This is a genomic window from Bradyrhizobium sp. 40 (assembly GCF_023100925.1).
Lineage (GTDB): Bacteria > Pseudomonadota > Alphaproteobacteria > Rhizobiales > Xanthobacteraceae > Bradyrhizobium.
The window spans coordinates 3,898,344-4,119,891 of sequence record NZ_CP064688.1; the positions used below are offsets into that span (position 1 = coordinate 3,898,344).

Genomic DNA, 221,548 nt, shown 5'->3' on the forward strand with positions numbered 1-221,548 from the left:
CCAAGTCCCGTGAACGGACTGAGTGCGCTGTCGCGACCGCCACCGCCGTGTTCGCCCACCGCGGGAACTCCGACCTTCTTGGACTCAAATCCGTCCGACGACCCCATAACCCCGGACCCCACACATGCCATGCAACCCGCCTGAATGGCGGCGCCGAATCACGCGTCTTTAGAGAATCTTCTCAACTCGACGCGACGCGAATCTTTCGACTCAAAAGATAACACTCCCGGTTGCGACGCATAGACAAAAAAGAGATTCGGCGGAACCTATGAACAGCTTGCACAGCCGCGAATCAAATTGCTGCCTCAATTACCGACAAAGGGCCCGAGCGTTTCGCCGATGTCGTGGCGGATCACGAGGTCGGCGATGTCGTCCTGCTCGGTGGACTCGCGATTGACGATCACCAGACGTGCGCCTGATCTCTTCGCCATCATCGGAAAGCCCGCGGCCGGCCATACCACCAGCGAGGAACCGATCGCGATGAAGAGGTCGCAAGCTTGCGACAGCGCAGTCGCGCGCTGCATTTCGTCCTCCGGCATCATCTGGCCGAAGGAGATCGTGGCGGTCTTCACCGGCTCGTCGCACACGGTACAGTTGGGCGCGGCGCCCTCCTCGTCGAAGCGGCGCTTGACCCAATCAAGCGGATAGGCCTGACCGCATCCGATGCAGCGCGCATACGTGGTGTTGCCGTGAAGTTCGATCACGTGGTCGCTCGCGACGCCTGAGGCCTGGTGTAGATTGTCGATGTTCTGGGTGATGATCGCGGGAACCTTTCCCGCACGATAGAGCGAGGCGAGCGCGCGATGGCCGCGGCCGGGCCGGGCCGCCGCAAAGACCTCCTCCATCGCGAAGCGCCGGCGCCAGGATTCGTCGCGCGCCTCTTGGCTGGCGACGAACTCGTCGAATGGGATCGGGCGGTTGCGCGTCCAAATTCCGCCCGGCGAGCGGAAGTCGGGGATGCCGCACTCGGTCGAGATGCCGGCGCCGGTGAACGGCACGATCCGTTTGGCTTCGGCGATCATGTCGCCGAGGCGCTCGACGCCGCTGCGAAGATCCGATGCAATCAACGCGGCCTCCCGTTTTGCTTTGCCGATTGGCTTGGCCGATCGGTTTTGCCGATTTGTTTTTGCGCTAGCTGCAACATGCGCAAGCGACAAGATTGTTGACGCGGTTGTCCACCGCGGCGCACGACGTGGTCGGCAATTTTTTCCGCCCCTCGCTTATCACAATCCTGCAATGCCTCCTCCCCATTGACGCCCCAATCAGAAGCGCCAATGCATGTGTTGATGCGACTCAACGTGATTGCGGCGGCAGTGCTTGAGTTCAGTAGGACACATACTCACGTGCAGAGGGGATTTGAAATGACCGAGGACGAACAACGTAAAATCCGCGAACGCGAAGAGATCGCCGCCCGTGTCGCCGCCTTCCGTGCCACCCAGGAAAAATTCAAGCGCGAGCGTGACGAGTATTTCGTGTCGACGCTCGACAACGCGCGCAAGGTGGAGCGGCCCTCGCTCTGGCCGTAACGACACCACATCACCGAGCATGAAAAAAGCCCGGAGCGTTGCTCCGGGCTTTTCATTTGGTCAGCCGTTACCAGTGACGGTAATAATGGTGGCGGCGGTAGTACGGTCCATCGCCGTAATAGGCGTACGGACCGGGGCCGTAAGCATAAGCCGGGCGGCCATAGTAGCCGTACCCCGGGCCGTAGCCGTAGCCGTAGGGGTGGGACGCGGCGACGGCGCCCGCGGTGATGGCGCCGGCGGCGAGGCCGAAGGCGAGGCCCGGACCGATGCCGCGGCCGCGCGCCTCGGCGGGCGCAGGCGCCGCGACCGCGGTCACGCCGACGGCCGCAACGGTAGCCAGAACTGCCAGTGTCTTCCTCATCATCAATCTCCTCCTTCGTGTCTCGCATAAACAACGCCGGCGCGGTGCGATGGTTGCGTGCAAGGCTGTGGAACCGAGCTGGGATTAAATCCGCCACGCATGGAACAGGCGCGCGTTCCGCGAATTGCTTGTTCAAGTGCGGACGCCTCCGCCATCCGGTTGAGGCAACAGCACCAAGACCCCGTCAGCATCACCAATGCTGGCGGGGTTTTCAGTTTCACGGACAGCAAATTGGCAACGCAGCACAATTGCTGCCAGCGGGGAGCGCCTAGGAGGATATAAAGTGCCGATATCCAGATTGCTGGCCCGTATCCGCAGGCTGGTTCCCCGATCCGGCGATCAGCATTACGACGAGATCGTCCGCAGTTTTGGTGTCGGCACGCTGCGCCCGCCGCCGACGCCGATGAGCGACGGCGAGTTGGCGCGGGCCATTGCCGAGTTCCTTAAGGAACAGCCGTCGACCGAGTCCGTAGGCGCCCTCGGCCGGCGGCTCGACCCCACCACCCCGCTTTGAGGCGCCAGTCCGTCTTGTCCGGGAACATGCGCTTCGCGCGCACGTTGCCGTAGCCTTCAAGGAGAAAAGAGGCCGACATGCCCGTGTGGCTCGAAGTCCTGCTCAACCTGTCCGGTTATGCCGGTTTCGTGGCGCTCGCCTCACATGGCACCGCGTGCCCAGGGAATTGCGCCGACCATCAGATCTCCGGCGACGACCGTTAATTCGTGTGAGGTGGCTGGCCCGCCGTGCGCATCAGCCTGTCGGCCTTGACCGCGACACGCGTGTCCTCGAGCTGTGGCCGCAGCGAGACGCTGATCACCACGAACGCCAGACAAAAGAGCGTGCCGACGATGGCGACGCGCCGGTAGGTGTGGCGGTCGCCCTGATAAAAGCTCGGTTCTGAAAAAGGTGTCATGAATTCGTTCTTGGCAAAATTGCTTGTTGGCCAAAGTCGCTTGTTGGCAAAGTCGTTTCCAGACGTCGCCAGACACACTTATCCCAAGCAGCGGCAAGCGCAACGCGATTGGGCTTTTAACCTAACCGAATAGGGTTATCGGCTTCGCGGCAAGCTTCCGTTAGGAGTTCGCCAAGCGCCTTCAGAACTCGGCGAGCCGCCTCAAGCTCGCGCGAAAGCCGAGGCTGCGGAGCTTGTGGCGATCCGCCGTCCGGCTTTGTTCCAGCTTCACCTGCTTTTCGTTCTCGAAGAACGAATCGGAATCGCAGAAATCGGCGCGAAGCAGGTCTTAACACTTCGTTTGTGCGCAAACGATCGCATCATCGCCAACGATCGCGCGCTCACATCGCGTCTTCGGATTTCGATCGCGGTGGCACCTGCGGCACCGACGGCCTGCCTTTGCGCAAGCGCGGGTGCCGGTCGTACCAAAACACTTTTGCGATCTCTGCAAACATCTCGAGAAACCAGCACGCATCCATGTCGCGTCTCCCTCGCCTGATCTCGTAGCGAGGAGACGCCAACGGGACTGTGCCAAGCATCACGCCGGCTTGGTCAGGAAGGGCATGTCCCGCATCGACACAGAAGCCACGGCTTGTTCTGCATCCGACTCCATTTCGTTCGCAAGGAACGAATCGGAGTCGAGGAATCAGCGCAAAACGATTCCTAACGATCGGTGAAGGCAGGCGCGATTGGCCTGTTATCATCGACGTAGTGCGACGCTCATCACGCCGCGCGCTTCACCGTCTCCTTCCCCGACAGATCCTTCTCCGAAAAGCATTCGAGGATCTGGATGCGGAGTTCTTCCGCGGCCGGACCTTCGAGCTTCCTGAGCTGATTCCAGAGCCTGATCACTTCGCGTTGTTTCTCGACAGTCATGGGCACCTCCAACCAAATGGTCGCCGCCAAAAGAGATACTTCACTAGAACAAACTAAGAACAAAAAGTCCAGCCTTTCCCTGCGAAATCCGCGGGGCCTATCGTCTCGAGCCTTCTTGAGCCTTCCGCGCGTCGGCGCGGTTGCTTTTTGGGTTTTCAACCTTAAGTTCGAGAACGCGGCCGGCGGCGCGGCGCTGAAATCCCATCGCAGCCAGCCAGGAAGGCCCCGTGCGAAAGCGCGGGGTTTTTCTTTTGGGGAACGCGCCATGGCCCTCCCCGTTAGTCATTCCGGAGCGAGGGACCGTGACCAGAAAATACTACGCCGTCGAGGTGGTGCGTCAGATCGAGGAGACCGTGGAAATCATGGTCGAGGCGCCGGATCAGACCGCCGCACATGATGCAGCGCTCGCGCATCTGAAGGCGCGCGGCTCCGAGTATCAGTGGCTCAATCCCAAATGCGATCTCGTCGTCTGGCGCGAGCGCCAGGTCGATACGCCGGCGATCGTCGACGTGTCCGTGTCGGCGGAGTAGCCGCCGGAACGAATTTTTTCGTCTCGCGTTGTCAAACCGAATTCAGTGGTGCTGGCGGCATGTCGCGACGCGGCCGACCAGCTTGAAGAGCCCCGGTCCCTAAGCCCGGGGTTTTTCTTTGAGGCCGCCATCCAAGCGATGGCCCGAACAGCAAAGCAGCCACCCGGGCGTTACGCCGGGTGGCTGCTTTGAGAACTGTCGACGCTCGCCTCTGTCCGCCTCTTAGACCGGCAAAGTCAGACCGGCAGATTGTCGGTCATCCCGGGCGGGACTTCGCTTTGCTTGGTCCGCTCGGCGAGAAGCTCTTTTTCGGCCTCGTACCAGAAGGTGTCCATCGTGCCCGCGGGCTCGCCGGCCTCCTTCCAGAGGTGATAGGCGCGGTTTCGAATCTCTACTTCACTGAGACCAGTCATGTGATTTCTCCCTTTCGGAAGCAAAGCCTGACGACGCCCAAGAGTTCCCTAACAGAGTTCCTTATTGGTTCAGCACAAGCAAGCGGTCATTGCAGCACTCCGCGGCAGCACTCCGCGAAAAAGAGGGTCCACAACGAAAACGCGAGCCCTTGGCGAGCCCTTAGACGGAATCCTTGGCCACCTTCAGCGGCGAGGCCTTCACCGACTTGCTCGCCGGCTTCGCGGCGAACTGCATCGGCTCCTTGGTGAAGGGATTGACGCCCATGCGGGCTTCGGTCGCCGGCTTGTTCACAACCGACATCTTGACGAAGCCGGGAATGACGAACTCGCCGGACTCGTTGAGCTCCTTGTAGCCGACGGTTGCCATGTACTCGATGACCGACTTCACGTCGTTCTTCGACAGCTGCGTACCCTCGGCAATTGCATCGATCAACTGAGTCTTGGTCATCTTCGCCATGTCTGAATTTCCTTCTGTGCGCGCGAGCAGGCTTTGCTCAGGACGCGGTCCAACCGCGCAACGCGCTTCTGATTCATGCCAACTTTCATGAAGTGACGGGGCTTAGAACCCATCGACGCCCAAAACGCAAGCAGGGGGTTTTGGGGGAGCCCGGACGCCCCGGCAAAGATGCGGCAGCTTGCGCCGTTTCCGCGTTGAACCATTTTCTCCCTGAGGCGTCTAACTCTTTGAAGTCCCCAAGCTTCACCCTCGTCAGAGAGCCCCGCTTCCCCCAGGCGGGGCTTTCGCCTTTTCCGGGGGACCCGGCCGCGCAATGCCGATCAGGCTGGCCCCCAGGTCTGCGCCTGGGGCCGCGCGGGTGACCGTCACAAGGCAGGTTCTCTTTTCCGGTCATCTCCTGCATAATGCGGCATGGCAAAAACAAAAGTGACCTTCAAAACCGTCCGCATTGCAGACAACGACTGGAAAATCCTGGCGGATTACCCGGACAGCGAACAGCGCGAAATCAAGGGCTTCACCAGCAAGGCAGATGCCGACGACTGGATCAACGGCGACCGCAAGATCGCGTGGCTCCGCTCCCAGGGATACGCCAAGTAAAGCGCGCATAAAGTCACGCGCGCATCGTGTGACGCCCTTAGGGGTATGAGGCGCGCTTCGTCCCTCCCCGTTCCAGATGTTCTTTCCGTGCCGGCGCATTGCCGAGCAGGCGGCAATGCCCGCTTGTCTATCGCCTCGCGGGGGGCGCCCGGTCGAGAAACCTGTTGCCGGGCATGCGCCGTTGAGACTTCGGTAACCTAACCCCTCCAAGCTCCTCTCAGTATCGTTGCGTTGGAGTACCCACAGTGCTGGATTTTAACGAGCTGCGTGAACTCGCGGCCGATGTTCGCGTGTTCGTCGAAATTGCCGAAGACAAGGCCGAAGCGCTGCGCGCCGTCATCACGGCCTATGACGTGGTGCTCGCGATCTTCCCGTCCGAAGAGGGCATGGGCCTCCACGTCATCAAGGGCGGCGAGATCCTGGACCAGATTGCAAAATCACGAACCCATGCGAGCTACAGCCACACCGCCATCGCGGTTCCAGACCTGGAGCATGCGGAAGTGCTCAAGCACTTGACGGGTCCGGCCGACCAGCGGATTGCGGCTTAGAGCGCTTTCAAGCGAAGTCGATAGCGGTTCGCGCGCAGACGAGAATTTTTGCACTCTGGAACGCCCTGTTTTAGGAACAGGGCTTCTGCGCTCCCGTTGGCTTACTCAACCAACCAGGAGTTTGAGATGAAGAAGCTCATCATTGCGACCGCCGCCCTCGGCCTCATGTGCGGCTCTGCCTTTGCCCAGACCCAGACCGGCCCCGCCGCGCAGTCGGACAACATGCAGAAGCCCGGCATGAACAACGCGGACAAGGGCACGATGACGAGGGGCACGACGGGCATGAGCCATGACGGCACGAGCAAGGGCGGAATGGTGAGGCCCGACGCCTCCGGCCAGGGCGGCTCCGGCCCCGGCAGCGACCAAGGCGGCACCAAGACACGCAGCAACATGAAGTAAGCCGGTTTCCTGTATCGCTTGCCTCTTGGCCGCGTCGCTTTCCAAAAGGCGGCGCGGCCATTTCATAACGGGTCCTCGATGGAAACCTGTCGCCCGAAGCCGCGTTGTCCAACGCACTGCCGGGTGACAACCGGACGCAATGGGGATGTTGGACGCGGCGCATTTTTCCGGTTTCTGCCCGCGACATCAACGCATCGGTACGCGCTGACAACTAACCTGTTCCCGGCAAGTGCACTCTTACAAAGTGCACTCTTACAAAGTGCACCCTTACAAAGTGCACCCTCAATACTGCACTCCTCACATAGGTGCGCGCACCGGAACGGTCAGGTCTCGCGCGAGTTGACCTATTACCAGGACAAGGAGATCGTCATGAGCGTTGAAGGTAAAGTGAAGGAAGGCGCCGGGTTCATCAAGGAAGAGATGAACGAACACGGCAAGTCCCCTGAGAGCCAGAAGAAAGCCCAGGAAGGTCGCGACTTGCGCAACGAAGGCCGGATCGAAGATGGCAAGCCGCCGAAGACGACGAAGCCCGGCACCGGTCACTAGACCCCGTTTCGAAAACCCCGTTTGCTAAAACCGCCCCTGGTCATGTCAGGGGCGGTTTTTCACGTTCATGACCAGGCGATATGTGACCATGCGATCTTTCGGTGGTGCGATCCTCCAACGATAGCGGACGTCTCGAACCATGCAGCGCGATGCTGGTAGAACGCTCCGGCTGTTGTATGGTCGGACGTTTCTTACGAGGGGCTGATGAAGATTGCCATTGTTGTCGCCGGCGTGATCGTTGTTGCCGCGGCCGTTCTCGTGGCGGTCCAGCCGAGCTTTCTGAAGCCTGCGTCACTGGCACTCGTGCAGAAGTCCGACATCCTCGGCTTTTCGCCCGGCATGACATTCGACGAGACCAACAAGCTCATCACGCAACGTCGCTACCGCTGCCGTCAGCTTCGCGATTCCTACGTCCTCGAATGCGCAGTCGACGGCGCCAAGGTCACGATCTTTGCCGACGACGTCGACCCCAAGAATCCGGACCCCAAACATCCCATCTGGCGCGTCAACGCGGAGTTGAGCAATCCGGGCCCCCAAGACGCTGCCGTCAAATCGATATCCGACCAGTTCAACGCCCAGCCAACCGGGGATGCCCCGGAGGGATGGATATGGACCGTCGGTCGTGGGCTGAAGCTGAGCTACGACGGCGCCGCCTTGAAGCTGGTGGACGAGGCAGAGGAAATCAGGCGGGGCAAGCAGGAAGCAAAGCGCTAGGGAGTGCTCCTGTGGTCGTGCCTTGGAGGAAGGGCACAGCAATCAATCCGCCTCAGATGCATGCCTCACCCTAACGCATCCGACACCCATTCTATCGCATCCGCGCAACTGTTCCTTAATGGGTTTCTCGCCTAAATTGCACTATTCTGGAATGAACGTGGCGAGGCTTGGTGCGAATCTTCGCGGGTGTACAGGCGATGCGCGGCGTCGCTGCGCTGTCGGTGGTCTGCGGACACGCGATCAGTGCGCGACCCGACATGGTCGGGCCGGAGCTTGCCGAGGGTGCGCTGACGATACTTGCGAGCGGCGTCGACATCTTTTTCGCGATCTCCGGCTTCATCATCGCGACCACCGCGACGGCACAACACAACCCGCTGGATTTCGCTTTCAGACGGGCCCTCAGAATTTTCCCGCTCTATTGGCTGGTGTTGCTGGCGGCGTTTGTCAGCTCCTCCTGGATCGCGCTGGCGCCGGGCGACCGCCCCGCTCTCGATCTCGGAACCATCTTCGCATGGACCTATCCGAACTGGTACCTTGGCCCAGCCTGGTCGCTGGCTTTCGAACTGCACTTCTACGTCGCCGTCGCCATCGTCCTGGCGATCAAGCCGGACCGGCTGTTCGAGATCTTGTTCGCTGGATTCGCCCTGGTCATTCTTGCTCTCGTCTTCGGCCTGGAGGCCGGGATCTACTTTCATCCGCTGGTGCTGGAATTCGGTGCCGGCGTTGTCATCGCCTATCTCCAGAGAAGCGGACGATTGCGCTTTTCGCGCCACTTCCCCGCCGTTTCCGCGGGCCTGTTCGTGGCCGGGTGGTACTGGATTTTCGTACGCGGCGCGGCCGACCCGCAATTCGCGCGCGTCCTGACCTATGGCCTCGGCGCGGGATTGCTGATCCATACCGTGGTCGCTGTCGAGATCGAGGGGCGATCCTTCTCACCGGTCCTGCAATGGCTCGGCAAGATCTCGTACGCGTTGTATATCGTCCATTATCTGGTGGTGAAATGGATCGCCAGCTTCGACGGACTGTGGCTTCTGTCGACCGTCGGGACAACCATCGCGGGCATCCTGCTCTCCATCGGTCTCGCCGCCGCTTTGCACGTCGCCGTTGAGGCACCGATCCTCGATTGGGGGCGCAAGCTAAGTCTGATGCGCAGACGCCGATCGCTGCCGGCCGTTCCGTGATCATCTCCCGACGCTGATCCGGGCAAAGTGCGCCCCTGGCTGCGTCAGGGGCTGGCCATGAACAAATAAGGAACAAAAAGCATCAGTCGGCATTGAGCCTGAAAAGGAGAGATCGCCGTGACTGACAACAAGATGGCTGGCAACACCGCAGGCAACACCCAAAAGGATCCGAAGGATTGGGTCTCCGGGGACGACCCGATGACCGGCGCCCAGGAATCCTACCTCAAGACCCTCGCCGAGCAGGCCCACAAGCCCCTCCCCAAGGAGGATCTGACCAAGGCAGAGGCGTCAGAGCTGATCGACACGATGCGGCAGAAGGCCGGGCTCGAGAAGTAAACGGCGCTGCATTTCGAAACACGAGAGATGGGCGGCGGCTGACAGGGAGGCCGCCCATCGCCGCCCTCTCACGAAGCGCCAATTCACCCCCATCATCGCTGGCGAGCGCGGGCCCTCTGCGGCAGGTCGCCGCCAGACAGCTAATCGCTTTCGACGACCCTCACAGCCAGCTCAGCGACCGCACGCCGGCCGGCCGCGACGAGGCCGTCGATCTCGCGTGTCTCGTGCTTGGCGCAGTGGATGATCCGTTCGGCGACATACCGGCGCGCGGTGTAGGCTTCCATCACCTCAGGCATCATCTCGCTGACGCGCTCCAGCGCCCTGTCCATGTGCGACAGCGTTCGTTCGTTGAACTCCTCCAGAAGCAACATCACCTGTCCTCAAACTCATAATGAATACGGCTAGTCGTGTTGGCGGGCGGACGCCGATCGAGGCATGCACGCTCCGTCCCGCGAGACGGGAGAGCCTGACTCCACCGATGATCTGAAGTGCCGCCAATACTGGAAAATTGCAGGCGTTCGGCCAACGCGGCATTCACAAACGTTAAGCGTGATGCGTTTCGTTGGCACCTGCGGCGTCAGTGCACTATCCCGTAAGGTAGCCGTCGGTGCTCGCGAACAGCACCGCAATCACGCAGTTAACTGCGTGTCACCGTAATGCGTAATTCCCGACGCATAGGCCAAGATCTGACCCCACGGTCATTGCCAGATCACTTCGGCAGACCGCGAATTGCCAGCTTGACGACTGTAAGGACAACGAAGGCGGGCGCGCCGTAAACGATTGCATTCACGGCCCAAGTGATGGCGACGCCCAGGAAAACGGAACTGCCAACCGCTCCCCAGAAAAGGTAGGCTGCGGATATGCCCGGCATCTCCCATGCCATCACAGCGATGGAGTAGTCGGTGAGCTGCTCCATGACGAGCAGCACCGTTGAGACGAGCGCCCCGATTGCCAGTGCGACGATGAGAACGGATTTCATTGTGTTCAAAGGCCCAACAGCCCCATCAAGATCGGAATCATAAAATAAGCTGCCAAGCCGAGGAGGCCTCCTACGGCAAGCTTCACCCAACGCCGTTGGATTTTCGGGTCGAGCCATGTCGCCAGTTTGACCCAGAGCGCATACGCCCATCCAGCAACAATCGAGCGGATCAGTGCAAACAGAAGCTCACCTAGGATATTGGCCATGGCCGTTAGTCGCGTCATTGCCGCGAGGAGTTCATCTGCGAGCGGCTACACAAGCCTGTCCACCCGTGAGTGAGGTGGCCAATTCTGCGGTTTGCGTCACCGTTCTGACGGCCCGGTTCGCGCTGTCGGGCGCTTCGCGTGAAGGGGCTCGTGGTCTAGCGCTTGAGCACTGCCATCGCAATTCATGCCCTTAGTTCGCACGCTCGGCGCGGCGTCGTGACTGCTGACATCAGGGTGGCAGCAGCGGTGTGCGACGAGCCCCGCGATGCCGCTCAAATCTGCGGTCAACCAAAGGACATGCCATGAAGTTCGCCTCCACTCGCCTGATCGCCACCGACATCAAAAGCATGGTTTCGTTCTACGAAATGATCACCGGAGTTTCCGCCGAATGGCTCGCGCCGGTGTTCGCCAAGATCGTGACGCCGGGCGCCAACCTGGCAATCGGCGCAGCCGAGACGGTCGCGCTCTGGAAAGAAAATAGTGCCGAGCCCGGCGCCAATCGGACCGCCGTGATCGAGTTTCAGGTTGAGGACATCGATGCGGATTATGAGCGCCTGAAAGACAAGGTCATGCTGGTGCACGAGCTGAAAACGATGCCATGGGGCAACAGGACGTTCCAGTTTCGTGACCCCGAAGGCACCGCAGTATCGCTCTTCACGCCGCCGGCCGAGCAGGCCGGAAAGCGCCTCGCGACGCAATAGGCTGCGGCAGCAGACCGCCCCGCACACACTGCCAATGGCGCGTGTGCGCCACTGGATTTGCGGTGAAAGTGCATTGAAATTTCGCCGGCTGATTTACTTCATCAGCCGGCTTCGCCCTCATGCACATGTGCACCCGCCCCCTGCCCCTCCTCGGATTTTCCTGCTATCTCCTACTCCCTTCGGCTCGGCCGAACCAAAAACCCTCCATCCACCCAGGGAGCAACAACCATGCGATACCTCCACACCATGCTGCGCGTGCGCAATCTCGATGTCGCGCTGAAGTTTTACCAGGATGCGTTGGGGCTGAAGGAGGTGCGGCGGATCGAGAACGACAAGGGGCGTTTCACGCTGGTGTTCCTGTGCTCGTCGGACGATCTCGAGGCGCTGAAGAAGCAGCCGCAGACGCGCGGCGCGCCGCTGGTCGAGCTCACCTGGAATTGGGACGAGGAAAAATACGGCGAGGACCGCTTCTTCGGCCATCTCGCCTATGAGGTCGACGATATCTACGCCACCTGCGAGAAGCTGATGAAGGCCGGCGTCACCATCAACCGGCCGCCGCGCGACGGCAACATGGCCTTCGTCCGCTCGCCGGATCTGCACTCGATCGAGATCTTGCAGAAGGGCGACCCGAAGCCGCCGCAGGAGCCGTGGTCGTCGATGCCTAACATCGGCCATTGGTAGAGCCTTTCCGCGGGAACCAGCCCCTGCCCTAAGCGTTCTCTCTTCGACAATGCAATTGGAGGAGGACACGATGGGACGCGGAATTTTGTTGTGGATGCTGGGTGTGCCGATCCCGGTTATCATCTTGCTGTGGCTGTTCTTCGGCCGCTGATCGCCTGACCAGCTTGACCTTGCAATGAAAGCTCCGCCTCGGGCGGAGCTTTTTGCATGCGGACCTTTGGCATGAGAGGATCGGCGCAATCACGCGTCGCTCGCCGCAGTGAATTCCGCTATCACCCGCGCCGAAAGAAACGCTTGGGGAGGATGACGTGCCGGACCAAAAACTGACGATCTGGGGCCGCGCCAATTCGGTCAACGTGCAGAAGGTGCTGTGGTGCCTCACCGAGCTCGGCCTGGCTTACGAGCGCATCGACGCCGGCATGGCTTTCGGCAAGACCCGCGAGGCCGACTATCTCGCGATGAACCCCAATGCGCGGATCCCGACGCTGGTCGAGGGCGACTTCACGCTGTGGGAGTCCAATTCGATCATGCGCTATCTCTGCCTCGCGCACGGGCGCGGCACGCCGATCTATCCCGAGGCGCCGAAGCTGCGCGCCAGCGTCGACCGCTGGCTCGACTGGACGCTGTCGATGGTGCAGCCGGTCGACCGCCCCGTGTTCTGGGGCCTCGTGCGCACGCCGCTTGCCGAGCGCGACATGATCCAGCTGCAGAAGGATGCGGATGCCGCCGCCGAGGTCTGGGCCATCGCCGACCGTCTGCTCTCCACGCGTCCGTTCATGGACGGCGATGCGTTCACCCTCGCCGACATGGCGATCGGCGCCTATGCGCGGCGCTGGCTCGGCGTCGAGGGCATCACCCGGCCCGCGCAGCCACATCTGACGCGCTGGCTCGCCGAGCTCGGCAAACGGCCCGGATTCGCGCAATTTGTGGCACCGCCGATGTCGTGACCGGTGACGCGGCTTAAAGCCCGTTGAGAGCACGATGAATCGGCACTTCGCCGCGTGCCGCCAAGAGGTGGCGGCTACTGTGCATGGGGTTGTTTTCGCGTTTTTTTGTTTAGGGCCAACCGCGCTCGAAAAGCAGCACGCAGAAAATCAGCACGAGCGTCACGGCCGCGGTGGCGAGCCGCGCAGTCCAGCTCAGGCCGCGGCCGACCCACCACAGCAGCGCGCAATACATCACGAACGGGACGATGATTTCGGGCCGCATGATATCAGGTGGCATCGAGGTCAGCGCCTGATCGTGGTCTCGACGCTGATCGAGCCGCCGATCTTGACGCAGGTGCCGGTGCTCTCGACCAGATGGAAGCCGCGGCCATAGGCGGCGCAGGAGCCCGCTTTCGCGCTCCCGCCGGCACCCTTGAGCGGCAAGGCCTTGCCGGTCTGCGGGCGCTCCGGAGGCGGCAGACGCAAGGCTTCCGCCGCGGCCGCGGACATGGTCAGCAACGAGATCAGGATGAGGAGCGGCGCACGCATGCGGGCCGTTCTAACCCGAACCGGCGCCGCGCGCCATCGAGGTCACTTTGCCCGGGGTCAGATGAACTTGATGCCGGCCGATTTGCCGCGGCGCCACACCACCTGGCAGCTCCGCCCGGTCCGCGCATCGCGCGCGAACGCCATCCGGATCACGCCCGGGAGCTGGCTCGCATCCTCGTCCAGCGTGATCTTGGCGCCCGTGGCGGAGATGTCCTGGACCAGGCATTGCCGCGCCGCGAATCCGCCCTCGAGCGTGATCCAGGCATGCTGCGACAGCGACTTGCGGGCTGCGCGCTTCTTGGGCGGTGGCATCGGCTCAAATTCTCCCCCTCCAGCGTTAGCTCAGGGAACCTAAGAAACCGTTGAATTCGCCCCGAATGATCCGGCGGAGGATGCTATCCACCGGTGCCAAAAGACCGTTCCCGAACGGCTTGCCCAGGGCGCCAAAGGCCATTATAGGTTCGCCCGCTGCAGCCGCCGGGCATGACTCGGGCGGCCAGCGGTCGTGCCGCGAAAAGCGGCGGGGCCCTGGGTTTGCTCCCTTCGTCTATCGGTTAGGACGCCACCCTTTCACGGTGGAGAGAGCGGTTCGATTCCGCTAGGGAGCGCCATCATCCGGGCGTTTTGGATGACGCGGCGATATCTGCGGCCCCCGCATGAACCTCCCTGCCCCTCGGCTCCGACCAATGTCCAGATGGAACCGGATGCAGGCCCATGGCGCAGCATAAATCTCCCTCGGACGACCAGGCCGGAATTGCCTCGCCGGCGCCGCCGCCATGGATCCACCGCTCGGCAGCCTACGCGCCGGAGCGCCGCGCTAGAATGCTCGAGCACATGGCGCGCGCCAGGTCGCTGCCTCGGGCCACGGCTGCACCGGAGCCGTCGCAGGCGGCCGGCACGACCATCGTCAGTGACGCTTTCGGCTACGCCGTCCTGTTCGGCATGGTCGCGCTCCTGTTTCAGTCGCGCGTCCCGCTCTACCTCGGCGCCTTCCTCTTCTTCACCGATGGCGAGCGCATCGAACTCGCTCTTGGAAAGATCGGCATCCGTCTCGAGCCCGGCACGATCGGGCCCGACATCATCAAGGGCTTCGTATCGCTGTTCGGATGGTTCGCGCTGCTGGCATCGCTGAAGGCGTCCGTTCCCGCGTGGCTCGCGGCATGGATGCTGCCGGATGCATCATGGTCCTTCCTCGCCGGCATCGCTCTCTTGTTCGTCATCGTCGAAGCATTCGCAACGCGCGCGATGCGGCATGCATTGCCGTGGTTCGGATTTGAGCGCGGACCCGGCAGCCAGACCTGCGCGACGATCAAGCTCGTCATGGCCATTGGCGTGCTGGCGCTGCTGGTGCTGCTCGGATGACGCAATCGTGAGATCGCGGGCCTGCTAATCGCGGCGCTATGCCGCCCATCCCGATCCGTGCGTTTACCAAAAATTTACCCCTGCTCGTGAGCGCCGGTATCATTTGCTTAGAATTTGATTGCTACCGTGGAATTACGGAAAACCTCCGCAACACGATTGGCGCCCATGTCCGTCGCAGAGTTCCTCAGACAGCGTGCCGTGCAAGTCACCGTGAGCGGCAGCTACTCTCTGCCGCGCTGGTACGATTGCGAGGGCAAGCTGCGCACCTTCGCGTGCCGCACCAGCCGCGTCTCACCGTTCCGCATGATGGTCGACGTTCCCGTGGTCGGAAAGGTCGGCGAGCGCGTGACCTCATACTTCCAAGATTTTGGCGAATTCCAGTGCACCATCAGCGCGACGCTGAAATCGGGCTTCCTGATGGAGCTCGACATGACGCGGGCCCGGCGCGCCTGGATGTCGGAAAAGCTGACCTGGCTCGAGAAGAAGCAGAAGGACGCCAGCGTCCAGGAGCTGCGGAATGACGCGCGCTTCGTTCCGCAGGTCGCGCACACCTTCCTGACGCTCGCCGACGGCAGCACCCATGCCTGCTTCATCATCGACGTCTCCACGGCCGGTGTTGCGATATCCTGCGAGTACGATCCGCCAGTGGGAACTCCGCTTGCGGTCGGCGCTTGCGTCGGGCGCGTGATCCGCAAATTCGAAAACGGGTTCGCGGTCAAATTCGCGGAAAAGCAGTCGCGGGATGACGTCGTCCGGCTGATCGTCCGCACGCCCATGCTGCAATCGGCCTGATCCTCGCGCCGCGCCGCCCTACCGCAGCCCCATTCCGGGGTCAGCTTTTGAAGGTCCGCGGCTCTTGCCGGGCATCATCTGCAGACTTGCGATCGGGGGACCGAATGGCAGTCGAGAAAATCACAGTCGAAAAGATCAGAGTCGATAAGATTACCTGGGACAGGGTCGGCCGGGTCACCGAGCCCGGACGCTACATGTACACGTTCGGCTGGCTCACCATCACCGCCGGCGATCTCGACATCTGGAAGCAATACCCGCAGGCCGCGTTCACGCTGATGGCGCAGCATTCCGAGCCGGACGCGTCCATCGGCGAGGAATTCCATCTCGGCGCCTTCGACGTCGCGCCCGACGCACCGCCGCCGTTCACCACGCATTGAGTCAAAGCGGGCTTGGGAGCGGCGGCCCTTGCAGATAGCACAGGCCGCGGCGGGAACGCGTGGCACGGGCGTTGCTTTATCATTGCCATGACTCCCATCCCCACTCACATTCCTGCCGTCGACCAGGCCTTTCTGCTGTTGCTCATCGTGCTCTGTCTCGGCACGTGCCTCATACGCGCCTTTTGGGAGCTGGAGCAGATCCGGGCACACCGGATCTCGTCACCCTCTCGTGCGACGAAGCGTGACTAGGCCGGCTTGCCAAGCCATGCCTCGCCCGGAGGGGCTATCCCGGTTCTGGACTTGCCGCGGCGACACGTTCATCGTGAATCGAAGAAACCTGCACATTGCCTTGATCTAACTTACCAATCACGATCCGACGACGGGCGCGCGACCGTTGTCAGGGATGACGAAGTGGTTCTGTCATACGATTGATTGCACTCCATATTCTACACTTCGGGGATCGTCTTGATGAACGCAGGCTGTCACGCTTGTTAAGAGACGCGACAGCAAGCGCATGACAGAAGGTCGCATCGGACGATGTGGATAAGCGGATCAAGGGAACCTATTTTCGGCGCCGATGTACCTGATTGAAGCGTTACCCACCGTCATCGGAACGGCCGCCATTGCCCCGGCGCTGCTGATGCTGTGGCTTGTCATCGCCGCCGAGGAACGCCCGGGACCGCCGGCCCAGGTCTGGACCGCGTTCCTGCTCGGCGCGGCCAGCATTTCGCTGCTGGGCCTGGCCCGAGCCCCTTTCGCCAAGATGGTCGCGGCCCCGGACAACCCCTGGGCGGCGCTGGCCATGCATTCGATCTTCGGCGTCGCGCTGCCCGAGGAAGCGGTCAAGGTGATCGCCATCGTGCTGGTCGCCTCGACCAAGCGGCGCACCTTCGCCAATCCGATGGACACCGTGGTCTATGGCGCGGCGGTCGGCTTGGGCTTCGCCGCCTACGAGAACCTCGCCTATCTCGTCCAGCACGCCGAAATGTGGCGCTCGCTGGCCGCCTTGCGCAGCGTGCTGACGGTGCCGTTCCACGGCGCGCTTGGCATCATCGCCGGCGCCTATCTGACCATCGCGCGCGCCGGCACGGCGCTGGGTGCGAACCGCCATCATCGCGACTGGGCCCGTCTCTCCAGCCGCCTGCTGATCTTCGCAGGCCCGCTCGCCCTGCATTCGGCCTTCGACTTCCCGCTGCTCACACTCCAGCGCATGCCGGATCTGGATCCGACGCTGCGGATGTGGTTGGGCGGCGCGAGCCTGCTGATCGGCTTCAGCTCGATCGCCTTCGCCATCCGACTGGTACGGCGCGTTGCGCGCCATCATGCACCCCGAACCGACGTCGCGCGGGAGCGCCTCAGCCAGCTCCGCCGGATGTGGGCGCTGCTGCTGGCCGGTGGCGGCGTCGGCTTTCTCGGGCTCGCCTTCGTGCTGACCTCGATCCATCACTGGCTCATCAACCCCGAGCGCAATCTGACGCTGGCCCTGATCCCGATCGGCCTGGTCTCGATCCTGCTCGGCCTCGCACTTCTGATCGTCACGACCGCGATCTATGTTCTCGGCCGCAACCGCATCCGCACCAGCGGCGAAGGTTTTTCGTCGGCGCACGGCGGCGGCTGAGCCGCGGGGTGGCGAGCGCGGGGCGCACGTACTAGACTAGATCGAGCACACACGTCTCGATCCGGAGCCTGCCCATGACATCGCCTGAGGATCTTTCCCGGCTGCAATCCGCCATGAGCCGGACGGTCAAGGCGCATTGGAAGGCCTTCCTGTTCGAAGGCATCCTGCTTTCCGTGCTCGGCGTAGCCGCGCTGATCCTGCCGCCGCTCGCAAGCCTTGCGATTGCGATCTTCCTGGGCTGGATGTTCTTGATCAGCGGCATCGGCGGATTGATCGCCACCTATTGGGCACGCAGCACGCCGGGCTTCTGGTGGTCGCTGATCTCAGCCGGGCTCGCCGTGCTCGCAGGCATGCTGCTGCTGGCGCGGCCGATGCAGGCCGTGCTGACGCTGACCATCGTGCTCGGCGCCTATTTCCTCGCCGAAGGCGTCGCCACCATCATGTACGCACTGGAGCATCGTCGCGAGCCGGGCGGCCGCTGGTCGTGGCTCCTGATCTCGGGCCTCGTCGACATCGCGATCTCGTTCATGGTGATCACGGGATTGCCGAGCTCGGCGGAATGGGCGATCGGCATCCTCGTCGGGATCAACCTGCTGTTCGGCGGCGCCACGCTGATCGGCATGGCGCTGGCGGCACGCAAAAGCAACAGTTGAGGCGCCCCGTGGCCGTCACGTCCATTCGGGGGGTGACAAGCCGCCGCCCCCGCGCTATATGACTGGCCATGATCACCGCCACCACCAGCTTCTATTGGTATTTTAGCTACGACAGCTCGCTGGCGGTGGGAGGATCACGCTCAATCTGACAAATTGCAGCATCTAGTCCGAACAAGCCGCCAGACCTGGCGGCTTTTTTATTGGCCGGCAGGTTCTCAAAATGACAGGAGCCCGCCGTGCTGAGCACGACCGACGATCTTCGTATCCGCGAACTGAAAGAGCTGAGCACGCCCGAAGAGGTGATGCGGGAAGTCCCACGCACGCTCACGGCGACGCGCGTGGTGATGGCGGCACGCAACGCCATCCATGCAATCCTCAATGGCCAGGACGACCGGCTTCTGGTCGTGGTCGGCCCGTGCTCGGTGCATGATGCCAGGGCCGCACTCGACTACGCCGAGCACCTCGCGAGCTTGCGCGAAGAGCTTGCCGACCAGCTCGAGATCGTGATGCGGGTCTATTTCGAGAAGCCGCGGACCACGGTCGGCTGGAAGGGCCTGATCAACGATCCTGATCTGGACGGCAGCTTCGACATCAACAAGGGCCTGCGGCTGGCGCGCAACGTGCTCTCGGCGGTGAATAATCTCGGCCTGCCCGCCGGCACCGAATTCCTCGACATGACCACGCCGCAATACATTGCGGACCTCGTGTCCTGGGCCGCGATCGGCGCGCGCACGACCGAAAGCCAGATCCATCGCGAGCTGGCCTCGGGGCTGTCCTGCCCGGTCGGGTTCAAGAACGGCACCGACGGCAATGTGCGCATCGCGGCGGACGCGGTGAAGTCGGCCTCGAATCCGCATCATTTTATGGCGGTGACTAAGCTCGGCCGCTCGGCGATCGCCTCAACCGCGGGCAACGAGGATTGTCACATCATCCTGCGCGGCGGCAGCACGCCGAATTACGATGCGGCGAGCGTCGCAGCGGCCTGCAACGATCTGGCGAAAGCGAGCGTCGCACCGCTCGTGATGGTCGATGCGAGCCACGCCAATTCGAGCAAGAAGCCGGAAAACCAGCCGCTCGTGACGGCCGACATCGCCCGGCAGATTTCCGGCGGCGAGAACCGCATCATGGGGGTGATGGTCGAAAGCAATCTGGTCGCCGGGCACCAGGACGTGGTGCCAGGCAAGCCGCTCACCTATGGCCAGAGCATCACGGACGGATGCATCGACTGGGCGACCACGGCAACCGTGCTCAAGCAGCTTGCTGACGCGGTCGAGGTCCGGCGCAACACCAAGCGCGCAGGGCTGCACGAGCGCTCCGCCTGACCGAACGATCGCGGGCGGGGTGAGGCTGTCGCACCCTGCCCGCTTTCCACGGCGCCTAGCAGCCGCGGCAGATGCTCTTGATCTTCTTGTCGAGCGCCTGATTTTCCTTGCTGAGGGGATCGTTCGGGTCGCTCAGGTTCTTCTCGTTTGGCACGTCGCCGACGCGCGGCTGCCGATGGCCCACGGGCGCAGGCGGCAAAGAACCCGCCGATTGTCCCGAGGTCGTCGATCCCTTGCTTCCCGTCTGCGCGAAGCCGGCGCTGCCGAACACCGTCAGAAGCGACAGTGCCAAAATGATGCTTCTCATTTTACCTCTCCATTTCTCAAGCCGGCATCTTCAGGTCTCGGGCGGATAGACATGAATGTCGCCGCAATAATCCACGATACGATAGCGCGTTTCCGATGCCGCATCACCCGCATCAGGTGCGGTATTTTGCATCGGCACCAAGTAATTCGGCCCCACCGGCGACTTGCCGGCGCCGCCGGGAATGTCGATGACATAGTCGGGCTGACACAGTCCGGACACCCGTCCGCGCAGCTGCCGCATCAAATCCTGCCCCTCGGCGAGCGTCGTTCGCAGATGCGCCGTGCCGGGCGCGAGATCGCCGTGATGCAGATAATATGGCTTGATCCGGCATTCGACGAAAGCTCGCATCAAATCCGACAGAGCGGTCAAATTGTCATTGACGCCGCGCAAAAGCACGGACTGGCTGACCATGGGGATTCCGGCATCGACCAGCCGCGCGCAGGCGGCACGCGCCGGCCCTGTTAGTTCGCGCGCATGGTTGGCATGCAGCGCTACCCAGGTGGTGGCGCCTTCGGCCTTGAGCGCCGCGACCATCTCGTCACTGATGCGCGCGGGATCGGCCACCGGCACGCGGGTATGAAGGCGGATGATCTTGACGTGATCGATGTCGGCAATATCCGCCATGATCTCGCTCATCCGCCGCGGCGACAACATCAGGGGATCGCCCCCGGTCAGGATCACCTCCCAGATCTCGCCGTGCGAGCGGATGTAGTCGATCGCCGCGCGATAGGCGGCGTCCGAGAGCGCGTTCTCCTTGCCGGGTCCGACCATCTCGCGGCGGAAGCAGAAGCGGCAGTAGACCGCACAGACGTGAACGAGCTTGAACAGCACGCGGTCGGGATAGCGATGCACGATCCCGGGAACCGGCGAGTGCGGATGATCGCCGATTGGATCTGCGTTCTCGCCCGGTTGCATCTCCAGCTCCGCGGCCGTCGGAACGAATTGCCGCGCGATGGGATCGTCGGGATCGGACCTGTCGATCAGATCGACCAGCGCGGGGGTGATCGCAACTGCGTAGCGCGCGGCAACACGTTCGAGCGCCGGCAGCGCTTCGGCTGATACCAGCTGCTCGGCCACAAGTTCGGCCGGCTCGCGCAATGTGCGCGCAAGATTGCTCTTCATCATGTCTCGCTTAAGGTTTCATTTGCAGGCGGCGTCCAGACCACCTGATCAATTCGCGATGCGCCGCTCGCCAGCATCACCAGCCGGTCGAAGCCGAGCGCGACGCCGCTTGCCTCCGGCATGGCCGCGACCGCGTCCAGAAAGTCCTCGTCCAGCGGATAGGCTTCGCCGTAGCGGCGTTGCTTCTCCGCCATGGATTGCGTGAAGCGCTTGCGCTGCTCCTCGGCGTCCGTCAGTTCGCCAAAGCCGTTGGCGAGCTCGACACCGCAGGCATAGACCTCAAACCGTTCGGCAACGCGAGGATCGCCCGCCTTCACGCGCGCCAGTGCCGCCTCTGGAGATGGGTATTCGAACAGAATGGTCAAACGCCCATGCCCCAGATGCGGCTCGACATGCTCCACCAGGACCTTGCTGAAGATGTCGGACCAGGTGTCATCCTCGGCGACGCGGACCTTGCCGGCAGCGGCCCGGGCGAGCGAGGCGCGGTCGCCCTCGCCGCCGGAAATGGTCGCAAGCAGGTCGATTCCCGCAAGCTGCTCGAAGGCGCCGGCCACCGTTACGAGCTCCGGCTCGGCGAAGGGATCGGCGGTCCGGCCGCGGAAGGCGAACGTGCCGATACCGGTCGCCTGGGCCGCGCGGGCGATGAGGACGACGCAATCGGCCATGATGGCGTCATAGGGGGCGTCTGCCCGGTACCATTCGAGCATGGTGAATTCGGGCAAATGCAGGTCGCCGCGCTCGCGGTCCCGGAACACCCGGGCGAACTCGAAAAGCCGGGTCTCTCCGGCCGCCAGCAGCTTCTTGCAGGCGAATTCCGGCGAAGTCCGCAAATATCGGCTCACACGGCTGCCGTCGGGTCGCATGATCTCGGTCCGGGGGGCATGCAGATGGGTTTCGTTGCCCGGAGAGATCTGGAGAACGGAGGTTTCGACCTCGATGAAGCCCTGCTCGGCGAAAAATCCCCGTAGAGCCCCGGTGATGGCCCCCCTGGCCTGAAGGAACGGCCGGCGGTCGAGATGCCGCGAGGGGGACCAGAACGGCGACATCGGCTTGTCCCCAGCCATTAGCCGACTGCTCCGCTGGCCAGCAAAATGCTGGCATCCAACGGCAAAACCAGTATGTTGCGGCCCGAAACGGGTGCCGCGGTCTGATTTGGGGCCCCAGGTCCCCCATCAATTTGACCACCTCCTGGCCCGAGCCGGGCCAAGCAAGCAGGAAATACAGCTTTGAGAGTCATCGCCAGTTCTATTCGCAAGGGCAACGTGATCGAGCAAGACGGCAAGCTATATGTCGTCGTGACCGCCGAGAACATCCATCCCGGCAAGGGCACCCCGGTCAGCCAGATCGAAATGCGCCGAATCTCGGACGGGGTAAAGATCTCCGAGCGCTACAAGACCACCGACCAGGTCGAGAAGGCCACGATCGAAGAACGCAACTTCACCTATCTCTATGAAGACGGTGACGGTTTCCACTTCATGAACCCTGAAACCTATGACCAGGTCCAGGTGTCGAAGGACGTCATCGGCGACGCTGCGGCCTATCTTCAGGAGAGCATGACCGTCAAATTGTCGACGCACGACGTCAATGTGGTGTCGATCGCGTTGCCGCAGCGCGTGACGCTCGAAGTGGTCGAGACCGAGCCCGTGACCAAGGGCCAGACCGCCTCCTCGTCCTACAAGCCCGCGATTTTGTCCAACGGCGTGCGCACCACCGTGCCGCCGCACATCGCCGTCGGCACCCGAATCGTCGTGATGACCGAAGACGGCTCCTACTCCGAGCGCGCCAAGGACTGACGGGGCCAAAGCGAGCGCAACAGGTGCCGCCGGGGGGCGAGACAGTGGTTGGGAAAAGTTTCCGCTTCGTCTCGCAACTTCTGGCGTCGCTTTCGCTCTTCATTGCCTCTCCGCTGGCCGCGGATGAGTTCCGCAGCCCCTCGCTCACGGCGCTGCGCGTTGATTGGCGCGCGGTCCTCGATCAGCTCCGCACCGAAATCAATGCCCATCCCCGGGCGGCGGACGATTTCATCTTCGCCCCCCGTCGTTCGGTGCCGCGCTATGATTCCCGCGCAATGCCGGCGCTGGTGCAGCTCAATGCGATCTCCTCGCAATTCTTCACCGGCATCACCCGGAGCTCCGTGCCCGTGCTGCTGCCGTTCGACGCTGCCGCGTATTTCGAAGCACGGCGCAATGGCGCGCCGGCGACCCTCGCGCTGTCGCGCTACCAGGCCGACTTCAATTCCGTCGACATGTTCGATGCCGGGCCCGCCGGCTACAGCGCGACCTTTTCGTTCGAGCCTGGTACCGGAGACGGCATGCCGAGCCGAGTCTTCGCAAGGCCGGTCGAGGTGCAGATTACGGGTTCGGCGCTCGTCTATGACATTGCCGATCCCTCGGGCGGCAAGGGCGAGCCGGTCAAACCGCTCGCGGCGCTCTACCCGGACCTGCGCAAGTTCATCCGGGAAGGCTATGTACGCTACGCTTTCACCCGTTTCGGCGTCACCTATGTGGTGTCGATACAATGCCTCGACAGCGTCGCAAAACCGCGGCGGCTTGCCTGCAAGGAGGCCTATCCGGTCGCCGAACGCTTCCTGAAGGCGCTGCGCGTGGCCGGCGGCCAGCGCATGCGGCCGCTGACGGACATCGCTTCCAACATTCTCGATCGTCCCGGGGCACGTTCCCCGGACTTCACCTACCGGCCGAGCGGCGACATCATCCCGAACACCGGTTATCGCAAGCAGGGCGGCCATCCCGACGTAATGGCCTACGCACAGATCCGCTTTCCTCTTGAGAAGGCGCCCGCCTTCGTACACTCGCAATCCTATGCCAAGCGCGACAAGATGGAGAGCACGACCGCCTATCCCTGGCGGGACAATTTCTGCGAGTCCCGCAGTTTCGAGGTCTGGCAATGCGGCGGCGGTTATGGCCATCAGGGCGAGGACATCCGCGCGGCTGAGTGCCCACCGCCCGGTGAAGGCCGCCAAGCCTGTGATCCCAAGCAGCGCGCCGTCGTCGCCGTGCGCGATGCGAGGGTCATACGCGCTTCCAAGGACCAGGCAGTGACGCTGCAAATCAACAGCCGGAGCGAGCACATCCGTTTCCGCTACATGCATATGAACCCGCAGGCACTGAACGCCGATGGCCTGCTCAATGGCCGCGTCGTATCGGAGGGCGAGAAGATCGGCGTGGTCTCGAATTATCTCGACCATCCCGCCGGCACCTCGATGCACCTGCATTTCGACGTGCAGGTGTTCACTCGGGACGGCTGGATCTGGGTCAGTCCCTACGTCACGCTGGTCTCCGCCTATGAGCGCCTGATCCGCGCCCGCGGCCGCGAGGTCGGCCCGGAGATCGCCGGCACGCCGCAGCCCGTGGCGCATGCGCTGCCGGAGGACGTGCTCAAGCCGGACCTGCGCGAGGGATCGGGCGGCGACGAGAACTGACGGCTTGCTCCTTCCATTGCCAGGCAGTGCAACAGAGTGTTTGTCGCACACACCGCCCGCTGGAAGGCCGAAGGAACTGGGTTGATGAGTGTCGGACTGATTGGTCTTCTCGACGATATCGCAGCGATCGCAAAGGTGGCGGCAGCCTCGCTCGACGATGTCGCGGGCCAAACGGCCAAGGCGGGAGCAAAGGCGGCTGGCGTGGTCATCGATGACGCAGCCGTCACGCCCAACTACGTGATCGGCTTTGCCTCGAAACGCGAACTGCCGATCGTAGGCAAGATTGCGGTTGGGTCGCTCCGCAACAAATTGCTGATCCTGCTGCCCATCGCTTTGTTGCTTGGTTATTTCCTTCCCGCCGCAGTCACGCCGCTGCTCATGCTGGGCGGCGCCTTTCTCTGCTACGAGGGTGCCGAGAAGGTGCTCGAGGCCGTGATGCCGCATCATGCGCACGACCACGAAGCTCAGCCCCAGCCGATTGCGTTGAATGCCAGGTCGGTCGAGGACGAGAAGGTCGCGAGCGCCATCAAGACGGATTTCATCCTGTCAGCGGAGATCATGGCAATCACGTTGGCAGCCGTCCCGGCGGGCAGCATCTGGACGCAGGCGCTCGTGCTGGCCCTCGTCGCCATTTTCATCACAGTTGGTGTCTACGGCGTGGTCGCCCTGATCGTGAAGGCGGACGATGTCGGCCTGGCCCTTGCGCGGTATAGCGGCGCCTCAGTCATTGGCGGCGCAATCCGCTTGCTTGGACGTGCGCTCGTCCGCGGCATGCCGGCCTTCCTTGCGGTGCTGAGCACCATCGGCACCGCCGCCATGATCTGGGTCGGCGGCGGCATCATCCTGCACGGCATCGAACAATACGGCCCACCAGTGATCGGTCATACGGTCCATGCCGCCGCCGAGGCCGCCGCGCATTTCCTTCCCTCCATTGCCGGCATCGTCGAATGGTCGGTCGAGGCAGCCATCTCGGGCGTCGTTGGCCTCCTTGTCGGCGCGGTTGCGATACCGGCCGTCACATACGGTCTTTCACCACTATGGAAGCGTCTTAAGCGATCGCAGCCGACCTGAACAAAAGCGGCTCCGGATTGTGAGTGCCAGCTACTCCAGCAGCGTCGTGAGTTGCGCGCCCTCGTCCGCCACGAACACCGCGATCAATTCCGCCGGCTCCGTGGTGCTCGCATTGGCCGAGACCAGATGGGTCGAGCCGGGCGGCTCGAAGAAGGACTGGCCGACGCCGAACGTTTCGACCGGGCCGCCGCCGAGCTGGGAGCGGATCTCGCCCTTGGTGATGTAGGCGGTGACGGATCCCGCGTGACGATGCGGCCGCGAGAACCCGCCGGGACCGTAGAACACGCGCACGATGGTGACGCGTTTGCCCGGTACGTTCGGCAGCGCGTAGGAGCCAATCGGTTCGACGAGCGGCGAGCTTTCGGCAGCTGTGGCGCAGAGCGGCGAGAGTGCGCCGGATATGGTGTCCATCGTTACCGGCAGCGCCTTGCCAATCGCAAGCGCGCAGGCGAGCCCTCCGACGACGGCGATCGCCATCGAGCGCGGTGGCAACGGGCGCGGTGTGGTGGGCAGACTCATCGCTGTCATCATGATCTCCCTTCGTTGCAATCAGGATGCCGCTGCATTCGCTGCGACCGGCCGGTTCGCCGGCGTCCAGCGAAACGCCGCACCAAAACGGTTCCAGACGTTGATCGAGGCGACCGCCGAGGTCAGGTATGTCAGCTCGGTCTCGGAGAATTCACGGCTCGCCTCGGCGTACACGTCTTCGCCGACGCCGTCCGGCAGGCAGGTGAGCGCCTCGGCCCACGCCAGCGCGGCACGTTCCCGCGCGGAAAAGATCGGCGCCTCGCGCCAGACCACGACCAAATTGAGCTTGTCCACTGGGACGCCGATCCGCTCCGAAAGCAGGATGTGATGCTGCAGGCAGAAGGCGCAGCCGTTGATCTGCGATGCGCGCAGCTTGACCAGTTCGAGAAGCTGCTTGTCGAGGCCGGCCTTGGCCGCGACCTGGCCGAGCGCCAGCACCAGCTCATACGCGTCGGGCGCGATCCTCTTGAAATCCTCGTATTCGCTGCGGGCGTGTGACATTGCCGTTCACCTCGTGGTATTGTAAGAGTGCTGACACATTATAAGAGCACTTACATGACGCGCAAGCCGCCTGATATCACGAGATCGCAACCGCGGCGGCGGGCAGCCACGGCCGCCCCGGCGGTGCGCGTCCCAGCCCCAGGAGAAGGCAAGCGCGGCGAGCAAGGCTATCTCGGCTATCTGCTGCGCCAGGCCCACGCCGCAGTCCGTCTGACGATGGAGCGGGCGCTGGCCAATCTCGGTGTCACCTCCCCGCAATTCGCGGTGCTGACCATGCTCAATGCCTATCCGGGACTGTCAGGCGCCGACGTTGCCCGCCTCACCTTTCTGACGCCCCAGACCGTCGGCGTCATCATCCGCAATCTCGAACGTGACGGTGCGATTGTGATGACGCCCCATCCCGTCCACGGCCGCATCCAGCAATGGACGCTGACGCCGCGCGGCGCGACGCTTTTGAAGGCGTGTCGGGAACGGGTGATTGCGTTGGAGAAGCGCCTTGCCGCCGGGCTCGACGCCAAGGCCGAAGCAAGCATTCGCCGCTGGCTCGCAGGCATCGCAGCCGATTTGCAGGAGGACTAGGCGAAGCGCGTTCGCCGCTGACCAGCCCTAGTCGCCTCCTCCGTCGCCGCAGCCGCCACCGTCCGAATCCGAAAAGTCACTGACTGCGCCGTCGCCTTGAATACCGCGCCCAAAGTTCTCCGCGAGGATCATCAGGATGACGACGAACAACCCGGCCCCGAACGGCCAGGGATTGGCGCGGATAATGTCGAACAGCTCCTGCATTCACGCATTGTGCGCAGACGGAGGCAAACCGACCGTAAAGTGACAGGCTCAAAATTGGGGATATCCGACCTGTTGCAGGCGCGCCCTACCCGCCCTTCAACACTTTCTTAACCTCGCCATCAGGCCAAGTCTCGCCCGCTGCGATCACCCGGACGCGGCTTTGATCGGCGTCATTCACCAGCTCATGCGAACTCACCCGCTCGCCGCTTCGCTCCAGGTGCAGATCGGTTTCGGGCTCCCAGCTCAGCGTGGTCGCGAGATCGCCGGGAAAGATCTGCCATTGCGATCCGTCGTCCAGTTCGACGACATGGCTCTCCGCGTGCGCGCGTATCTTCATTCCACCCCGAATTCTCGATGAACGGACTGCGACCGACGGAGGGCCCCGGCGATCGGCCGGGGCCCCACTCCATCAGTCGTTGTCGTGATGAATCACGGTCTTGCTGCGATTGCCGAATTCATCTTCCTTCTTGATCACCGTGGTGCGGTCGGCGGGCTCGCGCTCCCTAATGACGGTGGTGCGGTCGCGATCGCGGTCCCGCTCACGATATTCGTGAGACTGTCCGACGGTCACACCGGCACCGACCGGACCGACGTGAACGCCGACTTCGTCGGCCAACGCAGGCGCGGCGATGGCGGTGACTATGGCGGCGGCAAACAGATATTTCCTCATCTTCTCCTCCTCAAACGTGATGCTGGGGGAATGCGGGAGTGCGACAGTTTGTTCCGGGGAACGCGGGCCCGCGTCTGTTCCTGCAGTTCCAGGAACTGGTCACAGCCACCATGTTTCCCGCTAGAATGGGTCCATGAAACACGCTGATTCCATAGCCTCTCGCAGCCGCCGCGCTCTGCTTCGATCCACGCTCGGCGCAGCCGCACTCGTCGCAATCCCAACGCGCATCCTGGCCGCGCCTCCAGGCTTCGAGGAATGGCGTGAGGGTTTTCGCGCCCGTGCCATGGCGAAAGGCATTTCGGCCGCGACCTGGCAGCGCGCGATGGCGCGGGTCGAGCCCGACATGAGCGTGTTCAAGCAGATGCGCAACCAGCCCGAATTCCATGAGCAGGTCTGGCAATACATCAACCGTCGCGTCTCCGACTGGCGCATCATCAACGGCAAGATCGCGCTGAAGAACAACGAGGCGCTGCTCGCACGCATCGAGCGCGATTTCGGCGTCGAGCGCGGTACGCTGCTGGCGCTGTGGGGCGTCGAGTCCGCCTACGGCGATCCACTGGTGCAGCAAAACCACATGACGCCGGTGTTTCCCTCGCTTGCCGCGCTCGCCTGGAACGAGCCGCGTCGCAAGGCCTATTGGGAGACTGAGCTGATCAACGCGCTGCGCATCGTCGACAAGGGCTGGAGCACGCCGGAGCAGATGCAGGGATCCTGGGCCGGCGCGATGGGGCATTCGCAATGGATGCCGGAGGTCTGGCTCAATGTCGGCATCGACTATGACGGCGACGGCAAGGTGTCGCCGTTCGGCAAGCCCGACGACGCGCTGGGCTCGACCGCAAAATATCTCGTCAACCGCGGCAAATGGCACCGCGGCGAGCATTGGGGCTACGAGGTGCGCGCGCCCGGCGAGATGAGCGGCAGCCGGACCTATGCGGCTTGGCAGGCGGCCGGCGTCACCCGCGCCGACGGCCAGCCATTCCCGCAACCCTCCGCATCGGCGCAGATATGGACTCCGGTTGCGGGCGGGCCGACGTTTCTGCTGGGGCCGAATTTCAACGCGGTGAAGAGCTACAACCCCTCGATGAACTACGCGCTGGCGATCTGCCATCTCGGCGACCGCTGCCTCGGCGCCCCGCCTTTCATCCAGCCGTTCCCCGGCTCCGAGCGCGCGCTGACGCTCGCCGAGGTGCAGGAAATGCAGACGCGGCTGACCAAGGCCGGCTTCGACACCGGCGGCACCGATGGCCGTGTCGGGAACGACACCATGAAGGCAATCAAGGATTTTCAGCAGCGCGCGGGGATCACACCGGCCGATGGCTATGGCGGGCTGAAGGTGCTGGCGAAGCTGCGCCAGGGGTCGTAACGCGCCTCAATGTCGGTACTGCGGCTCTTCCGCATCGAGCTGGCGGCGGATCGCAGCAAGATGCAGTTGCGCAGATTCGGAATCGCCCTCGCGCATCTGCTTGTAGGTCTCGGCCGCAATCGCGGGATCGACCGGCAGCACTTTCCGGCCCGTCGACATCGCCAGCACCTGCACCTCGGCGGCGCGTTCGAGATAATAGAGATCGTCCCAGGCCTCCGCGATGGTCGGTGCCAGCACCATCACGCCGTGATGCTTCATGAAGATGATATCGGCATTCCCAACGCTGGACGCGATGCGCGCGCCTTCGCGGTTGTCGAGCGCGAGGCCGTTGTAGTCGCGGTCCACGGCCGTGCGACCGTAGAATTTCAACGCGGTCTGGCCGGCCCAGATCAGCGGATCACCCTCGGTCATCGACAGCGCCGTGGCGTAGGGCATGTGGGTGTGGAAGGCGACCTTGGCGCGCGGCAGGCGCTTGTGCATCTCGGCATGGATGTAGAACGCGGTCGCCTCGGGCACGCCCTCGCCGTCGAGCACGTTGCCGTGGAAATCGCAGATCAGCAGTTTTGACGCGGTCAGCTCGCGGAAGGCGTAGCCGTAAGGGTTGACCAGGAAGAGATCGTCATGGCCCGGCACCACGGCCGAGAAGTGGTTGCAGATGCCCTCCTCAAAGCCGTTGCGCGCAGCCATGCGGAAGCAGGCGGCAAGATCCTCGCGCGCACTGCGGATCGCGTCGGTCACGAGGTCCGGACGGTTCGAGCGGAACGTTGCTGGCATAGATGACGAAGAGTGAAGGCTGTGCGCCATGGCGGAAGGACACCTCTGTCGGCCGGAAGACGCCCGCGTTGTACAGGTCCGACGCCTGCGCGTCAGCCCCCGCGGGCGCCACCCTGCCCTTCGCAGCCCGCGCGGCGGGCTATTGCCGCCGCGGCACGCCGCCGGCATTCATGCCGCCGTCGATGACGAGCTCGCTGCCGGTGACGTAGCGCGAAGCATCGGAGGCCAGATACAGCACGCCGGAGGCGATCTCACCAGCCTGGCCGGCGCGGCCGAGCGGCGTGACGAGGCGCGCACGCTCGTCTGGATCGATCGGCGCGTTGCCCTGGTTGCCGGTCGCGCCGGTCGGGATCTTGCCCCAGATCGGCGTGTCGATGATGCCGGGATGGACGGAGTTGACGCGGATGCCGTCACAGGCGGCCGCGCACTCCATTGCGATCGACTTTGCGAACAGCCGCACGCCGCCCTTGGTCGCCGAATAGGCCGACAGCCCGGGCGCGCCGCGCAGGCCCGCGAGCGAGGACATCATGATGATCGAGCCGCCGCCGGTCTTGCGCATCAGGGGCAGGCAATGCTTGACCGAGAGGAAGACGCCATCGAGGTTGATCGCGTTCTGCTTGCGCCAGTCGCTGAGCGTCATGTCGACGATCGAGGGTACGGCAATGCCGATGCCGGCGTTGGAGACGAGAATATCGAGCCGGCCAAAGCGCTTCGCGATCTCGGCTGCGATCTCGATCCATCGCTCTTCGCTGGTGACGTCCTGCTCCAGGAAAATCGCCTTGCCGCCGGCCTTGGTGATGCGATCGGCGAGTTCTGGACCTCGCAGCTCGTCAATGTCGGTGGCGATGACGGTGGCGCCCTCGCGCGCGAACAGCTCGACGACGGCTTCGCCGATGCCGGAGGCGCCGCCCGTCACCAGCGCCACTTTACCCTCAACCTGCCCTGCCATGCTCACTCCCTTTTTTCTATACGTTTTTTTGTTGTTTGCCGGGCCTATCTAATCATGGATGGTCCCTGGTCGGGTAGCGCGACATCCATGACCCGGAATTGCACACGCTCGGCGCCCTGGTAGCGATCGACCGACAATGATCCCGCGACATGCAGTTGCTGGCCGCGATTGGCAACAAGCGCGTTGCCAAGCTTCTGTCCGATCGAACGGAACGCGATGCCGTTGACGATGGCACCGTCCCCTGACTTGAAGCGTAGCCTCAAATGCGCTTGGCCCACCTCATCGGCGTAGACGAGCTGGTGTGCCGGCAGCGCCAACACGACTTCCGGATTGCCGCTGCCAAAGGGACCTGCGCGGTTGAGCGTCGTTGCAAGCTCGGTCGTCACGGCGCGCGCGGAGACCGCGCCGTCGATGTAGAGCTCGTTGACGTGGCGCGCCTCGGCAACGTCGCGCGCCAAGGCATGCTCGAGATAGGCGCGAAATTCGGCGAGCTTTTCCTTGCGCAGGGTGACGCCCGCAGCCATCGCGTGACCGCCGCCCTTGAGCAGAATGCCGTCGGTGACCGCCTGGCGCACGGCCTTGCCGAGATCGACGCCGGCAATCGAGCGGCCGGAGCCGGTGCCGATGCCGCCAGGCTCCAGCGCGATCGCGAAGGCGGGCCGCGAGAACTTCTCCTTCAGCCGGGACGCAACGAGACCGACGACGCCGGGATGCCAGCCTTCGGAGGCCGTCACGATCACGCCGATCTTGTCCTCGAGTCCGATCGAGGCGAGCGCCTCGGCTTCGGCCTGCGCTTCGGCCGCCTGCTCGATGATCCGGCGCTCACTGTTGAGGCGGTCGAGTTCGGCTGCGATCCGCGCGGCCTCGACGCTGTCACCCTCCAAAAGCAGCCGCACGCCGAGATCGGCGCGGCCGATGCGGCCGCCGGCATTGATGCGCGGCCCCAGCATGAAGCCGAGATGCCAGGCCTCCGGCGGGCCGTTGAGCCGCGCCACGTCCATCAGCGCGGTGTGGCCGACATGGTCGCGCCGCCGCATCGCGATCAGGCCTTTGGCGACGAAAGCGCGGTTGAGACCGATCAGCGGCGCGACATCGGCAACCGTGCCGAGCGCAACGTGATGCAGCATGCCGAGCAGGTCAGGCTCGGGCATCTCCGCATTCCAGAAGCCGCGCTGGCGTAATTCGCGATTGACCGCGACCAGCGTCACCAGCACGAGACCGACGGCGGCGAGATGGCCGAGGCCGGAGAGATCATCGAGCCGGTTCGGATTGACCAGCGCGTCGACCTCCGGCAACTCCGTGCCGGCCTGATGATGGTCGATCACGACGACGGACATGCCGAGACGTTTTGCTTCGGCGAGCGGCTCGATGCTGGTGGTGCCGCAATCGACGGTGACGAGCAGCGTGGCGCCCCTTGCGGCCAGCGCACGCACGGCTTCCGTGTTGGGCCCGTAGCCCTCGAAGATGCGGTCGGGAATGTGGATCAGCGGGTCAAGCCCGCAATGGCGCAGATGCCAGGTCAGCAGCGCCGCCGAGGTCGCACCGTCGACATCGTAGTCGCCGAAGATCGCGACCTTCTCGCCGTTCGCCGCGGCATCCGCGATCCGCTTCGCGGCGGCTTCCATCTCCGTGACCGTGAACGGGTCCGGCAGCAGCTTGCGGATGGTTGGATCGAGGAAATCGACAACGGCATCGCTGTCGACACCGCGGCCTGCCAGCACCCGCGCCAGCAGCTCGGGCAGTTGGTGGCGCTGCACGATGGCAAGCGCTTTGGCCGCCCCGCGCGCATCCAGTCGGTCGCGCCAGAGCTTGTCGGTAAGCGAGCGCGCCACCCCCAGGAATGCCTGGGGCGCTTCAACGGGCAAGGCGGTGGCGGGCGGCGTCATGAGTAACGGTTGGTTTGAGGAACCTGGGAGCCGGAGGTATTGCATCGTCCGGCCGACGGAACGATTGGCCCGCAATCCCCCGGGATTTGCAACGTCTGCGCGCCACAAAGCGGTGGATTGCCGCTTTGCTACGCGGACTGACTATCATTTGAGCATTCCGCAAAACAGCAAATTAAGCAGGCGTTAGGCGGAATCTTCGAAAAAGAATCGTATTCGATCTGTCAGTGATTGTTCCGGGTTCGTTGCAGATCAGACCTCATTGCCAAGGGAAGCCCCCGATGTCTGCTGCGCTGGGTCTCAAAGCCAAGCCGATCGCAAATGAACCCGCTGATGATGATTCCGACATCTCCGCGCTGATCAACCGCCTCACGGCGGAGGTCAACCAGATCGCAGTCGACAAGACCAAGGCGATCCAGCAGATCACCAACCAAATGAAGATGCTGGCGCTGAATGCGCTGATCGAAAGCTCGCGCGCCGGCGCGCAGGGCGCGGGCTTCGCCGTGGTGGCGCAGGAGGTCCGTGGTGTCGGCCAGCAGGTCGAGACCATCGCCCGCGAGCTCGAAAGCCAATTGACGAAACGAACCGGCGATCTCGTCTCCTCGATCGACCGGATGAGCCAGCGCTCGCGCGGCGAGCGCATGGTCGACCTGTCGCTCAATGCCATCGAGCTGATCGACCGCAACCTCTATGAACGGACCTGCGACGTGCGCTGGTGGGCGACCGATTCAGCGTTGGTCGATTGCGCGGCCTCGCCCGACGCCGCGGCCGTGTCCCATGCCTCGCAGCGTCTCGGCGTGATCTTGGGCGCCTACACCGTCTATCTCGACCTCTGGCTCTGCGATCTCGAGGGCAACGTCATCGCCAACGGCCGCGCCGACCGCTTTCACGCCGTCGGCCAGAATGTCGCCCACACCAAATGGTTTCGCGAGGCCAAGACCCTGCGCTCCGGCGACGACTATGTCGCGGGCGACGTCGAGAACCAGCCGCTGCTCGGCAATGCCCAGGTCGCGACCTATTGCGCCAGCGTCCGCGCCGGCGGCCAGGCCAACGGCGCGCCGATCGGGGTGCTCGCCATCCATTTCGACTGGGAGGCACAGGCCCGCGCCATCGTGCAAGGCGTGCGCGTCGGCGACAGCGACAAGGCGCGCGTGCTGCTGGTCGACTCCAATCTTCGCGTGATCGCCGCTTCCGACGGACAAGGCATTCTCAGCGAACGCATCTCGCTGTCGCTGGACGGTCGGCGCTCCGGCTTCTATCAGGACCGCTCCGGCACGCTGGTCGCGTTCCATGCGACGCCGGGCTACGAGACCTATCGCGGGCTCGGCTGGTATGGCGTGATCGTCTGCGGGGCGTGAAGCGGGAGGCGGCCTGCCTGTCCAATTCAAAACCGTGAAAACAACCCCATGCACAGTAGCCATCTGGTTGTTTTCATGACGGTTTTTTTCGCCGTTTGACGCGGGCAAAACGCCGGCATGCATGCGATCATGGCACCGTTCGCGGTCCGGACCCAGAGCGCTAGGCTCTGGCGATGTCGTCTTCGACTGCGTGCGGCGTCGTAATTCCAAGCGTTTGCGATGGACGCTCCCCGAACATCGCAAAGTAATACTGAGAAAACCGGCCGAGTTCGTAAAAGCCCTGTTGCATGGCGACGGCTGTCACGGTGGTCGAACCGGGTGCGCTCTGGTGCAGGATGGAATGAACAGCGCATAGACGCTTGTGCCTTAGGAAGCTGACCGGGCCGAGGCCGAATACCTCCTGAAAGGCGCGGTGGAGGGTGCGCCGCGATACGCCCAGCGCCGCGCAAATTTCCGACACGTGCACCGGACGCGTGCCGGCGTCGTCGAGATACTCCTCGACCTTGCGGATCAGCCGTCGGGCGGAAGGGAGCCAGCCATTGCCGTCGGGTGGCAGCGACGACGCGACGTTGGCAGCCATGCATTCGGCGATCGATCGTTTCCAGAAATCGGCAGTTGACGGCGTCAGCCCATATTTGTTGTCGCGCAGGTGCGACATGACCCGAACCAGGCGGCGCGAGGCGACCGCGCCGGTCGCGAGGTCCGCGCGGAAATGCCCGCGACTTCGCCATGTGTCGGGGTCGCTCAGGCGCGCTTCTCCGCCGAACAGCGTCGCGACCTCGTTGAGGTCGAACCGCATGGCGGCGTAGGCGGAGCCGCCGTGAAAAACACCGTCATGTTCGAGCCGCGGCGGAATGACGAGCACATCGTTGATCTGCATGTCGAACGACCAGTGGGCGACGCGCTCTTCAGCCACGAGCAGCATCCCGATGATCAGCTTGTCGTCGCTGGAAACCCGCTGCGTGCGTATGCCGACGTTGAAAGCACCAATGCTGAGCGAGAAGTGGCCGATGCCGACATGGGACAACGTTCCGCGCAACCGACCGCGGCCGAGTTGCATCACGTCGACATGCGAGCCGTGGACGGCCTGCTGAAGTCCTTCGAAACCGTCCAGCTTGCGCGAATCAACCAGAAGGAATTGCCCCATGGCTGTACCCTGTTACTGAAGCGCGACAATTCTGCGGCAGGCAGCAGCGAAATACCACCACAACGCGAGGTGGGTGCGACAAGCCGACTTCGCGTTTTGAGGTAAATCATCGCCGAATTTGTCGCTCGACATGCCACTGAATTGCCTCTGCACTGAGGCTTTGCGGCATGGGGCATTGGGTCTCACCAACTGGCCACGCAGACTGGCACAAACTGCACATCACAGCCGTCCAATCTTCGGGTACCGTTTGCAACCTTAGTGATATTGAGCGGACGGGCTCTGCGGATGGCAGAGCGGGCGCGGCATGGATTTGCCGCGTGCTCGGAAACGTGCGTGCAAAGGAAAGAGATGTGGACGCAATGCAGTGTCCTCCTCTCCCCGAGGGCCAAAAAAGTAGGGATCAGACAATGCGTCTAATGAGCAGGGCAAAGAGCTATCGTCGAGGTCTCCCAGAGTTGGCGCAGTAGCATCGGGTGGAATGCGCGTATCGGAGCTTCCACCATGTTGCGAGCGGATCTGGATCACTGCGAGTGGTTGCCGGATGATTTGAAGAGCGGCGAGATGGTCTTCATTCCCGGCGGAACCTTTCGCATGGGTTCGGACCATCATTATTCCGAAGAGGCGCCGAGCCATCGCGTCGCTGTCGACGGCTTCTGGATTGACCGCACGCCCGTGACCAACCGGCAGTTCAAGCAGTTCGTCAACGCAACCGGCCATGTCACCGAGGCGCAGGTCGTTCCCGATCCGAAGGACTATCCAGGCGCGCTGGCGGAGATGCTCTACGCGGGATCGCTGGTGTTCTCCCCGCTGCCGCGCATCACCGATCTCACCGACTGGAGCCAGTGGTGGACTTTCCTGCGCGGCGCCAGCTGGCGCCATCCCTATGGTCCCGGCAGCAACATCAAGGACCTCGACGACCATCCCGTCGTCCACGTCTCCTTCAGCGATGCGGCAGCGTATGCCCGCTGGGCCGGCAAGGACTTGCCGACGGAGGCGGAGTGGGAGTTCGCGGCGCGTGGCGGCCTCGAGGCGGAGGAATACGCCTGGGGCGACGCGCTGATGCCGGGCGGCAAGCACATGGCCAATATCTGGCAGGGCAACTTCCCCGTCCAGAATCTCGGCGAGGATGGGTACGAGCGTACCTCGCCGGTCATGGCCTTCCAGCCGAACGGCTACGGCCTCTACGACATGATCGGCAATGTCTGGGAGTGGACCTCCGACTGGTGGTCGTCAAAGCACGCCGCCGACGCCGCAAAACCCTGCTGCATCCCCAAGAATCCTCGCGGCGGCGGTGAGCACACAAGTTACGACCCGCGCCTCCCCGACATCCAGATTCCGCGCAAGGTCCTCAAGGGCGGCTCGCACCTCTGCGCGCCGAATTATTGCCGCCGATATCGCCCGGCCGCGCGGCACGCCGAACCGGTCGACACCTCGACCAGCCATGTCGGGTTCCGCTGCGTGGTACGAATGCCGTCTGTGACCGAACACCAACAAGGACGCGCTGCAATCTAGCGAGCGCCGCTGGCGGATGCCGGCGTCAGCGGTGCGCTCCGCGCGTCGGATGATTTCGATATGCAACTTTATCTATCGGCGATCCGACAGACGTCTTCAGCATTTTTGGACAAGGCGGGCCGGTTACAGGCAAGAGCCTGCCCCATTTCCCCGGTAAGAGTCGCCTCATCGCTTTCGCGACGCGCGCGCCGTCAACCCTGAAACGCTCGCGCCCGCGACGTGCCGAGGAGACATGCCATGAAGATCGTCGTGATCGGCGGGACCGGATTGATCGGATCCAAGCTCGTAGCGAAGCTCAAGCAACAAGGCCACGACGCCGTCGCGGCTTCGCCGAAATCGGGCGTGAACGCCGTCACCGGAGAAGGCCTCGCAGCAGTGCTGGCGGGCGCGGATGTCGTGGTCGACGTTGCCAACGCGGCGTCGTGGGAGCCCGCCGCCGTGCTCGAATTTTTCGAGCGTTCGAGCAAGAACCTCGCCGCGACCGAGGCGGCTGCGGCCGTGAAGCATCATGTGGCGCTCTCGATCGTCGGGACCGAGCGTTCGCCCGACATCGCCTATTTTCGGGCCAAGCTGGCGCAAGAGATCATCGTCAAGGCATCTCCGGTCCCCTGCTCGATCGTCCGCGCCACCCAGTTCTTCGAATTCCTCGGCGCCATCGGCGATATGGGTGCGGCCGATGGCCGGATCGTCGTTCCCTCGGCATTGTTTCAGCCGATCGCCGCCGAGGACGTGGCCGATCACCTCGCGGAGGTCGCGATGGGCCAACCGCTCAACGGCACGATCGATATTGCAGGACCTGAGAAGGCGCCCTTCAATGACTTCATCGCACGGCGCCTGAAGGCGTCCGGCGACGCTCGACCGGTGGTGGGAGACCCAAGGGCGCCGTACTACGGCGCTCCCATCGACGACACGTCGCTGAACCCTCTCGGCGAGGCGCGGCTCGGGAAAACGTCGCTCGCAACCTGGCTCGCGAAACTTTGAGGAGACTCCCATGCGCAGATTGCTGATCGCAACCGCTGTTTATGCCGCATCATTCCTGACGGCCCATGCCGCCGAGACGGCGACACCCACGGCGAAGGTGACCGTCGTGTTCGACCAGGCGCTGCCCAATGTCCCCGGCAAGAGCATGAAGGGCGTGCTGGTCGAGTACGGCCCAGGAGGCTCCTCGCCCGCCCACATGCACCCGCGCTCCGCATTCATCTATGCCACAATCCTGGAAGGAGCGATCCGCAGCCAGGTCAATGACGAGCCTGCCAAGGTTTATCACAAGGGAGAGAACTTCTCTGAAAAGCCCGGCGACCGCCACGCCGTCAGCGCCAATGCCAGCGACACCGAGCCCGCGAAGCTGTTGGCGGTCTTTGTCGTGGATACTGCTGACAAGGAGCTCGTGACGCCTGTCGCGAAGTAACGCCAGGTCATCGCGTGTAATCAGGTGGCGCGCGGAGCGGCCATCTCCGCGGCGAGCAACACCGCGGCGCGGCTGGCACCGATTGATGCAATGCCCTGGCCCGCGATGTCGTAGGCGGTGCCGTGGGCGGGCGTGCAGATCGGGAACGGAAAGCCGCCGAGCAACGTCACGCCGCGATCAAAACCCATCAGCTTCATCGCGATCTGGCCCTGGTCGTGATACATCGTCAGCACCGCATCGAAGGCGCCGCCCTTGGCGCGCAGGAACACCGTGTCGGCAGGGAACGGCCCCTCGGCGGCAATGCCCTCCCGCTGGCCGGCCGCGACCACGGGCGCGATGACATCGATCTCCTCACGGCCGAAATTGCCGCCGTCGCCGGCATGCGGATTGAGACCGGCGACCGCGATGCGCGGCCGGGCGAAGCCGGCATTGCGCATGCACACATCGGTCAGCTTGAGCGCGCGATGGATGCGTTCGCCGGACAGTCGCGCGGCGACGTCCTTGAGCGCGATATGGGACGTCACGCGGGCGTTCCAGAGCCGGTCCAGCACGTTGAACTCGCTTGCGGGGGTTTTGAGCCCGACCACTTCCGCGGAGAACGCGATCTCGTCGTCATACTCGGCGCGGGCCAGCCGCATCGCCTGCTTGTTGAACGGCGTGAAGCAGACGGCATCGACCCTGCCGTCACGGCCGAGCTCGAGCGCCTGCTTGTAGTTGGCAAGCGCGAACCTGCCGCCGGCGAGGCTCGCGACCCCCTGTTGGACGTCGCTGGGATCGAGGTGCCCGAGATCGACGAACAGCGTTTCGCCCTCCGCCAGGCGTAGATCGGCCCCCTGCTCCACTGTTGTCAGCTCTGGCTTGACGCCGGCAATGCGCGCGCCTTCGTCGAAGATGCGGCGGTCGCCGATCACGACGATCCGGCTGCGCGCGCGGATGTCGTCCTGCACCACGAGCTTGGCGGTCAATTCCGGGCTGATGCCGGCGGGATCTCCCATTGCCAATGCAATGAGCGGCTGTGCGGTCATATGATCACTTTCTCCCGAGCGGTCTCTTGAGCTCTCTCTTGGGCTGTAATCTCGTCAGCGGACGGCGCAGGCTTGCGCACCAGGCGCGCAAGCTGCAGCACGAGCGGGAGCAGCAACAGCACGATGCCGGCCACGATCAGGCACGTCACGAGCTTGTTGGCGAAGAATATCCCGAGCGATCCCTTGGACATCAGCATCGACTGGCGAAACGCATCCTCGGCCTTGTCGCCGATGACGATCGCGAGCACGAGCGGCGCCAGCGGATAGAACAGCTTCTTGAAGAGGTAGCCGACGATGCCGAAGCCGAGCATCATGACGACATCGAGATAGGAGTTCGACACCGAATAGGCGCCGACGACGCAGATGATCACGATCAGCGGCGCGATGATCACGAAGGGAATCCGCATCAGGGCGGCGAAGACCGGCACGGTCAGCAGCACCAGCACGACGGCGACGATGTTGCCGACGTACATCGAGGCAATCAGGCCCCAGACGAAGTCCTTCTGGTCCACGAACAGCATCGGCCCGGGATTGAGGCCCCAGATCATCAGCCCGCCCATCATGACGGCCGCAGTGGCCGAGCCGGGAATGCCGAGCGAGAGCATGGGCAGAAGCGCGCTGGTGCCGGCGGCATGATCGGCCGTCTCCGGCGAGATGATGCCCTCGACCTCTCCGGTGCCGAAGTATCGGCCGCGGCGCGAGAAGCGGCGGGCGATGCCGTAGCTCATGAAGGATGCCGCGGTCGGGCCGCCTGGCGTGATCCCCATCCAGCATCCGATGGCCGCGCTGCGCAGCAGTGCCACACTATGCCGCGGCAGGCGGCCGATCGCGCGAAATACCTCGCGCCACTCTATCTTCGACGAGACCGCGCGGGCATGAAACTCCTCTTCGACGGCGACGAGCAGCTCGCCAATGCCGAACAGCCCCATCACCGCGACAACGAAGTTCACGCCCTTGACCAGTTCGTCGACGCCCATGGTGAGACGCACGCTGCCGGAAACGGTGTCGATGCCGATGGCGGCAATGGCGAAGCCGATCGCCAGCGCGACGACGGTCTTGATCGGCGCCGCCCCGCCCATGCCGACGAAGCTGGCGAAGGCCAGGAAATAGACCGCGAAATATTCCGCCGGCCCGAAGGCGAGTGCGACCTGCGCCACCCATGATGCGAGGAAGGTGATGAGGATGACGCCGATCAGCGCGCCGAACGCCGCCGAGCCGAACGCGGTGGCGAGGGCCGTGGTCGGACGGCCGTCGCGCGCCATCGGGTAGCCGTCGAAGGTGGTGGCGACAGACGACGGCTCGCCCGGGATGTTGAACAGGATCGAGGTCACGGATCCGCCGAACAACGCGCCCCAATACATGCTGGAGAGCAGGATGATGGCGGAGACCGGCTGCATGCCGAAGGTCAGCGGCAGCAGCAGCGATACCCCATTCGGAGCACCCAGCCCGGGTAGCACGCCGACAAGAATGCCGAGCAGCACGCCGATCACCATCAGCGCCAGATGCGGCAGCGTGATCGCGATGCTAAAGCCGTGAAGGAGTTCCTGGAGATTGTCCATCGGCCTCTCCGTCAGAAGCCGAAGGCCGCGGCGAGCGCGCCGTGCGGCAAGCTCACCTGGAACATGCGCTCGAACACGATGTAGAGCGCGAGCGCCGTCGCCGCCGCCATGCCAAGCGCGCGCGGCACGGATTGTTGTCGGGGGATCGCCAGCACCGCGAAGATGTACAGGGCTGAGGCGACGTACATCCCGGCCAACGGGATCGCAGCCACAAAAATCGCGGCCGGCACGAACAGGCCGGCAAGCCGGCGCAGCTCGATCGATGTGATCGCGATGGGGACGTTCGCCAGTGACGTAACCGGCATCAAACCGCGCACCAGATTGTAGAGACTTCCGAGCACGATGATGATGCCGGTCAGGAACGGGAACGTGCCGGCGTCCACGCCCGCGCTCGACCAGCCGATACCGTTATCGAGGCTGGAGACAACGACGGCCACACCAAAGCTGCCGGTGAGGATTGCGGTCGCAAGTTCGAGGGCGCGGCGCGATATCATGGGAGGCTCCGGTCAGGCTAAGTACAATGGCCGGCTATGGCGCACATGTTCCCCGACGCTCGGTGTCGTCCCGGCCTAGTGCGCAATTGCGCACTAGGCCGGGACGACGGAGGGGTTGCAGGCTTGCGCCGCCTCACTTGACCAACCAGCCCTGCTCGCCCGCGACCTGCTTGACGTGCTCGAGGTCGTCCTTGATGAACTTGTCGAAATCGGCGCCGGTCAGGAAGGTGTCGACCTGGGAGGTTTTCTCGATGTAGTCCTTCCACTCCGGGGTCGCCTGCACCTTCTTCATGAGATCAACATAGAACGTCGCCTGGTCCGGGGTGACCTTGCCGGGGAGCCACACCGTCCGCGGCTGCTCATATTGCTTGATGTCGAGACCCTGCTCGACGCAGGTCGGAACGTCGCCCCAGCCTTCGGTCGCGGTGACCTTGGCGCCCTGCGGCAACCGCTTCGGGCTGAAAACGCAAAGCGGCCGCTGCGTTCCACCGCGCCATTGCCCGAGACTTTCGCTGGGATTGTTGACGTGGGAGTCGAGGTGTCCGCCGGCGAGCTGCACGGCGGTCTCGGCCCCGCTCTTGAAGGGGATGTAGGTCAGCTTGATGTGGCCGGCCTTCTCGATCATGCGGGTCAGCACCTCGTCGGTATCCTTCGACTGCGCGCCGCCCATCTTGAACTCGCCGGATGCGGCCGCCTTCAGATAGTCGCCCGCCGTCTTGTAGGGCGCGTCCTGCTTGACCCAGAGCAGGAACTCGTCCTGCGCCATTGCCGCGATGGCAGTGAGATCGGTGTAGTTGAAGGCGACCTTGGAGACGAGCGGCTGCTGCCAGGCATTCGACGTGCCGAAGATCACCTTGTAGGGATCGCCGGCGGATGCCTTGCCGTAGACATAGCCTTCCGCTCCGCTGCCGCCGCCCTTGTTGACGACGACGATCGGCTGCTCCACCAGCTTGTGCTTGGTGATGATGTTCTGCACGGCGCGCGCGAGATTGTCGGTGCCGCCGCCGGGTCCCGCGGTCGCCACGAACTCGATCGGCTTTTGCGGCTGCCAGGCCGAGAGCGCCGGCACCGTGCCGGCGAGCACGGTTGCGGCGGCGGAGAGCAGAAGTGTTGACGTCCGACCCATGATGTCCTCCAGCTGATTTTTGTCTCTTGTTCTTGTCGTTTTCGACGCCCGGTCAGGCGACGCGTTCCTCGCGTCTTCCCGATGCCAGCACGATTGCGCCTTCTTTTTCGAGCGCTTCGATCTGCTTCTGGTCGAACCCGTGCTCGACCAGCACCTCGCTCGTATGCTCACCGTAGACCGGCGCGCCCGTACGCACTTTGCCTGGGGTCTCCGAAAACTTGACCGGCAAGCCGATCGTCTTCACCGGACCGAGCGTGGAATGCTCGACCTCGACGACCATCTCGCGCGCCAGCGTCTGCGGATCGCTGAGCGCCTCCAGCATGTCGTGCACGGGTCCGCACGGCACGCCCTTCTCGTCCAGTGCCGCCAGCCAGTGCGCCCGCGTCCGGGTGCGGAAGCGCTCGCTCAGGACGGCTTCGAGCTCCTTCAGATTGGCCATGCGGTCGGCGCCGTTGATGAAACGCGGATCTGATGCAAGCTCGCTTGCACCGAGCGCCTCCAGCATCAACAGCCAGTGCTTCTTGTTGGCGCCGCCGACCACCAGCCAGCCGTCCGAGGCCTCGAAGGCCTGATACGGCGCGTTGAGCGGATGGGCCGAACCCATCGCGCGCGGCGCGGTGCCCGCGGCGAGCGCGATAGTCGACTGCCAGTAGGTCTGCACCAGCGCGGCCTCATAGAGCGAGGTCTCGACCCACTGCCCTTCGCCGGTCTTGAGACGGTGCGTGTAGGCTGCGAGGATGCCCATGCTCGCCAGCAGGCCGGCGGTGATGTCGGACAGCGGCGGGCCGCATTTCACGGGCGGACCATCGGGACGTTCGCCCGTGAAGCTCATGATGCCGCTCATGGCCTGGGCGACCAGATCGAAGCCGCGGCGATGCTTGTAGGGCCCGGTGCGGCCGAAGCCCGACAGCGAGCAATAGATCAGCGCTGGATGCTGCTTGTGCAGGTCTTCATAGCCGAAGCCGAGGCGCTCCATGGCGCCCGGCGCAAAGTTCTCGACCAGCACGTCAGCGCCCGCGATCAGCCGCCGCAACACCTGCTTGCCGCCATCGGTCTTCAGATCCAGCACGATGCCGCGCTTGTTGCGATTCATCATCAGAAAGGAGGCCGCCTCGTCGCCAATCTTCGGCGGCACCGAATGGCGGGTGTCGTCACCGTTCGGCGATTTCTCGATCTTGATCACGTCGGCGCCCATATCGGCCAGCATCAAGGTGCAGGTCGGCCCTGCCATGACATGGGTGAGGTCGATGACCTTGAGGCCGGCAAGCGGCCCCGAACGGGCGGAGGTTGATTGCGAGCGATCGCTTTGCATCGGGGCGTCCTATTGGCCGCGCCATTGCGGCGCGCGCTTGGTGAGGAAAGCATCGAGCCCTTCGCGAAAATCCTGGCTCGTGTAGCACATCAGGATGAGGTCTTCCCCCTCGTCCGGCGTCAGCCGCCTTTGCAGGCGCGCCACGGCCAGCTTGGTCGCATTCAGCGTCAGCGGCGCGTGGCTGGCGAGCAGCCGGGCAACCTCGTCCGCGCGCCTGTCGAGCGCGGCGAGATCCTCGACGACCTCGCCGAGCAGCCCGACGCTGGCGGCCTCCGTCGCGTCGACCAGGCGCGCGGTGAAGATCAGATCCTTGACACGGGCAGCGCCGATCAGCGCGGTGAGACGACTGACATTGGACATCGACAGGCAATTGCCGAGCGTGCGGGCAATGGGAAAGCCGATTTTCGCGCTTTGGGTGCCGATGCGGAGGTCGCAGGCCGCGGCAATGCCGGCGCCGCCGCCGGTGCAGAACCCGTTGATCGCGGCGATCGTCGGCACGCGGCACTGTTCGAGTGTGGTCAGCACCCGATCGATGCGGTTCTCGTAGTCGACCGCGTCCTGCGGCGACTTGAAATCGCGGAACTGATTGATGTCGGTGCCCGCGGCAAACGCCTTGTCGCCTGCCCCGCGCAGCACCAGCACCTTGATCGACTGATCGTCGTTGATCTCCTCGCAGATCGCGGCAAGCCGCTCGTACATCGCGAAGGTGAAGGCGTTGCGGGCCTGCGGACGATTGAAGGTGATCCGCCCGATACCGTCCTGGCGCTCGAAAACGAGGTCTTCCGCCACCACCTGCTGGTCCATTCCTCATGTCCTTCTGCTTTTCTACATTTTTGAATGCAAAATTGTCGATTTACAAGCTGGAACTTGCCTTAATCCGCATGTATCTTCATTTTTGCATTCAAATGGACTTCAGACCCATGCTTCATGAGGAAGTCGTCGGCCGCATCCGGGCCATCCTGCTCGACGGCGAAATCCCGCCGGGCGCGCGGATTCCCGAGCGTGAGCTGTGCGAGCGGCTCCAGATATCGCGCACGCCGCTACGCGAGGCGCTCAAGGTGCTCGCCGCCGAAGGGCTCGTGCAGCTCCTGCCCCACCGTGGCTCGCGTGCGGCAAAACTGACCGACAAGGACATGCGCGACCTGTTCGAGGTCTGCCAGGGTCTCGAGGCGCTCGCCGGCGAACTCGCCTGCGAACGCATCACCGATGCCGAGATCGCTGCGATCGCCGCCGCGCACGCGGACATGGTGCGGCGTTATCGTGATGGCGACCTCATCCAGTACTATCGCGGCAACCGCGCCATTCACGAAGGCATCGTCGCTGCGGCCGGCAACCCAGTGCTCGCGGGGTTGTATGCGTCCGTGACCGCGCGCATCCGGCGCGCGCGTTATGTCACGCCGATGACGCCCGAGCGCTGGGCGGTCGCAGTGCAAGAGCATGACGCCATCCTGAATGCACTGCAGAGGCGCGACGGCGTCGGCCTCGCCCATATCCTGCGCGCGCATCTACGCCACAAACGGGAAGAGGTTTTGCAGGCGGGCTTTGCCGAAACGGGCAGCGAACTCACGCCGAGAATTGCGTGAGACGGCGTTCGCGACGCAGAAAGAAACCTGCGGTCCCGCCACAACGCGCGGTCAAGAGACACAATCGCGACACAATCATTGATTGCATTTGACCGCATCGGTCGGATCGTGCTGACGCGAGGCGATCGGCCAGGCCGAAGGTAACGCGCGAACAATTGCGCAAAACAAAAGACAAAAGCGGAGGAAACGCATGACAATCGATGTCTCACGTCGGTCCTTGTTCGCCCTCGGGGCTGGCCTCGGTGCCAGCGCAATGCTCGGCAGCAGCGCGATGGCGCGCGCTCCCAAGCGGCACCCAGACGCCTTACTGGCACCGCTTCGTTCTCGGCGATGCCGAAGTCACGATCGTCTCCGACGGACCGCTTCCGCTCGGCGACCCCTCCGGGACCTTCACCGGCGTTCCCAAGGAAGAGGTGAAGAAGATGCTCGCCGACAATTTCCTGTCGCCGGACAATGTCGTGCTCGAACAGAACTCGCCGATCGTCAACACCGGCGACAAGCTCATCCTGTTCGATACCGGCATGGGCAGTTCCAAGCTGTTCGGCGCCACGACCGGCCGGCAGCAGAAGAGCATGACCGAGGCAGGCATCAAGCCCGGGGACATCGATGCCGTGGTCTGCTCGCATGCCCATATCGACCACATCGGGGGCATCGTGGACGACGGCGGCAAGCCGCTGTTTCCGAACGCGCAGATCTACATCTCGCAGACCGATTTCGACTTCTGGACCGACGAAGGCAAGCTCGGCAGCGACGCCAAGGATTTCGTCGTTCACGCCCGCAAGAACCTGCTGCCGGTGCGCGACCGCATCGTGTTCTTCAAGGACGGCCAGGAATTCCTGCCGGGCGTGCAGGCGATCTCGGCCCCCGGTCACACCGTCGGCCATACCATCTTCATGGTCTCGTCGGCTGGCAAGTCCTTTGCCTTCCTTGGCGACCTCTCGCACCATCCCGTCCTGCTGCTGGAGCGGCCGCGGATGGAATTCTCCTACGACACCGATCCCAAGCAGGCGGCCGAGTCGCGCGTAAAACTGCTGACCATGCTCGCGGCGAACAAGGTGCCCGTGATGTCCTATCACTTCGCCTGGCCGGGCTATGGCCATGTCGCCAAGGCCGGCGAAGGATTCCATTATTATCCCGAACCGATGCAGATGACGTTGTAATCGCCGGATCAAGTCCGGGTGGCGCAAGCGCCGCCCGGACCATCCGAACGATCACCGCCGACCGGCAAGCAACTGCAATCCGCAATGTCTCCGGCGGCGTTGGCAAGCGGACATTTTGGTGTTATTGAATTACATCTACTAATTGCAAATCGAATTTATTGACGTGAATTTGTTTGGGAGCGTCAATGTCCCGCGAGAACGATGGTTTTGTCTTCCATCGCGGCCTGCTCCAATGGGTCCCGGATGTTGTCTATCGGGCCATCAGCTTCTTTGTCAGATGGGACAAACTGCCGAGGCTGCTCGGAGCTGCCAATCTCTCGGCGTTCCGCGATCGGCTGCGGGAGCACAATCTGCACCATACCGGCTACGGCACGACATCGCCTCGCTGGAGCACGGGCAATGACCGCTGGCGTTCCGCCGACGGCTCTTTCAACAGCCTCGACCATCCGCGCATGGGGATGGCTGGCGCCCGGTTCGGACGCAATTTCGCGCTGCCTGAATGCGTGCCGGACCGCCTGGACGACCTGCTCGAACCCAGTCCGCGCGTGATCTCGGAGGAGTTGCTGGCGCGCCGCGAATTCATTCCCGCGACCAGCCTCAATCTGCTGGCCGCCGCCTGGATCCAGTTCGAAACCCATAATTGGTTCAGCCATGGGGCCCCTAAGTCGGGAAACGAGTTCAAAATTCCGCTGAAGCCAAACGACGAATGGCCTGCGGATGAGCGGATCGACGGCTGCATGAAGATCCGTCGGACCGTTTGCGACGAGACGCCACGTGAACCATGGCTCGGCGCGACCCCCACGTTCCGCAACCTCAACTCGCACTGGTGGGACGCCGGACAGATCTACGGCAGCGACCGCGCGAGGCAGATGCAGATCCGTTCGCGGGCAGATGGGAAGATCGCAGTCGGCAATGATGGGATGCTTCCAGCCGATCCGGTGCATCCGGGCGCCGATCTCACCGGCTTCAACGACAATTGGTGGGTGGGGCTCAGCCTGCTGCACAACCTCTTCGCACGCGAGCACAATTTCATCTGCGACGGCTTGAAGGCGCGGTATCCGACCTGGAAGGACCAGGAGCTATTCCAGCGCGCTCGCCTGATCAACGCGGCCCTGATCGCCAAGATCCACACCGTCGAATGGACGCCAGGCATCCTCGGCCATCCCGCACTGGACTTCGGCATGCACGCCAACTGGTCGGGGATCCCGTGCCGGGTGCTGCGCGCCGTGCTCGGCAAGAACAGCGAAGCCGCCTTTGGCATCATCGGCTCTCCGACGGATCAGCACAGCGCGCCCTATGCGATGACCGAGGAATTCACCGCCGTGTACCGCCTGCACCCGCTGATCCCCGAAACGATGGATGTACGGCGGCTCGATAGCACGGAGATTACCCCTAGCGACTTGGTCAATATGCAGGGGCGCGCCTCCCGGGAGTTCATGCAGACTCACGGCTTCGTCGACCTGCTGTACTCGTTCGGCACCGCTCATCCCGGCGCCATTCGCCTCCACAATTATCCGAACTTTCTGCGCCGGTTCACGAAAGACGACCAGCCGCTGCTCGACGTGGCGGCGATCGACATCATGCGTGATCGCGAGCGCGGCGTGCCGCGCTACAATCGGTTCCGCGAACTGGTCGGCAAAAAGCGGGTCAAGACGTTCGAGGAAATCACCAGCATCCCCGGCGCGGCCGGGAAGATGCGCGCGATCTACAAGGGCGACGTCGATCGCGTTGATCTGATGGTCGGACTATTGGCCGAGGACCTGCCGGATGGTTTTGGCTTCAGCGATACCGCCTTCCGCATTTTCATCCTGATGGCATCGCGGCGTTTGAAGAGCGACCGGTTCTTCACCGATGACTACCGGGCGGAAGTCTACACCAATTTCGGTATGGACTGGATCCACAACAACGGAATGAAATCGGTGCTGCTGCGGCATGTGCCGCAACTCGGACCGGCGCTCGAGGGCGTCAACAACGCCTTCGCGCCGTGGAACGTGCTGCGACGCTGAGCCTTGGCCCTCTGCAAAGTCGCAGCCGCCCTAGCACCCGAGCTTGTCGGCGATTCCGCCAAAATCCCTGGCGACGATGTCCCAATTGCCGGTGGCCTCGAAATCGACCTTCTGGAGCGGACCGTATTCGGTCGGTCGCGCCACGAAGGCCGTCTTCAGCCCGTTCTTCTGCGCGGCGGCGAGATCGCCGTTGTGGGCGGCGACCATCATCACCTCTTCCGGCTTGAGGCACAGCAGGCGCGCGGCGCCAAGATAGGTTTCGGGATCGGGCTTGTAGTGCTCGAACAGCTCGGCCGACATGATGAGGTCCCAGGGAAGCCCTGCGAACTTCGCCATGTTGGTCAGCAGCGCGACATTGCCGTTCGACAGCGGCGAGATCACGAATTTCGTCTTCAACCGCGTCAGGCCCGCGACGCTGTCGGGCCACGGGTGCAGCCGGTGCCACCCCTTGGTGAGGTGATCGAGATCGGCTTCGGTCAGGCCTCGAATCGAAAATTGCGCGACCAGCTTTTCCAGCGAGCGGCGATGCAGATCATCGAGCATGACATAGCCGCGCTCGGGATGTTTGCGCACGTCATCCATCGAAGCCATGTACATGCCGCGCCAGCCGTCGACCAGTGCGGTCCAGTCGGCGGAGATGCCGCGGCCCTTCGCCCACCACATGAACTCCGTGATCAGGCTGGTGCGCCAGTCGACGACGGTGCCGAACACATCGAAGACGAGCGCTTTGACGACGGACAGATCAGACATGGGCGCTCCCCTGATCTTTTTGTTGTCATTCCGGGACGCAACGAAGTCGCGAACCCGGAATCCAAAAGTTGTGGCGCGAGATTCCGGCTTCTCGCTTTGCGAGCCCCGGAATGACGGAGAAAATCAGTCCAAATGGAACTTCGCCAGTTCGCGGTGCTCGGCCTTGATGTAGCGTACGGTGCCGGTGACGGAACGCATCACCACCGTCTCGGTCTCGATCACGCCGTCCTTGCGGAATTTGACGCCTGACAGCAGCGAGCCCGTGGTGACGCCGGTGGCGGCGAACAGGCAGTCGCCGCGCGCCATGTCCTCGATGCCGTAGATCATCTTGGGATCGTTGACGCCCATCTTGGCGGCGCGCTCCCGCTTCTCGTCGGAGTCGAGGATGAGACGGCACTGCATCTGGCCGCCGATGCAGCGCAACGCCACGGCCGCGAGCACGCCTTCCGGCGCGCCGCCGGTGCCGAGATACATATCGACGCCGGTATTATCAGGGTCGGCGCAGTGGATCACGCCGGCAACATCGCCGTCGGTGATCAGGCGCACGGCGGCGCCGGTCGAGCGCACGCTCTCGATGATGCTGGCATGGCGCGGCCGGTCGAGCACGAGAACGGTGATGCCGTCCGGCTTGACGCCCTTGGCCTTGGCGAGGCGGCGGACGTTTTCGGCCGGCGTCGCATCGAGCTCGACGACGCCCTTGTCATAGCCGGGACCGATCGCGAGCTTCTGCATGTAGACGTCGGGGGCGTGCAACAGCGTGCCGCCGTCGGCCATCGCCATGGTGGCGATCGAGCCCGGCATGTTCTTGGCGCACAGCGTGGTGCCTTCGAGCGGATCGACCGCGATGTCGACTTGCGGGCCGGCGTTCATGCCGACCTTCTCGCCGATGAAGAGCATCGGCGCCTCGTCGCGCTCGCCCTCGCCGATGACGATCGTGCCCTCGATCGGGAGCTTGTTGAGCTCGCGCCGCATCGCATCCACTGCGGCCTGATCGGCCGCCTTCTCGTTGCCGTGCCCGCGCAGACGCGCCGAAGACACCGCCGCCCGCTCCGTCACCCGCACGATCTCCAGCGTGAGAATGCGCTCGAGCAATGCTTGCGGCGGGACTGAAATATGGGTCGACATCGGCTCACTCCTTCGAAACAGTTTTGGACGGACATCTCCGCCACATCAACTCGTAACACCCACAGTTCGTTCGAACCGTGTCATTGCTTAAGCATGCTCAGTTCTTCTCGATCCGTATCACCTGCGGCCGTCCGCTGATCACCTTGTCCTTCTGCACGGCCGCGAGCGCGCGGCGCACGGCGTCCTCGTGCGTGGCATAGGTGATGAGGATGACGGGCACCGGGACCGCCTTCCCGTCTGCCGGCGCAGCGCCGCCATTGGGATGGCGCTGCACGATCGACTCGATCGAAATCTTCTGCTCCGCGAGCCGGGTCGCGATCGCAGCCGCGGTGCCCGGGAAATCGCGTGCCAGAAGGCGGATATAGTAGCCGCCCTCGTGGCGCTCCATCGGCGCCTTCTTGGTATCGCGCAGCTGCGAAATCGGCCGGCCGAACGGATTGGCGCGGATGCCACGCGCGACGTCGGCGATGTCGGCCACGACGGCGGATGCGGTCGCCGCTCCCCCGGCACCGGGGCCGACCAGCGTGATCGGCGGGATGCCTTCGCCATCGATCGTGACCGCATTGGTGACACCCATCACCTGCGCGATCGACGAGGATTTCGGAACCATGGTCGGATGGACGCGCTGCTCGATGCCCTTGGCGGTGCGAACGGCGACGCCGAGCAGCTTGAGCCGGTAACCAAGATCGTCGGCGGCACGGAGATCTTCCGGCGCGATGGAGGAGATACCTTCGACATACACCGCGCTTTGAGCAACTTTCGTGCCGAAAGCGAGGCTGGCGAGAATGGCGAGCTTTTGCGCGGTATCGTGGCCGTCGACGTCGAACGACGGATTGGCCTCGGCATAGCCGAGCCGTTGCGCGTCCTTCAGGCATTCGGCGAAGGACAGGCCCTCCTGCTCCATCCGGGTCAGGATGTAATTGCAGGTGCCGTTGAGGATGCCGTAGACCCGGTTGATGCCGGTTCCGGCAAGACCTTCGCGTAACGTCTTGATGACAGGGATCGCAGCGCCGACAGCTGCCTCGAAATTCAGTGCGCCGCCGTGCTTTTCGGCGGCCTTTGCCAGCTTGAGGCCGTGCTTTGCCAGCAACGCCTTGTTGGCGGTGACAACGGACTTGCCGGCGTTCAGCGCAGCTTCCACCGCCGCCAGCGCGGGATCGCCGGAGCCACCCATCAGCTCGACGAAGCAGTCGATGCCGGGATGCGTGGCGAGGGCAAGCGGATCCTTGACCCATTCGATGCCGCGCAGATCGACGCCGCGCTTCTTCGCCTTCGAGCGCGCGGTGACGGCGACCACCCGGATGCCGCGGCCGCTGCGGCCGGCAAGCACGCGCGCCTGCGTTTCAATCAGACGGACAACTTCGGCGCCCACGGTGCCGAGCCCCGCTATGCCCACTTTCAGGGGTGCAACCATGATGCCTTGGAAAACCTGCGGAAGAGAACTTAACGCCGAGTGGCGAGCGGAACGACGTTGTGCAACGTTTCGATGCCGCTTTCAAGGAAGCGGCGCACGCCGCGCGCGGCCTGCCTGATCCGTTGCTCGTTTTCCACCATGGCGATGCGGACATATCCTTCACCATGCTCGCCAAAGCCGACGCCGGGCGAGACCGCGACACCGGATTTCTCAACCATCAGGGTCGCGAACTGCATGCTGCCGACGCTGCGGAAGGCTTCCGGCAGCGGCACCCAGGCAAACATCGACGCTTCCGGCGGCGGGATCTCCCAGCCGGCACGGCCGAACGATTCCACCAGCGCGTCGCGCCGCTTGCGGTAGGTGTCGCGCATCTCCTTGATGCAATCGTCCGGTCCGTTCAGCGCGGCGGTCGCTGCGACCTGGATCGGCGTGAACGCACCGTAGTCGAGATAGGATTTGACGCGGCCGAGTGCCGCAATCACGCGCTCGTTGCCGACCGCGAAGCCCATACGCCAGCCAGCCATCGAATAGGTCTTCGACATCGAGGTGAACTCGACGGCGACGTCCATCGCGCCCGGCACCTGGAGCACCGACGGAGGCGGGTTGTTCTCGTCGAAATAGACCTCGGCATAAGCGAGATCGGACAGGATCAGGATCTCGTGCTTCTTCGCGAATGCGACCAGGTCCTTGTAGAAGTCGAGGCTCGCGACATAGGCGGTCGGGTTCGAAGGATAGCAGACGACGAGCGCCAGCGGCTTCGGGATCGAATGCACGATCGCCCGCTCGACCGCCTCGAAGAATTGCGGCGTCGGCTCCGAGGGCACCGAGCGGATCACGCCGCCCGCCATCAAGAAGCCGAAGGCGTGAATCGGGTAGCTCGGATTCGGACAAAGGATGACGTCGCCGGGCGCGGTGATCGCCTGCGCCACGTTGGCAAACCCCTCCTTGGAGCCGAGCGTCGCCACCACCTGGGTGTCGGGATTGAGCTTCACGCCGAAGCGGCGGGCGTAGTAGCCGGCCTGGGCCCGGCGCAGCCCGGGAATGCCGCGGGAGGCCGAGTAGCGGTCGGTGCGCGGCTTGCCCAGCGTCTCCTTCAGCTTCTCCAGCACGTGCGCCGGCGCCGGCAGGTCGGGATTCCCCATGCCGAGGTCGATGATGTCGGCGCCGGCATTCCGCGCGGCTGCCTTGGCCCGGTTGACCTGTTCGAACACATAAGGCGGAAGGCGGCGGATGCGGTAAAACTCTTCCATGGCTCTCTCGGCTCCGGGCAACCGGTCAGGACAGAATCGACAGGCCATAAAAGACCAGGCGGAAAGGCGCCCGCATCCCTCGCGAAAATTACTCAAGATCAAATACTTAGAGCAATTATCGACGACGTTGACTGAAGTCGTTCGCCCTGACTCTCGGCTGAACTAAGGTCTTTTAGCACGGCGAGGCGGAGGCGCCAGCGATTACCTTGCAGCGCCCTATTTCGCGTCCTTGGTGGCAACGGCCTGACGGTCGCGCGCGGCAGCAAGTTCGGCCTCGATCTTGGCGCGTTGGTCCGGCGGCATCACCGCCTGATCGCGATCCGGCGGCAGATCGTGCACCGGCAGATAGCTACCGGCCTCCCTGGGATGCGCTTGCGCATCGGAAGGCGTCATATCCGCGAGCTGGCTCGAGCAGCCGCCCAGGGCGAGCGTCGCCATCAGCAGCGCGCCACAGATCCGTCGCGACTTTTGCAGGTCCCTCAACGCCAACACCAGGGAAATCCCCACTTCGTCCCAAAGCACGGCCCCGGGCAACCTTACCCAAGTCCGCGCCCAAGCTCAAACCATTGCTGCCCAAATGGTCCGAGCGAGAAAATAGCCCCGGTCCACCAAGCCGAGCGGTGCGGCTCGATTGTGACGGAACCAAGAAAATTTATCGCACTGCAACACATCTTCGAGAGTGTTTAATGCCAAACATGCGAGCTTCGCGGTGACGAATACGGAATGAATCGTTACTGTTCTGCTCATGAGTATGGCCACGACCGATACGCCCAAACCCGAGACGAAGTTCGATGCGGAAGCCTTCGCGATAAATGTCGCGCGGGCGATGGAAAGCGGCGGCAAGGCGCTCGCCGCGTACCTGAAGCCGCGCGAGAGCGGCGAGGTGCAGGATCGTCCGCCGGCGGAGCTTACCGAGGTCGTCAAGACCTTCACTGCCGTCGCCGAATACTGGCTGTCGGATACGTCGCGGTCCTCCGTACTCCAGACCAAGCTCGCCAAGGACTATCTCGATCTCTGGGGCTCGGCGGCCCGCCGCATGGCCGGTCAGGACACCCCGCCCGCGATCGCGCCGTCGCCGCGCGACAAGCGCTTTGCCGATCCGGAATGGAAGTCGAACCAGTTCTTCGATTTCCTGATGCAGCTCTACCTGCTCACGACCAAATTTGCGCAGGAGCTTGTGCGCGACGCCGAGGGGCTCGATCCGCTGACCCGCCGCAAGGCCGAGTTCTACGTCCAGCAGCTCACCAACGCGATGTCGCCCTCCAACTTCGTGCTGACCAATCCGGAAGTGCTGCGCGCGACGGTGGCCAGCAGCGGCGAAAATCTCGCGCGCGGGCTGAAGATGCTGGCCGAGGACATCGCCGCCGGCAAGGGCACGCTGAAGATCCGTCAGTCCAATCCGGACAATCTCGTCGTCGGCGTGAACATGGCGACGACGCCCGGCAAGGTGATCTACCAGAACGAGATGATGCAGCTGATCCAGTATGCGCCGGCGACGGAGAACGTGCTGCGCACGCCGCTCCTGATCATCCCGCCCTGGATCAACAAGTTCTACATCCTCGATCTCAAGCCGGAGAAATCCTACATCAAGTGGTGCGTCGATCAGGGCATCACCGTGTTCGTGATCTCATGGGTCAATCCCGACAAGCGGCTCGGTGCCAAGAGCTGGGAAGACTACATGAAGGAAGGCCCGCTCACGGCGATGGACGTGATCGAGAAGGTCACCGGCGAGATGAAGGTGCACACCGCCGGCTATTGCGTCGGCGGCACCATGCTCGCGACCACGCTGGCCTGGCTCGCCGAGAAGCGCCGCCAGCGCGTGGCCTCCGCGACGTTCTTCGCGGCACAGGTCGACTTCACCCATGCCGGTGATTTGCTCGTGTTCGTCGACGAGGAGCAGATCGCATCCCTCGAGCAGGACATGAAGGCGGCGGGCGTGCTCGAAGGCTCGAAGATGGCGATGGCCTTCAACATGCTGCGCTCCAACGATTTGATCTGGTCCTATGTCGTCAGCAACTACCTCAAGGGCCAGCAGCCGAGCGCGTTCGACCTGCTGCACTGGAATTCGGACGCGACGCGCATGACCGCGTCGAACCATTCTTACTACCTGCGCAATTGCTATCTCGAGAACCGGCTCTCGACCGGCACGTTGGTGCTGGACAACACCTTGCTCGATCTCTCCAAGGTCATGGTGCCGATCTACAATCTCGCAACCCGCGAAGACCATATCGCGCCGGCGGAATCGGTGCTGTACGGCTCCCAGTTCTTCGGCGGCCCGGTCAAATACGTGCTGTCCGGCTCGGGCCATATCGCCGGCGTGGTCAATCCGCCCGCCTCGAACAAATACCAGTACTGGACCAACGACAACGCGAAGTCCGCCAACGTCGCCGAGTGGATGAAGGGCGCGGTCGAGCACAAGGGCTCGTGGTGGCCGGACTGGCGGCAATGGCTGGGCGCACTCGATCCCGAGGAAGTCCCGGCCCGCACGGTCGGCAGCGAGGCGTTTCCCCCGATCGAGGACGCGCCCGGCAGCTATGTCAGGGTTCGCGCATAGCAGAATCTTCCGCGCTTTCGTATAAGCTCCACGCCTGCAGCAGAAATTGATGAGGGGACCGGGTTATGACGCGTGAATTGTTCTGGCTGACACTGACGGTGGTCCTGACCGGAATCCTCTGGATTCCCTACACCATCAACCGCTGCCAGATTCGCGGTCTCGGTGGCGCGATGGCCAATCCCTCGCGCACCGACAAGCCGCAATCGGAATGGGCGAACCGCCTGATGTTCGCGCATGACAACGCCGTCGAGAACCTCGTGCTGTTCGCGCCGCTGGTGCTGATCCTGAACGCGATCGACTACTCCTCGCAATGGACGGTGCTTGCTTGCGCCGTCTATTTCTGGTCGCGCGTCGCGCATCTGATCGTCTATGCGCTCGGGATCCCGGTGTTCCGCACGGTGGCCTTCACCGTCGGCTTCATCGCGCAGGCCGTGCTGGCCGTCGCGATTTTCAAGGTGGTTTGATCGGATCTCCGATGGCTTAGCGCCTGCAACAAAGGGGTGAAATGCTCGAAGGCCTGCCGCGGCCGCCGGTGTTGCCAAAGGATGACAGTGCGACAAAAACAGGGATGCGATCCCTAGGCTGACACGAAGGATCACCCAACCACAGGTATATTTGCCCATCGCATTGATGATTCGGGGCAAACATGAATTGGAAGATTGCATCCGCGCTCGCCGGCCTCTCGCTCGCGGCCGTCGCGACCCAGGCCAGTGCCGCAGATCTCGCCGCCCGTCCCTACACCAAGGCGCCGCCGATGATCGCGGCGATCTATGATTGGAGCGGCTTCTACATTGGCGCCAACGGCGGCTATGGCTCGTCGCGCAATTGCTGGGACCAGACTGTTGGTTTCGCGCCCGGCGTTGCGGAAGGCTGCCATGACGCGACGGGCGCCGTCGCCGGCGGCCAGATCGGTTATCGCTGGCAGAGCAGCGCCTTCGTGTTCGGCCTCGAAGCACAGGGCGACTGGGCCGATCTCTCGGGCCGGAACACCAGCACCGTAGCCGGCGTCGCGAACCGCACCCGCGTCGATGCTTTCGGCCTGTTCACGGGCCAGGTCGGCTACGCCTGGAATAACGCACTGCTTTACGTGAAGGGCGGCGCCGCCGTCACCCGCGATCGCTACCGCGGTATCGGAACGGGTGGTCTGGCCGGAGCCGAGTTCGATCGTGCCGACGACACCCGCTGGGGCGGCACGGTCGGCATCGGCATCGAATATGGCTTCGCCCCGAACTGGTCGGTCGGCCTCGAATACGACCATCTGTTCATGGGCCGTCACGACGTCACGCTCACCTCCAACGGCGCGCTGACGCCGGTCGGCACGTTCTCACGCACCGACCGCATCGGCCAGGACGTCGATTTGATCACCGCCCGCATCAACTACAAATTCGGCGGCCCGATCATCGCGAAGTACTGAGGAAGCGTCTCGCAACCGTCATGCCCGGGACAAGCCCGGCCATGACGAGCAGCGAATGTTGCTGCTACTCGTCAGCGCATCCGATCGTCTATGCGCTCGGGATCCCGGTGTTCCGCACGGTGGCCTTCACCGTCGGCTTCATCGCGCAGGCCGTGCTGACCGTCGCGATCTTCAAGGTGGTTTGAGATCAGGCCTTGCGAACGACAAGATGCAGCATGTTCGCCGGCGTCTCGTCAAAGCTCTGGATCACGTTCCTGTCCGATGACAGCGTGATCCATGGGCCTGCGCTGGCGTAAGTCGCCTCGAGCCATTCTGGCGACGCATAATTGTAATAGCGCCCGAGACTGTCCCGGCCGTCGCCCTCGCCCATCTTGTAGCTGGCATAGAACACGCCTGACGGCCTGAGCGCGCGATGAATCCGCGCCAGGATGCCGGTGAGTTCGTCGCGCGGCACGTGCAGGAGACAGGCGCTCGCCCAGACGCCGTCATAGGCCTCGTGCGCGTCAAGCTGGTCGAACCGCATCGCCTCGACGGCATGACCGAGCCGCTGCGACGCGATCTCGGCCATTTCAGGCGAGCCGTCGGTGGCGCGCACCGAAAAACCTTCGGCCAGCATCACCGCCGAATGATTGCCGGCGCCACAGCCGAGCTCAAGGATCGAGCCGCCGGACGGCAGCAGAGCAAGAAAGCCTCGCAGCCGCGTCGAGGGCGCCTTCGCCCAGTCCGCATAGGACCGGGCGTTGCTGCGATAGAATTGCAGAGTCCCTTCGTCCACGGCGATCACTCCGATCAGGGAAACAGCGCGATCTGCTCCAGTCCAGCGGTCTCGGGGAATCCGAACATCAGGTTCATGTTCTGGATCGCCTGACCGGCCGAGCCCTTCACCAGATTGTCGAGCACCGAAATCACGATGGCGCGGTTCTTGATCCGGTCGGCGATGACGCCGATCTGGACATAGTTCGAGCCGCGTACGTTCTGGGTCTGCGGCAGCACGCCCTTCTTGACGACATGCACGAACGGCTCTTTCGCGTAGGCTTTCTCGAGGGCGGCCCGCAAATCGTCCGGCGTCGCGCCGTTGAGCTTGACGTAGGACGTGCAGAGTTCGCCCCGCGACATCGGTATGAGATGCGGCGTGAAATTGACGGTCACGCTCGCGCCCGCCGCGACGCCGATCTCTTGTTCGATCTCCGGCGCATGCCGGTGCGTGCCGACCGAATATGGCGAAATCCCCTCGCCCGCCTCGCTGAACAGCGTGTTCTGTTTCAGGCCGCGTCCGGCGCCGGTGACGCCTGACTTGGCGTCGATCAGGATGTCATCGACGTCGATCAGTTTTGCTTTCGCCAGTGGCACCAGCGCCAACAACGCTGCCGTCGGATAGCAGCCGGGACAGGCGACCAGCCGCGCAGCGGTAATCTTCTCCCGATAGAATTCGGTCAGGCCGTAGACGGCTTCGCCCTGCAACCCGAGCGCCTGATGTTCGTGGCCGTACCACTGCGCGTAGGTTTCCTTGTCGCGCAGCCGGAAATCGGCGGACATGTCGAGGACCTTGATCTTCGGGTTGGCCTTCAGCACGGCCGCGATGATCTGCTGCGTGGTGCCGTGCGGCAGTCCGCAGAACACCGCGTCGAGCTTGGTCCAGTCGACCTTTTCCCATTCCACGAGTTGGGGCAAATCCAGCATGAAGAAATGCGGAAACACCTCGCTCATGGCCTTGCCAGCATGGGTGTTGGCGGTGAGTGCCGTGATTTCCGCATTCGGATGCCGCGCCAGCAGGCGCACCGCATCGGCGCCGGTGTAGCCGGACGCGCCGAGAATGCCGATTTTCTTCAAACTCATCACACGTTCCTTTCAGGCGTCGCTGGATCGTCTTGCCGGAGTAGAAAGTTGCAGCGTCGCTTCGTCCACCGGACCGGTCTGGCAGGCAACGCTCATCGGCTACTCCTCGGCAAGGCCCAGCATCAGCCGCATGTTCTGCACGGCCGCGCCGGACGCGCCCTTGCCGAGATTGTCGAGCCGGGCGACCAGCACCGCCTGGTGGTACTTGTCGCTGGCGAAGACGTAGAGCTCGAGCGTGTTGGTCTCGTTGAGCGCTTCCGGCTCGATGCGGCCGCCCCTGGTCGCCTCGTTTTGCAGCGGCATCGCCGAGACGTATTTTGAGCCGGCGTAACGCTTTGCCAACGCGGCCTGGAGATCGGCACTGCTGGGCTTGCCGGGCAGCGTGTCGAGCTGGAGCGGCACCGACACCAGCATGCCCTGCCGGTAGTTGCCGACCGACGGGATGAAGATCGGTCGCCGCGTCAGGTTCGAATAGAGCTGCATCTCCGGCAGGTGCTTGTGCTCGAAGCCGAGGCCGTAGAGCTCGAACGACGGCGCACTGCCGTCCTCGAAACTCGCGATCATCGACTTGCCGCCGCCGGAATAGCCGCTCACCGCATTGACGGTGACGGGATAGTCCGCAGGCAGCAGGCCGGCATCGACGATCGGTCGCAGCAGCGCGATCGCGCCGGTCGGATAGCAGCCGGGATTGGAGACCTTCTTCGCAGCCTTGATCTTGCCAGCCTGATCCGGCGTCAGTTCCGGAAAGCCATAGGCCCAATCGGGCGCGACCCGGTACGCGGTCGATGCATCCAGCACCTTCGGGCCCGACGGCCCCATGCTGTCGATGAGCGCAACCGTTTCCCTGGCAGCATCGTCCGGCAGACAGAGGATGACGAGGTCAACCTCCTCCATCAGCGCCTTCTTGGCCGCGGGATCCTTGCGCTTGTCGTCGGCAATCGTCTTCACGACCACGTCGTTCTGCAGCTTCAGCCGCTCGTTGATGCCGAGCCCGGTGGTGCCGGAGCCGCCGTCGACGAAGACGGTGGAGGGCTTTGTCGCAGCGCCCGGCTTCGGGGCATTTTTGGTATCAACGAGGCTGGCTTCAGAAAAGGTCATGGCGCGCTCCTTTCGAGCGTGTTGGTTTCGGACGCGAAGGCCTCCGGCCTGACGTCCTGCATCAGTTCCGCGATCTCCCTGGCGTCGGCATGGGCCTGCGCGCCAAGCGCGTTGGCGATCGCCGTATAGTCGGCGTCGGACTTGTGCTGGTTGAGCTTGAAGCTGCCTTCGACCTCTTCGACCGTCATGACCAGACCCACGATTCCCTTCTTCAGCGCCTCGAGCCGCCCCGCCGTCATTTTGGCTGAGGTCCACGGCTTCTTCGGCAACAGCCAGCTCTCGAACTTGTCGCTGAGCGTGTCGATCTGCACGGCCAGTTCACCATCCGACAACAACCGCACCGGCCCGGTCAGATGGACCGACTGGTAGAGCCAGGTCGGCACCTGATCCGGCGAGACGTACCAGTCCGGTGACACGTAGGCATCGGGGCCGTTGACCGCGAGCAGCCAGGAGGTCGTCCCGTCCGCAAGCTTTAGCAGCGGATTGTGACGGGCGGCGTGAAAGGCGGCATGCGGCGTGCCGTCGGCGGCATAGGTCAAATAGAACGGAATTGGCGAGGCGATCGGCTTGTGGCCGTCGAACGCGCACATGGTGCCGAAGCCGCGCGTGTCGGCGAACTTCAGGCTCGCGGCGCGGTCCTGCTTGAAAAAGGGTGGCGTGTACATCGTTGTCTCCTGCTGGGCCTCCTTGGGGGCCGCCGGATCAGATCGCGCTGACAGGAGAGAGAATGCCGCGGATCGGATCCAGCGGCAAAGACGATGATCTCAAACGCGATCGACCGCCCAAACCGCTAAAAAGCGGCGGCGGCGACGGGCGAACAAAATGGTCGCGGCGTTGATCATGGCGCGGGGCTATAGGGCCAGTTGCGGTTCGCGTCAAGGTTCGGACGTCACACCACCCGCCAGATCCATTCCATGATCTTCGCGATCACGTCGCCGAACAGCAGGAGCGCCGCCGACCAGATCAGCGCCGAGACGAAATTGGCCGCCTGGAAGCTCCAATAGGGCATCTCGAAAATGCCGGCTGCGAGCGGCACGGAGGCACGCAAGGGACCGAAGAAACGGCCGATGAAGATGCTCGGCACGCCCCAGCTGCGCACGAAGGCCTCGCCCCGGGGCAGGAGTTCCGGATAGCGCGAGAGCGGCCACATCTGCGCGACCTTCTCCTTGTAGCGGTAGCCGAACCAGTAGGAGACCCAGTCGCCCAGCGCCGCGCCGATGCCGCCGGCGATCCAGACCGGATAGAAGCTGATGCCGCTCGCGCCGATCAGCGCGCCGATCGCGACCAACGCGCCCCAGGCCGGGATCAGCAGCGAGATGAAGGCGAGCGACTCCCCGAAGGCGAGCACGAACACGATGGGAGCTGCCCATGTCTGGTGAGCGCGCACGAAATCCGCCAGCGCGTGCGCAAACTGCTCCATTCAAAATAGCCTTTCCGCCCTGCCCGAAGGTGCTGCTCGATGAAAAGGACTGGTAAGCCAAGGACTTGTGTGACATCAAGTCACAAAGTCCGGTCCAGACCGGACCGGACCGTCACATTGCCGGGAATTGATGGGGCTGCGGCGTAAAATCGCCGGGATTGGCTCCCAACCACACCGCCCGGCCCGCCCTGCGATAACCTTTCCAGGTCAGAAGTGGCATAGTCGGCCCAACCGATTCGCCGCTCATGCGGCCCTCAAAACGCATAAAGATATATGTCCAAGCAGTTGAAGCCCAAAGCAAAAGACGATTTTTTCGGCGGCGATGAGCCGAAGCCCCGCGCCGCCAAGGCCGCCTCGCGCGCAGGCGGTGCCGAGGCTGACTACACCGCAGCCGACATCGAGGTGCTCGAAGGCCTGGAACCGGTGCGCCGCCGGCCCGGCATGTATATCGGCGGGACCGACGAGAAGGCGCTGCATCACCTCTTCGCGGAAGTCATCGACAACTCAATGGACGAGGCGCTCGCGGGGCATGCGACCTTCATCGGGGTCGAGTTGAGCGCGGACGGCTTTTTGACCGTCACGGACAACGGCCGCGGCATCCCGATCGATCCGCATCCAAAATTTCCGAAGAAGTCGGCGCTCGAAGTCATCATGTGCACGCTGCACTCGGGCGGCAAGTTCGACTCCAAGGTCTACGAGACCTCGGGCGGCCTGCACGGCGTCGGCATCTCCGTGGTGAACGCCCTCTCCTCGCTGCTCGAGGTCGAGGTCGCGCGCAGCCAGAAACTCTATCGCATGACGTTCGAGCGCGGGCACCCGAAGGGCAAGCTCGAGGATCTCGGCAAGATCAACAACCGCCGCGGAACCCGCGTGCGCTTCAAGCCGGACACCGACATCTTCGGTGCGAAGGCAGCGTTCAAGCCTCAGCGCCTGTTCAAGATGACACGTTCGAAGGCGTATCTGTTCGGCGGCGTCGAGATCCGCTGGAATTGCGCGCCCGAACTGCTCAAGGGCGTCGACGACGTGCCGGCCGAAGCGACGTTCCACTTCCCCGGTGGCCTCAAGGATTATCTGGCGGCGGCGATCCACGCCGACACGCTGGTGCATCCCGACATCTTCTCCGGCAAGTCGGGCCGCAACGGCGCGCATGGCGCCTGCGAATGGGCGGTGGCTTGGACTGCGGATGCCGACGGCTTCCTGTCGTCCTACACCAACACCGTGCCGACGCCCGATGGCGGTACGCATGAATCCGGCCTGCGCAGCGCGCTGCTGCGAGGTCTCAAGGATCACGCCGAGCGCGTCGGCCAAGGCAAGCGCGCGTCGTCCATTACGTCTGAAGACGTGATGGTCGGTGCAGCCGTGATGCTCTCGGTATTCGTGCGCGAGCCCGAATTCCAGGGCCAGACCAAGGATCGCCTTGCCACCGCCGAAGCGCAGCGCATCGTCGAACAGGCGATGAAGGATCCGTTCGACCATTGGCTGTCGGGCAATCCGAACCAGGCCAACAGGCTGCTCGACTTCGTGGTCGACCGCGCCGAGGAGCGGTTGCGCCGCCGGCAAGAGAAGGAGACCGCGCGCAAGACCGCCGGCAAAAAGCTGCGCCTGCCGGGGAAGCTCGCCGATTGCAGCGATGCCGGTTTGGACGGCTCAGAACTCTTCATAGTCGAGGGAGACTCGGCCGGCGGCAGCGCCAAGCAGGCGCGCGACCGCAAGACCCAGGCCGTGCTGCCGCTGCGCGGAAAGATCCTCAACGTCGCCTCCGCCGGCAAGGACAAGCTGACGGCGAACACGCAGCTCGCCGACCTCGTGCAGGCGATCGGCTGCGGGATGCTCGCGCAGTATCGCGAGGAGGATCTGCGCTATCAGCGCATCATCATCATGACCGACGCCGATGTCGACGGTGCCCATATCGCTTCGCTGCTGATCACCTTCTTCTACCGGCAGATGCCGCGGCTGATCGACGAAGGCCATCTCTTCCTCGCCGTGCCGCCGCTCTACAAGCTGACCAACGGCACGAAGTCGGTCTACGCCCGCGATGACGCGCACAAGGCAGCGTTGATCAAGAGCGAGTTCAACGCCAACGCCAAGGTCGAGGTCAATCGCTTCAAAGGCCTCGGCGAAATGATGCCGGCGCAGCTCAAGGAAACCACCATGGATCCGGCCAAGCGGACAATGCTGAAAGTGGTTCTGCTCGCCGACGACCGCGACACCACGGCGGATTCGGTGGAGCGGCTGATGGGCACCAAGGCCGAAGCGCGCTTCGCGTTCATCTCGGACAAGGCTGAATTCGCCAATGACGATTTGCTGGACGTCTGATCCGCAGGCGCTGCTCGGTCGTATCCCATCAAGAGCCCCGGCATGAAGCCGGGGCTCTTTGTTTTTGGGGACGACAACCGCCATTTCCCGACGATCCTGCCCGCCGATCCTGCCAACGGTCCGCCACGGCTTCGGTGATTCCCTGCCTCGTCGCATCGCGACTCGGCCAACGACTCACCCAGCCGGGCTGATGCAGGATTGCCTCCATTTCGGACAAAGCCGGATTTACTAACGAGAAGTTACCAAAATACAAATCGCAAAATTCGACCTACTGCATTGATAATACAAGACTATTTCGAATTTCCACGATGGTGCTCAGAATCCCTGCCGTGCGGCGTTTCCCGGCGACTGTGCCTGCTCTGCAACAGCATTTCGGAGAGAAGCAGGTATAGTCCGGGACATCAGATCACACGGACTTCAGTGCGCTCGCGCCTTCCAGACAGACCAAAGCTTGGGGATTTTAAGATGAAGAAGATTTTGCTCGCACTGACCGCGGTTGCCGCGATGACCGGTTCGGCCTCGGCCGCTGACCTTGGCGCCCGTCCCTACGTGAAGGCGCCGATGGCGGCTCCCGTCGCCAACTGGACCGGCTTCTACATCTTCGGCGGCGCCGGCGGCGGCCTCTCGGCCTCTGACCAGCGCGTGCAGACCACGGTTGGCGCAGTTCCCCTGACGATCGATCAGCGCCAGGGTGGCTCGGGCTGGTTCGGCACCGTCGGTCTCGGCTACGACTGGCAGTTCAGCGGCACCTGGGTCGCCGGCGTGTTCGCTGACGGTCAGTTCGGCAGCATCCGTGCTACCATTCAAGATCCCCTGCTCTTCGGCGGCATCACTGGCAACCAGAAGCTGGAAGACTCCTGGGCCGCGGGCGTGCGCCTCGGCTGGCTGGTCGCTCCAAACGTTCTGTCCTACGTGAACGGTGGTTACTCCGGCGCCCACTTCGGCAGCACGAACTTCATGACGCTGGCTGGCGTTCCGGCCGGTGTGCATCTCAACGGTTACAATCGCAACGGCTGGTTCGTCGGCGGCGGCGTCGAGAACAACCTGAACATCTTCGGCATCCAGTCGCCCGGCTGGTTCATGAAGACCGAATATCGTTCGGCCTTCTACAACGCCAAGACCCAGGACATCCTGACAGACGCTGGCAATCTGCCGGTCGGCCAGAGCATTCGCGCCAACAGCTGGAACCAGACGATCTCCACCTCGCTGGTCTACCGCTTCAACTGGACCGGTCCGGTCGTCGCGAAGTACTGATCCGAACGCAAGTTCAGACGTTAAAGCCCCGGCATCGTCCGGGGCTTTTTCGTTGTACGGTGCTTCAGCGGACCTTGCGTATGGACATGCATCCGCCCTGCGGCCTGCATCAGCGGCCATTGTATCCGAACCACGGCTACGGCTAGTCTCCCGGCAAGTTTTCGGGCCGCGGCAGTGGTCATGCCGCGTCACGACAGAAGCGGACCTATGGGGAGGAATGCATGCGCAGATTTCTGCTTGTAGCAGGCCTGTTTGCCCTTGCCGTCGGGCTGCTCTGGATCGGACAGGGCACGGGCACCGTCGCGTGGCCGCGATCGAGCTTCATGGTCAACCAGTTGCAATGGGCCGGCTATGGCGCGGCCATGGCAGGCTTTGGGCTGGTGCTGATCTGGCAGAGTAACCAATAGAAGAAACCAGGGAATAGCAGCATGACATCCAGTCGGTTCGATCTCCGCGGCAAGGTCGCGATCGTCACGGGAGGCAATGGCGGCATCGGGCTCGGCATGGCCCGCGGCCTCGCCGATGCCGGCGCCAACATCGCCGTGGTCGGACGCAACGAAACCAAATCGGCCGCCGCCGTGGCCGATCTCAGTCAACGCGGTGTGAAGGCGATCAGTGTTGCCACCGACGTCACCGACAAGGCGGCCATCGCCGCGATGGTCGAGCGTGTCGTCGGGGATCTCGGCCGCATCGACATCCTCATCAACAATGCCGGCATGAGCATCCGCAAGCCGCCGCACGAGCTCGAGCTCGACGAATGGAATACGGTGATCAACACCAACCTCACCAGCGCCTTCCTGTGCTCGAAGCTGGCCTATCCGGAGCTGAAGGCGTCCGGCAACGGCAAGGTGATCAACATCGGCTCGATGATGTCGATCTTCGGCGCGAGCTTCGCAACGGCCTATGCGGCGAGCAAGGGCGGTATCGTTCAGTACACGCGCGCCTGCGCCAATGCGTGGGCGCCCGACAACATCCAGGTCAATGCCATCCTTCCCGGCTGGATCGACACCGACCTGACCCGCGGTGCGCGGCAGCAGGTATCGGGATTGCACGAGCGGGTGCTGGCACGCACGCCGGCGGGGCGGTGGGGCGACATCGACGACTTCGCCGGCATCACGGTGTTTCTTGCCTCGTCCGCGTCTAACTTCGTCACCGGCACCGCGATCCCCGTCGATGGCGGGTTCTCGGTGATGGCGTAGGCCGTACGCAAGAAACCTGCACACAAAAAAGAAGCCCCGGACAATGCCGGGGCTTTTGAATTTGGGCAGTGATCGTCTTTTATGGTTGCTTGGTCGTTCGTTGACCCACTCAGTAGCGGGCGATCACAGGCGCGTCGAACTTGTAGCTGGCGCGCACGACGGCCCACTGGAGGTCGCGCGGCTTGGCATCGAAGCTGTAATTGCCCGAGGTGCCGCCGAGCTGATAGGTCTGGCTACCGAAAGCTGCGTAATTGTATTCGAGGCCGACGATCCAGTTGCGGGTGATGCCGTATTCCCAGCCGGCACCGACGGTCCAGCCGTTGGCCCAATGGGTCTGACCGCCAGAACCGGTGGCCGGACCGACCGTATCGGTGACCGACAGACGGTTGTTCACGCCGGCATAGCCGCCCTTGATGTAGAACAGGTTGTTCTGCACGGCGAAGCCCGCGCGACCGACGACGGTGGCAAGCACATTGGCGCGCCAGGAGAACACGTCGTCACCCGCGCCGAACGCGGTGTTCAAGAACGAGCCCTTGTTGTCGAGGCCCGAGATCGTGCCTTCCATACCGAACACGTAGTTGTTGGCCTGCCAATTGTAGCCGATCTGGGCGCCGCCCAGGATGCCGGAGTTGCGCTGACGGTAGCCCTGCCCCGGGGTCAGATCGCCGAACGGCGCGCCGGTCCCGTTGTTGATGAACTGCTCGTTGGTCCATGCTCCGCCGATGTGACCGCCGACATAAAAGCCGGTCCAGTTGAACAGCGGCTCCGCATAGGCGGGCGCCTTCGTGTAGCGCGCACCAAGATCGGCGGCGGAAGCGGCGCCGGTCGAAACCAGAGCGGTCGTGCAGGCGAAGGCGGCAATCAACTTGTTACGCATGGTACACCCCGTGTCCTTTGATGGGTGCACGCTCACACGCAGTTCTTACTCAAATTTGAATCAAGACAGTTAAGACGCCGGATTGGCAAGCAGCGCGCCTTCAATCCATCTGAACTGTTGTACGCAGGCAACGCGCTGAGCGCGATTTAACGCCGCGTTATCCCTACCGAGTCCTTGCGCTACCGTGCCGGCGCAGCCTTCGACTGCACGTGCTCGGGCCGGACGCCGAGCGCGAGCAGACGCGCCGGAATGCCCTGGAGCCACGGCAGCGCGGTGATTAGGCGCACGATCAGCGGCACTTTCAGCGGCCGGTCGCCGCCCTGCAAGGCGCCGCTGATGATGTTGTTCTGCACGATCATCTGCATTCGCTGCGTCATCTTCACCGGGAATTCGCGGCGACGGCGCACGGCATCGAGTTCGTTCTCCGACGGGCAGCCGTTTTGCAGCTTGTCCGCCAGCAAATTTGCGGTCGCGACCGCATCCTGCACGGCGAGATTGACGCCGACGCCGCCGACCGGCGACATCGCATGTGCGGCGTCGCCGATGAGAAGCAAGCCGGGCCGCGTCCAGCGCGGCAGGCGGTTGATCGCGACGGTGAGCAGCTTGAAATCGTCGAACCTCTTCACATCGGCAATGCCGCTCTTCAGGATCGGCGCCATGCGAACGACGTCGTCGAGCAGCGCCTGCAATCCCCTCGCCTTCACCGCGTCGTATTGCCCCTTGGCGATGACATAGGCGCATTGCCAGTAGTCGCCGCGGTCGAAGGTGATCATCATCTTGCCGGGCTCGACGCGCGCGAACACGTTCTCGGTCTCGTTCCCCTTGCGGCCGACGCGGAACCACAGCACGTCCATTGGCGCGCCGATCTCCTCGACCTCGAGGCCGGAACGCTGGCGCACGGTCGAATGCCGGCCGTCACAGGCGATGGTGAGATCGGCTTCGATGTCCACGATGCCGTCCGGCGTATTCGCCCGCACGCCGGCGATGGTCTCGCCGCGGCGGATCAGATCGACCGCTTCCGTGTTCATCATCACCTTCAGCGAGGCGAAGCGCTGGCCGGCCTCGCGCAGGAAGTTCAGGAAATCCCATTGAGGCATGAAGGCGATGAAGGGGTACTTGGTGCGGAGGCGGCTGAGATCGGCGATGCGAACGGGGGTACCGCCGAACAGGCCGTCCATCTTTTGCAAGCGCTGATGCGGCAACTTCAGGAATCCGTCGATCAGGCCGAGCTCGTCCATCACCTGGAGCGTCGAGGGATGCACGGTGTCGCCGCGGAAGTCGCGGAAGAAATCCGCATGCTTCTCCAGCACCACGACATCGATGCCGGCGCGCCCCAGAAGATAGCCGAGCATCATGCCCGCCGGTCCGCCGCCGACGATGCAACACCGCACTTTCAGCGAGGCGCCTTGGAGATTCTGCGACGTATCGGGTTTCACGGCCGGGTTCTCATTTAGGGTCAAGGTTTCTGTGCAGTGCAGCAAGCAAGATTCATTTGCCGCGATTGTGAATGGCCGTTAGCCTTTACGCCAATTCCGACTCATTCAGGAAATTGCAGTGCAGACAATCCTCATACTGCTCGGCGTCTGGATCCTGATCAACGTGCTTTTCGTCTTGATCATGATCGCACCGCGCAGGCCGCCGCTTGCGCCGGTGCGCATCGAACGGAACGGCTATCCGTACGAGGAGTAGGAGAAGCTCAAGAGCTTCATCAGGAAGCGCCGCGGGTAACAAGAAGCGCGCGCGACGCCTTCGGCCGCCTCATCAATTATTGCTGCGGTTCGCGCTGCGGAAGCTCTTGATCTCCGACACGCTGCCGTCGCGATAGGTCAGCTCCACCGAGATGAACTGCGTTGCCGGCGCGAGCTTCATGTAGAGCGGCATGCCGGCGCTGATCGCGCTGGGATCGCGCATGTCGCAGCCCGGCATCTTCAACACCTGGTTCGGAACGGCGGTGTCGATGCCGATGCGCACCTCGCGGATGGCGCAGCGGTAAGACACGAGGTGCGTGTAGTAGACCAGCAGCCCGTTGAACTCGCGGAATGACAGCCAGCTCGTCGCGGTCATGTCGAGGATCTTGCGCTGGTCGCGGATCAGCGCGGCTTCGGGATCGAACCTGATCGGGAACGGCCCCTGCATGTCACCGGACTGGTCGACATAGCGGACCTCAATGGTGCCGGCCTGCGCGTCCGGCGGCAATTCGATCGACGAGTTCGGCATTCTCTTGCGCGTGCGCGGGTCGAGCGTATCGATGAAGCCGGTTTCGCGGAAATCGCCATTGCCGGCCATGCGCCAGGAAACGCCAAGCGTCGGATCGGCAAAGGAGAACACCACGCTCCAGCCGCCATTGTGGCGCGAGAAGCTCGCGATCGGCGCGTTGGTGGTCTCCTCCTTCGGCGCGCGCGGCACCGACACTGGCGGCAGCGCCGCGAGCTTCTGCGCCGGCGGATCGGCCGGGCGCGCGGCGACATCCTTGGCGATGCCGCTGAGGAAGACGTCGTCGACCATCTGATCAAAATAGACCGGCACTTGCCTGTGCTTGACGGTGTCGGCCATCTCGCTGACGAGACGGCGCGTACGCTGCGCCACCTGCACCAGGTTCTCGCCGGGCTGGAGCAGCTCTTTGGCGAAGGTGCGCGTGAACACCGAATTGGGATTGGCGTCGTCGTTGGAGAGGCGGTCGAGCGCGGTCTGGCGCGGGCCCGCGGAGAAGACCGAGAACACGCCTTCGGGCAGCTGCACCATCGGGGCAAGCCCGCCACCGCCGGAGACGGCGCGGGTACCCTTGCGCTCGAACGGGTTGTTGCGGCAGGCGTCGAACACCAGGATCGAGGTTCGCGCCTTCTTGTTCTGGAGGCGCTCGACGATGCGATCGGCCAGGATGGAGGCGTCACGCACCAGCTCTTCCTGCCCTTCCGTCGCTGCCGGCACGTCCGTCGGCAGCAGGTAATTCTGGCCTGCGATCTCGAAGCCGTGGCCGGCATAGAAGAAGAACGCGGTGTCGCCGGGCTCGATCGTCCGATCGAACGCAAGCAGCGTCTCCGAAAATTGCTGCCGGCTCTGGTTTTCGGCGAGCATCACCGAGAAGCCGAGCTGCTTCAGCGTATCGCCCATGGTGCGGGCGTCGTTGACCGCCTTGAGCAGCTTCGGAACGTTCCTATAGTCGTTGTTGCCGACCACGAGCGCGACGCGCTTCTCGGCACAGGCAGGAAGCGCGAAACCGCTGAGGCCGGCCGCAAGGCCAAGCGCTGCCAGTACTCTGAAAAGCCGACGTGTCATCGAAAATCCCTCAAGAACGGCCCACGCCGGTTCCTTCGAACAGCGGTTCATGGGAACCGCATCGTTGATGTGATAGTCGGCCCAGCCATAGCGCTGGTTCAACAGCCCTGAGGACTCAGGTCTGTCGTCTAGCCTATGGTAGATGCCACCGGAATTTGCTTTTTCTCGGTCAATTCTTGTGGGCAATTCCGCTGGAAGCGAGGGGACGCCGTGTATCGCTGGTGCACCGACGAGGTCGAGCCGCACGACCGCTTCGACTTTTGGCGCGAGGTGCGCGCCAAGGGCCTGTTCGGCGTCACCGTCGAACTCGAGCGCGAACGCCGCGCGGACTTCTTCGGCGAATTCTCGCTGTGTCAGCTTGGCGGAGCCGGCCTCGTCGAGCTGAAGGCTTCGCATTACACGGTCGAGCGCAGCATGACCGACATCGCTGACGCGCCGGGCGACAGCCTCTGCGTCTATCAGCAACTCGGCAGCGGCGCCTGGTTCGGCGGCATGCGCGGCAGCGACTTCACGATCGCCAACGGCAGCTTCGCCACCAGCCATACCGACCAGCCCTATCGCGCCGCGCCGCTGGGCGCGGGAGGCTTCCACCTGCGGATCCTGAAGATTCCCGCGAGCGGTCTCTCCACGCAGGACAAGCGCATGCGCGAGCTTGCGCCCCGGACGTTCGTCGATCCCAGCCTGGCGCCCCTACTCGACGCCTGCTTTGCCGACCTCGGTACGGTTGCCGCGGGTGATGACGGCGCCGCCGATGCCGCCCCCCTCGTCCAGGCTTTAGCCCATCTGGCACTGATCGAGCGCGGCATCCTGCGGCCCGGCAGCCGCCTCGGGCAGGCCGCGCTGCGGACCGCCCGGCTCTCGTTGGCACGACGCCTGATCGCGCGTCACCTGCAAGACCCGGATATGGCGCCGACGATGGTGGCCGACCTTCTCGGCGTGTCGGTCCGTCACCTGCACATGCTGTTCGAAACCGCGGCCAAGAGTTTTTCGCAAACCGTGACGGACGAACGCCTGAACCAGAGCCGCCGCCTGATGCGCGAAGCCCCGGACCGGCTGATCGCCGACATCGCGACCGCCTGCGGCTTCGACAGCCTCGCGACCTATTACAGGGTCTTCAACGCCGCCTATGGGATGGCCCCCGGCGACTTCCGCGCCCAGGGTCCGGAAGGGCGTTAGCCGACGTTTGGACAGCTCCGGCCGACCGCTGGATGGGGCGGAAAACCGCAGCCTCGCCCGCTATTTGAGCGAAAACCTCAGGTTTTTTAGGGCCTTCCCGCGGCTGCTCCATTGACTTTGGCCGATTCCCCCCTATGTTCCGGGTCGACGCGGCTCGGTATCGAAGAGCGATTCCTGAGCTTGGCGCTTTGTTCGCGTGAGTCAGCACCCCCAGCTTCTTTGAGAGCGCGCCGTTTTGGGGTGGAACGCGACAGCCTTATTACCCTCGAATCCGAACGGCGGTTTCGACCAGAGGCTCAATGTCTTTTACCCATCTCGGACTATCCGAAAAAGTCCTCGCCGCAGTGGCGGCCACCGGTTACACCACCCCCACCCCCATTCAGGAACAGGCGATCCCTCACGTCCTTGCTCGCAAGGACGTTCTCGGCATCGCCCAGACCGGCACCGGCAAGACCGCCGCCTTCGTGCTGCCGATGCTCACCATTCTCGAAAAGGGCCGCGCCCGGGCGCGCATGCCGCGCACGCTGATCCTTGAGCCGACCCGCGAACTCGCGGCGCAGGTGAAGGAAAACTTCGACCGCTACGGCGTGGGCCAGAAACTCAACGTCGCCCTCCTGATCGGCGGTGTTTCCTTCGGCGACCAGGATGCCAAGCTGACGCGCGGTGTCGATGTGCTGATCGCCACTCCCGGCCGCCTGCTCGACCACACGGAGCGCGGCGGCCTGCTGCTCACCGGCGTCGAGTTGCTCGTCATCGACGAAGCCGACCGCATGCTGGACATGGGCTTCATTCCCGACATCGAGCGCGTCTGCAAGCTCGTCCCGTTCACGCGGCAGACCCTGTTCTTCACCGCGACCATGCCGCCGGAGATCCGGCGCATCACCGAAACCTTCCTGCACAATCCGCAGAAGATCGAGGTATCGAAGCCCGCCACCACCGCTGTCACGGTTACGCAGTGTCAGGTCCCGGCCGGGCGCGAGGCGCACGAGAAGCGCGAGCTGCTTCGCCGACTGCTCCGCGAGGCCAAGGATCTCCAGAACGCGATCATCTTCTGCAATCGCAAGCGCGATGTCGCCGTCGTTCATAAATCGCTGCAAAAGCACGGCTTCAGCGTCGGCGCGCTGCACGGTGACATGGATCAGTCGGCCCGCACGGCGGCGCTCGAACAGTTCCGCAAGGGCGAGCTGCCGCTGCTGGTCGCATCCGACGTCGCCGCCCGCGGCCTCGACATCCCCGAGGTCAGCCACGTCTTCAATTTCGACGTTCCCCACCATCCCGACGACTATGTCCACCGCGTCGGCCGCACCGGTCGCGCAGGCCGGTCCGGCATGGCGATCTCGCTCGTCACGCCGCCCGACCAGAAGTCGATGGTGGCGATCGAGAAGCTGATCGGACAGAGCATTCCGCGCGCCGAAGGCGATTTCGAAGTCCGCACCGATGCTTCCGATGCGAGCGAGCGTCCGCGCGAGCAGCGCGGCCGTGAACGTTCACGCGGCGGACGCGGCAAGCCGCAACGCGGTCGCGAGCGCAGCCAGGAGCCGCGCGAAGCGCGTGGCGAGGCACAGCCTTCAGCCGAAGCACGGTCCGCTCCCGAAGCAAGGCCCGCTTCCGAAGCAAGGCCCGCGCGCGAGGCAAGGCCTCCGCGTGAAGCCAGATCTTCGCGTGAAGCCAGACCTTCGCGTGAAGCCAGACCTTCGCGCGAAGCCAAGCCATCATCCGAGCCGCGTGACGGTGCGCGCGAGCAGGCCAATCCGTCGCATGTGCCGTCGATCGGCCGTCCCGAGCCGCGCCGCCAACGCGAGGCCGACAGCGAGCCGGGCGACCACTCGCATCTGCCGGCCTTTCTGCTGCGTCCGGTTCGCTCCCCAGCCGGCGCCTGAAGCCCGATGCGCGCCCGGCTTTGGTTGAAATAAAGCTTGCGTGCACTTTTCTGGACGTATTCGTGGACGTATATTTACGGGGCGTTCACGATCGTCCGTTAGCCTACGAACATAATTTAAGTATTGCTGCGGTCGACGGCACGCCGATCGCTGTGGGGTATGTTCCGTGGTCAAGGTGCTCGACGAACACGAACGCACGATGGCGTTCGCCGAGGTGGCGCTCGGTCAGATCCGATCGCTACGACAGACCGCAATTCCCCGTAATTACGAGATCTGGTTCGTCTACGCCACCGGCTACAATGCCCCGCTCAACAAGATCATCAACGAGACACTGGCGCGGAGCGGCACGCTGACCGAAGCCGATCTCGATCAGATCTACGAGACCTACCTCTCCCACATCAAGACCACCGACCGCATCGACAAGGTCGGCGCGCGCGTCATCGGCGAGATCGACGACGTGATGAAGGTACTCGGTGACGCGCTCGGGATGACCGGCTCCTACGATGCCAGCCTGTCGGGCGCGACCGAAAAGCTCTCATCGGCCAAGAGCCGCGAGCAGATCAAGTCGATCGTCGAGACGCTGCTGCATTCGACCAGCGAGATGCGCGAGACCAACAAGGCGCTGGAAGACCGGCTGACGCTGTCGAAGAGCGAGATCAGCAACCTCCAGCAGAGCCTGGAGGCGATCCGCGCCGAGAGCCTGACCGATCCGCTAACGGGGCTCGGCAACCGCAAATATTTCGATCGCATGATCGACATGGCCGTGCAAGGCGCGCTCGCCTCCGGCGATCCGCTGTCGCTGCTGCTGGTCGACATCGATCATTTCAAGTCGTTCAACGATTCCTACGGCCATCTCACCGGCGACCAGGTGCTGCGGCTGGTCGGCCTGTCGCTGAAGCAGACCATCAAGGGCCAGGACATCACCGCGCGCTATGGCGGCGAGGAATTCGCGGTCGTGTTGCCCAACACCGCGCTGCGCCAGGCCCTCACGGTGGCCGATCACATCCGCCGCGCCGTGATGGCCAAGGAATTGAAAAAGAAGTCCACCGGCGAAATCCTAGGCCGCGTCACCATCTCCATCGGCGTCTCCATGCTGAAGCAGGGCGACGACACCGATGCGCTGATCGAACGCGCGGATGCCTGCCTGTACGCCGCCAAACGCAACGGCCGCAACCGCGTGATCTGCGAGGCCGATCCGGAATTCGCGGTCGAGACGCACAACCGGGTGGCGTGACGCCGAAGCCGCGCACCGCCACCTGCGCTTGACATTCTGGCCTGACGAACGACATCTCCCTCGCCGTCTCAAGGCGTCCGACTGCGAGCATCCGGAGGACTTGTCGTCTTGCCCAACCCGCATGATTTTCACACGCCGCAACCGTCCTACACCAGGGACGACCTGCTGAGATCGAGCGAGGGCAGCTATTTCGGTCCCGGCAACGCGCAATTGCCGGCGCCGCCAATGCTGATGATGGACCGCATCACGGAGATCAGCCTGGACGGCGGCGAGTTCGGCAAGGGCCATATCGTCGGCGAGCTCGACATCGCGCCAGGCCATTGGTTCTTCGATTGCCACTTTCGCGGCGATGCCATGATGCCGGCGTCTCTGGGACTGGATGCCATGTGGCAGATGATCGGCTATTGGCTCGGTTGGTCGGGCTCAGCGGGCAAGGGCCGCGCGATCGGCGTCGGCGAGGTGGAGTTCACGGGCTCCATCACACCGGACACACGATGCGTGCGCTACGAGGTCGTCATGCGCCAGGTGAGGCGCGGCAGGCTGGTCCTGGGATTTGCCGACGGCCGCGTGCAAGCTGACGGTGTCTGCGTTTACATCGCCAAAGACATGAGGGTTGGCCTGACAAAGGCCGTGGACTGAGCTTAACCCAGTCGCCTGGCGCGCTTCCCAACCGCTTTTTTTTTGCTCGCCTTCTTCCGCCCTTTCGCAGGCTTGGCAACCTTCTTCGCCGCCTTCTTGACCTTGGGCCGCTTCTTCACCTTGGCGCGCTGGGCGGCGGCGAGAGCCGCCTTCGCCCATTGCGCAAGCTCCTCGGAATCGTCGAACAGGCGGGCCGGCAGCTCCCAATAGGAGTTCACCAGCACCGTCTTGGCGCGGGTCGCGTATTGGAATGACTTCGAGCCTTCCGCTTCAAAGTCCGGGATGGTCATCTCGTCGGCGCGAAAGAACAAGCCGGCACGCAGGGACAGCGCGAAATTGATGCCGTCGGCGGAGATGCCGTAGCCGGAAAACATTTTTCGGATGGCGACGGGGCCGAAATCGGCGAACAGGTCGATCAGGAATTCGCGGTCCATGGCAGGCTTCCCGGGGCGAGCAGGCCAGCCTTCATACCACCGCCGTCATTGCGAGCGAAGCGAAGCAATCCAGATTGTCGCCGCAGAGACAGTCTGGATTGCTTCGTCGCAAGTGCTCCTCGCAACGACGGAAAAACTACCCGTCGATCTGCGCCGGGCGCAGTTCGACCGACTCACCGCAGCCGCAAGCGGAGATCTGGTTGGGGTTGTTGAAGACGAACTGGGCCTGCATCTTGTCGGCCTTGTAGTCCATCTCGGTGCCGAGCAGGAACAGCACGGCCTTGGGATCGACCAGGATCTTGACGCCCTTGTCCTCGACGACCTCGTCGGTCGGGCGGACATCGTGGGCGTATTCGACGGTGTAGGACTGGCCGGCACAGCCGCCGTTCTTGACGCCGACGCGCAGGCCCACGATCTCGGAATCGGCCCGCTGGGTCAGCTCGTTGATGCGCTGGGCAGCAGCGTCCGTCAGCCGCATCACCTGCGGGCGCGGCCGCCGCGGCTTCGGAGTGGATGCTGGTGTTGAACCCGACGATATCTGTGTCATGTCAGTGATGTGGTCCGTTGCCGAGCGAATTCAATGCCAAGGATCTAACGAGTATCTAAAGCCAGGGTTACGCGTCACCACATGTTGAGCACGAGGCGGGCCTCGTCGCTCATGCGTTCCGGCGTCCAGGCCGGCTCCCAGACCACCTTGACGTCAACCACGCCGACGCCGGGGACGCTGGCGACCGCGTTCTCGACCATCGTCGGCAACTCGCCGGCGGCCGGACAATTCGGCGTCGTCAGGGTCATTTGCACGTCGACGGAACGATCGTCCTTGATCTCGACCTTGTAGATCAGGCCGAGCTCGTAGATATCGGCCGGGATTTCCGGGTCGAACACGGTCTTGAGCCCGGCGATGATCTCGGTGGTCAAACGCTCGGTCTCCTCAGGCGGCAGCGCCGACTGGGTTTCCATCGGATTGGCTTTGATTTCGGCCGTGTCACTCATGCGAACAAATCCCGCGCCTTCAACAGCGCCTGTGCCAGATGATCGACTTCTTCCCGCGTATTATACATGCCGAACGACGCCCGGCATGTGGCTGTGACGTTGAACCGCTCTAAAAGCGGCATCACGCAATGGGTGCCGGCCCGCACCGCGATGCCCTGGCGGTCGATCACGGTGGCGACGTCATGGGCGTGGGCGCCCTTGAGCTCAAAAGAGATCACCGGGCCCTTGCCCCGTGCCGTGCCGATCAGCCGCAGCGAATTGATCTCGCGCAGCTTGTCCTGGGCGTAGGTGACGAGATCGTGCTCGTGCGCGGCGATACGCTCCTTGCCGATCGAATTGACGTAGTCGATGGCGGCGCCAAGCCCGACGGCCTCGACGATCGCCGGCGTGCCGGCCTCGAATTTGTGCGGGGGATCGCCATAGGTGACGATGTCGCGCGAGACTTCGCGAATCATCTCGCCGCCGCCGTTAAACGGACGCATCGCGACGAGGTGGTCGTACTTGGCCCAGAGCACGCCGATGCCGGTCGGACCGTAAACCTTGTGGCCGGTGAAGACGTAGAAGTCGCAGCCGAGGTCCTGGACATCGACGGGCAGATGCACGGCGCCCTGGCTGCCGTCGACCAGCACGGGGATGCCGCGGGCGTGAGCGATCTTCACGACGTCCTTGACCGGAACGATGGTGCCGAGCGCATTCGACATCTGCGTGATCGCGACCAGCTTGGTCTTCGATGTCAGGAGCTTCTCGAATTCCTCGATGAGGAAATTGCCCTCGTCGTCGACCGGCGCCCATTTGATCACGGCACCATGGCGTTCCCTGAGGAAATGCCAGGGCACGATGTTGGAGTGGTGCTCCATGATCGAGATGACGATCTCGTCGCCTTCTTTGATGTTCGGTTCACCCCAGGACGAGGCGACGAGGTTGATTGCCTCGGTCGCATTGCGGGTGAAGATCACTTCCTCGGTCCGCGCAGCGTTGATGAACTGCGCCACCTTGGTGCGGCCGCCCTCATAGGCCTCGGTCGCGGCGTTGGCGAGATAATGCAGGCCGCGGTGCACGTTGGCGTATTCGGAGGTGTAGGCCTGCGTCATGCGATCGAGCACGGCGCTCGGCTTCTGCGCGGAAGCCGCGTTATCAAGATAGACCAGCGGCTTGCCGTAGATCTGCATGGCCAGCGCCGGAAAATCCTGGCGCACGCGCGCGACATCGTAAGAGCCGTTCTTGACTGCCGGATGCGTGCTCATTGGCGCCGCTCCAGCCAGCGCTCGGCAATGCCGATCACGTGCTCGCGCAGATCATCGTCGGCGATCTGCTCGATCGCCTCGCCGACGAAAGCCTGGATCAGCAGCGCCTGGGCCTGCTTCTCGGGCAGGCCGCGCGCCTTCAGGTAGAACAGGAGGCTGTCGTCTAGCGCGCCGGCGGTGGCGCCATGGCCGCAGGAAACGTCGTCAGCAAAGATCTCGAGCTCGGGCTTGTTGTCGGCTTCCGCTTCGTCCGAGAGCAGCAGCGCGCGGATCATCATCTTGCCGTCGGTCTTCTGTGCATCGGGACGAACGATGATGCGGCCCTGGAACACCGAATGGGCGCGATCGTCGATCACGGCACGGAAAACTTCGCGGCTCACACAATTCGGCACGGCGTGGTCGACCACCAGCGTCGTGTCGCCATGCTCGGTCTTCTGCAACAGGTTCACGCCGTTGACGGAGAGCTCGCTGCCCTCACCCGCCAGCGTGATGAAACCCTGCAGGCGGCTGACCGCAGCACCGGTCGTCATGTTGAAGAAATTGAGCTTCGTGTTCGCACCGACCCTGACGAACTGCGAGGTGATGTTCACCGCATCCGGCGAATCATCCATCAGGCGGATATGCGCGACGTCGGCGTTGTCGCCGACCGAGAGGATGACGGCATCGCTGACCTGGTAAGCCTTGGCGCCGGCCGCGACGAAGCTCTCGATGATGGTGGCACGAGCGCCCTTCCCGACCGCGACCTGCGAGCGGGTGAACGTCGACGCGGAAGACGAGATCGCGATGTGGATGATCTGGATCGGCGCGGAGAGCTGCGCGCCATCGGCGACCGTAAGCACGACACCGTCGGTCGCCATCGCCGCGTTCAGCGCGATCACCGCATCGGTGGCCGCGGTCTTCAACAGACCGGAATCCTTGTCCAGCGTCTCCCGCAAGGTCTTAACGCTCACCTCCGAGGCCAGCGCCTTGACGTCCGAGAGATCGGGAGCGAACACGCCGTCGACTAACACCAGCTTGCGGGCGCCCGCGATCGCGTGCGCTTTCACGGCGTCCGCGGCGCGCTTCAACGCAGCCGCATCGGGCGCAGCCGCAAGCGGCAGCACCTCGCCGACCAGCGCGCGCAGATCGGTGTATTTCCATTCCTCGCTCCGGCGGTGCGGCAGGCCGAGACGCTCATAGGTCTCGAACGCCTCGCGGCGCACGGCGATCACGGAAGGCGAACCCGGCAGACGGCCTTCGGCGCTGGCGAACAGATCGCTCACCGCGCGGCCGTTTCCGGTCTTTGCCACAGCAACGTTCATCGCAAAATTCCTTACGCGTCCTCGTACTGGGCGTAGCCGGACGACTCCAGCTCCAGCGCCAGGTCCTTGGCACCGCTCTTCACGACACGGCCCTTCGACATCACGTGCACGACGTCAGGCACGATGTAGTTGAGCAGCCGCTGATAGTGGGTGATGACGACCATCGCGCGCTTGGGCGAATGCAGCGCGTTGACGCCGTCGGCTGCGATGCGCAGCGCGTCGATGTCGAGGCCGGAATCCATCTCGTCGAGGATGCACAGGCTCGGCTCGAACAGCGCCATCTGCAGCACCTCGTTGCGCTTCTTCTCGCCGCCGGAGAAGCCGACATTGACGCCGCGCTTGAGCATGTCCTGCGGGATGTTCAACGACTTCGAGACGTCGCGGACTTTCTTCAAAAAGTCCGGCGTCGAATATTCGCTCTCGCCGCGCGCCTTGCGCTGCGCGTTCAGCGCGGTGCGCAGGAAATTCATGGTGGAGACGCCGGGAATCTCGACCGGATACTGAAACGCCAGGAACACGCCCTTGGCGGCGCGCTCGTTCGGGGCCATCGCGAGCAGGTCTTCGCCCTTGAACAGGATCTCGCCGTCGGTGACCTCGTAACCGGGTTTGCCGGCGATGACGTGGGACAGGGTCGACTTGCCGGAGCCGTTCGGCCCCATGATCGCGTGGATCTCGCCCTCGTTCACGGTCAGCGTCAGCCCGTGGAGGATCTCACGCTCCTCGACACGAACCTTGAGGTCTTTCACTTCGAGCAAAGCCATATCTTGTTTCCATCTATCTCCTCAACCGGAGGAGCGCCGCAGGCGCGTCTCGAAGGATTGAGGCCAACAATCTTTCCATATCCATCCTTCGAGACGGCCGCTTACGTGGCCTCCTCAGGATGAGGCCGGCGCTAGCCGACCGATCCTTCGAGCGAGATCGAGATCAGCTTCTGCGCTTCCACCGCGAATTCCATCGGCAGTTGCTGCAGCACGTCCTTGACGAAGCCGTTGACGACGAGGCCGACCGCCTCCTCCTGCGTGAGGCCGCGCTGGATGCAGTAGAACAGCACGTCCTCGGAGATCTTGGACGTGGTGGCCTCGTGTTCGAACGTCGCCGACGAGTTCTTGGCTTCGATGTAGGGCACGGTGTGCGCGCCGCATTTGTCGCCGATCAATAGCGAATCGCAGGCGGTGAAGTTGCGCGCGCCGGTCGCCTTGCGATGCGCCGTGACGAGCCCGCGATAGGTGTTCTGCGACTTGCCGGCGGCGATGCCCTTGGAGATGATGCGGCTCGACGTGTTCTTGCCGAGATGGATCATCTTGGTGCCCGAGTCGACCTGCTGATAGCCGTTCGAGATCGCGATCGAGTAGAATTCACCACGCGAATTGTCGCCACGCAGGATGCAGCTCGGATACTTCCAGGTGATCGCCGAACCGGTCTCGACCTGGGTCCAGGAGATCTTGGAATTGTTGCCGCGGCAGTCACCCCGCTTGGTGACGAAATTGTAGATGCCGCCCTTGCCTTCCGAATTGCCCGGGTACCAGTTCTGCACCGTCGAATATTTGATCTCGGCGTCGTCGTGCGTGACCAGCTCGACCACGGCCGCGTGCAGCTGGTTCTCGTCGCGCTGCGGCGCGGTGCAGCCCTCGAGATAGGAGACGTAGGAGCCCTTGTCGGCGATGATCAGCGTGCGCTCGAACTGGCCGGTGTTGCGTTCGTTGATGCGGAAATAGGTGGACAGCTCCATTGGGCAGCGCACGCCCGGCGGCACGTAGACGAACGAGCCGTCCGAAAACACCGCCGAGTTCAGCGTCGCATAGAAATTGTCCGAGGTCGGCACCACGGATCCCAGATATTTCTGCACCAGCTCGGGATGCTCGCGGATCGCCTCTGAGATCGGCATGAAGATCACGCCGGCCTTCTTCAGCTCGGCCTTGAAGGTGGTCGCAACCGAGACCGAATCGAACACGGCGTCGACCGCGATCTTGCGCCTGTTGGGGTCTTCCTCGCCGGGCTTCGGCTCGACGCCTTCGAGCATGGCGACTTCCCGCAAGGGAATGCCGAGCTTCTCGTAGGTCTTCAGAATCTCGGGATCGATCTCGTCGAGCGAGGTGATCGTCTTCTTCGGCTTCGGCGCCGAATAGTAATAGAGGTCCTGGAAGTCGATCTTGGGATAGTCGACGCGGGCCCAGGTCGGCTCAGTCATGGTCAGCCAGCGCCGATAGGCCTCAAGCCGCCACTGGAGCATCCAGGCGGGTTCGTTCTTCTTCTCGGAGATGAACTTGACGGTCTCTTCCGACAGCCCCTTGGGGGCCTTGTCGGACTCGATCAGGGTCTCAAACCCATAACGATACTGATCGACGTCGATGCGCTTCACGCGCTCGACCGTCTCTTGCACGGCTGGCATTCTATCCTCCGCTCGCGGTTTCAAGGACCGCGGTGGATCATCAAACTCGGACGACTATTACGATGTTTCTTGGCGAGACGCACGCGCTTAGAACCGTTCAAGCCGTGTTTCATCGCTTATCCCTTAAGTAGGGTATTACCGAGCTTTCGCCAAGCCTCTAACGTCCTGTTGATGTCATCCGGCTCCGTGGACCAGCCCAGACTGAGACGCACCGCTCCCTGGGCGACGGTGGGATCATACCCCATCGCCGACAGCACGTGGGACGGCTGCACCTTGCCCGAGGAACAGGCGGAACCCGAGGATACCGCGATGCCTTCGAGGTCAAATCCGATCACCGCGGTCTCGGCTTTCAAGCCGGGAGCCGTGAAAAGAACGGTATTTGGCAATCGCCTGATGTCATCTGAGAAGACCGTTGCGCCGGCCATGGAGCGAATGCCATTCTCCAAGCGATCTCTGAGAGTTGCCATGCGCTCCGCATCCTCCGGCAAAGCCTGACGGGCAACCCGCACGGATGCCCCGAAGCCGGCAATGCCGGCGACATTCTCGGTTCCGGCGCGCCGGTTCAGCTCCTGCCCGCCGCCCCGCAGCACCGGCTCGAGTCCGGCCACGCCGTCGGCCACGACCAGCGCGCCGACCCCCTTGGGGCCGCCGATCTTGTGCGCAGAAAAGGTTGCAAGGTCCGCGCCGATCACCTTGATATCAAAGGGAGTTTTTCCAAGCGCCTGGATTGCATCGACATGCAGGAGGCCGCCGGCCCCGTGAACGATTCCCGCGACGTCAGTGACCGGCTGCAGCGCGCCCGTCTCGTTGTTGGCCGCCATGATGGAGACCAGCGCCGGCGGGCCGTCGCGGAGCAGCGCCTCTAAATGACCGAGGTCGACCACGCCGGAGCGTGTGACCCGGATCTGACCGATCCTATCCGCCGGGAACCGGCCGCCTGCCAGCACCGAAGCATGCTCGACGGCCGAGACCAGAAGCCGCTCCACAGGCCTGCCAGACGGCCCTCGCAGGCCCGGCGACAGCGCCAGCGCGTTGGCTTCGGTTCCGGTGGAGGTGAAGACGACGTTCCGCGGCAGCGCACCTACAGCTGCGGCGAGGACGGCACGAGCGTCCTCGACCAGCCGCCGCGCCTGTCGCCCCTCGGCGTGAACCGAGGACGGATTGCCGATCAGCTCGTAGGCGGCCAGCATCGCTGCGCGCGCCTCGGCGCGCAGCGGCGTGGTCGCATTCCAGTCGAGATAGACGCGGCTCGGCATGGCGCCCTCTTAGCATCTTTTACCCTCGCGCCAATCGGCAGCCGCCGCACATCAGGCCGGCTGTTGCTGCGCAATTCCGGCCGAGGATCGGACCTCTGTCCGGAGGCCAAACAGTGGCCGTAGCCAGGCGATCCGACGCGCGATCTCGTAGGCGACGAGGCAAGTGAGCGCGGTGCCTGATATTACGATGGCGGCTTCGCTTCCGGCTGATAGCCCGCTGCCCTGCAATGCGTGCGCGATCATGATGATCGCGGTCTGATGCACGATGTAATAGGGAAAGATCGCATCGGTCAGATAGCGGCGCACGGGGCCGTCGGCCGTCAGGTGGCGTCGCGCAAAGCCGAGCACCGCCGCCATCGCCAGCCATTGGTAGCAGCCATAGGCCGAGCTCGCGAACCATCTCAGCATCGGCGATGGCTCGACCAGGCCGGCACGAAGCAGAATGAACAGGACGAACAGGCTTGCGGCAACTGCGAGCGCAATCCAGCGCTGCCGTTCGATATCGCGCCAAATACCGCCCTCTTTCGCCAGCAGGAAGCCAATCAGGAACGCGGTCGCATGGTCCGCATGGTTGTACCAGTCGCCGAACAGCGCGTGCGTCGACGGGAAGGCCGGAAACAGGAACAAGCGGCAGGCCGCGAACAAAAGGCACGGCAGGACCAGCAGCCCGGGTCCGGTGAGGAGGACAGCCAGTCTCGGGCCGAGCCGATCGGCCAGCATGGGCCGCAGCCAGAGCACGCCGGCCAGCGCGACGGTGTAGACCCATAGATAGACTACGAACCAGAGATGGTTCCAGGTCGGCAGCACGATACAGGGGTTCGGGCAGAATTGCGCTCCGAACGCCAGATAGTGCCGGACGTAAAAATCGGCGAAGCCGGCGGGGTAACCGAGGCTCTCAACGATCTGGAGGTAGGACTGCGGCGGCACGATCACGAGCATGCCAAAGATCAGTGGGATCAGGAGTCGTGCCGAGCGCGTGCGGACGAAGGCACCGAGGTTGTACTTGCCCAGCATGAAACGGGTGGCGACGCCGGAAACCAGAAACAACAGCGACAGCCGCCAGGGATTGATGACCAGCATCAGGGGCTCGAGCCAAGTCAGCCGGTGCTCGCTCTTGATGTGAAACCCCCAGGACACGTAGAGCATGCCGACGTGGTAGAAGATCAAGAGCCCGAACGCTAAAATCCGCACCCAATCCAGATCGATGCGTCGTTCCGAATTCGAAATTTGTTGCGGTGTTGACATGGTTCTCTGCTCCTCGGCGGGACGGCAAACACGGGTTTTGGGCCATGGCTGACGGCCAAAATGCCCCCGAAACGGAGCGTGTCGAGACGGTTTGGGATCAGGACCGGGCGCGAGGGGACGAGGCGTCGGGGTCCGGGACGAGCGGTTGGCCCGGCGGGATCAGTGGCGACGGAACGATGTTCGCCGCGATCGCCGCCGTCTCGCTCGCCATCGGGATCGTCAATGCGCTCTCCGGCGCGCAGGACGCCGCCTGGCGTGGCGACAGCTATGACATTGGCCGGCGACTGTTCTGGGAGCTGTCGAGCATCATCGTCATCTTGCTGCTGGTGCCGATCCTGGTGCTGGCCGTCCGGCGCATGCGCCAGACACGGCCGCTGGCAATTCGGATCGGAATCGCCGCGGTCGCCTTGCTTGGCTTCTCGGCCCTCCACATCACCGGAATGGTAGCGGTCCGGAAATTCCTGCTCTGGCTCGCGGGAAGTGCCTACGACTTCCATTTCTCGTTGGCGGCGGTCCTGTACGAGTTCCGCAAGGATGCCGTGACCGCTTTGCTGCTCGGAGCAACGCTCTGGCTGCTCGAAAGCCGGCGCGAGCTGCGGAAGGCCGTGCGGACGGCGATGCCCATCCCGGCCGTTCCATTGGAGCAGTCGTCCCCCGATCTGATCTGGCTCCGGGACGGCACCAGCCGCATTCGCGTCGTGCCGCGCGACATCCTGTGGGTCGCCTCTGCCGGCAATTACATCGAATACAACCTCGCCAGCGGCACCCAGCACCTGATCCGCGGCACGTTGGCCGCGACCGAAAGCGAGCTCGCCCGCTTCGCCATCGTGCGCGTGCACCGGACCAGGCTCGCCAATCTCGACCGGGTGAGCGCCGTGGACTTCAAGCCGTCAGGGGATTTCGAGCTCACATTCGACAATGGGCAGACGCTTGGGGGCAGCCGCCGGTATCGGCCCGCGGTCGCCTCCCTGGGAGATCGCACCGAGCCGGTGTGAATCGCCACCGGCGATCGCCCGACAAACGATAAACAATCGTGATTCCAATTGGTTGTTGCCACACCACCGATCCTGGCCGTCACCTGGTTGGGTCCCGGCAGCCGTCGGCATGACACTGGCATGACCGGGTAAGCTCTTGAGCTCATTGGGCGATGTTCAAGATGCTTGCTTTTTGACCCTCGCCTCATGTTAGAACGCGCGCGTCAGTTCGCCGCGCGCCGCTCGCGCATCATCCGAGGGCGCCGCTCCACCCTTCCCTTCGCGGCTTGATCGGCCCAGCAGCCGATGAAATCCGCACAATCGGTTGATTGTTGAAGAGCGTCTTCAAGGGATCAATCAAGAGATTATCATGCCTGAAGTTATTTTCACCGGCCCCGCCGGCCGTCTCGAAGGCCGCTACCATCCGGCCAAGCAGAAGAACGCGCCGATCGCGATGGTCCTGCACCCGCATCCGCAGTTCCACGGCACGATGAATCACCAGATCATCTACCAGTGCTACTATGCGTTCGCGCATCGCGGCTTCTCGGTACTGCGATTCAATTTCCGCGGCGTCGGCCGCAGCCAGGGCTCGTTCGACCACGGCACCGGCGAATTGTCGGACGCGGCCGCGGCGCTCGACTGGGCGCAGACCATCAATCCCGAAGCGCGCGCCTGCTGGGTTGCCGGCTTCTCCTTCGGCGCCTGGATCGGCATGCAGCTGCTGATGCGCCGTCCGGAGGTCGAGGGCTTCATCTCGATCGCACCGCCCGCCAACCTCTACGACTTCTCGTTCCTCGCGCCCTGCCCGTCCTCTGGGCTCATCGTGCATGGCGAGAAGGACGCGGTGGTGCCGCCCAAGGACGTCAACACGCTGGTCGAGAAGCTGAAGACGCAGAAGGGCATCGTGATCGACCAGCAGGTCATCCCCGGCGCCAATCATTTCTTCGACGCCAAGCTCGAGCCGCTGATGGAAACCATCACGGCCTATCTCGACATGCGCCTCGCCAACGTGCGCTAAGGCCTCGTCGCTGAGCCTTGTAGCCCGGATGGAGCGAAGCGAAATCCGGGAAGCTCCATCTGCTGAGACAAGGCCCCGGATTGCGCTTCGCTCCATCCAGGCTACCAAACTAAAGCTCGGTTTTAAGCCAGCTTGAGGGCGACGATTCCCATCAAGACGAGCGCGATGCCCGCTAGTTTCATCGCGCTCAAGGTCTCGCCGAACAGCACGACGCCCATGACGAAGGTGCCGGCGGCGCCGATGCCGGTCCACACCGAATAGGCGACGCCGACCTCGAGCACCTTCAAGGCACGCCCGAGCAGGACAACGAAGGTTGCGAGCAGCACGAGCGAGACGATGCTCCAGCCAGCGCGCGTATAGCCCTCCGCATATTTCATCGAGATCGCCCAGCCGACATCGAGTGCGCCGGCGATCACCAGCATCAGCCAGGCCATGGATTGCGACATCGGCGTGGGCTCAGGCCGCAAGCTTGAGCAGATGCGCGTCGTGGCGCACGAGGAAGGCGCGCAGCAATTGCGGATAGTCCGCGCCCACCGCAGTGCGGACGCTCGGACGCTTCGCAAGATCGGCGCGCCACGCCCGGACCTTGGGCAGATCCTTGAAGATGTCGAGTTCGGCCAGTTCATCGAACACGTCGAAATAGCGGAAGATGGGAGCGAACACCGCATCGACGAGACTGAACGCATCGCCGGCAAAGAATGGGCTTGCGTTGAGCGCGGCCTCGACACGCGCGAACTTCGCCACGAGTGCCTGGCGCTTACTCTCAAACGTCGCCGGGTCGGTCGTGGTCTCCAGCCCCCAGAGATCGCCGAGAATCGCCGAGCCGAACTCCATCCAGGCGCGATGCTCGGCACGCTCGAGCGCATCAGTCGGATGCAGTTTTCGGCCGCCTTGCGTCTCCTCGATGTACTCGCAGATCACGTTGCTCTCGAACAGCGCGACCTCGCCCTTCTCGCTCGTCACGACCAGCACCGGCACCTTGCCGAGCGGCGATAGTTTGAGAAACCAGTCCGGCTTGTTGGCGAGATCGATGTCGACCCGCTCGAACGGGACGCCCTTCTCGTTGAGCGCGATCACGGCGCGCTGCACGAATGGACAAAGCTTATGGCTGATCAGTTTGAGTGAAGCGGTCATGGCAAAGATCCCGGCGGTTGGATGCAACTGCATCAAATATAGATGCATTTGCATTCATTCGTCAAGTTCGATGCATTTGCATTGACCGGTATCGATGTAGGATCACCTTCACGGCCGCGCGATCACCCCGCCTGTCATCGGCATCGGCACGCCCGTGGTCGCGGGATATGACAGCGGCAGGCCCTTTAGGCCGCGGGCAGCCAGGAAGCCGAAGGCCTGCGCCTCGATGGCGTCGGAGGCCCAGCCGACTGTCTCGGCGGCCTCGACAGTGGCGGACCCGACGCGCTCCCGCAGCATCTCGAGCATGGTCCGGTTGCGGGCGCCGCCGCCGCAGACGATCCAACTTCGCGGCCTGCGTGGCAGCAGCGGGATGATGCGGGCGATGGCCGCCGCGGTGAAGGCGGTGAGCGTCGCGGCGCCATCGGCCGGCGCGGTATCGCCCAGCTTGAGGGCAGCAAAATCGTTGCGGTCGAGCGATTTCGGCGGCGGGCTTGCGAAGAACGGCAATTCCAGCGCCCGTGCAATCCAGGCCTCGTCGGCCTTGCCGAGCGCTGCGAACTTTCCGTCCGCGTCAAACGCCTGATTCATGGTGCGGTACATGAAATCGTCGAGCAGCGCGTTGCCGGGCCCGGTGTCGCAGGCAATCAGCGTGTCGTTGCCGTCGATATAGGTGATGTTGGAGACGCCGCCGATATTGACGACAACGATCGGCCCTTCGCGCTCCAGCGAATGGACGAGCGCCCGGTGGTAGACCGGCACGAATGGCGCGCCCTGCCCGCCGGCCTCGACGTCGGCGGCGCGGAAATCATGCATCACCGGGATATGGATCGCCTTGGCCAGCGCCGGCGCATCGCCGATCTGCACGGTCAGTCGCTTCTCGGGGCGGTGCAGCACGGTCTGGCCGTGGAAGCCCACGATGTCGATGTCTTCCGGCTTCATCCGGTTCTGGCTGACGAAGGCGGCGACCGCCTCAGCATGCGCCTGAGTCACCGCGCGCTCGGCCTCGGCCAAGATCCCCGGCCGGGCATCGCGCTGCGGCAGGTGCACCGCCTCGCTCAGCGCCTGCCGCAGCAGGTTGCGCTCCGCCGGGCTATAGGGCCGGTAGCCGGATGGTCCGAATGCCTTGACCTGCTTTCCGTCGGTTTCGATCAGCGCGACATCCACCCCGTCCAGCGAGGTGCCGCTCATCAAACCGAGTGCCGTCAACATCATGGATCAGCGTCCTCAAGAGACCCTTCCGGCATGCCGATCTTGTGCCAGAGGGACACATCTTATAATGCCACAGGCCAAAGTAGCGGGCAGCAACCGAGTTCCCATAGAAGACCCTTAAATTGCTCCCAAAACGGTAAACCAAGAATTGTCAGGCGCGCCGACAAATGACTGCATTCAAATCGGATTTCCTCAACACGCTGCAGGAACGTGGATTCATCCACCAATGCTCCGATTTCGAGGGGCTGGACGCACTCGCCGCCAAGGGCGAGGTGACGGCCTATGTCGGCTACGATTGCACCGCACGCTCGCTGCACATCGGCAACTACCTGACCATGATGATGCTGCACTGGCTGCAGCAATCCGGCAACAAGCCGATCACGCTGATGGGCGGCGGCACCACCATGGTCGGCGACCCCTCCGGCAAGGACGAGACGCGGGCGATCCGCTCCGTCGCCGAGATCGAGGCCAACAAGGAATCGATCCGCGGCGTGTTCGCAAAAGTGCTGCGCTATGGCGAGGGCAAGAGCGACGCCATCATGCTCGACAATGCCGAGTGGCTGACAAAGCTCAATTACATCGAGATGCTGCGCGACATCGGCCGGCACTTCTCGGTCAACCGCATGCTGACCATGGACTCCGTGCGCCTACGCCTCGAGCGCGAGCAGGAGATGAGCTTCATCGAGTTCAACTATATGATCTGCCAGGCCTACGACTATGTCGAACTCGCCAGGCGGACCGGCTGCAACTTGCAGATGGGCGGCTCCGACCAGTGGGGCAACATCATCATGGGCGTCGATCTCGGCCGCCGCATGGGCACCCATCAACTGTATGCGCTGACGACGCCGCTGCTGACGACGGCATCGGGGGTCAAGATGGGCAAGACCGCACAAGGCGCGGTCTGGCTCAACGCCGACCAGTTCTCGGCCTATGATTTCTGGCAGTACTGGCGCAACACCGAGGACGCCGACGTCGGCAAATTCCTCAAGCTGTTCACGACGCTGCCGATGAGCGAGATCAGGAAGCTCGAGGCACTCGGAGGCTCCGAGATCAACGAGGCCAAGAAGGTGCTCGCCACGGAGGCGACCGCGCTCCTGCATGGCCGCGACGCAGCGAACGAGGCGGCCGAGACCGCGCGCCGCACCTTCGAGGAAGGCGCGCTGGCCGAGAGCCTGCCGACCGTGGAAATTCCACGCGGCGAGTTCGACGCCGGCCTCGGCGTGCTCAATGCCTTCGTCAAGGCGGGCCTCGTTGCCTCTAACGGCGAAGCACGGCGCCAGATCAAGGGCGGCGGCCTGCGCGTCAACGACGAGCCCGTCACCGACGAGAAGATGGCGTTGTCGGCGGCCGACCTGACGCCGGAAGGCGTGATCAAGCTGTCGTTCGGCAAGAAGAAGCACATCCTGCTCAGGCCTGCATAGGCGTATGAGATTTTCGCTGCTTGTCAGGGCGCGCCGAAGCGCGCTCCCTGATCGGCAATGGACCAGAACACGCTAGAGGAACAGTCCAAGCAAGCGACCAGGGAACGCGTCACGGCGACGCCGCAGGGCGTCGTGCGCACCGCGCTCGTGGTGCTCGCGCTCTGCTTCACACTCGCCGTGCTCGGCCGCGGCCTCAGCGAAAGCTTTACCGTCTTCCTGAAGCCGATCTCGGAAAATTTTGGCTGGGATCGCGCCCAGGTGGTCTCGATCTATTCGCTGACCTGGCTCGTCAGCGGACTGACTGCGCCGTTGGTCGGACGGCTTTTCGATCATTCCGGACCGCGCATCGTCTATGCACTCGGCCTGTTGCTGCTCGGCTCGGCTTTCCTGATTGCGGCGCACGCGCAGTCACTCTGGCAGTTCCAGCTCTCGATCGGACTCTTCGTCGGCATCGGCGTCGCCTTCATCGGCAATGTGCCGAACTCGATCCTACTGGGCCGCTGGTTCGGCCCAAAGCTGCCGACCGCGATGGCGGTGGTCTACTCGGCCATGGGGGGCGGCGTGCTGGCACTGCTGCCGGCCTCGCAGCTTTTGATTGATCATCTCGGTTGGCGCGAAACCTACCAGCTGTTCGGCTTCGCCGCGCTCGGCCTGCTGGTGCCGCTCATGCTGCTGCCATGGCGGCTGTTCGCCTCGGGCTCGCCGCATATCGCGAAGAAGACCGATCCGGATTTCGTCGATCACGGCTGGACCCTTCCGAGCGCGATGCGCCATCACGCCTTCTGGGCGCTGTTCTCGACCTTCTTCTTCACCGCGGTCGGCATGTATGCGATCGCCGCACAGATCGTGGCCTATCTGATCGATGCCGGCTTTCCGCCGCTGCAGGCCGCGACCGCCTGGGGCTTCTCCGGCGTTGTGCTGGTGTTCGGCATGCTCGGCGTGTCCGCGCTCGACGGCCTGATCGGACGTCGGCCGTCGGTGCTGCTCAGCTACGCGATCTCGATCCTCGGCATCTTCCTGCTGTGGCTGTTGCAATACTCCGCCAATCTCCTCCTGCTCACCGGATTCGTGGTCTGCTTCGGCAGCATGATGGGCTCACGTGGACCGCTGATCACGGCGACCGCGATGAAGATCTTCGGGGGCAAGCGCGTCGGCACCATTTACGGCACGATCTCGATCGGCAGCGGACTCGGCTCGGCGTTCGGCTCCTGGAGCGGCGGCCTGATCCATGACGCGACCCACGGCTACAACGCGCTGCTCGCCTTCGCGCTTGCCAGCGTGGTGCTCGGGATGATCCCGTTCCTGGTCGTGCCCGCCCTGCGGCGGTAGGTGTCTCAGAGGTAACCTGCGGGCATTCGCGTCACCGGGAAATTACGGATGGGCACGACGCGAACAGCTGCAAAAGATGTGGATGGCGCGCGGGTGAAAGTCCCTCCTGCGGTGTTTTGTCCGACATGACAAAAATGTCAGCGCAAATTGCCCTTGGGCGGCTTGCAGGGCAGAACTGAATGCGGTCCTAGTCGCAAGCATTGGATGGAGGGCACAAACCAATGAACTTTCCCTATCTCGTTCGCTTTCAACCGGTTCTCTTGAGCCTGTTTCGCTTCATCACTGGACTCCTGTTGCTCCAGTACGGCATCGCCAAGCTGTTCAAGTTTCCGGTGCTTCCCTACTTCGCAAACATCCCGCCGCTCATCTACGCAGCCGGTACGCTTGAGCTCGTGCTTGGCGCGCTGCTGATGATCGGCCTGTTCACCCGCCTCGCGGCGTTCATCCTGTCGGGTGAGATGGCCTTCGCCTACTTCATGGGCCACATGTTCAAGGGCGAGACGCCGGTGTTCCTGCCGCTGCTCAATGGTGGCACCGCGGCGATCCTGTTCTGCTTCGCCTGCCTCTATCTCTCGGCAGCCGGCGGCGGCTCGGTCAGCGCCGATGCGGCGATGGGCAAGGACTAGCGGCACAACCGGCGGCGCGTTCCCGCGGCGCTGAGGCATCAGCAATTGATTCGCGGATAAAGGGATGGCACCCGAACATTTACGGGTGCCATCTCAGCGCGAGCCCAGCACGTTCCAGACGAGGACGAGGACCGCGACCAGCAGCATCGACATGATGAGGCGATGAACGAATCGGTTCATGTCCGCTCCCACCGGATTCGGTCGGGACTAAAGACCCACACAATCTTTCTCCCAGTTGACTTGCCATGCGCCGACACGGCGCTTTTCCGCATGGATGTTTGCGCATGCGGCTCGCGGACGCCGCTTGCGCGGCAGCCGTCGCACGCGTCCATTCATGATTGGTAAGAATTTCATGCTACCGACGCGAGCAACAATAACCATTCCGTCGAGGCCGTGATGAAGCTGCTGAGCCACCTCAAGATCCGCACCAAGCTCGCCAGCATGGTCTGTCTTTCGGCACTCACGGTCACGGCCATCATCGGGGTGTCGTCCGTGCTCAGCAAGAGCCGCATGCTTGAGGACCGCGTCCAGCAGATGCGGACCGCGGTCGATATGCTCCATAACCTCGCCCAATCACTTGAAGAAGAAGTCGGCGCCGGCAAGCTGACGCAGGCCGAAGCGAAGGTCCAGTTCCACCAGCGCGGCCGCCGCATGAGCTTCAATGGCGGCCAAGGCTATCCGGTGGTCTATAACGCCGATACGTCCCTCATCGTCAACGGCGCCAACCAGCAGCTCGAGGGCAAGATCACCGGTGCGAAGGACTCCAATGGCGTCCTGATCGCCGACGCCATTATCAAGGCTGGCGCTGAGACCGCACAGGGCGGCGTGACCTCCTATCTCTATCCCCGCCCCGGCCAGACGGAGCCCGTCCGCAAGACCGTGTTCGCGCGCAAATTCGCGCCCTGGAACGCGACGATCAGCTACGGCCTCTATGTCGACGACATTGACGCCGACGTGCGAGCCTTGACGCTGGAGCTGGGGGCGATCGGCATCGGCCTGATGCTGCTGATGGCGACGCTGTCCTGGCTGATTGCGCGCGATGTGCTCGGCGCGCTCGACCGCCAGAAGAACCGCATGCAGGCCATTTCCGAAGGCGCCATCGATGCGGCGGTCGAGGAGACCGGTCGCGGCGACGAGATCGGCCGCATGGCCGAGACCCTCGAAGTGCTCAGGCAGACCGCGCTGACAGCGCGCAAGCTGGAGGCCGAGCAGGTCGCCACCAAGACCCGCAGCGAACAGGAGAAGCGTGACGCGCTGATCTCGCTTGCCGACCGGTTTGACGCCTCCGTCGGCCAGCTAGTCGGCCTGATGGCCTCGGGCTCCGGCGAACTGGAGGTCACTGCCAAGTCGATGTCGTCGACCGCGGAAGGCACCAACCGCCGCGCCGCCGTCGTGGGCTCGGCCGCCACCGAAGCCAGCCAGCGCGTCCAGACGGTTGCGGCCGCCGCCGAGGAGCTCTCCTCCTCCATCACCGAGATCAGCCGTCAGGTCGCGCAGTCCGCCGTGGTCACCGGCCGTGCCGTGGACAGCGCACGCCGCACCGACACCATCGTGCGCGCCCTCTCGGACGGCGCCCAGCAGATCGAGCATGTCGCCGAGCTGATTTCCAGCATCGCGGCGCAGACCAATCTGCTCGCGCTCAACGCCACCATCGAGGCCGCACGCGCCGGTGAAGCCGGCCGCGGCTTTGCTGTCGTCGCTTCGGAGGTGAAGTCGCTGGCGAGCCAGACTGCGGAAGCCACCCGCGAGATCGGCGACAAGATCGCCCAGATCCAGGGCGCGACCAAGGAAGCGGTAGACGCCATCGGCGGCATCACCGCCACCATCGAGGAGGTCAGCCGGATCGCCACCTCGATCGGCGCCGCGATCGAGGAGCAAGGCGCCGCCACCGCCGAGATCGCCCGCAGCGTCTCGCAGACGGCGGAGGCGACCCAGGAAGTCACCACCAATATCGGCGGCGTCAGCACGGCAGCAAACGAGACCGGCAATGCCGCAGGCATGGTACTCGCCGCGGCCTCGAACCTCTCCAAGCAGGCTGAGCAGCTCTCCGGCGAAGTCGGGACCTTCCTGGCTGGCGTGCGCGCGGCGTAAGGCGGCCAGCACGTCGTCATGGCCGGGCTTGTCCCGGCCATCCACGTTCTGCGCGCTTATGGAAACAAAGTTCGTGGATGCCCGGGACAAGCCCGGGCATGACGAAGTCAGCTCGCCGCTATCGCCGCGCGAGGGTGCAGCCGCTCGAGAGCTGGCGCGTCGTTCCGGTCGAACCATCGTTCGACTGCGACGGGAATTCCTCGAACGGCGAGTTCTGTTTGCCGGTGTTGAATTCGAAGATCTTGCGGAACAGACCGGGTGCCATCGCCGAAATCGGATTGACGCGCATCACGGGCGCGGCCGGGGTGCCGACGACCTCGTAGGTCACGCCGATCAATCCTTCATTGTTGCCGCCGCCGAGGAAGATGCCGAACAACGGGATCTGGCCGAAGATGTTGTTGACGCCATACATCGGCACGAATGTGCCGCTCATGCAGACCTGATTGCCGGGAAAGTCGATTGAGCCCTCGATGGTGGCGCCGATCATCGGCCCCTTGACCACGCCGTCGCGGATCGTGAGCGCGCCGTTCTGCCGCGTGAACTCCGCACGCATCGCCGTAAAGGCCACGCCGCTCTGCGCCCCGTTGGGAGCGCCCGCCGCGACGCGATCGAGTTGATCCATTCCCTTGACCGAGAAGTCGCGCACATTGATCAGGCCTTCCCGGGTCGTGGGCTCCGACGTCGGCGGCTCCATGGCCACCACCATCTGGCCGCCAAAGACCTTGTTGGTGGTGTCTGTGAAGCGCAGGAAGTTGCCGGCATCGCTGGTCTGGAGATAGATCACCTCGCGGTTGCCCTGGGCGCGGCCGCCGCGCAAATCGGCGGCCACAGGCGTGTCTTTTCCGATCCTGCCGCTCAGCGTGAAGGCTTTGACCGCACCATTGCGCCGCGACATCTTGGCCTCGACGCTGCGCATCGCCTCGCCGTTGAAACCCATGACGGCGCCGAGCTTCACGTCCATGTCGAAATCGACGTTCTTCGTCTTGCTCTTGGCGTCGTCCTTGGAATTGCCTGAGATCGCCGATTTCAGGAAGCCGCGGCCGTCGAATACGTCGCCGCGCATCGTGCCCTTGACCACGCCGTCCTGGCTGCGCTCCACCTTCAGCGAAGCCTTGTCGCCGTCGGACGGCGCGTAGGTCGGGAAGTTCGCGTTCATGAGATCGCCGTTGGCATCGACCTCGATCGACCCCTTGATCGAGGCGCCGCCGCCTTCGATGACGATCTCCTCCAGGCGCGTCGATTGCGCCGTCGGCACCACCTTGAAGCTGGCCTTGCCCGCTCTGCCCGGCAGCTTGACCCAGCCGGGCAGGATGTTGTCGAGCTTGACCGAGGTCAGGTCGGCCTCGATGCCGAGCTTCGTCGTCTGGTCGGGCCCCCCGGCGATCTTGCCCGACAGCTTGATCGGCACCGATCCGCTGACGGCGGGGCCCAGATCGAACCCGAGGCGCGCGCGGCTCGCATCGTCCAGCGTGGTCTGCAATTTGACGTCCGCATCGCCCTCGGCGGGCTTGCGGTAGTCGAGCGAGGCCGCCTGCCCGTTGATCTTGACGTCGCCCTTGACCTGATAGCCCTGGTTGCTCGCCACGATCTTGAGGTTGTTGGCCTCCAGCTTCTGGTTCATCACCAGCTTGTCGGCACCAAAACCGTTGAGATCGGCGGTCACGCTGTAGGTGGTGTCGGCTTTGGTCAGCTCGCCCTTGACCGGCAACCCAAGCTGGACGTTCGCCGAGAACGTCCCCTTGCTGGTGTTGGGATCGATGACGGTCGACGACAGATCGCTCAGGCGATCATTGGAAAGCATTTCGGCGGCCGCAGGCACCGGACCCTCGACGCGGAACCGGGTCCGCGACGGCGACGGCTTGGGCGCCATATCGGGCACCTCGAAGACGAAGTCGGAAATCGTGACCTTGCGGCCCGCCGGCGTATCAGCAATGCCCTGCCCGATGTTCACCATCGCGGTGCGCCCGGTCACGCGCGCCTTCAAATCGGCATCGTGCACCACCGGCAGGCCATCGACAGGGCGAACCGTGACACCGCTCGCCACGATATTGACGGACAGGCCGTCGTCGGGAATGGGTGGGCCCTTGCGCGGAAGATTCTTCGTCGGCGAATTAACGCCGATCTCGATGCGCTGGAGCGTTCCACGCTCGATCCGCTCGATCACCCATTCGCGCAATTCGGGAACGACAAGCGTCGGCCACATCCGCTTGAGCGCCGAGGCCGACATCGGCGTTCCCGCAAAACCCAATGTCAGCCGTGGCTCGCCCGAATAGTCGATGGCACCGGTGCCGGCGACGCCGATCTCTCCGTTGGAGATGTCGGCCTGGGTCAACAGCAGCCTCTTGTGGTCGGTGTCGAAGCGGAAGCCGATCGCAATACGGTTGAAGACCAGCGGCGGCTCGTTGTCGATGCCGCCGAGCAGGATCGAACCGCCGCTGAAACCGAGCTGCCAGTCATTGACGGTGCCATTGGGCGGCTCGACATGAGCCAGAAGCGTCAGACGGTTCGCGCCCGAGAGGACCTTGAACGGAGCGACCAGCACCCGCCGATTGGCGTCCCACTCGACATTGATCTCGGCCGAGTCGATCGCCATCGGATAATCGGGTGTATCGGTGTCGATGATGTTGCCCGCACCGACTGCGATCTTGCCGCGAAAGAAGGTCGGCACGCCGTCGCGGCCGAGTTCGCCCTTGAGCTCGCCGGTCAGCGGCAGGTCGGCGGTGTAGGTGAGATCCTTCACCCGCAGCGCCAGCAGGATGTTGGCGGTCGAGACCTTGTCGGCGCGGATATCGACTGAGCGCACGCCGTTCTCGGTGGGGCCGATCGTGGCACGCAACGACCACGGACGCGCGCCCTCCTCGCCGAGGCTGAGCGCGACGCCGCCACGGCTCGGTCGGCGCAGGCTGAGCGTGATGTTCTCAAACGTCCATTTGCTGCCGCGCTGCTGGTCGTCGACGATCAGATTGCCGTTCTTCAGGCCGATCTCGTTGAGATTCTGGCCGTCGAGGCCGGTCATGCTCAGACTGTCGAGCCAGTCGAGGCCCTGAAGAATGCCGGTCGGGGCCGTGGCCTGGGTCGCGGCTTGCGATGCGTCGGGGGTCGCAGGCCCGGTGGCGAATGGCGGCGGTGGGACACCATTGCGCGGGAAAGTCGGCGGCAGCCCCGCGTCCTTCTTGGAGGCGACGCCAGTTGCAAGCGGCTTTGCGGTGTCGCCAGCCGACACCGTGACCGTACCGTCAGGCGCGATCCGGATCGCGAGCTCGGCATCGACGAGGTTGAGGCTTTCGGCGCGCAGATGCCCCATCAGCAGGCCTGCACCCGACAGCTTCACCTCGGCCTTCGGTGCGGTGGCGACAATGACGTGATCGTGGTCGCGCACGACGATATCACGGATGCGCACGGCGATTCGGATCCGCCCGGCCCGTTCGATCTGCGTGCCGCCGACCTCCACGGTGTTGCCGTGACCGATATTGTCCTCGATCGCGGCCGCGAGCCACGGAGTCGCAATGTCGAGATTGATGGGACCGGCACCGAGCCGCCACCACAGCGCGCCGAAACAGCCGACGAAGATGACAATCAGGGCACCGACGACCACGGCCACGCGCTTCAGCCAGCGACCGCCGCCCAGCCAGCGGCGCAGCGGCCCAAACCCGTCAGCGAAGCGATGGAAGCCCGAATTGGAACGCGACAACAGCCGGCGCGCCCGATAGCCCGCCGCCGCTTCCTGATCCGGATCCCAATCGGCGTCGTCCCATTGCTGCTGCTCTGGTTGGCTGCCGCGCCGATCCGAATCCCGATTGTAATCCTGGGGCGACGTATTCCTTGCCATTGCCTCTCGATACAGGCGCCCGTCGTGGGATTGAGCGCCGCCGGGGCCGCAGCCGTCGACGGGAAGCGAAGCTTCCCGCGACGGCATTGCCGCCATACCTCGAATATTTCTTCTGTTCGTCATGTCGCCCCGGGAGCGCGTTCAACGAGCAGTGGGGTGGTCCGTGTAATTCCTTGTAACCAGACTTCGCCGTCGTCAGACTCATCCAGCCGAAGGCACGATTCCGGCATACCGGAAAAAGGCTGCAATACCGCTTTGGTTGACCCGCCGAAAGCGACGAAAGGAAGGCGTATGTCCAAGAAATCCCGAAAGAAATCGTCCAAAACGCCCTCCGTCAGTCCGACGGCTAAAAAGACGCCCGTGAAAGCGCGGGCTGCGACTCAAACTAAGTCCGCGAAAACACAGCGGACACCGGCGAGCAAATCAACTGGGACCATAGCAAAGACAGCATCGCATAAGGCCGCACCGAAACGGTTAAATTCTTCCAAATCGGCATCAGCGCCCAAAGCGACGACGAAGGCCGGCTTGGCCGAGGGTCAGAAGGCCCCCGCCTTCCGCCTGCCCCGCGACGGTGGCGGTGTCGTCGCGCTGTCGGATTATGCCGGCCAGAAGCTGGTCCTGTTCTTCTACCCCCGCGCCGACACGCCGGGCTGCACCAGGGAAGCCATCGACTTCACCCGGCTCACCGGCGCCTTCGCCAAGGCTGGCACCGCCGTGCTTGGTATCTCCGCCGACCCGATCAAGGCTCAGGACAAGTTCCGCGACAAGCACGGTCTGGGCGTGCCCCTGATCTCGGACGAGACGCACCAGATGCTGGAGGCCTACGGCGCCTGGGGCGAAAAGTCCATGTATGGCAAGAGCTTCCTGGGAATTCTTCGCACCACCGTGCTGCTTGGCGCCGACGGCAAGATTGCCCGGATCTGGCGCAATGTCCGGGTCGACGGCCACGCCGACGAGGTGCTGGAAGCCGCAAGGAGCCTTTAACCAATCATTTAAATTCAAGCGGTTCCGTTTCCGGAAAATTAACCATGACCGGCCCAGATTGCCGCGGCAATTAGGCCGCACGGACTCATCCGATCGGCGCGGGAGTGCCGATGTCGAAAAGTTCTGCCCAACTCTCGCAGTACCCCCAACATCACCCCCACGACCACGGCCGAGCCTTTCATCGCCGTGCTGCCGCGGTGGCAACCGCGCTTCCCCTTCCGGACACTGACGACGCCTACACCATCGTCCATCACGGCAAGCAGGTTCGCCTGGGGCCTGTGGTGTTCTGGATCGTGGTCGGCACGATCGTGTTGCTCGGGCTCTGGTCGGCCGCAACCGCGACCTATTTCGCCTTCCGCGACGACGTCCTCACCCGGCTGATCGCCCGGCAGGCCGAGATGCAATACGCCTATGAAGACCGCATCGCCGAGCTCCGCGCCAAGGTCGACCGCACCACCAGTCGGCAGCTGCTCGACCAGGAGCAGTTCGACCAGAAGCTCGACCAGATCATGAAGCGCCAGACGGCGCTGGAGTCCCGTGCCACGGCGCTCGGGTCCATGCCGGACGTGACCGGATCGATTCCCCGTTCCAGCCCGCAGCGTGGCGATGCCAGCCAGACGACGCAGGGCACGCCAAAGCCCTCACCGATCAGCGACACCGTGATCTTCCTGGCGCCGCCGGATCGCGAAGCGCGGCTCGAGTCGCGCGCGCCGACCCTCGCAGCTCCGCCCGTCAATCAATTCGCCAAGAACCAGGGATTCGACAACGTCGTCGTTCGGCTCACGACCTCGCTGGACCAGGTCGAGCGTCGTCAGATGGCGGCGCTCAACGCCGTCGAGGAAGGCATGGATTCGCGCATGCGCCGGATGCGCGGCGTCGTCAGCGATCTCGGCCTGAACCTCGCAAATCTCGAAGCCGCCGTACCACGCACGGCAATGGGCGGGCCTTTCGTACCCGTCAAGCTCACCGCCAGTTCGGGGCCGTTCGAGAAGCAGCTCTATCGCATCAACAGCACCCGCGCCGAGATGGACCGGCTCAATCGCACGCTCGCACTCGTGCCCTATCGCAAGCCCGTCATCGGCGAGGTCGAGTTCACCTCCGGCTTCGGCGTGCGCAGCGATCCGTTCCTCGGCCGGCCCGCGATGCACACCGGGCTCGACTTCCGCGCCGCGAGCGGCGATCCCGTTCGTGTCACTGCCAACGGCAAGGTCGTCTCCGCCGGCTGGTCCGGCGGCTACGGCCGCATGATCGAGGTCGATCACGGCAATGGCCTTGCGACCCGCTACGGCCATCTCTCCGAGATCAATGTCCGGGTCGGCGAGATCGTGAAGATCGGCCAGGTCGTCGGGCTCGTCGGGTCGACCGGCCGTTCCACCGGCCCGCACCTGCACTACGAAACCCGCATCGACGGCGAAGCAGTCGATCCGCAGAAATTCCTGCGCGCCGGCGTGCGCCTGAGCGCGGGCTAGGCTCGTTGAGAGTCCGCTCGCCTGGTTCCTGTTTACATCGCGGAACTTCGGAGTTCCCTCGACGTTAGATCGCAGCTCCCTTATCAGCGCGATCTTCCGATGCAACAGACCGATACCAAAGCTCGTCCGGCCAAGGGCAAAGCGAACCAGCCACGTAACAGCGCGGCTCAACTCTTCAGCGATATTGCTAACCGAACATCTCAAGCGGCCGGGCGCGCGCTAACATTCATGATTGCAGCCGGCATCATCCTGGTTTGGGCGGTCACCGGTCCCATCTTCCAGTATTCCGACACATGGCAGTTGGTGATCAACACCGGCACCACCATCGTGACGTTCCTGATGGTCTTCCTGATTCAGAATTCTCAGAATCGCGATAGCGCGGCGATCCAGGTGAAGCTTGACGAACTGATCCGGGTGAGCGCGGTGCAGAATTCCTTCGTCGGAATTGAGCATTTGACCGATGACGAGCTCGACGAGATCCGCACCAAATGTGAGCTTCGCGCCAACGCCGAAAAGGCCGGAGAAGAGACGGTCAAGAATACCGGCAAGAAGGCGAAACGCGCCGCCGATCTCGTCACCGAATAAGCGGGGGGACGCCGAAAATGGGGCTGACTACTGTCCGCGCTCGTGGCCGACCTCGCCCGTGATGACGTCGCCGAACAGCTCCCAGGCCTGTCCGTTGAAGCGCATCAGCTGCATCTGCTCGATCGGAAAATAATCGTCGGCGGAGGTGTTGACCATGATGCCGGGCAGCATCAGGTCGGTGTGAAAATCCTTCAGGTTCGTGGCCTGCTTCATGACGTTGTCTCGCGTGAGGTTGTCGCCGCACTGCTTCAGCACCTGCGCCATCGCCTCCGCCTGGACGTAGCCGTAAAGGTTGTTGGCGTTGGTCTTGTCCCCTTCGGGATAGTACTTGTCCATGAAGGTGCGCCACGCGATGACCGCCGGATCCTTGTCCCAGGTCGGGTCGGTCGGATCCTTCAGATATGCGGTCGAGATGATGTCCTTGGAATAGTCGAGCCCGGCGGGCTTGAGCACCGAGGCGATCGACGTAGCCGTATTGGCAAGGAAGAATTTCGGCTTCCAGCCGAGCTCGCCGACCTTCCGGATCGCCTGCGCCGAGCCTTTCGGCGCGGCCCATGAGAAGAAGATGTCGGCGCCGGAATCGTGAAGCGCAACGATCTGCGAGTCGATCGAAGGATCGCTGACCTCATAGGATTTGTCGGCGATGATCATATTGGCTTTGTCGCCGAGCCCATCCTTCAGGCCCTTGAACTGGTCCTTGCCGGCGTCGTCGTTCTGCCAGAGCACCGCGATCTTGCTGTTCGGAAACTTGTCACGGATATACTTCGCGTAGATCCGCCCCTCGCTCTGGTAGTTCGGCTGAAATCCCATGGTCCATGGGAAATTCTTGGGGTCGCCGAACTTGGTGCCGCCGGAGGCAACGAAGAGCTGCGGTACCTTCTTGGCGTTCATGTATTTCATGATCGCGGAGTTCGAGGGTGTGCCGAGCGGCTGGAAGATCAGCAACACCTCGTCGCTCTCCACCAGCTTGCGCGCCTGCTCGATCGCCTTCGGCGGGGAATAGGCGTCGTCATAGCTGATGAAATTGATCTTGCGCCCGTTGATGCCGCCCTGGTCGTTGATCATCTTGAAGAACGCGGCCTCGGTCTTGCCGATCACGCCATAGGACGACGCCGGCCCGCTATAGGGCATGATATTGCCGAGCTTGACTTCGGTGTCGGTGGCGCCGGGATCGTATTTCTTCTGCGCCAGGGCCGGTGTCGTGACGAGCACGCCGGCAGCAAAAATGGCGAGGGCAGCAAAATTATTGCGACGACCCGGCATCGTTCTCTCCCCTGTGTTTTGTAGTCTTGTTTTGCTGGGAGTGTCGCAAGGTGGCTCTCGGCTGGCAAGCGCCGCGATTTTCCGCGAGGTGAAACGGCGGCTCTGGAACTATGTGCCGCGCCGCAACAGGTTCAGAACGCGCCCATCAATCACCAGCAATGCGCTGCCGATCACGATCGCGCCCGCGATCTCGCGCATCGAGATCGGCTCGCCCAGCACCAGCCATCCCAGAAGAATGGCGGTGACGGGAATGACCAGCGTCACCAGCATCACATTGGTCGCGCCTGAGCGCCGCAGGATCTGGAAGAAGACGATGTAGGCGAGGGCCGTCGACAAGCCGGCAAGGCCAAGCACAGCGAGCCACGTTGTCGCGCCCGGCATCGGGAGACGCCACGGCTGCTCCATCGCGCCGGCGACGATCGCCATCATCACCGTGGAAGCCATCAGTTGAAATGCTGCCGTCCCCAGCGGGGCTGCGTCCTTCAACAACCGCCGCGCCGCTAGCGCCGCAAAGCCATAGCTGAAGGCGCTGCCGAGGCAGAGCAGGATGCCGAGCCCCTGCCCTGCCCGTGTTTCAACGCCCCATCCGCGCAGGATGATCACGCCGGCAAGCCCGAGGGCAACGCCGGCCACGCGGCGCAGCCGTAAGGCCTCTTCGCCTGCCGCGGCCATCACGATCACCGTGAACAGCGGCGTGGTGGCATTCAGGATCGACGCCAGCCCGCTTGGAATGAAAGTCTGGCCGATCACGATCAGCGAGAACGGGATGACATTGTTGAGGAGCCCTATCGCGATGAACGGCTTCCAGCCGGCTATGCCCCGGGGGAAACTGATGCCCTGCATGCGGAGCAGCGGCAGCAGAATGGCCGATCCGAGTGCAACTCGCAAAAGCACCAGCGTGAGCGGCGGCAATTCCCGCAGCGCAGCGCCGTTGAAAAAGAACGAGCCGCCCCAGAGGACCGAGAGCACAGCGAGCAGCGACCAGTCGCGCGCGTCGATCCGTTTGTGGTTCGGGGGCATGGTGTCTCGTATCAGTGACCAAGGCGGTCGCTTATACGACATGGCGGACATTGCCACCCGATTTCCGATGAATGCCGGTTTATGAAACCGATCCCGACAATGAATGGGGCGATCGAATTTCTCCCACGCGATGCTGACCGGCCAGGACGCGTAACTCATAAACCCGATCAGCCCGCGGAGGCGGCGCCTTGTCCGTTCAGTTTTCAATTGCGGACACAGCGAGGTCGCCCCAACTGGTCGGCTAAGGGCCAGTTACAGAAGTCCCGAAATTGGGCACGGCCCCGAACTGATCAGGGCGCAGCGGTGCCATCTCGCTTGGCAATGCCGCGTTCGACGATGTTCGCCGCATCCTCAGCGGTCATGCTTTGATTGTAGAGCCGCCGCACTGCCGGGCTCAACCGCTCGGCAAAGATAACGACCATCACATTGCGCCGGTGACTTCCTGCTGGCCCATCTGCTCGGCGTGTGCCTCCGCGCGCTGCATCACGCGCTGAAACGCCGCCGATGGTCGCGATCCGCCGAGGGATCTACCAGGTTCGACCACGATGGCCCGCAGTTCGTTGTCGATGTAGTCGGTCAAGCTCTTCTGGAGCGCGGCAAGATCGACACCGCACGCCCGCAATGCCTTCGAAGCATTCCCATCATCGGTCAGCGCAAGCAGCAGATGTTCTAGCGTCGTGTACTGGTGTCTGCGTGCGTCGCCGTAGCTGAGCGCATGCTGCAGAGTGAGTTCAAGCTCGGTAGAATACCGAGGTGCCCGAGGCCTGATCCCCGCGTCGATTGCGCCCGGTGGCGTGGCAACCTCGGTGCGGCCAGCCGTGACTTCGCCGCGAATTGCAGCGGCAAGCGTATTCCAGTCGGAAACTCCAAATGCCTTTGCAACCAGTTCAAGACTTTGACTGTTTGTGATCTTTAGGTTTTGGTGCGCCAAGAAGCTTCGAACCGTGTGTGCCATAGCCTTGGCATCGCGAAAATCGCGCATGACCTTTCATCCTTTGCTTGAACGAAAAAGAGGTGCCAGGAGCTTGCGTTGCTGACCCGTTCGTTCGGGCAAAGGGCTATGAAAGACCTGTGATACGTTCACCGTCCCCGTTGGGGCGCAAGCAGCAGGTCGTATCTACCTTCCAAGGTAGAATGATCCGGATGCAAAACGCTGTCAATTACCTTTGACGCGATAGATCATGTCCGAGTTGGGTCATTCGCGCCGGTTTGCCCGAGAGGCAGTGACTTCCGGTCTATCCAGATAAGCGGACGTGGTCAGATCGGGCCGGCAGGTCTCGAACGGGCCAAATGCAGACTTATTGGAGCCATGGGAAACGCGCTTTCGCTTCTCGTTCAGCGACGGCTGGCGTTTGGAGAACAGTAGAAGTGCGCACAAGGGAGTACCACACTCTGAAGCTTAATCGGTGATCTTTAGCCGGATCTGGGCACCGTCGGGAAGATCATTGATCTGTTTCGCAACGTGGCCCGAGAATGAGATCAGTTCTGCTCTATCGATAGTTCCAATATTGGCGAGCGCGTAAGCACCGCCCAGGGTGGCGGGGATTTTCAGGCAGTAGCATCGCTGAGCATCTGGCATTCCCAACGTTGTGCGAACTTGTTCAACGAGTTCGCGCATAGTCCAATCTTTCAAGAATTCGTCCGTATCTTGCAGCCTTGCAAAGTTCTCTCCGTTGATCGCGACAACCTCGCAAGTCAATTCCTCTGGGCAGATGCGCCAATATTGCCCGTCTTCATCAGTGAAGATCACATTGCCAAATTCATTCTGCATGACAAATGCACGTGGCCGTACCCCCCGCCAACCCCAAGCATCAGCTATCTCATTAAGGATGTGCATCGCATCATGCTATAGGTGTGAAGGTCACCCGCCAATGTCTCGTTCGGGTCACAAGCCGCCGAACACCTTCAAGGTCGGAGACTTCCGCTTTGCGTTGCTAAGCTGAAGTTTATGAGTCCACACCTAGGACGTTTTCTTCGGCCGCGACACCAGCTCGATCATCTTGCCTTCATCGTCATCCGGCATCGCAGCTTTTGCCTGCGCGTAGGCCTCCACCGCGGCGCGCGCGACCAGCGGCTTGTCGGCCAGCAGGCTCTCGGCGAGCTTCACCGCGTAGGCGGCATCCTTGTGCCGCAGTGCCGCCGTGAACGTTGCGCCGGAAAAATCGCGGGCGACCATGCGCCTGGAGTGGCGCTGCACCTGCGGGCTCGCGGCGACGCCAGCCTGAATCGAGTCCAGCACCAGATTCATGTCGAGCCCGGCCTGCTCGGCGATGGCAAGTCCCTCGGCGAGGCCGGCGATCTGGATCGCGCCCATCAGATTGTTGATCAGCTTGTAGACCGTGCCGGAGCCGACCGAGCCGAAATGGCGGATGGTCGAACCGATCGGTGTCAGATAGGGCCGCGCGCGTTCGAGATCGGCCGCATCGGCGCCAACGAGCAGCGTCAGCTTTCCGCTCGCGGCCGCATCCGGCAATCCCGTCACGGGGCAATCGATATAGATCAGCCCGCGCGCGTTCATTTCGCGGCCCATCTCGCGCGCATGGTCATAGGAGACGGTGGAGCATTCGATCGCGATGGTGCCAGCCTTCGCCGTCTTGGCTGCGCCCTTGGGGCCGAGCCAGACTGCGCGCGAGGCCTCGTCATCGGCGACCATGGTCACGACGGCGTCGGCGTCGATCGCTGCGTCCTCGGGCGAGGTCGCCCACAGCGCGCCGCGCGCGATCAGGTCTTCCGCTTTTGTTTTGCTGCGATTCCACAGCGTCACCGTAAAACCGGCATCGAGATAGCGGCCGGCCATGCCATGGCCCATCCGTCCAAGCCCGATGAAGGCGATGCGGAGCATCAGTCGACGTCCTCGATGTCGGCGCCGGGAGTGCCGAAGGCGCGCTGCGCCAGGGTTGCGGCCATGAACTCGTCGAGATCGCCCCCGAGCACGCCTGAGGTGTCCGAGGTCTGCACACCCGTGCGCAGGTCCTTCACCATCTGGTAGGGCTGCAGCACGTAGGAGCGGATCTGGTGGCCCCAGCCGATGTCGGTCTTGGCGGCCTGGTCGGCGGCGGCCTTCTCCTCGCGCCGCTTCAGCTCGATCTGGTAAAGCCGGGCGCGCAGCATGTCCCAGGCCTGCGCCTTGTTCTTGTGCTGCGAGCGGCCGGCCTGGCAGACCACGGCGACGCCGGTCGGGATATGCGTCAGTCGTACCGCGGACTCGGTCTTGTTGACGTGCTGGCCGCCGGCACCACCAGAGCGCATGGTGTCGACGCGAACGTCGGATTCCTTGATGTCGATCTTGATGGTGTCGTCGATCACCGGAAACACGGCTACGGATGAGAACGAGGTGTGCCGCCGCGCGTTTGAATCGAATGGAGAGATCCGCACCAGGCGGTGCACGCCCGCCTCGGTCTTGAGCCAGCCATAGGCATTGTGACCGGAGACCTGGATGGTCGCGGACTTGATGCCGGCCTCTTCGCCCTCGGACTCTTCCAGCATCTCGACCTTGAAGCCGCGGGTTTCGGCCCAGCGCGAGTACATGCGGAGCAGCATCTGCGCCCAGTCCTGGCTCTCGGTGCCACCGGCGCCGGCATGCACTTCGAGATAGGAATCGAAACTATCGGCCTCGCCCGACAGCAGCGCCTCGAGTTCGCGTCGGGCGACTTCCTTCTTGAGGGTCTTGAGCGCGGCTTCGGCTTCCTTGACGACGCCCTCATCGCCCTCGGCTTCGCCGAGCTCGATCATGCCGATGTCGTCTTCGAGCTCCTGCTCGACCTTGCCGATGCCGGAGAGCGCATCCTCGAGCGAGGTGCGCTCCTGCATCAATTTCTGGGCTTTCTGGGGATCGTTCCAGAGGTTGGGATCTTCTGCGAGCTTGTTCAGCTCAGCGAGGCGCGCCGTCGATTTCTCGACGTCAAAGATGCCTCCTCAGCAGCCCGACAGACTGCTTGATCTCTTCTACCAACCGTTCGATTTCGGCGCGCATGTGATTCTCGGGTCTCGCGGAATTGTTCCGCGTCTCGTTGCAACGGGATGTAGCGGCGGCGGCTGCAAAGCGCAACCGCCGCGGCGAAGAACGCCCTTTTTGTCCTAAGCCCTAGTACAGCCCGCCGGTGCCCGGCCGCATGAAGAAACCGGAATCCGGCTGCTGCTGCTGTGACGCCGGCATGCGGCCGTCGGCATCGGCAACGCCGATGACCGAATAATTATCCGGCGGCGCCGTGCCCGGCTTGAAGGCTTCGAGGATTGTTCCGCCGGTCTCGCCTGGACCGGCGCGCATGCCAGACTTGGCGACGACCCGCACCAGCTTGATGCCGGCCGGCACCTTGAACGGGACCGCCGGCTTGTCGGCGAGCGCGAGCTGGAGGAAGTCGCGTGCGATGGGAGCCGCCAGATGGCCGCCGGTCGCGGCGTTACCCTTGCCGAGCGGACGCGGCTTGTCGTAGCCCATATAGATGGCAACGGCGACGTCGGGCGAGAAGCCGACGAACCAGGCGTCCTTGGCCTCGTTGGTGGTGCCGGTCTTGCCGGCGATCGGCTTGCCGACCTGCTTGACCACGGTCGCGGTACCAGCCTGGACCACGCCTTCCATCAGCTCTGTGATCTGATAGGCGGTCATGGAATCCAGCACCTGCTCGCGGCGGTCGATCAGCTGCGGCTCGTTCTGGTTCTTCCAGCCGCCCGGCGCGTCGCAGCCGCGGCATTCGCGCTGGTCGTGCTTAAAGATGGTGTGGCCGTAGCGATCCTGGATCCGGTCGATCAGAGTCGGCTTCACCCGGCGGCCGCCATTGGCGAGCATCGAATAGGCCGTGACCATGCGCATCGCCGTAGTCTCGCCGGCGCCGAGCGCGTAGGAGAGATAGTTCGGCAGTTCGTCATAAACGCCGAAGCGGCGGGCATATTCGCCGATCAGGGGCATGCCGATGTCCTGGGCGAGGCGCACCGTCACCGTGTTGAGCGACTGCCGCAGCGCATTGCGCAGCGTCACCGGCCCCTGGAATTTGCCCGAGGAGAAGTTTTCAGGCCGCCACACGCCGGCGCCCTGGCCCTGGTCGATTTCGATCGGAGCGTCGAGCACGACAGTCGAGGGCGTATAGCCGTTGTCGAGCGCGGCCGAGTAGACGATCGGCTTGAATGACGAACCGGGCTGCCGATAGGCCTGCGTGGCGCGGTTGAACTGGCTCTGGTCGAACGAGAAGCCACCGACCATCGCCAGCACGCGGCCGGTCCAGGGGTCCATCACCACCATCGCGCCGGACACTTCGGGAATCTGGCGCAGCCGGTACTGGCCCTCGACAGGCTGGGCGTCCTTGTACAGCGGATCGGCATAGATCACATCGCCGGGCTGAAGCACTTGCGACACCGCGCTCGCCGCCCTGCCCTTCGCAGCCCCCGAGGCCGCTCGTGCCCATTTGATGCCGTCGAGCGTGATGAGGCCGGTCTCGCGCTGCTTGCTAATGGCGCCGCCGAGTTCGCGACTCGGCTGGAAGCCGATGCGCGCCGACTGGTCGCTGGTCTCCAGCACCACCGCCATGCGCCATGGCGAGATATCGGACAGAGACTTGATCTCGGCGAGCTTGACGCCCCAGTCGCCCGAAATGTCGAGCTTGCTGATGGCGCCGCGATAGCCCTGCTGCTCGTCATAGTTGACGAGTCCGGCGACCATGGTCTTGCGCGCCATGACCTGGATCTTCGGATCGAGCGTGGTGCGGACCGAGAGGCCGCCCTCGTACAGCTTCTTCTCGCCATAGCGCTCGAAGATGTCGCGGCGCACTTCCTCGGCGAAATATTCGCCGGCGAAGGTGTGGGCGCCGTTGGAACGGCTGGTCACGGCCAGCGGCTCCTTGCGCGCCTTGTCGGCGTCGGCCTGCTTGACCCAGCCGTTCTCAACCAGACGATCGATGACGTAGTTGCGGCGCTCGATGGCGCGGTCGCGGTTGCGAACGGGATGCAGCGTCGCGGGCATCTTCGGCAGCGCCGCGAGATAGGACGCTTCTGCCACCGTCAGCTCGTTCACCGACTTGTCGAAATAAACCAGCGACGCAGCCGCGATGCCGTAGGCACCGAGGCCCAGATAGATTTCATTCAGATACAGCTCGAGGATCTTGTCCTTCGAGTAGGTCTTCTCGATCCGCATCGCCAGCAAGGCTTCCTTGATCTTGCGGGCGAAGGAGACTTCGTTGGTCAGAAGGAAGTTCTTGGCGACCTGCTGGGTGATCGTGGAAGCGCCCTGCGGGCGGCGATTGGAGCCGTAATTCTGGATGTAGACCACGCCGGCGCGCGCCATGCCGGTGTAGTCGATGCCGCCATGCTCGTAGAAATTCTTGTCCTCGGCCGCGAGGAAAGCGTTGATCACGAGCTTCGGCACCGCCTGGATCGGCAGGTAAAGCCGCCGCTCCTTGGCGTATTCGCCGAGAAGCGAGCCGTCGGTCGCGTGCACGCGGGTCATCACCGGCGGCTCGTAATCCTGAAGCTGAGAGTAGTCCGGCAAGTCCTTGGAGAAATGCCAGATCAGGCCTGCGATGGCACCGACCCCGACAAGGAACAACACCGTTCCCGCGGCGAACAGGAAGCCCATGAACCGCACCAGCAAGCGCATTATCTGTTTATCCGTTCAAACTCTGGATCAGCCCAAAGATCAGCCCAAGACCAGCTTAAGATCAGCCCTTGGCACCGAAAACAGGCACCAAACCATCGCGAATTCACCGGCCTTACTCAATACTATCAGTGCCGGACCCAAGACGCTTGCCGAGCGGGATTCTCGCCGATTCCGGAACCCCCTGCGGCGTTTTTATAAAGCGCCCGCTGTGGCCAAACTAGGGCTTTTGCGGCGGGACGGAAAATCACTCTCAATTCGACGATCCCCGGGTCGTCAGTTCGACGATCCCCCGGTCGTCAATTGGACGATCCCCCGGTCGTCAATTCGACGATCCGGCCGTGGCCATCCGCTTGGCCAAAAACCCGTCGATCGCCTGCGCCATCGAGCCCACCGCACGCGAACGCCATCCCTCGGAGACCAGATGCTCGAGGTCGCCCTTGTTGGAGACGTAGCCGATCTCGACCAGGACCGACGGCACATCGGGCGCCTTCAGCACCCGGAAGCCAGCCGACTTCAGGGGATGCTTGTGCATGCGCACCGTCGACTTCATTTCGCCCATCAACAGGCGGGCAAAACGACTTGAAAAGGTGCGGGTTTCCCGCTGGGTGAGATCGATCAGGATGTCGGCGACATCGGTCGGCTCCTCCGCGAGGTTGAAGCCGGCGATGGCGTCCGCCCGGTTTTCCGCATCCGCCAGCCGCTGCGCCTCGGCGTCTGATGCCTTGTCGGATAATGTGTAGATAGTCGCGCCCTGCGCATCGCCCTCGGCGCGCGGCAGCGCGTCGGCATGGATAGAGACGAACAACGCCGCCTTGAGGTTGCGGGCGACTTTGACCCGGTCGTTGAGCGGGATGAAGGTGTCGTCGTCCCGTGTCATCACCACGCGATATTTGCCGGTCTTTTCCAGCCGTTCGCGCAGTGCCAGGCTGAAGGCCAGCACCAGATTCTTCTCGCTCTCGCCGCTCGACTGCGTGCCGTTGTCGATGCCGCCATGGCCGGGATCGATGACGACCACCGCGCGGCCATCGGCCTTCTGCCCGGCTTCAGGGTGCGCAGATGCCGGAACCGTCGCGGGCGGCGGATCGGCAATTGCCGGCCGCAGCTCAGGGCGGTTTTCCGGAGCTAACGACGCCACGAAGGCGGTGCGCTCGACCTCCTCCAATTCGAGCACCAGCCGCGCCGGCTGACCGTTGGCAGCCTCCACCACGTAGGAATTGGCGATCTTGGCCGGGCCGGTCAGGTCGAACACGATTCGGGAGCCGCCGGGCATCACCAGCCCATAGCGGAAGGCCTTGACCAGTCCGCGTCCGCCGGAACCGGTGCCGGCGGGAAGTTGAAAATTAAGCTGGGGCACGTCGACCACCACCCGGTACGGGTCAGCCAAGGTGACGGCGCGGAAGGTCACGGTCTGGTCGATGTCGAGGACAAAGCGCGTTTGCCGGCCGTCGCCGGCCAGCCGGGCGGCCGAGGCCGTCGGGAAATTCGCTGATGCAACAGGGAGTTGAGGCTGACTTTCCGCAGCCTTCAGACGCGAGGAATCAGCACACGGCAATGCCGCCGCGCAGAGCAGCACGCATCCCAGCAGGATCCTTTGATTTGCGCGGCTCGCCACCGATTCCGTGCCTCCGAGCAGCCTCTTTAACGCAATAGAACCACAGGGTTAAACGATCCTTAATGACGGACACGCGAAACTCGCTGACTGTGACCGCCGTGCGACGCTCCTTGCACGGATGGCCCAATCCACGTATGTACGGAATGCTGACGGCCGATATTTCCGGTTGTGTCGCATTCAGCCTCCCGGTGCAGCGCCGGAACTCTCAAGGTTTGGGAATTCCAGCGTTTTCCGTTCCCCTCTAAGTCCAGCGCGGTGCGCGGCAGCGAGGTGGACGGGGCAAGCCCCGGCGGCGGACGGTCCCCGGTTACCACCACGTTTCCGGGACGGTTCTGACAGCGGCGCGACCCGTTACCCGGTCCCTTAATCCCAGGGGAACGGTTCGTAATACCCAAGGCGAGCGCGCTCGCGCCATGCCTGGCCAACAGCAACTGATTGAGGGGCGGCCCCGCCGCCCAATGTTTCATACGGGCCGACGCTTGATGCGCCAGACTGTGCCGACCAATTCCGAAGGACCATTCGCGACGCTGCGGAGTGACAATTCTGCGCGCCGCTTTGGTCCTCCGGCTTTCGGTTCGGCAAGGCGCGAGAGACGGTGTTTCGGCCTTCCCCTCACCCCCGAATCAGGTGGACCGTCGCGTCACCCGGCAGCGCTGATGGCGCCCACGGTGAATCGCGCCCGCCGCCGCCAAGAGTTAAGACATGCCCAACAAGATGTTGATCGATGCCACCCACCCGGAAGAGACCCGGGTCGTCGTGGTCCGCGGCAATCGCGTCGAAGAGTTTGATTTCGAGACCGCGCAACGCAAGCAACTGCGCGGGAATATCTACCTCGCCAAGGTCACAAGGGTCGAACCCTCGCTCCAGGCCGCTTTCGTCGAATATGGCGGCAACCGCCACGGCTTCCTCGCCTTCAGCGAAATCCATCCCGACTACTACCAGATCCCGGTTGCCGACCGGCAGGCGCTGATCGAAGCCGAGGAGCAGGCCCATCGCGAGGCCGAGGAAGAGAGCGAGAACCGCTCCCAGGGTCGCCGTCGCTCCCGCCACCGCAATTCCCGCCGCCGTAGTCATGGCGAGCGCGTCCGCAGCGACGTCGTCGAAGGCAGCGATCCCGCGGCCCGGCAGGTCCAGGGCGAGGCCCTGCCCGAGGGCGCGTCGCACGAGGGCGAGCACCTGCACGCCGGCGCAGAGCATCACGGCGAGCACGAAGGCCACGATCATCATGATCACGGCCACGAAGCACATGACCACGAAGGGCATGACCACGACGACCATCATCATGCCCATGGTGACGATCATCACGCGCACGAACATCACGACCACGATCATGGCGACCATGGTCATCACGACCATGATCATGCCGACGAGACACCGGCGCCTGTCGCAGCGATCGGTGCCGAGCCCGCGGTCGCCACCGAGGCCGTTGCCGAGCCGCAGGAGGTTGCCTCCGACGCACACGCCGACGACCTTGCCGAGGCCGTGACATCGGCTGCTGAGCCTGCCGACGCCGTTTACGCCGCAGGCGAGAGTGCGGAGCCTCCGCATCACGAATCCGAAGCCACGGCCGAGGATGACGACGAAGACGAGGACGACGAGGAAGCCGAAGAGGACGTCGTTGAATCCGTCGGCGGCGACGATGTGCTGGAGGAAGTGCCGGAACGCACCTTCCGCCCCCGCCGCCAGTACAAGATCCAGGAAGTCATCAAGCGCCGCCAGGTGATGCTGGTGCAGGTCGTCAAGGAAGAGCGCGGCAACAAGGGCGCGGCGCTGACGACCTACCTCTCGCTCGCCGGCCGCTATGCCGTCTTGATGCCGAACACCGCGCGCGGCGGCGGCATCAGCCGCAAGATCACGAGCGCGCAGGACCGTTCGCGCCTGAAGGAAGTGGTGCAGGATCTCGACGTGCCCGAGGGCATGGGGATCATTCTGCGCACCGCGGGTGCCGCCCGCACCAAGCCCGAGATCAAGCGCGATTTCGAGTACCTGATCCGGATGTGGGAGACGGTGCGCGACATGACGCTGAAGTCGCAGGCCCCGACCCTCGTCTACGAGGAAGGCTCGCTGATCAAGCGCTCGCTGCGCGACCTCTACAACAAGGAGATCGACGAGATCTCAGTTGCCGGTGAATCCGGTTACCGCGAAGCGCGCGACTTCATGAAGATGCTGATGCCCGCCAATGTGAGCGCGGTGAAGCAGTATCGCGACGGCCAGCCGCTGTTCTCGCGCATGGGCGTCGAAAGCCAGCTGGATGCGATGTTCTCGCCGACCGTGCAGCTGCGCTCCGGCGGCTACATCGTGATCAACCAGACCGAAGCGCTGGTTTCGATCGACGTCAACTCCGGACGCTCGACGCGCGAGCATCATATCGAGGACACCGCGCTCAAGACCAATCTCGAGGCCTCCGAGGAGGTCGCGCGTCAGCTTCGGCTGCGCGACCTCGCCGGCCTGATCGTCATCGACTTCATCGACATGGACGAGAAGCGCAACAACCGCGCGGTCGAACGCAAGATGTCCGATTGCCTCCGGCAGGACCGCGCGCGGATCCAGGTCGGACGCATCTCGCATTTCGGCCTGCTCGAGATGTCGCGCCAGCGCATCCGCGCCAGCGTGCTGGAGTCCTCGACCGATCCCTGCACGCATTGCGGCGGCACCGGCCATGTGCGCTCGGTGTCCTCGGTTGCGCTCCAGTTGCTGCGCGGCCTCGAAGAGATCCTGATGAAGGGCGCGACCCACAATCTGGTGGTCCGCACCCGCACTGACGTCGCGCTCTATGTGCTGAACCACAAGCGCGGCCATCTGCGCGACCTCGAGAACGGCTTCAAGGTCACGTTGGCGGTCATCGCCGACCCGAGCGTCAACGGACCTCAGGCCTATGTCATCGACCGCGGCGAGCAGGTGCATACGCTGGAAGCCGCCAAGGCTCTGCTGGCGGCCCAGGCGGCCGCAAGCCCGCCGCCCCTGGTCGAAGAGGCTTATGACGACGAGGAATTCGATCCCGAGACCGAATCCGAGGTCGAGACCGAGGAGACCGAAGGTCTCGCCGAGGAGCAGACCGCAGGCGAGCAGACCGCAGGCGACGCTACCGAGCAGGACAGCCAGCGCCGCAAGCGTCGCCGTCGTCGCCGCGGTCGCGGTGGCCCGCGCGACGAGGAGACGCGCGAGGATGGCGCTCCCGCTCTTGCCGAGACGGCCATGGCGGCCGGCGAAGGCGAAGAGGATGCCGAGGCCGAGCCGGACGGCGAGGACGGCGAGGACCAGGCAGCCCGTGGCGAGCAGCAGGGCAGCGCGGACCGCCGCCGCCGGCGTGGTCGCCGTGGCGGACGCCGCCGGCGTGGTCCTGGCGAGGAAGGTCTCGCCGGCTCCATCGGCGACGAGCTCGCGGCCAATGCGCCGTCGGAAGCGACCGACGCAGTCGCCGATTTCGACGGTTTCAGCGGCGAGGCAGCGCCCTCGATCGCGCAGGCCGAGCACACCTCGCAGCCGCAGGTCACCCAGCCAGAGCCGCGCGCCGCGGCAAAGATCGAGGCAAGCATCGAGGCAACGGCCCGGCCTGAGCCGGCTCCTGCTGCCGCGGACGAAGAGAACGCCGACGACAAGGCCTCACGACGCCGTTCGACGGTTCGGGAAAAGGTGAGCTTCCTGTCGAGCAGCCAGAGTGAACCGGCGCCGGTTGCTCAGGCGCCCGAGCCGGTTGCCGCACCGGCTCCGGAGCCCGCGCCCGCAGCGGCAAGCGAAACGTCGGCCGCACCGCGTCGTGCCGGCTGGTGGTCGCGCCGCTTCGGCGGCGGCGAATAAAGCGAACAAAACTGTTGAAACCGCCCGGCCAAACCGGGCGGTTTTGATTTGCGAGGTCAGTTCGATGCAAAGCGTGATCGTCCTCGGCGGCGGCATGATCGGCGTCAGCGCGGCGCTGCACCTCCAGCAGCGCGGCTGGTCCGTCACGCTGATCGACCGCAGGGAGCCGGGCCGCGAGACCAGCTACGGCAATGCCGGCATGATCCAGGCGGAAGCGGTGCGCCCCTATCCGATGCCGCGCGACCTCGCCACGCTCCTGAAGATCGCGACCGGACGCACCAACGACGTGCGTTACAGCCTGTCATCGCTTCATCTCCATATCGAGCCCCTGCTGCGGTATTGGTGGCATTCGGCGCCGAAGCGGCATCGCGAAGCGATCGACGCCTGGGCACGGCTGATCGCCTACGCGACGGCGGAGCACGACATCCTCATTCGCGAAGCCCACGCCGACAATCTGATCCGCCGCGCGGGATACCGGCACCTGCATCGCGACGCAGCTTCGTTCGATCTCGCTGTCAAGGCGGCGGAAGAAGACCAGCGCGAATTCGGCGTGAGGTTTCGTACGCTCTCGGGCGCCGAGCTCGCCAAGGCCGAACCTGTCCTGCGCGACGACCTGCCCGGCGCGATCCATTGGCTCGACACCTGGACCGTGTCCGATCCCGGCGCGCTGGTCACGGCCTATGCCGATCTGTTCGAACGCCTCGGCGGCACCATCGTGCTAGGCGATGCCCAGAGCTTGCAGCAAACCGCGACCGGCTGGTCGGTCGGGACCGACGTTGGACGCATCGACGCCGCCCACGCCGTCGTGACGCTCGGGCCGTGGTCGCCGGATCTCCTGCTCAAATTCGGCTATCGCATCCCGCTGGTGCGCAAGCGCGGCTACCACATGCATTACAGCGGTGGCGCCTCGCTCGATCTGCCTCTGGTCGATAAAGCCGGTGGCTACGCCATGGGTCCGATGGCCAAAGGCATCCGCATCACCACCGGCGCGGAGCTGACCGGCCTGGACGCGCTCGCAACGCCCGTGCAGCTCGCCAGCGCGGAAGCCTCCGCGCGCGAGCTGATCGACCTCGGCAAGCGGGTCGAGCCCGATCCGTGGTTCGGCACCCGCCCCTGCACGCCCGACATGCTGCCGGTGCTCGGCCCCGCCCCACGCCATCCCGGCCTCTGGATGAACTTCGGCCACGGCCACCAGGGCTTTACGCTGGGACCCGCGACCGGGCGCCTGCTCGCCGAGATGATGAGCGGCGAAACGCCCGCGATCGATCCGACGCCGTACCGGCCGGAGCGATTCTAATTCGCAGTGTTGACGGCAAGCACCGCGCGCGCGTCGCCCGATGCAGGTTGAACGCGCGAGTTCGCAAATTCCGTCAGCCAGCGCGCTCGGCGAGAAGTGTCCTGATGCGTTCGGCATCATCAGGCGTCGCCGGATTGTAGACGACCATGCCGAGATCTGGCCTACCATCTACGGCAAAGGCCGAATATTCGAACGCGATCGGACCGAGCACGGGGTGGCGCAGATGCTTGACGCCTTCGCCATGGGCGCGGACGTCGTTGTCGCGCCATAGCGACGCGAATTCGGGGCTAAGGCGGCAGAGCTCATCGACGAAGTCGGCGACATGCGAGACGGCCCCGGCCCGCGCTGCATCCGCCCTGAAGGCGGCGACCACGAAGCGGGCCACACGGCCCCAGTCATGTTGCGCGGCGCGCACCCGCGGCTCGCAGAAGATCAACCGCAAGATGTTGCGTCGCTCCGGCGGGAGCTTGGCGTAATCGGTCAGCACGATGGTCGCGGCGCGATTCCAGGCAACGACGTCCCAGATTGCAGTTCTGATGATCGCCGGGCTGGTCTCCAGCGCGTCGAGCACGCGTTGCAGCCGCGGCGAGACGCCTTCGCTCGCCTGGTAGCGCACCTCGGGCGGGCGGCCGAGCCCGATCAGGAACAGGTGTTCACGCTCGACATCGGTCAGCATCAGCGCTCGCGCGATGCGGTCGAGCACATCGGGCGACGGCGCGCCGCCGCGGCCCTGCTCGAGCCAGGTGTACCAGGTTGGGCTGATATTGGCGCGCTGCGCCACCTCCTCGCGGCGGAGTCCCGGCGTACGCCTGCGGCTACCCGCGAAGCCGAACGCGGCGGCGTCGAGCCGGGTGCGCCGGTCCTTGAGGTAGGTCCCGAGCAGGTTTTCGGCTGAAGCTGTCTCGCTCATCCTGTTAGTTATTATACCCCGATAATGTCACTACTTTACCCGGATAATTCTAGCGCAGATCGTCGTCTCCACCAATCCTTGCTTGATCCCTGGAGAATGCTCATGCGTGTTTTCGTCACTGGCGCCACCGGCTTCGTCGGCTCCGCCGTCGTCCGCGACCTGATCGCCGCCGGCCACCGGGTCACGGGCCTCGCCCGCTCCGACGCGGGAGCCGCGGCGCTCGCCGCGATGGGTGCCGAGGTCCATCGCGGGTCGCTGGAGGATCACGCGTCCTTGCGTAGCGGTGCCGCCGCAACGGACGGCGTCCTGCACCTCGGCTTCAACCACGACTTCTCGAAGTTTCTGGACAATTGCGAACTCGACCGCCGCGCGATCCAGGCGATCGGCGAGGAGCTCAAGGGCTCCGGTCGCCCTCTCATCGTCACCTCCGGCGTCGCGCTGCTTGCGCCCGGACGCCTCGCCACCGAGGACGATGAATCATCGCACCGCTTTCCACGCGTGTCGGAATCGACCGCGCTGTCGCTGGCCGGCGTCCGCGCCGCCGTTGTGCGTCTTCCGCCGTCCACGCACGGCGAGGGCGACCACGGCTTCGTCCCGATCCTGATCAACCTCGCGCGCCAGAAAGGCATATCGGCCTATGTTGGCGATGGCGGCAACCGCTGGCCCGCCGCGCACCGCTTCGATGCCGCGCGCGTCTACCGGCTGGCGCTGGAGCAAGGCGCAACCGCGAAGCACTTTCATGCGATCGCCGAGGAAGGCGTGCCGTTCAAGGCGATTGCGGAGGTGATCGGCCGGCGGCTCGGCGTGCCCGTGGTGTCCCAATCGCCCGAGGAAGCGGCCGCGCATTTCGGCTGGTTCGCACAGTTCGCGGCCGCCGACGTTCCGACCTCGAGCGCGAAGACGCGTGCTGCTCTCGGCTGGTCGCCCAAAGAAAAAGGGCTGATCGAGGATCTCGACCAGCCCTATTACTTCAAGATCTGACGGCGCTCGGCACCGCCAAATGCAGATCAGTCCGTCGTGACCGCCGTTTCCATGTCAGTCGGATCGATCTGCCTGGCGAGGTTGGCGTTGAGCTTGTCGCGATCGAGTTCGCCCTCCCACCAGGCGACGACCACGCAGGCAACGCCGTTGCCGCACAGATTGGTCAGCGCGCGACACTCGCTCATGAACTTGTCGATGCCGAGCACGATCGCCATGCCCGGCACGAGGCGCGGATCGACCACGGCGAGCGTCGCCGCCAGCGTGATGAAGCCCGCGCCCGTGATGCCGGAGGCACCCTTCGAGGTCAGCATCGCCACCACCAGGATGGTGAGCTGCTGGCCGAAGGTGAGATCGAAGCCCAGCGCCTGCGCGATGAACAGGGTCGCCAGCGTCATGTAGATGTTGGTGCCGTCAAGATTGAACGAATAGCCCGTGGGCACCACGAGGCCGACCACCGACTTGGAGCAGCCGAGGCGCTCGAGCTTTTCCATCAAGGACGGCAACGCGCTTTCCGAGGACGAGGTGCCGAGCACGATCAGCAGCTCGTCCTTGATGTAGGCGAGGAACTTGAAGATGGAGAAGCCGGCGAAGCGTGCGATGGTTCCGAGCACGACGAATACGAACAGCGCCGCGGTCACGTAGAACGTCGCGATCAGGCCGACGAGGTTGAGGATCGCCCCGGTGCCGAACTTGCCGATGGTGTAGGCCATCGCGCCGAAGGCGCCGATCGGGGCTGCGCGCATCACGATGGAGATGACGCCGAACACCGCATGCGCGGCGTCGTCGATGAAGCTGCGGATGGTGTGGCCGCGTTCTCCGAGCCCCATGATGGCGAAGCCGAACAGCACCGAGAACAGCAGCACCTGCAGGATCTCGCCTTGCGCGAAGGCGCCGACAACGGTGTCCGGAATGATGTGCAGCACGAAGTCGACCGACTTCTGGCCTTCGGCCTGCTTGGCGTAGTTGGCGACGGCCTGCGCATTGGCGGCGGCGCCGCCGAAGCCCGCACCCGGCTTCACCAGATTGCCGATGATAAGTCCGATCACCAGTGCGAAGGTCGAGACGATCTCGAAATAGACCAGCGCCTTGACGCCGATGCGGCCGACCTTCTTGGCGTCCTGGATATGGGCAATGCCCGAGACAACGGTGCAGAAGATGATCGGCGCGATCACCATCTTGATCAGCTTGATGAAGCCGTCGCCGAGTGCCTTGATCCACTCATTGGTAGCGACTGACGGCCAGAGCCAGCCGACGATGGCGCCAAGCACGATCGCGATCAGCACCTGGATATAAAGTACCTTGTACCACGGCTTGGCGGCGGGCGGCGCGACCGGCGCCCCCACCATCGTTGTCGTCGTCATTGTTTCACTCCCCCTCAAAACGCCAGGCCAGCCAAGATCAACTTGGCCGGCCCTGTCAATCGGAACTGCTCGATATTGCGCGCTTTACCCGCGGTCGACCACCCGGCGTATCGCCGGCATCAAGTCGCGCCCAGCGCGTTCTTGACCAGCAATGCCGCAACGAACGGCATCAGGCCGACCTGCCACGCCTTTGCGGCGCCGAGACCGAAGGCCAGCCAGCCAAAGCCCGCGGCCAGAATGAGGATGTGGCCGACGGCCATGGCCGCAAACAGCAGCATTACGCTGCGATCCCAGCCGCGCTCGGCGAGCCAGCCGGTGACGAACGCGGCGCCAATGAAGCCGAACAGATAGCCCGCGGTCGGGCCGACCAACGGTGCGATTCCACCAACGGGACCGGCGAACACCGGCAGGCCCATTGCGCCCTCGGCGAGGTAGGCGATCATGGTTGCGCTGCCAAGCCGCCAGCCATAGGCGGCGCCGATCATCAACACGACCAGCGTCTGCAATGTCATGGGCACGTAAGGCAGTGGCAGGTTCACCTTGGCTGACAGCGCCATCAAGGCGGTGCCAAGCGCAATCAGCACGACGGCGCGCAAGGCGCCGACGGTTTCACCCGGCCGGATCGGCCACATCAATGCGGCGAGAGGAGAATGCGTGGCGGTAGACGGGACGGAACGGTTAGACAAGTTGCACTCCAGAAGGCTGTCGAAAACTGGCGGCTATTTAAGCCAGTGGGCGATCCGGTCAACTGCTTCCCGCATCTCCGCAGCCGAACGCGCGTAAGAGAGCCTTATGAATGAACGACCATGGATGGGATCGAAGTCGAGCCCCGGCGTGACCGCGACATGGGCCTGTTCGAGCATCTGCTTGGCGAACTCGAAACTGTCGGAGGTGAAATCCGAGACGTCCGCATAAAGATAGAATGCACCGTCGGCCGGCAGAAACCTGGTCAGGCCGGCCTTGGGCAATCCCTCGATCAGGATGCGCCGGTTTTCCTGATAGCCGTGCTTGATCTCCTCCATCTCGGCCGCGCCGTCGAAGGCCGCTTCGGCTGCGATCTGCGACAGCGATGGCACCGAGATCGACAGGTTCTGCTGCAGCCGCTCGATCGGCCGCACCAGAATCTCGGGCACGACCATCCAGCCGACGCGCCAGCCCGTCATGCAAAAATACTTCGAGAACGAGTTGATCACGAGCGCGTGGTCCGACAGCGCCGCAGCCGTCACCGCGGGAAACGCGTAATCGAGCCCGTGATAGATCTCGTCCGAGATGAAACGGATGCCCGCGTCTTCCGCCGCCGCGATCAGGCTGGCGAGCGCCTCGCGGGACATCATGGTCCCGGTTGGATTGGCGGGGCTGCCGACCAGCACGCCCTTCAGCGGCGCCTTGCGATGGGCGGCCAGCAGCGCCTCGCCGGTCAACGCATGGCGCGTCTCGTTCGTGGTCTCGATCAGCACCGGCTCGCAACCGAGCGCGGTGAGGATATGACGGTACGGCGGATAACCCGGCACCGTTACGGCAACGCGGTCGCCCGGCTCGAACATCGCGAGGAATGCCAGAACGAACCCGCCGGAGGAGCCGGTGGTCACCACGATCCGCTCGGGGCTGACGTCACAGCCATAGGCATCGCGATAATGCCGCGCGATGCGCGCGCGCAAGGAGGGGATGCCGAGTGCGGAGGTATAATCAATCCGCCCCGCCTCGAGCGCCACATGGGCGGCCGCAATCGCGGTCGTCGGCGCGCCGGCGGCGGGCTGGCCAACCTCCATGTGGATCACATGGCCTCCGGCCGCCTCGATCCGGGCCGCCGCGGCCATCACGTCCATCACCATGAACGGGGGAACATCGCTGCGGCGGGAGGGCGCAAGCCACTCTCCCAATCGGTTCCTCAATGTCGCATCGTGCATCGATTTCTGCTATTCGCTGGCGGGGCCGATCCGTCCGACCCGGGAAAAACGGGGTGCTTGCGCCCCAGACTGGCCGCATTGTACGGCTCATAAGGGGTACGGCTCAAAGGGGCATATCGCGTATCCGGTCCGCCGCCAATCGCCAAAACCAATCACTGAACTGCTTGACCAGGAATGCCTGACAAGCCTGCTGACAAGACCGTTTGACCCAGACCGCTTGATGTTGTTCCAGATCGCATTGCGCAAGACGGCCACCGCCCTCACCTCCCTCGTCGCGGCGGCTGCGATCGCGCTGACGCCGTTCTCGGCCGCGCATGCGCAGGCCAAGGGACCGCCGGTCCTGCGCGACACCGAGACCGAGCAGCTGCTGCGCGAATACACGCGCCCGATCCTGCGCGCCGCCGGTCTGGAAAAGCAGAACATCCAGATGGTGATCGTCAACGAGGGCTCGTTCAACGCGTTCGTCGCCGATGGCCGCCGCATCTTCGTCAATTACGGTGCGATCCTCCAGTCGGAGACGCCGAACCAGATCATCGGCGTGCTCGCGCACGAGACCGGGCATCTGGCCGGCGGCCATCTATCCAAGCTGCGCGAGCAACTCGCCAACGCCCAGACCCAGATGATCATCGCCATGCTGCTCGGCGCCGGCGCGATGGCCGTAGGCAGCACCCGCGGCAGTGGCAGCGCCGGCAACAATGGCCTTGCCAATGCAGGAGCCGCCGCCCTCGCCGGCCCCCAGGAGATGATCCGCCGGACGCTGCTGTCCTACCAGCGCCAGCAGGAGGAGAACGCCGATCGCGCCGGCGTGAAATTCCTGACTGCGACCCAGCAGTCGCCGAAGGGCATGTACGAGACGTTCAAGCGCTTCACCAGCGAGAGCCTGTTCGCCGCACGAGGCGCCGATCCCTATCTCCAGTCGCACCCGATGCCGGCCGAGCGCGTCGCTTCCTTGCAAGAGTTCGCCAGCTCCAGCCCTTATTGGGACAAGAAGGACGATCCAGCGCTCCAGCTCCGCCACGACATGGTGCGCGCCAAGATCTCCGCCTTCATGGAGCGGCCGGAGACGGTGTATCGCCGCTATCCCCTGACCAATGACAGCATGCCGGCGCGCTACGCCCGCGCCATCAGCACCTATCTGCACGGGGATTTGCGCAGCGCGCTCACCCAGATCGACGCGCTGATCCAGGTCCAGCCCAACAATGCGTATTTTTACGAGGTGCGCGGCCAGGCCCTGCTGGAGGGCGGCAAGCCGGCCGAGGCGATCCCTGCCCTGCGCAAGGCTGTCGCACTTTCGAACAACGCGCCCCTCATCGAGATGTTACTTGGGCAGGCTCTGGTTGGGTCCGATAATAAGGCCTACACCGATGACGCCGTTCGGATTCTCCGGGCCGCGGTCGCACGGGAACCGGAGGCCATTCTCGGCTACATGCAGCTCGCGATGGCCTATGGCCGGAAGGGCGACTATGCCGAGGCCGATCTGGCGTCGGCGCAGGCCGCTTATCTGCGCGGCGACAACAAGACCGCCCGCGAGCTTGCGACGCGCGCGAAAACCCGTTTCGCCGTCGGCACGCCCGGATGGGTCAAGGCCGACGACATCGTGGCATCGAAACCGCCGCGCAACTGACAAGACCAAGACGACCTTACAGGACGACGCCTTACGCCACGACGCCTTACGAAACGACGTCACGACACCGAACTTAAGTCCGCCGGGACGTTTTCCGAAACCTGCTTTGGATAAGAGGATTTGCCTATGCCTTCGCTGCGCCTGCTTGCTCCCGCGCTGTTTGCGCTCGCCATGTTCGGCGCAGCCGCGCCCGCGTCGGCCGACAGCTTCTCCGATGCCCAGCGCACGGACATCGAGGTGATCATCAAGAACTATCTCGTCACCCATCCCGAGGTGCTCGAGGAAGCGATGGCCGAGCTCACCAAGCGCCAGGCCGCGGCCGAGACGCAGAAACACGAGGCCAGCGTCGCGCAGAATTCCGATGCGATCTTCAACTCGCCACGCCAGGTCGTGCTCGGCAACAAGGACGGCGACGTCACCTTCGTCGAGTTCTTCGACTACAATTGCGGCTACTGCAAGCGCGCGATGGACGACATGCTCACCCTCATGAAGGCTGATCCGAAGCTGAAGGTTGTGCTGAAGGAGTTTCCGGTGCTGAGCCAGGGTTCGGTGGAAGCAGCCCAGGTCGCAGTCGCGGTGCGCATGCAGGATCCCTCCGGCAAGAAATATCTCGATTTCCATCAGAAGCTGCTCGGCGGCCGTGGCGCGGCCGACAAGGCGCGCGCGCTTCAGGCGGCCAAGGAAGCCGGTCTCGACGTCGCGAAGATCGAGAAGGATATCGGCAGCGCCGAGGTGCGCAGCACCATCGAGGAGAACTTCAAGCTCGCCGAAGCGATGGGCATGAACGGCACGCCCAGCTACGTGATCGGCAAGCAGATCGTTGTCGGCGCCGTCGGTGTCGATAGCCTGAAGGAAAAGATCGCTGTGGCCCGCTGCGGCAAAGCGACCTGCTGACAAGGCGACTTGCTGATCAGCGATCTGCTCTACAACTCACCAACGCAAAAGGCCGGCTGAAAAGCCGGCCTTTTCATTGCGCCGAAATCTGGCGCGCGCGTTCATCTGGCGTTCAACAAACAAATGCCGCGGAACCGCCAATGTTCCGGAACTCCTGATACCTCCTTTCGTTGTCGGCGCGGGCAATGACGCAGAGAAACACGTGAGGAGAATTCAATGTCTAACCGCTTTATGATCTCGGTCGCCGCGCTCGCGCTCGTCGCCGGCACCGGTCTGGCAAACGCACAGGGCACCATGAACCGCGACAGCGGTGGCGGCGCTGGCGCGCAGCCGACCCAGCACTCGCAGCCTTCCGGCGCCGCCGAGCGCGGCGGCTCGATGGGCCGTGAATCCGCTCAGGAGAAGGGCACCGTCGGCCAGACTGGCGGCGCCATGAAGCCCGGCGGTGCAGCCGAGGAGAAGTCGTCGGGCGGGATGGATAAGTCCGGCGCGATGAACAAGAACGCGGCCGACGAGAAGGCCGGCGCCGCGAAGGGTGAGCACGCCCAAGGCGCGCAGGATAAGTCCGCGCAGGACAAGTCCATGCATGACAAGTCAGCGCAGGACAAGGCAGCGCAGGACAAGTCGAAGAGCACGATGGACAAGTCCCAGACGGACAAGTCCAAGAGCACGGAGACTGACACCAAGAGCGGCAATATGAACGCCCAGACCAAGGGCGCAGACAGTCAGACCAAGGGTGCGGACAACAAGGCTGCCGATACCAAGTCTCAGACCACGACCGGCACGGCCTCCGCGACCGCTTCTGCACCGCCGCCCGAGAAGCGGACCGAGATCACATCCGCGATCAAGTCGACCAAGATCGAGGAAACGACCAACGTCAACTTCAACATCTCGGTCGGCACGACGATCCCTGCCAGCGTTCATTTCCACCCGCTCCCGCCGCGGATCGTCGAGATCTATCCGGAGTGGCGCGGCTACGAGGTGATCTTCGTGCACGGCCAGTACGTGATCGTTCGCCCGCAGACGCGCGAGATCGTGTACGTCATCGAGGGGTAAGCCGGTCCGCTGACCGACCCGTCCCGCACGAGCCCCTGCCGAGAGATCGGCAGGGGCTTTCGGTCTCTTGGGAGACCCGACCCCTCTGGCACTGCGGCAGCCATGCTTCGGACTGGTTAACAAGCAATTTCCGTAGCTTGCGCACAGGTTTTTGCACCCCGGATGAGGCATCTGAAGCCAGCTCGGAGGTCCTTCAAGGCTTCCCCTCACGCGCTTTGTTACCTATAACCCCCGCCACGCCGAAGCACCTCTTGCGGGATTGGAATGGCCGAACCAGCAACCGACACGATCCTTGTCCTGAACGGGCCGAACCTCAACATGTTGGGGACACGCGAGCCCGAGAAGTACGGGCATGTGTCGCTGGCCGACGTCGAGGCGCTGTGCCGGGAGACGGCAACGACGTTCGGCCTCAAGGCGGACTGCCGGCAGTCCAACCGCGAGGGCGAGCTGATCGACTTCATCCACGAGGCACATGCCCGCAAGATGAAGGGCATCATCATCAATGCCGGCGGCTATTCGCACACATCGATCGCGCTGCACGACGCGCTGCTGGCGGTGCAGATCCCGACGGTCGAGGTGCACGTCACCAACATCCACGCCCGCGAGAATTTCCGACATCACTCCTACACCGCGCGCGCGGCCTTCGCCTCGCTCTGCGGTTTCGGCATCGAGGGCTACCGCCTCGCCATCCAGGGCCTTGCCGCCAAGCTCGGCATCAAGCCCAAAGCCTGACGCTCCCCCTTCACACAGAACATTCGGATCAAACAACATGGCGCGCCAGCCAGACGACAAAGCAGCCGCAAAGTTTTCCAGCGAGGATTCCGCCCTCGTCCGCGAGCTCGCCTTGCTGCTCGATGAGACCAGCCTCACCGAAATCGAGATCGAGCGTGCCGGCCTGCGCCTGCGCGTCGCCCGCAACATCAGCGTCGCCGCGACCATGCCGATGCAGATGGCGGCTGCCCCCGCCGCGCTCCCGGTGGCTGCAGCTGCCGCCGCGCCTGCCGCTGCCGACCTGTCGAAGCATCCCGGCGCCGTGACCTCGCCGATGGTCGGCACCGCCTATTGGGCGCCGGAGCCTGGCGCCAAGCCGTTCATCGAGGTTGGCAGCAAGGTCTCGGTCGGCCAGACGCTGCTGATCATCGAAGCCATGAAGACCATGAACCAGATCCCCTCGCCGCGCGCCGGCACGGTGACGCAGATCGTGATCGAGGACGGCCAGCCGGTCGAGTACGGCGAGCCGCTCGTGATCATTGAGTGACGTTCGAGGGCGGTCTCATCGCCCTCGCCGCTTTCCGCGCGTCAGTCCAACAAGGACACCATGTTCGACAAGATCCTCATAGCCAATCGCGGCGAGATCGCCCTTCGCATCCTCAGGGCCTGCAAGGAGCTCGGGATCGCGACCGTCGCCGTGCACTCCACCGCCGACGCCGATGCCATGCATGTGCGCCTGTCGGACGAGAGCGTGTGCATCGGGCCGCCGGCGTCCAAGGACAGCTATCTCAACGTGCCCGCGCTGCTCGCGGCCTGCGAGATCACCGGCGCCGATGCCGTGCATCCCGGCTACGGCTTCCTGTCGGAGAACGCGCGCTTCGCCGAAATCCTCGCCGAGCATAATCTGCATTTCATCGGCCCGAAGGCCGAGCACATCCGCCTGATGGGCGACAAGATCGAGGCCAAGAGGACGGCCAAGAAGCTCGGCATTCCCGTGGTGCCCGGCTCCGACGGAGGGGTCGGCCCCAACGACGACGCGATGGCGATCGCCAGGAAGATCGGCTTCCCCGTGCTGGTCAAGGCCGCGGCGGGCGGCGGCGGCCGCGGCATGAAGGTGGCCGAGAGCGAGGCCGATCTTCAGGTCGCGCTGTCGACGGCTGCCAACGAGGCCAAATCCGCTTTCGGCGATGCCTCCGTCTACCTCGAGAAATATCTGCAGAAGCCGCGTCACATCGAGATCCAGATCCTCGGCGACGGCCGCGGCGGCGCGATTCATCTCGGCGAACGCGACTGCTCGCTGCAGCGACGCCACCAGAAGGTTTGGGAGGAAGGCCCCTCGCCCGTGCTGACCGCGGCTGCACGCGCCAAGATCGGCGAGACCTGCGCCAAGGCGATGCGCGAGATGAAATATCTCGGCGTCGGCACCATCGAATTCCTGTTCGAGGACGGCGAGTTCTACTTCATCGAGATGAACACGCGCATCCAGGTCGAGCATCCCGTCACCGAGAGCATCACCGACATCGACCTCGTGCTGGAGCAGATCCGCATCGCCGCCGGCGGCGACCTGCCGGCGAGGCAGGAAGAGGTCCAGGTCATCGGCCACGCGATCGAGTGCCGCATCAACGCCGAGAATCCGCAGACCTTTCGTCCTTCGCCCGGTCGCATCACGCAATATCACCCGCCCGGCGGGCTCGGTGTGCGGATCGATTCCGCCGTCTATCAGGGCTACACGATCCCGCCTTATTACGACTCGCTGGTCGGCAAGCTGATCGTGCACGGCAAGACCCGCGGCGAGTGCCTGATGCGGCTGCGCCGGGCGCTGGACGAGATGGTGGTCGAGGGGATCGAGACCACGCTGCCGCTGTTCCGCGCTCTGGTGCGCGAAGACGACATCATCAACGGCGACTACCACATCCACTGGCTGGAACAATATCTTGCCGGCAAGGCGGAACCCGCCCCGAAGTAGCCGTCCCTCCGCATGGAACCCTTTGGCCCCAATCGCGTTTGGGACGATGGGGACAGTTCCGAGGGGGCGTTTTGAAGTCCGGCAATCCTGATCCAGCGAGACCGTCGTGACCGCTGACGCGCAGCGACGGCGTACATTTTGGCAGATCCTGCTGTTCGCAGCGGGACTCCTGGTGCTGACCGTGATCAGCGCCGGCTCCGTCTACCTCGTCAACAAGGCGAGAGACGACAGCAAATGGGTGGTTCACACCATCGAGGCGGAGAACCAGATCAACGCCCTCCTGCTGGAAATCCGGCGGGCCGAGAGCGCCGCCCGCGGCTACCTTCTGACACAAGGGGCGGATTTCAAGGTCGAGCATGACAAGGCCGTGGCGGCCGTCATCCCCGCTCTCGACAAGCTCACGCGCCTGATCGGCGACAACCCGGCGCAACGCCAAAGCATCGAGAAGCTGAGCGCGGCGATCGAGACCCGGCTCGGGCAGTTCGCGCAGGAGATGGATTTCATCCGGCGGGGTGAGCCGGAGAAGGCCGCAGCGCTGGTCCGCGAGATCGCCTCCACGGACGCAACAGCCGTGATCGCCAATGTCGCGACAGGGATGATTCAGGAGGAGGAGCGGCTGTTCCGGCTCCGAACGGTCAATTCGGATCGCAGCCAGACCCTCGCCGCGTCGATGACCGGCATCGGCTCCGGCCTCGTCGTGCTGCTGGCGCTGATATCGATCTGGCTGGTGCGGCGCTCGGCCGGCGCCCGTGACGATGCCGAGGCGCGCCTGCGCGATGCCAACGTCAACTTGGAAGCCGTGGTCGACGAACGCACGGCCGATCTGCGCGAAGCCAACAACGAGATCCAGCGCTTTGCCTATATCGTCAGCCACGATCTGCGCTCGCCACTCGTCAACATCATGGGCTTCACCAGCGAACTCGAAGAGCTCGGCGGCGACATTTTCCGCCGTATCGGCGGCCTTACCCACGTCCCGGCCGACGGGCCGCCGCTGCCGGACGGCGAGATCGCGCTCGAAGGTCCCGACAAGCAGCTCTCAGCGGATTTTTCCGAAGCGCTGGGCTTCATCAAGTCGTCGATCGCCAAAATGGACCGCCTGATCTCGGCGATCCTCAATCTCACCCGCGAGGGCCGGCGCGAGTTCCAGCCGGAAAAGATCGACACCGCCGAGCTGATCGAAGCGATCGTATCGACGCTGGCGCATCAGGCCGCCGAGGCGCAGGCGGAGATCCAAGTCGCCCCCCTGCCCAATCTCGTCAGCGACCGCCTGGCGCTGGAGCAGATCTTCTCCAATCTGATCGACAACGCCATCAAATATCTCAAGCCCGGCGTCCCCGGCGAGATCAGAATCCGCGGGCGCACCAAGCTCGGCTACGCTATCTTCGAGATCAGCGATAACGGCCGCGGCATCGACCCCAAGGACCACCAGCGGATCTTCGACCTGTTTCGCCGCGCCGGAACCCAGGACAAGCCCGGTCAGGGCATCGGTCTTGCGCATGTGCGTGCACTTGTGCGTCGCCTCGGCGGCACCATGTCGGTATCATCGGAACTAAATACGGGCAGTACCTTCACCATCACGCTGCCCATCACCTGGAACACCAGCAACCGGAACGCGGATCAATGACTCAACCCGTCAGCATCATCATGATCGAGGACGACGAAGGGCACGCGCGGCTGATCGAGCGGAACATCCGAAGATCCGGCGTCAACAACGAGATCATCTCCTTTGCCAACGGCACGGACGCGATGAAATACCTGTTCGGGCCCGACGGCAGCGGGCTCGTGCAGAAAGGTAATGCGCTCCTGATCCTGCTCGATCTCAACCTTCCCGACATGACCGGGATCGACATTCTCAAGCAGATCAAGGAGAACAAATATCTGAAGGCCTCGCCCGTCGTGGTGCTGACCACCACCGACGATTCCCAGGAAATCAAGCGCTGCTACGAGCTCGGCTGCAATGTCTACATCACCAAGCCCGTGAACTACGAGAATTTCGCCAATGCCATCCGGCAGCTCGGCTTGTTCTTCTCGGTCATCCAGGTCCCGCCCGCCGCCCCATGAACCAACGCATGCCCACACTGCTCTACATCGACGACGACGGGGCGCTTGCGCGTCTGGTCGATCGCGGCCTGACACGGCGCGGCTACAAGGTCGTTCACGCCGCAAGCGGCGAGGAAGGCCTCGAGCTCATCCGCCGCGCGGGCGCGCAGGACAGCATTGACCGCGGCATCGACGTCGTGGCGCTCGACCAGTACATGCCCGGCCTCGACGGATTGGAGACGCTGGAGCAGATCATGGCGATCCCGGGCGCGCCGCCGGTGGTCTTCGTCACCGCTTCGCAGGATTCCAGCATTGCGGTGACGGCGCTGAAGGCGGGCGCGGCCGATTATCTCGTCAAGGACGTCAAGGGCGATTTCATCCCCCTGCTTCACGTCGCGGCCGAGGGCGCGCTGCGCCAGGCCGAAATGCAGAAGGCGCGCGAGGAAGCCGAAGCCGAGATCCATGCCTCACGCGACCGCTACGCGGCCCTTGCCGCCGAACGCGAAATGCTGCTGCGCGAGGTCAACCACCGCGTCGGCAACTCGCTCCAGATCATCGCCTCCCTGCTGCATCTGCAGGCCAGCTCCGCTGCGCAGGACGAGGTCAAGGCTGCGTTGACCAATGCGATGGGCCGCGTCGCCGCGGTCGCGCAGGTGCACCGCCGCCTCTACACCTCGCAGGACCTGAAGAGCGTGGTCCTGAACCAGTATCTGGACTCGCTGCTCGAGGATTTGCGCCGCTCGGCCGAGGGCAACCGGATGTCGCGCCTGACGCTGAAGGCCGAACCGATCGAGATCGATCCGGACCGTGCGGTCGCCGTCGGCATCATCGTCAACGAGCTGGTGATGAATGCGGTGAAATACGCCTACCCTGACGGCGCCGGCCCGATCCATGTCGAGCTGACCTCGCAGGGCGACGATCTCCTGCTGTCGATCAGCGACGATGGTGTCGGCGACAACGTCAAGGCCGATCCGCGCTCCACCGGTATGGGCCAGCGCATCGTCGCAGCCATGGCCACGAAGCTCGATGCTTCGGTCGAGCGCGATCCCACCCATTCCGGAACCCGCGTCATGTTGATGTTCCGCCGTGTCCCAGTTGCCGCCGGCAAGCCGGCTGCTGCCGCAGCGAACTGATCTGCACCGCCCATCGCAACCGCATTGCGATCCTGCTATTATGGCGAGCCATGACTTCGCGCGACTCTGCCCCGTCTGAAATCACGCCGGCCGTTCTGCTGCGCGCCTATGCCTGCGGCATCTTTCCGATGGCCGAAAGCGCCGATGATCCGACCCTGTTCTGGGTCGAGCCGGAGTTGCGCGGGGTCATCCCGCTCGACGGATTTCGCGTGGCTTCGCGGCTCGCGCGCACCGTACGTTCGGATTCATTCCGTGTGACCGTCAACACCGCCTTCAAGGCCACGATCGCCGGCTGCGCCGCGCCGCAGGCCGGGCGCGAGGACACCTGGATCAACAAGCGCATCCGCGACCTCTATGGCGGGCTGTACGAGCTCGGCCATTGCCACAGCGTCGAGGCCTGGCAGGGCGAGGACCTTGTCGGCGGGCTTTACGGCGTCAGCCTGGGCCGGGCCTTTTTCGGCGAGAGCATGTTCCACACCGCGCGCGATGCCTCCAAGGTCGCGCTGGTGCATCTGGTCGCGCGGCTCATCCATGGCGGCTTCGAGCTGCTCGACGCCCAGTACGTCACCGAGCACCTGAAGAGTTTTGGCGCGGCCGAGATTTCGCGGCGGCGCTACACCGCGCTGCTCGACAAGGCGCTCGCGGGCGAGCCCGGCGATTTCCTGAGGCTCTCCGCCGGCGAAGCAATCCCGGGCGCACGCGCGCTCGAGATCATCGCCGCGGGGCAATAATAAGGGATATTAGCCAACCCCCGGGGATTTGGCCTAGCGGCCGAACCCGGGGATACCGAACAGACCCGGGCGCTGCTCGGGCGGCGGAGGTGGTGGCGGCGGTGCCGGCTGCTGCTGCTGGATCGGCGGCAGCGGCTGCGGCGGACGCTGCTGCACCTGCTTGGGCGCGGCTTTCTTCTGCGCGGGCGGCGGCGGTGGCGGCTTGGTGCCGGGATCCGGTGCCGCGGTCGCAATCGTCTGCTGCGGCTCTTTGCAGTCGGTGAGCCAGATATCGTAGATCGGGTGCTCGACGCCGTGCAGGCCTGGACTTGCCGCGTACATCCAGCCCGAGAAGATGCGCTTCACCTCACCTTGCAAGGTGATCTCGTCGACCTCGACGAAGGCGTCGGTGTTGGCGGCCTCGGTCGCCGGCCGCGTGTAGCAGGCGTCGGTTTTGACGCGCAGCGCACCGAACTGCACGGTCTCGCCGATCTCCTCGTCGAAATTGATGATGCGCCCGGTGATCTTGTCGAGACCGGAGAAGGTCGCCTTCTTGTTCACGATCTTCTGGGCCGGCGGCTCGGTAACGACCTCGTCGCCCGGCTGAAGGCTCGCCGGCGTCTGCGGGACTGCGCCTCCGGGCGCGCCCTTCTGCTGCGGCTGGCGCTGACCCGGCGCGCCTTGCGGATTGGGTGGAGCGACCGCGACGGACGGCGGCTGGTTTGGCGGAGCTGCGCTAGACCCTGGCGGCGGCGCCAGAGGCTGGGTCTCGACCGGCCCCGGCATCACATTGCCCTGCCGACCCGGCGGTGGCGCCATCGGACGCGACGGCAGCACACGGCCCTGCGCGGGCAGCTCCGGCACCTCTTCGTCGTCGTCGGGTATCTGCTGCTGCGGCTGGGGCTGGCCACGCGGAATGTTGCCGGGCGGCCGCAGCGGCGGCGGATCGGAGAAGATCGTACCGATCTGCGCCTGCGCCGGCGTCGCAGCCGTCAGTGCGGTGGCGGCCAGAAGCGCCGCAAGACCTGTCAGAGTAAATGTTCGAAACATCTCGCGCGGCTTCAACAGCGAATCGGGCTTGCTGGACATTCTACAGGGGATACCGCCGCTCGCAGGCCATCCGGTTAACACGGCGAATACGGCGGGGGAAGGGCGGCATCCCTGCCCTTCCCGGCCCGGTCTGGCCAGATCGGCCCCCGGATGGGATAGTCGAGCACTCCTCTCAGGGGTCAGGCGGGCATCGCCCCTGGAAACGACGTCCAACGAACAATCAGAAACCCGCAAGGTCGCTCCCCCATGCCCGTTGTGCTCGATCCCGATGCCGCCGCCGTCTACAAGGCCTTCCAGGAGGCCGGTCGGCCTGCCTACGAGACGCTGACCGCCCCGGAAGCGCGGGCCTATTACGCGCAGGCACGCTTTGCGACCAATCCCGAGCCACCGGACCTCGCGCGCGTCACGCCGCTATCGATCCCGGCACCGCACGGCGCCATTCCCGCGCGTCTCTATGTTCCGAAGGAGCCGCGGCGGCATGATGGTTTGTCGCCAGCGCTGGTGTTCTTCCACGGCGGCGGCTGGGTGATCGGCGATCTCGATTCCCATGACGTCGTCTGCCGCCAGCTCGCCGACGCCGGCGCGCTGATCGTGATCTCGGTGGATTACCGCCTCGCGCCCGAGCACAAATTTCCCGCCGCCATTGATGACGCGATCGCCGCGACCAAATGGGTCGCCGCCAACGCGCGCGAGCTCGGCATCGACGCCTCCCGGCTTTCGATCGGCGGCGACAGCGCTGGCGGCAATCTCGCCGCCGTCGTCGCGCTCGCCGCGCGCGACGGCAACGGTCCCGCGATCGCGGCCCAGTTGCTGATCTACCCGGCGACCGATTTCGCCATGACGCATGGCTCTCACCGCGAGCCCGAGACCAGCGTGCTGCTGACGCATTCGGTGATCCGCTGGTTTCGCGACCATTATCTCAACGGCGCCGCCGATATCCACGACTGGCGCGCCTCGCCGGCACGGGCGACAAACCTGGCCGGACTGCCGCCGGCCTATGTGCTCACCGCCGGTGCCGATCCCCTGCGCGACGAAGGCGACGAATATGCTCACCGCCTGAAGCAGGCCGGCGTGCCCGTGGCTACCAAGCACTATCCCGGCCAGTTCCACGGCTTCATCACGATGGGAAAATTGCTGCGTGAGGCCAATGTCGCCGTGAGCGAGATCGGCGCGTGGCTGAAAGGATTGGGCTGAAACGCCGTTCCCGATGCCGCCCGTCCTTCAAAGCATATTCGTCCTCCCCCTGCGCTGGCTGACATGGCTTGGCGGCCAAGGCACCCGCGCGGTGGCCGCCGTCGTGTTCATCGCGCTCGCGGTGCCGCCGCTCGGGATGTTGCTGCGCCCCTTCGTCACCGAGGCGATCTTCGTTCTGCTCTGCATCTCCTTCATGCGGGTCGATCTCGCCGCGCTCACCGGCCATCTGCGGCGGCCAGCGCTGGTCGGGACCGCCACCGTCTGGACCATGATCGGCGTGCCCGTGATCGTCGGGCTGATCGTCCATGTCACCGGGCTCACGGCGCGCGCCCCCGACCTTGCCCTGGCCTTGATGCTGCAGAGCATGGCCTCGCCGATGATGGCCGCGCCGGCGCTGGCCGCGCTGATGGGTCTCGATGCCACGCTGGTGCTGGTCACGTTGGTGAGCGCGACCGCGCTGGTGCCGTTCACGGCATCGCTGTTCGCGAGCCTGTTCCTCGGCGACATGCTCAGTATCTCGCCGCCTGCGCTGGGGCTGAAGCTGCTCGGCATCCTCGCAGCATCGCTGCTGGCAGCGACCGTGATCCGGCAGGTCTTCGGCGCGGCCGCGATCCAGCGCCACAGGCAGCCGATCGACGGCTTCAACATCGTCATCCTGCTGGTCTTCGCGACCGCGATCATGGGCGACGTCGCGAGCGATCTCGTCGCCCGGCCGGTCTCCACCCTGGGCTTTGCAGCTCTCGCCTTCGCGATCTATTTCACGCTGCTCGCCGTGACCACGCTGCTGTTCCGCCGTATCGGCTATGAGCGCGCGCTGGCGCTCGGGCTGATGGTGTCACAGCGCAATCTGGGCCTGATGCTCGCCGCGACCGCCGGCGCGCTGCCGCCCACCACCTGGCTCTATTTCGCGATGACGCAGTTTCCCATTCACCTTGCGCCCTACATGCTGATGCCGATCGCGCGGCGCTTGACGGCGCGCGCACAGGCCTCGAGCGCCGCGGCGACCGGCGGCAAGGCCGCATCGGGCTGAACCAATCCGCAAGTCAACCGCTGGTGACCAAGCGAATGCCGTCACGCAGCGCGCCAATGTCCCTTGTGAATATCGAACTTCACGGCACCGTCGTCACGCATCTTCAACAGGAGCGATTGGCAGTCGTCCTGGTTCTTGATGTTCACGCGCTTCATGATGTCGAAAGTCTTCAGAGGTTTTTCGCGAAGGGCAATCAGAATCTTTTCTCGATCGGTCATTGGGGTTCCTTGCATCGGTTTCGGCGACGGTACGTGTTGTACAGATCGTCCGCAACGGCTGCATTCGCTTGAGGGAGGTCGGTTCCGGGTCCAAAAGGCGAAATGCCGCGCAATATGCAAGTCTGCTCAAATATCCAAGTGTGCTCACCCGCTCAAGCGGCCTCTCCAAATCGGTGAATTCTCCCTACACGGCCCTTGCCGCGCGCCGCAGCGCCTGCGGCGGCTGGCCGAAGGCGCGGATGAAAGCGCGCCGCATGCGCTCGGGGTCGCCGAAGCCGGTTGTCTCCGCGACGAGCTCGATCGCCTCGCGCGAGGACTGCACGCGCTCGCGCGCGACCTCGATGCGCAAGCGCTCGATGGCTTTCGAGGGCGTCGTGCCGGTCTCGGCGGCAAAGGCGCGGGCAAAATGCCGCGCACTCATGCCAGCGCGGTCGGCGAGATCTTCGACCGTCAAGCGGGCGTCGAGGTTCTCGCGCGCCCAGGACAGCAGCGCGCCGAAGCGCCCGTTCGGCGTCTTCAATTCCAGAAGTGACGAGAACTGCGACTGGCCGCCGCTGCGGCGATGATACAGCACGAGCTGCCGCGCGGTGTCCTGCGCGATCTGCTCGCCGTGGTCCTCGGTCACCATCGCGAGCGCAAGGTCGATGCCCGCCGTGATGCCCGCCGACGTCCACACATTGCGGTCGCGCGTGAAAATCTGGTCCGGCTCGAACTTCACCTTGGGATAGCGCGCGATGAAATCCCGCGTGCGTCCCCAATGGGTGGTGGCGCGGCGGCCGTCGAGCAGGCCTGCCTCGGCCAGCACATAGGCGCCCGAGCAGACGCTGGCGACCCGCACGCCGCGCCGCGCCAGCCGCTGCACGAAGGCGCGCGTGACCTCGCAGCGCGCGGCGTCCGTCACGCCCGCGCCTCCCGCCACGACCAGCGTCGTGATCGCATTCGCCGACTTGAAGTCGCGCGCCATCATCTCCACGCCGGACGAGCTGCGCACGGGCCCCGCGTTCACCGCCAGCACGCGGATCCCGGGTGTCGTCTTGCCCGTGCAGCGCGCCGCGATCTCGAACACCGAGATCGGGCCGGCCGCATCGAGCAACTGGAAATCCGGGAAGATCAGGATGCCGATCATGGTCATGTCCGAAAGCGAGGGAAATACGCCATTTTGGACGGAAGGGCATCATGAGAGGCTGCGTCCGTCAAGCTCATAATTGGAGGCTCTCATGTCGTCCCCGCTCCAGATCGGTCTCTTGGTGTTTCCGCGCGTCACCCAGCTCGATTTTACGGGTCCCTTGCAGGTGTTCTCCTCCGTGCCCGGCGCAAAACTGCATTTGATCTGGAAACGGATCGAGCCGGTGCCGAGCGATTCCGTGCTGACGCTGACCCCGACCACGACCTTCGCCGACTGCCCGCAGCTCGACGTGATCTGCGTGCCCGGCGGCGGCGGCACCAACGATCTGCTCGATGACGAGGAGGTGCTCGGTTTCCTGCGCCGGCAGGCCGAGGGCGCCAAATACGTCACCTCGGTCTGCACGGGATCGCTGGCGCTCGGCGCCGCCGGCCTCCTGAAGGGCTACCGCGCCGCCACGCACTGGAGCGCGATGGAGATGCTCGCTCAGTTCGGCGCGACGCCGACCAAGACGCGCGTCTGCGTCGACCGCAACCGCATCACCGGCGGCGGCGTCACCGCGGGAATCGATTTCGCGCTGACCCTGGTGTCGATCATGGTCGATCGCACCACCGCGGAGGCGATCCAGCTTCAGCTCGAATACAATCCCGCCCCGCCGTTCAATGCAGGCTCGCCCGACACCGCACCCGCCGAGGTGCTGACATTGCTGAAAGAGCGTGGCGCGCAGGGACAGGCGCGGCGGCTAGAGGCGGTGAAGCGCGCGGCTGAAAGGATGACCTAGTCTCCGCTCTCGTGTCCCGGGCGCGCTGCAGCGCGTAGCGGTGCTGCGCACGGACGCGACATCCAGTTGTGCCTCCATGAAAGAAAAAGGCCGCCCGGTTTCCCGAGCGGCCTTTCCTGTCTTACGGCGGCTGCACATTTCATCGGGCGATTTCGGAGCTTCCAGACCGGGGGCCTATTTCCCGATCGAGTCCTGGTCGGCGGCCGCTGCATTTCGGGACAGTCGCGAACTGTTGCCCGAACCGAACGCGATGGTCTCCCATCTCCGTAAGATGCGACCATTGAGCCGCATCGCCCGCGTGGCTGCAATGCCCGCGCAGGACTCATCCCCGCTGTTCCCGCTGTCCACAGCAGAGCGAGGCGGATGCGGGTGCATCCACTCCAACGACAAGGGTTGAGACGGGAATCGGAAGCCTAGCTGGGCGTCCAGGGCTGATAGTCGCCGGTCGCCTTGGGCCGCTTGCCGCTGGCGAGCGTCGAGCCCGAGGGACGGTAGGCGTTGGCCGTGCCGGTGAGATTGGGCTGGTGCGGCTTTTCCCACTCGCGCGGCTGGTAGTTGTCCTGCGTCGGCGGCACGTCGACGGTGTGATGCATCCAGCCGTGCCAGGACGGCGGGATACGGCTGGCCTCGGCGTAGCCGTTATAGACCACCCAGCGCCGCTCGAAGCCGAGGGCCGGATCGATCGCCCCGCCGCGGGTGCGATAATAGAGGTTGCCCTGCTCGTCCTGGCCGACCAGCTCGCCATAGCGCCTGGTCCAGAGTTGGGTGCCAAACGTCTGGCCATTCCACCAGGTGAAGAACTTGAGGAAGAATTGTTTCATGCGGCAAGGGCCCTGCTTCGTCGGATCCTGATGCCATCCGGACGGCGAAATGTCCAGTTCGGCGGGGGCGGCGGTGCCCTGCTGCAGATGCGTCGCCGGGCACACCGACTCTGCCGCAAATCGGACGCGATCCGTTCATGCCGGATACAGCGTCGCCATGAAAGCTTGTCCTCGCACGCAAACCGCCGTGATCCCAGGAACTACAGCCCTTTCATCGGGTTTGCTTCCGGGAAAAGGAGTTTTGATCATGAGAAGTCTGAAAGTCTTGAGCGCGGCTGCGGCCGTGGCGCTGGTTCTCCCGTTGGCGACGCCAAGCTTCGCGCAAGGTCGCGGCGGACATGGCGGTGGCGGCGGTGGCCATTTCGGCGGGGGTGGCGGTGCCCACTTCGGCGGCGGTGGCGCTCACTTTGGCGGTGGCGGCGCCCGCATGGGCGGCGGCAACTTCGGCGGCGCGAGGATCGGTGGCGGCGGTGGCAATTTCGCAGCAGGTACAGCCATGCGTCCCAGCGGCGGAGCTGCCTTCAACGGCGGCGGCGGGCGCAGCTTCGCAGCAGCCGGGGGTCAGCACTGGAATGGCGGCGGCGGTCATTGGCACGGCGGCGGCTGGCGCCATCGCGGCGGCGGCTTCTGGCCCGGTGTCGCGGCAGGCGCTGCGATCGGCGGCCTCGGCTCGTACGCCTATTACGGCGGCGGCTATTACAACGACCCCTACTACTATGGCGACGACAGCTATTATGATGAGCCGTCAGTAGCCGTGGTCCCAGATAGCGGCGGCGACTCCGCGGGCTATTGCGCGCAGCGCTACAAGTCCTACGATCCGGCGTCCGGCACTTATCTCGGCTATGACGGCCAGCGTCATCCCTGCCCGTAAGCCGACCTGCAACACGTGAAGAAGAAGGCGTCGCAGCGATGCGGCGCCTTTTTCGCATACAGGCGCCTCACCTGTTTCGCTCGCCTCGTGTTCGCCATCGGCGATCGCGGCGTACAACCGATGCGAACGGACCTTTATTCACCGCACCGTGCATACCTACCCTTATCCAATCCCAAATTGACCCGACGCGCGATTCACCTGTATCAACTTGGCTATGGGGACTTCGATGACTGGGAAGTGTCATGCCGCGTATTCTCGTGGTCGATGACGATCCGATGGTCGGTGCGACCATCGAGGTCCTCCTCCAACGTCAGGGCTTCGACGTCACGTTGACTGATGGCGGAGAAACGGGTTTGGCTGCGCTCGAAACCCAGAGTTTCGACGTGATGCTGGTCGACATCTTCATGCCGCATATGCGCGGCTTCGAGTCCATTCGCATCTTTCACGAGCGCGCGCCGGCGGTTCCGCTGATCGCGATGTCCGGCTACGCCTTCGCCTCATCCGCCTCGCCCTCTCCCGACTTCCTCCGGATGGCGCTGGAGCTTGGCGCGACCCGCTGCCTGCGCAAGCCGTTCACGCCGGACGCGCTGCTGACCACGATCCGGGAATGCATCGCCGCGCCGGGCGATGGCTCGCAGCCGAAGGACAAGAAAGAAGCCCCTTGATCCCAACGCAGCGTGTCATTCTCGGTGCTGGACTTGCCATCCTCCTGATCATCACCGCAGCCTCGATCGGCCTCGACGTCAAGTCGCGGTCCGACGCGGCCTGGGTCAATCACACCGTCCAGGTGCTGAAGAAGATCTCCGACCTGCGCGTGCTGATGCGCAGTGCCGAGAGCGCCGCACGCGGCTACGAGATCTATCGCAACCCGAGCTTCAGCGAGGAATTCCAGGCGGTGCACGCCCGGATCGCACCGGCACTCGCCGACCTCAAGCGCAGCGTGCGCGACACTCCGGAACATGTCGCGCTGCTCGAGGGCACCGAGCCGCTGGCGCTGCGCCGGATCGAGATCGCCGCCGAAGTGATGCGCCTGCGCGCCGGAAACGACCAGGCCGGCATTGCCGCGCTCCAGGGCAAGGGCGAGGGCCGTGGCCTCATGGACACGGTGATGGGCAATTTCGATCATCTGAGCGCAGAAGAAGAACGATTGCTCGCGGCGCGCTCCCAGGATTCGCGCCGCACCGGCATCGTGCTGCTCGGCATCGACGTCGCCGGCGCGCTGGTGATCCTGCTGCTGGTCGTGATGATGATGCGCGAGAGCCGGCGCACCGAGGGCGCACTCAAGAGCACGCTATTGGAGACCACGGCCGCCAACCAGCAGCTCGAGACCGCAGTGGCCGAGCGCACCGAGCATCTGGTCACCGCGCATGACGAGCTCCGCCTGTCGGTCAACGTGCTCCAGAGCACGTTCCACAGCATGGCGGAAGCGGTGCTGGTCATCGACGCCGAGGGTAACGTCCTTCTATCCAATCCCGCCGCCGAGCGCATGCTGCTGCACCGGACCGGCATGAACCTGCGCAATCTGCGGGCGCTGTCAACCGTGCTTCACGGCGACGGCGTCACCCCGCTCAAGCCGGACGAACTGCCGTCGGCACGCGTGCTGCGCGGCGAGCCGTTCGAGAATATGGAGATGATCGTCCGCCCGCACAGCGGCAATGCTCCCCGTCATCTCATGATCAGCGGCCGGCCGATGCTGGACGGGCAAGGCAACGTCTCCGGCGCGGTGCTGGTCTATCACGACGCGACCATGTCGCGCGAGACCGAGCGGCAATTGTACCAGTCGCAGAAGCTGGATGCGATCGGCAAGCTCACCGGCGGCGTCGCGCACGACTTCAACAACATGCTGACCGTGATCTCCGGCAATACCGAGACGCTGGTGGCAAGTCTGAAGCAGCAGCCCGAGCTCCAGCGCGTGGCGCGCCTGATCGACGAGGCCGCCGAACGCTGCGCCGAGCTGATCCAGCATCTGCTCGCCTTCGCGCGCAGGCAGCCGCTGCAGCCGCGCAACGTCGAGATCAACGCCGCGGTCGCGGACATCGCGAAACTCCTGCGCCCCACCCTCGGCGAGCAGATCGAGATCGAGACCGTGCTCGAACAGGGGCAGATGACCGCGCACATCGATCCGTCCCGCCTCACCAATGCCCTGCTCAACATGGCGATCAACGCGCGTGACGCCATGCCGAACGGCGGCAAGCTGCTGCTCGAGGCACACCGCGTCGTGCTCGACCAGGCCTATGCGCAAAACAATCCCGACGTACGGCCCGGTCCTTACGTGATGCTCGCCGTCAGCGACACCGGCACCGGCATGCCGACGGAGGTGCAGCAGCAGGCGTTCGAGCCGTTCTTCACCACCAAGGAGGTCGGCAAGGGAAGCGGCCTCGGCCTTTCCATGGTCTACGGCTTCGTCAAGCAGTCCGGCGGCCACATCAAGATCTACAGCGAGGAAGGCCACGGCACCACGATCAAGCTCTATCTGCCGCCGGGCGAAGGCATGGCCGAAGTGGCCCCCACCACGACGCCGCAGGCGGAAGGCGGCGCCGAGACCATTTTCGTGGTCGAGGATGATCCGCTGGTGCGCAACTTCGTCACCGTGCAGCTCCAGAGCCTCGGCTACCAGACCGTCGCCGCGCCCGACGGCAAGGCTGCGCTCGAGTTGATCCAGGCCGGCCAGCCGTTCGATCTGCTGTTCACCGACGTCGTCATCCCCGGCGGCATGAGCGGGCGCGAGCTCGCCGACAAGGTGGCGACGATCCGCCCCGGCGTTAAGGTGCTCTACACCTCCGGCTATACCGACAACGCCATCGTCCACCACGGCAAGCTCGACGACGGCGTGATGCTGTTGACAAAACCGTACCGCCGCAACCAGCTCGCCGAGATGATCAGGAAGGCGCTCGGTGGCGGGGTGGCCGGTTAGAGTTTCTGCTTGGCGGCACATCCAATGGCGTTGCAGATGATCCGCGCTGCGCAGATCGCCCCAATAGTCTGCACATCACACTCCGGCACCAATTCGACCAGATCGAGACCGACAATTCTGGCCTTCGAGGCGACGCCCGCTATCAGGTCTACGACGTCGAAATAGGACAGGCCTGCTCTCAGGAGCCGTTGCAACAGGGGTAGCGTGCGTTTACTCCGAACAACATAAGCCATAGCCGCAGCCGAAGAGGCATGTGTTTTCGCGTCTCGATCGCACCGGTTCCTCGGCCAGGTAGACGAACCCCAGGAAAAACCCGACTGAGCTGCAGCTGAACGTCAGCCACGCTGCCCAGTGCAGTCCGGTTCGATTTTGCGGATCACTCCACGCAATGACATCTGACACCTCGGCTTTTGTGCGTACACCAAGGTCGTCGTTCCTTCCTGCCCCGGCGGTAGCCCGTCAACAACATAGACTTCTGCAATTGGCCCCATAGCCGACTTGTCACTCTTCGCACATTCCGCAGTGTTTCGATGCCTACCAATCGCCGCGACAACAGGCGAGTGTGGCTTTCCGGGGACAGTAATTTGCCAGAATAGCGCTACTTTCGGGCCACGATTTCGGATGCGCCATGGGAGAGTGGACATGAAAAAGATCGTGATCTCTATCGCCGCTATAGCAGCATTCACCGGATCAGCTATCGCCGCAGATATGGCTCCTCGTTATGCGAAGGCTCCACCCCCCGCACCTGTCACGGTCTATAACTGGACGGGTTGCTATGTTGGCGGCAACGTCGGCGGTGGTTGGGCCCGGACTGATCAAACCCGAGTGTCGCGACTCGGTGTACTGTTTCCGGCGGACTATGGTTCTAGCGATAACAGCCAGGTCATTGGCGGCGGTCAGATCGGATGCGATTACCAATTTGCTGGAAATTGGGTGGTCGGTATCCAAGGCATGTACGATTATGCTCGCATCGGCAGCTCGCACGCTTTGCCAGCGTTCCCGACCTTTACCTCCGTTAACGAGACCAAAGACGTTTGGACTGTCACGGGCCGCGTCGGCTATTTATTCGTTCCGCAGCTGCTTGGCTATATCAAGGGCGGTGGCGCTTGGACCCAGCAGGACAATATCGTCGTGCAGCCCAGCGGAGCTCTTTCCGAAACGGCTCTGGGTGTGAACCGTTCTGGTTGGACAGTGGGTGGCGGTCTCGAGTGGATGTTCGCTCCGGGCTGGTCGGCTTTTGCCGAGTACAATTATATGGACTTCGGCCGTCGAGACGTTCAGCACATCTCGGCCGTTACCGGCAGTGGCTTCGTGGCGGGACTTCCCTCCGAAGTCATCTCGACTCGGCTGGAGGTATCTACCGCGACGGTCGGCGTAAACTACAAGTTCAACTTCGGCGGTCCGGTCGTCGCCAGGTACTGATCCTTAAGAGCACTGCGAAAGCCCCGGCATCCTCCGGGGCTTTTTTGTGTGCTCAGCATGTCGCCGATCGGCCCATCGGCGACCTCGGAGACCTTCCGCTCGCCGGCGGATGTTGGCGGTAAGCCGGACATCCGCCGGCCAGTCGCTTCCTGAGTACACGCCCTACCGCGTCGCCAGCACCACCGCCGCCAGCGTGAAGATCAGTGCCGCGATCTGCCCTGCCCCCAGCGGCTCGCCGAGCGCAATCGCTGACGCCACCACGCCGATGACAGGCACCGCCATGGTGCCGATCGCGGCGACGGAGGCCGGCAGGCGCGCCAGGGCCGCGAACCAGCTGACATAGGCGATGCAGAACTGCACCACGGTCGAATAGACCAGGAGCCACCAGCCGACCGGCGTCACCAGTTCCAGATGCGTGGTCTCGACGGCAAGGCCGATGATCGTGATCGGCAGGCAGCCGATCCCGATCTGCCAGGCCGCGGCGGTGATCGGCGGCAGACGGATCGGGTACCTCTTCGAAAACACGGTGCCCGCGGCGAAGCCGATCGCGCCACACAGCGCCATGATGATGCCCGGCAGCTTGTCCGCGGTGGCGGCAAAGCCGTTGCCGCCCATGATCGAGGCGAGGCCAGCAAAGGCCATCACCAGCGCGATGGTGCGCAACAAGGTCGGCCGCTCGCCGAGCACCGGCCAGGCGATCAGCGAGGCCCAGACCGGCATGGTGTAGGCGATCAGCGCCGCTTCGCTCGCCGGCAGCCACAGCAGCGCCAGACCCATCAGCACCATCCAGCCGGTGACATTGAGGGCCGCGGCGGTCACGAGCCGCGGCCAGATCTCGCGCGGGACCCTGAGGCTGTCAGCGCGGATCAGCGCCAGCGCCGCCAGCAGCACCGCGCCAAGCACGCCGGTGACCCCGCGCAAGGTCAGCGGCGGCAGCTCGGAGAGCAGGAATTTCGTCACCGGCCAGTTGAAGCCCCAGCCCACCGAGGTGATGGCGAGGAACATCAGGCCGGCCGGGGCGATGCGCGGTCGCAGCACCGGCCGAGTCGAATCAAGCATGTGGGTAGTCCGGCAAAATTTGACGGAGCTTGGCGCGGATTCGCCCCTCCCACCACCACCCCGGCGGGCATGCCTGCCCTCACCTTCCGTAGCCCTACGTGAGTCCCCCGGAGGCAAGCCCGCCATTCAAAAATATACCTGCCCTGTGAACAGCGGGGTGAAGCCTCCGTGGCACCACAAGATGCAAATTTTTTCGGTTGGGAATCCCTGAGGACTCACTGATACTTGGCTCAACAACAGGCGTGGGCTTGCCCCCTGTTATCCCCCGCAATCCACCATATTTAGTATTTGATTCAGGAACTCGCACTAGTTCTTGACGGGCGTAACGGAGAGTCCTAGTTTTCGATCCGTTCGGCGCGAGTGTGTTTGCGTCCCGCCGGCACTCCCCCAAAGGGTCTGCAAAACAGCACTCCGCCAAGCCAGACAAGGGCAGCGGGATACGGGCTTGTCTGCCCGGCGAGAGCGGACTTTTCGGGCGCCTGAACGGGCTGGAAACAGGCCCGGATGGCAATGGTTGAAGACGTGCAGTGGTTGAAGACTTGATGTGTGGGGCGTTGAACGCATGTCGGGCTCATCCCTTTGGGGCGGATGGGTCTGGACGTGCCGGCGGATGATCGGTGCGCGCATCGAGCAATCGCGTCGGGAGAAAACGGGCCGGGTCTACCGGCTGAACTGCGATGCCAAGGGCCAGGCGGCCTCGAGCACCGCGAAATGAAATGATGACCCGGCACGCCTGAACGGAGGCGGTTCGGTCAAAGATAGGACGGGGCAAGACCATGCGGATTGAGCGGCGCCACACCACTTCGGGACAGTCACCTTACGCCGGCATCGATTTCCGGCTGACCACGTCGGAGATCAGGAATCCCGACGGCTCTGTCGTGTTCAAGCTCGAGAACGTCGAGGTGCCGACCGCGTGGTCGCAGGTCGCCTCCGACGTCCTGGCCCAGAAGTACTTCCGCAAGGCCGGCGTTGCCGCGCGTCTGAAGAAGGTCGAGGAAGAGTCCGTTCCCTCCTTCCTGTGGCGCTCCGTGCCCGACACTGAGGCGCTCGCCCTCCTGCCCGAGAAAGAGCGCTATGTCAGCGAGCTCTCGGCCAAGCAGGTGTTCGACCGTCTCGCCGGCTGCTGGACCTATTGGGGCTGGAAGGGCAATTACTTCTCCTCCGACGAAGACGCCCAGACCTTCTACGACGAGCTCCGCTACATGCTGACCATGCAGATGGTCGCGCCGAACTCGCCGCAATGGTTCAACACCGGGCTTCATTGGGCCTATGGCATCGACGGCCCCGGCCAGGGCCATTATTACGTCGACCCCTTCACCGGCAAGCTGACCCGCTCGAAATCCTCCTACGAGCATCCGCAGCCGCACGCCTGCTTCATCCAGGGCGTCGGTGACGACCTCGTCAACGAGGGCGGCATCATGGACCTCTGGGTCCGCGAAGCCCGCCTGTTCAAATATGGCTCCGGCACCGGCTCCAACTTCTCGCGGCTGCGCGGCGAAGGCGAACGCCTCTCCGGCGGCGGCCGCTCGTCCGGCCTGATGAGTTTCCTCAAGATCGGCGACCGCGCCGCGGGCGCGATCAAGTCGGGCGGCACCACGCGCCGCGCGGCCAAGATGGTCGTCGTCGACGTCGATCACCCCGACATCGAGACCTATATCGACTGGAAGGTGAAGGAGGAGCAGAAGGTCGCGGCTCTCGTCACCGGATCCAAGATCAACCAGAAGCACCTCAAGGCCGTGCTCAAGGCCTGTGTCAATTGCGAAGGCTCGGGCGACGATTGCTTCGATCCCGAGAAGAACCCGGCGCTCCGCCGCGAGATCAAGCTGGCCCGTCGCTCGCTCGTGCCCGACAATTACATCAAGCGTGTCATCCAGTTCGCCAAGCAAGGCTACAAGGACATCCAGTTCGACGTCTACGACACCGATTGGGATTCGGAAGCCTATCTCACGGTTTCGGGCCAGAACTCCAACAACTCGGTCTCGCTCAAGGACGACTTCCTGCGCGCGGTCGAGACCGACGGCGACTGGAATCTCGTCGGACGCACCACCAAGAAGATCACCAAGACCCTGAAGGCGCGCGACCTCTGGGAAAAAATCGGCTACGCCGCCTGGGCGTCGGCCGACCCGGGCCTGCACTTCAACACCACCATGAACGACTGGCACACCTGCAAGGCGTCCGGCGACATCCGCGCCTCCAATCCGTGCTCGGAATACATGTTCCTGGACGACACGGCGTGCAATCTCGCCTCCGCGAATCTGCTGACGTTCTACGACATCCCCTCCAAGCGCTTCGACGTCGAGGGCTACGAGCACCTCTGCCGGCTCTGGACCATCGTGCTCGAAATCTCGGTGATGATGGCGCAGTTCCCGTCGAAGTCGATCGCCGAGCTCTCCTATGAGTTCCGAACGCTCGGCCTCGGCTACGCCAATATCGGCGGCCTGCTGATGACCATGGGTCTGTCTTATGACTCCAAGGAAGGCCGCGCCATCGCCGGCGCGCTGACCGCGATCATGACCGGCATCACCTACAAGACCTCGGCCGAGATGGCGTCCGAGCTCGGCACCTTCCCCGGCTACAAGAAGAACGCCGCGCACATGCTGCGCGTGATCCGCAACCACCGCCGCGCTGCCCATGGCCAGTCCAACGGCTACGAGGCGCTGAGCGTCAATCCGGTGCCGATGGACCTGGTGTCCTGCCCGCAGACCGACCTCGTCACCCATGCGCAAGCGGCCTGGGATGCGGCGCTCGAGCTCGGCGAGAAGCACGGCTATCGCAACGCCCAGACCACGGTGATCGCGCCGACCGGCACGATCGGCCTGGTCATGGATTGCGACACCACCGGCATCGAGCCTGATTTCGCGCTGGTGAAATTCAAGAAGCTCGCCGGCGGCGGCTACTTCAAGATCATCAACCGCGCGGTCCCCGCAGCGCTGCGCGCGCTCGGCTATCGCGAGAGCGAGATCGCGGAGATCGAGGCCTACGCCGTCGGCCATGGCTCGCTCTCCAACGCGCCCGGCATCAACGCCTCGACGCTGAAGGCCAAGGGCTTCACCGATGAAGCCATCGCCAAAGTCGAGAAGGCGCTGCCGACCGCGTTCGACATCAAGTTCGCCTTCAACAAATGGACCTTCGGCGAAGACTTCATCCGCGACCAGCTCGGCATCGGCGCCGAGGCGATCGCGGCCCCCGGCTTCGACCTGCTCCAGGCCGTCGGCTTCACCAAGCGCGAGATCGAGGCGGCCAACGTCCACATCTGCGGCGCGATGACGGTGGAAGGTGCCCCGCACCTCAAGGCCGAGCACTACCCGGTGTTCGACTGCGCCAACCCTTGCGGCAAGGTCGGCAAGCGCTATCTGTCGGTCGAGAGCCACATCCGCATGATGTCGGCGGCGCAGCCCTTCATCTCGGGTGCGATCTCCAAGACCATCAACATGCCGAACGACGCGACGGTAGAGGACTGCAAGTCCGCCTACATGCTGTCGTGGAAGCTGGCACTGAAGGCCAACGCGCTCTACCGCGACGGCTCCAAGCTGTCCCAGCCGCTCAACTCGCAGCTCATCAGCGACGATGAGGACGAGGACGATGCGATCGAGCATCTCTACGACAAGCCGATGGCGGCACGCACCGCCCAGGTCTCGGAAAAGATCGTCGAGAAGCTGGTCGAGCGCATCATCGTGATGCGCGAGCGCGAGAAGATGCCGGATCGCCGCAAGGGCTACACCCAGAAGGCGGTCGTCGGCGGCCACAAGGTGTACCTGCGCACCGGCGAGTATGACGACGGCCGCATCGGCGAGATCTTCATCGACATGCACAAGGAAGGCGCCGCACTTCGCTCCTTCATCAACAACTTCGCCATCGCGGTCTCGCTGGGCCTCCAGTACGGCGTGCCGCTCGACGAATATGTCGACGCCTTCACCTTCACCCGCTTCGAGCCGGCGGGTCCCGTGCAAGGCAACGACAGCATCAAGTACGCGACCTCGATCCTCGACTACGTCTTCCGCGAGCTGGCGGTGAGCTATCTCAGCCGCTTCGACCTCGCCCATGTCGATCCCAGCGAGACCGGGTTCGACGTGCTCGGCAAGGGCGTCGAGGAAGGCAAGGAGCCTGACGATCACGGCCAGCGCGCCTCCAAGCTGGTGTCGCGCGGCCTCACCCGCTCCCGCACCGACAACCTGGTTGTCATGCGCGGCGGCTCGACCGCGGTCGCGCAAGGCAACGACAGCGCACCATCAGGCGGCAGCAAGGTCACCTCGCTCGCCTCGCACGGTGCGTCAGGCCGCGCCGGCGACGTCCTGGAAGGCGCGGTCGCGCTGAAGCAGGAAGTCCAGCACGACCTCTCGCCCACCGAGAAGCTGGAGGCCCTGCAGTGGAGCAAGTCCGGCACCGCGCAGACCATGGTGCCCTCCAAGGCCGAACGCCGCGCGGAAGCGAAGGCAAAAGGTTACGAAGGCGAGATGTGCGGCGAGTGCGGCAACTTCACGCTGGTGCGGAATGGCACGTGTATGAAGTGCGATACTTGCGGCAGCACGACGGGGTGTTCGTAAGTTTTCGACACGACGTAAAGGGATAGGCGCACAGAACTGCGGCCCCAAACGAAATTGCCTTCGCAAAGCAGCCATTCGAATGGATAAGTCGCATCCCGAGACCCGACCCGCCGCTAAAGTCTGGTAGATTCGAGCTTCCAGAGATATAGCGGCGCCCCTCGGGGCGGCTCGGGGCTACCGATGACGATTCTAGAACGTCAGAGGTGGGCCGATGAACCCGTGAACGACGGCTTATTCGTTCGATGGGACGTGAGACGCAACCCTAACGGATTGCGCCGGCGTGATCCGAGGGCTTCCAATGCGAAAACCTCAGATCATCATCGAAGTCAGGGTGAATGTTGCGCTGTGCCTCTTCGGAGTCGCAGCGATCATCAAAGCCCTGATGTAAAGATAGGGGCAGAAGTCCATACGTGGACTTCTGCTTCTTTATTTTGAGCTTCTTTTGACATCTGACGGGCGAAGCGACACTTACGCTGTCGCAAAGAAGGCGATCAGCTTCGCAAGCGGCACTATCTGCCCCAACGGCTGCGGGTTCAGGTCGTTAAAGCTGACACGGCTTTCAGATTCTAACCCGCAGTATGTGTTGAGCCTGCGAAACCCATCAATCTAAATTCCGAGCCTTGGTGACTGCGCTCCGATCACGCACGCCGTTCCCACAATCCAGCATTATCTCCGAATCGCCTTTGCGGTAGAGCCCTTCCCTCCTAAACTCCCGACACACCGGCATGGGTTCCGACGGGCCCGGTAGAAGCGGAGTCGAGTTATGCCCAAATCGGAAAGCTTCCCGATCGAGAAGATCTTCGTTCCCACGAAGCAGAAGAAAGCGATCAAGCCCGAGATCGTCGGGGAGATCGCGGAAAGTATGCTGGACATTGGACAACAGACCCCGATTTCCCTTCGGCTCGACGGAGACCGCCTCGTTCTGGTCGAGGGACTGCATCGGCTCGAAGCCTGCAAGGCGCTCGGCGAGACGACTATTCTCGGTGTCCTGGTCCCGGCCGAGGTTGCTCAGCACAAGCCGCAGCTCGCCGAACGCCCCGAAGTCGAGGCAGAGCGCCTCAAGATGGCGCGATTGAAGCAGCTGCGTCTCGAGAAGGAAGCCGCAGAGGCATCGACGACTGCCTTGAGGAGCGTCCACGCAACGGATGCGCCGCGCACCCGTTCGACCAAAGGCACCCGCGACAATCCGAAGGCCTTACCGGCCCGGACCGAGAAATCCAGACCGAAAACATTGTCGGACTGGATCACGCAGCAAAAGGGCAGCGGCAGCCGCTATTGATCGCCGGCTCCAGAATTCTGGCGCGTAAGGTGGGTTAGCGAAGCGTAACCCACCTCTTTTGTTTTCTCCGGCGAGTCGTGGGGGGTTACGCCTTCGGCTAACCCACCCTACGAGCCAATTTCATTTCGATAGCGCCACGTGAACCGGGGTTGGATGGCATCTCCACGCGCACCGTCACCGCAACCGCCCCCTTACGCCGCGTTGCTGCGCTGGGTGTGGCGGCCTTCCTTCACCTCTTCGATGATCTTGGCGCTGAAGGCCTTGAGGTCACCGGGATTGCGCGAGGTGATGATGCCCTGGTCGACGACGACCTCGGAATCCTCCCACTTCGCCCCGGCATTGGCGATGTCGGTCTTGATCGATTTGTAGGACGTCATCCTGCGGCCCTTCGAGATGCCGGTCTCAACCAGCAGCCAGGGCGCATGGCAGACCGCGGCAACGACCTTCTTGGCATCGAAGACGCTCTTGATGAAGGCCAGCGCCTTGGGCTCGACGCGCAGGAGATCAGGATTGATCTGGCCGCCGGGCAACACCAGCGCGTCATAATCGCCGGCCTTGGCCTGATCGAGGGTCTTGTCGACCTTGACGGGGCGGCCCCAGTCCTTCTCGTCCCAGCCCTTGATCTCGCCGGGCTGCAGCGAAATGATCTCGACGGTCGCTCCGGCCGCCTTGAGGGTATCACGCGGCACTTCGAGCTCCGATTGCTCGAAGCCGTTGGTCGAAGAATCGCAATCTTTTTCCCGGACAGTTCCATCCGTGTCTCCGTTGATCGTGGGGTGATGCTCATCAATCGAATGATTTTGCATTTGGTTCCCAAGCCCAACATTACGGTAAGAGCTCGTCGGGTGGACGAGCGAGGCGCTACTTCGTATTGGCCTCGACCGCATCCAGCAGCGGCATCTCGCGATGCGACTCGCAGAAGCGCGAGAGCTTGTTGCCGTTCTTGTTCAGCGCTTGCGTGTCCACAACGGGATTGTTGCGGCGGCCGGCGTAGAACCCGGCGAGCCAGACGTTCACGGTCTGCATGTGGGTAATGCGCTGGGTGATGTACTGGTCGCAGCTGATCTTGGAAACATCGACCAGCACCTGGGCCTTGGCCGGCACGGCCAGCAGCAGGGCGGCGAAGGCACCAAGGACGATCACTCTTGTCTGAACCATGTTTTCCTTCCGATGAATGCCTGCACGCTGGAGGCGGTCGGGCGCTGCCTGCTTGATCCAGATCAAGGGGCGCCACGTTGCATACCCCGCGCCCGGTCCCACCCCGGGCCCGCCATAATTTCTCCTTCGCACGCGCGTTGTGTGGGACAGCGGCGGGACTTATCGTTCCGATTGAACTGCCGCACTCCCATTGACGCCCGACTGGATCGAGAGCGCATCGGTGCCCGAGACGAACGACCCCAAACCTGACGACCACAAGGCAGACGCGCCCAAGCCGGACGCCGCCAAGCCTGATGCCCCCAAGCCGGACGTGGGGCGCGCCGATGGCGGGCTGGCGCGGGCCTACGACCGGATCAAGAGCGCGGAGCAAGACCTTGCGCGGCTGGACCGGCTGGTTTCCGGAATGGAACACAGCAGCGAAGGCCCGCGGGTCTCGCGAGTAAGCGCTGGTGTGGAAGCTGTCGAGACTCCCAAGGACAAGGCTCCCGAGGACAAGACCCCCAAGGCCGCGGCGCCGGCGCCGGATAGCAGGGTTCGTAATCAAGGCCTGATGGGAGATCGCCCCATGCTGCGCGCTCTGATCGGCCTCGTGCTGGCAATCGGCATTCTCGGTGTCGCCTTCGCTTCGCAATATCGCGATGAGGCCAGGTCGATCAGCAGGTCGATCATGGCGCGATGGGCTCCGCCGGTCGCGAAGGCGCCTCCGCAAGCCTCCGCTGTCGAAAGTCCGGCGCCACCGCGGGCCGTGCAACTGGCTGCCGCGGATGAGCCCGGCACGGTGCCAGCGCCGCCGGTCGCCAAGGACACGGAGAGCGCTGCAGGATTTGACGCTTCAAGACCCGACGCCTCGAGATCCGACGCCTCAAGAACCGGCGCCACAACGCCTGACTCGTCGTCGTCTGATCTCGCGCAATCGCTCAAGACCATCAGCAGCGAGCTCGCGAACATCAACGGAAAGCTCGAGCAACTGAAAAGCCGCAGCGAGCAGACGCTGCGCGAGCAGGCCGACACCATTCAGCAGCTCAAGGCGGCGCAGGAGAAGGATGCGGCGGCCAATGCGCGCCTCGCCGCACAGGTCCAGACGCTGCAAAAGGAGCTGACGACTTCACCTCCATCCGCGCCTGCATCCACGAAACCCGCCCCGCGCAGCATGATCAACAACGATGCCGCTGCGCCTGCACGGCCGCACGCGCAAGCGGCCGCACCTCGGCGGCCCAGGCCGTCGCGAGGGCCCTGGATGCCCCCGCCCTATATGGTCGATCCCTATTACGGCGATCCGGATTGGTGAGCCCGCTGGGCGAATGAGCCGACTTTACGGAGCCGCCGATCGAAGGCGGCCCCGGATGTTGAGTCGGTTTGCGTTTAGCGCCAGCCGCGATGACGGCCCCTGCTCCAGCCATAGTGATGACCGTGGCCGCCACGTCCCATGTGACCGTGGCCGTGTCCATGACCGCCGCGCGCGAGAATCACCGGACTGTCGGAGCCAGCGACCAGCGTCTCCGCCGCAACCCGGGGCATGGCAGAAGCGGATAGTGTCGACATTGCCGCGATTGCGCACGCGGCAACGCCGATCAACAAATGACGTATCATGTTGGGGATTCTCCAGGAGCCGCGTGATCGCGGCTGCAGATGTGAATGCTTCCGCGGCCCCAGAGTTCCATCGAAGCATCAGGGCGCGGCAATCAACGCGAGCATTTCTGCGCCGGCACGCAAGCTAGCGGACCGGCATCAGTCACGGGGCGAGATCTGAAGCTCCATCAACGCCATGCGCTCCAGGACAGCGGGGTCTCGCTCGCCCTCCTTCGCCGTGCGAAGGATTGTTTCCGCGATCGACCGGACATGCGCAGAGCTGACCGGGGCCGGCAGTGACGCCACCGCCGTGTCCAGCGCGGTCTTCATGACGCCGATGGTTTCAGGCGTAAAAGATGCATTCGAAAAGTCTAACATGCTGAATCCGATCTGGAGGTCATCACGAGCGTCGCTTGGTTCGAATGGCTGCTGATATGCGCGATCCGGTCGACCAGGGCCGCTAGATGTCGCGGCAATGGGTCGTGCTCGCCGCCAAGCTTGATCCGCAGGCGGTCGCCTATTTCATTGCAGATCGCCAGGCTGGAGCCGCGGTCGATCTGAATGGCATTGCGAACATCGGGGCTGTTCATGAAGGTTTCCGGTTGATACGCACGGAGGACGCTTCGCGCCGAGCCGCTCTCACGAGGCGACTGCGGTCTTGTTCAGGCGAGGATCGGAGGTTCGATCTCGCTACGCTCGGGGATCACAGGCTCAACGGCTCCCTTGGGCCAGAGTTCCCTCCGAACACAACTTATGTTTGGATTTCACCGATGGCGTCCAAGCCAACGCGGGATAGATGCGGTTTTGGCCCGCGCCTCACGCACGTGGGATGGGTAGAGCACTTGCGAAACCCATCGCGTCATAATGGCAATTGATGGGCTTCGCTTCCGCTTGACCCATCCTACCTGCTTCAGACCATCGCTTCGGTATCTGCCACTGGACGCTTTCCGTCCTCCGAGTCTCCAGAGCGAACAGCCCTGCTTCCCGCCGCGAAAATGTCGTGCACCAATCCGAGCTTCCCCAGCCCGAGAATGATCAGGCCGTTGATGTCGATCTCGTACCAGGCGTGCGAAATGTAGGCGTCGCGCGGAAACCGGTGATGGTTGTTGTGGAGGCCTTCACCGAAGGTGAGGATCGTGGTCACGAACTCGTTGGTGGTGCCGTCGTCGAGATCGAAGCGGCGGTAGCCGTAGCGGCCGTCGCTGTGGCAGACCGAATTGACCATCGAGGTGGCCATGGTCATGAGGTAGCTGCGGAACAGGCCGGAGAACAGGATGCAGCCGGTCATCGTGTGCACGCCGCCGAAGGCGTAGCCGATCGCGCCCGGAATGATCACCGCCGAGAGCGCGTACCAGTACCAGCGTGTCCTGGTGAAGAACATCGCGATCGGATCGGCCAGGATATCCTTGGCGTAGTATCCGGCATCGGTGGTGGCCTGGTCCCACACCCAGCCGCCTTGCGCATGCATCATCCCCTTGGCGAAGGTGACATAGGGGTTGCCGTCGCCGTCATAGTAAGGGCTGTGGACGTCGCCGGGCTTGTCGGAGTGAAGATGATGCCGGCGATGATTGCTCACCCATTTCAGGATCGAGCCCTGCACCGCCATCGTGGCGATGGCCGCGAACAGCGTCCGCATCACCGGACCGCAGCGGAAGCTGCGGTGGACGAAGTAGCGATGCATGAAGCCGATCCCGACCGTGGACAGCGCGAACGTGCCGGCGAAGACCGAAACCTCCACCCAGCCGACGCCTTGCCAGAACGCCCAGACCAGCGCCGCGATCGAACCGCCGATCATGATGACGAAGGAGATGTAGGAGTCGCGAAACTTGGCCTCGACCACCGGCCCTTCGACCAGCACGCCCGGCGGCATTTTCCGCTCCGCGCCTTCCGCCGACACCACGCTTTCGATTGCGGTCATTCCGGCCGATCCATTCACACAAAATTAACCCTGTTGCGCCGCACAGTACAACCTCGGGTTATTTCCATCAAGGATGCGAACTGCCGTGGGAGTACGGACCGGCGGCTTGAAAGGACGCGACCAGAGCGAAAAGAAGCCGGATTTCAAGGCCTGGTGGCAGCGTTAACCAGGTGCAAAGCCTCCGCAATGCACTCCCAGAAGACCGATGCCAGGACGAAGCAAGCCCCTCCTCTCTCGCCTTTGCAAGCTCAGGCGACGCGCACGATGGATGCGAAAGACCTTCGCGCGCGCACCGCGGATGGTCCGGATCGCGGGTGGCGTGGCGATGCTGCTGGCGGCCGTCGTGCTCGTGAACATCGCCTATCAAACCATGCGCAAGCCGACCGAGCTGTTCGTCCTTGTCGGCCACGCGCTCGACAAGGATCCACCGGAGACCTGGCGGCAATACGGGCCGCTATTCCGCAAGCATGCCACCGCGACGATCACGCCCGAATTGCTGGCCGCGCTGGCGCAGGTCGAGACATCGGGCAATCCGCTCGCGCGCACCTACTGGCGCTGGCGATGGAGTTTTCATCCGCTCGCGATCTACCGGCCCGCCTCCAGCGCCGTCGGCCTCTTCCAGATGCTGGACGCAGCCTATGCCGACGCCGCGCGGTTCTGCGTTCGTGGCAACGCGGTCACGGAGGCCGGCTGCGGCTCTCCCTTCCTCTATATCCGCGCGATCCCGAGCCACGCCATCGAACTCGCATCGGTGTATCTGGACCGTAATGTCGCCGATGTTCTCGCCCGCGCGGGCGATGTAAAGGCGAGCGCGCGCGAGAGACAGGATCTCGCCGCCTTCATCCATCTCTGCGGCGCCGGCCCCGCCACGGCCTATGCGCGCCGCAAGTTCCAGATGAGCGCCGACGAGCGCTGCGGCGATCACCTCGTCGCGAGCTATGTCGCCAGGGTCAACGCGATGAAGCGGCAGTTTGTGCGGCTTGCGGCGGATGACGGCGGTTAGGAACGTCGCCCTTCACCACCAATACGGCCACCGCCAGCCCTCGTAGCGGACATACGACGACACCAGCGGCGGGCCATAGGGATCGACCCGGTCGTCTTCAGGGCGGTAACGATAGCGTGGAACGATATTGTAATCCCACGGCGTCGGCCGGAGCACCGGAACATCCACCCTCAGCCGTTGTTCATCCACCACTCGGGCCTTCCGCACCCGGGCTTCGGCATCCGATATCCCGAAATTACACAGCACCAGGGCGGTTCCGAGCGCACACGCGACAGTCATGATCTTCATGCGTTGGTCTCCTTGCCGCCAGAGTGCAAAAGGACGCCAGGCAAGGCAAGCGAATTTGCGATCAAGCTTTGCCGGAATGACCGACGCCGGCCGCTCCGCCGTTTCGGCGCAGCGCAGACCGACCATCATGCGCCGGGCTTGCCATCCAACAGCGCGAGCGCTCGCGGCACCTGATCGCGGTCCGCAACCAGCACATATTCCTGCCGCGCCAGGCTGGCGCCGCTCGCGATCACGATCGATTGCTTCGGGCACAGGCCGAAGCATCCGGTCACGATCAGCTTGGCCGGCTTGGTGCCGTCGCGCTTGTTCGCCTTCAGTTCGGATTTCAGCGCACGCCTGACGTCGCGGCCGTCGTCGCTGCGCTTGAGGCACTTGCGGCAAACCAGGACAGGCGCCGCGCGGCGCGAGCGCACGATCATCGGGCTTTTGGAATTGACGCTTTTAGAAATCGACGGCTTTTCAGACATGGCAACCTATGTGGGACATCAGTCCATATAGGCATGGAACCGCGACCTCGCCGCCAAGGACGACGACGCGGCGCGCATGGCCGGGCATTTACTCCCGCGCGCGACGCACAGCCTCCGCCAGCTTCATCCTCTGCTTGTCCCACCGGCTCTGCTCCGCCTCGGCGCGTTCGTCGAGTGCAGCGCGCTCGGCTTCAATCGCCTCCGCCCGCGATTCGTGCTCCCGCTTTGCCTCGTCCAGCGCCGCCTGCGCGCTCGCAACCGCCTTGTCGCGGCGCGCGCGCTCCTTGGCGCGAGCGGCCTCCTCCTTGCGGCGCTCGGCTTCCCGCCGCCGCTCTTCCTTCTCGAACGCCGCGGCGGCCTTGCGCGCCTGTTGATCGTCGATCTTGCGGGCTGGTTGCTTTGCAGCCTTTAACGGACGCTTTTCCGGCTTGGACTTTACTTTGGACTTGGCCTTGCGCTTCGGCGTGGCCTCGTCGTCAGCGAGATCGGTCGGCAACTCGGAATGCTCGGTGAACGCCCCGTCCGACCCCACCGGACGCCGGAGCACCACGCCCGGCTTCTCCATCGTCGCCGCGACGATGTCGGGATCGTCGGTCTCCTTCGCGGCGCCCTGATGAAACAGATTGGACCTGGCGCCCCAGGCGTCCAGCGCCGCCTTCATCGAGGGCGCGGCGATCGCCTGGTCGTAGAAGCCGAGCGAGGTCTGGTAGGTCTTCAGTTTTCTTTTTGGTGTCTTCGGCATGTCGCTCCGCAGCTGGCGAGCCACCAGCTTCCAGCGGCGCCATCATGCCATACTGCCCCTGTTTTGCCCGACGAGTCAAATTCGATTCGGTATCGCCGAAGTCGGTGCGAGGCCCGTAGCCCGCTGCGCTCCATCCGTGCTACGGCTCAACACCACCGTTTTTTCGGATTTTCAACACACTGAAATCCCTCGGGATTTCTACTGTGCATGGGGTTGTTTTCGACGTTCTTATTTTGACGGGGTGCTGACTACGCCGCGTCGACGTCCTCGGGCGCCGGCCCTGCGACGAGCCCGTCGAGACCGACCATCAGCAGATCGGCGATGTGCATCAGCTGGTACAGCGGAATGTCCGCCAGGCCCTGCTCGGCCAGCGAGACGAAGGCCGGCGTGGCGCCGATGAGTTCGGCGAGCTGGCCTTGCGTGTAGCCGCGTTTTTCGCGCGCAGCCCTGAGGCGCGCACCGATGCCGAGCCGGTGGCGGGACTGCTCGTCCGCGGTCATCATCACGGCCTGCTCGTCCGCGCTCGCATAGCCGTCCGCGAATGCGCTGCCGATCAGCCGGCCCTTGCGCCAGGCGACGCGGCAGTCCTTGCGCAGTCCGCTGCTGAAGACCAGCGTGAACTGCTCGGCGACCCAGAGCGAGGCGTTGAGGCCAAGGCGCGCGCCGGTGCCCGAGACATCGCGGATCGTGCAGGGCGCGCTGATGATCTTGCCGGTACCGTTGTCGAATTCGACAATGCCGGTGCGCAGCGTGTGATGTCTGACTGCGGCGCGATGCTCGCTCATGACCAGAACACTCCCTTCCGCCGCGACGTCGAACCGGCGCAGCCACAAATTCCGGACCTCGATACCGCAGAATTTTTCCCGAACTCCTAAGTTTCCAGGGGTTCGACCAGGACTGAAAGCCATGGTAAAGGATTTGCTCCCAATCCATCTTTTCCGGCGGAAAGCGTGCGGCGCGCCCGTGACGGGCGACGAGGCAAACGATGACCGACGCGATGAAATGTCCGACCTGCAACTCCGAGCACGCCTATCAGGATCGCGGCCTCTGGGTCTGCCCGGAATGCGGCCATGAATGGAGCGGCACGGCGGAGGCCGCCGCGGACGCCGCGCAGGAGGCCGGCGTGCGCGATGCCAACGGCAATGCGCTCACTGATGGCGACAGCGTCATCGTGATGAAGGATCTCAAGGTCAAGGGCTCCTCCTCCGTCGTCAAGGGCGGCACCAAGGTCCGCAACATCCGCCTGCAGGACGCCACCGACGGCCACAACATCGCCTGCAAGATTGACGGCATCGGCGCGATGAATTTGAAATCGGAGTTCGTGAGGAAGGCGTAAGCCGAGGCAGGCCGCATGTCGCAATGTTCAGAAGTGGACATACGTTGCTGCGCCGGACCGCTACCCATGAGCCGACATCCGTACGAACAAGACTTGGGAGGCCGCTCTGCGAGGACCGCCAACAAGCGACGCGACCAAACCAAACTCGACCGATGACATGTTCGACAATCTGAGCGATCAGGCCGTCTTGCGATTGTACGAAAACATCCGGCATCAGGTTGTCGCCGACAAGGCTCTCGGAGGCAGGTATCGGCTGCTCGGCAAATCCGCCAGCGAGCGCGCCGAGCGGCTCGGGCGGGAGCTGACCGGCCGCGGCGTCAAGTTCACCACCATCGAATGGTAAGCGCCGTGCGGAGGCTTGCGGTCTATTGCTGCCTCTGCGCCAGATAGAATCCGCACAGCACCGTCACCAATCCCGCCGTCTGCAATAGTGTCGGCGGCTCGCCGAGCAGGAGCCAGCCGGTGAGCACCGTCAGCGCCGGCACGCAGGCGGGGACAACGGCGGCGCGGGCAACGCCGAGGCGTTGGACCGAGACGGCGAACAGATAAAGCGCAGCCGGACCCGCAAGCACGCCCTGCGCCAGCGCCTGGATGGCGTTCTCACCGACACCGATCGCCGCGATCCGCGCGAGGCCGCCGGTCATGAGGTAGATGGGCAGCAGCAGCAGCGACAGCACGTTGATGACGAGCGCAGCCGACACGGCGGAGACCCGCCAGTGGCGCACCAGCGCGCCGAAACCTGCGAACATCAATCCGGTCAGCACGAAGGTGAGATCGCCCAGCACGCCATCGACGCCGATATGACCGATCGATTCCGCGCCGATCACGCCGAGCCCGGCGACGATGACGAGGGCGCCAGCGATGCGCGACGCGGAGACATGCTCTTTCAGAAACAAGGCCGCGAGCAGCAGGCCGCCGAGCGTCGCGCAGGAGGGCTGGATCACGCTGCCATGGCCGAGCGGCACGAACAGAAAACCGGTGTAGGAGATCAGCGACATCACGGGGCCGCCGAGCACCATCAGCGCAAGGCCCCTGCCCCAGCCGATGCCGCAGAGATCGGAGATTCCGCCGCGTATCACCAGCGGCAGGAACGCGATGCCGGACCAGACATAGCGATGCACCAGCAGATCGACCGGCGTGAAGCCGACCTTGAGCCCGTGCCGCGTGCCGGCAAAGCCGAGCGCCCAGAACACCGCCGCGGCAAGGCCGCAGAGCACGCCGACAAGCGCCGGCGCCTGATCGTTCTTTTGAGTGAGAGCGTCAGCGCCGCTCGTCCGCTGATCCATGGGACAAAGCGGTACGCCGACAGAGGCCATGGCTCAACCCATGTGCCTGCAAGGCTGGCACGCAAGCGAGAGACGCCAGCGCGCCTTCTCTCAGAAAAACCCGGGGCTGAGATCGAGCCCATAGGTCAGGCTCAGCACGAACACGAACAGCGCGGCAGCTGCGAACAAGGCGAGATGCTCGAGAATGAACGCGCGCGGCGAGACGCTTGCAACAACGGCTTTCTGTGCAACAGGCATGACTACTCCATTATGAAAATGATTCTTGGCTGCTCAATAAGCGGCGCCCGCATCAAGCGCCGTGATCTGCAAAGCAACTATTAAAGAGATCACACTCGCTTTGAACGGCCGTACACAACCGCACGTGATCATGACTCGCTGCGCCAAAAAAAGACCGCGCTCCCGAAAGGGAACGCGGTCCAGGCAGGCTCGAAGAAAACGAGCCTGCATCACGTTGGCTCGATGTTGGCTTGTGGCGTCCCCAGATCAGCGGGCGCTGCCCGTCGTGACATCAGCCGTCTTCACCTTGCGCGGCGACAGAACGCGGGTCTGGTGGACCGAAGCGACAGTAGTGGGCGCCGAGGCCTGCTGCTCGACATGCGCTGCACCGAGCACGCGCACCTGCATCGGGGAGACCGGAAAGCCGTTGGCCTCATAAGTCGGCAGCTCGGCGGCGAAAGCCGCGGTGCTGCCCGCGATCATCAGAATGGCGGCGGCGATCGACAGAGTCTTCTTGTTCATGGGTGATGCTCCTGATGGAAGGTTCGGAGCACATCTAAGCTCATTTTGCTGCGTTGCGACATGCGTTGCTGCATTGCAACAACGCGCCCGGTGCATAGCAATATGTTTAATGCGCACAAGGCTTTGGCCGAATCACCGCCGACCACGACATGACACTTTTATGAGCGGCGGTCAGCCGCCGAGCACGTGTCCCCAGCCGTCGAAGACGTAGGTCTTCCAGATCACGGTTCCGTCCTGTCCCGGCTGGCTGGCACGCCTGAAATCGTCAGCCTGCTCAGCGGTCCACGTGATGATCGTATCGGAGAGCTGGTCGTGCAGGATGGCGGGCTCGGTGGGGTCGAAGGCGTCCATGGGACGAAGCGATGAATGCGTCATGGCCGCCCAACGCGCCAACCAGCCCAAGGTTGCGGCGAAGCGCCGGGCGCCGCGCCACACAGCTCATTTCAACGCCGTCGCCAGCGATTGCAGCTTTGCGACGAGGTTGGTGCCGAGGGCGTAGATGATCTCGATGATCGCGAGCGCGATGCCGGCTGCGATTAGGCCGTATTCGATCGCGGTAGCGCCGGATTCATCGGCAGCGAATTCGGCCCATTTGCATTTCAGTTTCATGTGCGTGTCCTTCCCAACTCTGCCGGAATCGCCGACGCGGGAGACTTGCACAGCCACAATCCAAGATTGAGTAAATTCAGTCGCCTCAAATTGATGACAATGAATGCCGCATTTCCGGGCCCTTTCGACTACGGCACCCTGAAACCACAATGGAACCCGCGTTGCCCGCGCGCAACACCCGCTCGAAAAGCCCCATTTCGCCGAATTGCGCCATTGCGCCGCCACACCGTCCTCCGAACAATCGACGCGTAGCGTGCCTTTTCGTGCAAGACTGTCTGGTCAAGACTGTTCGGAGAAGACGAGGTTCGACAGAACCGTTTGGAGGCAGGGATCATGAATGATCGGCGGTCTCTTCTGGTGGCGGTCTCCTGCCCCTCGGCGGTTCTCGCCGGCTGGCTGGCGCTCTCATTGTCCGCCTATGCCCCTGCCCTCATCGAGAACAGCGGCGCGAATGCTTCCGCCGTCTCGCGCGCGAAGGATCTCAGCCGGCTTGACCTCGCCGACATCCCGCACGCTGCGGCCATCGAGGACGGCGTCGCCCTGACCGCCGACATCGCGGCCGCCGTCGCTGCGACACCGTCGATCGTAACCACTGAAACGGCAGCGCCCGAGGCGCCAGCTCCGGCCATCAAGCTCGCCTCGGCCGACCCGGTGCTGATCTTGCCGACCGAAGCGCCGCTCGCGCCGCAGATTTCGCCTGAGCCGACACCAGTCGCCAGCGAGGTTGCTCCGGCGCCGGAGCCCGTGATTAAGCTCGCCTCGGCCGATCCCACCGAGATCGTGACGACGGACGCGCTGTCGCCCGCGACGATCGTAACCGGCCCCGCGCCCGCGGCGAGCAAGGCCTCGCCGTCCGCGGACACGACCGCGGTCCTCGACGAATGCTACGTCATGGAGGCCTGCATCGACCGTTATCTCTGGGCGCTCTACCAGCGCACGCCCAAGGAAGATTCCGTCAAAGTCGAGGATCGCCGCGCTGTCACCGTCAAGCGCAAGGGCAAGATGGTGACCGTGATGCGCAGCTTCACGAAACTGGTCGACGAGGACTTTGGCTGGAAGGATCCGAAGGCGGCCGACCGCGCCGGCATGTCGATGATGGACTACGTCATCGGCGGCATGGACAAGAGTTTCAAGAAAAAGCTGTTTCGCACGTTGCTCGCGGCTGAGGCTGCCGGGCTTTCGCCTGGTATCACCAGCGCGTTTCGGGACGACTATCGCCAGTCGATCGCGAGTGGCCTGAAGGCTGCATCGGACCGCTCCTATCACGGCGGCAGCACGCGCGGCGGCTACGGCCACGGCATGGCGGCCGACATCGTCAGCACCAAGGGCGACAACCGCGCGCAACGCTGGGTCTCGACCGAGGTGCTGTGGAAGTGGGTCGATGCCAATGGCAAGGCGCTCGGTATCGGCCGACCCTATCTCGGCCGCGATCCGCCGCATGTCGGCCCGGTCGACGGTTCGGAATATGTCTCGCGCCGAGGCACGTCGGACCGTAAGGAAGCCAGCGTCAAGCCGAGGAAGGCGCGGGCCGTGGCAAGCGCAAAGCCGCCAAAGGCGAAGGCACAGGCGACGCGCGAGCAGAAGGTTCCGGCAAAGCCGCAGAAATCAGCGCAATCGGCCGCGAAACGCGCGACCTGAGTATCACACCTTATCGTCCCGGCGTCGGCAGCGGCACGAGCTGCATCTCGACGGTGCCCGCCTCCTGTGTCCGCACCAGCACTGCAAAGATGGTTTCGACCGCGAGCCGTACCGCCGCCTCGGTCGCTGTGCCCTTGGCCAGATGCGCCGCGATCAGGCCCGTGAGAAGATCGCCGGTGCCTGAGGGGCGGATCGGCAGGCGCGGCGTCGCAAAGCGCGACAACTGACCGTCGGCGCACAGAATCGTTTCCACCTGCCCTTCCGCCGTATCAGTGAGCGTGCAACCGGTGGCGACCACGTCGATGTGGCCGGTCCCGGCCAGCGCTGCGCACGCCGCGCGCAGACCCTGCGCATCCGCGATGTCGAGGCCTGCGAGCAGCCCGAGCTCGAACTGGTTCGGCGTGGTCAGATTGGCGGCCGGCAGCAGCCGGTGCCGGACCACGTCCAGGATGCCGTCGGCGACGTAGACGCGGCCATCGTCGCCGATCACGGGATCGCAGAGATAGACCAGTTTTGAATTGCGGGTCAGCGCCCGCTCGACGAAATCGGCAATGACAGCGGCATTGCCGGACGAACCGAGATAGCCGGTGACGAGGACCGCGGCCTCGTCGACGAGATCGCGCTCCTCGACGCCTCTTAGCAGATCTGCAACGAGCTCGGTCTCCAGCACCCGCCCGCGCAGGGTCGGATAGCGCGGATGGTTCGACAGCAGCGTGGTCGGCACCGCGGCGACATTCACGCCTTCCGCCTGCATGGCATAGGCGGCGGCGCTGTTGCCGACATGGCCGTGGACCACCTGGCTTTGAATGGAGATGACGAGCATGAAAGAGGTCCGTAGGAGTAATCGTCAAGCGAGACAAGGTCGCCCAGTCACGAAAAATCATATCCAAGCCCCGGCCGCAGCGCTTGCATCTTCCGCGCCAGCCGCCGATCCCCGCTCTCCTCCGACCGCGCCAGCCGGCCGGCGACCGCGACGTGATCCGCATCGCTCTTGTGCTGGTTGAGCTTGGCCTGCCCCTCGACGGTATCCACCACGAGATCGATGACGCGAATGGTGGCTAACATGGTCTCGCGCTTGTCCGGCTCCATCTGCGCCAGGTCCCAGGGCGCCTTCGGCAGCCGCGCTTCGGCGACCGCGAGTAGCGCATCGCCGTGCCCGCGGTTCTCGTCGAGCCCGCGCACATGCGCCACGCCCGACAGGTGCACGGCCTCGTACAGCCAGGTCGAGACGTTGTCGCGCGAAGAATACCAGTCGTTGGAGATGTAGGCGTCATCGCCGGCAACGATCAGCAGAAAGCGCCGCACGCCATCCGCGAGCGGAACGAGCGGATTCCGGGCGGTGAAATGGATCTGGACGATCGCGCGCCCCTCACGTTGCTCCAGCACGAAGGGCACATGCGAGGCGCGCGGACCGCGCTCATCCGCAGCGACGATCATGCCGAAGCCGCGCTGGGTTGCGAATTCCAGCGCTTGCTGCTCCTCGATGCGGAATTGGGGGCGGAGGACATGCATGGCGGGGCGCTCGTTAGCGGGCTGGAGGACAAATCGAGGCTAACTCATGATCCGGTCAGATTAGAAGCGATATTGGCCCGCAAACGCGGATGTCAGGAATGATCTCGCCGCCGCGCAAGCTCATCGATATAGGCGCAGAACATGTCGGCCATTGCGTCGGCATGACGCGCGATCTCCGCCTCGTTGCGCGGTGTCTCCGAGAACTGCTTGCCGACCTCGCTCAGCGTCGTCTTGATCAGCTCGCCGGCAAGCTCCCGCGTCGCATCCGGCGCCTTGGGCAGGGCCTCCCGCATGAAGGCCGCGACGATGCCTTTACCGGCGGCCCGCGCGTCGTGTGCTTCGGGCGCATCGCGATAGAGCGGCGCGGCGTCGCTGAGCGCCGTGCGGATTGCAGCCTCCTCGCACTCGGAGCGAATGAAGGCGTGGACCAGCGCGCGCAGCCGCACCAGTGGCGGCTTCGCCCGGTCCGCCAGGATGCCGCGCAGGAGCTCGCTCGTGCACCGCCACTCGTCGCTCTGGAGGCGGAACAGGATCGCCGCCTTGTTCGGAAAATATTGATAGAGCGACCCGACGCTCACCCCGGCTCGCTCGGCCACCCGCGCCGTCGTGAAGCGCTGCGCCCCCTCCTTTGCCAGGACCTGAACAGCCGCGTCCAGAATGGCCGCCACCAGCTCGTTCGAGCGGGCCTGCTGCGGCTGTTTTCGTGAGGAAACTGAACGGCTTCGGCGATCGGCCATGGGGCCCTCGGGCAATGCGAATAGCGAATGCGACGAATTAGTCGTATTTCAATTCTCACGCAAGCACTCGCCTCTCGGCGACATCTGGAGAGTACACATGACCACCCCGACCATCACATCACTTGCGCCACTGCTCGATCGTCTGTTCGACCAGGACGAAGCCGCGCGCGGCGCGATGCGAGCCGCCTTCGCCGATGTGACCGACGCCGACCGCGCACGGATGATGCGGAGCAAGACTGCTTACCGCGACCTCTACGGGCGGCTGAAGGACGCACCGCTCGCGGTCTCCCGCGAGACCGGTCACCTGCTTTACATGCTCGCACGCAGCTCCCGCGCCAAAGCGATCGTCGAATTCGGCACCTCGTTCGGCATCTCGACCCTGCACCTTGCCGCGGGCTTGCGCGACAATGGCGGCGGCCGCCTCATCACCAGCGAATTCGAACCGTCCAAGGCGGCCCGGGCGCGCGAGAACCTCGCGGCCGGCGGGCTGCTGGATCTCGTCGAAATCCGCGAAGGCGACGCGCTGAAGACGCTTCAAGTCGATCTGCCTGATACGATCGATCTCGTGCTACTCGACGGCGCCAAGGCGCTCTACCCCGATGTCCTGGATCTGGTCGAAGGCCATCTCCGGCCAGGCGCGATCATCGTCGCCGACAACGCCGACGACAGCCCTGACTATCTGGCGCGCATGCGGATGCCCAGAAGCGGCTACATGTCCACGGCCTTTGCCGAGGACGTCGAACTCTCCGTGCGGATCAACTAACGCCAAGACCAATGAGCCGCCGCGCGAACCATCGCGCGGCGGTTTCGTGCGGCGCTCCTTCGTGTCGCAGGCTCGTCACTGACACGTGATAGCTGGACCCGGGCAAACGTCATATTCCCCGTACCGTGCGGTATCTTTCTTTGCACAATACGCCCGAGCCCGTGATGACTTCCGCCTTCAATGCCTACGCAGCGCTTGCCCTCGCTATCGTCCTCGAGGTCACGGCGTCCGCCTTCCTCCAGCAATCCGTGCAGTTCACGCGGCTGTGGCCGACACTGGCGATGGTGCTGTTCTATGTCGCCTCGTTCTACGCGCTGTCGGTCGCGATCCGGGTCATCCCCCTGAGCATCGCCTATGCGATCTGGGGCGGGGTCGGCATCATCCTGACTGCAACGATCTCCTTCGTGCTGTTTCGCCAGATGCTCGACGCTGCGGCCTTCGTCGGCATCGCGCTGATCGTGTCCGGAGTGGTGGTCATCAACCTGTTCTCGGCGACCAGGGTGCATTGATGCCGGCAAGCACGGTGTTCACCGGCAAGGCCTTCGGCTTCGCGACGCCCTTCCAGCAGCCGACCCACGCCTACTGGCTTTGCGACGGCTTGGGCGCACGCGGCCCGGATCGCTTCGCGCCAGGCTTGGCCGCAGCTCGCGGCGGCGCCGTGTCGACCGATTCCAGATAGGCGGCAAGCGCCTTGGCTGTGTCCGAACTGGTTGCGTAATGGTCCTTCAGAAACCAGGACAGCGTCAGGTTGAAGCGCCCCTTGGCAAGACCGCGCGGGCTGCGATGGCAGGTCGCGCACCCATCGGCGAAAAGCTTTTGCGGCGACTTGCCGGCATCGAGATTTTGCGCCACGGCAACCGTCGCCGTCAGAACGGCGGCCGCCGCAAGAGTCATCGTTGGAAGAGTCATAAGGGGCGCGATCACGCCGCGCCCCAATCGAAATGGCGAAATCAATGTCTTGCCCAGCCCCGTCTTGCGGTCAGGCCGCCAATAGCTGATCGAACTCGGGTGGCGCGTAGGCCTTGCCGTCCTGGTCGGTGATGACGACCTTCCACCCCTCGCTTGCCCAAACCTTTGCCTTCGCCACGATGAGCAAACGGCTCTCGCGGGCAAAACTGCACTTCTCATTGTCGCGTTCTGCGATCATCTTGTAGGCCAATGCGCATCCCCTTAGCGTTGCCTGCACCCGCTCTCGTCGTGGCAGCGGGCTTTGGCGGCAATTCGCCGGGAGCGTGGCAATTTGGTGCCATCCGCGGCAGCATTGTGCCTGGTTCCGATTACGAAAGGAGCTTTTCGTGCGCCGCATCATGAATGCGATCCTGCTTGTCGTGGGCTGCCTTGGTGCGGGCCTGCTTGGCGCGGCGCCCACAGCGGCTCAGACCTACGATCCGCGCCATCCCGTCTGCATCGAGATCTACACCATCGACGGCCGCAGCATCGATTGCAGCTTTGCGACGATCGCGCAGTGCGCCGCGACCGCCTCCGGGCAATCCGCCCAGTGCTACGCCAATCCCTATGCGACGCAGAGCCGGCAGCTGAGCCCGGTTCCGTCGCCGCCGCGACGAAGCCGATAGCATCAGGTCTGCGCTCCGATCAGTGGACGCGAATGATGTGGGGGCGGCCAAGATCGATCAGCCCCTGCACCGCGGAGAGGCGGTCGTCGAGGGCTGCGATGGTCAGCAACAGATTGTTGCGGCGTTCGTCGAGAAGGCCCATCTCGGCGCCGGAGAGTTTGGTGCTCGATCGCTCCTTGTGAATCACCTCGAGAGATTGGCGCAATCCGGCAATCAGGCCGGACAGCTGCTTGGCTTCCTTGGTCATCGACCTCTTCGCGACATTATGGCGGCGCGTCTCCGCCTGGTTCTGTCTCATCGTCGTCATCCTCCCGTGCCCCGCTGCCCCGAGTGGAATGCTTACAGCTTTGAGTAGACATATTACGATCGATGAAATCTGCCCGCGAAGAAACTTCTTAAATTGTATGGGCAAGGAACTCGCTCGGGCCTCAGCAGAAAGCCCGGCGCGAGGGCCGGGCTTTCGTTGGCAACGCTAGTGCTTCTGGTGCCCGCCACCGGGACCGCCGGCCGGCGCACCGCCGCCGTGCGGCGCGGCGTTGATGTGAGGAGCGCCGCCACCGCCATGAGGCATCGCAGGCGCAGCCGTGCGCGGCGCCGGCATTTGGGCATGAGCGTTCATCGGGGAGCCGTGGCTCACATTAGGCTGGGCCACATGCGGCATCGCGGGCCGGCTTGCGGGAGCTGCTGAGACACGAGGCGCCTCATGCGGGCGCGCCATCGGCTGCGCATGCAGGGCCGCGCGGTGTGCGGCCTGCTCGTGCATGATGCGGGCCTGTGCATCGTGCGGATTGCGGCCCTGAAGATTGGTCCGCTCATGCGCGATGCGGTCGCTTCGTCCCGCACGGCTCCGGTCCGTCGTCACCGCAGTCTCGTGCCTTGCGACGGCGGCGTCGTGCCGTGAAGTTGCGGCATCACGTCCGGAGACCGCAGCCGCGCCCTCCGCATTTTCCCTGGCATTCGCACCGTTGCGCCCGAGTGCGACCGCCGCATCGCGCGTTGCCGCGCGGCCGATCCGGGCCGCGCGCGGATCGATCGTCATCCGCGTCGCTTCGCGCTGATGCGAGGTCCAGTAGCTATTCCAGTGGGCATGGCGCCGATACCAGGGCCGCCCCTCATAATAGCTTGACCAGTACGAGGTCAGCACGAAGGGGACGATCGGCACGTCGATCTCGTCGACATAGTCGGGGAGATAGACGTAATGATTGCGGTAGAGATATTCGAGATATTGCGACGACACCCAGCCACGGTCATCCGAGAAGCTCACGTCGCACCAGGCTTTGCCGCGCAGGCAACCATGGATATCGACGCGGGCGCCCTCGGGGATGCGATCGACCAGCGGAAAGCCCGAACCCGGCCCGGCGCGCAGGCCGGTCGAGACGGTGACCATACCCGGAGCGGCCAGCGCGGCCGTCGGGGCGAGCAGCAATGCGGCTAACAACACGCTTCGGAATTTCATGGCGTAGTCCTCCTCTTTCGAGTCGGAACGCGCAAGCGGAACGGGCGTTCCGCGAACGAAGGTCTCATCCGTCGAAAGATCGAGACGAATGCCGCGCGCGGTTCAATATTCATTCGCCGTTCATCGACATCGCGCGCACGCGCGAGTGTGTGCGCCGCCGTCCCGTCAGTTCACTTGCTGCATAAAACCGTCGAAGTACGCAGCAAGCGCAGCAAAATGATCGAGCGGCAGCACGGTCGCGACATACTGATCCGGCCTCACCACGACCATGCAGCCGGCCTTACGATCGATACCGCGCATCGCGAAAACGTCTTGGCCATTCTTGAGGTCCGGACAGAACATTTTCTCGTAGTCGATCAGGCCGTACCGGCCCTTGCGCGGAAGCAACAGCGCGGGCATCGCCTCGACGGCGAGCTCGCGATGATCCTGCTGGAAGACCGCCCGCAGGTCGATCACGCTGTCGATGTCGGCGGCCACGGGCGTGTAACGCCGGACCGGCGACTCCCGCGCCTCGGAGAGAAAATTGCACAATGCGCGCATAGCCGAGCCGGCTGTTGCCGGATCCTCAGCGCCGGAGAAAGCGTAGATGCGAAAGCGGCCATCCGCGGACGCTGCGTGACCGAGATGCACCGGCTTGGCATCCGCAAGCCGGATCACCGGCGCGGAATGAAAGCGCGTGCCGATGACGAGGCCTTGCGCGAGACGCTGGTGGGACGTCGCTCCGGTCAGAACCGACGGGCGGTAATGCGTCGCCGTGCCCGCGGTGTAGCGACCGTGCCTGACGAAATAGTCCTGCGTCCTGGCGGCATCGGCGCCGCCCGCCTTGGCGGCGGACGCGAGAATCCCGGCCCATTCGCGATCGAAATCAATCAGCTCTTTGGCAACCGCCTGGCGCTCGGCCGAATAGGAATGCAGCAGGCTTGGCGCAGACTGCTTCCGCAAAACGGCAGCGAGCTTCCAGCCGAGATTGAAGGCGTCTTGCATCGAGACGTTCATGCCCTGCCCCGCCTTCGGGCTGTGGGTGTGGCAGGCATCGCCGGCGATGAAGATCCGCGGCAGACGCCTAGCGATCTCGGTCCCCGGCACGTCGTCGAACTTGTCGGTCAGTCGCTGGCCGATCTCGTAGACCGACCACCACGCGATCTCCTTCACATCCAGCGTGTGCGGCTTGAGGATCCGCTGCGCCTTCGCGATCACGTCATCGGCGGTGATGTTGCGATTGGCGACGCGCTCGCCGATGTCGAGCTTGGCGAGCTCGACATAGAGGCGGACCATGTAACCGCCCTCGCGCGGAATGATCAGCAGGCTGCCGTCCTTCGCCGACTGGATCAGGGCCTTGAAGCGGATGTCCGGAAAATCGGTCACCGCCAGCACGTCCATCACGCCCCAGGCATGATTGGCGGAATCGCCGAGCAACTCGCGGCCGATCGATTTGCGCACTGTACTGCGGGCGCCGTCGCAGCCGACGACGTAGCGCGCCTTGATCGTCTCGATCTTGCCCTCGTTCCCGGCATCGAGCCGTTCGAGCCGCGCCGTCACGGCATGGTCGGCGGGACCCGCGGCCGGATCGACCTGAAGGTCGAGCAGGCGCCGGCTGTAATGGGGCTCGAGGCTGGCGGGCGCTTTGCGCATGACGTCGAGAAAACCGTCGTGAATGCGCGCCTGGTTGAGAATGACGTGCGGGAATTCCGACAAGCCGTCCTCGACGTCCTGCACCCGGCCGCTGCGGACGATGTGTTCTGGCAGCCGCTCGTCCGGCTTCCAGAATGTCGTCTCGTTCACCCAACAGGCTTCCTTGAGGACGCGCTCGCTGAATCCGAAGGCGTGGAACATCTCCATGGTGCGGCATGCGATGCCGTCGGCCTGCCCGACCAGCAAGCGGTCCGGCTTCTGCTCGACGATGCAGGTCTTGATGTCGGAAAACTGCGCAAGCTGGGCCGCAAGCGTCAGGCCCGCAGGACCACAGCCGACGATGAGGACATCGACCTCTTCAGGCACGGCGCCCGTTGCGCCAGAAGGCTGAATGCGCGCGGCGGGATCTCCGATTTCAGGGTCGCCCGGCTGAAATCCATTGAGATGGAATTGCATGAGCACCTCTCCCGCCGACGTTCTGTTTGGATATTGCTCAGTATGCTGACGATCAGTATACTTGTCAACGATCCCGGCCGTCCTACCCCAACGGAGAAATTCGGTGAAAGACAACAACGACATGCCCGGACATCTGGCGCGCCGTTTCCAGCAGATCGCGGTCGCGGTGTTTCTGGCCGAGGTCGAGGATGCCGGCTTCGACCTCACGCCGGTGCAATACGCCGCGCTCGCGACCATCAAGGCCAATCCGGGGCTCGACCAGGTGACGCTCGCAGGATTGATTGCCTACGACCGCACCACCATCACCGGCGTGATCGACCGCCTCGTGCAGAAGGGGCTCGCGGAGCGCCGCGCCTCGCGCCGCGACCGTCGTGCCCGCGAGCTCGAGATCACCGACGAAGGCCGCCGCACGTTGCGCAAGATCATGCCGGCCGTCGAATCCGCGCAACGCATCATGCTGCGTGGCCTTAGCGCGAAGGAAGGTGAGGATCTGATGCGCCTTCTGCACAAGGCCATCGCCGCCGGTAACGAACTCAGCCGCGCCCCGTTGCGCGAGGTGCAGGCATAGAGCGTGTTCTAGCGAAGTGGATACCGGTTCGCGTCAAGAAAACGCGCCAAGACAGAAAGCCCCGTAATTCTACCCCTCATTGTCGCAGTATCGCGAAACCAGGAACTAACCTTCGGCTGTTACGGTCGGCGGCATTCGGCGTTTAACGCGCGATTAACTTTGCCGGTCTGGAGTTTCGGATGTTCAGGTTCCTCATTGCGGCGGCGGCGATCGCGCTCTCGGCCGCTCCGGCGCTCGCGAATGGCCATGGCGGCGGCGATGCCCCTCCTCCGCCGAAGCCCGCGACCTCACCGGCGAAAGTGATCCTGACCAAGCAGGGCCCCACGCTCGTCGACCTCAACGGCATGACGCTCTACTATTACGAGCGCGATACCACCGGCAAGACGTCGAACTGCAACGGCAAATGCGTCGAGAGCTGGATTCCGCTCTCCGCAACAGCCGATGCCAAGGCGATCGGCGACTTCACCGTGATCAACCGCAACGACGGCAGCAAGATGTGGGCATATCGCTATCGTCCGCTCTACACCTCGCCGGCCGACAAGGCGCCGGGCGAGGCCAACGGCAATGCCACGACGCTGCAATGGCGCATCGCCCGTCCCGAGAACTAGGGCGACCTCACCCGCGCCAGCTGGGCCGCGCCTCGACCTGCGCGTTCTGTCCGGGCGGCAGCACCACGACCATTGAATTGAGCTTCACGCGGTCATAGAGATCGATCACGTCCTCGTTGCGCATCCGGATGCATCCGGACGAGATCGCCTGCCCGATATATTCCGGCTGGTTGGTGCCGTGGATGCGGTAGAGCGTGTCCTTGTTGCCGGCATACAGATAGATGCCCCGCGCGCCGAGCGGATTGGCGGGACCGCCGGGCACGCGCGCCGGATAGGGTCCGAGCCGCGCCTGGATGTCCGCCGTCGGAACCCAGTCCGGCCATTCCGCCAGACGACCGACCCGCGCGACCCCGGAGAACGCCATGGCTTCCTCGCCGACCGCAACGCCGTAGCGGATCGCCTTGCCTTCGGGCAGCACGAAATAGAGATAGCGCGCATCGGTATCGACCAGGATCGTGCCCGGCTGCTCCTTGCGCGGATAATCGACGATATGACGGAGATATTGCTCGGGCACGTTCGCCTGCGCGTACGGCGTATGCGCCAGCAACTGCCGGTCGCGCGGCGTCATGCTCGCATCTGTCGATGGCGAAAGCGTTGTCTGCATGCAGCCGCCCAACGGAAGCATGGCAAGGACGAATAGAACGAATAAGGATCTTGGCACCGCCGGCCCCGATAGCGATAGCAGCACCCCCAGCAACACCAGATGCTGCCAAAATCGTGCTGAAAACAAGGCATTGCGGAACAATTGCGCGTGTTTGATCAACCGGGTTCCATCACCACAAACGGCGCAAGAGCGTCGCACAGTCTCCATGCCCTCGCCTTGCTTTGGTCAAACCCGGCTGGACTCGTGCGTCATGTGCTTGGGCCTCGGGGAATTGGATGGGCTCACCTCACGGATCTGCTCGCGCGAATGCGGACGGCTAACACTTCAACTACTCAACAACTGGGCTTCAAAACACCCAGGCTTCAAAGGAGCTGCGATGCTCGCGACGCTGAACTCTCGGCAAATCGTCGATGAGATCGTGAAGGACACGGTCACGAACAACGACCCGCACGACGCCGTCCAGATTTCGCCTGACATTGTGCTGGCCTCGCGCCCTCTCAGCATCGCGCCCGCGCTCGCGCCTGAGATTACGGCCCGTCCGGAGCCCAAGATAGATCCGGCGTTCACGCTGAAGTCCAGAACGAATCCGGAGCCGAAGTTCAGTCCCCTCGTGGAGCCGCAGGCGGCAGCGCCCTCGGTCGACACCGCCGTGCGCGTCGCGGCCAGTGATGGTCTCAGCCGGCAGAAGCGCTCCTCAGCCGGCAAATGGCTGCGCGGCGCGTTCGTCACGATGCTGTTTGCGGGCGGAAGCGCGGCCGCCACTGTCGCCTGGGAGAAACATGGCGACACCGCAAGACAGGTGCTCGCCGAATGGACCCCGGCATTGTCGTCGCTGCTGCCGTCGACCTCGCACTCGGCACCGGTCGCCGCCGCACAAGCCGCGGCGCCTGCGGACCAGGCTGCAACGGATCAAGCCGCCACGGATCAAGCAACCGATCAATCTGCGGCTCCGCCCGCAACCCAGCTTGCAGCAGCGGTGCCCGCGGCAGCACAATCCGATCCTGTACAATCGGTGCAGTCGATGACGCGCGATCTCGCCGCGATGGCGCAACAGATCGAGCAGCTCAAGGCCAACATCGCCGACTTGAAGGCCGGGCAGGAGCAGATGGCACGCGAGATGGCGAAGCCGCCCGCGCCGAAGCCGGTGGCCGATGCCAAGCCGCGCATCGATCCGCGCGCGCAAATGTCTGCGCTGCCGCCGCGACCCGCGGCGCCGCCGGTTCGCAAGCCCAAGCCGGTCGTGTCGCACACCTACATGCCGGCTTATTCGCCCGCGCCGCTCGCTCCGCCGCCGCCTTCGCAGGCTGCCGCAGTCCCACCGCCAGCTGCCATGACGACGCAAGCCGTTGCCGACGACGACGGACCTGTCGTACGCCCGCCAATGCCGCTGCGCTGAACGATCGTCACGCGATGACACGAAAGCGTCGCGCCAGCGATGCTGTCCGAGTCGATATGATGCGTTGACTCCGGATGACTACGGGACGCGGCGCTTCGATCGTTCTCGATCAAGAGAAAAGGCCGTCGGGATTTATGCCGGCGGCCTTCTCTTGCAGCTGCCGGTTCCCGGAGCCCGGTTCTGCTGCAATTCCATGCCTCATGATCACGCCGACATATTTAATAAAATCTTAACACGCTTGAATGCTGCACATCATTTCTGCGCCATAAGCACAGAGATTGCGCGCGCCGTTCATTCGATAAACATCGACTCAGTGGTACCATCGGTCATGTGTTGAAACGTCCACCTGAAGCTCAATTCGTCACACCGGGGAATTCGGATGCCCTACTATTCCTTCGATCTCGTGGTTGGTGAAGAGTTCAAGAACCAGGGCGGCATCATCCTCGAAGACATCGAGGTCGCCTCCGACCGCGCCGTTCAACTGGCCACCGAGCTGTCGCAGGTGAAGCCCGAGCTGCAAAGCAAGGGTTGCGCTGTGCGCGTCACCGACCGCGATCACAAAGAGGTCTATCGTACGCCGCTCGATCCCGTGCCGGCCTGGCGGCGCTAGGTCGCCGACCGGCTTCGCAGCCGCACGCTATCCCCATTGCGGAGCGGCGCGGCAGCCGCTAGCCTTCCCGAAAATTCGGGGAGGTACCAAGGATGCGCACTGGTTTTCTGATGACGGCCCTGTTGCTGCTGGCGGCGCCGGCCCAAGCGGCCGACCATCCACGTTCGACCTATGTCACTTTGGTCTTGCAGGCCTTCGCCGCCAAGGTCGAATGTCCCGGCACGGATGTCGTCTACCAGGATCTGGTGCAGAAGGCGGAGCAGATGCAGCTGCCCGAAGGCACCACCGAGAAGGTCCGCAAGGCAATCGCGTGGATGCACACCGGCGGCAAATTGGGCGAGAAGCAGGACGACGATCTGATGGCCGAGGTCGCGGTGGCCACCCAGGCGACCGACCTCAACCAACGCCGCCTCGGCATGCCCAGCTGGTGCGAGGCCCAGAAGACCAACCTCGCCGGCCTGATCCGCAGCAAGGGCGGCTAGCGTTGTCGCGCGGCGTTAAGCACGCCGCGCCGGAACTTTTGCTTCGGCCAATAATCGTCACAATCCTCGCCAGCATGCGGCTCTCTTCGAATTCGAACAGGGGAGCCCCCATGCGGATCAACCATGTCCTTCTCGCCGTGGCGTTTGCCGTCGCCACGATCCTGACTGCGCCCGTGCTGGCGAAGAATTCCGACGCCCAGAAGGGTGAGGACAAATCGACCTCGTCGTCATCGTGCAGCGCTTATCAGCAGGCGCCGGACGGCTCGTGGGAGCCGCTGCCCTGCAAGGAAACGGGCGAGCGCTCCCAGCCGCAGACGCAGCATCGTACGTCGCCGCAGGGCGCCGACCGCGGGGAGCGTTGAACGCGCGGGAGTGTCAGCTCTGGTGCGGACCGCGAATGATCTTCATCGCGTCGGCGAGGTGACGCCACTCTTTGGCTTCATCGGCCTCGCCGCGGCCCTCGCAAGCCCTGGCCTGTTCCGCGGCCTTCGCGATCGCCGCAAAACCGTGCTGTTCCAACATCTGGCGCGCGACGGTGTGGACCTGGACCTCGGTCATCATGGGCGTTCTCCCGTTTGACGAAACCGCGGTGCATCGCGCCGCCGCGGGTTGTTCACAACGATTGAGCCCCGGACCTCGTTCCGTAGCGTTCACTCGACGCGCAAAAGGCGGCCCGCTATGCCCAGCGGACCGCCTTCTCACCCACCCCAAATTCGAAGCGTCGCGGCCGAAATCCTACCCGGCCGCCGCGCGCTTGCGCTCGAAATCGTTGGGCACCTCGATATCGACCTCGAGCGTCGAGACCTCGTCGCCGCGATCGAGCCGGACGATGACCTTGGTCGGGTCCAGCGTGACGTGCCTGGAGACGACCGCGAGAATTTCCTCACGCAGCACACCGAGCAGATCGGGCTGGCCGCGCAGTCCGCGTTCATGGGCAAGCAGGATCTGCAACCGTTCGCGCGCGACGGGTGCAGAGGCCTTGTTGCCGCGGAGAAGCCGAAGCAAACCCATGCTCATGCGGCCCTCCTTCGCAGCAGGCGGTCCATGAAGCCCTTGCGCTCGGTCGGCACCTGCATCGGCACGGTGTCGCCGCACAGCCGCCGCGCCGCGTCGATATAGGCCCGCGCCGGAGCACCTTCCGCGTTCGACAGCGTCACCGGGGTGCCGACATTGGAGGCGCGCAGCACGTCCTGGCTCTCCGGAATGATGCCGAGCAAGGGTGTTGCAAGAATTTCGAGGATGTCCTCGATGGTCAGCATCTCGCCGCGCGCGGCGCGCGAGGGATCATAGCGGGTGATGAGGATGTGCTTCTCGACCCGCTCGCCCTTCTCGGCCCGCACCGTCTTGGAATCGAGCATGCCGATGATGCGATCGGAATCGCGCACCGAGGAGACTTCCGGATTGGTGACGATCACGGCCTCGTCGGCAAAGCGCATCGCCATGGAGGCGCCGCGCTCGATGCCGGCCGGGCTGTCGCAGATCACCCAGTCGAAACGGCTGCGCAGATCGTCGATGACCTTGCCTACGCCCTCTTCGGTCAGCGCGTCCTTGTCGCGGGTTTGCGAGGCCGGCAGCAGCCAGAGGTTCTCCAGCCGCTTGTCCTTGATCAGCGCCTGCGGCAGCTTTGCGACGCCCTGCACCACGTTGATGAGGTCGAACACGACGCGGCGTTCGGCGCCCATCACGAGGTCGAGGTTGCGCAAGCCGACGTCGAAATCGACGACCACGACCTTTTCGCCGCGTTGCGCGAGCGCAGCTCCCAGCGCGGCGGTCGTCGTGGTCTTGCCGACGCCCCCCTTGCCTGACGTCACGACCAGTACCTTGGCCATCTCTCAAATCTCCTTCTGGTCAGTTCAGCGCAGTAATTCGCATGGTGTTGCCCTGCAGCCAGGCCTGAGCCGGCTTGCCGCGCAGGGCCGCGTCGATATCGTCGGCGGTCTGGTAAAAACCATCGATTGCAAGCAGTTCGGCCTCGATCTTCTGACAATAGATGCGTGCGCTCGTGTGGCCGTTCACGCCCGCCATGGCACGGCCGCGCAGCGCGCCGTAGATGTGAATGGAGCCGCCGGCAACGACCTCGGCGCCGGAGCCGACAGAACCCAAAATGGTGACGTCGCCTTCGGGGAATATCACGGTCTGACCGGAGCGCACGGGGCTTTCGAGCAGCAGCGAAGTCGGCTTGGTCTCGACCTTTGCCTCAACCTTCTTGGGCGCACTCGGCTCGACCACGCAGCTCCGACCGCCCGACAGCAGCGGCGGCATCATGGGGGTCAGCCGGCCCTCCTCCACGCCCTCGATCCCGAGCACGCGGATGTTGCGGTCCTGAAGGCTGGTGAGCAGATGGCCGATGCCGGACTGGCTGAGATCGACCGAGGACAGGTCGATCACCACGGGGCGGCCGGCGAAGAAGCCCGGCGAGCGCGCGATGGTGGTGTCGATCTCCTGCAGCCAGTCCTGGATGGGAACCGTCGGCACGAACACGAAGGCCACATAGGAGCGCCCGCGCAGGCGAACCATTTGGCGTTGAGGTTTTACTGCAGCCTCCATAGCGGCCGACTCGTTCCCTGTTATTGAATGGTTAACGATGCCGCCGATATGGTTAATGGCTGGTTAATTTCTCCGTGCGGTTACGTGGGGATGTTGGTGGGCCGCGATGAGCCGGCGGGCATTGGGCGAGCGTCCGGCAGACGCTCTCGCCCAACGCACTGCTGTCATCGCCCGCGAAGGCGGGCGATCCAGTATTCCGAGACGGTTGTGGGTCAGCCGATAGCCGGCGGCGTACTGGATGCCCCGCCTGCGCGGGGCATGACAGCGACATGCGGGGCGAGCGCTTGCCCCCTACTTCTTCACCTTGCTCGCATCCATCTTGATGGCGGGGTCGAGCATCTTGGTCGTGAACGCCGTCGTGACGTCGAACGGCTTCTCCATGCCGAGATAGGTCTGGACCAGATCGTAGTCCTTCTTCATCCGCTCGCCGTCGATCCAGCCGAGCGCCTTCGTCGTCGTGAATTCGTCCGTCATCAGGAACTTGATGCGCTCCCACTGGCGCTCCTGGTTCTCCTTGTCGAGACCGGAGACCTGGTCGAGCAGCGCCTTCAGGCAGGGCGCGGCGTCGGCAACGCAAGTCGCGAAGGCCTTTTGCGTGACGCGGACGAACTCCTCGACCAGCTTCGGGTTCTTCTGCAGATAGCCGCCGTTGACGATCAGCGAATTGCCGTAAGGATTGAGCCCGATGTCCTTCCAGTTGACGTAGCCGAGATCGGCTCCGAACTCGATCACCTTCAAATCGTGCTCGTTGTAGAAGTCGCTGATGATGTCGACGGTATGGCTCTTCAGCGCGGCGATCTTCGCCGTCGGTCCGACATTGACGAAGCCGACGGAGTCGGGGGCAAGCCCTGCAGCCTTGGCGAACGCCGGCCACATCACGCGCGAGGCGTCCCCGGGCGGATTGCCGATCTTGTGGCCGGCAAAATCCTTCACCCCGTTCACGCCGTAGCTCTTCAGCCAGTAGAAGGTCTGGCCGGTGTTGGCGTAGACGCTCATCACGGCAACGGCGTCAGCCCCCTTGCTCTTCGCCACCAGCATGGTGGCGAGATCGGCGACGCCGAAGGGCGAGCCCCCGGAGCCGACCTTGGCGGCGGAGACACCGGAGCCCTTGCCGACCTCGATGGTCAGATCGATGCCCGCTTTCTCGTACCAGCCTTGTGCCTTGGCGTAATAATAGGGCGAGTGATCGGCCGTCGGTGCCCAGTTCAGGATCAGGTTGACCGCCTCGCCCGCGGTCGCCGGCACCGCCAGTGATCCGAGCATCAGGGCCACAGCCAGGGCCGAGCCCGCCGCCTGCAAACGCTTCATCGCATCTCTCCTCGTTGCCCGCGACCGGCTTGTCGCTCTCCCCCTGTGAGGATACCAATGCAACAAGGCCGCCCTCAACTTGTCAACTGTTTGGTTGGAAATGCCCGCAAAACGTTCAGGCGACACCGTGCCGCAGCGGCGCGACCCGGTCGCCACCCGCAGGAAGCTGCTCACCGCGGCGCGCGAGGAGTTCGCCCGGCACGGCTTTGCCGGTGCCCGCGTCGACGAGATCGCGGAGCGCGCCGGCGTCAACAAGCAGCTCGTCTACCATTATTTCGGCGACAAGGACGCGCTCTATCTTGCCGTGCTCGAATGGGTTTACGCCGATATCCGCGAGCAAGAGCGCCAGCTCAATCTCGAAGGTCTGCCGCCGGAAAAGGCGATCCGGAAACTGATCGAGGCCTCGTTCGATTACCTTGCGGCAAACCCCGATTTTATCGTGCTTCTGAACGACGAGAACCGCGGCGGCGCCCGCCACGTCCGCGGCTCGACGCGGCTGGAGGCGATGCATTCGCCGCTGGTGAAGAGCGTGTCCCACATCCTCCACGAGGGCGTCCGCGCCGGCATGTTCCGCAAGGGGATCGACCCGATCCAGCTCTATATCTCCATCGCGGGCCTCAGCTATTTCTATCTCTCGAACACGCCGACGCTATCGGCGATCTTCGGCAAGGACCTGTCGAGCCGGGCCGCGCGCCGCGCCCGTCGCCGGCACGTCGCCGATCTCGTGCTGCATTCGCTTCGTCCGTAATCAACCAACTGGTTGAAACTTCCCTCAAGGACGGTTAGGCTTCAGACCAGGCGGCAAGGTGGCCGGCGGCAACAGGGAGCAACCGGTGACAGGAGACGGCGCCCGCAATACGCGCAGCTTTGCGATCGTCCTGATCGTGCACCTCGCCGTGCTCGTGCTCTGGCAGGTCCTGGTCGATGCCTTCCACGTGCCGAAGTTCATCCTGCCCTCGCCGCTCGCGACAATCCAGACGCTGGGAACCGCGAGCTACGCCTGGGGCGCCAATACGCTGGTGACGGCGATCGAGATCCTCGGCGGCTTTGCGCTCGGCGCATTTGTCGGCGTGGCGCTGGCCGTCATCTTCAGCTGGGCGCCGCTGATCAGCCTCGTGCTGCTGCCGCTGTTCGTGACGCTGAACATGATTCCGAAGGTCGCGCTCGGCCCGCTCCTCATCGTCTGGTTCTCCTACGGCATCGTGCCGAACATCCTGATCGCCTTCAGCATCTGTTTCTTTCCGATCCTGCTCACCACCGCGCGGGGCTTGCGCGAGGTCGAGCCGGATCTGCTCGATCTGGTCAAATCGCTGCGCGGCTCGCGCTGGACGCTGTTCCGCAAGATCCAGCTGCCGGGATCGCTGCCTTACATCTTCTCCGGCATGAAGGTCGGCGCCATCCTCGCGGTGGCCGGCGCCATCGTCGGCGAGTTCATCGCGTCCGAGCGCGGGCTCGGCTACCTCATGATCCAGGTGCAGTCGTCGCTCGACACGCCCGCGATGGTGATGGCTGTCGTGCTGCTGACGCTGCTCGGCGTCGCGCTTTACGGCTTCGTGCTCGTCCTCGAACGCATGTTCGTGGTCGGTGACGCAACACCGACTTGAACGGCAAAGCCAAGACCAAGGACCACAACCATGCTCCTCACCCGCCAGACACTGCCGAAGACCATCCCTGATATCGCTGCGCTAGACGATCTGCTGTGCCAGCCGACGCAGGCATTGGTCGACGACCTCGCCAGGGTTGATGGCGACATCATGATCCTCGGCGTCGCCGGCAAGATGGGGCCGACGCTGGCGGGGCTCGCCAAAGCCGCAGCACCCGATCGCCGCATCATCGGCGTCGCCCGCTTCAGCGACGCCGGCGTCAAGGACTGGCTGCACGCGCGTGGCGTCGAGACCATCAATTGCGATTTGATGGACGAAGCAGCGATTCTAGCGCTGCCGAAGGCGCCCAACATCGTCTTCATGGCCGGCCGCAAATTCGGCGCGGAGGGCGACCTCTCGCTGACCTGGGCGATGAATGCGCACGTGCCGGCACTGGTCGCGCAGGCCTTCCCGTCATCGCGGATCGTGGCGTTCTCGACCGGCTGCATCTATCCCTTCGTCCCCGTGGGCGGCAAAGGCGCAACCGAGGACATGGCGCCCAATCCGCCCGGCGAATACGCCCAGTCGTGCGTCGGCCGCGAGCGCATGTTCGAGTATTTTTCGCGCAAGTTCGGAACGCCCGGGCGGCTGTTCCGCCTCAACTACGCGATCGACATGCGCTATGGCGTGCTCCACGACATCGCATCGAAAGTGCTCACGGGCTCGCCGATCGACGTCAGCATCGGCCATGTCAATTTCATCTGGCAGGGCGATGCCTCGTCCCAGGCGCTGCGCTGCCTCGCGCATTGCACGACGCCGACCTCGCCGATCAATGTCAGCGGCCACGAGATCTTGGCCGTGCGCGACCTCGCAGCACGATTCGGCGCCAGGTTCGGCCGCGCGCCGGTGCTGACAGGAAACGAACAGCCGACGGCGTGGCTGACGGACACGTCCAAGGCCGTCGAGCTGTTCGGCCTGCCGGTCGTCGACACCGAGCAGCTGATCGCCTGGACCGCAGATTGGGTGTCCCGCGCCATGCCGAGCCTCGGCAAGCCCACCAAATACGAGGTGCGCGATGGACGCTACTGACGAGCTGGCCATCATCAAGCTCGGCGTCGACGATGCGATCGCCGGGCTCGTGCTGTCGACGGAAGCACACTGGAACCAGACCGAGGAGGACTGGCGCATCTTCCTGCACGATGGAATCGTGTTCGGCGTTCGCGACGGCAGACGGCTGGTGGCAACCGCGGCCCTGCTGCCCTACTCCGGCAAAAACGCCTGGATCAGCATGGTGCTGGTATCAGGCACCCATCGACGCCGCGGCATTGCAACGCGCCTCGTCGATGCCTGCCTGGAAACCGCTCGCAGGAACGGCCTGACGAGCTGGCTCGACGCAACACCCGACGGTGCTGCCGTCTATGGACCGCTCGGGTTCACGCCGACGCTGCAATTGCGCCGTCTCAAGCTGGTGAAATCCGCGTTCGCGTCCGCGCAGCCACCTTCATCCGCGACGCTCGACGCGCTCTGCGCGCGTGACCGGCGGGCTACGGGCCTCGATCGAACCGCCCTGCTCTCCAACTTCGCTCAGCGTCCCGGCTCACGCATCGTCTCCGCGAACGGCGCCATCGCGCTGGTTCGCGACGGACGCATCGCGCGCCATATCGGCCCGCTGTTTGCCGACGACACGGCAGCCGCGCTGACCCTCGTCGAGGCAATCGCGCGATCGGAGACCGGGCCGCTGCTCCTCGATGCCGTCGCGTCGCAAGCCGCGTTCCCTGACGGATTGACCGCATCGGGCTGGAGCATCGAACGGCCGTTCCAGCGCATGCGGTTCGGCCCCGCCACTGCCGCCGGTGAAGACATGCCATTCGCCGTCGCCGGCCCTGAATTCGGATAGGACATCATGCACCACAGCCAGATCAACAGCGAGATCCGCAAGCTGATCGCCGACGGCACCGTGCTGCCGGCGCATCCCCTCGCGCTCACCGCCGAACGCCAGCTCGACAAGAAGCATCAGCGCGCGCTGGCGCGCTATTACATCGACGCCGGCTCCGGCGGCCTTGCAGTCGGCGTGCACACCACGCAGTTTGCGATCCGCGATGTCGGCCTCTATCGTCCCGTGCTCGAGCTCGCCGCCGAAACTGCGGCGAACTGGACCAAGCGTCCGCTGGCGCTGGTCGCGGGCCTCGCCGGTCCGACCAGGCAGGCCACCACTGAAGCTCGCACCGCGCGCGACATCGGCTACCACGCAGGGCTCCTCAGCCTCGCTGCGATGAAGAGCGCGTCCGAAGACGAGATCATCGCGCATTGCACAGCGGTCGCAGCCGAGATTCCGCTGGTAGGCTTCTATCTTCAGCCGGCAGTCGGCGGCGTGGTCCTGTCGAGCCGGTTCTGGCAGCGCTTTGCCTCGATCGACAATGTCATCGCGATCAAGATCGCGCCGTTCAACCGCTACAGGACCCTTGATGTTCTGCGCGGCGTCGCGGCGGCTGGCGCGCTCGACCGCGTCGCGATCTACACCGGCAATGATGATCATATCCTGCTCGATTTGATGCTGCCGTTCGATCTGCGCGACAACGGCGTCACCACGCGGACCTACTTCAAGGGCGGTCTGCTCGGCCACTGGTCGGTGTGGACGGCGAGCGCGATTGAGCAGTTCGAGCGCTGCAAGGCGGCACGGCACAAGGACAGCGTCCCGGCCGAACTGCTCGCGCTCGATGCCCGCGTCACCGATTGCAACAGCGCCTTCTTCGACGTCGCCAACGATTTTCGCGGTTGCATCGCCGGCTGCCATGAGGTGCTGCGACGGCAGGGCCTGATGCAGGGCCTATGGTGCCTCGATCCGAACGAGGGCCTGAGCCCCGGCCAGAAGGACGAGATCGACCGCGTCACTCGCGAGCATACAGATCTCAGCGACGATGCCTTCGTGGCCGCAAACTTGAATAAATGGCTGGCATGAGCTCAACCCCCTTCATCAGCCTGCAAGGCGTCCGCAAGGTCTATCGTAGCGGCGGAGCCGAATTCCTCGCGGTGTCCGACGTCACCATGGACGTGCAGGAGGGTGAGCTTGTCTCGCTGGTCGGGCCGTCCGGCTGCGGCAAGACCACGGTGATGAAGATCTTGGCCGGCCTGCACGACGCCGACGGCGGCACGGTGAAGATCGGCAATGCCAAAAGCCCGTTCGATCCGACCCGCGACATCGGCATGGTGTTCCAGCAGGCACTGCTGCTGAAATGGCGGACCATCCTGGACAACGTGCTGCTGCCGGCAGAGATCGTCGGCCTTCCGATGAAGGCCGCGCGCGAGCGGGCGCGCGATCTGCTCAATCTGGTGGGGCTTGCCGGCTACGAGCAGAAATATCCGCGAGAGCTGTCCGGCGGCATGCAGCAGCGCACCGCCATCGCGCGCGCCTTCATTCACGACCCAAAACTGATTCTGATGGACGAGCCGTTCGGCGCGCTCGACGCCTTGACGCGCGAGCAGATGAATCTGGAGATGCTGCGGATCTGGCGCGAGAGCGGCAAGACCATCATCTTCATCACGCACTCGATTCAGGAGGCCGTGTTCCTGTCCTCGCACTGCGCCGTGCTGACCGCCGGCCCGGCGAAGATGGCCGATTATTTCCCGATCGATCTGCCCTTCCCGCGGGCTCTGCCGCTGAAGACGACGGACGCGTTCGGCGCCTATGCACGGCGCATTTACGAGAAGCTGGGTTTGGGCGCGGCTTAATTCACCGCACGATAGATGCTGTAGGGTGGGCAAAGCGAAGCGTGCCCACCATGGCGAGTCGAGCAAGCAGTGGTGGGCACGGCGCAAGTGCGCCTTTGCCCACCCGGCGGGAGTTTGCGCGATCAGGTCTTGTTGCGCATCTTGCCGAGCAGATAATTGTCGTAAAAATTCTCCGCGATCTGCGTGTAGAACAGCAGCTCTTTCATATAGGCGTCGTGGCTTTCCTTGGTGCGCTTGAAGAGGTCGCTCTTGGTGGCGAGGTCGTTCAGATGCTCCTGGGTCGCGGCGTAGCAGGCCTCCAGCACCGGCTGCGGAAAAGCCTTCAGCTCCGCGCCATTGGCGATCAGCCGCTTCAGCGCCGCCGGATTGACGCTGTCGTATTTCTCAAGCATCCAGGCGCCCGCGGCCGACGCCGCCTGGTTGACGATCGCCTGGTACTGCTTGGGCAGCGACGCCCACTTCTCGTCGTTGACGATCATGTGCAGCATGGCGCCGCCTTCCCACCAGCCCGGGAAGTAATAGTATTTGGCGACCTTCTGGAAGCCGAGCTTTTCGTCGTCATAGGGGCCGACGAATTCGACCGCGTCGATCGTGCCCTTCTCCAGCGCCGGATAGATGTCGCCGCCCGCGATCTGTTGCGGGACCACGCCGAGCCGCGCCAGCACATGACCGCCCATGCCGGCGATGCGGAATTTCAGGCCCTTGAGATCGTCGACGGTCTTGATCTCCTTGCGGAACCAGCCGCCCATCTGGGTGCCGGAATTGCCGCAGAGGATGGCATGCGCCTTGAACGGCTTCAGCGCCTCGTTGGTGAGGTCGGCGCCGCCGCCGAAATGCCACCAGGACTCCTGATGACGATGGTTCATGCCGAACGGCGCGCCGGTCGCATAGGCCAGCGCCGGCTCCTTGCCGATGTAGAAATAGAGCGGGGTCTGCGCCATGTCGACGGAGGCTGTGCTGACCGCATCGAGCGCCTGCAGGCCGGGGACGAGCTCGCCGGCCGCAAAGGTCTGGATCTGGAATTTGTTGTCGGTGGCCTCGGCAACATATTTCGCAAACGTCTGCGCGGTGCCGTAGATGGTGTCGAGCGACTTCGGGAAGCTCGACGTCAGGCGCCATCTGATCTCGGGCGCGCCTTGCGCGATCGCGGGTGCGGCAACCAGCGTCGTCGCGCCGGCGACCGCGCCGCCCTTGAGAAATGTACGGCGTTTCATGATGGGTCTTTCCCTGAACTACGTTTCAATGTATCGGCTTGAGCGCGATCTTCGCGAGCTATTGCCGTTCCTATAGCGGAATTCAAGTCGTGAGCGGTAGCCCGGATGGAGCGCAGCGCAATCCGGGAATCTCCCCAAATATCTGCCGTGTCGCTCTCAGAGCAGCTTGGCGCTGACGAACAGCGCGCGCACGGCGTTGGTCGCCTGCACGACGAGCATGGCGTTCTCGGCGGCGCCTTCGAGCGCCGCGACCGCGTCTTCGTGCAGCGAGCGGAATTCCATCCACTCGACCGATTTGAAATTGGTGAGGAATTGATAGGCCTGGCCGACGGTCGCGATCGCCAGCGTGTCGCCGTTCAGCTTGATCTTGAACGTCGTGCGCAGCGGGGTCTCGGAACTTTGCGGATCACTCATGGGCTGCTTCTGGACGATGACGGCTTAACGAAGGGAAAACGGCAGCCCCGCCGCGGCAGGCAAATATCGGGAGCAGATATCAGGACTCAGTGCTCGCGCGCTGCGAGGCGGTCGCCGATGGGGTCAACCTGGGCACCACGACCAGACGGTTGAACTCACCGTTGTCGTAGGCCTTCATGAACCGATCATAGTCCTTGATCGACACGCAACCGTTGGAGTCGCCACGGGGCCCGAGCATGTAATTGTGGGTGAGCAGGCCGACGCGGCCGAGCGCGCTGGTGCCTTCGGTAGGCGTCAAGCGCAGTGCGCGGACGCCGTGGAACAGTTTTTCGCGCGGCTTGAGGTCGTAGGTCGCGGGCGGGGTGGCGCCAACCATCCGCTGGTCGACGTGCTCCGGATCGTCCATCAGCGCGCCCATGCCGGAATGCGCTTCCAGCGCGAGGCCGCTCGGCAGGTAAAGCGCCTTGGCCGAGATGTCGTAGACCGCGGTGCGCGAATCGTAGCCGAGCGCGGCGAGATCCGGCGCCTTGCCGAACAGGCCACTGTCGGGCGTCAGCGAGGCCAGCCTGATCTTGTCGGTGAATTTTTCGAAGAAGTTGCGGTTGTCGACCCTGGGGTTGGTCTCCGCGTGAGCCTGGCTCGAGGCGATCTGGGCGGAGATGTCGGCCTGGGGCGGGCGCGAGCGCGGCATCGGGATGGCGTCAGCACGCTGCGATTGTCTCGTCTCCTCCGACATATGCCGGTCGTCGTCGGTCAGGGTCGAGCGCCAGTCGTCGCCCTGGAGCTTCTGGGCAAGCATCGCCTTGGCGTCGCGCAATTTGAGCTGGACTGCACTCACCGCGGAGCGCTCCAGCGTCCGCAAGCCGAGCTCGCGGGCGGGCGGACTGCTGGAAGCAGAAGCGAAACGATCATCGAATGAAGGCGCATTGGACGGCGGCAGCGCGGCGGTGACCAGCGAGGCCGAACCGCCGATATCCGCGACCCAGGCGGCGGCGCCCAGTGCCAGCGCGACAGCGGCCAGAGACAGCAATATCGTCTCGGCTCGCCCAATACGGCGGCGCGACAATAGCCTCTCGGCTTGTGCCCGGTCGGAAACCATCAGCTCCCCAAAATCGATCCCCGGGGGATCCACCCCCACCCGGAGATTCTATACCAGCTACCACATTGGGAGCCAAAAGTTAGGCATAATCGCGGCCGGCAAGGCTCCGGCAAGCCATTCCAGGGTATCCTAAGGTATCCAATGACCGATCCTTTCGACCTCAAACGCTTTGTCCGGGCCCAGGACCCGGTCTACCGCGACATCCAGGGGGAGCTGACCCGGGGCCGAAAGCAGAGCCACTGGATGTGGTTCGTCTTTCCCCAGGTCGCCGGCCTCGGCTTCAGCGCCATGTCGCAGCGCTACGCCATCGCCTCCCGCGCCGAGGCCAAGGCCTATCTCGCCCACCCCATCCTCGGTCCGCGCCTGATCGAATGCACCCGCCTCGTGCTTGCCATCGAGGGTCGGACCATCAACGCCATCCTCGGCGCGCCCGATGACGCCAAATTCCGGTCGTCGATGACGCTGTTCGACGCGGTGTCCAATGAGCCCGTTTTCGACGAGGCGCTCGCCCGGTATTTTTCGGGCGAGCGCGACGGCGCTACGCTGGAGATCCTGTCGAAGCTGGATCGGCCGACATAGCGCGTCGGATCAGCGCCCCTGAAAGACGGCCGCGCGACGCTCGATGAAGGACTGAATGCCCTCCTTCGCGTCGGCGCTTGCAAGCACGCGATCGCGGATTATCGGGATATAGGCGATCGCCGCCGCCTCGCCCCCTTCGATATATTTGGCCGCGGCTTCCTTGGTGACCTGGATGCCGAGCGGGGCATTGCGCGCGATGATGGCGGCAAGCGCCATCGCCCGCTCGACCTGCTCTCCCGCCGGCACGACCTCTTGGACGAGACCGATTGTGTGGGCGCGCTCGGCTGAAAACTCGTCGCAGAGGAACAAATGATACATCGCGTCACCCCAGCCGGCGCGCGACAAAAAGCGGAAATGCGCGCCCCCGAGCGGCGCAATGCCGCGCTTGGACTCCATCTGGCAGAAGCGCGCATCCTCGGCGGCGACCACGATGTCGCCGGCGAGCATCAGCTCGATGCCGATCGTGAACACGATGCCCTGCACGGCGGTGATAACAGGCTTGCGGCAGCGCTTGGCAAGGCCGAACGGATCGACATTGCCTTCCCTGATATTGCGCTTCTCCGCAGTCGGGCCGAAGAATTTCGGCATGTCCAGACCGGCGGTGAAATCCCCGCCCTCGGCGCAAACCACGCCGACGCGATAGGCATCGTTGTCGTGCAGCTCAGTCAGCGCATCGGACAATTGCTCCATCATCGCCGGCGTGAACGCGTTCTTCTTCGCGGCGTTATCGATGATGATCTTGAAGACATGGCCGTGCACCTCGGTGCGGATCTGACCTTCGCTCATTTCGCTTCTCTCCGGATTAGTCGGTGGGCAAATCAGGCCGGCGGCTGAATTGCCGCGCGGATAGCCTCGATCCGCTGCGGCGTGAACACACCGGAATCCAGGAGCTGGAGGATCGAGAGCACGCCGCCGCGCGATCCCCAGCTTCCCTCCTCGATGATCTCGAAATTGACCCACCAGGTTGGCGCAGGCGCCTGCATGCCGCAGGCCTCCGCAAGCCGCGCCAGCACATTGCGGATCACCTCCGCTCGCACCTCGGCAGGCCAAGCTGCGTTCATCACCGCGATATTGACGGTCATCACGTCGCGCGGCGTTTCCTGGTCGGACAGGAGCCGGCCGCCAATCGCCATGCAGTCGGCTTGCAGGTCATGGAAATGCACCTGAAAGCCCATTCGCGCCGCCGGCACATGCTGGCCGATCTCGGGCGCGAGCACGGCGTCGGTCAGGCTTTCGGCGAGGCAGCGGCGCTGCGCCAGTCCGAGCCGGCCGGCAGGTGCGGTCACGGTGATGATGGTCAACCTATTTCTTTCTGCGATTATGACGTACATCATAATCGCAGTGCCGCTTGCCTATGTCAATCGTCATAGTCTAGATGAAGCACAGCCAGCTGCGGAAGTTCCGATGACCACCACGCGCGACAAGATGATCGCCGGCGCCGCCGACCTGATGAGCCGGCGCGGCGTCAACGCCACCAGCATGCGCGACGTCGTCCGCCATACGGCGACGCCACGCGGCTCGATCAGTCACCACTTCCCCGGCGGCAAGCAGCAGATGATCGCCGAGGCCGTAACCTTTGCCGGCAAGCAGGTGTCGATTCCCCTGGAGAGGGCCATGAACGAACGCGGCGTGATCGGTGGCTTGCGAGCTTTCGTCGCATCCTGGCGCCGCCAGCTGGAAGCGACCGGCTTCGAGGCCGGCTGCCCCGTGCTCGCGGTCGCCGTCGACCGCTATGTCGGAGAAGCCTCCGACAGGGACGACGAGACGGCGCAGCAGCACCTGCTCGATCTTGCCGACGGCGTGTTCGCCGATTGGCGACAGATCATGCGCTCAGCCCTCCTGCGCGAGGGAGTGGCCGCCGAACGCGCGGAGCGGCTTGCAACGCTGGTCGTCGCCTCGATCGAAGGCACGGTCGCAATGTGCCGTGCAAATCGCAGCGCCGACGCGCTCGATCAGGTGCAAGAGGAGCTGGAGACGGTCCTGTCCTCCGCCCTCGCCCGCACACCAGGATAGAATGGAGACGCACCGATGGATCTCTCCCGACAACGCGAGCTCGCCCGCCATCTCGCCGATTTGCGCCGCGAGGGCCGGCAGCAAAGCGGCCTCGAGCAACGGCTGGTGCCACCGGATGCCGACACGGCGTACCGCATCGCGCAGATGGTGGAAGAAGAATTGGGCTGGGACGTCGTCGGCTGGAAGATCGCCGGCATGAAGCCCGGGCTCCAGCGCCAGCTTGGCATTTCCACGCCGATCTATGGGCGGGTGTTCGCGCCACTGATCAAGACCTCGCCCGCGAGCGTGGAACACGTCAAACAATGCAGTCCGATTCCGGAGGTCGAGTACCAGGCCCGGCTCGGCGCCGACCTGCCGCCGCGCGCGAAGCCCTATATGGTGGAAGAGATCGGCGATGCGGTCGCTTCGCTGCATCCCGGCATCGAGCTCGCGGAATGCCGCTTCGTCCACGACGCGGCGTTTCCCCCGATGCCCGCAATCATGGCCGACGGCTCCGGATCGGGAACGATCGTGCTTGGAGAGCCCATCGCGGACTGGCGCAAACGCGACATTGCCAATCAGGAGGTCGTCCTGAACTGCAACGACGCCGAGAGGCGCCGCGGCAGCGCTGCAGAGGCGATCGATCATCCGCTGGTGCCGCTCGCCTGGCTCGCCAATGAGCTGTCACGAACCGGCATCGGCCTCAAGGCCGGCCAGACCATCTCCACCGGCACGCTGACGGGCATGCTGCGGCCGAAGCGGGGCGAGACTTACGTCGCCGATTTCGGTCCGCTCGGAACCGTAAGCGCGACCTACGCCTAGACGGACAGACTCAGCGCGCGGCTGCCGCGGCCACCAGCGTAAACCCGGGATTAAGATCGCCTGCCTATGGTCCGTGCAATAATTTCCCGCGCCAGTTGCCGGACAGAATCATGAAAATCGGTACGCTCCTGACCACCGCCATCGTCTCGCTCTCGACAGTGGGCGGCGGCCTCGCCGTCTACGTCGCCGTGACGAAATACCAGACCATGGAGCGGATCACCGAGGCCCAGGGGCGGCTGGCGATCGTTCGCGCCGTCAGCGACATCCCACGCTACCTCAATCCCGAGCGCGGCTTTTCCACCAACATCCTCTATGGCCCTCCCGCCGTCGACCCGGCGCTGCTTGCCGAGCAGGACAAGCTGCGCAAGCAGACCGATGCCGCCCGCGACAGGATGAACGCGCTGCGCAAGGACCTGCCCGGCCCGTTCGACGACGGCAACACCACCGGCGGCAACATCGACGCCGTCAATTCGAAGTTCACCGCGCTGCGCGAGGCCATCGACAAGGCGATGTCGGGCCCGCCGGAGGCGCGCAAGGACGCGGCCAAGAAGATCGTCGCCGACAACGCCGTGCTCAACGCCGGCGTGACCGCGCTGCTCAACGAGCAGGTCCGCCGCATGGCGATCCTCAACGGCGATGCCTACCGGCAGGCCAGCTACGCCAACATCGCCATGACATTGCGCGACGTGGGCGGCTTCAACTCCAGCCTGCACAAGAATCTCGTCGGGGGCAAAAAGCCGGCGACCGATACCGAGAAGGCCGAGATCAGCCGCTCGCAGGGCCGCAACGACCAGATCGTGATGTCGCTGCTGGAGTTGCGCGGCAATCCCGCAACGCCGGCGAACGTCGCCGCCGCACTGGAGAAATTCAACGCGATCTATATCGACGAGTTCGGCCGCGAGCTCAAGCTGGTCAAGGAGGGTGCGGTCAGCGGCAAGTACGAACACGACATGGACACCTATTACACCGCCACGCAGCGCGGCCTCAGCACCATCATCGACGTCCGCGATGCCTTCTACGACAACGCGGAGCAGATTCTCGCCGGTGCATCCACTGCCGCCCATACCAGCTTCACCATCGCACTCGCGGGCCTGCTCGCCGTGCTGATCGCCAGCGCCGGCCTCATCGTCACGGTCCGCCGCCGCGTCTGCGCGCCGATCGTCAACCTGACCACGCGGATGTCGCGGCTCGCCGACGGCGAGGTCACGGAAGAGATTCCCGGCGCCGAGCGTTCCGATGAAATCGGCGCCATGGCCGCGGCCGTCCGGGTCTTCAAGGACAACATGATCCGGGCCGACAGCCTTGCGGCGGAGAAGCAGGCCGAGAACGACGGCAAGATGCGCCGCGCACAGGCGCTCGACGGGATCACCCGCGCGTTCGAAGCCAAGGTCACCGAACTCGTCGGCGGACTGTCCCGCGCGTCATCCACCATGGAAAGCACGGCGCAGTCGATGACCTCGACGGCGGCCCAGACCAACAGCCAGGCCGCGGTCGTTGCCGCCGCCTCACAGCAGACATCGAGCAACGTCCAGACCGTCGCGAGCGCCACCGAAGAGCTGACCTCTTCGATCTCGGAGATCGGCCGTCAAGTGGCCCAGTCTACCGAGATCGCGGCCCGCGCCGTCGACAACGCCCGCCGCACCGGCGACACCGCCCGAGCGCTGGCCGAGGGCGCACAGAAGATCGGCGACGTCGTCACGCTGATCCAGAGCATCGCCGAGCAGACCAATTTGCTGGCGCTCAACGCGACGATCGAGGCCGCCCGCGCCGGCGACGCCGGCCGCGGTTTTGCGGTGGTTGCTGCCGAAGTGAAATCGCTGGCGGGCCAGACCGCCAAGGCCACCACCGAAATCTCCGAGCAAATTTCGGCGATCCAGGCCGCGAGCGACGAGACCGTGACGGCGATCCGCAACGTTGCCGACGTCATCGGCGAGATCGACCAGATCGGCACCGCCATTGCGGCCGCGATCGAGGAACAGGGCTCGGCGACAAAGGAGATCGCCCGCAGCGTCCAGGAGGCCGCGCGCGGCACCCAGGAGGTCAACACCAACATATCAGGCGTGCAGCGCGCCGCCGACGATACCGGCACGGCCGCAAGAGAGGTGCTGGGCGCAGCCGAGCAGCTCTCGACCCAGTCACGCGATCTCGCCGGACAGTTCGACCGCTTCCTCGGTGAGGTCAGGGCTGCGTAAGCGCGGCAAACGCGCAGCTTCGTAGTCCGAGACCGTCAGTAAGGCGGTGCCTTGCGCGCCCGCTGCGCCTTGGCGGCCTCGATCCACCAGGCGAGATCGTCGGCGAAGCGCGGGAATGAACGTTCGAGCGCCTTGCCGCCCTCGCCGATCGGTTCGCCAGCTTCCGACAGCGTCTGTGCGATCGGGCCGACGCCGATGGTGCTCGACACCACCACCATGCCCATCTCCGACAACGTCCCATGCCAGGCGGTTGAGGCACGCGCGCCGGACAGGCGGCCGGCCGAATAGCTCACGATCGCGGCCGGACGCCAGAACCACTCCTCGAGGAAGTGGTCGGTGAGGTTTTTCAGGCCCGGCTGGATGCCCCAATTGTATTCGCCAGTGACGAAGACGAAACCGTCCGCGCCGCGGATCTCTCCGGCCAGCTTCTCCAGCGCCTCGGGTGCGGAGCCCTTGGGATATTCCTTGTACATGCGATCGAGCATCGGCAGGCCGATCGCCTTGGCATCGATGAACACGGCGTCGTCGCCGCGGGCGCGCAGGCGATCGATGACGAAATTCGCAAGGCGGATGCCCATGCGGTCGGAACGGTAGGAACCGTAGAGGACGAGGATGCGATTGCTCATGGGCGGCAGTCTAGCACGGATCAGCAAGCCGGCCTCAACGTTTTGACGCGCTAGGTTCGCCGTCCGCGCTCGAGCGTTTGCGACGGTGTCTCGCCGAACTGGTCGCGATAGCTTCTGGAGAAGTCGCCGAAATGCCAGAACCCGAACGCCAGCGCGACGGCCTTGACGCTGTCGGCACCGGCGAGCAGCCGCTGGCGCACCAGCCACAGCCGCCGCAGACGTAGATAGCGGTGCAGGCTCATGCCGCGATAGCGGCGGACGACGTCGTGCATGGTGCGAACCGGCAGGCCAAGCTTGCGCGCGATCTCGGCGCTGTAGATGGGCTGAGAGAGGTCGTCGGAAAGCAGCGCGCGGATGTCCTGAAAGACCTTGAAGTTCCGCTCGTCATTGGGGTGCAGGGTCCATCGCGCGGGACCCATATTTTGGAAAATTGCGTCCACGGCGCTGAGCAGGGTCTCCTTCATGGCGGCCGACTTCAGCGGCACGTCGGGCGCGTCGACCGGCTCCGACGCGGCTGTCAACACCTCCCGAACCACAACGCGGAGCCGGTTCAAGCCCGCGGCGGTCGTTTCGAAGATCTTGAAGCAGAGGGCTGCTTGTGGCCAGCCGCGATCCGTCACCTCCGGCCTGAACACCACCGAGGCGATTTCCCGCTGAACCTCCTCGACGGTGGTGTAGGCCGCGCCGCCGCTGCCGATGACGATGACGGGTCGCGCGCGCTGCGTGCCGTTAAATCGAACCGGCACGTCCAAATCATCCATCGTGAATCCGATAGCGGTGCAATTCTCGACAAGCTGTGCGTCGACGACCCGCGGAAATGCCCGCGTCAAATTCACGTCGCAGCCGGGCAGCGACAGAATGGTCTGCTCGGCCGAAATCCTCCGTACGAAAGGCGTGAACTCGAAGTTCAGGCCCCGTATGGCATTTCGAAATTCATCGACGTCAGAGAAACGAAATACCTTTGGCGCCAGCGTCGGCGCATCATCAATTCTGTTCATGGCAATGTGAAACTTCGCGTCGCAACAAACGCGCGTCCGGCGACAATGCCGACCCAACTTCCCGTTCCGGTGTCCCCTCAGTCTGAAAGAATCACTTCGAACTATGCCGACCAGTTGGCGAGCGTCGAAGTCCAAGGACAACCCGGCGCATCAAATCTCGCCAATTTTCGATAGCGTTTCCTGCCGTGCCAGCGGTGCACCAATACCCAAACGGTCGAAAGCAACATTTCATATTAACCTCTGTCGAGCGGAATGAGCGCTGTTCGATAGTCAAAATCAATTTTGAGTCAGGCCCCTGCCATGATGGCAAATTCGCCTGCTGCTATTCTCGCTGAATTGGAAGAGGTGGTCGCAACGTGCCCACCGCACCGTTGCGCACGCATTCTCACCGGCATGGTGCAGTTGCTCATTGGCAGCCAGGACCAGTGCCGGGAATTGCTCAGCAACGTGGTCGACGGTGTTCTGCTGCGATTGACGGAACGGGTCGAGGCCAGCGCACTGGTTCAGCTCAGCACGGCGCTCGCCGAGCTTGACGTGGCGCCTCCCGAAACATTGTGGCGTCTCGCCTCACACGACGATCCCGACGTGGCGTGTCCGGTCCTGCTCAAATCGCAGGCGCTCTCCGCGGCAGACCTCGAGGCTGTCATTGACTCCCGTGGCGAGCGGCATCGACGCGCAATCGCCGCCCGCAGCGAGATCGCGCCGACCGTGACCGAGGCGCTGATCAAGCACGGCGGCCCGATCTGCCTTGCCCTGATCAAGAACCCGGGAACGAAATTCTCCGACGCAGCCTATGCAGCGCTGATTGCCAAGGCTGACCATGACGGCGAGATCGCGAAGGCGCTGGTGCTCCGGCCCGGCACGCCCGACCTGGTCGTGCGCAAGCTGCTCTCCGCCCCACCAGCCCGGAAGGCACCGGCCACACCCAACCCGCCCGCCGCGGCGCCGGTGCCGGAAGCGGAGCCGGCTCCGCCAAAGCGGCCTTGCAGGGCCGACTACGCAAGCGCGAGGCCGGAGATCGTCGTCCTCAACCGCATCGGCAAGCTCAACGATTCCACGGTGAACCGTTTTGCGATCCGCGGCGAGACGGCCAATTTGTTCACGGCGCTGTCGGTGCTTTCAGGGGCGCCGCTCGAGATCATCGAGCGTGTCGTGAGCGACGACGATTGCGAAGGGCTGGTCATGGCGTGCCGGGCTTCGCGGCTGAACTGGCAGACCACCCTTACCATCCTGAGCAACCGCGGCGGGAAAAGGCTCTCCTTTGCCGAGCGCGAGCGCGCGCAACGCATCTTCGAGACGCTGCTTCTGTCCACCAGCCAATGGGCAGTGCGATGGGGAGAAATAGCAGCAAGCGCCAACACGCGCGATCCGGTAGATCGCGGCTCGAAGATGGTGGTTAATCGATGAAGTTCGACGGTCGCAAAGCGCAGCGCGTAAAAATGGATCACAAGCAGCCGGTCAATCTGATGGGCTCGGACGGCACGTGGCGGCGCAGTTGCGTTCTGCTCGACATATCGCAAAGCGGTGCGAAGATCGAAGTTGAGGGCACGCTCGACGTGCTGCGGGCAAAGGAATTCTTCCTGCTGCTATCGTCGACGGGGCTCGCCTACCGGCGCTGCGAATTGGTCTGGATCGACGGCACCACCGCCGGCGTGCACTTCGTCACCGCAGACGGAAAGAGGAAACCGGCAGCCGCCGCGCAGACTGCCGCTCAGAGCAAATAGCCCCAAGGATTCAATAGCCCCAATTAACTCCAGCATGATTCAGGTCAACCGTGCAGAACGCGCGAATTATATCCCGCCCCGTCAAAGGCGACGGCGGCATCCGAGAGAAGGAAGCGGCACGCCGGTTCGTGCATGTGCTGGCTGATTCCTCGGACAAATTGTCGAGCGTCTGTTCGATTCTCGAGCAGCAGTTTGCCGTCGCAGGCGAACGGCTCGACGCGGAAGCCAAGCTGTCCGAGGTGCCGTTCGCGATCGTGATCCGTGCGGAATTGCGTGAGGTCCGCACCATTGCGGCCATCAAGAAACGAGCCGTAAAGCTCGCGAAGGCAACGAAACGCATCTTCCTGGTCGAGCACTCCTCTCACATGAGTATCTCGCAGGCGTACGCGCTCGGGGCCACGCTCGTCCTTCCCGGGACGATCGACAAGATCAAGCTGCTGGCAGCGCTGGCTCATCCCGCCGAAGAGGCGTCTGGTTCCTCAGGTCACGCGCCGCAGCCGGACAACGCCGTCGAGACCGCGGCGATCGCCATCGCGTCGATGTTCACGGCTGTCACGCTCGGCGAGCCTGTCGACGTCGACGGCACGAAGGAAGCCGGCCGCCAGATCGCCGATCGCATCACCCAGCATGGCCTGTCGGAGTGGCTCACAACGGTGCGGCGCCATCACGAGGGGACCTATCAGCATTGCCTCCTCGTCACCGGCGTCGCCATCGACTTCGGCCTGAGCCTTGGCGTCGGCAGGCCAGATCTGGAGCGGCTATACACGGCGGCCATGTTCCACGACATCGGCAAAGCCCGGATTCCGCTTGCCATCCTCGACAAGCCCGGCCGTCTCGATCCGGAGGAACGTGCCATAATCGAGACGCACCCGGTGGCGGGCTACGATTTTCTGAAAGACCACGACAATATCTCGCCAGAGATCCTTGATGCCGTGCGGCATCATCACGAATTTCTCGACGGCAGCGGCTACCCGGATGCGCTTTGCGCCGGGAACATCGGTGATGTCGTGCGCATCCTGACGATCGCGGACATCTTCGCTGCCCTGATCGAGCACCGGCACTACAAGCCGACGATGCCGCGGGCAGAGGCTTATAACATTCTCTGCGGAATGAGTGGAAAGCTGGAAAAGGCACTGCTGACCGCGTTCAGACAGGTCGCGCTCACGAGATGAGCGCAGCAACCCGTCTCGACCCCGGTCTAGTGCGCGGCGCGATGTCTGGTGCGGCGCGGAACGGTCCGGCACGCGAGCCCTTCGGCCAGCAGCTTCATGTCCTCGTGCCGGCCGCTGCGGATCAGCCGGCCGAACTCTTCGGGTGTGAAAGGAAGACTTGGATCATCATCGATCGGACGCCGCACTCGCGGGCCGAAGAACCGTCGAACCAGGCTAGCGAGCCGCCGCATGTCAATTCCCTCGCGCCAGCATCAAACCTTTCAGTCCGTACATTGTTCCTCCTGCACGATCGAGATTGCAAGAGGCCGCCAAGCGGTCCGCACCAAAAAAATTCGGCGAGAGAATAATCTCCTCTGCCTGCGCTACTCGGCGAATCCGACGTAGCGCACGAAATCGTCGTTGCCCTCGCGATCGGAGCGAACGGCGTTCGCGGCAAAGTTGTCGTCGGGATAGCCCATCGCGACGCAGGTCATGATCACCTCGTCCTCCGGAATGTTCGCGACCTCGCGCACGATGTCGGAGCGCATGATGCCCTGCCCGTTGATCACCGAACCGAGCCCGCGGTCCCAGGCCGCGAGCACGATGCCGTAGCAGAGCGCGCCCAGGTCGAAATGGCAGACCGCGCCGGGATCGAGCACGCGGTCATAGGTCAAGACCAGCGAGACCGGCGCGTCGAACTGGCGGAAGCCGCGCAGCACCCAGTCCTGGCGCATCGGCTTGTCGTCGCGCGCGATCCCCATCGCGCCGAACAGTTTCTTGGCGACGTCGACCTGCCGCGTCCGGTGCACACCCTGGTACTCGCCGTGGCTGACGATGTCGCGCTTGACCTTGGCGCCGCCAACCATTTCCTCCATGTTGCGTCGGCGCAGCTGTTCCAGCGGACTGCCTGTGAGCACGTGGACATGCCAGGGCTGGGTGTTCATCGATGACGGCGCACGCTTGGCGCTGTCGATGATCGCCTCGATCACCGCGCGCGGCACCGGCTCGTTCCTGAAGCCGCGCACGCTGCGGCGCGACTGGACCAGCGTTTCGAATTCCACCTCAAGACCTCCCTGCCCGTTCATTCCCTGACATTGCCACATGCGAGCGGTTGCCGATGCGGCGCGCCATATCTATGCTAACCCGCAAGCAAGACCAATAACCCTGCGAGGATCCGCCAACATGGCCGCACCGCTCGATCCCGTCATCGCCCAGATCATTCCGCTGCTGCCGATGCGCGATGCCACCACGATGACGCCACAGAGCGCCCGCGATTCCTTGCGCGCACTGGCTGCCTCGCGCGCGGCCATACCGCCGCCACCCGTCGACACTGTCGCGGATATCAAGGTGAAAGGCGGCGCCGGACCGCTCGATGCACGTGTCTACCGGGTCGGCACCATGTCGGCGCCGACCGTGGTGTTCTTCCATGGCGGCGGCTGGGTCGCTGGCGACCTCGAGACCCACGACCGGCAGGCCCGCAACCTTGCGATCGAGACCGGCGCCGTCGTCGTCTCCGTCGACTATCGCCGCCCGCCCGAAACGCGCTTTCCCGGCGCGTTCGAGGACGCCTTTGCCGCGGTCAGCGACGTGTTTGGCCGCGTCGCGGAATTTGGCGGCGATGCAAAACGCCTCGGTGTTGCCGGCGACAGCGCCGGCGGCAATCTCGCCGCCACCACTGCGATCGCCTGTCGCGACGCCGGCATCAAGCTCGCTGCGCAACTCCTGGTCTACCCCGTGACCGACGTCCTCGGCAGTTATGCGGACGCGCGCGAGAACGCACGCTTTCCCTCGCGCGCAGAGAATGCCGAGGGCTACTTTCTTTCACGCGCCGTGATGGAGTGGTTTTGCGGCCATTATCTCGCCGATCCCTCGCATGCGACCGACTGGCGCGTTTCACCGCTGCGCGCGAATTCGCTTGCCGGCGTCGCGCCCGCGATCGTCACCACCGCCTGGTTCGATCCCCTGCGCGACGAAGGTGCCGCCTATGCGCGCGCGCTGGAGGCCGCCGGCGTGCCGGTGAAGCACCATGAAGGCCCCGGCCTGATCCACGGCTATTTTGGTCTCGGCGACGCCTCCGAGGTGGCGCGAGCCGAAGCGCGGCGCGCACGCGCGGACTTCAAGGCGCTTCTCGCGCGCGGCGCCTGAGGGCGATATCGGGAGCGGCAGGATCGGCCGCCACGCCGGCCGGCGTTCAGGCCTTGGGAGCGGGCACCTCGAAGAAGCCCGTCGCCTGAACGAGCCGGCCGTCGCCGCCGAAGCGGCCGAAACTCTCACCCGTGACGAACACGCGACCGGCGCCATCATACATAGTCCAGCGAAAAAGCCCCTGCTCGTGGTGTTCGAGGAAGCTGTCGTTCCTGAAATGCGCGCCAGGAAACTTGAGCTGGGTTTGACCGATGCGCGCCATCAAGGCGTCGCGTCCATCAATCTGAGAGCCCGGATCGGTATACACGCAGTCCGCGGCGACGCTTTGCTCGAGCAGCCGACGCCGCTCGTCCTCATCGACGGGTCCCCACGCCGCCTGATAGGTGTTCCAGGTCTTCAGTCGCGCTTCATCGTTCATCTCGCAGACCCTCTCATGGCTTCATGCTGTTCCGGCAGATTGACAATTATTGTTCTTTTGTCAATATGACGGAGGTTCAATTCCGACGCCGGTGAGGCTCATGGCTCGTTCCAGCATTTCGAAAGAGGAGCTCGCGATCGAGGCTGCGACGGAGGTCTTCTCCCGCTACGGCCATGCCCGTACGACGATGGGCGATATCGCCGCCAAGGCGGGCATGTCGCGGCCGGCGCTCTATTTGCTCTTCCCCGACAAGGATGCCGTGTTCGCGGCGGTGATCCAGAGAATGGACGAGCAGAAGCATCGCGACATTAAGGCCGCAATCGCGCGTCTCGACGGTCTCCATGCCAAGCTGCTCCACGCCTGCAAATCCTGGGGATCCCATGGCTTCGACCTGATCGAGGCGCATCCCGATTCAGCAGATCTGTTCGACCTCCGTTTCCCGGCAGTCCGAAACGTCTACGACAACTTCCAGTCTTTGGTCGCCGACCTCATCCGCGATCAGGTGAAGGCCGCTGCGATAGCGGACGAGCCGGAAGTACTGGCGCGATGCCTGGTGTTCGGCATGCGGGGGCTGCGCGAAACCGCCAGGACCGGCAAGGAGATGCGGCGGCTGATCGCCGTTCAGGTCACCATGCTCGTCAGAAGCATCGATGACAGCGTTTGAGCTGCGAACAGCCGCCTATCTCCCCACCCGTTGCGCGTCGGTGTGCCCCCACGTCTGGTCCCAATCCTGACCGGCGGCATCGACGACGCGGCCGTCGGCTTCGAAGAACTTGTTCGGCACCTGGAAGATCGCCAGGATCAGGGCGCCTTCCGGGCACCAGGCGGCATGCCGGCTGCCGGCCTCGCGCCAGATGAATTCGCCGGCCTTGCAGGCAATCCCCTTGGCCGGTCCCTCGTTGTCGACGAGAGCGCCCTCGATGACATAACTCTGCTCGACGCCGACATGCTCGTGATCGGGCAGCACCGAGCCCGGCGCAAAGCGCATCAAGGCCGTCATCAGACCGCTGCTGCGATCGAACAGCAGCGTCTTGGCCTCGCAGCCGGGAAAGCGCGTCTTCTGCCATTCCATCTCTTGCGGCCGAACCAGGTGAGAATGCCGGTCAGCAGCGGCATCCGGCATGTTCGCAATCAGGGTCTCCATCACGATGCTCCCTTCGGCTAAACCCGCCCGAAGCTAGCAGCATCGCCCGTCCCGGTCAGCGAGCAGTGCAGCAGGCCGTCGGCCCTTTCGCACCCGCGCTCGAAAAATCGCCAGGAAGACCGGATGGCAGGCGCTCATGCAGCTTGATTGCGCCACGATTCCCGGCTCCAATCCGCGCGCCATTTCTGGTTTAGGGAGACAATCATGATGAAGCGGATTTTCCTGGCTGCGATCGTTGCCACGTTTGCGGCGGGTTCGGCCTTCGCGGAGGACACCTGCGAAAGCAAGGCCGTCGGGAAGGACGGCAAGGCCCTGGCTGGTGCCGCCAAGACCTCGTTCATGAAGAAGTGCAAGGCCGACGCCTGCGCGCCCAAGGCCGTCAGCGCCGAGGGCAAGCCGCTCGCCGGCGCCGCCAAGAACAGCTTTATGAAGAAGTGCGAAGTCGGCGCCTGACCGCTGCGACTTTGGTGCTCATTTGGCGAGCAACAGTTCCACAAACTCGTCATGCCCGGGCTTGTCCCGGGCATCCACGTTTTTGTCTCTGAATAACAGAGGCAAAGACCGTTTGCCTCTTCTCGCACGCGCCGAGCGCGCAGAGCAAAATCGTCGCCTAGACAGAGTGCCTCGGCTAGCGGAACATGCAGCGCTGAGCGAACCGGGGCGCACCAACGAATCTTCCAGCAAAGGGTGGTCGAGATGTTGCAGTTTCGAGTGCGTGATTACACGATGGCGATAATGAGCGTGCTCTTCGCGTTGCTCATCAGTTTTGACGTCGCGCATGCAAGGGGCCCGGGACTGCCCAACGTCATGGTGCTCGCAACCGGCGGCACGATCGCCGGCAGCGGGGCGAGCAGCACCACCGTGGTCGGCTACACCGCCGCCACGGTTGGCATAGAGACGCTCCTGAACGCCGTCCCCGAGCTGAAAACGGTGGCCAACGTCAAGGGCGAGCAGGTTTTCCAGATCGCCAGCGAGAACATGAACAATGACTACTGGCTCAAGCTCGCCAAGCGCGTCAACACGCTGCTCGCGCAGGACGACGTCGATGGCATTGTGATCACGCACGGGACCGATACGATCGAGGAAACCAGCTATTTCCTGGACCTCGTCGTCAAGAGCAAGAAACCTGTCGTCGTCGTCGGCGCGATGCGGCCGTCGACCGCGATCAGCGCGGATGGGCCAATCAACCTCTTCAATGCGGTGATCCTCGCAGGCAGCGACGAGGCCGTCGGCAAGGGCGTGCTCGTTGCTCTCAACGATCAGATCAACGCGGCTCGCGATGTGACCAAGAACAACACCTCGACGGCAGACACCTTCCGCACGCCTGAACTCGGCTTTCTCGGCTACATGCAGGGCAACAAGCCGTTCTTCTATCGTCAATCGACGCGGCGGCACACCGCGGACTCCGAATTCGACGTCTCCAGCCTCGATGTCCTGCCGCAAGTCGACATTGTCTACGGCTACGCCAACATGAACCGGGTCGCGATCGACGCGTTTGTCGCCGCCGGTGCCAAGGGGATCGTGCATGCCGGCGTCGGTGACGGCAGCCTGGCTCGTCCCGCGGTCGAACCGGCCCTCGACGAGGCCCGCAAGAAGGGCGTCGTGATCGTGCGCAGCAGCCGTGTCGGCAACGGCATCGTCGCACGCAATGGCGAGGCCAAGGATGACGAACACGACTTCGTCGTCTCGGATACGCTCAATCCTCAAAAGGCGCGTATTCTGCTGATGCTGGCGCTAACCAAGACGACCGACACCAAGGAAATCCAGCGGATGTTCTTCACTTACTAGACCGTCCGGTCGCCCTACTCCCGCTTGAAACGGTAGTCGAAGGCGGCGCCGAACGGCTTGATCAGCCCGACCGTCGGCGCCGGGAAATGAATCGGCAGGATCAGCGTGTCGGTGTCGACGACGGAAGCAAAAAACTTCCGCCGCGACACCGCCGACTGCTTCGCATCCCAATCCGGCTTGGCCGACCAGTCCGGCTCGCGGCACTGGATCTGGTGATGCATGAGATCGCCGGCCACCACCGCGCGCTGGCCCTTCGAGAAGATGTTCACGCAGCAATGACAGGGCGAATGCCCCGGCGTCGGCGTCAGCGTGACGGTGTCGTCGAGCGCGTAATCGTCATCGACCAGCAGTGCCTGTCCGCCCTCGACGATCGGCAGGCAGTTGTCGCGAAACACGGTACCGGGCGGGTTGCTGCCCTTGGCGTGCTCGGCCTCCCAGGCCGCATATTCCCCCTTGTGGAAGACGTATTTCGCATTCGGAAAAGTCGGCACCCAGCGGCCGTCGCGTAAGGTCGTATTCCAGCCGGTATGGTCGATATGAAGATGCGTGCAGAAGACGTAATCGATCTGCTCGAAGCCGATGCCGAGCGCGAACAGCTCGTTGCGCCAGCGCTCCTTGCCCGGAAAATCGAACGGCGGCGGATGGCCCTTGTCCTCGCCGGTGCAGGTATCGACCAGGATGGTGTAGCGCGGCGTGCGCACCACGAAGGTCTGATAGGTGATCACCATCATGCCGCGCGCGGCGTCGAACACCTCCGGCTCCATCGTCGGCAGATGGTGCTTGAACACACCCTCGTCATAGGCCGGGAAAAAATCCTGCGGCCGCCGCCACGGCCCCTCCCGCTCGATCACCGCATCGATGGTGATGTCGCCGATCCGCAGCTGCTTCATGCGCGTTCCACCCCAGCTTTTAAAGCAGCGTAGCGGGCGGCATCGGACCGTTCAAGCCGGAAGGCGCAGAGCCGTCCCCTTGCGTGACGATTGCCGCAAATCAACCCCAAACGCCGCCGACGGTGATCACGGAATTGGGGGAAGAATCGGTGGGCACGAAACTGAGAGTCGCGACGGCAGCCATGATCGCCGTCGCCGCGGGCGTCTACGTCAACAACACGAGTCTGCTGGCGCCTCGTCGTGACGGCAAGCCAGTGCTGCTTGCCCATCGCGGCATGGCGCAGCGCTTCGATGAGCGCGATGTGAAGAACGACACCTGCACCGCCGCACAAATGTTGCCGCCGACACACGACTATCTGGAGAACACTGTTCGCTCGATGCGGGCAAGCTTCGACGCCGGCGCGGATGTGGCCGAGCTCGACGTGCACCCGACCACCGACGGCGAGTTTGCCGTCTTCCACGACTGGACGCTCGATTGCCGCACCGACGGCCACGGCGTGACGCGCGAGCAAAGCATGGCGAGGCTGAAGCTGCTCGACATCGGCTATGGTTACACCGCCGACGGCGGCAAGACATTTCCGTTTCGCGGCAAAGGCATCGGGATGATGCCGAAATTGTCGGAAGTGTTCGCCGCCTTCCCTGACAGGAAGCTGCTCATCAACGTGAAGAGCCGCGACGCATACGAAGGCGAGAAACTTGCCACGGTGTTGAACGCGCTGCCGGCCGAGCGCCGCCGGACGATCATGGTTTATGGCGGCGACGAGCCCATCGACATGATCCGTCGCCTTACCCCGGAAGTTCGCACGATCTCGCGCGCGGCAATCCGAAGCTGCCTGATCGGCTATATCGGCTACGGCTGGACCGGCTTGGTGCCGGCAGCCTGTCGGAACGCGATGGTGCTGGTGCCGATCAATATCGTGCCCTTTCTATGGGGCTGGCCTGACCGCTTCCTCGCGCGCATGGAGGGCGCGAACAGCGCAGTGTTCGTGCTCGGTCCCTACAGTGGAGGCGAGTTCTCCACCGGCATCGATACGCCCGAGCTCTTCGCCCGGCTCCCGCAAGGCTATTCCGGCGGGATCTGGACCAACGAGATCGAGGCGATCGCCGCGATCGCGGGCAAGGGCAAGGGCAAGGGAAAGAGCAAGAACTAGCTCCGCAATCCCGGCGCTTCCTGCCCCGTGCGCGCGACATATTCGGTGTAGCCGCCGCCGAACTGGTGGATGCCCTCGGGCGTCAGCTCCAGCACGCGGTTCGACAGGACGCTGAGAAAATGCCGGTCATGCGAGACGAACAGCATGGTGCCCTCGAAATCCGACAGCGCCGTGATCAGCATCTCCTTGGTGGCGAGATCGAGATGGTTGGTCGGCTCGTCCAGCACGAGGAAGTTCGGCGGATCGAACAGCATCTTCGCCATCACCAGGCGCGCCTTCTCGCCGCCCGAGAGCACGCGGCAGCGCTTCTCGACGTCGTCGCCGGAGAAGCCGAAGCAGCCGGCGAGCGCGCGCAGGGAGCCCTGCCCCGCGGTCGGAAACGCGTATTCGAGTGACTCGAACACCGTCTGCTCGCCATCGAGCAAATCCATCGCGTGCTGGGCGAAATAGCCCATCTTGACGCTGCCGCCGACCGCGACCGTGCCCTCGTCCGGCTCGCTCGCACCGGCGACGAGCTTGAGCAGCGTCGATTTGCCGGCGCCGTTGACGCCCATCACGCACCAGCGTTCTCGGCGGCGGATCATGAAATCGAGCCCGTCATAGATGCGCTTGCTGCCGTAGCCCTTGAACACCTTCTTGAGCGCAACGACGTCCTCGCCCGACCGCGGCGCCGGCGGAAAGTCGAATGCCACCGTCTGGCGACGGCGCGGCGGCTCGACCCGCTCGATCTTGTCGAGCTTCTTGACCCGGCTCTGGACCTGAGCCGCATGAGAGGCGCGCGCCTTGAAACGCTCGATGAACTTGATCTCCTTGGCGAGCATGGCCTGCTGGCGCTCGAACTGCGCCTGCTGCTGCTTCTCGCTCAGCGCCCGCTGCTGCTCGTAGAACTCGTAATTGCCGGCGTAGGTGGTGAGCGAGCCGGAATCGATCTCGACCACTTTGGAGATCACGCGGTTGATGAACTCGCGATCGTGCGAGGTCATCAGCAACGTGCCTTCGTAATCGTGCAAGAACTTCTCGAGCCAGATCAGGCTTTCGAGATCGAGATGGTTGCTCGGCTCGTCGAGCAGCATGACGTCGGGCCGCATCAAGAGGATGCGGGCGAGCGCCACGCGCATCTTCCAGCCACCGGAGAGCTTGCCGACGTCGCCGTCCATCATCTCCTGGCTGAAGCCGAGGCCGGACAGCGCCTCGCGCGCGCGGCCGTCGAGCGCATAGCCGTCGAGCTCCTCGAACGCGTGCTGCACCTCGCCGTAGCGCGCGATGATCTCGTCCATCTGGTCGGCCTTGTCGGGATCGGCCATCGCGGTCTCGAGCTCGCGCAGCTCGGCCGCCACCGCACTCACCGGCCCCGCCCCGTCCATGACCTCGGCCACGGCGCTGCGGCCGGCCATCTCACCGACGTCCTGGTTGAAATAGCCGATGGTGATGCCGCGGTCGGTCGAGACCTGCCCCTCGTCGGGCAGTTCCTCGCCGGCGATCATCCGGAATAGCGTGGTCTTGCCCGCACCGTTCGGGCCAACGAGGCCGATCTTCTCGCCCTTGTTGAGGGCGGCGGAGGCTTCGATGAACAGGATCTGGTGGCCGGCTTGCTTGCTGACGTTGTCGAGGCGGATCATGGGGTCTTTTTGGGGGATTGTTGCGTTGCAGCGTCATAGGCCATGCCGGCCGCCAGGGGAAGCCCGGCCGGACCCGGATCAGCCCCGCGCGCCGCCGAATTCGCGCAATTCGACCCGCAGCTTAGGCCTTGTAGACCTCCACGGTCTGCATCATGCCCATCTCCTCATGGTTCATCATGTGGCAGTGGAGCATGTAGACGCCGGTGAAATCGATGAAGCGCGAGCGGAACACGACCTGGCCGCCCTTGCGCTCCACGATCACGGAATCTCGCCATTCCGGCACCGCCAGCGCCTTGCCATTGGCCGAGATCACCTGGAACGGGTTGGTGTGGATGTGGAACACGTGGTCGTCATGCTCATGGGTGTTGACGATGGTCCACTCCTCGACCGCACCCAGCTTGACCCGCTGATCGATACGGCCAGGGTCGAACTTCTTGCCGTCGACGAAGAACTCGAATTCCTGCCAATGGCCGGCGGCATCGGCCTCCGGCGCGGTCGCCGACAGCACCACCTTGCGACGGTTGGTGATCTCGGAATCCTTGATGGTCGCGAGCGGCGCCGGCGGCAGGGCCCGCGGCAGCTTCATGTCCATCGGCGCGCCTGAGACCACGACCCGCGCCAGCGGTCCCACTGGCGAAGGATGGCCCTGGTCGTACTGCGCCGCGTTGAAGGCGTAGGTGCCGGGGCTCCCTGCCTTGACCAGAATGTCCGCGCGCTGGCCAGGCGCGATCAGGACCTGCTTGAGCGGCTGCATGGCGCCGAGCTGGATGCCGTCATAGGCGATCGCTTGCAGATCGTGCTTCTCCAGGTCGAGCAGCATGTCGTCCTGATAGGCGGCATTGAGGATGCGCCAGCGCTGCACCTCGCCGGGCCGCATCTCGATCATTGGCCGGCGCTGGCCGTTAATGGCGAGAAAGCGCGTCGCGGTCTCGGGAAACAGCGTCTCGAAATTCTCGACCATGCCGCTGGCATCGTAGACCACCTGGGTCAGCACCATGAGGCGTTCGCGGGCGGTCGCGATCTCTGGAATTTCGGCGAAATCGCCTTCGATGACGACGGCGCCGACCATGCCGGAGGACATCTGGATGTCGGCGCTGCCGTGGTGATGTGGGTGATACCAGTAGGTGCCCCTGGTGTGATCGGCCGGCAGCGTGATTTCGATGTTGTAGCTGCGGCCCGGCGCCATCGAGCGCATGACGTTGTCGGAAATCCCGCTCGGGCTGGTGTGCGCGCCGTGGAAATGGAAATTGGTGTTGTTGAACTGGTGCGGATGACTGATGTCGGCCGGCAATCCATCGCGGTTCGGCGGCAAATCGTTGATCATCTTGATGCGCAGCGTATCGCCGGGCTTCATGCGCAAGGTCGGGCCGGGGCTGCCGCCCTCATAGGACCTGACATAGAGCCGGACGCCGCCGATCTGGCGATAGGCATAGCCGACGCGCAAGGTCGTGCTCAGCACGCCATTGACGGACCGCCGCACCTCGGGCTCGATCAGCGGCTGGTCCATGGCGGGAACGGGCGTATCAGCGATCATTCCCATGGTCGGCGACATGTCCGCGGTGTGGGACGTGCCTGCATGGTCGTGCACGGCGTGCTGGGCATTCGCTGCACCTGCGAACAGCGACAACGCGCCCGCTTTGAGACCGCAATCCAGCAATTGGCGGCGCGACAATGTCGTCGTGCCCATGGTGCTGGTGACTGAAGACGCACCGTTCGGATCGTGCTGCATTTGAATCGCGCCCCCTGTTGCCGGACCGTCTTCCGTTCGATTCGATTTCAAAGCAAGCACGAAACCACAATTCGATCTGCGAGCGCACGACATTCAGCGGTTGTAAACCTTCTCACCCGTTCTATCGTCGCATGATGCATCGTGACGGATTCGCGCTGGCGCTGACCTATGCCCTCCGGACATCGCATGCTGGCCGCATCCCGATGTTCTCGAAACTCTGTACAAGGATATGATCATGGGGCCTTCGCGACGTGAGTTCGTGAAGTGGTTGTCGGCGGGAGGCATCTCGGTCAGCCTGTCACATCTGGCGTCCGCGGCGGGCGTGCCCTTCGCAGCGCACGAGACGCTGCCCGGACGCGGCAAGTTCAATCCGGCGGCAACGGGCGCTGGCCGTGTCGACGGCGTCGCCAAGGTCACCGGCGCAAAGCTCTACGCTTCCGACTTCCGCGCCAACGATCTGCAGGGCTGGCCACAGACCACCTCGCACGCGATCCTGGTCCGCGCCAACGACGCCACGCATGTCTATACCGGACTGGACCTCGCCCGCCTCGGCGGCGCGCTCAAGCCGTCGGTGGTGGTGACAGCCGCCGATCTCGACCGGATCGGGACGCAGGTGCCGGAATTCTATGCGGGCGACCTGTTCTGTCCGATCGGCAAGACGCCGCTTTATCTGGGACAGCCGGTAGCGCTTTTGATCTTCGAAAAGTTCGACGCCTTCGACCAGGCGCGTCTCGCGCTGCGCGACGGCACGTTCGTCCAATTCGGCGAGGAGACCGGGCCTGTCGTCGTCCCCGATTACGGGGCCTTCCGCTTCACCCGCGTGGCAGGTCCCTCGCCTGACCAACCGGATGTCTATTCGCCGCTCCAGGCCGGCTGGGTCTCGCCCAAGAAGGTGCAGAGCGCGGCGCTGCCGGTGTGGTCACCGCTCGCGAAGGACATGCCGGCGGATTACGCCAAGGCGGCGAAATATGGCGAGCAGATCCGCGCCGAGCTTGCAGCGAATGACGCCTCGATGCTGGTGCTCGACCGCGAGTTCGAGACGCAATCGGTCGACCCGATGTTCCTCGAGCCGGAATGCGGGCTCGCCTGGTACGACGGCAAGGGCGGCAATCTCGAACTGCTGCTTGGCGTACAGTCACCTTACGAGGCGGCGGAGTCGATCGCGCATCTGTTCGGCAAGGCCCGCGCGCCCTACAAGCCGGCGCACATCAACGCGCAATTCGCCCATGTCGGTGGCGGCTTCGGCGGTCGCGATCACACGCCTTTCATTCTCTATGTTGCGCTCGCGGCGGTCTGCTTTCCCGGCAAGCCGGTGCGGCTGGCCCATGACCGCTACCAGCAATTTCAGGCCGGCATCAAACGCCATTCGATCAAGATGCGCTCACGCATCGGCATCGATCGCGCGACCGGCAAGATTAAGGCGTTCGCCGCCGATCACGTGCTCGACGGCGGCGGGCTCGCCCATTTCTCGGCCAGCGTCGCAATCGTCGCGGCCACCGGCGCGATCGGCATCTACGACATTCCGAAGGTCGACGTCAGGACCGTCGCGGTGCACTCGCGCGGCGTGAGCGCAGGCTCGATGCGCGGCTATGGCATCCTGCAAGCCATGACGGCGCTGGAGGTCCTGATCGACGAAGCCGCGTCCGAGCTCAAGCGCGATCCGATCGAATTCCGGCGGCGTAACGCGCTGCCGCAGAACGGTCGGACCATGACGGGCAATCCCTACATCGTCTCGGTGCGCACCCCCGAAATCCTCGACAAGCTCGAGAAGCATCCGATCTGGCAGCAGCGGGCGCAGTTCAAGCAGACATCGTCGGATCGGCTGGTCGGCACTGGCGTTGCCTGCGTGACGAAAGACTATGGCTCCGGTGCGGACGGCTCGCTCGGACGCGTCGAGCTTGGACCTGACGGCAAGATCGTCATCTATTGCGATCATGTCGAGATGGGCAACGGCATCGGGACGGCGCTGGCCAACCGGGTCGCCGGCCATCTCGGCGCCATTGCCGATGAGGTCTCGGTCGCCCGCGTCGACAGCTATGACGTACTCGGGCTGGTCACATCCGGCGATCCCTCCACCATGGACCAGAAGACCCAGGATGCCGCGGAGAAGAACCCGCGCTGGGTGCCCGCGATCAGCTCGCCGACGAGCTCCTCGATCGGCGCGCATGTCGGCACGCATTCCGCCGCGGAAGCCGCCCGCGTGATTTTCCGCTTCGGCCTATGGCCCGCGGCGCTTGAGCTGTGGCGCATCGCAAAGACCGATCCGCGCGCGGGGCAATGGGCCAGCGCAAGCTGGCAGAACGGCCAGCTCATCATGCCCGGCCTCGAACCGCTCGCCCTCCCTGCGCTCGCGGCGACAGCTCACGCGCGCGGCTTCGTCACCGGTGCGGTTGCGCACAGCTTCTCGCGCTGGGCGTGGTCGCGGGCACGCTTCCCGCTGTCCGGCGAGCAATACCGCGCCGAGATCGACGCGCTGGCGATCCGCAAAGGCAACGGCAAGTTCGAGCGGATCAACCGCAGCAGCGTCAAGTTTCCGCCGACCGACAACAACCGGATCGGCACCGCCTACACCTCGATGTGCGGCACGGTCGTCCGCGTCGAGATCGAGCGCGCCACCGGCGCGCTTCGCATCGCCAAGGCCTATAGCGTGCTCGAATGCGGCACCGCGCTGGTGCCCGAGGTGGTGATGGGCCAAGCCCAGGGCGGCTTCGCCATGGGCGTCGGCTACGCGCTGCTCGAAACCCTGCCCCCGTTTGAGGGCGGCCCCGGCAACGGCGAATGGAATCTCGGGCGCTATCTGGTCGCACGCGGCTCCGACCTGCCGCTCCGCGATCTCGAGATCGAGATGCTGAAGCCGCTAGTACCAGACGAAGCGCCGAAGGGCATGGCGGAGGTCGTGATGATCCCGATCGTGCCGGCGCTGATCAACGCCATCCACGACGCCACCGGCCATCGCTTCCGCGCGCTGCCGGTCACCGCAAGCCTATTGAAGGGAGTGCTCGCGTGACGACCCTCAGCCTCACCATCAACGGCCAGAAGCACGGTCCGATGGACGTCCGCGACGATCTCTCGATGAACGATTTTCTGCGCGAGATGCTGGGCATGACCGGCACCAAGTTCGGCTGCGGCGCCGCGCAATGCCTGAGCTGTGCCATCATCGTCGACGCGCCCGACGGCACCAGCACCACCAGCCCGACCTGCGTCGCGCCCGCCGTGAATTTTAACGGCAAGTCGATCCGCACCGTCGAGGGGCACGCCAGGGACGGCGAGCTCTCGACCCTGCAAAAGGCCTTCATCGCGCATTTCGCCTTTCAGTGCGGCTATTGCACCGCCGGCTTTCTCAACGAGGGCCAGGTCTTGCTGGAGCGCCTGTCGCGGGCACCGGTCGCGCGCGAGGCGCTGGAGCAGACCATCGCGGATGCGCTCGACGGTCATCTCTGTCGCTGCACCGGCTACGTCAAATATCACGAGGCGGTGCGCGACGTGATCCTGGCCGATTCAAGTCGCTACCTCATGGCCACCAAGTGACACGCATCATGACATCCGACGTGCGGTTCAAGATGATTGCCGTGGTCGCCGCCCTCGCCGGCAGTCTCAGTGCGGGCTACGCGGCGTCGGAGACGGCAAGCCACGCCCTCGCCTCGCCCGAGAGCTTCGCCGCGATCGGCGACACAGAGAAGCGTTCGGCCGCAATCTTCACCGAGCTCGGCAAGGTGCTGACGAATCCGCGCTGCACCAATTGTCATCCGGCCGGCGACAGGCCGCGCCAGGGCGACAATGCCCGTCTGCATCAGCCGCCGGTCACGCGCGGCGCTGACAGCCATGGGCTCGAGGCGATGCGCTGCAACACCTGTCACCAGAAGGCCAATTTCGAGCCCGGCCGCATGCCCGGCCATCCCGACTGGCATCTGGCGCCGCGCGAGATGGCCTGGGAGGGCAAGACCGTCGGCGAGATCTGCGAGCAGATCAGGGATCCCGCGCGCAATGGCGGGCGCAAGGTGGAAGACCTGATCGACCATATCGGCAAGGACACCCTCGTCGGGTGGGCCTGGAAGCCCGGCTTCGGCCGCTCACCCGTGCCGGGCACGCAAGAGCAGGCCGGCGCGCTGGTCGAAGCCTGGGTGAAGACCGGAGCGGCCTGCCCGGCGCCGTGACGACGTCGAAGCATGACAAAAAAGCTCCAGCGAAGCAGCAGTACGGTGACAGGGCATCGAGGCTTCACTCCTTCGACGCCGAGAAAATGCAAACCAACGCAGTGTGAAAAATAACTGAGGGGCTCCGTCGCCGGGGCCCCTCTTGCGTCTCGTTCTCAGCCAACGTCTGAAAGCTTCGTTCGCTTAAGCTTCGTTCGCTTAGAAATGATAGTTCACACCAGCGCGCACGACGTGCATGTCTGTTTTTTCGCTGACAGAGAAACCGGTGCCTGGGGGAAGGCCAAATTGATCTAGGTTGAATGCGTCCTTGCCCAGGTCAACGTAAAGGTACTCGGTCTTCAAAGACCAGTTTTGTGCGATCATGTATTCGAAGCCGGCGCCGGCGGTCCAACCGAGCTTCGTATTCGTCCCGAGTGGAACGCCGCTGTTGGTTGTTGTCTGTCCATAGGCGAGACCGCCCGTCGCGTAAACGACGAAACGCTCCCACGGCAGGAAACCAATGCGTCCGCGAACCGTACCGAAATAATCCACCGTCGTGCCGGCGGCGCCGCCAAAAAGCGCGGGGATCCCGAGGCTGCTTTTCACATCGGTGCCCTGAATGTCAGCTTCGAAGCCATACAAGAACTGTGCGGCCTGCCAGTTGTAACCAAATTGGCCGCCGCCGAGAAATCCGTTCGACTTGAGGGCCAGCACTCCGCTCCCGAAAGGAGACTCAGTGATGATTGCCGATTCACCGCCGCCATATCCGGCGTTCACACCGACGTAGAAACCTGTCCAATTGAAAACCGGAGCGGCATGGGCCGGCGCCTTTGCGTACAAATCAGCGGCCGATGATGAGCCAACCATAGTCAGTAAGGCCACCGAGGCCATCAAGATCTTCTTCATTAAAGCCCACCTGTTTTTTAAGTTATCGACTGTATTCATAGCTTTCGAGAACGGTAGCAGTGCGTCCTCATCGTCACGCTCTCGACTCGTCTTTCAGTAAGAATGACGCTCGGTAGCAAGCAGACAGCGTCATTCGGGTCGGCGGCGCCCGCGCGCCGCCGCTTCTTCGCGATCTCAACAGCGCGCCAATCGATCTCATTTCTCAAGCGCACTCCGTCCCGGGAACGGAGTCCAATCGAAATTGTAGTTCACGCCGAGCGTCATCACGTGATCGCGCGGCCTGATCATTTCCGACGGCACCGCTGCCAGGAGTTCACCACGCATATCGCACCACGCCTTTGCCGGCGTAGCTGCGCGTCACGTTGGAGAACTCGCCTTCGAAAGTCGCGGCGGTCGACCAGCCGTTCATCCATTTGGTTTCGGCGGATGCGGTGAGAAGCGCGGAATCGGTAGCCTGCGGGGCGCCGTTGACGAAGAAGCTGGCGCCCGGCAGAGTCTGGAACGTCGCACCGATGCCGCGGTCGGAACTGAAGTCATGCGCCCAGGCCACGCGGCCGCGCAGCGTCAGCATCGCGCTCTGCATGGCGAAGGATTTGTCGGTGCGCACGCCGAGTTCGCTGCGGGTGTCGGTCACGCTCTTCGCCGTATAAGCGAGCGTAAAGGTGTTGTTGCCCGAGATGACACCTTCCGCATAGGCCGGCAGTTCGAACGTGGTGAACTGGCCCGCCCCGTAGGGCGTGAAGCCGATCCCGCCGATCAGGGGCGCCACGAAGCGGTAACCGCCCTCGACGCGGCCGGACCAGGCATTGGCGTTGAACTGCGCGCGCAGCCGATCGATGCCGGCAATGGTGACGGTGCGATCGGTGGTGACATCCTGCCAGCCATAGGCGAGTGCGCCGGAAACATAGGCGGCGCCGATAGTGTGCCGAACGAACGCGCCGGCCTGGAACAGGTCGGAACGCCCGGTGCCGTTATTGGCGACGCTGAAACTGGTACCGCCGCCGGCCAGCGAGAAGCCGGCGATGGTAAACGGCGAGAAGCGATAGTCAGCGCCAACAGCTGTGCCAAAGACCTGCGACGTCGCCGCATTGGAGCCGGTCACGTTGTTGCCATTCGTCGTTTGCGAGCCGCCGAAGCCGGCCGCCCACACGCTCCAGCGCTGCTGGAACGGCACCGCAGCTGGCGCCTTGGTGTAAATCGCCGCCAGCGCATCGTTCAGATTGCGCTTCTTCGCGGCAAAGGCGAGCGCTTCCTCGTCGGCATAACCGGGGGCGTTGCCGCCGGCAGTTCCGCCGTCATCGCGTCCGGCAATGAACGGGTCGGTCATGACGCCCATGAACTGGTTCATCGCGTTGAACGTGGATTGCTGCGATCCCGTTCCGGTCTCGCCGGCCGCCTGCGAGAGCCCCTTCGGCGACATGCTTGCGAACACTGCGGGAATGCCGCCGGTGGTGTTGAAGAACTTCGTCAGCGCGTCGCCGACCGCCTGCTGATTGGGGTTGAGGCCGCCTGGAATGCCAAAATTCAAGACCATGTCCAGGTAGACGTTGTTGGCATCGTAGCTCAACGTCGAAGAAAAGTTCGATGGCGCACTGGAAGTAATCACGCCACCGAAGGCACCGCTGACGCCGCCCGTCGCGGTGAGGATGATGTACTTTTTCTGCACATAGGTCCCGGGCGCAAAGCTGGCGCCCACCGCAGCGCCGCCAAGCGTCGCTGTACCGTTGACGACCGTGAATGAGGCCGTCGTGGGGTCGATTTGGACCAGATATTGCGCGGCCGCCTGGAACGCGAGATTGCCCGTTATCACCATCCACGAACCCGGCGTGCCGTTGCCAGGCGTAAACATGCCGGAGATCGTGCTGCTGGCGCCGGTCACCGTGCCGGCGCCTTGCAAAACGGCGAATGTCTGGTTGAAGCCGTTCAAATCCAGCGTCGCGCCGCCCGCGACCGAAAACTGATTGCTGGTCCCGAACGCGGCGGCGTGTCCGGCGCGCAGCGTTCCGCCGTCTACCATCGTTGCGCCGCTATAGGTGTTGGCCGCCGAGAGCACCAGCGTGCCGACGCCGTTCTTGTTCAGTCCCCATATTCCGGCCTCGACACCCGTGCCGCCAGAACCGGTCTGGTCGGCGATGCCGTCTGAAAGTGTTTGCGTCGCGCCGCCGCCGGGCTGGAAGTTGAGGATGCCGTTGCCTTGAAGGAAGATGCCGGCTCCAAAAGCAGAACCGCCACTACCCGCCGTGCCATTGTCCACGCCGCCAAAACCGTTGCCGCCCGTGCCGCCGACTCCCCCGGCGACGCTGCCGCCGTTGACGTTGAACGCGCCGGCGATCGTTAGCGAGCCGCCCTCCTGAACGAACATGGCGCCGCCCAATCCGGCGCCGCCGCCGCCGCCGCCACCTCCACCACTGCCACCGTTCGCCGCGATGCTGCTGCCGTTGCCACCGACGCCACCACCAAATCCTCTACTCCCGCCGGTTCCGGCCACCTCACCCAAATGGTCTGCCCCGCCGCCGCCGCCGCCGCCGCCACCAACGCCACCAGCGCCTCCCTGATGGCCCGCTATCGAGTGACCCCCTGCGCCGCCGCCGCCAAATCCCCCCGAGCCGCCTCTGTCGTCCGCAGCACTATGAGTGCCGCCGCCGCCGAAACCGCCTTGGCCATTGCCGAATATGGGACTTCCGCCGATCCCGCCGGCACCTCCATCGCCGCCACCTCCGCCGTTAATGCCACCGGGGGAGCCGCCGAAACCCTGTCCGCCACTTGCCGCACCAACGACAATGCCCGCCCCGCCTCCGGCCCCTGTGTCGCCATCGGCGCCGCGTCCGACACCGCCACCGGCGAACCCGCCCACTGCATGGCCGCCGAGACCGCCGCCTGCGCCGCCGGCCGTTCCTGCGCCCGGCACGCCGTCACCGCCGACAGCGCCGGCGCCGCCGGTTGCGTTGTTGCCTGAAAGAACGACGTTGCTCACGGTCACATGGCCACCGCTCGCCACGAACAGCGCGCCGCCTGCACCGAGGCCGCCAGCGCCGCCCCCGCTACCGAATCCAACGTTGCCCCCGTCGCCGCCAAGCGCCTGGGTGTTCTGGATCGTCAGATTGTTAATGGCGACAGTGCCTGCGTAGACAAAGAACCCGCGCTGCACGCCACCGCCGTCCAGCCTGAAGCCGCCGCCATTCACCGTGACGTTGCTGGTGGTGTTGAAGGCGCTGAGCGTGTCGGCCGCTGCGCCAGTCAGCGTGATGTTGTTCTGGAAATTGATGACATAACTCGCGCTGGCATTGCTGTCGGCCTGCGCGATCGCCGCCGACAGGCTGGCACCGTCGGACACATTGATGACCGTCTGGGCGTGCGCACAGGTGCAACTGATCAGGGCATAAGCCGTGCCGCTCAGGAGAGTTGATCGCACCAGAAGCTCGCGGCGCTGTCGACGGGCAGGCGTATTCTTCACTTCATTGCTCCACCGCCGGCACCCTGGCCAGTGGAAGCTGCGAGTGCCGGAATAGCGCCTGACAGGACGAAGAAAGAGCCGGGCCATCGCCTGTCCGTCCGGCCTTCGCCGGGCCATCTAAGCCGGCGCGCGCCCGTCGTCGTACGCATCGCTGATCTCCCAATGTCGCTACGCTGAGAGAATCCGTCTTCCCAGTCACGGCGCCGAATATCGCGCCACTGGATAGGTCTGAGAACTACCTAGAAAGGTGGTTCGCCGTGCTTTATGTATGCCCGCGCAGGTCGGCGACCTCTGAGGTCAGAGAAACTCTGCACGCGCACTGGGAATGACATGCTTCTCTCCACGGATCCCATCGATCCGCAAAATCAAGACGTCTATGCACTCTGGGATCAACTGGCCGACTTCTCGGTAGCCGATGGTGATGCTGCGCTGACCCACCTGATGTCCGCACTGCGCACCATGTTGTCGGCACGCAATGTGCTGTGGGGCGTGGTCGTGCGATTGCCTTCGCCGAAGCGGGCCGATCCCCTGCTCGGCTGGCGTCCGCGCCTCGTCAGGGTGCTGGACCCGGTACCGGCGGTCGCGGCATCCGTGCAGAAGCAGTACGATACGCTCTGGTCGGACGACGTCGACCTGTCGCAGATCCTGTCAATGTCGGGCGATGAGCCGTTCCGCGTCCGCCTGCTGTTCGAAACGCTGCCGCCGGCATGGTTCGAGGGCAAGCACTATCGTCGGCACTATCTGGATGTCGGCTTCGCCGACAGCATTTCCGTGCGCATCGCACTCAATGACGATTTGAGGATTCGCCTGTTCGTGTTTCGTGATGCCCAGCAACCCCGCTTTACGGCACAGGACGGCCAGCGTCTGGGCTCCGTGATGCGCGCCTTGAGATGGTTTCACCGTCAACAATTGCTCAGCCATGGTCTGCTCATCGCCAACGCGCCCCTCACGCCAGCTGAACGCCGGGTGTTGCTCGGACTGCTCGCAGGGGACACGGAAAGGCAGATCGCGCAAAAGCTCGAGCAGAGTCCGAACACCACGCATTTTCACGTCAAGTCGATCTACGCCAAGTTCGGCGTGCGCAGTCGCCAGTCGCTCGCCGCCCTGTGGCTCGGCAAGCTGCAATAAACGAACTCAAGTCCGCAGTTAACCCGGCCTGACACAGGTCGGTAGAGGCTGTTCTCAAACACGGACGGCGGGCCGATGCACCCCTTGACCGACGAGGAAATCGTTTGATGGGAGTTCTATACAACCGAAGCCCTTTGGTCTGTGGCGCGCCTCGCAAGTCAAAGAGCCGCTGCGGCACCGGGCTCTCGCGTGGTCGAAATTTCTTAGATCAGGACTTCGCAACTGACCCGGCCTTCCGGCGAAACCGCCACCGGTCGCAGCAGTCGAGCTTCGATGCGATAACCACGCGGCCCTCAATGAAATGCGCCGCTACTTCGCTGATGGTCCAAGAGCAGAAGTCGCAGTGCATGAGCGCGCCGACGCGGCAGCCTTACTCTTTGTTCTCAGTCCAGGTTTGCTCGCCGCACTGGCACTTGAACATGCGAACGATTCCACCGGTATCCGGGTTGAGCATCTTCACCGCGAGGGCCAGCCTTCGGCCACAGTGATTGCAGGGCTTGGTCGGATTTGGCTGATAGCTGGAAAAGACTTCGTTTTTGAAATCGCGGTCCACTGTACTGCACTCAGGTTGCGAGAATCACTAAGTTCCAACGTGCACAATTGTTCCGCAGATTGAACCAAGCGAGCGCGAATTCAACTGAGGCTGCGGGCGGTTAAGTAGCCCCGGTGTCGCGCCGAGAATGAGAACAAATCGGCATAGAACGCGAACCTCCATGTCCTCTTGGGTCAACAAAGCCGGTTTGACTGGAGTCGTGGCACTTCCGGACTGACCCGAACTGCAGATAGATCGCTGCACGGCGTCCGGGCAATGCGAAGGGCCAACACCGGAAGTGTCAACTCACCACATGTATCTCACCACGCCGAACTGGCTCTCGGCTGCAAACTTCCGCTCTAACCTCTCGAGCCGACATGCATCGCACCGCGTCAACCGAAGCGATGGGCCAACAGAGGAAGTCAGCACGTCGATCACGATTCAAATCCGTGACGCCGCAAACTAGCGGCGGCCGGCAGGGACCATGCGCTCGCGAAAACAGAAGCCATCCTCCATAGAAGCTTTCGAGCTTTTGGTCTGCCTCGTTATTGAAGGCTTCATATCGCTCGAGTGCATTTGCCTCCAGATATCCGGGCCCAGGACTACGCAGCCCTCACTGTGCTAAGAAACTTGCCAACCTCCAGCTTGAGACGATTAGAATCACCTGAGAGTGACTGCGCAGCAGATAAAACTTGCGAGGAAGCCGACCCGGTCTCACTAGCTCCCCGCTGCACATCCATGATGTTGGAGGAGACCTGCTGGGTGCCTTGCGCCGCCTGCTGGACGTTGCGGGAAATCTCCTGCGTCGCCGCGCCCTGCTCTTCGACTGCTGCGGCAATGGTTGACGAAATCTCCGACAGCCGCTCGATGGTGCCGCTGATTTCCTTGATGGCGCTCACCGATTCCTGGGTCGCGGCTTGAATACCGGTGATCTGCTGACCGATCTCGCCGGTCGCCTTTGCGGTCTGCTCGGCCAGGGCTTTAACCTCCGAAGCCACGACTGCGAAGCCGCGACCGGCCTCGCCAGCACGGGCCGCCTCGATGGTTGCGTTGAGAGCCAGCAGATTGGTCTGGCCGGCTATGGTGTTGATCAGTTCTACCACATCGCCGATGCGCGCGGCAGCCTTCGACAACTCGCCGACTCGATCGTTGGTGGTGCGGGCCTGGTTGACGGCATCATTGGCCATTCGCGCCGATTCCTGCACTTGGCGGCTGATCTCATTGACGGACGACGTCAGTTCCTCAGTGGCGGACGCCACAGACTGCACATTGGTTGAGGCTTCCTCCGAGGCCGCAGCGACCATGGTGGTGAGCTCCTGCGCTCGCTCGGCGGTGGAAGTGAGCGTTGCCGCGGAGGCCTCGAGTTCGGTCGAGGCCGAAGACACGGTTTCGATGATCTCGCCGACAGCGCCTTCAAAACCATCAGCGAGCTTGATCATGTCCGCCTTGCGCTGCTGCGCGGCAACTTGGTCCTGCTTGATCTTGGCTTCGGCTTCCGCTTGGGCCTTCTGTGCCGACACCACCTTGAATTTCTCGACCGCTCCAGCGACCTGGCCAACCTCGTCCTTACGGCCGAGGCCGGGCAGCACCACTCCGAAATCACCCTCGGCAAGCTTCTCCATGGAAAGGCTCAATGCGCGCATGGGACGGGCAATGCTGAAAATCGAGAACACGCAGCTTGCGACCAACAATAACGCTGCCGACAGGCCGATCGCCAGCGACATGAGTTCGGCTGAAGCCATTTCCTTTGCGGCAGTGACATTGGCCTCATCGGCGCTGCTCTTCGAAAATTCAACAATTTTGTTGGCCAGCACCTCAACTTCGTTCGCGACGGGCAAAATCACCTCGCGAGCGACGCGGACTGCCTCGTCGTTGAGTTTTGCGATCTTTGCAACAGCATCAGCCGGCAGTTCGCCGCCGGCGACGCGCTTAGCTTCGATCCCAATGATCTCGGTCTTGATCGCTGCGATCTGCTGGGCACCCTTGGCATATTCTCCAATACCGCCCTTGAGCTTCTCCATGCGTCCTCGATTTTCCGGGGAATGGCTCAGCTTCAACATCGCGTCGGCAAATCCGTGTGCCCGCGTCACCCGGGCCGCAAGGTACTCGCTCGCCGCTTTGAAGCTCTCGGGGCCATTGGCGAGGCGCATGTCGCGAAGGCCGATCTGCATGCCGCGCTGCGCCGCCTTCGCCTCTGCAGCAGTGAGCGCGATTGTCTGTTGCTCGGTCGCAGTCTGATTAGCTCTTTTAACCGCCAAGTTGCCGGACATCTGGGTGTAGATCATCAGGCCCACCAGAAGAATGCTCAGGGCCGAAGCGATCCCAAGCTTGGTTCCAATGCGCAAATTCTGGATCATGCCAATCATGTCGTTTCCTCAAAATGTGTTCAGCCCATCAACGATGTGCGGTCGGCAATTGATGATTTGGGGGGCGAGCGGCGGTGCTCTGCCTAAATCTGAGGCACGGCTGGTATTGTTAGTCTTAACATTCCGTTACGTAAAAATACGGATCCACCCTGCTCGCAATTTTGGGCGTCCTCGCCGGAACGGCACAGGTTGACACGGTGGTGGTGCGATCGAGGATGATCTGCAATGGCGGAATTACCGAATGACGCTTCGTTCAGAAGCGCCGCTATCGGAAGTTCAACGAGAGATCCGCAATGGGGTCACGTGCTGACCTCGACCTCAGCGGAACGCCAGCCTGCTTATCTTCGCAAGCGGACACCCCGGACCTTTGAATAACCGCCCTACGCCCGTCGCATCAACTTGAGCGATGCTGCCAGCCGCAAGCTGCGCTTGCCTGCAAGCGCGATGCCTTCGAGCTCGCCGCTGTCCGTTGTGCAGGTGCCGGAGAAACCGATCCCGACCTCATAGCCGCCGAACACGGGGTTCTCGCCTTTCGCCGGCGTGTGCTCCTGGTTGAGGATTTCGCCCTTCCAGCGGCCGTCGGCCGAGGAATAGGAGCCGAGATAGTAGAAGAACGCATCGCCGCCGAGGATGCGGCCGTCCATCAGCAGCATGACGCCGGAGAGCCCGGCATCGACGCCGTCGAGCGCGCGCAGGTGGATCGCATAGAGCCCGTTCACCACCCCGCCCGGACCAATCGTCCCCTGCGGCGGCACCCCCTCGTCATCGAGCCGGGTGAGATTGGCCCAGAAACCGGCGCCCGGCATCGTGTCCGCGCTGCCCGCGAGACGGATCTGGTTGCCAACGAGCCGGCCGCGCGCGCCGATCGAGGCGACGTCGGCCCCCATCAGCGGCTTGTAGTTGGGATCGTCGTTATGCC

The 221,548-nt window shown here is 63.9% G+C and carries 231 protein-coding genes, 1 tRNA gene and 4 pseudogenes (2 of these 236 only partly in view); 113 read left to right on the top strand and 123 right to left on the bottom strand.

Going from position 1 to position 221,548, the window contains the following annotated elements:
• Positions 1 to 107, bottom strand: the 5' end (the start) of a protein-coding gene (locus tag IVB40_RS18935) for a cold-shock protein (RefSeq protein WP_018457757.1). Its footprint begins 526 nt before the window's first position; 107 of the gene's 633 nt are visible here — the first part of the coding sequence; the start codon lies at positions 105 to 107; its stop codon lies off the left edge, out of view.
• Between the two features lie 198 nt (positions 108 to 305).
• Positions 306 to 1,067, bottom strand: a complete 762-nt coding sequence (locus IVB40_RS18940; protein WP_247815954.1) for an NAD-dependent protein deacetylase — start codon at positions 1,065 to 1,067, stop codon at positions 306 to 308.
• 294 nt (positions 1,068 to 1,361) lie between these two features.
• On the opposite strand from IVB40_RS18940, the gene IVB40_RS18945 reads away from it, so the two are divergent.
• A complete protein-coding gene (locus tag IVB40_RS18945) occupies positions 1,362 to 1,526 on the top strand; it encodes a hypothetical protein (RefSeq protein ID WP_007610153.1) in 165 nt (54 codons plus the stop codon).
• Between the two features lie 67 nt (positions 1,527 to 1,593).
• Here the strand turns inward: IVB40_RS18945 and IVB40_RS18950 are convergent, their stop codons facing one another.
• Positions 1,594 to 1,887 carry a hypothetical protein gene (locus IVB40_RS18950; protein WP_035975008.1) on the bottom strand — a complete coding sequence of 98 codons (294 nt, stop codon included), beginning with the start codon at positions 1,885 to 1,887 and terminating at the stop codon, positions 1,594 to 1,596.
• A gap of 298 nt (positions 1,888 to 2,185) precedes the next feature.
• Between IVB40_RS18950 and IVB40_RS18955 the strand changes: the two genes are divergently transcribed.
• A complete protein-coding gene (locus IVB40_RS18955) occupies positions 2,186 to 2,401 on the top strand; it encodes a hypothetical protein (protein ID WP_247815955.1) in 216 nt (71 codons plus the stop codon).
• 77 nt (positions 2,402 to 2,478) lie between these two features.
• Entirely contained in the window at positions 2,479 to 2,604 is a 126-nt protein-coding gene (locus IVB40_RS35785; RefSeq protein ID WP_106943514.1) for a hypothetical protein, read from the top strand.
• Here the strand turns inward: IVB40_RS35785 and IVB40_RS18960 are convergent.
• Entirely contained in the window at positions 2,601 to 2,798 is a 198-nt protein-coding gene (locus IVB40_RS18960) for a hypothetical protein (RefSeq protein WP_085353591.1), read from the bottom strand. The genes IVB40_RS35785 and IVB40_RS18960 overlap by 4 nt on opposite strands.
• A gap of 762 nt (positions 2,799 to 3,560) precedes the next feature.
• On the bottom strand, positions 3,561 to 3,713 hold the full coding sequence (locus tag IVB40_RS18965; protein ID WP_197031199.1) for a hypothetical protein: 153 nt from the start codon (positions 3,711 to 3,713) through the stop codon (positions 3,561 to 3,563).
• Between the two features lie 302 nt (positions 3,714 to 4,015).
• Here IVB40_RS18965 and IVB40_RS18970 point away from each other — a divergent pair, with 302 nt between their 5' ends.
• Positions 4,016 to 4,243: a hypothetical protein gene (locus tag IVB40_RS18970; protein WP_247286144.1), complete on the top strand. Its 228-nt coding sequence runs from the start codon at positions 4,016 to 4,018 to the stop codon at positions 4,241 to 4,243.
• Positions 4,244 to 4,479: 236 nt separating this feature from the next.
• On the opposite strand, the gene IVB40_RS18975 is transcribed toward IVB40_RS18970, so the two are convergent.
• Both IVB40_RS18975 and IVB40_RS18980 read right to left on the bottom strand, forming a co-directional pair.
• Positions 4,480 to 4,656 (bottom strand): DUF2934 domain-containing protein, encoded by a 177-nt coding sequence (locus IVB40_RS18975; RefSeq protein ID WP_084462276.1) that lies wholly within the window; start codon positions 4,654 to 4,656, stop codon positions 4,480 to 4,482.
• Between the two features lie 160 nt (positions 4,657 to 4,816).
• A complete protein-coding gene (locus IVB40_RS18980; RefSeq protein ID WP_007591377.1) occupies positions 4,817 to 5,113 on the bottom strand; it encodes an HU family DNA-binding protein in 297 nt (98 codons plus the stop codon).
• 411 nt (positions 5,114 to 5,524) lie between these two features.
• Between IVB40_RS18980 and IVB40_RS18985 the strand changes: the two genes are divergently transcribed.
• The 7 genes from IVB40_RS18985 to IVB40_RS19015 all read left to right on the top strand — a co-directional run bounded on the left by IVB40_RS18985 (position 5,525) and on the right by IVB40_RS19015 (position 9,434).
• Positions 5,525 to 5,710 carry a hypothetical protein gene (locus IVB40_RS18985; protein ID WP_007591378.1) on the top strand — a complete coding sequence of 62 codons (186 nt, stop codon included), beginning with the start codon at positions 5,525 to 5,527 and terminating at the stop codon, positions 5,708 to 5,710.
• Between the two features lie 245 nt (positions 5,711 to 5,955).
• Positions 5,956 to 6,258, top strand: coding sequence for a hypothetical protein (locus IVB40_RS18990; RefSeq protein ID WP_247815957.1), 303 nt, complete (start codon positions 5,956 to 5,958; stop codon positions 6,256 to 6,258).
• Positions 6,259 to 6,384: 126 nt separating this feature from the next.
• Positions 6,385 to 6,657: a hypothetical protein gene (locus tag IVB40_RS18995; RefSeq protein WP_247815958.1), complete on the top strand. Its 273-nt coding sequence runs from the start codon at positions 6,385 to 6,387 to the stop codon at positions 6,655 to 6,657.
• 339 nt (positions 6,658 to 6,996) lie between these two features.
• A complete protein-coding gene (locus tag IVB40_RS19000; protein ID WP_035962874.1) occupies positions 6,997 to 7,203 on the top strand; it encodes a hypothetical protein in 207 nt (68 codons plus the stop codon).
• A gap of 204 nt (positions 7,204 to 7,407) precedes the next feature.
• On the top strand, positions 7,408 to 7,917 hold the full coding sequence (locus IVB40_RS19005) for a hypothetical protein (RefSeq protein WP_247815960.1): 510 nt from the start codon (positions 7,408 to 7,410) through the stop codon (positions 7,915 to 7,917).
• Positions 7,918 to 8,087: 170 nt separating this feature from the next.
• Positions 8,088 to 9,098: an acyltransferase gene (locus IVB40_RS19010; RefSeq protein ID WP_247815962.1), complete on the top strand. Its 1,011-nt coding sequence runs from the start codon at positions 8,088 to 8,090 to the stop codon at positions 9,096 to 9,098.
• Positions 9,099 to 9,230: 132 nt separating this feature from the next.
• Entirely contained in the window at positions 9,231 to 9,434 is a 204-nt protein-coding gene (locus IVB40_RS19015; RefSeq protein WP_051462968.1) for a DUF3072 domain-containing protein, read from the top strand.
• A 140-nt stretch (positions 9,435 to 9,574) separates the two neighbouring features.
• On the opposite strand, the gene IVB40_RS19020 is transcribed toward IVB40_RS19015, so the two are convergent.
• The 3 genes from IVB40_RS19020 to IVB40_RS19030 all read right to left on the bottom strand — a co-directional run bounded on the left by IVB40_RS19020 (position 9,575) and on the right by IVB40_RS19030 (position 10,619).
• The gene (locus IVB40_RS19020) at positions 9,575 to 9,805 is read right to left on the bottom strand and encodes a hypothetical protein (protein ID WP_027569924.1); all 231 of its coding nucleotides are present in this window, start codon (positions 9,803 to 9,805) and stop codon (positions 9,575 to 9,577) included.
• A gap of 338 nt (positions 9,806 to 10,143) precedes the next feature.
• Positions 10,144 to 10,413: a hypothetical protein gene (locus tag IVB40_RS19025; protein WP_247286148.1), complete on the bottom strand. Its 270-nt coding sequence runs from the start codon at positions 10,411 to 10,413 to the stop codon at positions 10,144 to 10,146.
• Positions 10,414 to 10,418: 5 nt separating this feature from the next.
• Positions 10,419 to 10,619, bottom strand: coding sequence for a hypothetical protein (locus IVB40_RS19030; protein ID WP_247397858.1), 201 nt, complete (start codon positions 10,617 to 10,619; stop codon positions 10,419 to 10,421).
• Positions 10,620 to 10,921: 302 nt separating this feature from the next.
• Here IVB40_RS19030 and IVB40_RS19035 point away from each other — a divergent pair, with 302 nt between their 5' ends.
• From IVB40_RS19035 to IVB40_RS19045, 3 genes are all read left to right on the top strand, one after another.
• Positions 10,922 to 11,320 (top strand): VOC family protein, encoded by a 399-nt coding sequence (locus IVB40_RS19035; RefSeq protein WP_247815964.1) that lies wholly within the window; start codon positions 10,922 to 10,924, stop codon positions 11,318 to 11,320.
• A gap of 228 nt (positions 11,321 to 11,548) precedes the next feature.
• On the top strand, positions 11,549 to 12,001 hold the full coding sequence (locus tag IVB40_RS19040; protein WP_027517781.1) for a VOC family protein: 453 nt from the start codon (positions 11,549 to 11,551) through the stop codon (positions 11,999 to 12,001).
• Positions 12,002 to 12,309: 308 nt separating this feature from the next.
• On the top strand, positions 12,310 to 12,948 hold the full coding sequence (locus IVB40_RS19045; protein ID WP_247815965.1) for a glutathione S-transferase: 639 nt from the start codon (positions 12,310 to 12,312) through the stop codon (positions 12,946 to 12,948).
• 109 nt (positions 12,949 to 13,057) lie between these two features.
• On the opposite strand, the gene IVB40_RS19050 is transcribed toward IVB40_RS19045, so the two are convergent.
• The 3 genes from IVB40_RS19050 to IVB40_RS19060 are packed head-to-tail and all read right to left on the bottom strand — an operon-like array spanning position 13,058 to position 13,788.
• Complete coding sequence (locus tag IVB40_RS19050) at positions 13,058 to 13,225, bottom strand: hypothetical protein (protein ID WP_007591410.1); 168 nt, start codon at positions 13,223 to 13,225, stop codon at positions 13,058 to 13,060.
• Between the two features lie 5 nt (positions 13,226 to 13,230).
• Positions 13,231 to 13,476: a hypothetical protein gene (locus tag IVB40_RS19055; protein WP_247286153.1), complete on the bottom strand. Its 246-nt coding sequence runs from the start codon at positions 13,474 to 13,476 to the stop codon at positions 13,231 to 13,233.
• A gap of 57 nt (positions 13,477 to 13,533) precedes the next feature.
• Positions 13,534 to 13,788, bottom strand: a complete 255-nt coding sequence (locus IVB40_RS19060; protein ID WP_007610106.1) for a PilZ domain-containing protein — start codon at positions 13,786 to 13,788, stop codon at positions 13,534 to 13,536.
• Positions 13,789 to 14,012: 224 nt separating this feature from the next.
• Between IVB40_RS19060 and IVB40_RS19065 the strand changes: the two genes are divergently transcribed.
• From IVB40_RS19065 to IVB40_RS19095, 7 genes are all read left to right on the top strand, one after another.
• Positions 14,013 to 14,087: transfer RNA gene (locus IVB40_RS19065), tRNA-Glu, on the top strand.
• Positions 14,088 to 14,190: 103 nt separating this feature from the next.
• A complete protein-coding gene (locus IVB40_RS19070; protein WP_247361153.1) occupies positions 14,191 to 14,838 on the top strand; it encodes a hypothetical protein in 648 nt (215 codons plus the stop codon).
• A gap of 165 nt (positions 14,839 to 15,003) precedes the next feature.
• Positions 15,004 to 15,630: a pilus assembly protein PilZ gene (locus tag IVB40_RS19075; protein WP_027569917.1), complete on the top strand. Its 627-nt coding sequence runs from the start codon at positions 15,004 to 15,006 to the stop codon at positions 15,628 to 15,630.
• 119 nt (positions 15,631 to 15,749) lie between these two features.
• Positions 15,750 to 16,007 (top strand): hypothetical protein, encoded by a 258-nt coding sequence (locus IVB40_RS19080; RefSeq protein ID WP_247819559.1) that lies wholly within the window; start codon positions 15,750 to 15,752, stop codon positions 16,005 to 16,007.
• 577 nt (positions 16,008 to 16,584) lie between these two features.
• A complete protein-coding gene (locus IVB40_RS19085; RefSeq protein WP_027569915.1) occupies positions 16,585 to 17,625 on the top strand; it encodes a PrsW family glutamic-type intramembrane protease in 1,041 nt (346 codons plus the stop codon).
• Positions 17,626 to 17,699: 74 nt separating this feature from the next.
• Positions 17,700 to 18,278, top strand: coding sequence for an HdeD family acid-resistance protein (locus IVB40_RS19090; protein ID WP_247815967.1), 579 nt, complete (start codon positions 17,700 to 17,702; stop codon positions 18,276 to 18,278).
• Between the two features lie 236 nt (positions 18,279 to 18,514).
• Positions 18,515 to 19,600 carry a 3-deoxy-7-phosphoheptulonate synthase gene (locus tag IVB40_RS19095; RefSeq protein ID WP_256468197.1) on the top strand — a complete coding sequence of 362 codons (1,086 nt, stop codon included), beginning with the start codon at positions 18,515 to 18,517 and terminating at the stop codon, positions 19,598 to 19,600.
• Positions 19,601 to 19,655: 55 nt separating this feature from the next.
• On the opposite strand, the gene IVB40_RS19100 is transcribed toward IVB40_RS19095, so the two are convergent.
• The 3 genes from IVB40_RS19100 to epmA are packed head-to-tail and all read right to left on the bottom strand — an operon-like array spanning position 19,656 to position 22,093.
• Positions 19,656 to 19,907 carry a hypothetical protein gene (locus IVB40_RS19100; protein ID WP_027569912.1) on the bottom strand — a complete coding sequence of 84 codons (252 nt, stop codon included), beginning with the start codon at positions 19,905 to 19,907 and terminating at the stop codon, positions 19,656 to 19,658.
• A gap of 30 nt (positions 19,908 to 19,937) precedes the next feature.
• Positions 19,938 to 21,032, bottom strand: a complete 1,095-nt coding sequence (locus tag IVB40_RS19105; protein ID WP_247815968.1) for a lysine-2,3-aminomutase-like protein — start codon at positions 21,030 to 21,032, stop codon at positions 19,938 to 19,940.
• On the bottom strand, positions 21,029 to 22,093 hold the full coding sequence (epmA, locus tag IVB40_RS19110; protein ID WP_247815970.1) for an EF-P lysine aminoacylase EpmA: 1,065 nt from the start codon (positions 22,091 to 22,093) through the stop codon (positions 21,029 to 21,031). Before epmA ends, IVB40_RS19105 begins: the two co-directional genes overlap by 4 nt.
• A 162-nt stretch (positions 22,094 to 22,255) precedes the next feature.
• Between epmA and efp the strand changes: the two genes are divergently transcribed.
• The 3 genes from efp to IVB40_RS19125 all read left to right on the top strand — a co-directional run bounded on the left by efp (position 22,256) and on the right by IVB40_RS19125 (position 25,539).
• Positions 22,256 to 22,822 carry an elongation factor P gene (gene efp, locus IVB40_RS19115; protein ID WP_027569909.1) on the top strand — a complete coding sequence of 189 codons (567 nt, stop codon included), beginning with the start codon at positions 22,256 to 22,258 and terminating at the stop codon, positions 22,820 to 22,822.
• Positions 22,823 to 22,845: 23 nt separating this feature from the next.
• Positions 22,846 to 24,468, top strand: a complete 1,623-nt coding sequence (locus IVB40_RS19120) for a M23 family metallopeptidase (protein ID WP_247815972.1) — start codon at positions 22,846 to 22,848, stop codon at positions 24,466 to 24,468.
• Positions 24,469 to 24,552: 84 nt separating this feature from the next.
• A complete protein-coding gene (locus tag IVB40_RS19125) occupies positions 24,553 to 25,539 on the top strand; it encodes a DUF808 domain-containing protein (protein WP_027569907.1) in 987 nt (328 codons plus the stop codon).
• Positions 25,540 to 25,569: 30 nt separating this feature from the next.
• On the opposite strand, the gene IVB40_RS19130 is transcribed toward IVB40_RS19125, so the two are convergent.
• Both IVB40_RS19130 and IVB40_RS19135 read right to left on the bottom strand, forming a co-directional pair.
• Positions 25,570 to 26,067 (bottom strand): cupin domain-containing protein, encoded by a 498-nt coding sequence (locus IVB40_RS19130; RefSeq protein WP_247819561.1) that lies wholly within the window; start codon positions 26,065 to 26,067, stop codon positions 25,570 to 25,572.
• Positions 26,068 to 26,088: 21 nt separating this feature from the next.
• Entirely contained in the window at positions 26,089 to 26,568 is a 480-nt protein-coding gene (locus tag IVB40_RS19135) for a carboxymuconolactone decarboxylase family protein (protein WP_247815973.1), read from the bottom strand.
• A 54-nt stretch (positions 26,569 to 26,622) separates the two neighbouring features.
• Here IVB40_RS19135 and IVB40_RS19140 point away from each other — a divergent pair, with 54 nt between their 5' ends.
• Positions 26,623 to 27,147 carry a MarR family transcriptional regulator gene (locus IVB40_RS19140; protein ID WP_247815974.1) on the top strand — a complete coding sequence of 175 codons (525 nt, stop codon included), beginning with the start codon at positions 26,623 to 26,625 and terminating at the stop codon, positions 27,145 to 27,147.
• 27 nt (positions 27,148 to 27,174) lie between these two features.
• Here IVB40_RS19140 and IVB40_RS19145 read toward each other — a convergent pair whose 3' ends face one another.
• The 3 genes from IVB40_RS19145 to IVB40_RS19155 form a co-directional block, all read right to left on the bottom strand.
• Complete coding sequence (locus IVB40_RS19145; protein ID WP_247286161.1) at positions 27,175 to 27,351, bottom strand: hypothetical protein; 177 nt, start codon at positions 27,349 to 27,351, stop codon at positions 27,175 to 27,177.
• Positions 27,352 to 27,436: 85 nt separating this feature from the next.
• On the bottom strand, positions 27,437 to 27,688 hold the full coding sequence (locus IVB40_RS19150; RefSeq protein ID WP_247286162.1) for a hypothetical protein: 252 nt from the start codon (positions 27,686 to 27,688) through the stop codon (positions 27,437 to 27,439).
• A gap of 72 nt (positions 27,689 to 27,760) precedes the next feature.
• A complete protein-coding gene (locus IVB40_RS19155) occupies positions 27,761 to 28,021 on the bottom strand; it encodes a hypothetical protein (RefSeq protein WP_247815975.1) in 261 nt (86 codons plus the stop codon).
• 133 nt (positions 28,022 to 28,154) lie between these two features.
• On the opposite strand from IVB40_RS19155, the gene IVB40_RS19160 reads away from it, so the two are divergent.
• The gene (locus tag IVB40_RS19160; protein ID WP_247462015.1) at positions 28,155 to 29,384 is read left to right on the top strand and encodes a lytic murein transglycosylase; all 1,230 of its coding nucleotides are present in this window, start codon (positions 28,155 to 28,157) and stop codon (positions 29,382 to 29,384) included.
• Between the two features lie 6 nt (positions 29,385 to 29,390).
• On the opposite strand, the gene IVB40_RS19165 is transcribed toward IVB40_RS19160, so the two are convergent.
• From IVB40_RS19165 to recJ, 3 genes are all read right to left on the bottom strand, one after another.
• Positions 29,391 to 30,188 carry an aldolase gene (locus tag IVB40_RS19165; RefSeq protein WP_247815977.1) on the bottom strand — a complete coding sequence of 266 codons (798 nt, stop codon included), beginning with the start codon at positions 30,186 to 30,188 and terminating at the stop codon, positions 29,391 to 29,393.
• 109 nt (positions 30,189 to 30,297) lie between these two features.
• A complete protein-coding gene (locus IVB40_RS19170; RefSeq protein ID WP_247815978.1) occupies positions 30,298 to 31,107 on the bottom strand; it encodes a glucose 1-dehydrogenase in 810 nt (269 codons plus the stop codon).
• Between the two features lie 44 nt (positions 31,108 to 31,151).
• Positions 31,152 to 32,993, bottom strand: coding sequence for a single-stranded-DNA-specific exonuclease RecJ (recJ, locus tag IVB40_RS19175; protein ID WP_247462009.1), 1,842 nt, complete (start codon positions 32,991 to 32,993; stop codon positions 31,152 to 31,154).
• A gap of 278 nt (positions 32,994 to 33,271) precedes the next feature.
• Between recJ and IVB40_RS19180 the strand changes: the two genes are divergently transcribed.
• On the top strand, positions 33,272 to 34,348 hold the full coding sequence (locus IVB40_RS19180; RefSeq protein WP_027569898.1) for a methyl-accepting chemotaxis protein: 1,077 nt from the start codon (positions 33,272 to 33,274) through the stop codon (positions 34,346 to 34,348).
• A 160-nt stretch (positions 34,349 to 34,508) separates the two neighbouring features.
• On the opposite strand, the gene IVB40_RS19185 is transcribed toward IVB40_RS19180, so the two are convergent.
• Entirely contained in the window at positions 34,509 to 35,495 is a 987-nt protein-coding gene (locus IVB40_RS19185; protein ID WP_247815980.1) for a helix-turn-helix domain-containing protein, read from the bottom strand.
• Positions 35,496 to 35,996: 501 nt separating this feature from the next.
• On the opposite strand from IVB40_RS19185, the gene IVB40_RS19190 reads away from it, so the two are divergent.
• The 3 genes from IVB40_RS19190 (at position 35,997) to IVB40_RS19200 (ending at position 38,415) form a co-directional block, all read left to right on the top strand.
• The gene (locus IVB40_RS19190) at positions 35,997 to 37,007 is read left to right on the top strand and encodes a formylglycine-generating enzyme family protein (RefSeq protein ID WP_247815982.1); all 1,011 of its coding nucleotides are present in this window, start codon (positions 35,997 to 35,999) and stop codon (positions 37,005 to 37,007) included.
• A 237-nt stretch (positions 37,008 to 37,244) separates the two neighbouring features.
• On the top strand, positions 37,245 to 37,988 hold the full coding sequence (locus tag IVB40_RS19195; protein WP_247815983.1) for an SDR family oxidoreductase: 744 nt from the start codon (positions 37,245 to 37,247) through the stop codon (positions 37,986 to 37,988).
• 10 nt (positions 37,989 to 37,998) lie between these two features.
• Positions 37,999 to 38,415 carry a cupin domain-containing protein gene (locus IVB40_RS19200; protein WP_027569894.1) on the top strand — a complete coding sequence of 139 codons (417 nt, stop codon included), beginning with the start codon at positions 37,999 to 38,001 and terminating at the stop codon, positions 38,413 to 38,415.
• 20 nt (positions 38,416 to 38,435) lie between these two features.
• On the opposite strand, the gene IVB40_RS19205 is transcribed toward IVB40_RS19200, so the two are convergent.
• The 6 genes from IVB40_RS19205 to IVB40_RS19230 form a co-directional block, all read right to left on the bottom strand.
• Positions 38,436 to 39,440: a 4-hydroxythreonine-4-phosphate dehydrogenase PdxA gene (locus IVB40_RS19205; RefSeq protein WP_247815985.1), complete on the bottom strand. Its 1,005-nt coding sequence runs from the start codon at positions 39,438 to 39,440 to the stop codon at positions 38,436 to 38,438.
• Positions 39,437 to 40,999 (bottom strand): tripartite tricarboxylate transporter permease, encoded by a 1,563-nt coding sequence (locus IVB40_RS19210; RefSeq protein WP_247408710.1) that lies wholly within the window; start codon positions 40,997 to 40,999, stop codon positions 39,437 to 39,439. Before IVB40_RS19210 ends, IVB40_RS19205 begins: the two co-directional genes overlap by 4 nt.
• Before the next feature lie 11 nt (positions 41,000 to 41,010).
• A complete protein-coding gene (locus IVB40_RS19215) occupies positions 41,011 to 41,493 on the bottom strand; it encodes a tripartite tricarboxylate transporter TctB family protein (RefSeq protein ID WP_027569891.1) in 483 nt (160 codons plus the stop codon).
• Between the two features lie 133 nt (positions 41,494 to 41,626).
• On the bottom strand, positions 41,627 to 42,619 hold the full coding sequence (locus tag IVB40_RS19220) for a tripartite tricarboxylate transporter substrate-binding protein (RefSeq protein ID WP_247815986.1): 993 nt from the start codon (positions 42,617 to 42,619) through the stop codon (positions 41,627 to 41,629).
• 52 nt (positions 42,620 to 42,671) lie between these two features.
• The gene (locus IVB40_RS19225; RefSeq protein WP_247815988.1) at positions 42,672 to 43,931 is read right to left on the bottom strand and encodes a CoA transferase; all 1,260 of its coding nucleotides are present in this window, start codon (positions 43,929 to 43,931) and stop codon (positions 42,672 to 42,674) included.
• A gap of 9 nt (positions 43,932 to 43,940) precedes the next feature.
• Complete coding sequence (locus tag IVB40_RS19230) at positions 43,941 to 44,735, bottom strand: enoyl-CoA hydratase/isomerase family protein (protein ID WP_247815989.1); 795 nt, start codon at positions 44,733 to 44,735, stop codon at positions 43,941 to 43,943.
• A gap of 101 nt (positions 44,736 to 44,836) precedes the next feature.
• Between IVB40_RS19230 and IVB40_RS19235 the strand changes: the two genes are divergently transcribed.
• The 3 genes and pseudogenes from IVB40_RS19235 (at position 44,837) to IVB40_RS19245 (ending at position 48,680) form a co-directional block, all read left to right on the top strand.
• Positions 44,837 to 45,514, top strand: a complete 678-nt coding sequence (locus IVB40_RS19235) for a GntR family transcriptional regulator (protein ID WP_247819562.1) — start codon at positions 44,837 to 44,839, stop codon at positions 45,512 to 45,514.
• Positions 45,515 to 45,704: 190 nt separating this feature from the next.
• Positions 45,705 to 46,674 (top strand): annotated as a pseudogene (locus IVB40_RS19240) (MBL fold metallo-hydrolase).
• Positions 46,675 to 46,859: 185 nt separating this feature from the next.
• Positions 46,860 to 48,680 (top strand): peroxidase family protein, encoded by a 1,821-nt coding sequence (locus tag IVB40_RS19245; protein WP_247815992.1) that lies wholly within the window; start codon positions 46,860 to 46,862, stop codon positions 48,678 to 48,680.
• Between the two features lie 30 nt (positions 48,681 to 48,710).
• On the opposite strand, the gene IVB40_RS19250 is transcribed toward IVB40_RS19245, so the two are convergent.
• The 5 genes from IVB40_RS19250 to IVB40_RS19270 all read right to left on the bottom strand — a co-directional run bounded on the left by IVB40_RS19250 (position 48,711) and on the right by IVB40_RS19270 (position 53,711).
• Positions 48,711 to 49,430: a haloacid dehalogenase type II gene (locus tag IVB40_RS19250; RefSeq protein ID WP_247815993.1), complete on the bottom strand. Its 720-nt coding sequence runs from the start codon at positions 49,428 to 49,430 to the stop codon at positions 48,711 to 48,713.
• 123 nt (positions 49,431 to 49,553) lie between these two features.
• Positions 49,554 to 50,555 carry a class II fructose-bisphosphatase gene (glpX, locus tag IVB40_RS19255; RefSeq protein WP_007609885.1) on the bottom strand — a complete coding sequence of 334 codons (1,002 nt, stop codon included), beginning with the start codon at positions 50,553 to 50,555 and terminating at the stop codon, positions 49,554 to 49,556.
• 97 nt (positions 50,556 to 50,652) lie between these two features.
• On the bottom strand, positions 50,653 to 51,969 hold the full coding sequence (locus tag IVB40_RS19260) for a homoserine dehydrogenase (RefSeq protein WP_247286182.1): 1,317 nt from the start codon (positions 51,967 to 51,969) through the stop codon (positions 50,653 to 50,655).
• Between the two features lie 29 nt (positions 51,970 to 51,998).
• Complete coding sequence (locus IVB40_RS19265; protein ID WP_027569882.1) at positions 51,999 to 53,219, bottom strand: LL-diaminopimelate aminotransferase; 1,221 nt, start codon at positions 53,217 to 53,219, stop codon at positions 51,999 to 52,001.
• A gap of 216 nt (positions 53,220 to 53,435) precedes the next feature.
• Positions 53,436 to 53,711, bottom strand: a complete 276-nt coding sequence (locus IVB40_RS19270) for a hypothetical protein (RefSeq protein ID WP_027517741.1) — start codon at positions 53,709 to 53,711, stop codon at positions 53,436 to 53,438.
• A gap of 253 nt (positions 53,712 to 53,964) precedes the next feature.
• Between IVB40_RS19270 and phaC the strand changes: the two genes are divergently transcribed.
• The 4 genes and pseudogenes from phaC to IVB40_RS19290 all read left to right on the top strand — a co-directional run.
• Complete coding sequence (phaC, locus tag IVB40_RS19275; protein WP_247815995.1) at positions 53,965 to 55,773, top strand: class I poly(R)-hydroxyalkanoic acid synthase; 1,809 nt, start codon at positions 53,965 to 53,967, stop codon at positions 55,771 to 55,773.
• Positions 55,774 to 55,838: 65 nt separating this feature from the next.
• The gene (locus IVB40_RS19280) at positions 55,839 to 56,237 is read left to right on the top strand and encodes an MAPEG family protein (RefSeq protein WP_027569880.1); all 399 of its coding nucleotides are present in this window, start codon (positions 55,839 to 55,841) and stop codon (positions 56,235 to 56,237) included.
• 182 nt (positions 56,238 to 56,419) lie between these two features.
• Positions 56,420 to 57,187: an outer membrane beta-barrel protein gene (locus IVB40_RS19285; RefSeq protein WP_247286184.1), complete on the top strand. Its 768-nt coding sequence runs from the start codon at positions 56,420 to 56,422 to the stop codon at positions 57,185 to 57,187.
• Positions 57,188 to 57,261: 74 nt separating this feature from the next.
• A pseudogene (locus tag IVB40_RS19290) lies at positions 57,262 to 57,372 on the top strand (MAPEG family protein); the annotation flags it as partial.
• A 2-nt stretch (positions 57,373 to 57,374) separates the two neighbouring features.
• Here the strand turns inward: IVB40_RS19290 and IVB40_RS19295 are convergent.
• The 5 genes from IVB40_RS19295 to IVB40_RS19315 all read right to left on the bottom strand — a co-directional run bounded on the left by IVB40_RS19295 (position 57,375) and on the right by IVB40_RS19315 (position 61,541).
• Entirely contained in the window at positions 57,375 to 57,962 is a 588-nt protein-coding gene (locus IVB40_RS19295; protein WP_247434469.1) for a class I SAM-dependent methyltransferase, read from the bottom strand.
• 14 nt (positions 57,963 to 57,976) lie between these two features.
• Positions 57,977 to 59,023 carry an N-acetyl-gamma-glutamyl-phosphate reductase gene (gene argC, locus IVB40_RS19300; protein WP_247815996.1) on the bottom strand — a complete coding sequence of 349 codons (1,047 nt, stop codon included), beginning with the start codon at positions 59,021 to 59,023 and terminating at the stop codon, positions 57,977 to 57,979.
• Between the two features lie 99 nt (positions 59,024 to 59,122).
• On the bottom strand, positions 59,123 to 60,121 hold the full coding sequence (gene argC, locus IVB40_RS19305; protein ID WP_247815998.1) for an N-acetyl-gamma-glutamyl-phosphate reductase: 999 nt from the start codon (positions 60,119 to 60,121) through the stop codon (positions 59,123 to 59,125).
• Positions 60,118 to 60,786 carry an FMN-binding negative transcriptional regulator gene (locus IVB40_RS19310; RefSeq protein WP_247815999.1) on the bottom strand — a complete coding sequence of 223 codons (669 nt, stop codon included), beginning with the start codon at positions 60,784 to 60,786 and terminating at the stop codon, positions 60,118 to 60,120. Before IVB40_RS19310 ends, argC (IVB40_RS19305) begins: the two co-directional genes overlap by 4 nt.
• A 224-nt stretch (positions 60,787 to 61,010) precedes the next feature.
• A complete protein-coding gene (locus IVB40_RS19315; RefSeq protein WP_027569874.1) occupies positions 61,011 to 61,541 on the bottom strand; it encodes a DedA family protein in 531 nt (176 codons plus the stop codon).
• A gap of 273 nt (positions 61,542 to 61,814) precedes the next feature.
• On the opposite strand from IVB40_RS19315, the gene parE reads away from it, so the two are divergent.
• From parE to IVB40_RS19335, 4 genes are all read left to right on the top strand, one after another.
• The gene (parE, locus tag IVB40_RS19320; protein ID WP_247816000.1) at positions 61,815 to 63,857 is read left to right on the top strand and encodes a DNA topoisomerase IV subunit B; all 2,043 of its coding nucleotides are present in this window, start codon (positions 61,815 to 61,817) and stop codon (positions 63,855 to 63,857) included.
• Positions 63,858 to 64,322: 465 nt separating this feature from the next.
• Positions 64,323 to 65,111, top strand: coding sequence for an outer membrane beta-barrel protein (locus IVB40_RS19325; RefSeq protein WP_247816002.1), 789 nt, complete (start codon positions 64,323 to 64,325; stop codon positions 65,109 to 65,111).
• 221 nt (positions 65,112 to 65,332) lie between these two features.
• Positions 65,333 to 65,518, top strand: coding sequence for a hypothetical protein (locus tag IVB40_RS19330; RefSeq protein WP_007591540.1), 186 nt, complete (start codon positions 65,333 to 65,335; stop codon positions 65,516 to 65,518).
• Between the two features lie 21 nt (positions 65,519 to 65,539).
• Positions 65,540 to 66,310 carry a glucose 1-dehydrogenase gene (locus tag IVB40_RS19335; RefSeq protein ID WP_247816003.1) on the top strand — a complete coding sequence of 257 codons (771 nt, stop codon included), beginning with the start codon at positions 65,540 to 65,542 and terminating at the stop codon, positions 66,308 to 66,310.
• Between the two features lie 109 nt (positions 66,311 to 66,419).
• On the opposite strand, the gene IVB40_RS19340 is transcribed toward IVB40_RS19335, so the two are convergent.
• Together IVB40_RS19340 and IVB40_RS19345 are read right to left on the bottom strand one after the other, a co-directional pair.
• Positions 66,420 to 67,187 carry an outer membrane beta-barrel protein gene (locus IVB40_RS19340; RefSeq protein ID WP_027569870.1) on the bottom strand — a complete coding sequence of 256 codons (768 nt, stop codon included), beginning with the start codon at positions 67,185 to 67,187 and terminating at the stop codon, positions 66,420 to 66,422.
• Positions 67,188 to 67,366: 179 nt separating this feature from the next.
• Positions 67,367 to 68,623, bottom strand: a complete 1,257-nt coding sequence (locus IVB40_RS19345) for an FAD-dependent oxidoreductase (RefSeq protein ID WP_247816004.1) — start codon at positions 68,621 to 68,623, stop codon at positions 67,367 to 67,369.
• A 118-nt stretch (positions 68,624 to 68,741) separates the two neighbouring features.
• On the opposite strand from IVB40_RS19345, the gene IVB40_RS35790 reads away from it, so the two are divergent.
• On the top strand, positions 68,742 to 68,876 hold the full coding sequence (locus IVB40_RS35790; protein WP_256379190.1) for a hypothetical protein: 135 nt from the start codon (positions 68,742 to 68,744) through the stop codon (positions 68,874 to 68,876).
• A gap of 72 nt (positions 68,877 to 68,948) precedes the next feature.
• On the opposite strand, the gene IVB40_RS19350 is transcribed toward IVB40_RS35790, so the two are convergent.
• Positions 68,949 to 70,463, bottom strand: coding sequence for a caspase family protein (locus tag IVB40_RS19350; protein ID WP_247816006.1), 1,515 nt, complete (start codon positions 70,461 to 70,463; stop codon positions 68,949 to 68,951).
• A 210-nt stretch (positions 70,464 to 70,673) separates the two neighbouring features.
• Between IVB40_RS19350 and IVB40_RS19355 the strand changes: the two genes are divergently transcribed.
• The 4 genes from IVB40_RS19355 (at position 70,674) to fabA (ending at position 75,392) form a co-directional block, all read left to right on the top strand.
• A complete protein-coding gene (locus IVB40_RS19355) occupies positions 70,674 to 71,639 on the top strand; it encodes an AraC family transcriptional regulator (protein ID WP_247816007.1) in 966 nt (321 codons plus the stop codon).
• A gap of 299 nt (positions 71,640 to 71,938) precedes the next feature.
• Positions 71,939 to 73,519 (top strand): DEAD/DEAH box helicase, encoded by a 1,581-nt coding sequence (locus IVB40_RS19360; RefSeq protein WP_247816008.1) that lies wholly within the window; start codon positions 71,939 to 71,941, stop codon positions 73,517 to 73,519.
• Positions 73,520 to 73,685: 166 nt separating this feature from the next.
• Entirely contained in the window at positions 73,686 to 74,753 is a 1,068-nt protein-coding gene (locus IVB40_RS19365; protein WP_247286200.1) for a GGDEF domain-containing protein, read from the top strand.
• A gap of 108 nt (positions 74,754 to 74,861) precedes the next feature.
• The gene (fabA, locus tag IVB40_RS19370; protein ID WP_247816009.1) at positions 74,862 to 75,392 is read left to right on the top strand and encodes a bifunctional 3-hydroxydecanoyl-ACP dehydratase/trans-2-decenoyl-ACP isomerase; all 531 of its coding nucleotides are present in this window, start codon (positions 74,862 to 74,864) and stop codon (positions 75,390 to 75,392) included.
• Positions 75,393 to 75,394: 2 nt separating this feature from the next.
• Here the strand turns inward: fabA and IVB40_RS19375 are convergent, their stop codons facing one another.
• The 9 genes from IVB40_RS19375 to IVB40_RS19415 form a co-directional block, all read right to left on the bottom strand.
• Complete coding sequence (locus tag IVB40_RS19375; RefSeq protein WP_247816010.1) at positions 75,395 to 75,826, bottom strand: TfoX/Sxy family protein; 432 nt, start codon at positions 75,824 to 75,826, stop codon at positions 75,395 to 75,397.
• A 136-nt stretch (positions 75,827 to 75,962) separates the two neighbouring features.
• Positions 75,963 to 76,373 carry an iron-sulfur cluster assembly accessory protein gene (locus tag IVB40_RS19380; RefSeq protein WP_081747958.1) on the bottom strand — a complete coding sequence of 137 codons (411 nt, stop codon included), beginning with the start codon at positions 76,371 to 76,373 and terminating at the stop codon, positions 75,963 to 75,965.
• A gap of 74 nt (positions 76,374 to 76,447) precedes the next feature.
• Positions 76,448 to 76,819, bottom strand: a complete 372-nt coding sequence (locus tag IVB40_RS19385; RefSeq protein ID WP_007591551.1) for an SUF system Fe-S cluster assembly protein — start codon at positions 76,817 to 76,819, stop codon at positions 76,448 to 76,450.
• Complete coding sequence (locus IVB40_RS19390; protein ID WP_247408656.1) at positions 76,816 to 78,063, bottom strand: cysteine desulfurase; 1,248 nt, start codon at positions 78,061 to 78,063, stop codon at positions 76,816 to 76,818. Before IVB40_RS19390 ends, IVB40_RS19385 begins: the two co-directional genes overlap by 4 nt.
• Entirely contained in the window at positions 78,060 to 79,364 is a 1,305-nt protein-coding gene (gene sufD, locus IVB40_RS19395; RefSeq protein ID WP_247816012.1) for a Fe-S cluster assembly protein SufD, read from the bottom strand. Before sufD ends, IVB40_RS19390 begins: the two co-directional genes overlap by 4 nt.
• Positions 79,365 to 79,375: 11 nt before the next feature.
• Complete coding sequence (gene sufC / locus IVB40_RS19400) at positions 79,376 to 80,125, bottom strand: Fe-S cluster assembly ATPase SufC (protein WP_027569859.1); 750 nt, start codon at positions 80,123 to 80,125, stop codon at positions 79,376 to 79,378.
• A 131-nt stretch (positions 80,126 to 80,256) separates the two neighbouring features.
• Positions 80,257 to 81,753: a Fe-S cluster assembly protein SufB gene (sufB, locus tag IVB40_RS19405; RefSeq protein ID WP_027569858.1), complete on the bottom strand. Its 1,497-nt coding sequence runs from the start codon at positions 81,751 to 81,753 to the stop codon at positions 80,257 to 80,259.
• Positions 81,754 to 81,869: 116 nt separating this feature from the next.
• Positions 81,870 to 83,009, bottom strand: coding sequence for a cysteine desulfurase family protein (locus IVB40_RS19410; protein WP_247816013.1), 1,140 nt, complete (start codon positions 83,007 to 83,009; stop codon positions 81,870 to 81,872).
• Between the two features lie 51 nt (positions 83,010 to 83,060).
• The gene (locus IVB40_RS19415) at positions 83,061 to 84,254 is read right to left on the bottom strand and encodes an acyltransferase family protein (protein ID WP_247816015.1); all 1,194 of its coding nucleotides are present in this window, start codon (positions 84,252 to 84,254) and stop codon (positions 83,061 to 83,063) included.
• 176 nt (positions 84,255 to 84,430) lie between these two features.
• On the opposite strand from IVB40_RS19415, the gene IVB40_RS19420 reads away from it, so the two are divergent.
• Both IVB40_RS19420 and IVB40_RS19425 read left to right on the top strand, forming a co-directional pair.
• On the top strand, positions 84,431 to 85,249 hold the full coding sequence (locus IVB40_RS19420) for a LytTR family DNA-binding domain-containing protein (protein ID WP_247816016.1): 819 nt from the start codon (positions 84,431 to 84,433) through the stop codon (positions 85,247 to 85,249).
• A gap of 349 nt (positions 85,250 to 85,598) precedes the next feature.
• Positions 85,599 to 86,246, top strand: a complete 648-nt coding sequence (locus IVB40_RS19425; protein ID WP_007591562.1) for an alpha/beta hydrolase — start codon at positions 85,599 to 85,601, stop codon at positions 86,244 to 86,246.
• A gap of 122 nt (positions 86,247 to 86,368) precedes the next feature.
• Here IVB40_RS19425 and IVB40_RS19430 read toward each other — a convergent pair whose 3' ends face one another.
• The 3 genes from IVB40_RS19430 to IVB40_RS19440 form a co-directional block, all read right to left on the bottom strand.
• Complete coding sequence (locus IVB40_RS19430) at positions 86,369 to 86,692, bottom strand: multidrug efflux SMR transporter (RefSeq protein ID WP_027569855.1); 324 nt, start codon at positions 86,690 to 86,692, stop codon at positions 86,369 to 86,371.
• Between the two features lie 10 nt (positions 86,693 to 86,702).
• A complete protein-coding gene (locus IVB40_RS19435; protein WP_247816017.1) occupies positions 86,703 to 87,380 on the bottom strand; it encodes a glutathione S-transferase family protein in 678 nt (225 codons plus the stop codon).
• 108 nt (positions 87,381 to 87,488) lie between these two features.
• A complete protein-coding gene (locus IVB40_RS19440) occupies positions 87,489 to 88,592 on the bottom strand; it encodes an anhydro-N-acetylmuramic acid kinase (RefSeq protein WP_247816019.1) in 1,104 nt (367 codons plus the stop codon).
• 164 nt (positions 88,593 to 88,756) lie between these two features.
• Between IVB40_RS19440 and tyrS the strand changes: the two genes are divergently transcribed.
• The 4 genes from tyrS to IVB40_RS19460 all read left to right on the top strand — a co-directional run bounded on the left by tyrS (position 88,757) and on the right by IVB40_RS19460 (position 94,056).
• Entirely contained in the window at positions 88,757 to 90,010 is a 1,254-nt protein-coding gene (gene tyrS, locus IVB40_RS19445) for a tyrosine--tRNA ligase (RefSeq protein WP_027569852.1), read from the top strand.
• 57 nt (positions 90,011 to 90,067) lie between these two features.
• A complete protein-coding gene (locus IVB40_RS19450) occupies positions 90,068 to 91,339 on the top strand; it encodes an MFS transporter (protein ID WP_247408641.1) in 1,272 nt (423 codons plus the stop codon).
• Between the two features lie 221 nt (positions 91,340 to 91,560).
• Positions 91,561 to 91,965 (top strand): DoxX family protein, encoded by a 405-nt coding sequence (locus IVB40_RS19455; protein WP_027569850.1) that lies wholly within the window; start codon positions 91,561 to 91,563, stop codon positions 91,963 to 91,965.
• 396 nt (positions 91,966 to 92,361) lie between these two features.
• A complete protein-coding gene (locus IVB40_RS19460; RefSeq protein ID WP_247286219.1) occupies positions 92,362 to 94,056 on the top strand; it encodes a methyl-accepting chemotaxis protein in 1,695 nt (564 codons plus the stop codon).
• A gap of 118 nt (positions 94,057 to 94,174) precedes the next feature.
• Here the strand turns inward: IVB40_RS19460 and IVB40_RS19465 are convergent, their stop codons facing one another.
• The gene (locus tag IVB40_RS19465; RefSeq protein WP_247816020.1) at positions 94,175 to 97,972 is read right to left on the bottom strand and encodes a DUF3971 domain-containing protein; all 3,798 of its coding nucleotides are present in this window, start codon (positions 97,970 to 97,972) and stop codon (positions 94,175 to 94,177) included.
• A 204-nt stretch (positions 97,973 to 98,176) separates the two neighbouring features.
• Between IVB40_RS19465 and IVB40_RS19470 the strand changes: the two genes are divergently transcribed.
• From IVB40_RS19470 to IVB40_RS19480, 3 genes are all read left to right on the top strand, one after another.
• A complete protein-coding gene (locus tag IVB40_RS19470; protein ID WP_247819563.1) occupies positions 98,177 to 98,869 on the top strand; it encodes a peroxiredoxin in 693 nt (230 codons plus the stop codon).
• A 110-nt stretch (positions 98,870 to 98,979) separates the two neighbouring features.
• Positions 98,980 to 100,338 (top strand): M23 family metallopeptidase, encoded by a 1,359-nt coding sequence (locus IVB40_RS19475; protein ID WP_247816022.1) that lies wholly within the window; start codon positions 98,980 to 98,982, stop codon positions 100,336 to 100,338.
• A gap of 99 nt (positions 100,339 to 100,437) precedes the next feature.
• A complete protein-coding gene (locus IVB40_RS19480) occupies positions 100,438 to 100,923 on the top strand; it encodes a low affinity iron permease family protein (RefSeq protein ID WP_247286222.1) in 486 nt (161 codons plus the stop codon).
• A gap of 27 nt (positions 100,924 to 100,950) precedes the next feature.
• On the opposite strand, the gene IVB40_RS19485 is transcribed toward IVB40_RS19480, so the two are convergent.
• The 9 genes from IVB40_RS19485 to IVB40_RS19520 form a co-directional block, all read right to left on the bottom strand.
• Positions 100,951 to 102,186 carry an ABC transporter substrate-binding protein gene (locus IVB40_RS19485; RefSeq protein ID WP_247361249.1) on the bottom strand — a complete coding sequence of 412 codons (1,236 nt, stop codon included), beginning with the start codon at positions 102,184 to 102,186 and terminating at the stop codon, positions 100,951 to 100,953.
• 108 nt (positions 102,187 to 102,294) lie between these two features.
• The gene (locus IVB40_RS19490; protein ID WP_027569843.1) at positions 102,295 to 103,206 is read right to left on the bottom strand and encodes a DMT family transporter; all 912 of its coding nucleotides are present in this window, start codon (positions 103,204 to 103,206) and stop codon (positions 102,295 to 102,297) included.
• A gap of 290 nt (positions 103,207 to 103,496) precedes the next feature.
• Positions 103,497 to 103,628 carry a hypothetical protein gene (locus IVB40_RS35795; protein ID WP_256468198.1) on the bottom strand — a complete coding sequence of 44 codons (132 nt, stop codon included), beginning with the start codon at positions 103,626 to 103,628 and terminating at the stop codon, positions 103,497 to 103,499.
• Complete coding sequence (locus tag IVB40_RS19495; protein WP_247816023.1) at positions 103,628 to 104,188, bottom strand: Clp protease N-terminal domain-containing protein; 561 nt, start codon at positions 104,186 to 104,188, stop codon at positions 103,628 to 103,630. Before IVB40_RS19495 ends, IVB40_RS35795 begins: the two co-directional genes overlap by 1 nt.
• A 417-nt stretch (positions 104,189 to 104,605) precedes the next feature.
• A complete protein-coding gene (locus tag IVB40_RS19500) occupies positions 104,606 to 104,977 on the bottom strand; it encodes a T6SS immunity protein Tdi1 domain-containing protein (RefSeq protein WP_197031197.1) in 372 nt (123 codons plus the stop codon).
• A gap of 189 nt (positions 104,978 to 105,166) precedes the next feature.
• Positions 105,167 to 106,048 carry an NAD(P)-dependent oxidoreductase gene (locus tag IVB40_RS19505; protein ID WP_247816025.1) on the bottom strand — a complete coding sequence of 294 codons (882 nt, stop codon included), beginning with the start codon at positions 106,046 to 106,048 and terminating at the stop codon, positions 105,167 to 105,169.
• A protein-coding gene (prfB, locus tag IVB40_RS19510) for a peptide chain release factor 2 (RefSeq protein WP_155809971.1) occupies positions 106,048 to 107,179 on the bottom strand; the annotation gives its coding sequence in 2 pieces (ribosomal slippage) (positions 106,048 to 107,109 and positions 107,111 to 107,179; 1,131 coding nt in all). Before prfB ends, IVB40_RS19505 begins: the two co-directional genes overlap by 1 nt.
• Before the next feature lie 111 nt (positions 107,180 to 107,290).
• Complete coding sequence (locus IVB40_RS19515; protein ID WP_247286227.1) at positions 107,291 to 109,792, bottom strand: penicillin-binding protein 1A; 2,502 nt, start codon at positions 109,790 to 109,792, stop codon at positions 107,291 to 107,293.
• A 319-nt stretch (positions 109,793 to 110,111) separates the two neighbouring features.
• Positions 110,112 to 111,404 (bottom strand): N-acetylmuramoyl-L-alanine amidase, encoded by a 1,293-nt coding sequence (locus IVB40_RS19520; RefSeq protein ID WP_247816027.1) that lies wholly within the window; start codon positions 111,402 to 111,404, stop codon positions 110,112 to 110,114.
• Positions 111,405 to 112,106: 702 nt separating this feature from the next.
• Between IVB40_RS19520 and IVB40_RS19525 the strand changes: the two genes are divergently transcribed.
• Complete coding sequence (locus tag IVB40_RS19525) at positions 112,107 to 115,202, top strand: ribonuclease E/G (protein ID WP_247816028.1); 3,096 nt, start codon at positions 112,107 to 112,109, stop codon at positions 115,200 to 115,202.
• A gap of 64 nt (positions 115,203 to 115,266) precedes the next feature.
• Positions 115,267 to 116,499 (top strand): FAD-dependent oxidoreductase, encoded by a 1,233-nt coding sequence (locus IVB40_RS19530; protein WP_247461928.1) that lies wholly within the window; start codon positions 115,267 to 115,269, stop codon positions 116,497 to 116,499.
• 73 nt (positions 116,500 to 116,572) lie between these two features.
• On the opposite strand, the gene IVB40_RS19535 is transcribed toward IVB40_RS19530, so the two are convergent.
• Positions 116,573 to 117,409 (bottom strand): helix-turn-helix transcriptional regulator, encoded by an 837-nt coding sequence (locus IVB40_RS19535; RefSeq protein ID WP_247816030.1) that lies wholly within the window; start codon positions 117,407 to 117,409, stop codon positions 116,573 to 116,575.
• A 102-nt stretch (positions 117,410 to 117,511) separates the two neighbouring features.
• On the opposite strand from IVB40_RS19535, the gene IVB40_RS19540 reads away from it, so the two are divergent.
• A complete protein-coding gene (locus tag IVB40_RS19540) occupies positions 117,512 to 118,390 on the top strand; it encodes an SDR family oxidoreductase (RefSeq protein ID WP_247816032.1) in 879 nt (292 codons plus the stop codon).
• Between the two features lie 26 nt (positions 118,391 to 118,416).
• On the opposite strand, the gene IVB40_RS19545 is transcribed toward IVB40_RS19540, so the two are convergent.
• From IVB40_RS19545 to IVB40_RS19555, 3 genes and pseudogenes are all read right to left on the bottom strand, one after another.
• Entirely contained in the window at positions 118,417 to 119,751 is a 1,335-nt protein-coding gene (locus IVB40_RS19545; protein WP_027569833.1) for a dicarboxylate/amino acid:cation symporter, read from the bottom strand.
• 84 nt (positions 119,752 to 119,835) lie between these two features.
• A pseudogene (locus IVB40_RS19550) lies at positions 119,836 to 120,383 on the bottom strand (biotin transporter BioY).
• An 87-nt stretch (positions 120,384 to 120,470) separates the two neighbouring features.
• Positions 120,471 to 121,658, bottom strand: a complete 1,188-nt coding sequence (locus tag IVB40_RS19555; protein ID WP_247816033.1) for an aminotransferase class I/II-fold pyridoxal phosphate-dependent enzyme — start codon at positions 121,656 to 121,658, stop codon at positions 120,471 to 120,473.
• A 220-nt stretch (positions 121,659 to 121,878) separates the two neighbouring features.
• Here IVB40_RS19555 and IVB40_RS19560 point away from each other — a divergent pair, with 220 nt between their 5' ends.
• The 10 genes from IVB40_RS19560 (at position 121,879) to aat (ending at position 131,813) form a co-directional block, all read left to right on the top strand.
• Entirely contained in the window at positions 121,879 to 123,282 is a 1,404-nt protein-coding gene (locus IVB40_RS19560) for a M48 family metalloprotease (RefSeq protein ID WP_027517691.1), read from the top strand.
• Between the two features lie 126 nt (positions 123,283 to 123,408).
• A complete protein-coding gene (locus IVB40_RS19565; RefSeq protein ID WP_027517690.1) occupies positions 123,409 to 124,176 on the top strand; it encodes a DsbA family protein in 768 nt (255 codons plus the stop codon).
• A gap of 216 nt (positions 124,177 to 124,392) precedes the next feature.
• Positions 124,393 to 125,232: a DUF1236 domain-containing protein gene (locus IVB40_RS19570; RefSeq protein ID WP_027569829.1), complete on the top strand. Its 840-nt coding sequence runs from the start codon at positions 124,393 to 124,395 to the stop codon at positions 125,230 to 125,232.
• Positions 125,233 to 125,496: 264 nt separating this feature from the next.
• Positions 125,497 to 125,964: a type II 3-dehydroquinate dehydratase gene (gene aroQ / locus IVB40_RS19575; RefSeq protein WP_247816035.1), complete on the top strand. Its 468-nt coding sequence runs from the start codon at positions 125,497 to 125,499 to the stop codon at positions 125,962 to 125,964.
• A 37-nt stretch (positions 125,965 to 126,001) separates the two neighbouring features.
• Positions 126,002 to 126,490: an acetyl-CoA carboxylase biotin carboxyl carrier protein gene (gene accB / locus IVB40_RS19580; RefSeq protein ID WP_247361265.1), complete on the top strand. Its 489-nt coding sequence runs from the start codon at positions 126,002 to 126,004 to the stop codon at positions 126,488 to 126,490.
• A gap of 60 nt (positions 126,491 to 126,550) precedes the next feature.
• Positions 126,551 to 127,909, top strand: coding sequence for an acetyl-CoA carboxylase biotin carboxylase subunit (accC, locus tag IVB40_RS19585; RefSeq protein ID WP_007609734.1), 1,359 nt, complete (start codon positions 126,551 to 126,553; stop codon positions 127,907 to 127,909).
• A 106-nt stretch (positions 127,910 to 128,015) separates the two neighbouring features.
• Positions 128,016 to 129,533, top strand: a complete 1,518-nt coding sequence (locus IVB40_RS19590) for an ATP-binding protein (RefSeq protein WP_027569826.1) — start codon at positions 128,016 to 128,018, stop codon at positions 129,531 to 129,533.
• Positions 129,530 to 129,970, top strand: a complete 441-nt coding sequence (locus IVB40_RS19595) for a response regulator (protein ID WP_027569825.1) — start codon at positions 129,530 to 129,532, stop codon at positions 129,968 to 129,970. The genes IVB40_RS19590 and IVB40_RS19595 overlap by 4 nt, the downstream gene beginning before the upstream one ends.
• Complete coding sequence (locus IVB40_RS19600; RefSeq protein WP_027569824.1) at positions 129,967 to 131,082, top strand: histidine kinase dimerization/phosphoacceptor domain -containing protein; 1,116 nt, start codon at positions 129,967 to 129,969, stop codon at positions 131,080 to 131,082. Before IVB40_RS19595 ends, IVB40_RS19600 begins: the two co-directional genes overlap by 4 nt.
• Positions 131,083 to 131,132: 50 nt before the next feature.
• Positions 131,133 to 131,813, top strand: coding sequence for a leucyl/phenylalanyl-tRNA--protein transferase (gene aat / locus IVB40_RS19605; RefSeq protein WP_247816040.1), 681 nt, complete (start codon positions 131,133 to 131,135; stop codon positions 131,811 to 131,813).
• 33 nt (positions 131,814 to 131,846) lie between these two features.
• Here aat and IVB40_RS19610 read toward each other — a convergent pair whose 3' ends face one another.
• Positions 131,847 to 132,881, bottom strand: coding sequence for a DUF2155 domain-containing protein (locus IVB40_RS19610; protein WP_247816042.1), 1,035 nt, complete (start codon positions 132,879 to 132,881; stop codon positions 131,847 to 131,849).
• 207 nt (positions 132,882 to 133,088) lie between these two features.
• On the opposite strand from IVB40_RS19610, the gene IVB40_RS19615 reads away from it, so the two are divergent.
• Both IVB40_RS19615 and IVB40_RS19620 read left to right on the top strand, forming a co-directional pair.
• A complete protein-coding gene (locus IVB40_RS19615) occupies positions 133,089 to 134,036 on the top strand; it encodes an alpha/beta hydrolase (RefSeq protein ID WP_247816043.1) in 948 nt (315 codons plus the stop codon).
• A 13-nt stretch (positions 134,037 to 134,049) separates the two neighbouring features.
• Positions 134,050 to 135,066: a Na+-dependent transporter gene (locus tag IVB40_RS19620; protein WP_247816045.1), complete on the top strand. Its 1,017-nt coding sequence runs from the start codon at positions 134,050 to 134,052 to the stop codon at positions 135,064 to 135,066.
• A 41-nt stretch (positions 135,067 to 135,107) separates the two neighbouring features.
• On the opposite strand, the gene IVB40_RS19625 is transcribed toward IVB40_RS19620, so the two are convergent.
• Together IVB40_RS19625 and IVB40_RS19630 are read right to left on the bottom strand one after the other, a co-directional pair.
• Entirely contained in the window at positions 135,108 to 135,284 is a 177-nt protein-coding gene (locus IVB40_RS19625) for a hypothetical protein (protein ID WP_008137831.1), read from the bottom strand.
• Positions 135,285 to 135,468: 184 nt separating this feature from the next.
• A complete protein-coding gene (locus IVB40_RS19630) occupies positions 135,469 to 136,410 on the bottom strand; it encodes a GlxA family transcriptional regulator (RefSeq protein WP_247816047.1) in 942 nt (313 codons plus the stop codon).
• Between the two features lie 91 nt (positions 136,411 to 136,501).
• Between IVB40_RS19630 and IVB40_RS19635 the strand changes: the two genes are divergently transcribed.
• Positions 136,502 to 137,188, top strand: a complete 687-nt coding sequence (locus tag IVB40_RS19635; protein WP_247816049.1) for a DJ-1/PfpI family protein — start codon at positions 136,502 to 136,504, stop codon at positions 137,186 to 137,188.
• A gap of 413 nt (positions 137,189 to 137,601) precedes the next feature.
• Here the strand turns inward: IVB40_RS19635 and IVB40_RS19640 are convergent, their stop codons facing one another.
• Positions 137,602 to 138,009: an NADH:ubiquinone oxidoreductase subunit NDUFA12 gene (locus IVB40_RS19640; protein ID WP_027569817.1), complete on the bottom strand. Its 408-nt coding sequence runs from the start codon at positions 138,007 to 138,009 to the stop codon at positions 137,602 to 137,604.
• Between the two features lie 247 nt (positions 138,010 to 138,256).
• Between IVB40_RS19640 and IVB40_RS19645 the strand changes: the two genes are divergently transcribed.
• From IVB40_RS19645 to IVB40_RS19655, 3 genes are all read left to right on the top strand, one after another.
• Complete coding sequence (locus IVB40_RS19645) at positions 138,257 to 138,880, top strand: BA14K family protein (protein WP_247816051.1); 624 nt, start codon at positions 138,257 to 138,259, stop codon at positions 138,878 to 138,880.
• Positions 138,881 to 139,122: 242 nt separating this feature from the next.
• The gene (locus tag IVB40_RS19650) at positions 139,123 to 139,545 is read left to right on the top strand and encodes a response regulator (RefSeq protein WP_027569815.1); all 423 of its coding nucleotides are present in this window, start codon (positions 139,123 to 139,125) and stop codon (positions 139,543 to 139,545) included.
• Positions 139,542 to 141,794 (top strand): CHASE3 domain-containing protein, encoded by a 2,253-nt coding sequence (locus IVB40_RS19655; RefSeq protein ID WP_247816053.1) that lies wholly within the window; start codon positions 139,542 to 139,544, stop codon positions 141,792 to 141,794. Before IVB40_RS19650 ends, IVB40_RS19655 begins: the two co-directional genes overlap by 4 nt.
• On the opposite strand, the gene IVB40_RS19660 is transcribed toward IVB40_RS19655, so the two are convergent.
• A complete protein-coding gene (locus IVB40_RS19660) occupies positions 141,791 to 142,027 on the bottom strand; it encodes an arginase family protein (RefSeq protein WP_247816054.1) in 237 nt (78 codons plus the stop codon). The genes IVB40_RS19655 and IVB40_RS19660 overlap by 4 nt on opposite strands.
• A gap of 409 nt (positions 142,028 to 142,436) precedes the next feature.
• Between IVB40_RS19660 and IVB40_RS19665 the strand changes: the two genes are divergently transcribed.
• Positions 142,437 to 143,216, top strand: a complete 780-nt coding sequence (locus IVB40_RS19665) for an outer membrane beta-barrel protein (RefSeq protein WP_247816055.1) — start codon at positions 142,437 to 142,439, stop codon at positions 143,214 to 143,216.
• A gap of 162 nt (positions 143,217 to 143,378) precedes the next feature.
• Here IVB40_RS19665 and IVB40_RS19670 read toward each other — a convergent pair whose 3' ends face one another.
• Positions 143,379 to 144,275, bottom strand: a complete 897-nt coding sequence (locus IVB40_RS19670) for a DMT family transporter (protein WP_247816056.1) — start codon at positions 144,273 to 144,275, stop codon at positions 143,379 to 143,381.
• 776 nt (positions 144,276 to 145,051) lie between these two features.
• Here IVB40_RS19670 and IVB40_RS19675 point away from each other — a divergent pair.
• Both IVB40_RS19675 and IVB40_RS19680 read left to right on the top strand, forming a co-directional pair.
• Positions 145,052 to 148,819, top strand: coding sequence for a vitamin B12-dependent ribonucleotide reductase (locus IVB40_RS19675; RefSeq protein ID WP_247816057.1), 3,768 nt, complete (start codon positions 145,052 to 145,054; stop codon positions 148,817 to 148,819).
• A gap of 763 nt (positions 148,820 to 149,582) precedes the next feature.
• Positions 149,583 to 150,098, top strand: coding sequence for a ParB N-terminal domain-containing protein (locus tag IVB40_RS19680; RefSeq protein ID WP_247816058.1), 516 nt, complete (start codon positions 149,583 to 149,585; stop codon positions 150,096 to 150,098).
• Positions 150,099 to 150,289: 191 nt separating this feature from the next.
• On the opposite strand, the pseudogene IVB40_RS19685 reads toward IVB40_RS19680, so the two are convergent.
• Positions 150,290 to 150,852 (bottom strand): annotated as a pseudogene (locus IVB40_RS19685) (type 1 glutamine amidotransferase domain-containing protein).
• A 107-nt stretch (positions 150,853 to 150,959) separates the two neighbouring features.
• Complete coding sequence (locus IVB40_RS19690; RefSeq protein ID WP_245287862.1) at positions 150,960 to 151,256, bottom strand: HdeA/HdeB family chaperone; 297 nt, start codon at positions 151,254 to 151,256, stop codon at positions 150,960 to 150,962.
• A 220-nt stretch (positions 151,257 to 151,476) separates the two neighbouring features.
• Here IVB40_RS19690 and IVB40_RS19695 point away from each other — a divergent pair, with 220 nt between their 5' ends.
• On the top strand, positions 151,477 to 152,544 hold the full coding sequence (locus IVB40_RS19695) for a hypothetical protein (protein ID WP_247816059.1): 1,068 nt from the start codon (positions 151,477 to 151,479) through the stop codon (positions 152,542 to 152,544).
• A gap of 74 nt (positions 152,545 to 152,618) precedes the next feature.
• Here IVB40_RS19695 and IVB40_RS19700 read toward each other — a convergent pair whose 3' ends face one another.
• From IVB40_RS19700 to IVB40_RS19715, 4 genes are all read right to left on the bottom strand, one after another.
• Positions 152,619 to 152,846, bottom strand: coding sequence for a hypothetical protein (locus tag IVB40_RS19700; RefSeq protein WP_247286257.1), 228 nt, complete (start codon positions 152,844 to 152,846; stop codon positions 152,619 to 152,621).
• A gap of 138 nt (positions 152,847 to 152,984) precedes the next feature.
• Positions 152,985 to 153,203, bottom strand: coding sequence for a hypothetical protein (locus IVB40_RS19705; RefSeq protein WP_247286259.1), 219 nt, complete (start codon positions 153,201 to 153,203; stop codon positions 152,985 to 152,987).
• Positions 153,197 to 153,415: a hypothetical protein gene (locus IVB40_RS19710; RefSeq protein WP_247286260.1), complete on the bottom strand. Its 219-nt coding sequence runs from the start codon at positions 153,413 to 153,415 to the stop codon at positions 153,197 to 153,199. The genes IVB40_RS19705 and IVB40_RS19710 overlap by 7 nt, the downstream gene beginning before the upstream one ends.
• Positions 153,416 to 153,735: 320 nt before the next feature.
• Positions 153,736 to 154,743, bottom strand: a complete 1,008-nt coding sequence (locus IVB40_RS19715; protein WP_247816060.1) for an acyl-CoA desaturase — start codon at positions 154,741 to 154,743, stop codon at positions 153,736 to 153,738.
• A gap of 205 nt (positions 154,744 to 154,948) precedes the next feature.
• Between IVB40_RS19715 and IVB40_RS19720 the strand changes: the two genes are divergently transcribed.
• Positions 154,949 to 155,746, top strand: coding sequence for a lytic transglycosylase domain-containing protein (locus IVB40_RS19720; RefSeq protein WP_247816061.1), 798 nt, complete (start codon positions 154,949 to 154,951; stop codon positions 155,744 to 155,746).
• A 12-nt stretch (positions 155,747 to 155,758) separates the two neighbouring features.
• On the opposite strand, the gene IVB40_RS19725 is transcribed toward IVB40_RS19720, so the two are convergent.
• The 4 genes from IVB40_RS19725 to IVB40_RS19740 all read right to left on the bottom strand — a co-directional run bounded on the left by IVB40_RS19725 (position 155,759) and on the right by IVB40_RS19740 (position 158,028).
• Positions 155,759 to 156,163 (bottom strand): hypothetical protein, encoded by a 405-nt coding sequence (locus tag IVB40_RS19725; RefSeq protein WP_247816062.1) that lies wholly within the window; start codon positions 156,161 to 156,163, stop codon positions 155,759 to 155,761.
• Positions 156,160 to 156,501: a (2Fe-2S) ferredoxin domain-containing protein gene (locus IVB40_RS19730; protein WP_247816063.1), complete on the bottom strand. Its 342-nt coding sequence runs from the start codon at positions 156,499 to 156,501 to the stop codon at positions 156,160 to 156,162. The genes IVB40_RS19725 and IVB40_RS19730 overlap by 4 nt, the downstream gene beginning before the upstream one ends.
• 88 nt (positions 156,502 to 156,589) lie before the next feature.
• A complete protein-coding gene (locus tag IVB40_RS19735; RefSeq protein WP_247286265.1) occupies positions 156,590 to 157,243 on the bottom strand; it encodes a cell envelope biogenesis protein TolA in 654 nt (217 codons plus the stop codon).
• 248 nt (positions 157,244 to 157,491) lie between these two features.
• Positions 157,492 to 158,028: a helix-turn-helix domain-containing protein gene (locus IVB40_RS19740; protein WP_027569794.1), complete on the bottom strand. Its 537-nt coding sequence runs from the start codon at positions 158,026 to 158,028 to the stop codon at positions 157,492 to 157,494.
• A 200-nt stretch (positions 158,029 to 158,228) separates the two neighbouring features.
• On the opposite strand from IVB40_RS19740, the gene IVB40_RS19745 reads away from it, so the two are divergent.
• Both IVB40_RS19745 and IVB40_RS19750 read left to right on the top strand, forming a co-directional pair.
• The gene (locus IVB40_RS19745) at positions 158,229 to 158,579 is read left to right on the top strand and encodes a zinc ribbon domain-containing protein YjdM (protein WP_027569793.1); all 351 of its coding nucleotides are present in this window, start codon (positions 158,229 to 158,231) and stop codon (positions 158,577 to 158,579) included.
• A gap of 157 nt (positions 158,580 to 158,736) precedes the next feature.
• A complete protein-coding gene (locus IVB40_RS19750) occupies positions 158,737 to 158,922 on the top strand; it encodes a hypothetical protein (RefSeq protein ID WP_035962695.1) in 186 nt (61 codons plus the stop codon).
• A gap of 22 nt (positions 158,923 to 158,944) precedes the next feature.
• Here IVB40_RS19750 and IVB40_RS19755 read toward each other — a convergent pair whose 3' ends face one another.
• From IVB40_RS19755 to IVB40_RS19775, 5 genes are all read right to left on the bottom strand, one after another.
• Complete coding sequence (locus IVB40_RS19755; RefSeq protein ID WP_247461805.1) at positions 158,945 to 159,865, bottom strand: DMT family transporter; 921 nt, start codon at positions 159,863 to 159,865, stop codon at positions 158,945 to 158,947.
• Positions 159,866 to 159,955: 90 nt separating this feature from the next.
• Positions 159,956 to 160,102 (bottom strand): hypothetical protein, encoded by a 147-nt coding sequence (locus tag IVB40_RS19760; RefSeq protein WP_247816064.1) that lies wholly within the window; start codon positions 160,100 to 160,102, stop codon positions 159,956 to 159,958.
• A gap of 246 nt (positions 160,103 to 160,348) precedes the next feature.
• Complete coding sequence (locus IVB40_RS19765) at positions 160,349 to 160,603, bottom strand: hypothetical protein (RefSeq protein WP_247816065.1); 255 nt, start codon at positions 160,601 to 160,603, stop codon at positions 160,349 to 160,351.
• Positions 160,604 to 160,774: 171 nt separating this feature from the next.
• On the bottom strand, positions 160,775 to 160,978 hold the full coding sequence (locus IVB40_RS19770; RefSeq protein WP_247286273.1) for a hypothetical protein: 204 nt from the start codon (positions 160,976 to 160,978) through the stop codon (positions 160,775 to 160,777).
• Between the two features lie 63 nt (positions 160,979 to 161,041).
• Positions 161,042 to 161,212: a Flp family type IVb pilin gene (locus IVB40_RS19775; protein WP_007609602.1), complete on the bottom strand. Its 171-nt coding sequence runs from the start codon at positions 161,210 to 161,212 to the stop codon at positions 161,042 to 161,044.
• Positions 161,213 to 161,545: 333 nt separating this feature from the next.
• On the opposite strand from IVB40_RS19775, the gene IVB40_RS19780 reads away from it, so the two are divergent.
• Positions 161,546 to 162,850 (top strand): hypothetical protein, encoded by a 1,305-nt coding sequence (locus IVB40_RS19780; RefSeq protein ID WP_247816066.1) that lies wholly within the window; start codon positions 161,546 to 161,548, stop codon positions 162,848 to 162,850.
• Positions 162,851 to 162,860: 10 nt separating this feature from the next.
• Here IVB40_RS19780 and pdxY read toward each other — a convergent pair whose 3' ends face one another.
• The 3 genes from pdxY to IVB40_RS19795 all read right to left on the bottom strand — a co-directional run bounded on the left by pdxY (position 162,861) and on the right by IVB40_RS19795 (position 165,099).
• Positions 162,861 to 163,673, bottom strand: a complete 813-nt coding sequence (pdxY, locus tag IVB40_RS19785; RefSeq protein WP_247286275.1) for a pyridoxal kinase — start codon at positions 163,671 to 163,673, stop codon at positions 162,861 to 162,863.
• Positions 163,674 to 163,720: 47 nt separating this feature from the next.
• Positions 163,721 to 164,362, bottom strand: a complete 642-nt coding sequence (locus tag IVB40_RS19790) for an FMN-binding negative transcriptional regulator (RefSeq protein WP_247816067.1) — start codon at positions 164,360 to 164,362, stop codon at positions 163,721 to 163,723.
• Positions 164,363 to 164,454: 92 nt separating this feature from the next.
• On the bottom strand, positions 164,455 to 165,099 hold the full coding sequence (locus tag IVB40_RS19795) for a TetR family transcriptional regulator (RefSeq protein WP_247361322.1): 645 nt from the start codon (positions 165,097 to 165,099) through the stop codon (positions 164,455 to 164,457).
• Between the two features lie 97 nt (positions 165,100 to 165,196).
• On the opposite strand from IVB40_RS19795, the gene IVB40_RS19800 reads away from it, so the two are divergent.
• Together IVB40_RS19800 and IVB40_RS19805 are read left to right on the top strand one after the other, a co-directional pair.
• Positions 165,197 to 165,862: a class I SAM-dependent methyltransferase gene (locus IVB40_RS19800; RefSeq protein ID WP_247361324.1), complete on the top strand. Its 666-nt coding sequence runs from the start codon at positions 165,197 to 165,199 to the stop codon at positions 165,860 to 165,862.
• Between the two features lie 164 nt (positions 165,863 to 166,026).
• Positions 166,027 to 166,371, top strand: coding sequence for a multidrug efflux SMR transporter (locus tag IVB40_RS19805; RefSeq protein ID WP_247816068.1), 345 nt, complete (start codon positions 166,027 to 166,029; stop codon positions 166,369 to 166,371).
• Positions 166,372 to 166,441: 70 nt separating this feature from the next.
• Here the strand turns inward: IVB40_RS19805 and IVB40_RS19810 are convergent, their stop codons facing one another.
• Together IVB40_RS19810 and IVB40_RS19815 are read right to left on the bottom strand one after the other, a co-directional pair.
• Positions 166,442 to 166,756: a hypothetical protein gene (locus IVB40_RS19810; RefSeq protein WP_027569782.1), complete on the bottom strand. Its 315-nt coding sequence runs from the start codon at positions 166,754 to 166,756 to the stop codon at positions 166,442 to 166,444.
• An 85-nt stretch (positions 166,757 to 166,841) separates the two neighbouring features.
• Complete coding sequence (locus IVB40_RS19815; RefSeq protein ID WP_027569781.1) at positions 166,842 to 167,048, bottom strand: hypothetical protein; 207 nt, start codon at positions 167,046 to 167,048, stop codon at positions 166,842 to 166,844.
• 109 nt (positions 167,049 to 167,157) lie between these two features.
• Here IVB40_RS19815 and IVB40_RS19820 point away from each other — a divergent pair, with 109 nt between their 5' ends.
• Entirely contained in the window at positions 167,158 to 167,436 is a 279-nt protein-coding gene (locus IVB40_RS19820) for a DUF3551 domain-containing protein (protein WP_027569780.1), read from the top strand.
• A 19-nt stretch (positions 167,437 to 167,455) separates the two neighbouring features.
• Here the strand turns inward: IVB40_RS19820 and IVB40_RS19825 are convergent, their stop codons facing one another.
• From IVB40_RS19825 to IVB40_RS19835, 3 genes are all read right to left on the bottom strand, one after another.
• Positions 167,456 to 167,734 (bottom strand): hypothetical protein, encoded by a 279-nt coding sequence (locus tag IVB40_RS19825; protein ID WP_027517641.1) that lies wholly within the window; start codon positions 167,732 to 167,734, stop codon positions 167,456 to 167,458.
• Between the two features lie 174 nt (positions 167,735 to 167,908).
• Positions 167,909 to 168,892 carry an SH3 domain-containing protein gene (locus tag IVB40_RS19830; RefSeq protein WP_247816069.1) on the bottom strand — a complete coding sequence of 328 codons (984 nt, stop codon included), beginning with the start codon at positions 168,890 to 168,892 and terminating at the stop codon, positions 167,909 to 167,911.
• Between the two features lie 165 nt (positions 168,893 to 169,057).
• Positions 169,058 to 170,980, bottom strand: a complete 1,923-nt coding sequence (locus IVB40_RS19835; protein WP_247816070.1) for an FAD-binding monooxygenase — start codon at positions 170,978 to 170,980, stop codon at positions 169,058 to 169,060.
• 103 nt (positions 170,981 to 171,083) lie between these two features.
• Between IVB40_RS19835 and IVB40_RS19840 the strand changes: the two genes are divergently transcribed.
• Entirely contained in the window at positions 171,084 to 171,548 is a 465-nt protein-coding gene (locus IVB40_RS19840) for a MarR family winged helix-turn-helix transcriptional regulator (protein WP_247816071.1), read from the top strand.
• Positions 171,549 to 171,727: 179 nt separating this feature from the next.
• Entirely contained in the window at positions 171,728 to 172,156 is a 429-nt protein-coding gene (locus IVB40_RS19845) for a hypothetical protein (RefSeq protein ID WP_247286284.1), read from the top strand.
• A 7-nt stretch (positions 172,157 to 172,163) separates the two neighbouring features.
• Here IVB40_RS19845 and IVB40_RS19850 read toward each other — a convergent pair whose 3' ends face one another.
• Positions 172,164 to 172,781, bottom strand: a complete 618-nt coding sequence (locus IVB40_RS19850) for a L,D-transpeptidase (protein ID WP_063628391.1) — start codon at positions 172,779 to 172,781, stop codon at positions 172,164 to 172,166.
• A gap of 355 nt (positions 172,782 to 173,136) precedes the next feature.
• Here IVB40_RS19850 and IVB40_RS19855 point away from each other — a divergent pair, with 355 nt between their 5' ends.
• The 4 genes from IVB40_RS19855 (at position 173,137) to IVB40_RS19870 (ending at position 175,610) form a co-directional block, all read left to right on the top strand.
• On the top strand, positions 173,137 to 174,156 hold the full coding sequence (locus IVB40_RS19855) for a hypothetical protein (protein WP_247816072.1): 1,020 nt from the start codon (positions 173,137 to 173,139) through the stop codon (positions 174,154 to 174,156).
• Positions 174,157 to 174,535: 379 nt separating this feature from the next.
• A complete protein-coding gene (locus tag IVB40_RS19860; RefSeq protein WP_007591727.1) occupies positions 174,536 to 174,766 on the top strand; it encodes a hypothetical protein in 231 nt (76 codons plus the stop codon).
• A gap of 92 nt (positions 174,767 to 174,858) precedes the next feature.
• On the top strand, positions 174,859 to 175,248 hold the full coding sequence (locus tag IVB40_RS19865; protein ID WP_027517634.1) for a hypothetical protein: 390 nt from the start codon (positions 174,859 to 174,861) through the stop codon (positions 175,246 to 175,248).
• 110 nt (positions 175,249 to 175,358) lie between these two features.
• Complete coding sequence (locus IVB40_RS19870) at positions 175,359 to 175,610, top strand: hypothetical protein (RefSeq protein ID WP_027517633.1); 252 nt, start codon at positions 175,359 to 175,361, stop codon at positions 175,608 to 175,610.
• A gap of 13 nt (positions 175,611 to 175,623) precedes the next feature.
• Here IVB40_RS19870 and IVB40_RS19875 read toward each other — a convergent pair whose 3' ends face one another.
• The 5 genes from IVB40_RS19875 to IVB40_RS19895 all read right to left on the bottom strand — a co-directional run bounded on the left by IVB40_RS19875 (position 175,624) and on the right by IVB40_RS19895 (position 179,103).
• A complete protein-coding gene (locus IVB40_RS19875; RefSeq protein WP_027517632.1) occupies positions 175,624 to 175,809 on the bottom strand; it encodes a hypothetical protein in 186 nt (61 codons plus the stop codon).
• 174 nt (positions 175,810 to 175,983) lie between these two features.
• A complete protein-coding gene (gene minE, locus IVB40_RS19880) occupies positions 175,984 to 176,265 on the bottom strand; it encodes a cell division topological specificity factor MinE (protein WP_007591739.1) in 282 nt (93 codons plus the stop codon).
• Positions 176,262 to 177,077 carry a septum site-determining protein MinD gene (gene minD, locus IVB40_RS19885; protein ID WP_007591740.1) on the bottom strand — a complete coding sequence of 272 codons (816 nt, stop codon included), beginning with the start codon at positions 177,075 to 177,077 and terminating at the stop codon, positions 176,262 to 176,264. Before minD ends, minE begins: the two co-directional genes overlap by 4 nt.
• A 19-nt stretch (positions 177,078 to 177,096) precedes the next feature.
• Positions 177,097 to 177,795 (bottom strand): septum site-determining protein MinC, encoded by a 699-nt coding sequence (gene minC, locus IVB40_RS19890; protein WP_027569772.1) that lies wholly within the window; start codon positions 177,793 to 177,795, stop codon positions 177,097 to 177,099.
• A 291-nt stretch (positions 177,796 to 178,086) separates the two neighbouring features.
• Entirely contained in the window at positions 178,087 to 179,103 is a 1,017-nt protein-coding gene (locus tag IVB40_RS19895; protein WP_247816073.1) for an ABC transporter substrate-binding protein, read from the bottom strand.
• Positions 179,104 to 179,203: 100 nt separating this feature from the next.
• On the opposite strand from IVB40_RS19895, the gene IVB40_RS19900 reads away from it, so the two are divergent.
• The 6 genes from IVB40_RS19900 to IVB40_RS19925 all read left to right on the top strand — a co-directional run bounded on the left by IVB40_RS19900 (position 179,204) and on the right by IVB40_RS19925 (position 184,415).
• On the top strand, positions 179,204 to 179,851 hold the full coding sequence (locus IVB40_RS19900; protein WP_027569770.1) for a TetR/AcrR family transcriptional regulator: 648 nt from the start codon (positions 179,204 to 179,206) through the stop codon (positions 179,849 to 179,851).
• A gap of 85 nt (positions 179,852 to 179,936) precedes the next feature.
• Positions 179,937 to 180,707, top strand: a complete 771-nt coding sequence (locus IVB40_RS19905; protein WP_007609553.1) for an ABC transporter permease — start codon at positions 179,937 to 179,939, stop codon at positions 180,705 to 180,707.
• A 30-nt stretch (positions 180,708 to 180,737) separates the two neighbouring features.
• On the top strand, positions 180,738 to 181,775 hold the full coding sequence (locus tag IVB40_RS19910) for an NAD(P)-dependent oxidoreductase (RefSeq protein WP_247816074.1): 1,038 nt from the start codon (positions 180,738 to 180,740) through the stop codon (positions 181,773 to 181,775).
• Positions 181,762 to 182,583 (top strand): GNAT family N-acetyltransferase, encoded by an 822-nt coding sequence (locus IVB40_RS19915; protein WP_247816075.1) that lies wholly within the window; start codon positions 181,762 to 181,764, stop codon positions 182,581 to 182,583. The genes IVB40_RS19910 and IVB40_RS19915 overlap by 14 nt, the downstream gene beginning before the upstream one ends.
• 6 nt (positions 182,584 to 182,589) lie before the next feature.
• Positions 182,590 to 183,645: a dihydrodipicolinate synthase family protein gene (locus IVB40_RS19920; protein WP_247816076.1), complete on the top strand. Its 1,056-nt coding sequence runs from the start codon at positions 182,590 to 182,592 to the stop codon at positions 183,643 to 183,645.
• The gene (locus IVB40_RS19925) at positions 183,633 to 184,415 is read left to right on the top strand and encodes an ABC transporter ATP-binding protein (RefSeq protein WP_247286294.1); all 783 of its coding nucleotides are present in this window, start codon (positions 183,633 to 183,635) and stop codon (positions 184,413 to 184,415) included. Before IVB40_RS19920 ends, IVB40_RS19925 begins: the two co-directional genes overlap by 13 nt.
• A 122-nt stretch (positions 184,416 to 184,537) precedes the next feature.
• Here the strand turns inward: IVB40_RS19925 and IVB40_RS19930 are convergent, their stop codons facing one another.
• From IVB40_RS19930 to IVB40_RS19940, 3 genes are all read right to left on the bottom strand, one after another.
• Positions 184,538 to 185,629 (bottom strand): substrate-binding domain-containing protein, encoded by a 1,092-nt coding sequence (locus IVB40_RS19930; protein ID WP_247361342.1) that lies wholly within the window; start codon positions 185,627 to 185,629, stop codon positions 184,538 to 184,540.
• A gap of 156 nt (positions 185,630 to 185,785) precedes the next feature.
• Positions 185,786 to 186,043 carry a hypothetical protein gene (locus tag IVB40_RS19935; RefSeq protein WP_007609546.1) on the bottom strand — a complete coding sequence of 86 codons (258 nt, stop codon included), beginning with the start codon at positions 186,041 to 186,043 and terminating at the stop codon, positions 185,786 to 185,788.
• Between the two features lie 79 nt (positions 186,044 to 186,122).
• Entirely contained in the window at positions 186,123 to 187,073 is a 951-nt protein-coding gene (locus IVB40_RS19940) for a DUF2778 domain-containing protein (protein WP_247816077.1), read from the bottom strand.
• Positions 187,074 to 187,283: 210 nt separating this feature from the next.
• Between IVB40_RS19940 and IVB40_RS19945 the strand changes: the two genes are divergently transcribed.
• A complete protein-coding gene (locus IVB40_RS19945) occupies positions 187,284 to 187,721 on the top strand; it encodes a DUF1810 domain-containing protein (RefSeq protein WP_247816078.1) in 438 nt (145 codons plus the stop codon).
• 9 nt (positions 187,722 to 187,730) lie between these two features.
• On the opposite strand, the gene IVB40_RS19950 is transcribed toward IVB40_RS19945, so the two are convergent.
• Together IVB40_RS19950 and IVB40_RS19955 are read right to left on the bottom strand one after the other, a co-directional pair.
• The gene (locus IVB40_RS19950; RefSeq protein ID WP_027569762.1) at positions 187,731 to 188,507 is read right to left on the bottom strand and encodes a crotonase/enoyl-CoA hydratase family protein; all 777 of its coding nucleotides are present in this window, start codon (positions 188,505 to 188,507) and stop codon (positions 187,731 to 187,733) included.
• Between the two features lie 32 nt (positions 188,508 to 188,539).
• The gene (locus IVB40_RS19955; RefSeq protein WP_247816079.1) at positions 188,540 to 189,022 is read right to left on the bottom strand and encodes a tautomerase enzyme; all 483 of its coding nucleotides are present in this window, start codon (positions 189,020 to 189,022) and stop codon (positions 188,540 to 188,542) included.
• Between the two features lie 103 nt (positions 189,023 to 189,125).
• Between IVB40_RS19955 and IVB40_RS19960 the strand changes: the two genes are divergently transcribed.
• From IVB40_RS19960 to IVB40_RS19970, 3 genes are all read left to right on the top strand, one after another.
• Entirely contained in the window at positions 189,126 to 189,734 is a 609-nt protein-coding gene (locus IVB40_RS19960; RefSeq protein WP_027569760.1) for a helix-turn-helix domain-containing protein, read from the top strand.
• A gap of 15 nt (positions 189,735 to 189,749) precedes the next feature.
• Positions 189,750 to 190,535, top strand: a complete 786-nt coding sequence (locus tag IVB40_RS19965; protein ID WP_247816080.1) for a fumarylacetoacetate hydrolase family protein — start codon at positions 189,750 to 189,752, stop codon at positions 190,533 to 190,535.
• Positions 190,536 to 190,645: 110 nt separating this feature from the next.
• Positions 190,646 to 192,727, top strand: a complete 2,082-nt coding sequence (locus tag IVB40_RS19970) for a methyl-accepting chemotaxis protein (RefSeq protein WP_247816081.1) — start codon at positions 190,646 to 190,648, stop codon at positions 192,725 to 192,727.
• A gap of 35 nt (positions 192,728 to 192,762) precedes the next feature.
• On the opposite strand, the gene IVB40_RS19975 is transcribed toward IVB40_RS19970, so the two are convergent.
• Complete coding sequence (locus IVB40_RS19975; RefSeq protein WP_247408527.1) at positions 192,763 to 193,353, bottom strand: NADPH-dependent FMN reductase; 591 nt, start codon at positions 193,351 to 193,353, stop codon at positions 192,763 to 192,765.
• Positions 193,354 to 193,403: 50 nt separating this feature from the next.
• On the bottom strand, positions 193,404 to 194,351 hold the full coding sequence (locus IVB40_RS19980; protein ID WP_247463138.1) for a helix-turn-helix domain-containing protein: 948 nt from the start codon (positions 194,349 to 194,351) through the stop codon (positions 193,404 to 193,406).
• Between the two features lie 300 nt (positions 194,352 to 194,651).
• Between IVB40_RS19980 and IVB40_RS19985 the strand changes: the two genes are divergently transcribed.
• Genes IVB40_RS19985 through IVB40_RS19995 form a run of 3 tightly spaced genes read left to right on the top strand, consistent with a single transcriptional unit; the run spans position 194,652 to position 197,247 of the window.
• On the top strand, positions 194,652 to 195,758 hold the full coding sequence (locus IVB40_RS19985; RefSeq protein ID WP_247461759.1) for a DUF2336 domain-containing protein: 1,107 nt from the start codon (positions 194,652 to 194,654) through the stop codon (positions 195,756 to 195,758).
• A complete protein-coding gene (locus IVB40_RS19990; protein ID WP_007591767.1) occupies positions 195,755 to 196,075 on the top strand; it encodes a PilZ domain-containing protein in 321 nt (106 codons plus the stop codon). The genes IVB40_RS19985 and IVB40_RS19990 overlap by 4 nt, the downstream gene beginning before the upstream one ends.
• A 50-nt stretch (positions 196,076 to 196,125) precedes the next feature.
• Positions 196,126 to 197,247, top strand: coding sequence for an HD domain-containing phosphohydrolase (locus IVB40_RS19995; RefSeq protein ID WP_247461757.1), 1,122 nt, complete (start codon positions 196,126 to 196,128; stop codon positions 197,245 to 197,247).
• Positions 197,248 to 197,273: 26 nt separating this feature from the next.
• Here the strand turns inward: IVB40_RS19995 and IVB40_RS20000 are convergent, their stop codons facing one another.
• Positions 197,274 to 197,477 carry a hypothetical protein gene (locus IVB40_RS20000; RefSeq protein ID WP_018456356.1) on the bottom strand — a complete coding sequence of 68 codons (204 nt, stop codon included), beginning with the start codon at positions 197,475 to 197,477 and terminating at the stop codon, positions 197,274 to 197,276.
• A gap of 132 nt (positions 197,478 to 197,609) precedes the next feature.
• Positions 197,610 to 198,287, bottom strand: a complete 678-nt coding sequence (locus tag IVB40_RS20005) for a nitroreductase (protein ID WP_247408519.1) — start codon at positions 198,285 to 198,287, stop codon at positions 197,610 to 197,612.
• Positions 198,288 to 198,408: 121 nt separating this feature from the next.
• Between IVB40_RS20005 and IVB40_RS20010 the strand changes: the two genes are divergently transcribed.
• Complete coding sequence (locus IVB40_RS20010; RefSeq protein WP_247816082.1) at positions 198,409 to 199,371, top strand: alpha/beta hydrolase; 963 nt, start codon at positions 198,409 to 198,411, stop codon at positions 199,369 to 199,371.
• Between the two features lie 46 nt (positions 199,372 to 199,417).
• On the opposite strand, the gene IVB40_RS20015 is transcribed toward IVB40_RS20010, so the two are convergent.
• Positions 199,418 to 199,789, bottom strand: a complete 372-nt coding sequence (locus tag IVB40_RS20015) for a nuclear transport factor 2 family protein (protein ID WP_247816083.1) — start codon at positions 199,787 to 199,789, stop codon at positions 199,418 to 199,420.
• A 100-nt stretch (positions 199,790 to 199,889) separates the two neighbouring features.
• Between IVB40_RS20015 and IVB40_RS20020 the strand changes: the two genes are divergently transcribed.
• Entirely contained in the window at positions 199,890 to 200,453 is a 564-nt protein-coding gene (locus IVB40_RS20020; RefSeq protein WP_027569750.1) for a TetR/AcrR family transcriptional regulator, read from the top strand.
• A 15-nt stretch (positions 200,454 to 200,468) separates the two neighbouring features.
• On the opposite strand, the gene IVB40_RS20025 is transcribed toward IVB40_RS20020, so the two are convergent.
• Entirely contained in the window at positions 200,469 to 200,933 is a 465-nt protein-coding gene (locus IVB40_RS20025) for a cupin domain-containing protein (RefSeq protein WP_247816084.1), read from the bottom strand.
• A gap of 204 nt (positions 200,934 to 201,137) precedes the next feature.
• Between IVB40_RS20025 and IVB40_RS20030 the strand changes: the two genes are divergently transcribed.
• Together IVB40_RS20030 and IVB40_RS20035 are read left to right on the top strand one after the other, a co-directional pair.
• Entirely contained in the window at positions 201,138 to 201,386 is a 249-nt protein-coding gene (locus tag IVB40_RS20030; protein ID WP_035962662.1) for a hypothetical protein, read from the top strand.
• Between the two features lie 282 nt (positions 201,387 to 201,668).
• Positions 201,669 to 202,721: a type II asparaginase gene (locus IVB40_RS20035; RefSeq protein WP_051462938.1), complete on the top strand. Its 1,053-nt coding sequence runs from the start codon at positions 201,669 to 201,671 to the stop codon at positions 202,719 to 202,721.
• 14 nt (positions 202,722 to 202,735) lie between these two features.
• On the opposite strand, the gene IVB40_RS20040 is transcribed toward IVB40_RS20035, so the two are convergent.
• Positions 202,736 to 203,611, bottom strand: coding sequence for an MBL fold metallo-hydrolase (locus tag IVB40_RS20040; protein WP_247816085.1), 876 nt, complete (start codon positions 203,609 to 203,611; stop codon positions 202,736 to 202,738).
• 182 nt (positions 203,612 to 203,793) lie between these two features.
• Here IVB40_RS20040 and IVB40_RS20045 point away from each other — a divergent pair, with 182 nt between their 5' ends.
• Positions 203,794 to 204,762, top strand: coding sequence for a glycerophosphodiester phosphodiesterase family protein (locus IVB40_RS20045; RefSeq protein ID WP_247819564.1), 969 nt, complete (start codon positions 203,794 to 203,796; stop codon positions 204,760 to 204,762).
• Here the strand turns inward: IVB40_RS20045 and IVB40_RS20050 are convergent.
• A complete protein-coding gene (locus IVB40_RS20050; protein WP_204511036.1) occupies positions 204,759 to 206,381 on the bottom strand; it encodes an ABC-F family ATP-binding cassette domain-containing protein in 1,623 nt (540 codons plus the stop codon). The two genes, IVB40_RS20045 and IVB40_RS20050, sit on opposite strands and share 4 nt — an antisense overlap.
• Positions 206,382 to 206,502: 121 nt before the next feature.
• Positions 206,503 to 208,110 (bottom strand): multicopper oxidase family protein, encoded by a 1,608-nt coding sequence (locus IVB40_RS20055; protein WP_247816086.1) that lies wholly within the window; start codon positions 208,108 to 208,110, stop codon positions 206,503 to 206,505.
• Positions 208,111 to 208,345: 235 nt separating this feature from the next.
• Here IVB40_RS20055 and IVB40_RS20060 point away from each other — a divergent pair, with 235 nt between their 5' ends.
• From IVB40_RS20060 to IVB40_RS20070, 3 genes are read left to right on the top strand one after another with little or no spacing between them, the layout of a single operon-like run.
• Positions 208,346 to 211,117: a molybdopterin cofactor-binding domain-containing protein gene (locus IVB40_RS20060; RefSeq protein ID WP_247816087.1), complete on the top strand. Its 2,772-nt coding sequence runs from the start codon at positions 208,346 to 208,348 to the stop codon at positions 211,115 to 211,117.
• The gene (locus tag IVB40_RS20065; RefSeq protein ID WP_247816088.1) at positions 211,114 to 211,638 is read left to right on the top strand and encodes a (2Fe-2S)-binding protein; all 525 of its coding nucleotides are present in this window, start codon (positions 211,114 to 211,116) and stop codon (positions 211,636 to 211,638) included. The genes IVB40_RS20060 and IVB40_RS20065 overlap by 4 nt, the downstream gene beginning before the upstream one ends.
• An 8-nt stretch (positions 211,639 to 211,646) precedes the next feature.
• Entirely contained in the window at positions 211,647 to 212,264 is a 618-nt protein-coding gene (locus tag IVB40_RS20070; RefSeq protein WP_247816089.1) for an Isoquinoline 1-oxidoreductase subunit, read from the top strand.
• 198 nt (positions 212,265 to 212,462) lie between these two features.
• Here the strand turns inward: IVB40_RS20070 and IVB40_RS20075 are convergent, their stop codons facing one another.
• Together IVB40_RS20075 and IVB40_RS20080 are read right to left on the bottom strand one after the other, a co-directional pair.
• Positions 212,463 to 213,149 (bottom strand): outer membrane protein, encoded by a 687-nt coding sequence (locus IVB40_RS20075; RefSeq protein ID WP_247361382.1) that lies wholly within the window; start codon positions 213,147 to 213,149, stop codon positions 212,463 to 212,465.
• 313 nt (positions 213,150 to 213,462) lie between these two features.
• Complete coding sequence (locus IVB40_RS20080) at positions 213,463 to 216,561, bottom strand: autotransporter domain-containing protein (protein ID WP_247816090.1); 3,099 nt, start codon at positions 216,559 to 216,561, stop codon at positions 213,463 to 213,465.
• A gap of 372 nt (positions 216,562 to 216,933) precedes the next feature.
• Between IVB40_RS20080 and IVB40_RS20085 the strand changes: the two genes are divergently transcribed.
• Positions 216,934 to 217,731, top strand: a complete 798-nt coding sequence (locus IVB40_RS20085) for a helix-turn-helix transcriptional regulator (protein ID WP_051462929.1) — start codon at positions 216,934 to 216,936, stop codon at positions 217,729 to 217,731.
• Positions 217,732 to 218,865: 1,134 nt separating this feature from the next.
• Here the strand turns inward: IVB40_RS20085 and IVB40_RS20090 are convergent.
• Together IVB40_RS20090 and IVB40_RS20095 are read right to left on the bottom strand one after the other, a co-directional pair.
• Complete coding sequence (locus tag IVB40_RS20090) at positions 218,866 to 220,629, bottom strand: HAMP domain-containing methyl-accepting chemotaxis protein (protein WP_247816091.1); 1,764 nt, start codon at positions 220,627 to 220,629, stop codon at positions 218,866 to 218,868.
• A 380-nt stretch (positions 220,630 to 221,009) separates the two neighbouring features.
• A protein-coding gene (locus IVB40_RS20095; protein WP_247816092.1) for a GrlR family regulatory protein crosses the window boundary here: on the bottom strand, positions 221,010 to 221,548 show its 3' portion. 166 nt of this gene lie beyond the right edge of the window; the window shows 539 of its 705 coding nt (coding positions 167-705); the start codon falls outside the window, past its right edge; its stop codon occupies positions 221,010 to 221,012.

Coding starts and splice junctions, on each gene's coding strand:
- IVB40_RS18945 (WP_007610153.1), top strand. CDS start 1,362: ATGACCGAGGACGAACAACGTAAAATCCGCGAACGCGAAGAGATCGCC.
- IVB40_RS18950 (WP_035975008.1), bottom strand. CDS start 1,887: ATGAGGAAGACACTGGCAGTTCTGGCTACCGTTGCGGCCGTCGGCGTG.
- IVB40_RS35785 (WP_106943514.1), top strand. CDS start 2,479: ATGCCCGTGTGGCTCGAAGTCCTGCTCAACCTGTCCGGTTATGCCGGT.
- IVB40_RS18960 (WP_085353591.1), bottom strand. CDS start 2,798: ATGACACCTTTTTCAGAACCGAGCTTTTATCAGGGCGACCGCCACACC.
- IVB40_RS18965 (WP_197031199.1), bottom strand. CDS start 3,713: ATGACTGTCGAGAAACAACGCGAAGTGATCAGGCTCTGGAATCAGCTC.
- IVB40_RS18975 (WP_084462276.1), bottom strand. CDS start 4,656: ATGACTGGTCTCAGTGAAGTAGAGATTCGAAACCGCGCCTATCACCTC.
- IVB40_RS18980 (WP_007591377.1), bottom strand. CDS start 5,113: ATGGCGAAGATGACCAAGACTCAGTTGATCGATGCAATTGCCGAGGGT.
- IVB40_RS18985 (WP_007591378.1), top strand. CDS start 5,525: ATGGCAAAAACAAAAGTGACCTTCAAAACCGTCCGCATTGCAGACAAC.
- IVB40_RS18995 (WP_247815958.1), top strand. CDS start 6,385: ATGAAGAAGCTCATCATTGCGACCGCCGCCCTCGGCCTCATGTGCGGC.
- IVB40_RS19005 (WP_247815960.1), top strand. CDS start 7,408: ATGAAGATTGCCATTGTTGTCGCCGGCGTGATCGTTGTTGCCGCGGCC.
- IVB40_RS19015 (WP_051462968.1), top strand. CDS start 9,231: ATGGCTGGCAACACCGCAGGCAACACCCAAAAGGATCCGAAGGATTGG.
- IVB40_RS19020 (WP_027569924.1), bottom strand. CDS start 9,805: ATGTTGCTTCTGGAGGAGTTCAACGAACGAACGCTGTCGCACATGGAC.
- IVB40_RS19025 (WP_247286148.1), bottom strand. CDS start 10,413: ATGAAATCCGTTCTCATCGTCGCACTGGCAATCGGGGCGCTCGTCTCA.
- IVB40_RS19030 (WP_247397858.1), bottom strand. CDS start 10,619: ATGGCCAATATCCTAGGTGAGCTTCTGTTTGCACTGATCCGCTCGATT.
- IVB40_RS19035 (WP_247815964.1), top strand. CDS start 10,922: ATGAAGTTCGCCTCCACTCGCCTGATCGCCACCGACATCAAAAGCATG.
- IVB40_RS19040 (WP_027517781.1), top strand. CDS start 11,549: ATGCGATACCTCCACACCATGCTGCGCGTGCGCAATCTCGATGTCGCG.
- IVB40_RS19050 (WP_007591410.1), bottom strand. CDS start 13,225: ATGCCACCTGATATCATGCGGCCCGAAATCATCGTCCCGTTCGTGATG.
- IVB40_RS19055 (WP_247286153.1), bottom strand. CDS start 13,476: ATGCGTGCGCCGCTCCTCATCCTGATCTCGTTGCTGACCATGTCCGCG.
- IVB40_RS19060 (WP_007610106.1), bottom strand. CDS start 13,788: ATGCCACCGCCCAAGAAGCGCGCAGCCCGCAAGTCGCTGTCGCAGCAT.
- IVB40_RS19070 (WP_247361153.1), top strand. CDS start 14,191: ATGGCGCAGCATAAATCTCCCTCGGACGACCAGGCCGGAATTGCCTCG.
- IVB40_RS19075 (WP_027569917.1), top strand. CDS start 15,004: ATGTCCGTCGCAGAGTTCCTCAGACAGCGTGCCGTGCAAGTCACCGTG.
- IVB40_RS19085 (WP_027569915.1), top strand. CDS start 16,585: ATGTACCTGATTGAAGCGTTACCCACCGTCATCGGAACGGCCGCCATT.
- IVB40_RS19090 (WP_247815967.1), top strand. CDS start 17,700: ATGACATCGCCTGAGGATCTTTCCCGGCTGCAATCCGCCATGAGCCGG.
- IVB40_RS19100 (WP_027569912.1), bottom strand. CDS start 19,907: ATGAGAAGCATCATTTTGGCACTGTCGCTTCTGACGGTGTTCGGCAGC.
- IVB40_RS19105 (WP_247815968.1), bottom strand. CDS start 21,032: ATGATGAAGAGCAATCTTGCGCGCACATTGCGCGAGCCGGCCGAACTT.
- epmA (WP_247815970.1), bottom strand. CDS start 22,093: ATGGCTGGGGACAAGCCGATGTCGCCGTTCTGGTCCCCCTCGCGGCAT.
- IVB40_RS19125 (WP_027569907.1), top strand. CDS start 24,553: ATGAGTGTCGGACTGATTGGTCTTCTCGACGATATCGCAGCGATCGCA.
- IVB40_RS19130 (WP_247819561.1), bottom strand. CDS start 26,067: ATGACAGCGATGAGTCTGCCCACCACACCGCGCCCGTTGCCACCGCGC.
- IVB40_RS19135 (WP_247815973.1), bottom strand. CDS start 26,568: ATGTCACACGCCCGCAGCGAATACGAGGATTTCAAGAGGATCGCGCCC.
- IVB40_RS19140 (WP_247815974.1), top strand. CDS start 26,623: ATGACGCGCAAGCCGCCTGATATCACGAGATCGCAACCGCGGCGGCGG.
- IVB40_RS19145 (WP_247286161.1), bottom strand. CDS start 27,351: ATGCAGGAGCTGTTCGACATTATCCGCGCCAATCCCTGGCCGTTCGGG.
- IVB40_RS19150 (WP_247286162.1), bottom strand. CDS start 27,688: ATGAAGATACGCGCGCACGCGGAGAGCCATGTCGTCGAACTGGACGAC.
- IVB40_RS19155 (WP_247815975.1), bottom strand. CDS start 28,021: ATGAGGAAATATCTGTTTGCCGCCGCCATAGTCACCGCCATCGCCGCG.
- IVB40_RS19160 (WP_247462015.1), top strand. CDS start 28,155: ATGAAACACGCTGATTCCATAGCCTCTCGCAGCCGCCGCGCTCTGCTT.
- IVB40_RS19165 (WP_247815977.1), bottom strand. CDS start 30,188: ATGGCGCACAGCCTTCACTCTTCGTCATCTATGCCAGCAACGTTCCGC.
- IVB40_RS19170 (WP_247815978.1), bottom strand. CDS start 31,107: ATGGCAGGGCAGGTTGAGGGTAAAGTGGCGCTGGTGACGGGCGGCGCC.
- recJ (WP_247462009.1), bottom strand. CDS start 32,993: ATGACGCCGCCCGCCACCGCCTTGCCCGTTGAAGCGCCCCAGGCATTC.
- IVB40_RS19180 (WP_027569898.1), top strand. CDS start 33,272: ATGTCTGCTGCGCTGGGTCTCAAAGCCAAGCCGATCGCAAATGAACCC.
- IVB40_RS19185 (WP_247815980.1), bottom strand. CDS start 35,495: ATGGGGCAATTCCTTCTGGTTGATTCGCGCAAGCTGGACGGTTTCGAA.
- IVB40_RS19190 (WP_247815982.1), top strand. CDS start 35,997: ATGTTGCGAGCGGATCTGGATCACTGCGAGTGGTTGCCGGATGATTTG.
- IVB40_RS19195 (WP_247815983.1), top strand. CDS start 37,245: ATGAAGATCGTCGTGATCGGCGGGACCGGATTGATCGGATCCAAGCTC.
- IVB40_RS19200 (WP_027569894.1), top strand. CDS start 37,999: ATGCGCAGATTGCTGATCGCAACCGCTGTTTATGCCGCATCATTCCTG.
- IVB40_RS19205 (WP_247815985.1), bottom strand. CDS start 39,440: ATGACCGCACAGCCGCTCATTGCATTGGCAATGGGAGATCCCGCCGGC.
- IVB40_RS19210 (WP_247408710.1), bottom strand. CDS start 40,999: ATGGACAATCTCCAGGAACTCCTTCACGGCTTTAGCATCGCGATCACG.
- IVB40_RS19215 (WP_027569891.1), bottom strand. CDS start 41,493: ATGATATCGCGCCGCGCCCTCGAACTTGCGACCGCAATCCTCACCGGC.
- IVB40_RS19220 (WP_247815986.1), bottom strand. CDS start 42,619: ATGGGTCGGACGTCAACACTTCTGCTCTCCGCCGCCGCAACCGTGCTC.
- IVB40_RS19225 (WP_247815988.1), bottom strand. CDS start 43,931: ATGCAAAGCGATCGCTCGCAATCAACCTCCGCCCGTTCGGGGCCGCTT.
- IVB40_RS19230 (WP_247815989.1), bottom strand. CDS start 44,735: ATGGACCAGCAGGTGGTGGCGGAAGACCTCGTTTTCGAGCGCCAGGAC.
- IVB40_RS19235 (WP_247819562.1), top strand. CDS start 44,837: ATGGACTTCAGACCCATGCTTCATGAGGAAGTCGTCGGCCGCATCCGG.
- IVB40_RS19245 (WP_247815992.1), top strand. CDS start 46,860: ATGTCCCGCGAGAACGATGGTTTTGTCTTCCATCGCGGCCTGCTCCAA.
- IVB40_RS19250 (WP_247815993.1), bottom strand. CDS start 49,430: ATGTCTGATCTGTCCGTCGTCAAAGCGCTCGTCTTCGATGTGTTCGGC.
- glpX (WP_007609885.1), bottom strand. CDS start 50,555: ATGTCGACCCATATTTCAGTCCCGCCGCAAGCATTGCTCGAGCGCATT.
- IVB40_RS19260 (WP_247286182.1), bottom strand. CDS start 51,969: ATGGTTGCACCCCTGAAAGTGGGCATAGCGGGGCTCGGCACCGTGGGC.
- IVB40_RS19265 (WP_027569882.1), bottom strand. CDS start 53,219: ATGGAAGAGTTTTACCGCATCCGCCGCCTTCCGCCTTATGTGTTCGAA.
- phaC (WP_247815995.1), top strand. CDS start 53,965: ATGAGTATGGCCACGACCGATACGCCCAAACCCGAGACGAAGTTCGAT.
- IVB40_RS19280 (WP_027569880.1), top strand. CDS start 55,839: ATGACGCGTGAATTGTTCTGGCTGACACTGACGGTGGTCCTGACCGGA.
- IVB40_RS19285 (WP_247286184.1), top strand. CDS start 56,420: ATGAATTGGAAGATTGCATCCGCGCTCGCCGGCCTCTCGCTCGCGGCC.
- argC (WP_247815996.1), bottom strand. CDS start 59,023: ATGAGTTTGAAGAAAATCGGCATTCTCGGCGCGTCCGGCTACACCGGC.
- argC (WP_247815998.1), bottom strand. CDS start 60,121: ATGACCTTTTCTGAAGCCAGCCTCGTTGATACCAAAAATGCCCCGAAG.
- IVB40_RS19310 (WP_247815999.1), bottom strand. CDS start 60,786: ATGTACACGCCACCCTTTTTCAAGCAGGACCGCGCCGCGAGCCTGAAG.
- IVB40_RS19315 (WP_027569874.1), bottom strand. CDS start 61,541: ATGGAGCAGTTTGCGCACGCGCTGGCGGATTTCGTGCGCGCTCACCAG.
- parE (WP_247816000.1), top strand. CDS start 61,815: ATGTCCAAGCAGTTGAAGCCCAAAGCAAAAGACGATTTTTTCGGCGGC.
- IVB40_RS19325 (WP_247816002.1), top strand. CDS start 64,323: ATGAAGAAGATTTTGCTCGCACTGACCGCGGTTGCCGCGATGACCGGT.
- IVB40_RS19330 (WP_007591540.1), top strand. CDS start 65,333: ATGCGCAGATTTCTGCTTGTAGCAGGCCTGTTTGCCCTTGCCGTCGGG.
- IVB40_RS19335 (WP_247816003.1), top strand. CDS start 65,540: ATGACATCCAGTCGGTTCGATCTCCGCGGCAAGGTCGCGATCGTCACG.
- IVB40_RS19340 (WP_027569870.1), bottom strand. CDS start 67,187: ATGCGTAACAAGTTGATTGCCGCCTTCGCCTGCACGACCGCTCTGGTT.
- IVB40_RS19350 (WP_247816006.1), bottom strand. CDS start 70,463: ATGACACGTCGGCTTTTCAGAGTACTGGCAGCGCTTGGCCTTGCGGCC.
- IVB40_RS19360 (WP_247816008.1), top strand. CDS start 71,939: ATGTCTTTTACCCATCTCGGACTATCCGAAAAAGTCCTCGCCGCAGTG.
- IVB40_RS19375 (WP_247816010.1), bottom strand. CDS start 75,826: ATGGACCGCGAATTCCTGATCGACCTGTTCGCCGATTTCGGCCCCGTC.
- IVB40_RS19380 (WP_081747958.1), bottom strand. CDS start 76,373: ATGACACAGATATCGTCGGGTTCAACACCAGCATCCACTCCGAAGCCG.
- IVB40_RS19385 (WP_007591551.1), bottom strand. CDS start 76,819: ATGAGTGACACGGCCGAAATCAAAGCCAATCCGATGGAAACCCAGTCG.
- IVB40_RS19390 (WP_247408656.1), bottom strand. CDS start 78,063: ATGAGCACGCATCCGGCAGTCAAGAACGGCTCTTACGATGTCGCGCGC.
- sufD (WP_247816012.1), bottom strand. CDS start 79,364: ATGAACGTTGCTGTGGCAAAGACCGGAAACGGCCGCGCGGTGAGCGAT.
- sufC (WP_027569859.1), bottom strand. CDS start 80,125: ATGGCTTTGCTCGAAGTGAAAGACCTCAAGGTTCGTGTCGAGGAGCGT.
- sufB (WP_027569858.1), bottom strand. CDS start 81,753: ATGCCAGCCGTGCAAGAGACGGTCGAGCGCGTGAAGCGCATCGACGTC.
- IVB40_RS19410 (WP_247816013.1), bottom strand. CDS start 83,009: ATGCCGAGCCGCGTCTATCTCGACTGGAATGCGACCACGCCGCTGCGC.
- IVB40_RS19415 (WP_247816015.1), bottom strand. CDS start 84,254: ATGTCAACACCGCAACAAATTTCGAATTCGGAACGACGCATCGATCTG.
- IVB40_RS19420 (WP_247816016.1), top strand. CDS start 84,431: ATGTTCGCCGCGATCGCCGCCGTCTCGCTCGCCATCGGGATCGTCAAT.
- IVB40_RS19425 (WP_007591562.1), top strand. CDS start 85,599: ATGCCTGAAGTTATTTTCACCGGCCCCGCCGGCCGTCTCGAAGGCCGC.
- IVB40_RS19430 (WP_027569855.1), bottom strand. CDS start 86,692: ATGTCGCAATCCATGGCCTGGCTGATGCTGGTGATCGCCGGCGCACTC.
- IVB40_RS19435 (WP_247816017.1), bottom strand. CDS start 87,380: ATGACCGCTTCACTCAAACTGATCAGCCATAAGCTTTGTCCATTCGTG.
- IVB40_RS19440 (WP_247816019.1), bottom strand. CDS start 88,592: ATGATGTTGACGGCACTCGGTTTGATGAGCGGCACCTCGCTGGACGGG.
- tyrS (WP_027569852.1), top strand. CDS start 88,757: ATGACTGCATTCAAATCGGATTTCCTCAACACGCTGCAGGAACGTGGA.
- IVB40_RS19450 (WP_247408641.1), top strand. CDS start 90,068: ATGGACCAGAACACGCTAGAGGAACAGTCCAAGCAAGCGACCAGGGAA.
- IVB40_RS19455 (WP_027569850.1), top strand. CDS start 91,561: ATGAACTTTCCCTATCTCGTTCGCTTTCAACCGGTTCTCTTGAGCCTG.
- IVB40_RS19460 (WP_247286219.1), top strand. CDS start 92,362: ATGAAGCTGCTGAGCCACCTCAAGATCCGCACCAAGCTCGCCAGCATG.
- IVB40_RS19465 (WP_247816020.1), bottom strand. CDS start 97,972: ATGCCGTCGCGGGAAGCTTCGCTTCCCGTCGACGGCTGCGGCCCCGGC.
- IVB40_RS19470 (WP_247819563.1), top strand. CDS start 98,177: ATGTCCAAGAAATCCCGAAAGAAATCGTCCAAAACGCCCTCCGTCAGT.
- IVB40_RS19475 (WP_247816022.1), top strand. CDS start 98,980: ATGTCGAAAAGTTCTGCCCAACTCTCGCAGTACCCCCAACATCACCCC.
- IVB40_RS19480 (WP_247286222.1), top strand. CDS start 100,438: ATGCAACAGACCGATACCAAAGCTCGTCCGGCCAAGGGCAAAGCGAAC.
- IVB40_RS19485 (WP_247361249.1), bottom strand. CDS start 102,186: ATGCCGGGTCGTCGCAATAATTTTGCTGCCCTCGCCATTTTTGCTGCC.
- IVB40_RS19490 (WP_027569843.1), bottom strand. CDS start 103,206: ATGCCCCCGAACCACAAACGGATCGACGCGCGCGACTGGTCGCTGCTC.
- IVB40_RS35795 (WP_256468198.1), bottom strand. CDS start 103,628: ATGGTCGTTATCTTTGCCGAGCGGTTGAGCCCGGCAGTGCGGCGGCTC.
- IVB40_RS19495 (WP_247816023.1), bottom strand. CDS start 104,188: ATGCGCGATTTTCGCGATGCCAAGGCTATGGCACACACGGTTCGAAGC.
- IVB40_RS19500 (WP_197031197.1), bottom strand. CDS start 104,977: ATGCAGAATGAATTTGGCAATGTGATCTTCACTGATGAAGACGGGCAA.
- IVB40_RS19505 (WP_247816025.1), bottom strand. CDS start 106,048: ATGCTCCGCATCGCCTTCATCGGGCTTGGACGGATGGGCCATGGCATG.
- IVB40_RS19515 (WP_247286227.1), bottom strand. CDS start 109,792: ATGCGCTTGCTGGTGCGGTTCATGGGCTTCCTGTTCGCCGCGGGAACG.
- IVB40_RS19525 (WP_247816028.1), top strand. CDS start 112,107: ATGCCCAACAAGATGTTGATCGATGCCACCCACCCGGAAGAGACCCGG.
- IVB40_RS19530 (WP_247461928.1), top strand. CDS start 115,267: ATGCAAAGCGTGATCGTCCTCGGCGGCGGCATGATCGGCGTCAGCGCG.
- IVB40_RS19535 (WP_247816030.1), bottom strand. CDS start 117,409: ATGAGCGAGACAGCTTCAGCCGAAAACCTGCTCGGGACCTACCTCAAG.
- IVB40_RS19540 (WP_247816032.1), top strand. CDS start 117,512: ATGCGTGTTTTCGTCACTGGCGCCACCGGCTTCGTCGGCTCCGCCGTC.
- IVB40_RS19545 (WP_027569833.1), bottom strand. CDS start 119,751: ATGACGACGACAACGATGGTGGGGGCGCCGGTCGCGCCGCCCGCCGCC.
- IVB40_RS19555 (WP_247816033.1), bottom strand. CDS start 121,658: ATGCACGATGCGACATTGAGGAACCGATTGGGAGAGTGGCTTGCGCCC.
- IVB40_RS19560 (WP_027517691.1), top strand. CDS start 121,879: ATGTTGTTCCAGATCGCATTGCGCAAGACGGCCACCGCCCTCACCTCC.
- IVB40_RS19565 (WP_027517690.1), top strand. CDS start 123,409: ATGCCTTCGCTGCGCCTGCTTGCTCCCGCGCTGTTTGCGCTCGCCATG.
- IVB40_RS19570 (WP_027569829.1), top strand. CDS start 124,393: ATGTCTAACCGCTTTATGATCTCGGTCGCCGCGCTCGCGCTCGTCGCC.
- aroQ (WP_247816035.1), top strand. CDS start 125,497: ATGGCCGAACCAGCAACCGACACGATCCTTGTCCTGAACGGGCCGAAC.
- accB (WP_247361265.1), top strand. CDS start 126,002: ATGGCGCGCCAGCCAGACGACAAAGCAGCCGCAAAGTTTTCCAGCGAG.
- accC (WP_007609734.1), top strand. CDS start 126,551: ATGTTCGACAAGATCCTCATAGCCAATCGCGGCGAGATCGCCCTTCGC.
- IVB40_RS19595 (WP_027569825.1), top strand. CDS start 129,530: ATGACTCAACCCGTCAGCATCATCATGATCGAGGACGACGAAGGGCAC.
- IVB40_RS19600 (WP_027569824.1), top strand. CDS start 129,967: ATGAACCAACGCATGCCCACACTGCTCTACATCGACGACGACGGGGCG.
- aat (WP_247816040.1), top strand. CDS start 131,133: ATGACTTCGCGCGACTCTGCCCCGTCTGAAATCACGCCGGCCGTTCTG.
- IVB40_RS19610 (WP_247816042.1), bottom strand. CDS start 132,881: ATGTCCAGCAAGCCCGATTCGCTGTTGAAGCCGCGCGAGATGTTTCGA.
- IVB40_RS19615 (WP_247816043.1), top strand. CDS start 133,089: ATGCCCGTTGTGCTCGATCCCGATGCCGCCGCCGTCTACAAGGCCTTC.
- IVB40_RS19620 (WP_247816045.1), top strand. CDS start 134,050: ATGCCGCCCGTCCTTCAAAGCATATTCGTCCTCCCCCTGCGCTGGCTG.
- IVB40_RS19625 (WP_008137831.1), bottom strand. CDS start 135,284: ATGACCGATCGAGAAAAGATTCTGATTGCCCTTCGCGAAAAACCTCTG.
- IVB40_RS19630 (WP_247816047.1), bottom strand. CDS start 136,410: ATGATCGGCATCCTGATCTTCCCGGATTTCCAGTTGCTCGATGCGGCC.
- IVB40_RS19635 (WP_247816049.1), top strand. CDS start 136,502: ATGTCGTCCCCGCTCCAGATCGGTCTCTTGGTGTTTCCGCGCGTCACC.
- IVB40_RS19640 (WP_027569817.1), bottom strand. CDS start 138,009: ATGAAACAATTCTTCCTCAAGTTCTTCACCTGGTGGAATGGCCAGACG.
- IVB40_RS19645 (WP_247816051.1), top strand. CDS start 138,257: ATGAGAAGTCTGAAAGTCTTGAGCGCGGCTGCGGCCGTGGCGCTGGTT.
- IVB40_RS19650 (WP_027569815.1), top strand. CDS start 139,123: ATGCCGCGTATTCTCGTGGTCGATGACGATCCGATGGTCGGTGCGACC.
- IVB40_RS19660 (WP_247816054.1), bottom strand. CDS start 142,027: ATGGCTTATGTTGTTCGGAGTAAACGCACGCTACCCCTGTTGCAACGG.
- IVB40_RS19665 (WP_247816055.1), top strand. CDS start 142,437: ATGAAAAAGATCGTGATCTCTATCGCCGCTATAGCAGCATTCACCGGA.
- IVB40_RS19670 (WP_247816056.1), bottom strand. CDS start 144,275: ATGCTTGATTCGACTCGGCCGGTGCTGCGACCGCGCATCGCCCCGGCC.
- IVB40_RS19675 (WP_247816057.1), top strand. CDS start 145,052: ATGCGGATTGAGCGGCGCCACACCACTTCGGGACAGTCACCTTACGCC.
- IVB40_RS19680 (WP_247816058.1), top strand. CDS start 149,583: ATGCCCAAATCGGAAAGCTTCCCGATCGAGAAGATCTTCGTTCCCACG.
- IVB40_RS19690 (WP_245287862.1), bottom strand. CDS start 151,256: ATGGTTCAGACAAGAGTGATCGTCCTTGGTGCCTTCGCCGCCCTGCTG.
- IVB40_RS19700 (WP_247286257.1), bottom strand. CDS start 152,846: ATGATACGTCATTTGTTGATCGGCGTTGCCGCGTGCGCAATCGCGGCA.
- IVB40_RS19705 (WP_247286259.1), bottom strand. CDS start 153,203: ATGTTAGACTTTTCGAATGCATCTTTTACGCCTGAAACCATCGGCGTC.
- IVB40_RS19710 (WP_247286260.1), bottom strand. CDS start 153,415: ATGAACAGCCCCGATGTTCGCAATGCCATTCAGATCGACCGCGGCTCC.
- IVB40_RS19715 (WP_247816060.1), bottom strand. CDS start 154,743: ATGACCGCAATCGAAAGCGTGGTGTCGGCGGAAGGCGCGGAGCGGAAA.
- IVB40_RS19720 (WP_247816061.1), top strand. CDS start 154,949: ATGCCAGGACGAAGCAAGCCCCTCCTCTCTCGCCTTTGCAAGCTCAGG.
- IVB40_RS19725 (WP_247816062.1), bottom strand. CDS start 156,163: ATGATGGTCGGTCTGCGCTGCGCCGAAACGGCGGAGCGGCCGGCGTCG.
- IVB40_RS19730 (WP_247816063.1), bottom strand. CDS start 156,501: ATGTCTGAAAAGCCGTCGATTTCTAAAAGCGTCAATTCCAAAAGCCCG.
- IVB40_RS19735 (WP_247286265.1), bottom strand. CDS start 157,243: ATGCCGAAGACACCAAAAAGAAAACTGAAGACCTACCAGACCTCGCTC.
- IVB40_RS19740 (WP_027569794.1), bottom strand. CDS start 158,028: ATGAGCGAGCATCGCGCCGCAGTCAGACATCACACGCTGCGCACCGGC.
- IVB40_RS19745 (WP_027569793.1), top strand. CDS start 158,229: ATGACCGACGCGATGAAATGTCCGACCTGCAACTCCGAGCACGCCTAT.
- IVB40_RS19750 (WP_035962695.1), top strand. CDS start 158,737: ATGTTCGACAATCTGAGCGATCAGGCCGTCTTGCGATTGTACGAAAAC.
- IVB40_RS19755 (WP_247461805.1), bottom strand. CDS start 159,865: ATGGATCAGCGGACGAGCGGCGCTGACGCTCTCACTCAAAAGAACGAT.
- IVB40_RS19760 (WP_247816064.1), bottom strand. CDS start 160,102: ATGCCTGTTGCACAGAAAGCCGTTGTTGCAAGCGTCTCGCCGCGCGCG.
- IVB40_RS19765 (WP_247816065.1), bottom strand. CDS start 160,603: ATGAACAAGAAGACTCTGTCGATCGCCGCCGCCATTCTGATGATCGCG.
- IVB40_RS19770 (WP_247286273.1), bottom strand. CDS start 160,978: ATGACGCATTCATCGCTTCGTCCCATGGACGCCTTCGACCCCACCGAG.
- IVB40_RS19775 (WP_007609602.1), bottom strand. CDS start 161,212: ATGAAACTGAAATGCAAATGGGCCGAATTCGCTGCCGATGAATCCGGC.
- IVB40_RS19780 (WP_247816066.1), top strand. CDS start 161,546: ATGAATGATCGGCGGTCTCTTCTGGTGGCGGTCTCCTGCCCCTCGGCG.
- pdxY (WP_247286275.1), bottom strand. CDS start 163,673: ATGCTCGTCATCTCCATTCAAAGCCAGGTGGTCCACGGCCATGTCGGC.
- IVB40_RS19790 (WP_247816067.1), bottom strand. CDS start 164,362: ATGCATGTCCTCCGCCCCCAATTCCGCATCGAGGAGCAGCAAGCGCTG.
- IVB40_RS19795 (WP_247361322.1), bottom strand. CDS start 165,099: ATGGCCGATCGCCGAAGCCGTTCAGTTTCCTCACGAAAACAGCCGCAG.
- IVB40_RS19800 (WP_247361324.1), top strand. CDS start 165,197: ATGACCACCCCGACCATCACATCACTTGCGCCACTGCTCGATCGTCTG.
- IVB40_RS19805 (WP_247816068.1), top strand. CDS start 166,027: ATGACTTCCGCCTTCAATGCCTACGCAGCGCTTGCCCTCGCTATCGTC.
- IVB40_RS19810 (WP_027569782.1), bottom strand. CDS start 166,756: ATGACTCTTGCGGCGGCCGCCGTTCTGACGGCGACGGTTGCCGTGGCG.
- IVB40_RS19825 (WP_027517641.1), bottom strand. CDS start 167,734: ATGAGACAGAACCAGGCGGAGACGCGCCGCCATAATGTCGCGAAGAGG.
- IVB40_RS19830 (WP_247816069.1), bottom strand. CDS start 168,892: ATGAAATTCCGAAGCGTGTTGTTAGCCGCATTGCTGCTCGCCCCGACG.
- IVB40_RS19835 (WP_247816070.1), bottom strand. CDS start 170,980: ATGCAATTCCATCTCAATGGATTTCAGCCGGGCGACCCTGAAATCGGA.
- IVB40_RS19845 (WP_247286284.1), top strand. CDS start 171,728: ATGTTCAGGTTCCTCATTGCGGCGGCGGCGATCGCGCTCTCGGCCGCT.
- IVB40_RS19850 (WP_063628391.1), bottom strand. CDS start 172,781: ATGCTTCCGTTGGGCGGCTGCATGCAGACAACGCTTTCGCCATCGACA.
- IVB40_RS19855 (WP_247816072.1), top strand. CDS start 173,137: ATGCTCGCGACGCTGAACTCTCGGCAAATCGTCGATGAGATCGTGAAG.
- IVB40_RS19860 (WP_007591727.1), top strand. CDS start 174,536: ATGCCCTACTATTCCTTCGATCTCGTGGTTGGTGAAGAGTTCAAGAAC.
- IVB40_RS19865 (WP_027517634.1), top strand. CDS start 174,859: ATGCGCACTGGTTTTCTGATGACGGCCCTGTTGCTGCTGGCGGCGCCG.
- IVB40_RS19870 (WP_027517633.1), top strand. CDS start 175,359: ATGCGGATCAACCATGTCCTTCTCGCCGTGGCGTTTGCCGTCGCCACG.
- IVB40_RS19875 (WP_027517632.1), bottom strand. CDS start 175,809: ATGATGACCGAGGTCCAGGTCCACACCGTCGCGCGCCAGATGTTGGAA.
- minE (WP_007591739.1), bottom strand. CDS start 176,265: ATGAGCATGGGTTTGCTTCGGCTTCTCCGCGGCAACAAGGCCTCTGCA.
- minD (WP_007591740.1), bottom strand. CDS start 177,077: ATGGCCAAGGTACTGGTCGTGACGTCAGGCAAGGGGGGCGTCGGCAAG.
- minC (WP_027569772.1), bottom strand. CDS start 177,795: ATGGAGGCTGCAGTAAAACCTCAACGCCAAATGGTTCGCCTGCGCGGG.
- IVB40_RS19895 (WP_247816073.1), bottom strand. CDS start 179,103: ATGAAGCGTTTGCAGGCGGCGGGCTCGGCCCTGGCTGTGGCCCTGATG.
- IVB40_RS19900 (WP_027569770.1), top strand. CDS start 179,204: ATGCCCGCAAAACGTTCAGGCGACACCGTGCCGCAGCGGCGCGACCCG.
- IVB40_RS19910 (WP_247816074.1), top strand. CDS start 180,738: ATGCTCCTCACCCGCCAGACACTGCCGAAGACCATCCCTGATATCGCT.
- IVB40_RS19915 (WP_247816075.1), top strand. CDS start 181,762: ATGGACGCTACTGACGAGCTGGCCATCATCAAGCTCGGCGTCGACGAT.
- IVB40_RS19920 (WP_247816076.1), top strand. CDS start 182,590: ATGCACCACAGCCAGATCAACAGCGAGATCCGCAAGCTGATCGCCGAC.
- IVB40_RS19925 (WP_247286294.1), top strand. CDS start 183,633: ATGGCTGGCATGAGCTCAACCCCCTTCATCAGCCTGCAAGGCGTCCGC.
- IVB40_RS19930 (WP_247361342.1), bottom strand. CDS start 185,629: ATGAAACGCCGTACATTTCTCAAGGGCGGCGCGGTCGCCGGCGCGACG.
- IVB40_RS19935 (WP_007609546.1), bottom strand. CDS start 186,043: ATGAGTGATCCGCAAAGTTCCGAGACCCCGCTGCGCACGACGTTCAAG.
- IVB40_RS19945 (WP_247816078.1), top strand. CDS start 187,284: ATGACCGATCCTTTCGACCTCAAACGCTTTGTCCGGGCCCAGGACCCG.
- IVB40_RS19950 (WP_027569762.1), bottom strand. CDS start 188,507: ATGAGCGAAGGTCAGATCCGCACCGAGGTGCACGGCCATGTCTTCAAG.
- IVB40_RS19960 (WP_027569760.1), top strand. CDS start 189,126: ATGACCACCACGCGCGACAAGATGATCGCCGGCGCCGCCGACCTGATG.
- IVB40_RS19965 (WP_247816080.1), top strand. CDS start 189,750: ATGGATCTCTCCCGACAACGCGAGCTCGCCCGCCATCTCGCCGATTTG.
- IVB40_RS19970 (WP_247816081.1), top strand. CDS start 190,646: ATGAAAATCGGTACGCTCCTGACCACCGCCATCGTCTCGCTCTCGACA.
- IVB40_RS19975 (WP_247408527.1), bottom strand. CDS start 193,353: ATGAGCAATCGCATCCTCGTCCTCTACGGTTCCTACCGTTCCGACCGC.
- IVB40_RS19980 (WP_247463138.1), bottom strand. CDS start 194,351: ATGAACAGAATTGATGATGCGCCGACGCTGGCGCCAAAGGTATTTCGT.
- IVB40_RS19985 (WP_247461759.1), top strand. CDS start 194,652: ATGATGGCAAATTCGCCTGCTGCTATTCTCGCTGAATTGGAAGAGGTG.
- IVB40_RS19990 (WP_007591767.1), top strand. CDS start 195,755: ATGAAGTTCGACGGTCGCAAAGCGCAGCGCGTAAAAATGGATCACAAG.
- IVB40_RS20000 (WP_018456356.1), bottom strand. CDS start 197,477: ATGCGGCGGCTCGCTAGCCTGGTTCGACGGTTCTTCGGCCCGCGAGTG.
- IVB40_RS20010 (WP_247816082.1), top strand. CDS start 198,409: ATGGCCGCACCGCTCGATCCCGTCATCGCCCAGATCATTCCGCTGCTG.
- IVB40_RS20015 (WP_247816083.1), bottom strand. CDS start 199,789: ATGAACGATGAAGCGCGACTGAAGACCTGGAACACCTATCAGGCGGCG.
- IVB40_RS20020 (WP_027569750.1), top strand. CDS start 199,890: ATGGCTCGTTCCAGCATTTCGAAAGAGGAGCTCGCGATCGAGGCTGCG.
- IVB40_RS20025 (WP_247816084.1), bottom strand. CDS start 200,933: ATGGAGACCCTGATTGCGAACATGCCGGATGCCGCTGCTGACCGGCAT.
- IVB40_RS20030 (WP_035962662.1), top strand. CDS start 201,138: ATGATGAAGCGGATTTTCCTGGCTGCGATCGTTGCCACGTTTGCGGCG.
- IVB40_RS20035 (WP_051462938.1), top strand. CDS start 201,669: ATGAGCGTGCTCTTCGCGTTGCTCATCAGTTTTGACGTCGCGCATGCA.
- IVB40_RS20040 (WP_247816085.1), bottom strand. CDS start 203,611: ATGAAGCAGCTGCGGATCGGCGACATCACCATCGATGCGGTGATCGAG.
- IVB40_RS20045 (WP_247819564.1), top strand. CDS start 203,794: ATGATCGCCGTCGCCGCGGGCGTCTACGTCAACAACACGAGTCTGCTG.
- IVB40_RS20050 (WP_204511036.1), bottom strand. CDS start 206,381: ATGATCCGCCTCGACAACGTCAGCAAGCAAGCCGGCCACCAGATCCTG.
- IVB40_RS20055 (WP_247816086.1), bottom strand. CDS start 208,110: ATGCAGCACGATCCGAACGGTGCGTCTTCAGTCACCAGCACCATGGGC.
- IVB40_RS20060 (WP_247816087.1), top strand. CDS start 208,346: ATGGGGCCTTCGCGACGTGAGTTCGTGAAGTGGTTGTCGGCGGGAGGC.
- IVB40_RS20070 (WP_247816089.1), top strand. CDS start 211,647: ATGACATCCGACGTGCGGTTCAAGATGATTGCCGTGGTCGCCGCCCTC.
- IVB40_RS20075 (WP_247361382.1), bottom strand. CDS start 213,149: ATGAAGAAGATCTTGATGGCCTCGGTGGCCTTACTGACTATGGTTGGC.
- IVB40_RS20085 (WP_051462929.1), top strand. CDS start 216,934: ATGCTTCTCTCCACGGATCCCATCGATCCGCAAAATCAAGACGTCTAT.
- IVB40_RS20090 (WP_247816091.1), bottom strand. CDS start 220,629: ATGATTGGCATGATCCAGAATTTGCGCATTGGAACCAAGCTTGGGATC.